This is a genomic window from Chryseobacterium sp. Mn2064 (assembly GCF_049319685.1).
Taxonomy (GTDB): domain Bacteria; phylum Bacteroidota; class Bacteroidia; order Flavobacteriales; family Weeksellaceae; genus Chryseobacterium.
The window spans coordinates 1,268,767-1,499,452 of record NZ_JBMOUE010000001.1 but is presented as its reverse complement, the minus strand read 5'-3'; the positions used below and the strand labels follow the sequence as shown (position 1 = coordinate 1,499,452).

Sequence of the window (230,686 nt, the reverse complement as noted above, 5' to 3'; positions counted from 1 at the left end):
AATAGATCATTATTGCTAAGATGACTGCTCCATTTTAGAAAAGCGGGAAGAGTAATAGCCAATCCATTTCCTGAATGTGCTCTCAAACCATCATTGAATGTGATTTTTTCGTATTGTTTTGTTGAATTGTTATAATTGTATTTCTGAACCCTGTTGGGGATTTTTTCAAGAGGATTTGAAGAGAAAAAGACCTGGTTTTTTACATCAGAAAGTTGATTGTTAATAATGTAGTTATCACAAGACTGTCCTGTGATCTTTTCGATAATCATGGTAAGAAGCATATAATTCGTTTGATTATATCTGAATTCATTTCCTGTCGTAAAATCCATTTTCTCCTTGCTAAGACGCTCTATGACTTTTGCATTAGAATCGTCAGCTGAAATATCATTAAAAGCGATAACATCTGGTGCTCCCGAAGAATGCGTCAGTAGATTTTTCACTTTTATTTCTTGCCATTCTTTTGGAAGATTTTCAACATACTTTGAAACATGGTCTTCTAAAGATAATTTTCCCTGCTCAATCAATTGAAAAATGCCAACATTGGTTACTAATTTTGAAGTAGAATATACTCTGAACATTGAGCTTGGGCTTACTTTTTTTAGGTCTTCCAGGTTTTCCGTTCCATAATATTGTTCAAAAATTACTTTTCCGTCTTTGATGATCCCAAGGGCTAATCCAGGGATTTTATTGTTTTTCATGGCCTCTTTTACATAGCTGTCAATCATTTTAGCCTGATGAGTTTGTTGTGAAAAAGCTGCTGTAGAAATAGAGAATGTAAGTGTTGCCAGAAGGATATTTTTCATAAAGGTGTTATTCTAAGTTATTACTTTTTAATATAAGACATCTGGACTACCTTTTCTATTACATTGTTTGTCAGATGCAATATGTTATCTTTTTTTCAACAAAAAAACCTCCGATTATTTTCGGAGGTTTTCATTTTATATGGTAAGGAGTCGATAAAAACTACTTATTTCTTATATTTCAGTATTCAGATCCCAGTTTTCAAGGTAGTCGTGAACGTGTTTCAACATCATTCCTCCTAAAGAACCGTCTACAACTCTGTGGTCATAAGAGTGAGACATGAACATTAAGTTTCTGATAGCAATTACGTCACCGTCTGCTGTTTCAAGAACTGCAGGCTTCTTAACGATAGCTCCGATTGCTAAAATAGCTACCTGAGGCTGAGGAATAATTGGAGTTCCCATAAGGTTTCCGAAGCTTCCTACGTTAGAAATAGTATACGTTGCTCCTTGTGTATCTTCTGGTCTCAGTTTTTTGTTTCTTGCTCTGTACGCTAAATCGTTGATCGCTTTGGCAAGACCTGAAAGTGATAACTGATCTGCATTTTTGATGACAGGAACGATAAGGTTTCCATCCGGAAGGGCAGTAGCCATACCGATATTGATATTTTTCTTTTTGATGATGTTTTCACCACTTACAGAAACATTGATCATTGGGAAATCCTGAATCGCTTTCACAACAGCTTTTACGAAAATAGGCATGAAAGTAAGCTTTTCACCTTCACGTTTTTCGAAGACTGCTTTGTTTTTGTTTCTCCATTTTACAACGTTGGTAACGTCGGTTTCAATGAAAGAAGTTACGTGTGGAGCAATTTGTTTTGCTTTCACCATGTTTTCAGCGATGATCTTTCTCATTCTGTCCATTGGAATGATCTCATCACCTGCACTTACCGGAACTGTAGCTGCAGGAGCTGTAACGGCAGGTTTCGGAGTAGAAGCCGGTTGTACAGGAGCAGCTTGTTGAGCAGGCTGGTTTCCTCTGTTAGCAACATATCCTAGTATATCTTCTTTGGTAATTCTTCCTTCTAAACCGCTTCCTTTGATAGATTTCAGTTCAGTTTCAGAAATATTTTCCTGTTGTGCAATTGATTTTACAAGTGGAGATAAATATAGGTCCCCTGAGAATTCTGTATTGGAAGCAGCAGCTACTTGTAAAGGCTGTTCAATAGCTTTCAACGTTTCAGTGTCTGGAGCAGCAGGAGTTTCTGTTGCTACTTCTTCAGAAGCTGTGCCTTCTCCTTCAATTTCTAAAATCGCAATAGCTTCGCCTACTTTTGCAACTTCGTCTTTTTGCTTTAAAATTTTTACAATTTTCCCCGAAACTGGTGTCGGTACGTCTGAATCTACTTTATCTGTTGCAATTTCTACTACGGAGTCATCCTCTTTTACGGTATCCCCTTCATTGAACAACCAAGTGATAATTGTCGCTTCCATAACACCTTCTCCCATGGAAGGAAGCAATAATTTGTATTCTGCCATTTTTGATTTTTAGATTTTGACAAATATATAAAAAAAATCGGTTTTTTTATGAAATATATAATCTTAGCTGAATTCGATATAAATATTTTCACCCACATTCAGTCCAAACAGGCTTTTAGCGCCGTTTTTCTTACTGCCCTTATAGATAGTAAGCTCCAAAAACTGACTGTCATTGAAGATCGCAGCAGACTGTCCATGGAATTCCGTCTCCCTTTCCCAGTCCGAAACAACCTCTGTATGGCTGGAAAATATTCTGGAAAGACTCAGATTTCTGAATTTTATGGTAAAACTGTCGTAACCTTTACTGATATTCTCAAAGAAATCTTTGTGAATATTTGAGATTATGTTTCCGAAATTATCAATATAGGTAACTTCACCAATGATCATTCCTTCGGACTCGTTGTGTACAGGTTTAGAGAACATAAGCTGTTTGGCGGTCTCTATTTTTCGTCCTATGACTTCCGGAAGACCTCCGTTGGCAAGATGTACCGCCGCAGGAACAAAAATATCTGTGGAAGTGAAATTGATGACATCATCAAAGCGGTTGTTCAGCGTAAGTTCATAGATCGCTTCAGGTTTAATGTCAAAAAATATAAGACTCATAAGTCCGTTATCTGCTGCCAGAAAATAAGAACCGTCAGCTTTGTAAAGAATATTTTTTCTTGATTTGTGGTAAAAACTGTCCACCGAAAGAATGTGAATGCTTCCTTTTGGGAAATATTTATAAGCATTTCTTACGATATACGAAGTCTGTATAAGGTTGAATGCCTGGATATCGTGGGTTATATCAATAATATTAACCTCAGGGTTTAGAGACAGAATTTTGCCTTTCACAGCGGCAACTCTGTAATCTAAATTTCCGAAATCCGAAGTAAGGGTAATAATTGACATGAGCAATTTATAGAATAGTGTAGTATTGCAAAGTTATTTAAAATAAAAAGAAAGCTCGAAAGATTGTTGAAAAGAATTTGATATAAATTTGAAAAAAAGCTTTAATTTTAAAATCTAAAAATAAAAATACTACATGTTTGAATTAACATATGATTTGGAAGATATCGATGCAAAAATCTTCTATGGAGTTAATAACCAATATTTCAACTTAATAAAATCAAGCTTTCCAACCATTAAAATTACGGGAAGAGACCATTTTGTCTTTGCCATGGGGAATCAGGAAGCTTTAGACATACTCAAACAAAAATTGGATGATATTGTAAAATTTATCTCTAAAAACAATTCAATAGGGCTGAAAGACGTTGAAAATATCCTGAATATTAAAGACGAAAATGAAAAACAATTGATTTTCGACCAGGATATCATTGTGAAAGGGGTCAATGGAAAAGTGATCAAAGCAAAAACAACCAATCTTAAAAAACTTGTTAAAGAGACAGAGAAAAAAGATATGGTTTTTGCGATAGGTCCTGCCGGAACAGGTAAAACGTATACCAGTGTTGCGTTGGCCGCAAGAGCTTTGAGAGATAAAGAAGTTAAAAGAATTATTCTGACAAGACCGGCTGTAGAAGCAGGGGAGAGCCTCGGATTCCTTCCTGGTGATCTTAAAGAAAAGCTTGATCCTTATTTGCAGCCATTATATGATGCGCTTCGTGATATGATTCCTCATGAGAAACTGGAAGGTTTCATGGAGAAAAAAGTCATTGAAGTAGCACCTTTAGCTTTTATGAGGGGACGTACTCTTGATGATGCTTTTGTAATTCTTGATGAAGCACAGAATACCACGCACGCTCAAATGAAGATGTTCCTGACAAGAATGGGGATGAATGCCAAATTTATTATTACAGGAGATCCAAGCCAGATCGATTTACCGAAGAATCAACAATCCGGGTTAAAAGAAGCGATGAGAATTTTGAGTGGAGTGAAAGAGATTGGTTTTGTACACCTTACAGAAGAAGATGTGGTAAGACACCCTGTGGTAAGAAAGATTATCCTTGCTTATAACGATGAGGACAAAAGAGTCAGAAATGATTAATTTTTTGTTACCGGAAGTTTATATTTAGGTAAAGTTTAATATGCCCGATTAATTCCAGTAAAAATGGAGATATATTCGTAACGCATTTTAAACGTAACCATGAAAAAACTTTTATCAATCATATTCATCTCTTTAATACCGATGAGCTTACATGCTCAAAAAAATACAATCGGAATCAGAGCCGGAGTTGGACGTTCTACCTTGAAGACGGATTATGCCGATTCTGATTTCGATTTTTCATCTAAAGGCATGATAACCGCCCACGTTGCTGTTTTTCTTGAACATAAATTGAATGAAAATTTTGCCTTACAGACAGAGTTTGGATTTGCGAGAGCTGGTGGAAGAAATAGCTGGAGTTATCAGCCAAATGAATTTCGCGATTATGATATTACTAATGCTATTTCTCTGGGAAAATTCAATATTCCTTTGATGGCTAAATATTATTTCAATGAAAGATTTAATATTAATGCTGGAGCCAATATGGCTTTTGTTATAGCAGCAGAAAGCAAATACAGAACAAACGGCAAAGACGGATTTGAATTATATTCAAACTTATTGAGAGAAGCTGAGGATATTAAGAAAAACGTAAAAACCTTTGAAATAAATCCTTTTCTGGGGTTGGAATTTCATTTGAGCAAAAAAATATTTATAGACGGACGTTATATTTTTGGCGTGTCCAATATTGCAAAAAATACAAATGGTGAAGGTTATAATACGCTGAAAAGCAGTTTACTTCAGATTGGGATGGGCTTTAAATTTAATAAATTGAGTTTCTAAGTTGAATCATTTATAATATTATATTCTCTTCAATCTACGAATAAAAACATACTACAAATTTCCTTATTTAAAAAAAAACACTATTTTTGCCACCGATTTAATTAAAAAAAACTTTTAAACATGAAAAAACTTTTACTTGTTGCAGCGGTCGCTGTTATGGGAATCTCTGCTAACGCACAAGAATTTCGATTTGGTCCAAAAGCTGGATATTCTTACTCTACAATCAAAATGAAAGGTGACGGACAATCTGAAACTTCAGATCCTTTACATACATTCTATATTGGCGGTATGGCTGAATACAAATTGAATGACAATTTTGCTATTCAGGGAGAACTTTTGTATTCTCAACTTGGAGGTAAGGTGAAAATTGAGGAAGCTGATCCTGCCAACCCTGCTACTTTCTTAAACTTTAAGGCAAAACAGACTTTTCACACATTATTGATTCCTGTTTCTGCTAAATATTTTATCACGGAAGGGCTTTCTGTTTCTGCAGGAGCAAGTTTCGGACTTATCCTTTCTGCAAAACAAAAGCTTAGTACAGATTTCGGATTCGGAATTCCTGGATTTGAACTTAATGCAGATGACGACAGAGATATTAAAGACCAGATGAATACATTAAATATTGCTCCTTTCCTAGGTGCTGAATACGCTTTAGAAAACGGGTTGTTCTTCGATGCAAGATATAACCTTGGGATTTCTAACTTAGCAAAACACGCTGAAGGAAACGAAAAAACAACTAACAGCTTCATTCAGGTTGGTGTTGGTTTCAAATTCGGAGGAAACTAATTCCACAGTTATTTATCAATAAAAATCATAGAAAGCAGAACAGAATATGTTCTGCTTTTTTTTGTTTGTAACGGAATGCTATTAAGGAGATTTGCTCTTATAATGAAAATAATCAGTATTTTTGGGCCAGTAATTTGAAACTAAAAAAATGAAAAAGCTATTATTAATAGGTGCTTTTGCACTTTTAGGAGGTGCTGTACAGGCACAGGAAGGTTTTAAAATTGGTGGACACATTGGGGTTCCTGTAGCAGATGCAAGTGACGTATCTTCTTTTACATTAGGAGTAGACGCTGCTTATATGTGGAATATTGCTAAAGGACTAGACCTTGGGGTAACTACAGGGTATTCTCACTTTTTCGGAAAAGACCACTTTGACGATTTCGGATTTATTCCTGTAGCCGTTTCAGGAAAATATAAATTTAAAAGTGCTCCTATTTTTGTAGGTTTAGATCTTGGATATGGAATTTCTACTAAAGATGGGGTAGATGGTGGTTTTTATGCACAGCCTAAATTTGGATACCAGATGCGTAAAGGAGAACTATATATAGGCTATCAGTCTATCAGCAACAGACGCGACTATGGTTGGTACAGAAACAGCTGGAATGTGGGAGCGGTAAACTTAGGATATAATTTCTTTATCAAATAAAGAAAAGGAAATCAAAAGATAATAAGAACTCCGGCCTTCAGCTGGAGTTTTTTATAAATATATGTTTAACGGAATAGAAAGATCTGTTAACAAATAGTTTGTATTGAACATTAGTAGCCTAATATTGCATTAGAATTGAGCTATTTATAGTTATTGGTTAGGGTTTCAAAGCTTAAGGTGTTAATTTTTAACATATTGAATCGTTTATTTTCGTTAATTTTCTGTTAACATATTAATTTTAAGCTAAAATTAAGAAATTTAAAAAGTCAATTATAATCAGCTCTTATTGATGATTTTTAATTTTTTTATTCATAATATTGTGAAAAGCTCAATGCCTTCTTTTAAATAAGATTTTTTGTTATAAAATACCACATTTCAATAATGATATTAATCACATTAACAAATTTTAATATTAGTGGCTACCACTGTAAATTTGCCCTCAGAAAGTATTAAAATTTTTTAAAATGAAAAAAATATTATTAGCGGGTGCTGTTGCACTTTTTGGTTTATCAAACGCTCAAATTGCTAAAGGAACTACATATTTATCAGGATCTGTTGAGTATTCTCAAAAAGAAACTAACAACGGTAACAATAAAACAGAAAACTTCAACGTATTACCTACAGTTGGATATTTCGTAGGAACTAACTTAGCAGTTGGATTAGGTGTAGGTTACCAAACTGAAAAAACGACAAACACTACTGCTATCGGTGAAAGCGTAACTAAGAAGCCAGCTTTCGTTGTTGCTCCTTTCGTAAGAAAATACTGGACTTTAGGTGAGAAATTCTACATCTTCGGTCAATTAGCAGTACCAATGCAGTTTGGAAAAACTGAGTATGAAAACACTGTAGGAAATGTTTCAACTTCTACTGAAGCTAAATACACTCAAATCGGTGTAACTGTGAAGCCAGGTTTAGATTATTTCTTAAACAAGAACTGGTCTATCGAAGCTACTATCGGTGAGTTTGGTTACAACAACTACAAACCAAAAGATGGTGATGCTACAAACAACTACAACTTCGGATTAAACTTATCTTCTGTAACTTTCGGAGTTAAATATGTATTTGCTAAATAATAAACAAAGCATATAAAAATAGAGCCCTGAGAATTTCTTGGGGCTTTTTAGTATAAGACATTTAACATAAAATAAAACTATTCAACCATGAAAAAAATACTAATAGCAGGTGCTGTTGCACTTTTTAGTTTATCAAATGCACAGATAGCCAAAGGAACTAAATACCTTTCGGGACAAGTTGGCTACTATCACAAAGAAGAAAATTCATACGATACGAAAAGAAAAGACAATGTTATCAGAATTCTTCCTACAGCAGGATATTTCGTAGGGACAAATTTAGCGGTAGGATTGGGAATAGGCTACAAAAGCGCTGTTACAAAATATGTAATAGGAGATGCTGTTGTAAGCAATGTAACAGAGCTTAAAGATACTGATAATGCATTTGTTGTATCTCCATTCGTAAGAAAATACTGGACTTTATCAGATAAATTATTTATTTTCGGTCAGTTACAGGTTCCATTAGAATTTGGAAAAGAAAAACTGGTGAGCAGTAGTAATGATGCCTGGATAGATCCGGAACTTTCATTATTTTCCAGAAAAAACAACTATACCAATATTGGAGTTAACATCCGACCGGGATTGGATTATTTTATCACTAAAAACTGGTCTATTGAAGCTACTATCGGAGAATTTGGATACAATAGCTACAAAAGAGATATTGACGGAGCTAAAAGTAATGATAATTATAAATTCGGTATCAGCTTAACTTCTGTAACATTCGGCGTTAAATACGTTTTTGCAAAATAATTAATTAGTTTTGGTTATTTTATTCAGATTATTTATTTTAATAGACTCATATTCATACTAATAAACCATGAAAAAAATCTTATTAGCATCAGCAATTGCATTATTTGCAGGTCTGAATGCGCAAACTACGTTTGGGGTAAAAGCAGGTTATGCTTTATCAAAATTAAATTCTAGCGAGGGCGATTTCGAGCTTGGAGGAATCGAAGGAAGCTTAAAATCAAAATCCGGCTTTTATATTGGAGCTTTAGTGGAGCATAAAATCACCCCTAAATTTGCTGTTCAGGGAGAAGTAGAGTATGCCAATCTTGGTGGGAAAGCCGAAGTTGGAATACCAGGCACAGGTATTACATTAACTGAAAAAATGAATTTCAACAGAATTGTTATTCCAATATCAGCAAGATATTATGCCACTCCGGAACTAGGGCTTTATGCGGGTCCCTATGTAAGTTTTAAAACAAATAATAAGGCGAAATTTGAAGTAAGCGGGCCCAATGCTGGTATGGTAAACCCTGCAGGGCTTAAAGAAGGAGAGCGTTATTTGGAAAGAGAACTGAATGACGGCTTGAAATCAACTGATTTCGGATTGTTCCTTGGGGCTGATTATAACGTTTATAAGGGACTATTTGTAGATGCACGTTATAGCTTTGGGCTTACCAATATGATCAAAAATCCGATAGACGGTGAAACCCTGAGAATGAACTTCTTGCAAATAGGAGTAGGATATAAGTTTAAATAAACAGTATTCTCATAAAAATAAAAAACTCTCAGAAATTCTGAGAGTTTTTTTATGAATGATTGTATCTTTCTTATTTTCCGAACATTCCGCCCATTCCTGGCATATTGGGCATTTTGCTCATCATCTGCATCATTTGCTTTCCTTGAGGCCCCTGCATCATCTTCATCATTTTACCCATTTGATCGAATTGTTTCATCAATTGGTTTACATCTTCAATCTTTCTTCCTGCACCTCTGGCAATTCTGTTCTTTCTCTGAGTATTGATGATAGAAGGTCTTCTTCTTTCTTCCGGAGTCATAGAGTAGATGATCGCTTCAATGTGTTTAAAGGCATCATCACTGATTTCTACGTCTTTAATTGCTTTTCCAACTCCAGGAATCATTCCCATCAAATCTTTCATGTTACCCATCTTCTTGATCTGATTGATTTGTTTAAGGAAATCATCAAAACCAAACTCATTTTTAGCAATTTTCTTGTGAAGTTTTTTCGCTTCTTCTTCATCAAACTGCTCCTGAGCTCTTTCTACTAAGGAAACAACGTCTCCCATTCCTAAGATTCTGTCTGCCATCCTTTCTGGGTAGAAAAGATCCAAAGCCTCCATTTTCTCTCCTGTAGAGATGAATTTGATTGGTTTTTCAACAACAGAACGGATCGTTAACGCAGCTCCACCTCTGGTATCACCATCTAATTTGGTTAGAACAACTCCGTCAAAGTTCAAGGCATCGTTGAATGCTTTTGCCGTATTCACAGCATCCTGACCCGTCATAGAGTCTACTACGAATAGAGTTTCCTGTGGTTTGATGAAATAATGAACAGACTTGATCTCGTTCATCATCTGCTCATCAATCGCTAAACGACCGGCAGTATCCACAATCACAACATCATGGTTGTTGGCTTTAGCAAAATTGATAGCATTTTCAGCGATAGTTGATGGGTTGGTAGCTCCTTCTTCCGTATAAACAGGAACATTGATCTGTCCTCCTAATACTTTCAACTGGTCAATCGCAGCAGGACGATAAACGTCACACGCTACCAATAATGGTTTTTTATTTCTTTTTGTCTGTAAATAATTAGCAAGTTTTCCTGAGAAAGTTGTCTTACCAGAACCCTGAAGACCTGCAATAAGGATTACAGAAGGTTTTCCTGAAAGATTAATCCCTTCCTGAGATCCTCCCATTAGGTCTACCAATTCGTCATGAACGATTTTGGTCATCAATTGTCCCGGTGTAAGGGAAGTCAGAACATTTTCGCCTAATGCTTTATCCTGAACTCTTTTGGTAAGATCTTTTGCAACTTTATAGTTAACGTCGGCATCCACCAATGCTCTACGGATTTCTTTTACGGTTTCCGCTACATTGATTTCGGTAATTTTTCCACGTCCGGAAATATTATGTAATGCCTTGTCTAATTTATCCTGTAAACTATTAAACATATTTATTGTAAATTATAGGTTTGCAAAAATAAGGAATTTTTAAGAAACCTGAGTATTATAGACTTAATATTATAAGGATTTGGTTGAAGTTGGAAGTTGAAAGCGGGGGAAGGAAGCTTTTGAGGGTAATAAAAATGAGTTGAATTGCGGTTTTGTTAAAATAGTAGTTTCCTTATATAATATAGATATATAAGAATTCTTTTGTTTCAAAAATTATAATCTTATTTTTGCACCATGAATTTTCTCGATAGTTTTATTGTAGCCTTATTAATTGCTGTTCTTAATGTAATAGTATATATAATATTTAAAAAATATCTATATGGGAAAGCTGATGCCGGAATGAAGTTTTTGGTTATTAACATTTCTAAGGATATTATTTGGCTTGCGACTTCTCTTATTATGATAGAAAAAACTAAAACTAATTTTCTCTTTATTGTGATATGCTTTCTGGTAGCATCCTTCCTTATTTATTTGCCTATAATAAAACTCATTAATAAGTCTTGATTTTTTTGATGATAAAAATCAATTTTTACTATTGGTAAAGTTTAATAAAATCGATATATTTGCACACGATTAAAAAAGAGATATGAACAGAAAAATTTCTTCATTATTTTTCGCATTTTTATTTGTGTTTATAAGCAGTTTAGCTTCTGCTCAGCACGAATCTGATGGAGAGAAATCAGCGGAAAAAGTAGAGAACAAAGAAGCGAAAGACGGCTTCAATGCGACCACAATGATCATGGAGCACATTGGTGATTCTAATGAATGGCATTTATGGACTACAAAAGACGACAGTGGTGAAGAGCATCACGTTTCTATCCCTTTGCCTGTTATCATTAAAGATAATGAAGGATGGCATACTTTTCTTTCTAGTAGTATTGCTCACGGGCACGAACATGATGGGTATACTTTAGAACATGGGCAGGTAGTTTCTACTAAAGGTGTTGAAAAAGCTACATTATTTTCAATCATCAGTGGGAAACAAAAATCAAACGAAGTATTTTTTGATCTTTCAGTAACAAAAAATGCAGCTTCAATGTTCTTGTCAGTAATCTTTATGGCAGTAGTGTTCATAGGGATGGCAAGAAATTACAAAAAATCACAACTTCCAAAGGGTATCGGGAGATTAATGGAGCCAGTGATTGTATTTATCAGAGATGAAGTGGCTATTCCAAACATAGGATCTGTTAAATATAAAAGATATATGCCTTATTTATTAACTGCATTTTTCTTTATCTGGATTAACAACTTATTTGGATTAATTCCTTTCTTCCCTTTTGGAGCAAACCTTACAGGTAACATTGCGATCACAGCAGTATTAGCTATTATTACATTATTAATTACATTGTTCAGTGCCAATAAAGATTACTGGAAACACATCTTTATGCCACCGGTTCCAATCTTATTGTACCCAATTATGGTTCCAATCGAGATTATCGGAGTTTTCACAAAGCCTTTCGCTTTAATGATGCGACTTTTTGCTAACGTTACAGCGGGACACATTATGATCTTGGCGATCGTTTCATTGATCTTCATTTTCAAAACACCATTATTAGGATTTGCATCTGTACCATTAGCATTATTTGTTTCAGTACTTGAATTATTGGTAGCAGCATTGCAAGCATATATCTTCACTGTATTATCTGCTTTATTTATCGGAATTGCAGTTGCAGAACACGAACATGAGCACGGTCACGAAGAGCACGCTCACTAATTAAAAGAATTTAAAATAATTTTTTAACTAATATAATTTATTTATTATGGATTTATCAACAGGAGCAGGATTAATTTACGTAGGTATCGGTTTAGCAGTACTAGGTGTAGGTCTAGGTATCGGTAAAATCGGTGGTCACGCAATGGACGCTATCGCTAGACAACCAGAACAAGCTGGTAAGATTCAAGGAGCTATGCTTATCGCTGCTGGTCTTATCGAAGGTGCTGGTCTTATCGCGATCATCTTTGGTGCTTTCATCAAGTAATCTATCCTCAAAAAAACATTCTTAGCAGTGAAGCGGTTGGCTGCTGCTAAGAATTTTTAAAAAACGATCCATAAAATAACACTTAAAAAAAGAATTTACAGATATGGGAATTATTGAACCTGGAATTGGACTTTTGTTTTGGATGACCCTTACTTTTGTTATCCTATTGTTTCTTCTCGCTAAATTCGCTTGGAAACCAATTGTAAATGCTGTGAATGATAGAGAAACTTCTATCGTAGATGCATTGAACCAAGCTAAATTGGCTAAAAAAGAGATGGAAGATCTTAAAGCTGACAACGAAAGAATCATTCGTGAAGCTAAAATTGAAAGAGATGCTATCCTTAAAGAAGCTAGAGAAATTAAAGACAGAATCGTAGGTGAAGCTAGAGATGTTGCTAAAGCTGAAGGTGATAAACTTATCGAAGCTGCTAAGCAAACTATCAATGCTGAGAAAAATGCTGCAATGGCAGATATTAAAACTCAAATCGGTGCTTTATCTGTAAACATTGCAGAGTCTATCTTGAAACAAAAGTTAGATAACACAGAAGCTCAAAACGAATTAGTTCAAAATTATATCAACAAATCTAACCTTAACTAAGAATGCTTACATCTAAAGTAGCGAAAAGATACGCACAGGGTTTACTTGATTTTACTAATGAATCAGGTCAGACAGCTGCCGTATTTTCTGAAATGAAAGATGTAGTGAAGATCATGGCTGAATCTAAGGATTTGAACAAATTCTTCCTTACACCTTACATTGATGCAAAAAAGAAAATAGAGGTGGCAAACGAAATTTTCAAAGGTTTATCAACATCTTCCCAGAACTTGATTACATTGGTTATTAAACACGGACGTGAAAACCAATTGAAAAATATCGCTCAGGAATTCATCAACAAGGTAGAAGATATCAATGGTGTACAAAGAGTTACATTGACTACAGCTACTCAGATTTCAAAAGAGAATATTGATCAGATTCTAAGGTCTACCAACTTGGTAAATGCAAACTCAAACTTCGACTTGAAGTTGATCATCAACCAGGATATTTTAGGTGGATACATACTAAGAGTAGGAGACCAGCAGGTAGATGCGTCTGTGAAGACAAAATTGAACCAAGTTAAAAAAGATTTTCAATTAAATTAAGAAAAACAACCATACAATGGCAGAAATAAATCCGGCAGAAGTATCTGCGATCTTAAAACAGCAATTGGCCAACTTCGATACTCAATCAAACGTTGAGGAAGTAGGTACAGTTTTAACCATCGGTGATGGTATTGCTCGTGTATACGGGTTAGAAAACGTACAATACGGAGAGTTGGTGAAATTTTCTAGTGATGTAGAAGGTATTGTACTTAACCTTGAAGAAGACAACGTAGGTGTTGCTCTACTTGGTGAAAGTAAATTAGTAAAAGAAGGGGATACAGTAAGAAGAACAAACAGAATCTCTTCTATCAAAGTAGGAGAAGGTATGTTAGGAAGAGTAGTAGATACTCTTGGTAATCCTATCGATGGTAAAGGTCCTATTACAGGAGATTTATATGAAATGCCATTAGAAAGAAAGGCTCCTGGAGTAATCTTCAGACAGCCGGTAACAGAGCCTCTTCAATCTGGTATCGTTGCAATTGATGCGATGATTCCTGTAGGTAGAGGACAAAGAGAGCTTATCATTGGTGACAGACAAACAGGTAAAACTACTGTTGCGATTGATACGATCATCAACCAAAAAGAATTCTTTGATGCTGGTAAACCAGTATATTGTATATATGTTGCTATCGGTCAGAAAGCTTCTACTGTAGCACAAATCGTTAAAACCCTTTCTGATAAAGGAGCTTTAGCATATACTGTAATCGTTGCGGCTAACGCATCAGATCCAGTACCAATGCAGGTATATTCTGCAATGGCAGGTGCTTCTATTGGTGAGTTCTTCAGAGACACTGGTAGACCAGCGCTTATCGTTTATGATGATTTATCTAAACAAGCTGTTGCTTACCGTGAGCTTTCTCTACTATTGAGAAGACCACCGGGCCGTGAAGCTTATCCTGGAGACGTATTCTACCTTCACTCAAGACTATTGGAAAGAGCTGCAAAAGTAATTGCTGATGATAACATCGCTAAGCAAATGAACGACTTGCCAGAATCTCTTAGACCAATCGTAAAAGGTGGTGGTTCATTAACAGCCCTTCCGATTATTGAAACTCAGGCTGGTGACGTTTCTGCATATATCCCTACAAACGTAATCTCTATTACAGACGGACAGATCTTCTTGGAGTCTGATCTATTCAACTCAGGGGTTCGTCCTGCGATCAACGTAGGTATCTCTGTATCGAGAGTAGGAGGTAATGCTCAGATCAAATCAATGAAAAAAGTTTCCGGTACTCTTAAGTTAGACCAGGCTCAATATAAAGAACTTGAAGCGTTTGCTAAATTCGGTTCTGACCTTGATGCTTCTACTTTAGCAGTTATCTCTAAAGGAGAAAGAAACGTAGAAATCCTTAAGCAGCCGGTAAATGCACCACTTCCTGTAGACAGTCAGGTAGCGATCGTATATGCTGGAACAGAAAACTTAATGAGAAACGTTCCATTGAACAAGATTAAAGAATTCCAACACGAATATATCGAGTTCCTAAGATCTAAGCACCCTGATACTATGGCTGCTATCAAGTCTGGAAAAATCGATAACGATATTACAAGCGTTCTTAAGCAGGCAGCTAACGATTTAGCTTCTAAATACAACTAAAAAAATTCAATGTTTAAGGTTTAAAATATAGCGTTTTAAGCCTTAAACTTTAGACCTTAAACTTTGAACCCAAATTAATGGCAAACTTAAAAGAAATACGAGGCAGAATTACGTCAATTTCATCTACGATGCAAATTACCCGTGCTATGAAAATGGTTTCCGCTGCGAAACTTAAAAAAGCACAGGACGCAATCGTAATGTTGAGACCTTATTCTGAAAAATTACAGGAGCTTATCCAGAATGTAAATTCTAGCTCTGATCCTGATCAGATTTCTGTATATGCTCAGAAAAGAGAGGTTAAAAGAGTACTTTTCATCGCTGTTACTTCAAACAGAGGTCTTGCAGGAGCTTTTAACTCTTCTATTGTTAAGGAACTTAATACACAGTTCCAGAACAACACTCAGTATGAGGTTGAAGTTCTTCCTGTAGGTAAAAAAGTATATGATGCTGTAAGAAAGAACCGTACGGTGTACACCAACGGAAGTTCTGTTTATGATAACTTAAACTTTGATGCTGTAGCCCACATTACTGAAGGGGTAATGACTAGCTTCAAAGAAGGTAAATTTGACGAAGTATATGTTATTTATAACAAATTCGTGAATGCTGCCACTCAGGAAGTAACTACAGAACAACTTCTTCCAATCTCAATGCCTGAAACTACTGAGCCACAGGTTGAAACAGATTATATCTTCGAACCAAACAGAGCCGAGATCTTGGATAATTTGATTCCTAAGTCTATTAAAACTCAGGTTTTCAAAGCAATCTTAGATTCAGTAGCATCTGAACACGGAGCGAGAATGACTGCAATGCACAAAGCAACAGATAATGCAGAAGCTTTGAGAAATGATCTTAAGATCTTCTACAACAAAGCGAGACAGGCTGCTATTACAAACGAAATCCTAGAGATCGTTTCAGGAGCAGAAGCTTTGAAAAATTCGTAAAGAATTATTTTAATATACTATCAAAAGCATCGATACTATCGATGCTTTTTTTATTTCAGAAAAGGGTAAAAAAGCCATTTGATGCTCAAAAATCAACTTTTAGCACTGAAAATGAGCAGTGTGCTCAGAATATTTTTTTATTGAAAAATAGCCCACTTGTATGAATTCATTTTTTCCATTCTAAAATCATTAACTGAAATATTCCAAGCCGGATTCAGGTTATTTATATTTTGCATATCTTTGTAGCTAATAAAATATATACAACTTCTAAATGGACTCGGACATAGTCAGGCTTTTGCTGGCCTTATTTCTTGTTTTACTAAATGGCTTCTTCGTAGCCGCAGAATTTTCAATTGTTAAAGTTCGTTACTCACAAATCCAATTAAAAGCCGCAGAAGGTAACTCTATGGCTAAACAGGCAGAACATATCATCAAACATCTTGATGAATATCTTTCCGCTACACAGTTAGGAATTACATTGGCGTCCCTTGCCCTTGGTTGGGTAGGTGAAAGCGCCCTGCATCATATTGTTGAAAAAATCTTTACGTCTTTAAGTATTGATTTGACTCAGACAACCATTACTACAATTTCAGTAGCTACCAGTTTCGTATTAATTACGATTATGCATATCGTATTTGGTGAGCTTATTCCCAAATCTATCGCGATCAGAAAATCAGAAGCAACTACTATGGCAACTGCGGTTCCATTAAGAGTTTTTTACACGATTTTCAAACCGTTTATCTGGTTGATGAACTCAATGTCTAACGGATTCTTGAGATTGATCAAAATTCACCCGGCTTCAGAGCAGGAAATTCACTCTACAGAAGAACTTCAGCTTTTGGTGAAACAAAGTGCAGACAGCGGTGAAATTGAAGAAGAGAACTATGAAATCATTAAAAATGCTTTTGATTTTACAGATCATTCAGCCAAGCAGATCATGGTTCCAAGACAGAATATTACGTCTATCGACTTTGAAGAAGACGTTAACGATATCATCAATACGATCATGGACAGCGGATATTCCCGTATTCCTGTATATATTGATTCAATAGACAATGTGATTGGGATTTTCTATACTAAGGAAATTATAAGAGAATTTGTTAAAAGAAAAGGAGATCTTGATCATGATGATTTGAAAGACTTAATGCGTGATGCCTTTTTCGTGGTGGAAAGCAAAAAAGTTTCAGATCTATTGAAGACTTTCCAGTTGAAAAAACAACATATTGCGATTGTTATCGACGAATTTGGAGGAACAGAAGGTATTATTACCCTTGAAGATATACTGGAAGAACTTGTAGGTGAGATTCAGGATGAAGAAGATGAAGAAGAAAAAATTGTTGATAAAATAGCAGATAATACATATTGGGTACAGGCCACTCAGCCTTTGGATGAGATCAACGAGCATTTACCAAAAAAATTACCACTTTCCGAGGAGAGTGAATACAATTCATTAGCAGGATTTATTCTTTATGAACTGGAAGAAATTCCAGAGGAAAACCAGGAGTTTGACCTTGATAACTACCATTTTAAAATTCTGAAAATGAATAATAAAAGCGTAGAACTCGTGGAATTGATTTATCAGGAACCTAATGCTATTGATAACTTAGCAGATAAAATTGGAGAAGTTTAAAACCGTTACAATGAATTTTTATAATACAATAAAAGACTACGAAAATCCTAAACGTCAGTATGAAGAAGAAGTTCTCGTACTTGATGATACCGATGATGTCTACAAATTGGTGCTTCACAACGATGATATCCATACTTTTGATTATGTGATCGACAGTCTGATCGAAATCTGTAAGCACACATTGGAACAAGCCGAGCAATGTACCATATTGGTTCATTACAAAGGCAAATGTACTGTAAAAACAGGCTCAATGGATGTTTTGAAGCCTATGCACGAAAAATTGATTTCGCGCGAATTAACAAGCGAAATTGTATAAAATAAAAATCCGGCAAATGTTTTGTCGGATTTTTTTATTAAATCTGAAGAAGAAAGTAGAGTAATAACAACAGATCATAAAGACTGGCCGCCATCCGGAAGATCTTTTAATCTTTAAATACTCTAATCTTTTTAATTTCTCAATACTCTTACATTGCCATATTTTATCTAAAATAGTATATTTGTACCAACTATAAAGAAACAAAAAAATAATGCTTGTAATAGGAATTGCCGGTGGAACAGGATCTGGCAAAACTACAGTTGTTGACAAGATACTTCAGCAACTTGATATTGAAGGAATGAACATCCTTTCTCAGGATAATTATTATCACGACAATCAGAATCTGACCCTTACGGAAAGAGAGGCTTTAAACTATGATCATCCAAAGTCCATAGATTTTGAATTACTGATAAAACACGTTAAAGCTTTAAAAAATAATGAGTCTATTGAACAACCTATTTATAGCTTTGTCACTCATTCCCGAACAGGAGATCATGTCACTGTAGAACCTAAGAACGTATTGGTGGTAGAAGGAATTCTTGTTTTAACCAATAAAGAATTACTTAAAGAATTTGACCTGAAAGTCTTTGTTCATGCTGATTCTGATGAAAGATTAATCAGGCGTATCAGGAGAGACACCCAGGAACGAGGAAGAGATCTGAGCGAGGTATTGCACCGTTATCAGACTACCCTGAAACCAATGCACCAGGAATTCATAGAGCCATCTAAAAATGATGCCGATCTTATTATCCCTAATATGAAACAGAATTCCGTAGCGATTGATTTTTTAACTACCGTTATTAAGAACTCGTTGAGAAAACATTAAAAAAATGGAAGAAAATAAACTTATCAAAGACATTCAGCCGAAATCTGAAACATTCAAACTTATCCAGAGATATTTTTTGAATAAGTATACCATTACGATCTGTCTGTTTTTGGTATGGATGATTTTCTTCGACAAAACTTCATTTCTTGTTATTAATGAACTGAATGGTGAGATTCATAAGTACGAAGAGCAATTGGATTTTTATAAAAAAGAATATGAAAAAAACGATGCTTTTTACAAAAAACTGATGAATAACAAGTCGGAAAAAGAAAAATATGCAAGAGAAAATTATTTTATGAAAAAGCCAAACGAAGAAATCTTCATTCTGGTGGTAGACAGTACAAAAGTCGCGAAGAAATAAGAACTTGCTAAAAGTGCCAATAGTGAATAGCCAATTCAGCTTGTTTGATGGTACGATTCACTTATGAGACAAAATTCACCATTGACAATTCATAATTTAAACTAAAACTCATGTCAAATACAGATACCCTTCCAAACTGGGAAAAATTGGTAAAAAAGCAGCTTAAAACAGAAGATATTTATCCTGTTTTGGAAAAAGCAAACCTCGAAGGAATAGAGGTAAGACCTTTTTACACAGAAGTTCAGAAACCATTGGCTAATTTGCCGAGAATTGAAGAAAGTACCCATTTGGTGGCCAGATATCACGAAAGCCTGGAAGATGAAGTATTTGCATTCCTTTTAGAACATAATGTAGAAAATCTTGATCAGAAAGCTCTTTTTATCAATAACAAAGAGCTTGCAGGTCATATCAGCCCTAAAGAAGAAGACCAATATTTCTCTTTAATTGACGTTTTTAACGAAAAAGAAGGAAGTATTGATGATCAATTGGCTAAAGAATTACTATCCAAAGATTTTAAAAGAAATATTTGCGTAGACATTTCCTTACACCAAAATGCCGGAGCCGCTATTTATCAGCAGCTTGGTATAGCTTTAGCAAAGACTAAAGAACTTCTGGAGGCATATGGATCTGAAATAGTAAATAAGTTGATCTTCAGAATTGCCGTAGGAGGGAATTATTTCTTTGAAATGGCAAAACTGAGAGCTTTTAAAATCGTTTTCAATCAACTTTCCAAAGAATATGGACTGGATGAAATTCCTTATATTTTTGCAGAAACTTCTCAAAGAAATAAAGCCGTCTCAGACAATGAAAATAATTTGATCCGTTCTACACTGGAACTTGCTTCTGCAATGATTGGTGGCGCAGACGCTGTTTTTGCCAACAATTACCTGGTGAGCAGAAGTACCGATAATTCGGAAGAAATCTCTTTCAAACAACAGATTGTACTAGCCTACGAAAGTATTATTAACGTATTTGAAGATGCTTCCAATGGAAGTTATTATATTGAAGATATAACCCAGCAGATTGCTGAAAAAGCCTGGGCTTTGTTTGTTGAAATAGAAGAGGCTGGAGGTTATTTAGAGCTTTTAAAACAAGGAGTTATTCAGAAAAAAATCTATGACCATGCTGTAAAAGAGCAGCAATGGATCGAAGAAGGAAAAATAAAGCTGATCGGGGTTAATTTATACCCTAAATTGGATGTTAAAAAATCTATTGAGGATCTTTATAACGAAAACGAAATAAAGGCAGTTCGTTGGGCTGAAATGTTTGAATAAAACATTATTACATCATCATAATTGTTGAAGATAAAGTTATCATAGAAGTAAAAGCAGTACTGGAAATAGGAAATATTCATCATCAGCAATTATTAACTTACTTAAAGTTGACAGGCTTGAAATTAGGAATTCTTGTTAACTTTAATACTGATTATATTAGCAAAAGTATCTTCCGAAAAGTGAGGGGAGATTTGGACTAATTTTTATAACCTCAGATCACGCAGATGTTCACAGATGATTGCATATATTTTATTTAATAATAGAAAAGTTAAGCAGGTCATTTGCTATATCTGCTTAAAGTTATACACTGAGATGCAGTATGAAAATCTGTTTCATCCACGGTTCAAAAATTAAACTTCATATATCTGGTTATACAAAACAAAGCATATCAAAAAAATATAACATAAACATCTGCGAAAATCCGTGTCATCTGTGGTTAAAATATTAAACAAAGAAGTTCAAAATTATATCAATGCAAATCTGAACATAGATTTACACACATTATTACTGAAAAAATCACCATTTCCAGAGGTTTCTATGCAGGAAATAGTACAGCAGATCAAAGGAAAACAGGTTGCAGAAAGAAAATTTCCCTTCCTTTTAAAAGAAGGAATTGTTTTTCCACCACAACTCAGCCTGGAACAGGCATCTTCTGAAAAAACGGCCCTTTATAAGTCGGAAATTTTAAAAGGTAAAAAATTCATTGATATGACAAGCGGATTTGGAATAGATGCTTACTATTTATCTCAAAATTTTGTTGATATTACCTTAGTAGAGCAAAATACAGAACTTTTAGAAACAGTAGAGAATAACTGGAATATTTTAGGAAAAAAAGCAAGGTTTATCAACAAAAAACTGGAGGACTTTTTACGTGAAAATCAAGAACATTTTGACACCGTTTATCTTGATCCTGCAAGAAGAGATCAGAATAAAAACAAAGTTTTCCTTTTAGAAGACTTGTCACCTAATATTCTGGAAATACAGGCACAATTACTATCAATTTCCAACCAGGTTGTCATTAAACTTTCTCCCTTAATTGATCTCAAATACCTTATTTCTGTTTTGCCTCAGATTTTCAGAATCGATATTGTAGCGCTGAAAAATGACGTAAAAGAAATTGTAATTTTCCTATCTAATGAAACCTATCATGCGATTACTTGTAATGCAGTGAATCTGGAAAGCGGGGAATCAACCTTTAGTTTTACCTTTGGAGAAGAAGAAAATGCACAATCGGAGTATTCTGAGCCTGAAAAATTTATTTATATTCCTAATAATGCTATTTTAAAAGCAGGTATTTTCAATTTGATTTCAGAGAAATTTGAACTTAAGAAGCTACATCCTAATACTCATATTTATACTTCGGATCAGAAAAAAGAAAGCTTTCCGGGGAGAATTTTTGAAATGGATATTATTGATTCTAAAAGTGTTAAGAAGAAAGAGCAATTTAATATTATAGCAAAAAACTATCCATTAAAGCCCGAAGAAATCAAAAAGAAATATGGATTAAAAGACGGTGGTAGTCACTACCTTATTTTTACACAATCCAAAAAAGGGAAAATTATTTTAAAATCAGTATAAAAATGTTGCTGAAAAAAGCAGGATTTCTTAATTTTGGGCAATTAAAAATTGAAGCATGAGATTGCGCGCTGTTTACATAAGCTAAGAACAGACTAAAATAGTGCAGTTTCATAAGATTTTAAAAAAAATAAATTTTACATATGAAAAAATTGATTATATGTTTAGCTATTGCAACAGTAGCTGTAAGCTGTAAAAAAGTACCTGCTGGAGGGAATAAGAACACTCTAAAACTGGAAGAAGGTGTTGAAAGATATTCTGACGATGCACAAGGTGGTGAAGCTCACGGTCACGAAGCTCCTGCTGCTGCAGAAGGGCACAAAGAAGAAGCTGCTGCAAAACCAGAAGCTCCAAAAGCGGATAGCGCTGTTGCTGCAAAACCTGCAGAAGCAGAAAAGGCTCCAAAAGCTGAACACTAATTATTCGTATAAAATATATAAATGCCCTGTTTATGCAGGGCATTTTTTATGAAAAAGATTGCTATTGGGCTCATTCACATAAGGTTGGGAAAATCCTTCCTTTTTGCTTGGTCTTGCCGGGCATTTTTTTTAATTTTAACAAAATAAAATTTTACAATGCAAGAGACATTAAATTACATAAACGAAAACAAACAGCGTTTCGTGGATGAATTATTTGAGTTATTGAGAATTCCTTCTATTTCTGCAGACCCTGCGTATAAAGATGACGTTTTGAAATGTGCAGATGTAGTGGCAACATACCTTAAAAATGCAGGAGCTGACAATGTTGAAGTTTGCCAGACCAATGGGTACCCAATTGTTTTTGGTGAAAAGATTTTAGACAACAATTTACCTACAGTATTGGTTTACGGACACTATGATGTTCAGCCCGCTGATCCATTAGAATTGTGGACAAAGCCGCCTTTTGAGCCTTATATTGAAAAAACTGAATTACATCCTGAAGGAGCAATCTTTGCAAGAGGTTCTGCTGACGATAAAGGGCAGTTCTTCATGCACCTGAAGGCTTTTGAAGCCATGATGAAAACCAATGCTCTTCCTTGCAACGTTAAATTTATCCTAGAAGGAGAAGAAGAAGTAGGTTCTGTAAGCTTAGGAGACTGGGTAAACGAAAATAAAGAAAAATTAGCTTGCGACTGTATCCTGATTTCTGATACGCACATCTACAGCAATGAGCAACCTACCGTTACAACAGGTTTAAGAGGTCTTAGTTATGTAGAAGTAGAGGTAGAAGGTCCAAACAGAGACTTACACTCTGGTCTTTATGGAGGAGCGGTACCAAACCCTATCCACGTTCTTTCAAGAATGATTGCCAATCTGATCGACGAAAACGGTCACATTACAATTGATGGTTTCTATGACAATGTAGAAACTGTTTCAGATGCAGAAAGAGCTGAAATGAACAAATTGAAAGACAATCCTGAAGAATTCAAAAAATCGATCGGATTAAGCAATATTGAAGGTGAAAAAGGATACACTACCTTAGAAAGAACATCTATCCGTCCTACTTTAGACTGCAACGGAATCTGGGGTGGCTACACAGGAGAAGGAGCAAAAACAGTAATTCCTTCAAAAGCTTTTGCTAAAATTTCAATGCGTTTGGTTCCTTACCAGACTCCTCAGGAGATTACAGAAAAATTCACGAAATATTTCGAAAAAATCGCTCCGGATACCGTAAAAGTAAAAGTTACCCCTCACCACGGAGGTATGCCTTATGTTTTACCAACCAATACAAAAGAATTCGCCGCAGCAAAACAGGCGATGGAATCTGCTTTCGGAAAAGAAGTTCTTCCTTATAGAGGAGGAGGAAGTATTCCAATTACAGCTATGTTTGAGCAGGTTTTAGGAGCTAAATCTGTTTTGATGGGCTTCGGGTTGGATTCTGATGCTATCCACTCTCCAAACGAACACTACGGATTATTTAATTTCTATAAAGGAATCGAAAGTATTCCATTGTTTTTTGAAAACTATTCGAAATAATTATTCGTTAACATACAACAAAAGCAGGATGTTTCTCAATTGAAGCATCCTGCTTTTTTTGCTAAAAGAGTTAATGAAAGGTTCTTATGGTTGATTTTTGTATTTCGATTTGTTAAAATAAATTGGTTATTGTTATTTATTTAATATTGTTATTTCACTTTTGATGGAAATTTAGTATTTTTATAACTAAACTTACCAGCCATGAAACAATATTACTCACTTGTACTGACTTTATTTTCAGTACTTTGCTTTTCGCAACAAATTATCTCTTTTGAAGATGCAGAAGGCTTTTCACCAATAGATGTCAACGGACAGGTGAATTGGATCAGCACTCCTACAGGAGGAACACCAGCTAACGTTACCCATCAGGTCATCAGTGTAGAAAATGCCACTCATGGAAACAACTCTTTGAAAATTGTGAAAGAATCTACATTTGGCACCCAATCCGAACCTATTATAGGAGGTTTTTATAATCTGCAGATCCCATTGGCACATACAAACTTTTCTATTGAATTTGAAATTTATATGTCACAGCGTAATGGTTCTGTTTTTGGTTTTCAGGGAGTCGATAGCATAGAAGAACAATATGTTGTAAGGGTAGATTTCGATAAAACAGGAGAAATAAAGATTCTGAATACAGCTTCAGGAACACAGACTCTAACCACCACTTCAGAGACTTGGTCACCCAATGCCTGGTACAAATTTAAAGTGATAGGAACAGGTACAGAAGTGAAATATTACCTTAATAATTTCCTGCTTTTTACAGGTTCGGCAGCAGCTTCTTTAGATATCGGCCAGTTAAGATTTGTACACAATAATGCATTAGGAACTGCTTATATTGATAATATTACCATCAATAAAGATATTGTATTGGCGGTGAATGATGTTCGTCCTAATATAAAAACAGTAACCCTATATCCAAATCCCGTTACAGACTTTTTGAAAATTGATTCTCAGAATAAAATAAAATCTGTAAAAGCTTTTGATCTTAATGGAAGAAGAGTGGAAGTTACCCTGGAAGGAAATAAAGTAGATGTAAGACATTTATCTGTGGGAGAATATCTTCTCACTATAGAAACGGACGGGAAAAATAGTACCGAAAAATTCATCAAAAAATAACCTGATAAATCTTAGCCTCTATAAAACGCCCCAATTGGAGCGTTTTTGCTATTTTAGAGCATTAAAATTCGGGATAATATGTCAAATAAAACCGCTTATATAACAGGAGGAACCAAAGGAATTGGTTTCGGGATTGCTAAAATTTTACTTGAAAATGGAATCTCTGTAGCATTTTCGGGCAGAAAAAGAGATGATGTACTGAAAGCTGAAGAAGAATTGAAACAATACTCGGAAAATGTTTTGGGAATCGTTTCTGATGTCAGAAGTATTGAAAGCGAGCAGGAAGCTGTAAAATACGCCACAGAAAAGTTCGGTAGACTGGATTATGTGATAGCTAACGCCGGATTAGGTATATTTAAGCCCGTAGATGAACTTACGGCAGAAGAATGGAACGATATGATAGAAACAAACCTTACGGGCGTTTTCTATACCTTAAAAGCCTCTGTAGAAGAGCTGAAAAAGACAGAAGGATATTATATTACCATTTCCAGCCTTGCAGGAGCCAATTTCTTTGAAAACGGAACCGGTTACAATGCCTCAAAATTTGGAGTGGTAGGATTTACCCAGGCTGCGATGATCGATTTGAGAAAATACAACATCAAATCCACAGTCATTATGCCAGGTTCGGTAGCCACTCATTTTAACGGCAATATTCCTTCAGAAAAAGACAGCTGGAAGATTCAACCGGAAGATATGGGGAATTTGATTTTGGATATTTTAAAGATGAATCCAAGAGTTTTGCCAAGTAAAATAGAGTTTAGGGCAACAAAACCAGGGAAGTAACTACATCTAATGTATTGAATAATAATTTAATAAGTATTATGCATGCATAATATATTTTTTATTTATATTAGCAAAAATTAATTCACACAAAATCTCTGCATAAACTGTCATGATTTTATGCTTATAAGAGAAAAAATAAAATAGTACACATGAAAATATTAGTTTGTATTAGTAGTGTTCCGGATACTACTTCCAAAATTAACTTTACAGCAGATAAGTCTGCTTTCGACAAAAACGGAATTCAGTGGGTAATCAACCCTCTAGATGAGTTTGCATTGACAAAAGCAATTAAACTTCAGGAGTCTCAGGGAGCAACAGTAACAGTAATCAACGTAGGAGATGCTGCTACAGAACCTGTAATCAGAAAAGCATTGGCAATTGGTGCAAACGATGCAGTAAGAGTAAATTTAGATCCGAAAGACAGCTATTCTACAGCAAAAGAAATCGCTGCTGTAGCTCAAAACGGAGGATATGATCTTATCCTTTGTGGTAAAGAATCTATCGACTACAACGGAGGTTCTGTACCAGGAATGGTAGCACAATTATTAAACCAGCCTTTCGTAAATGCATCTGTAGGATTAGACGTAAACGGAAGCGAAGCTACTGCAGTAAGAGAAATTGAAGGTGGAAAAGAAACTATTTCTGTAAAATTACCTGCAATCATTGCTGGTCAGAAAGGATTAGTAGACGAAAAAGACCTTATCATCCCGAATATGAGAGGGATTATGTCTGCAAGAACTAAGCCTTTGCAAGTGGTAGAGCCAACTTCTTCAGAAGTGAAAGTTCAGGGAGTATCTTATGACAGTGTTCCTCCAAGAGCGGCTGTAAAAATGGTTTCTCCTGACAATCTGGACGAATTGGTAAGATTACTTCACGAAGAAGCTAAAGTAATCTAATCTTTAAATTTTTCAATCTTTTAATTTTTAAATTTAAAAAAATGGCAGTATTCGTATACGCAGAAAATATAAACGGAGTTTACAAAAAAGCAGCTTTTGAAGCAGTTTCTTATGCTAAAGCTATCGCTGATAAAGCAGGAGATACCGTTACGGCAATCTCTGTAAACCCAACAGATTCTTCAGATTTATTATACAAATATGGAGCATCAAACGTTATCAATATCAAAGATGAAGGTCTTAAAAACTTCTCTGCAAAAGCATTTGCTCAGGCAGTAAGTGAAGTGGCAGACGGAAACATCATCGTTTTCCCTCATACTACAGACGCTTCTTCAATCGCTCCAATGCTTGCAATCATGAAGAACTATTCTTTATTGACGAATGCATTAGAAGCTCCCGAAAGCCTTTCTCCATTCCAGGTGAAAAGGAAAGCTTTCTCAGGAAAAGGTTTCATGCATGCTAAAGCGGAAGGAAACGGAGTAATTGTTACTGTTTCTCAAAATGCTTTCGGAGTTAAAGAAAATGCAGTTTCCGGTTCAGAAGAAGTGAAAAACCTTTCTGTAGCCAATGAAGATACTAAAGTAATCTCTCACGAGCAAAGTTCGGGCAAATTAGACCTTAAAGAAGCTGAAATTGTGGTTTCTGCAGGAAGAGGAATGAAAGGTCCTGAAAACTGGGGAATGATTGAAGATCTTGCCAACGTTTTAGGAGCTGCTACAGCTTGTTCTAAGCCTGTTTCAGACATCGGATGGAGACCTCACACAGAGCACGTAGGACAAACAGGTAAAGCAATTGCACCTAATCTTTACATTGCAGTAGGAATCTCAGGAGCAATCCAGCACCTTGCCGGAGTAAACTCTTCAAAAACTATCGTAGTAATCAATAACGACGCTGAAGCACCATTCTTCAAGTCTGCTGATTACGGAGTAGTAGGAGATGCTTTCCAGATTATTCCTGCCTTAACAGAGAAAATTAAAGCAATAAAAGGATAAGAAAGTAAATGGTGAATAGTCAATTCGCTTTGCCCGTCAATTTTTAATTAAATAATCCACTTGCGAAGCAAAATTCACTATTGACTTTTGACAATCATCAACAATACAGATAAAAGCTCGGCTTTCCGGGCTTTTATTTTTGTGTAAAAAAGTGAAATCAAAATAAAAAATTAATCTATATTTGTAGCTATGGATTATAAGCAGCTAATTATTCGCGGAATATCGTACAGCCAGACACAATCAGGGGCGTACGCATTGTTATTGGAGCATGAAGAAACACACATAAAATTACCTGTTGTTATAGGAAATTTCGAAGCTCAGTCTATCTCTCTAGGACTAGAGAAAGATATTCATCCACCGCGCCCTCTTACCCATGACTTATTCACAAAATTTATAGTTTCTGCCAATTATGAGTTGATGTCTGTGATCATTTATCAGATCGTAGACGGAGTTTTCTTTTCCAATATCAACTTTAAAAATAAAGTGACAGACGAAGAACTAATTCTTGATGCACGAACTTCTGATGCCGTTGCCATGGCTGTAAGATTTGATGCACCTATCTTTACTACTCAGCAGGTTTTGAACGAAGCCGGGATTCTATTGGAGCTGGAAGATGTTTCCAAAGAAGATCAGTCTTTCTCAGAAACAGTACAAAATGAAGACAATTTGAAATCTCTTTCTATGGAAGAACTTCAAAAGCTACTGGATGACGCTGTGAAAGAAGAAGATTATGATACCGCCCTTGAAATTCAGGAAGAAATCAAGAGGAGGAAAAAGAAAATTGACTAAAGAGATACTTTTTATATAAACTATGAATTTAAAATTACGACTGACTGTTCTGAATTTTCTTCAGTTTGCAGTTTGGGGAGCTTATCTGACTTCCATGGGGAATTACCTTGGTTCAGTAGGATTGGGCTCCAAAATTGGACTTTTCTATGCCATGCAGGGGATTGTTTCTATTTTTATGCCTGCACTTATGGGTATTATTGCAGACAGATGGATACAGGCTCAGCGACTACTTGGTATCTGCCACTTATTGGCGGCAGGATTCCTGATCGCAGCAGGGTACTACGGAATGTCTGCAGGAAACAACGTTGACTTTTCTAAATTATTTACCTTATACAGTTTGAGTGTAATGTTCTATATGCCTTCTATTGCATTATCAAACTCTGTAGCGTACAGTATTCTGGTCAATAATAACTTTGACACCATTAAAGCCTTCCCGCCAATTCGTACTTTTGGAACCGTAGGTTTCATTTGTGCTATGTTATTTGTGGATTTTACAGGTTTTCAGAATAACTATTCCCAGTTTTTTGTTTCAGGAGTACTAGGAATTGTACTGTTCTTATATTCATTTACTTTACCGGAATGTCCTGTTAATAAAAGTGATGACAAAAGAACTCTGTATGATGCATTAGGCCTTAAAGCATTCAGTTTGTTTAAAGATAGAAAAATGGCAACGTTTTTTATCTTTTCAATGTTGCTTGGGGTATCCCTACAGATTACAAACGGGTATGCCAATCCTTTTATTACAAGCTTTAAAGATATTCCTTCGTTTAAAGAAACATGGGGAGCCAATCATGCTAATGCACTGATCTCTCTTTCTCAGGTTTCAGAAACAGCATGTATCTTATTGATTCCTTTCTTCCTAAAGAGATTCGGAATTAAGAAAGTAATGCTGATGGCGATGTTTGCCTGGGTACTAAGATTTGGATTGTTTGGAGTAGGAAACCCTGGTGGTGGAGTATGGATGTTTGTCCTGTCTATGATCGTTTACGGAATTGCCTTTGACTTCTTCAACGTTTCAGGTTCTCTTTTCGTAGACAAAGAAACAGATAAAAGTATCCGTTCAAGTGCTCAGGGAGTATTTATGATGATGACAAATGGTTTTGGTGCTACTATTGGTATGCTTGCTGCACAGGAAGTAGTGAATCATTATGTTTTCTCTCAGACTGACCCTATTCTACAACTTAAAGGATGGGAAACGTCATGGTATATTTTTGCAGGATATGCATTGGTGGTAGCGGTGTTATTTGCCTTTATATTTAAGCATAAACACGTGCCTGAAGATGTTTCCTCTGTAAAACACTAGTTTATACCCATATTATTTAAAATATAAAATTGCATTTTTCTAAATGCAATTTTTTTTTACCCTTTTTCAAACAACAATTTGGAAGACTATCAGAAGATTTCCTTATTTCTTTTGGTACCCGTGTTTTGATGAAGAAAAAAGCAGAGAAAAAAGGATAAAGGTTGATTTTTAAATTGATAATAAATCTGTTTTTTATTTATATAATCATTAAAAATAGTAGATCTTTTTTATTGCTAACAACTGTTCGGGTACGTAATTTCTATTTTTAAAACACACTGTTTAAAAGTGTGTTTTTTTTTGTATTTTGGCACTTTAGTAAATATGAAAAATATTCAGTTATTAGGATTACTGCTTGTTGTTGCAGGTAGTTTTTTACCTTTAGTACACGTACCTATCATAGGGAACTGGAACTATTGGAAACTTGATCATTACCTGGCTATTGCATGCTGGATTTTTGCTGCATGTGCCGTGTTCGGGATTGTAAATAACAGTACCAAAATAGTACGCTTTTTTGGAATACTGCTTATCATTCTGTTTGCATTCACTTTGGTAGCTGTTAAAATGCAGTCTTTGCAATATTTCAGTTTTTTACCCTTCAAATCCTGGCAGGAAACATTTGCTGGAGTTGTGAAGCTAAAGTGGGGTTGGGCAGTGGAATTTTTAGGAGGTTTTCTAATGGTTTTTGCCGGAAATAATAACCGTAAATAATAGAGTACAGATATACTATGAAACTTGTAAAAACATTATTTTCTGCAGGAATACTATTGATAGCCGCTACTCAGGTTCAGGCACAATCTAAAGATAAGGAAACAAAAAAACTGGATAACCCGGTTAAATGTGCCAACCTAAAGGAAGGTAAATTTTTGAATCCTAATTATCCCGAATCGATCTGGTATATGACGATTAAAGACAATATTCAGACAGAATATTTAAACAATGGAAAAGATTTCATCAAATCTACAGTAGTTTTTCTGGATGACTGCAACTACAAAAGGATCGTTATGGAAAAATCTGACAAAAATGATCCTGCACAGGTAGGCGATGTTTTCAATAATAAGATCGTGGCTACTCAGGATAACCTTCTAAAGGTTAACACTACATTTGAAGGATCTCAGTTTGATGTCGTATACGTAAAAGTAAAATAAATTTAAATTATAAAAATGAGGCAACAGCTTCGTTTTGGCTAAAAATAAAAATTATATACATGAAAGAAGTATTCATTGTTTCCGCAGTAAGAACTCCAATGGGGAGTTTTATGGGAAGCTTATCAACAGTTCCGGCTACAAAACTGGGAGCAACTGCTGTAAAAGGAGCATTAGACAAAATCGGATTAGATCCTAATCAGGTTCAGGAGATTTATATGGGAAATGTTCTTCAGGCAGGAGAAGGTCAGGCACCGGCTCGTCAGGTAGCTTTGGGAGCAGGTCTTTCAATCAATACCCCTTCTACAACCGTTAATAAAGTATGTGCTTCAGGAATGAAGGCTGTTACTATGGCTGCTCAGGCTATCAAAGCTGGAGATGCAGAAGTAATCGTAGCAGGAGGTATGGAAAATATGTCTTCAGTTCCTCATTATTACAATGCAAGAGTCGCTACAAAATTAGGCGATGTTAAAATGTTGGACGGAATGGTATTGGACGGTCTTACAGACGTATACAACAAAGTACATATGGGAGTATGTGCAGAGAAATGTGCTGTAGATTACAATATCACAAGAGAAGATCAGGATAACTTTGCGATCGAATCTTATAAAAGATCTGCAAAAGCATGGAGCGAAGGAAAATTCAACGAAGAAATTGTACCGGTTTCCATTCCACAAAGAAAAGGAGAGCCTGTAATCTTTGCTGAAGATGAAGAATACAAAGCCGTAAATTTCGACAGAATAACAACTCTTCCAACCGTATTCAAAAAAGAAGAAGGAACCGTAACAGCTGCCAACGCATCTACTTTAAATGACGGTGCATCTGCTCTTATCCTTGTTTCTAAAGAAAAAATGGAAGAACTGGGACTAAAACCATTAGCAAAAATCGTTTCTTATGCTGATGCTGCTCAGGAGCCTGAAAACTTCACAACAGCTCCGGCAAAAGCTTTACCTATCGCTCTTAAAAAAGCTGGTCTTGAAGTTTCAGATATCGATTTCTTCGAATTCAACGAAGCATTCTCTGTAGTAGGATTGGCAAACAACAAAATCTTAGGATTAGATGCTGCTAAAGTAAACGTAAACGGAGGAGCTGTAGCATTAGGACACCCACTGGGAAGTTCTGGTTCAAGAATTATTGTTACCCTAATCAACGTATTGAAGCAAAATAATGCAAAATATGGAGCTGCTGCAATCTGCAACGGTGGGGGTGGTGCATCTGCAATTGTTATTGAAAACCTATAATCATTACCTATAACCCTATTTTGTGGTTTCAGATATAAAAATCGGGGTCCTTGGACCCCGATTTTTAGGTTATAGAATATAATGCCGCGGTCTCCCAACCCCTAAATTGAGGTTGATGATAGATAATTTCCGGTCCCTGAACCCCGTCGACGAGGTTGCGAATACCTACGGATAAGTTCAAGACCGCATCGGAGTATTTCCAGACCCCGCAATAGATATTACTTAACCCTTTTCATGCCATAAAAATATCCAGAATATTGGTTCCGGATATCTTATTTTATTAAGGTGTTTCTTTGGGGAGAGTTTCATCTGGCCTCAAAGATTTTCCAAAAAACTGTTTCAGTTCATTCTGCTTCACTTCAAACCCAGGCGATGCTGTTCCTGCTTTATAAGCGGTAAAAGCATAGTCTGTAAGCGCTGCCTGGTAGTTGTCAAAATCATGGAGGGTTTTTGCGCTTTTTAATCTTGTAATAAGACTTTCCAGCCGTGTGATAAAACCTTCATAGTTCTGGCGTGAGGTGAAATCCCTGCTGAATTCCTCCCAATCTATTTCGGAAGCACTCAGCGAAGGCTGGCTTTTCCTGAAATCCGAGACTTTGTTCACGAGAAGTTTGTTTTGTTCATTAATGCTGCCATACTTCTGACGGTCTTCCGGTGACAGGTTTACCGTAATCATAGCAAGAGCTGTTTCAAGTGAGGAAAGGGCAGTAAGCGCCGCTGTCAGTTGCTCAGCCGTGAGGTGAGTACTGCTTAAATTAGTAAGTGCCATTATTTGTGTTTTTTTGTTTTAACAATTACTAAAGTAGTAAAAAAAAATGATTAGAATATATTGACGATAATATTTTTTAGAAGAATAGTTTGCAATTATTATCTCCAAATTAAAATTAAAAACCGTCGAATATTCAGCGGTTTTTTTATTTTTGTGCTACTAATATTTATTTGAAATGTCTGAAACCGAGAATCGACAGTCTAAAAACATAAAAAATAATCCTAAGATTATGAAAGCCTGGGCTGTATACGACTGGGCAAACTCCGTGTATTCCCTGGTGATTACCTCTACTATTTTCCCCATTTATTACTCTATTCTTACCACCGCGTACGAGAAAAAAGAATATATTGCGGAAACCAAAACATGGATTGATGTTCCGGTAAGACATTTGATCAAAATTTTTGGGAAAGAATACCAGCCGGATGCGGTGTACGGATATTCTTTAACGATCTCGTTCTTTATCGTAGTATTATTGTCGCCATTTTTATCTTCTTTGGCAGATACTATTGGTAACAAGAAATCGTTCCTGCAGTTTTTCTGCTATCTGGGAGCTACTTCATGTATGGGATTGGCGATGTTTACAGGAATGCATAATGTCTTTTTAGGCCTTCTTTTCAGTATCACAGCCAGTGTTGGGTTTTGGGGGAGTTTGGTTTTCTATAACTCGTTCTTACCGGATATTGCCACACAGGACAGACAGGATGCTCTTTCCGCTAAAGGATATGTATATGGATATATAGGTTCGGTGGTTTTAGTAGTGATCTGTCTGATAATGATCCAGGTTTTTGCTAAAGGGGCAGCACAACAATTATTATTTACAAGAATCAGTTTCTTATTAACGGGAGCATGGTGGTTTGGGTTCTCTCAATATACCTTTAAGCACCTTCCACAATTTGGAAATGTAAAAGAAAAGCTTCCTAAAGACTTAGTATTACTGAACTATAAAAATATCTTTAAAAAACATGAAGAGCAGGGTGGTTTCTTCGAAGTATTGAAAGACAATATGAGTTTTTATGTAGATATTGCCAAAGAAAGCTTCCACGAATTGTTTAAAGTAGGAGGGGTACTTTTCAAAGACAAGAATCTGAAATTTTTCCTTTCAAGTTTCTTCTTTTACAGCGTAGGAATGCAGACGATTTTCCTGATGGCTACATTATTTGGAAAAAGTGAAATTAACCTTGCTCAGGATAAACTGATCGGAACTCTATTGGTGATTCAAATTGAAGCCATCATTGGAGCGGTGATCTTCTCAAGATTATCAAAAAGAATTGGAAACAAAAATGTCATATCAATAGCCATTATACTTTGGATTGTAGCGTGTTTATGGGCTTACTTCCTTAATAAAGAAAACCCTACGGTAGAATATCAGTTCTATGGAGTGGCAGCAGTGGTTGGTTTAGTAATGGGAGGACTTCAGGCGATGTCGAGATCTACCTATTCAAAACTGCTTCCTGAGGATTCCATGGAAAATACGACTTACTTCAGTTTTTATGATGTATTGGAAAAAATTGCCATCATTATAGGAACCTTTATATTTGCTACTTTGATTGAACATTTTAATAATATGCGAATTGCAGCCTTATCAATGACCATATTTTTTGGTGCAGGATTGATTCTGATAAGATTCCTGAAAGTCAAAATGAGAAAAGACAGAGAAACTTTATAAAACATAAAAGACGTTATTTTTAACGTCTTTTTTTTATTCATTGATTTCTTAGAATGGTAATATTGATATTATTCTAGGGAAAAAAGAGATTATTTTTCACTATTCTTTGATTTTTTTGTTTATTTGCAAAAGAGATAAAAATTGTCAGAATCATGAAAAAAATTCTATTGCTTTGCTTTTTGCAATATTTTGTTATTGGTTTTTCTCAACAATTGAAACCAATCGCCCAAAAAGTTTCACAATATCATAATGAAAAAACAGAGCTTAAAAGCTATAATTTATTTGAGGTAAATACATCCCCGGATAAATTGGCGGAGTACAGACGCGCTGCTACAGACATTACGGTAATGTCGTTAAAGACTTCTGAACTGAAAAGGCTGACCAAAGAGAAGCCGGATTTCATCGAAATTACGATTCCATTTGACGGAGGCAGACAGATTACAGTGGAAATGTATAAACATAATATCTTAACCAACGATTTTAAAGTGGTTACAGATAAAGGACAGGCAGTAGAATATACGCCGGGAGTATACTACCAGGGAATTGTAAAGGGGGACAATACTTCAATCGTTGCCTTCAGTTTCTTCAACGATGATGTGATCGGAGTGGCTTCAACCCTGGAGTTGGGAAATGTAGTGGTGGGAAAAGCTAAAAATTCTGATGATTTTGTAAGCTATTCAGACTCTAAATTAACAGGTTCCAATCCTTTTTCGTGTGAAGTGGATGGCTTGAAAGAAAATCAGGTTCAAAGGCCTACTTTTAATCCTAACGAGACAAGCAGTAAAAAAACAAGTAACTGCGTAAGAATTTATTATGAAGCAGGATATGGTCCTTATACTCAAAACGGAAGTAATACAACTACGACAACCAATTGGGTTACAGCGATGCATAATAACGTTTCAACACTGTATACCAATGAAAGCGTAAATGTAGCGCTAAGCGAGGTTTTTGTATGGACAACAACGGATCCTTATTCAGGATCACCGAGCGGAATTCTGAACCAGTTTAGAACCACCAGAACCTCTTTCAACGGAGATTTGGCACAGTTATTAAGAAATCCAGCTACTACGAGTATTGCGTTTGTCAACTCACTGTGTACCAATTATAAATATTCCTATTGTGGAATGAATTTTAATTATCAGAATGTTCCTACTTACTCATGGAACATTGAAGTGATGACGCATGAGCTGGGGCACAATTTAGGTTCTCCACATACTCATGCCTGCTTCTGGAACGGCAATAATACAGCGATCGACGGGTGCGGACCTGCATCGGGTAACAATGAAGGATGTACTGCGGCACTTCCAGCTTTAGGTGGAGGTACTATCATGAGCTATTGTCATTTATTAAGCAGTGTGGGAATTAATTTTGCCAACGGTTTCGGAGTACAGCCGGGAACGTTGATCAGAAATACGATAGACTCAAAAGGATGTCTTGGGACCAATTGTACAACATCATGTGCTGGAGCAATCACGAATCTTGCTATTGCCAATATCACTCAGAACTCGGCAAATGCTACTTTTACCGATGCTGCTTCAACATCATGGAAATACAGGCTTACCACAACCAACGGAACAGTAGTATCTACCGGAAATGCAACGACACCTGCTTTTAACTTTACCAATCTTCAGCCGGCCACTTATTATAATCTAAGTATAGGAACTGAGTGCAGCGGTCCTAATGCTTTCCTTACCTCAAGACTTTTTCTGACGGATGGAGCATGGTGTGACGGAGTTCAATTTACCGATACAGGAGGTACTACAGGTCAGTATAAAGATAATGAAGAGATTGTAAAGACATTTTATCCAACTTCAGGCTCTACAATGACCATGAATTTTACAGAATTTGATCTTGAGCAAGGGTATGATTTTATGTTTATCTATAATGGACCTTCTACTTCTTCACCATTATTTGCTAATGGAAATAATCTGACAGGAAATACAATTCCTGGTCCGTTTACATCTACAGATCCTTCAGGTGCTATAACGGTAAGATTTGTTTCTGATGGAGGCGTTACCGCAAATGGCTGGAATGTAAATTTCGGTTGTAGTGTACTTGCCGTTGAGGATGTGAATATCAAAAATAATACAGTCAATATTTATCCGAATCCTGCCAAAAATATGATCATTCTTTCCTCAAAAGAGGCGTTGAAATCATATAAAATCTATGATGAAGCGGGAAGATTGGTAAGCTCTGCATCTTCTTTAAAAGGAAATAAACAGGAGATAAATATTACTTCTCTTCAGACAGGAAACTACGTAATCACCGTAGAAACCGAAACCCAAACCATCAACAAAAAACTGATCAAACAGTAATTTTGCAATAAATTCGAAAAAAAGCCTGAGATTCTCAGGCTTTTTTTATATTTTTAAGACGCAGATAAAGCAGAAAAGGCCAAAATAATTCATATTCGGCCTAAGTTTTGCTTATATTCAGCGGAATAATTTTTAACTTTGCAAAAAGATTTATTGTCACAATGACCAACCCATTATTTTATGCAAAAATAATTCTGTTTGGAGAATATGGAATGATTGAAGATTCCCAGGGACTTGTAGTACCTTACAGTTTCTATAAGGGAACTTTGAAATTTTCAGATTTAAGCTCTGAATTTGAGCTCAATTCCAACAGACATCTGCAGAAATATTCTGATTTTCTTACAGCGCTAGATCTTTCCGATGATTTTAAATTGGATATAGATAGCTTCAAAAATGATATTTCAAACGGCCTTTTCTTTGATTCCAACATTCCTCAGGGATATGGAGTAGGAAGTTCAGGAGCTTTGGTTGCTGCTATTTTTGAAAAATATTCAATCAGCAAACTGAACCCGGACAACATATCAAAAGATAATCTTAAAAAATTAAAAGCTGTTTTCGGTGAAATGGAAAGTTATTTCCATGGGAAAAGTTCAGGGATGGATCCTTTGATCTGTTATATGAACCTGCCAATTCTTATTGAAAATAAAGAAAATTTGGACCGGGTTTCCATTCCTGATGGTGAAGAAGGAAAAGGAGCTATCTTCCTGATCGATTCCGGTATTACAGGAGAAACAGGCCCTATGATTCAGATTTTCTTTGAAAAAATGAAAACTGAAGGTTTCCGTAAAACGCTTAAAGAAGAGTTTATCCGTTACAACAACGCTTGTATCGAGGCTTTCCTTAAAAAAGATATGAACCCGTTCTTCAGAAATTTAAAAAAACTTTCTCACTGGGCTTATGAACATTTCCGCCCTATGATTCCTGAAAGTATTTTCAATATCTGGAAAAAAGGGCTCGATTCCAACGCTTATTATCTGAAACTTTGCGGAAGCGGAGGAGGTGGATATATTTTAGGATTCACCAAAGATTATGAGAAAGCTGAAAAAATGCTTGACGGCTTCCAAAAAGAAGTGATTTACAGATTTTAATTAGATTGGAATGAATTCTGAAAAAGAAACTTTCCAATCTAAAAATTATGTCTCAAAATCTGTATTTTACAGATTTTCACAATTTGTGGGCTTTCTCCTCGGAGCCCGTTTTTTTGTAGCGGTTCTCCTTACATTTGCCTTATACGTTTCTACTTTTTTCCTGTTTAACCAGGATGAATCTTTTAGAAAATTTGTATTTGATTTCAAAGTACACGGTATCATTTTCTGTACGGTACTTACCATTCTGGCGGGAGGAATCATCAACCAGTTTTATGATTTGGAGAAAGACCATATTGTAAAACCTTTCAGAACCCGGGTTCAGAGCTTTATCAAGCAAAAATATTTTCTATATGCTTATCTGGCTCTCAGTGCTATTTCTTTAGGAGTTGCTTGGACGATTTCACATAATGTTTTTGTATTTTTTGTGGTGTATCAGTTCTTCATGTGGTTGTACAGCCATAAACTGAGCAGAGTTCTGATTGTGAACAATCTTACCTTTGTCAGCCTTACATTATATCCTTTTTTCGGAATGATGGTATACTATGAAACATTTTCTAAAAAAGTTTTTCTGATGGCTGTTTTTCTGTTTCTGATTCTTTTATGCATTGATATCGTAAAAGATACTCTCACAAAAACAGTTGATAAAACATTCGGATATATTACTATTCCGAACTACTTTAAAAGCCGAACTACCAAGATCATTCTGATCTCTTTACTGTTGGTAACAATGGCTGTTTCTATGAAAATCATTACCAAAACAGGAGTTTCAGGTTTTATGGCTTATTACTTTGCCGGCGGACTCTTTGTGATGATTATATGCATTTATCTTTTCTTAAACTCTACTAGAAGAAGCAACTTTCTTACGCTGAATATACTACGTTTCTGGGTTTTTGTAGGAATTATTGCAATGCTTTTAAATGGAATAGAGCATAAATTGTAAAAAAAATCTTTAAATAAACTGAGGTTATTATTACCTTTGCATAACTAAATTTAATAAATAGGAATGCCCATTTTTAATGATACCAAAGTTGCATTTGCAGACAAGTCTGATGCACAATTGAGAAAGGCTTACTGGATGTTTAAAATGATTGAACAACCTGCTCTTACAAGCCTTGGAACTTCTGTTCTTAATTTCACAGTACACAACAACTTTCCTTTCGTTACAGGAATTGTAAAGAAAACCTTATTTGAGCAGTTCTGCGGTGGAGAAACCCGTGAAGAAAGTATGAAGGTTGTAAAACAGCTTTTCAAAAGAGGAGTTGGAAGTATTTTCGATTACTCGATTGAGGGGAAGGAAGATGAGGAAACTTTTGATGCGGTATGCAAGGAGATTAAAGATATTGTAAGATTCTCAGTAGGAAATCCGGCCATTCCTTTTATTGTTTTCAAACCCACTGCTTTTGGAAGAATTGATCTGTATGAAGCCGTTGGAAAAGGAGCGGAACTTACCACAAGTCAAAAGGAAGAGTGGGAAAGAGTAGTGAGAAGGTTTGATGAAGTATGCAGCCTTTGTCATGAAAATGACAAAAAAGTAATGGTAGATGCTGAAGAAACCTGGATGCAGGATGCAGCAGATCACCTTTGTGAAGAAATGATGGAGAAGTACAACCAGGAAAAACCTATCGTTTGGAATACCATCCAGATGTACAGAACGAAAAGACTGGAGTATATGGAAGCCAATCTTCAGAGAGCGAGAGAAAAGAATTATTTTATAGGATATAAGATTGTTCGTGGCGCTTATATGGAAAAAGAAAGAGCCAGAGCAGCAGAAAAAGGATATGAAGATCCTATACAGCCTACTAAAGAAGCTTCAGATAAGAATTACAATGCAGGAATCGACTTTGTAATGAATCATCTGGACAAAGTATCGGCCTTCTTTGGAACTCATAACGAGATCTCTTCAGAGCTTATTATGGATAAAATGAAAGCCAAATCTCTTCAAAATGACAATCCACACGTTTATTTTGGACAGCTTTATGGGATGAGTGATAACATTTCTTTCTATTTGTCAGATAAGGGCTATAATGTGGCCAAATATCTTCCATATGGTCCCGTAAAAGATGTTGTACCTTATCTTACAAGAAGAGCTAGAGAAAACACGTCAGTGGCCGGACAAACCGGTAGAGAACTAGGTCTTATTAAAAAAGAACTGGAAAGAAGAAAAAAATAGCAATAGCATCTATAAAAATAAAAAGACTCACTAGTATTGGTGAGTCTTTTTTATTAGAGTTAATTCTGTAAAGGAGTAAAAGTTCCTATATCAGTACTATATTTTGATTGTATAAACGAAATTGATAATTATTTGAATTACCCTTTAATTTATTATCTATTATACGTTAAAATGTTAAATATGTTGGATTTTTAATTTCTATTTCTTATATTTGATTACACCATAAAAACTAAATCTATGAAAAAAAAATTATTTATTACAGTTTGTCTTGCAGCTAATTTTTGCTTTGCTCAAACCTACAATAATGGAGGATTAAGTACAGGAGCTACTTCAAAAAGCGGTACAGCTGCCCCTGCAGGATATACCTGGTCTGAATTACAGAATAATACAGGAAATACTACCGAATCAAATACCAGTTTTGGCCTTGGAGGAACCTATATTTCAACGACATCAAGCTTTTTTCTGGCCGATGATTTTACCATTCCAACAGGAAGCACCTGGCAGATTACCTCAATTGACTTTTTTGCTTACCAGACAGGCTATACAGGAACCACCGCACCTTTTAATACTGTAAGAGTGAATATTTACAGCTCAGATCCATCTATAACTGGTGCTCTAAGTGTTTTTGGCGACGATACAACCAATAGATTCAGTGCAGGAGCAGATGCTAATATGTACAGAATTGGAAGTACTATCATACCGACAACAGTCACAGCCCCGCTCACCAACAGGAAAATATGGAAAATAACCGCAGGTACGGCAGCTACTTTAACAGCGGGAACATATTGGATAAAATACCAGCTTCAGAATGTAGTACCGGCCAGTGGAGGATTTCTTCCCCCTGTCACCATTGCAGATACAAGAGGGCTTCCCACCTTTAATGCTAAACAGTATAATGCGATTGCCGGAACATGGGCCCCTGTTATAGATGATGGAAATCCTACTACGGCACCAGATTATCCATTAGATATGCCTTTCGTTATTACTTTTACCTCTCCAACTCTGGGAACGAAAGAAACTCTTCAGTATGATAATAGAATACAAATATATCCTAATCCTGTAGCAGATAACTTCAGAATTAATAATCCCGAAAGGATTAAGATTACCGGTCTGGAAATTATAGATGCATCAGGTAAACTGATAAAAACATTAAATAGCGCTGAAAGCTATCATGTTTCAGATCTGCCAAAAGGAAATTATATTCTCAAAATAAATAACGAAGGCGGACCTTCCAAAATAACTAAACTAATAAAGCAATAGCTTTAGTTTTCTTCTTCAAATATTTTTTACCTGACCATTTTCTTTGGTCAGGTTTTTTTAGGGCTCAAAACTTTCGAATTTTCCGTTTTCATAGAACAAAACAATTCGCTTTATTTTATGAGCCTGATTTCCAATGGCTTGTGCTAATAAATTTTCTGCAGAATTTTCTAATCGCTGAGAATCGGATATTTTTTCCGGAGCTTTACTTGGGGATGATATAAACGATTCTCCAGCCGTTGTTGGGGACTCGCTAATTTCTGTTTCAACAGTTCCGAATTCTTCATCTTCGTTGATCATGGTAAAAAGATCGGGTAGAGGAGTTGGCTGTATTTTTTCTTCTTCAGCTGCTTTCTCTGGAATTTCTATTTCGGGAAGTTCAGACTTCAGCATAACGCCTTCACCAGTAACCAGCCAATCCCAAAGAAGTTCAGGAAAACGGTTTTTAATTTTTATGATAAACTCCAGGGAAGGTTTATTTCTTCCGGATGTAATATGCGAAATAGAAGAACGCTGCACATCAATTTCATCAGCAAACTCTGAAGGAGTAAGATTAGAATACTCTATAATTTTTGAAATTCTTTCGTTTAAACTCATAAAAATAAGTCTTTAATTATTTTACAAATGTAAATAATATAATTTACAAACACAATACACAAATGTAAATAATTGAAAACTTTATCAATGTACAAATGTAAATTAGTTATAAATACCTAATTAATAGCGATTTATTGCCTATTTACAGTTGTATTATAACGTTTGTAACCATTAAAGTACTATTGATACATATTAACCTCTAAAGTCTCCGAATTAGCTAAATTTCATATAAAACCTGATTAGAAATGTAAATTATCAGGGACTTTAAGCCTCTATTTCACACATAAATTACCAATATGTACTGTTTACATCATTAATTTACAGAAATACAAAATAATTGGTCATTAAGCATCTAAATGTCACATAAATAATTAGTTAATTATGTATACAAGTGTAATTTAAGACTGTAAACTCGTTGTTTTATACTATTTTTCGGTTAGTTTTCAGATAAATGTCTAATATATTTCTAAAATGATGACAGGTAAAATTCCAAATCTATTTTCAAATCCAAATCCTGGCAAATTGGAGAGTATTTTTGAAATTTAGAGCTATTTACATTTGTTTACTTCAATAGATAAGCTTCATATAAGCATTTTATTTGTTTAATTATTTTGTGCCTATTTGTCCTATTTTACAGATATTTCCACTTAAAGTAACCTTACAAATAGTATTAAGGTAAAATTCATAACTAACTGAAATATAAATATTTAAACATATTAAATTAAATTATTCGCAATCCACAATTTTATCCACAGACATTTTGACAATACAAGCTGTTTAACAATGTTACAAGATGCAATTTTATTTTTGGAGTGAAATTTCAGCAGTTTAACTTTGGTATTTGTTTGTTACAATTGTTAATTTGTGTTATTTTCATGAATTTTACGTTAATTTACAGATGTTAATTTATTTTTTTGCCTTAAAATGGTTAAATTTGATTCTTGTAAACTATTCCAACAATGAATTTTGAACAGATCTATTCTCAAAACCCTAATTTCTCAAATCGCTATATTTCTCCTGAAAAATTATTTTCTTACTTACAGGCTAACCTCAGTGATTATATTCAGAAGATCGGAACTTCTTATTTAGATAAACCTATTTATCAATTAAGTATCGGATCCGGAGATATTCACGTACTGGCTTGGTCACAAATGCACGGTAATGAATCCAACGCAACACATGCCATGTTGGATCTTTTGACTACCCTTGATCAAGCTCCTGAAATGAAAGAAGATCTTTTCAGAAAAATAAGGTTAGACTTTATCTTTATGCTAAACCCGGACGGTTCTGAAAGATGGACGAGATTGAATGCAGCCGATATTGATCTAAACAGAGATTTTCACAATGAAGCAAGTAAGGAGATTAAATTTCTTAAAGATGCCGCTGCGTCAAAAAAATATGATTATGCACTGAATCTGCATGAGCAAAGAACGATCTTTACGACAGATGGTATTCATCCTGCTACTCTTTCTTTTTTGGCACCTTCTGAAAACGTTGAGCGTACCGTTACAGAAAACCGTAAAAAATGTATGGCGGTGATCGGAAATGTGTACAGTCATTTGAAAGAAATGATTCCCGATCAGATTGGAAGATATTCAGATGAGTTTTATCCTACTTCTACGGGAGATAACTTTATAAAAGCCGGAATGCCTACGATTCTTTTTGAAGGTGGACATTTTGTAGACGACTACACCAGAAAAGGAACCAGAAAATATTATACTATTGCCCTTTATTATGCTTTGAAGGCAATCAGTGAATTAAATTCGGATACGACAGGTTGGGAAACTTATCTTGAAATTCCGGAGAATAAAGAAACTCATTACGACATTATTTACCGTAACGTAAAGCTGAATACTGATCACGAATGTATTTTAGACATAGCGGTTCAATATAGAGAAATGAAAGAAGAAGGAAAAGACGAAATTTCTTTTATTCCTTTTGTTATGGAAGCAGGAGATGTACGGAAAAGAAAAGGCTGGTTGGAAATAGACTGCACAGGAAAGAAATTTATTTCTGCCACTAAATATCCAAAACTGGATGCAGTAGTAGAATTTAAAATAGAAGATTAAAATAATATAGTCTTTCAGCTGTCAATTTGAAATAGTGCGAGATCAATTTCTGTTTTTGAATTAAAAGTTACCCTATGAAAAAAGTACTGATAGTATTGTGGATGAGTGTAGGAATGTCTTTATGGGCACAAAATCAATCATCCATACCTTATAAAGCTAATGACAGTGTAATGGTAACGGTGGTAATGAGACATCTACAGGAAAATCCGGTAGATTCCATTCAGGCAAAAGTGATGAAACAGAAGTTTTATCAAAAGCTGAATAAAAGCCATGCCCGAATCCTGTCATGGAATGTGGTGATGGGAATTGGCCAGATTATGACCTTACGTTTTAAACCGGAATATACAAGAGAAATCAACCAGGTATTTGAAAGTGGCGCCTGGGGCGGGTTCAAAACAGAGTTTTATCCTTCTTATGATTTTCTGCCTATTTACCCGGTGATGCTGGAAAAAGAAAAGAAACAAACTCAAGGAAAATAATAATCTTTAATAAAAACCGTCCTCAAAAAGTAATTCTTGAGGACGGTTTTATATATTTTGAAACAGATCTTAGTTAATAACTTTAATTCCGTTCGCTACAAATCTGATTTCTTCTTTAGGCTGTGTAATAGCATCAATCTCAGACTGAGGTTTTTTAGCATCTTCGGCATAATGCTTCTGCTCGTTTACAGAAGTTACTTTTCTTTCTGCATTACCCTCCAATACTACGTTTTTACCTTTCAAAGCAGTTGGTACAAAGAAGGCATAGTCTTTCATTTTTACAAAAAACTTTGAGTTGTCCTCCGTTTGGATGGTCAACCAACATCCTTTTTTATCACAAACGTCCGTTACTTTTCCTTTAACGGCTACATTTTCAACCTTTTTGTTATCTTTTTTAAGCTGTTTGTTCAGTTTGTCTACTGTGATAGCCTTAGATTCTATAGATGAAGACACTTCACTTCCGTAAGTATCACCTACCAATGCCTTTCCGGCAGGCGGGCCCATTTCCTGTGCAAAAGCAAGAGAAGAAGCACTCACAGCTGCAGCAAATAATATAGTTTTAAGTTTCATTTTTATTATTTTCCCAAAAATACTAATTAAAATCGAATCATAACGGAATAAAAAATGATTTACAACAGGTGGTTTATCAAATTTCCATTAAAATTCAAAATCAACGAGAGATTTGTTTATATTTGACGCCTATACTTGACTATGCAAAAAAAACTGAAACTATGGGACGCCATTATGTTGGTAATGGGGTCCATGATCGGAAGTGGGATCTTTATTGTAAGTGCTGACATGATGCGGAACCTGGGATCAGGATTCTGGTTGATTGTAGTGTGGATCATCACAGGAATTATGACTGTAGCAGCGGCTATAAGTTATGGCGAACTTTCCGCCCTGTTTCCCAAAGCGGGAGGACAGTACACCTATTTGAAGGAGATTTTCGGTAAAAGAATGGGCTTTCTCTACGGTTGGGGGCTTTTTACAGTGATCCAGACAGGAACTATTGCGGCTGTTGCAATGGCTTTTGGAAAGTTTACAGCTTATCTTATTCCTTCTCTGAATGACGCGGCGCCTATTTTTCAAAGTGGTGAATTTAAAATCACCTGGATTCAGATTCTGGCTATTGCTGTTATTCTTCTGCTTACCTATATTAATACAAGAGGAGTACAGAGTGGAAAAATTCTTCAGAATATATTTACCGGTTCCAAAATTATTGCCATCTTAGGATTAATTGCTTTAGGCTTTATTATGGTTGATTTTTCTCATATGGCCGAAAATTTCAGTTGGGGAACAGAATCATTCAGTAATCTTAAAAAAGATGGAGTAGGTAATTTTCTTAAAGAAGGTTGGGAACCTATCGGCGGAATGACTTTATTAGGCGGAATTGCTGCTGCTATGGTTGGATCGGTTTTCAGCTCTGTGGCTTGGGAAAGTGTAACATTCGTTTCCGGAGAAATTGATAATCCGAAGAGAAATGTAGTAAAATCGATGATTTACGGAACCTCTGCCGTAATGATTCTGTATATCGCTGTGAATTTCGTTTACCTGAATGCGTTAGACAGAGACAGTATTGCTTTTGCAGCTAATGACAGGGTTGCCGTTGCGGCATCGCAAAATATCTTTGGAAGTGCAGGAACCATTATCATTGCGTTATTGGTAATGGTATCTACATTCGGATGTGATAACGGACTTATTTTAGCGGGAGCAAGAGTTTTTCAAACTATGGCAAAAGACGGAATGTTCTTTAAGTCAGCTATCAAAAACAATACAAATGAAGTACCTGAAAATGCTTTATGGATGCAGGGAGTATGGGCTTCTATCTTATGTCTGAGCGGACAGTATGGAAATCTTTTGGATATGATCTCCTTTGTGATCGTGTTGTTCTATATGATTACCGTTTTTGGAGTGATTTATTTAAGAATGAAACAACCCGATCTGGAAAGACCTTACAAAACATGGCTTTATCCGGTAACACCTATTATTTATCTGGTAATCGGAGCGTGTTTCTGTATTCTGCTTTTAATCTATAAGCAGCAATATACATGGCCGGGGTTTGTACTCGTTCTGTTGGGGCTTCCTGTTTATTATTTTATCAATAGGAAGAATGCGGATCATTAAAAATGATAGAGAATATTAAAAAATATAAAAAGATTAAGGGCTTTCAATTCATTTGAAGGTCCTTGTTTTTTGGATAATATTTCAGATACTTTGACAATTATTTAGTGAAAATGTGTATTTTGGTATCTTGTTTTTAAACAAACAGGACCATGAAGTAAAAATAGAAAGTTATGGATACACCAAATTACAGAATGCCTTTCGTACCGTCTACTTTAATGACCGAAGGCGGAAGTATCGATACCTGCGATATGGGGGAAAGTATTGCCCACAATATTATGCTGCTGATCACCACCAAAAAAGGGGAGAACAGATATGATGAGAACTACGGAAACGATGTTTGGAACCTGGAATTCGATAATGGAGTTACCAGTGCCATCTGGGAAAGTGTTTTTATCAAAAGCCTTAAAAGACAGATCCAGGAATATGAACCCCGGATTGTAAACCCGCAGATAGATGCTCATATACAATTTGTAGAACACAGCTACGATACCAAAGAACACACAGAAATCAAAAAGAAAGTAAGAATTGCCATCAATGCAAAAATGGAGGAAACCGGAGAACGCTTCAGTTTTTCAACAGAGCTGTTCCTAAGCCCTATGTCTATTGATTAATATTTTTAACATTGAAAAAAAATTATGAACCTAGATCAAAATATTTATTCCAAAGAATCTGTAAAAGCAAGAATGCTGCAAAATGCCACTAAAGTATGGGGATTGAAAAGTCCGCAATCTTTAGATCCTTTTGTCAAATTACTGATCGATGCATTCAGTACAGAAGTTTTCAAAGCAAATAATGAAATACAGACCGTAAACGCCCGTATTTTAGAAAAGCTGGCCAAACTACTTACCCCATCCATTTATACCCATCCCATTCCTGCTCATTCGGTGGCATTTACACAACCTTACGAATCTTCTGAGATTTTGTTGGAACATACGGAGTTTTTCTTCCGTAAACAAATGACTTCCACCGTAAAATCGGAGTCGGATAAGCAACTTAACATTCCCTTTACTCCCGTAGGAAATGTAAGAATAAATAAAGTTCACACTTCCATCATGTTTGTAGGAAATACTTGCTACAGTATTGATGACAGATTCAATAAAATTCCTATTGCCAGATTTCAGGGCAGACCGGAAGACTACAGAAAAATTACAATAGGAGTAGACGTTACCAAATATGTAAGCGAAAATTTTCCGAAATATTTAAGTGTATTCTGCTCCAATCCAGCTTTTGAACACCTTGACTTTGTCTATAAATTACTCCCTTACATCAATGTTACCAGTAATGGGAATCCTTTATTTGTAAGAGAAGGACTCAGTTACCTTACAGAAAGTCATACCGATGGATACGAGCAGATGTTTAAAGAACAGTCGATCAGAAATAAAGTTATTGAAGATATTAAAAGCATCTACCGTCATAAATTCATCGAGATTACAGGAATTTCCAATACTCTGTTCTCTGAGCCAGGAAAACTCCCTCAAAACCTTGATTTCCTTGCCGGTAAAGAAGAAATTGTAAAATATCTTGACAATAAGCGTTATTTATGGCTCACTTTTGAATTTCCACCACAGTTTTCAGCAGAAATTCTGGATAATTTCTCGTTTGTACTCAATGCTTTTCCAGTTTACAACAGAGGTTGGAAAAAAACAGAATACAGCCTTGATATTATGGGGAACAATATTCCTTTGGTAACAGACGAAGGAGAACACTTTCTGTATGTAGATGAGGTTCAGGATGGTGACGGAAGAAAATATACAGAAATACCTTTCACTCCGGCAGACGATCTTAAAAAAGGATTATACACGGTAAGAAAAGGAGGAATGGAACGCTTTACCAATCGAAATGCAGTAGACATGATTGCCAATGTTCTTGAGCTTACAAGAGACGAAATTGCAGCTTTCTCACTTCTGAACAGAGATAATGTAAAAGGTGTACTCAGCGAAATGTCTGATAAAATGAAATCAATGGTGCAGAAAGTAAATAACGCCAAAAGAAATGTCAGACAGGAACTGAACTATGTCATCATGGAACCTGTAGAAAAAACCGACCATACCTATGCTTCCTTTTGGGTAACACACTGCACGCTTGCCAATCATATGCGTCCGGGAACGGAACTTTCCAACCAGTTGAAATCACAGACCGTTGTTTTGCTTACAGAAACGTTGGGTGGAGCGGAAGAGCAGAAAGGAACAGACAGCATTCAGGCGTACAAATATGCTTTGACTACCAGAGACAAAATTATCTCTCTTGAAGACGTTAAAAACTATTGCCGAATGATTCTGAAGGATGAGCTGAGAGAAGTAAAAGTGAGAAGAGGAACAATGATCAGCAACAAACCTAAAGAAGGCTTTGTAAGAACGGTAGAAGTAGAAATTATCCCACAAAATTATTCTTTTTACGGACGGGCTTATTGGGAAAATATGGCCAATATCCTTCGAAATCAAATCATTGCCAAAGCGATAGACGGAATTGAATATCTTGTAAAGGTAAGCAACGAAGATATTGAGTTCCAGGACATGTAGAAAAATCCTGATTTTAAAAACATAACAAGTATTCAAAGTACCGCATCTCTGCAGTACTTTGAATATTTTTGTACACAATAAAAAAACAAAGAAATGAAAAAAATTGCCCTTTTTGCCACCTTCATCCTTTTGAATGCTCCATTGAAAAGCCAAACAATGAAGGATCTTAGAAACAACCTCAATACGATTATCTCAACAAAAAAAGCCACTGTTGGGATATCCATGAAAGGAGTAGAAGATAAAGACACTTTAAGCATCAATGGAAATAAGCAAATGCCCTTAATGAGTGTATTCAAATTTCACATTGCTTTAGCGGTTCTCAACCAGGTTGATAAAGGAAAACTTAAGCTGGATCAGAAATTCTTTATTAAAAAAGAAGAACTTCTGCCTGATACTTGGAGCCCTATGAGAGAAAAATATCAGGAAGGAAATATAAACCTTACTTTAGATCAATTGTTGAGGTATACAGTTTCCCATAGCGATAATAATGGTTGTGATATCTTGTTGAATATCCTCGGCGGAACAGAAGTCGTTCAAAAATACATCAATCAGCAAGGGATTAAGGATATTACCATAAAAGTAAACGAGAAGGAAATGTCTTCGTTCGACCAATGTTATGTCAATACAAGTACGCCTTTAGATACCACAGAACTTTTGGAAAAATTTTACAAGCGAAAAATTCTGAAAAAAGAAACCACTCAATATCTATATCAGATCATGGTAGAAACATCAAGAGGACTGACTTGGATGAAGGCCGGATTACCAAAAGGAACAGAGCTCGCACATAGAACAGGTATTTCAGGGCGCAACGAAAATAATTTAAGAGCTGCCATGAACGACGTCGGAATTGTAACCCTTCCTAATGGCAAACATTTTATATTATCTGTTTATCTGAAAAATATTACCGAAGAAATGGCAGATACTGAAAAAATCATCGCTGACATCAGCCATGCAGTGTGGGAATATTACATCAGTAAAAAATAAAGGATCATTTCAAATTCCAACCTTCAATAGAAACGGGCTCATGCCCGTTTTGTTGTTTTTTATAAAAAAACCTATAAACTCCTCTACACAAACATCTGCGAAAATCCGCGAAATCTGTGGTCAAATAATTACCCATAAGGAAAAACATTTTCATAAAAATTCCGTAATTTTGCCCGTCGTGATTTTCAGACAAAATCACCCCAAATTATGAGCAAATCAACAGAATATATAGAAGTTTACGGGGCTCGTGAACACAATCTAAAAAATATTAATGTTAAAATTCCGCGCAACGAACTTGTTGTGATTACCGGCCTTTCCGGGAGCGGAAAATCTTCACTCGCTTTTGATACCATTTTTGCAGAAGGCCAGCGTCGTTATATAGAAACATTTTCTGCTTATGCACGCCAGTTTTTGGGTGGTTTGGAGCGTCCTGATGTAGATAAAATAGAAGGGCTTTCTCCAGTTATTGCCATTGAGCAGAAAACAACCAATAAAAACCCAAGATCTACAGTTGGAACCGTTACAGAACTGTACGATTTTCTTCGTCTTTTATATGCCAGAGTTTCGGACGCCTATTCATTGTCCACGGGGCAGAAATTAGTAAGTTATACCGAAGATCAGATTCTGGAAACCATTAAAGAAAATTACAAAGGAGAGAAGATTATGCTTCTTGCACCGGTAGTTCGTTCAAGAAAAGGTCACTATCATGAACTTTTCGTACAAATGGCGAAAAAAGGATACGGCCAGGCAAGAATTGATGGGGAATTGCAGGATATTGAATATGACTTAAAACTTGACCGTTATAAAACCCACGATATTGATATCGTTATCGACCGTTGGATCATTGGGGAAAATGCTTCAGAAAACAGAATGGAAAAATCCCTGCGTACCGCAATGGAAATGGGAGAAGGCATTATTGGAATTCAGAAGCTGGGAAGTAAAGATATTGAGTACTTTTCCAAAAACCTTATGGATGCAGAAACAGGACATTCATTAGCATTACCGGAACCGAATACCTTTTCATTCAACTCTCCGAAAGGAAGCTGCCCAAATTGTAAAGGGTTGGGAATGATCAAAAAGATCAATACCGATTATTTTATTGATAATCCAAAATTATCCATCAATCAGGGAGGTTTACTTCCGCTTGAAGATATTAAATCTAATAAATGGATCCTTTCTCAAATTAAAAACATCCTTGAAATATTCGGATTGGGATTAACAACTCCGATGAAGGATATTCCGGAAGAAGCACTGGATTATATCTATAACGGGTGCCATAAAGAATTTAACAAAGACCTGAAATACGCAGGAATTACCAAAAAAATAAAGATCAGCTTTGATGGTTTAATTGCTTTCATGGAAGAAATTATCGATGAGAGAGAATCTTACGAAGCTATTTTACTGGAAAGACACTTTACAACAGAAGAAACCTGCCCGGAATGTGGAGGAACACGTCTTCAGCCTTCAAGCTTAAGTTTTAAGATTGATGGGAAAAATATTGCAGAAGTCAACGGTTTAAGTTTAGCTGATTTAAAAGATTGGCTGGCGGACGTTAAAGACAAATTTTCAGAAAAAAATAAGATCATCGCTCACGAAATTCTAAAGGAGATTGAAACCAGACTTCAGTTTCTGTTGGATGTAGGGTTAGATTATCTAAGTTTGAGCAGAAGTTCAAAAACACTTTCAGGAGGTGAGTCACAGAGAATACGTCTGGCAACGCAGATTGGATCCCAATTGGTAAATGTACTGTATATTCTGGATGAACCAAGTATCGGACTTCACCAGAGAGATAATGAAAGGCTGATTCATTCATTAAAAAATCTTAGAGATATCGGAAACTCTGTATTGGTAGTAGAGCACGATAAAGACATGATTCTTGAAGCCGATGAGGTGTTGGATATTGGTCCAAAAGCCGGAAAATTCGGTGGTGAAATTCTTTGGCAGGGAAAACCGAAAGATTTATTAAAAGCAGATACGATTACGGCTCAATATATCAACGGAAAAAGGAAAATTGAAATTCCTGCAGAAAGAAGAGCTGGAAGTGGTAAAAATATTCTTTTGAAAGGCGCCACAGGAAATAACCTTAAAAATGTAACCTTAGATATTCCACTGGGTAAATTGGTGGTGGTAACCGGAATTTCAGGAAGTGGAAAATCTTCTCTGATTAACGGAACTTTATATCCAATTCTGAATAAACATTTCTACAGAGCAGTTCAGGAACCTTTACCGTACAAAAAAATTGAAGGACTCGAAAATATTGATAAAATTGTAGACGTAGACCAGACCCCGATCGGAAGAACACCGCGTTCAAACCCCGCAACCTATACGGGAATGTTTACAGATATCAGAAACCTTTTTGCAGAGCTGCCGGAAAGTAAAATCCGTGGATATAAACCGGGAAGATTTTCTTTCAACGTGAAAGGCGGAAGATGCGAAACCTGTCAGGGAGGAGGATTGAAAGTGATTGAAATGAATTTCCTTCCGGATGTATATGTACATTGCGAAACCTGTAACGGAAAACGTTTTAACAGAGAAACCCTTGAAGTTCGTTACAAAGGAAAATCAATTTCTGATGTTCTGGATATGACGATTGATGAAGCTGTAGAGTTTTTCCAGCCAATTCCTAAGATTTTTGCCAAAGTGAAAACGCTACAGGATGTAGGATTAGGATATATTACCCTGGGACAACAGTCAACAACCCTTTCCGGAGGAGAAGCGCAACGTATCAAGTTAGCAACCGAACTGGCTAAAAGACAGACAGGAAATACCCTTTACATCCTTGATGAACCTACAACAGGGCTTCATTTTGAAGATGTAAAGATATTAATGGATGCCATCAATCAATTGGTAGAACTAGGAAACTCCTTCATTATTATCGAACATAATATGGATGTGATAAAACTGGCAGACCATATTATTGACGTAGGTCCCGAAGGTGGAAAACACGGTGGGCAGATTGTTGCACAGGGAACTCCTGAGGAAATTGTGAAGTCTAAGAAAAGCTTGACAGGGAAGTTCTTGAAGAGAGAATTGGAATAATAATTATATAAATATATTACGGAAAGCCACAATGAAAATTGTGGCTTTTTTATTTATTTTTGGGGAAAACAGATAAACATGAGTTTTAAACTTTTAGCGATTAGACCTTTGAAAGATTGTCATGAAGATTTTCTTAAAAATTTGGAAGAAGGAAGAATATACAAATTATATGAGGAATATGAATTTTATAATGAGTCCCAAAAAATTGATAATTATAATTTTATTATTGATAGAGAAAACATATTAGATGTAAATAAAATTAATTTTACACCAATACTGCCAAAAAATCTGTATGGAGAAAAAATAAATATTTCAGCAGTAGTAGGTAAAAATGGAAGTGGAAAAAGTAGTTTAATAGAATTGATATACATAGCTTTTTATAACTTATCAATAAAAGGTGGACTAATTAAACATATACCAGTAAATCATGAAAAAAATTTAATACATGAAAGACAGATTGAACATCTTAATATTATAATTGAATCTTTAAGACAAGACCTAAAGAAAGAGATAATTTCAGATGATGAGCTTAAGGATAAAGAACGATTTTTAGAATATTATTCTAATTTACAGACTGATCAAAAGAAACAAATTAGAGAAGGTAATTTAAAAAGAGATATAATTGAAAGAATAAACCTAGAGCTATTTATACATAAGTCTGAAAAGTCTGAAGATAAGGTAAAAGAAACATTACTTATTTTGAAGTTTGAACAAGATAAAATAACTGTTCAAGAAGAAGAATTAAATAAAAAATTTACTAACGTTCCCGTTGAGGTTAATGATACTTATAATATGAGTGCATTATTTTATAATATTATAATTAATTATTCTTTTTACGGTTTAAACTCTACAGAAGTTGGTGATTGGATTCAAAATATTTTTCATAAAAATGATGGCTATCAAACTCCTATTGTACTTAATCCAATGAAAACTGATGGAATTATTGATATAAATAGAGAGACATCCTTGACCAAGCAAAGATTTTTATATAACCTTATATCTAATAATACTTTGTTACAAGTAACTCAACATAATAAAATTGATGTTATTTCTTTAAAACTTAAAAATATTGAGCTTGAAGATTTCTTTATTTGGAATGTAGGAGAAAGTGATAATACAAATCCATTCAATGTGTTTGAAACCATTATACTAAGGGCTTTTTATGATTATGAAAGAATTACAATAAGTGATAATAAAATAAATAGAATTTTAATAATATATATTTTAGATAAAATAATTAAAATTAAAGATACTTATGAAATTTATGATGGGTGTGAATTAGAATATATTAAAGGCTTTAATGCTTACAAGTTTACCACAGATTATGATGATTTTTTAGAGACATTAAATAGTGATACTAGCCACATTACATTTAAATTAAAACAAGCATTAAACTTTTTATTTTTTAATAATCTAAATGAATTAGATCAAAATATAATATATAATCATTTTCTTCTAAAATTAGAAAGCAGTTATGTTGTGGATGAATTTACGCTAGATGAATTTACATTTAGTGAATTAAATTATTATGATGACCTAAAAAGTTTAGACAAATATTTTAAAAATAAGAAGGCTAATAACCTTATAATGCATTTGCCACCTTCAATATTCAATATTGATTATAAGTTTGAGAATGGAAGTTTATTTTCAAGACTTAGTTCTGGGGAAAAGCAAAATGTATATAGTATAAATTCTATTTTGTATCATCTTATTAACCTAAACTCCGCATATGATAATAATACAATTAATAAATATTCTTATTATAACATCATATTGGATGAGATAGAATTATATTCTCATCCTGAAATGCAGAGAAAATTTATTTATCAATTATTAGATGGAATTAATAAGTTAGTAATAGATAATATTAAAGGAATTAATATTGTATTTATAACACATTCGCCTTTTATTTTATCTGATATTCCTAAACAAAATGTATTGTTTCTGGAGGTAAGTAAAAAAATCGATGAAAATAATAGTCCAATATTGGATAAAAGCGGTAAAGAACATTTTTTTTCTGTGTCTAAAGAATATAAGGGCGATAATACTTTTGGAGAAAATATACATCAAATGCTTACAGATGGCTTCTTTATTACAAGTACCAAAGGAGAGTTTGCAATAAGTAAGATAAATGATTTTTTAGATTTTTATAAAAAGTGCAGTTCAATAAACAAAGATTCTAAAGATTATGAAATCTATAAACAAGAATATAGTTCTAAAAATTTTCCTTTATTAATTTCATTAATAGGAGAAGAGTATATTAGAAGAATTTTAGAAAATCATCTTGAAATTTTAGAAAAGCTCTTTGAAACTGACTCTTATAAAGAAAAACGCATTTCAGATCTTAAGGCTGAAATTGAAAAATTAGAAAACGGATAATATGAGGAAGTTATGTAATAATATTTCGCATGATGTATTAGTAAAAGATTTTTATAATAAAATACTTCATAAAAGAGATAAAAGATTTTTATTGTATAATGGCTTAGAGTTTAATGATGAAGTTTTAGCAATACTTCCAGGAGTTTCCATTGAAGAAGTTTTATTATCTAACTTTGAAAAGCTGCTCGAGATTAATGAGAAAATTGAAAATGATTATATACAAGTTATAGTCAAAGATAAAATAAAAACTCTATTTAGAGCAGAGATACCATATATTGAACGCTATTTTGAAAACAGAATTAATAAAATTGAAGTTGGTAAAACAGCTGATGAATCATTAAAAAAGATAATAAACTCTGAGATAAATAAAGAGTTGTGTGGAGTTTTTAAAGGAATTGACAAAATTTTATACGAAAATAATACAATTCACTCCGTAATCTCAGAGTTTTTTATTGAGAAATCTAATGTGTTACAAATAAAATCATGTTACTATTGTAATATAGATTTTGTTAATGTTTATAAAGAGGCAAAAAATAATAAATACCATTTTACACTAGATCATGTACTGCCTAAGAGTAAATATCCATATTTCTCAATTTCATTATTTAATTTAGTCCCTTCTTGCTATACATGTAATTCAAAATTAAAATTAGCAAATGAATTTTCGATTAGTAGTGATTTAGCTAAAATATGTCCAAGTTCTGAAGGTTTTAATTTTGATGAAAACACAACGTTTACATTAGAGTTTAATGTAAATGATTCTGATTTTAAAAGTAAGATTGAAAAAGTACAGCAAATTGAGGATGTAATTATTGATTTAAAAAATAAACATTCGAATAATGGGGTAAAAGAATTTATTGATATTTTTAATCTTCAAGGTAGGTATGAATACCATAAAAATATTTGTTTTGATTTAATTGATAAAAGAAAGAAATATCCTGATAAAGAAATATCCAATATTGCTAGCCTAATTAAAAGGGATATTTCTACAGTTAAAAAAGATATTTTCGGTTATGAAATTTTCGAGTCTACAAATGCACCTTTCGAAAAATATAAGCAAGATATTGCAGAACAATTAGGTATAATAAAGCCTCAATATTAAATTTTCAATTATTTTAAAATTTATATAATTGATAATCAATGTGATATGTTTTAATGTTAACTCAATGTTAACTCAATGTTAACTCAATGTAAAATTAATATGAATTATTTTTAATAACTTTGGATAAGAGATACAAAATAATGTTATTATAATTCTTAAAACCAGTTAGTTATGAAAAATAAAATTCAAATATTCTTGGCTTCACTTTTTGTTTGCGGCTTCGTTGCTATTTTGGACACTGTTAAAGCTCAAACTACAGATCATAATACTATTCAGGAAATTCAACTGACTAAAAATGAAACCTTCAATGATATCAGAGGCAAATTGATGGCGAATTTTGACCTTACCAATCCGGAATATCAGCAGGGAACAGTGAATTCAGTTGTTAAATTTGATATTGCCAAAAACGGGAAAATTGTCAATGTTCATTCCAACGGAGACTGCAAAACCGTAGACAAGGAAATTGAAACTGTTTTGAGCGAGCTTGATTACAGAGTAGACCGCAAAGACCTCAATGACAATATGATGGCTTATACCTATGTAATGCCTGTAACAGTCGAGATCAACAATAGATAAAATATTTTGCAGCGATGTTCTCATCGTTCAATATCCATAAAAATCAGAATCAGGCTGTTTCAGAAATGAGGCAGCCTGGTTTTTATATACTAAGAAGGAGAGATAGCCTATTCAGCCAATTTTCTGAGAATTTCTGCAATAATCGGTATACTTTGTTCCAGTTGCTCCTCAGAAAGTGCTCCATAACTTAGTCTAAATCCATTAATCGGTTGATGACTGTACTGTTTAGGGTGAATGATCTTAATATTCCTTTCCCATAACGCAGAGGTTACAGAATCCCAGTTTAAATTCGCCTTAGGAACAATCCAAAAAGCTAATCCACCCTCAGGAAGTGTAAAATCACAAATATCATGCATATGCATTTGCAAAAGTTTAAATACGAAATCTCTTTTGCCTTTATAATGTACCGTTGCTTTTTTGATGTGTTTCTTTACGGCTCCTTCCTTGATCAGCTGAAGAACAGCATGCTCCATAATGACATCTCCATGTACATCAATAATTTTTCTCAAAGCTCCTATTTTTTGTAACAAATCCTGATCTTTGGTTGCCAGATAGCCAATCCTCAAAGCGGGAGCAACCACTTTACTTAATGTACCGATATAAACATAATGATTCAGTTCCGGAAAACTTGAAAGGGGAAGAATAGGACGGTAGCCAAAATGAAACTCATTGTCATAATCATCCTCAATAATGGTTACATGATATTGGTTGGATAACTCAATAAGTTGTAATTTTCTTACCAAACTTAACGTAACCGTAGTAGGATATTGTCTGTGAGGAGTGATGTATATGGCTTTTATATTTTTATTTTGGCTTAAAAGCTTTTCTACCGTTTTTACACATATTCCTTCCTCATCTACTTCTACGGGTAAAAGCTGGGCTCCGGCATATTCAAAAGCCTGCCAGGCGGGTTGATATCCTGGATTTTCTACAATAATATGGTCACCGGAGCTTAATAGACTCTGAGCAGTCAGAAACATGGCCATCTGGCTCCCTCTTGTAATTGAAATTTCATTTTCATTGATCTGCATGCCTCGCTGATGATTCAACATTTGAGAAATCATTCTCCTGAATTCTGTCTCCCCATGTTCATTTCCATATCCCATCATCTGCCACTTTGCCTTGATACTGAAAATTTGTCTGTAAGCTCTCGCCAGTTCTGTGACGGGCGCAATTTTACTATCAGGATGACCGTCATCAAAATTGATCATTTTCCCATGAAGAGAACTGAGGAGATGGGAGGGATCATTTCGTTTCTCGTGTCTTTGCTCCCGTAAAGAAGGAAGTTGATCGGAGACGAAAATACCTTTACGTTCTTTAGAAATCACCCATTCTTCGTTAATAAGTACCTGGTATGCTTCTACAACAGTATTTCTGTTGATTTTTAAGCTCATGGCCAGTTTTCTGCTTCCGGGAAGAGCATCTCCGGACTGCAGCCTTCCTGAACGGATATCTCCAATGATGGTATCTGCAATCTGAAGATAGACTGCTTTGTCAAGATTTTTATCAATTTCTAATTCTAATTTCCAAGGTCTAAGCATCTGGACTATCTATTTATGTAAAAACTGAATCATTTAAGTAGTCCAAATATAAAATAATTTTGTCATGCAATAAAGCAAAGAACTTATTAATTTTTAAAATTATGGACAAAAAACAATTCAGTTCAAAAGATTTTCATGAAACTTTTGCAAGACCAAAGTATGTAAAACCAAGTCATTTAATTCATAAAAATGTAGAAAATGCGGGAGAACACAACGAGTTTTCAACAGAAAGAAAGCATCCGGTTTTCTTTGTAGACCTTCCAAGTAAAAATGTAAGTATGACAATCGGAGGTTTATTGCCGGGGCAGCAGACCAACAGACACCGCCATACTTATGAGACCGTTCTTTTTGTTATAGAAGGAAAGGGTTGGACAGAAGTAGAAGATGAAAGAGTACACTGGGAAGCGGGTGATGCGGTTTATATTCCTTCATGGGCATGGCATAAACATCAGAATATGAGTGATACAGAACCTGCAAAATACATTGCCTGTGAAAATGCACCTCAATTGCAGAATCTGGGAGTAGCCCTGAGAGAAGAAGAAGGAAGAGATTTATAACTAAAATGATTACAATTAAAATAGACCAAAAATGAATAATGTTCCATTTAAAGGCATCATTGCTTATCCCATTACTCCTTTTGATGATGAGGAAAAGATTGATATTCCATTATTTAAGAATCTGGTAGAACGACTTATTATTTCCGGGAGCCACGGGATTGCGCCCTTAGGAAGTACCGGTGTAATGCCTTATTTATCCGATGAGGAAAAAGAAGCCATCACAGAAGCTACGATACAACAGGTAAAAGGAAGAATACCAACGCTTGTAGGAGTTTCCAATCTGACTACTGAAAGAACAATCCATCATGCAAAGTTTGCAGAGCAGGCTGGAGCAGATGCGGTTATGATCATCCCAATGAGCTATTGGAAACTTACTGACGATGAAATTGTAGCACATTATGATGCTGTAGCCCAGAAAATTTCAATCCCGATTATGGCTTATAATAATCCCGCAACCAGTGGAGTAGATATGTCTCCTAGTTTATTAAAGAGATTGCTGAAAATTCCCAATGTTACGATGATTAAAGAAAGTACGGGAGATATTCAGAGGATGCACTTCTTGAGAAAAGAACTGGGAGAAGATGTGGCTTTTTATAACGGATCTAATCCTCTTGCGTTGTCCGCATTTACTGCCGGGGCAAAAGGTTGGTGTACCGCTGCTCCCAATTTGATCCCTGAACTTACAGTGGAATTGTATAACGCTGTGGAGGAAGGGAATCTTCAAAAGGCAAAAGAGATTTTCTATCAACAATTTGACTTGTTGAAGTTTATTGTGAATAAAGGGCTTCCAAGAGCCGTTAAAGCAGGATTGAATATCCTTGGTGAAGAAGGTGGAAATCTGAGAAGTCCATTGAAACCTCTAACCGATAAAGAAATAGAAGAATTAAGAAATATCATCACATCTCTTTAGCTTATAGTAAAGCAATATTTTAATCTTGTAAAGGCGGTTTCAGAAATGAACCGCCTTTTTTATTTTCAAACATATTTTCAAAGAATAGGCTATACCTTTAAATAATTGCATTTCCTTCAACTCCGTCAGAATTATTCGTTTTATGACCTGTAATAGCGGCAGCCACAAAACTAAAAAGACTGACAAGCTTTCCTGCTTTAGTATCCCAGTAATATGTTTCTTTAGGTTCTACCCGAATAATGGTAACATTCGGATCGTTTTTCCCGTCAAACCAGGCTTTGGCAAGCGGAGACCATTTTTCCTCTATGGTAGCTTTATCCTTATATACAGAGGCTTTTCCGTAAACGGATAGATATTGTGCATCACCATTATTCATAAAGAACAGCTGTACTCTGCGGTCTTCTTTTATTTCAAAATTTTTGTTGCTGGTTCCGCTGCTGATAAACCAGAGATTTCCGCTGTCATCCGTTTCCTGAAGGGTCATTGGTCTTGACGTTACAGGAACTGTTTCCAATTCTGTACAGAACATACATATTTTGGCACTTTCCGAAAGTTCTTTGATTTTTTTGATCGCTTCGAGGTGGGTAAGATTTTGTGTTGACATCGTATATTATTTTAGTGATTGGTTCATAATGAAAATCCTTTTCAGGAATAATGATAATAAAATATTCAAATACCTGACCAAACGGAAATTACGTGTGGTACATGTGCTGTTTTTTAACAATAAAAAAATTTTTTGTAATGATTTGATGAAAAGCTTAACTTGAGGAATTAATTGTTCTTAACAGGTAATTTGTGTACATTTGAATATGCAGATTCCGCCACCAAAACATCTGTCTCCTTTTATAAGACATTATATCTTTTTAGAGAGTTCTAAAAAGGAGATCAGGAATGTTCGTCTGTTTTCCGATGGCAGTACCGGACTTATTTTATCAGGTGATATGAATCTTTACTCTTCCGGTTCTGAGGAACATATGCCGCTGTCTTTTTTCTATGGAGCTTTAAGCAGTTATAAAGATTTTTATTCCAAGGGACCGTTTTCCCTGGTAGCAGTAGTATTTCAGCCTTATTTTTTGAATCTCCTTGTGAAAGCTTCCGCTAAAGAAGTCCGCGACAGTATTATTTCCGTTGAAGATGTATTAAAAAACAGTTTCCAGCGTTTTCAGGAAAATCTTTTAAACAAGATCACTCCTTTGACTGTTATTCGTGATCTTAACATTTTTTTTACAGAATTGATCATCAGAGAAAATACGTCGGATTATGATTTTATAACAGCCGTTCAAAAGTATATTCTTCAGCATAAAGGTTCTGTATCTTCAAAAGAATTAGAAAATTTCACAGGATATACCGAACGGCATCTGGAAAGAAAGTTTGATAATTATATGGGAATATCTCCTAAGAAATACAGTAATATTATCCGTCTTCATTACTTCTTAAGCCTTATGAATAAGAGAAAATATAATGAAAATCTGACAGCGCTTTCTTGTGATGCAGGATATACGGACCAATCTCACCTAATCAGGGAATTTAAGAATAATGTAGGTCTAACCCCGAAGCAGTACTTGAAAACCGAAAACAAAATGGCGGTTAATTTCATTGAACTGTAAATCCAAAAGTCGGTTTTATACAATTTTTCGGCGATGAGGTCCTGTAGCTTTGCTGAAAAAAATAATGAACATTACCATTTCAACAGCACAATTCGAAAATAAAAGCGGAGATAAAGAATACAATCTTTCCGTTATAGAAAAATTGGCAGCACAAGCTGCTTCTCAGGGTTCTCATGTAATCGCTTTTCACGAATGTTCCATTACCGGATATACTTTTGCCAGAAAACTTTCCAAAGAACAGCTTCTTGATATTGCCGAAATTATTCCTGAAGGAAAAAGCATTCAGAGATTACAACAGATTGCAGAAAAACATAATATTACGATTCTTGCAGGGCTTTTTGAAAAAGATGAAAAAGATTTTCTCTATAAAGCGTATGTATGTGTTGATAAAACCGGCTTGAAGGCTAAGTACAGAAAGCTACATCCGTTCATCAATCCTCATCTTACACCCGGAAACGAATATTGTGTATTTGATATTATGGGTTGGAAATGCGGTATTCTTATCTGCTATGATAATAACATTATTGAGAACGTAAGAGCGACAAAACTTCTTGGCGCAGATATCATTTTTATGCCTCATGTTACTATGTGTACACCTTCTACAAGGCCGGGGGCAGGTTTTGTGAATCCTGATCTTTGGCAAAATAGAGTAGCTGATCCTACCTCTTTAAGACTGGAGTTCAACGGAATGAAGGGCCGGGATTGGCTGATGAAGTGGCTTCCGTCAAGAGCTTATGATAACGGAGCATATATTGTTTTTTCAAATCCTATCGGGATGGATGATGATCAGCTGAAAAACGGTTGCTCTATGATTATCGATCCTTTTGGTGATGTTATTGCAGAATGCCGTTCTTTTGATGACAGTTTTGAATCTGCCGTTCTTACACCGGAAAAGCTTACCCAGGCAGGCGGATACCGATACATACAGGCCCGAAGACCGGAATTGTACAGAGAAATTATAGGGCAGGAGCATCTTTCTGAACAGAAAGTAGTGTGGTTGAATGATAAAACGGTTTAAAATTTTGGGAATAAAGGAAGACGAAGGTAATGTAAGAAGTTTCTTCATCTTCCTTTATTTTATGGGGTAATCGTCTTCTGCAAATCACTCCATGCTCCGCCATTATAAACATGTGGGAAGCCTTTCTCCTTTAAAATATTTTCTGCTTTCACACTTCGAAGGCCATGAGAACATACCGTAATATATACTTTTTTAGGATCAAGCTCTACATAACGCTCTCTGATGCTTCCCAGTGAAATATTTACGGAACCTTTTATATGTCCTGTTACATATTCTTTCTCCGTTCTTACATCGAGAATGACTGCTCCGTTTCTGACCAGCTGAGGCAATCCTTTGTCCAATGTATTGAATCGGTAAACCTTATATACAATATATAGAGTAAAAACAATTCCACACAGTATGAGAAAGTTTTTCATAGCTTGCTCAATATTTTGTTGTCAATGTAAAATGTTCCGAACGGAATAAAACACGCCAGAATTATTTTCCACGTTATTTCTTTAAACTTCCAGTTCTGTTCTACGCCTACACTCAGTGTATTGAACAAAAAGAGAAGGAATAGAGTTCCGTGTACTGGGCCTAATATCCTTACTAAAGAAGGATTTCCCAACCAATGTTTCATAGGAACTGCAATAAAAACCAGGCTCAACAATGAAATGCCTTCTAAAATGGCCAGAATCCTTAGCCGGCCGACTTTTGATTTTAATAAATGTATCATAATTATCTGAAATAAGGTCTGTTGGCAAATGGAGAAAACGGCCACGGAATAGCAATGAAAATAATAAATAGAGCAATAGTAAACCAAACACACAAGGTTTTAAATTTTTCTCTGTCTGATGATCTTCTTTTGGCTAATCCTGATCCGACTGTAATAATAACAATCGCAATAATCATGAATGAAATGTGAATCATTCCAAAAAATAAATGATCAAACGATTCTTTTGCCTCCTTCCAGTTTTTCCAGAAATATTGAACAATAGGACTTTTGAAATAAAAGATCATTCCTATGACCAATTGAATATGCGCAATCGTAGCGGTCCAATGCCGTACAGTATCGTCTGTTTTGGTGAATTTCCCGTTGGAGAAATATCCTTTATAGGAACGGAAAAGAGTATAGATCAAATTCAGCAGAACCAACCATCTGGTTATGGAATGTAAAAAGGTAAGCGTTTGGTACATCAATTATTTTTTTGATGTGGTAAAGGTAAAATAAAAAACATACTAATTAGTATGTTTTTATTGAAAAAATTATTGCAATGTGTTAAAATAAGATTTAAGTCCCTTTAAATAAACGAGATATACTCCTTTTGAATTTTCAAGTTTACCCAGATTACGCACTCCCCAATATCCGGAAATAACAAAGACACTTACTTCTAGAGGGTTTACTTCTTTTTTGATGATGCCTGCTTCTTTTCCTTTTTCTATGCTTTCTATGAAGGCATCTTCCCATTCTCTTGAAAGCTCGAATAAAGCCTGAGTAAAAGCCTCATTCCAGGGAGCCATTTGCTGTATAAAATTGGAAGTAGGGCAGCCATATTCAACTTTCAAAAAATCATTTTCCATCAGAAGATGGTAAATGATCTGATAAATACTTTCCAAAGGATTGTCGTTTTTCTGAAGAGCATCAATAAAAGTACGTCTGAAATTGGGTTTCATCAATTCATTAATAATGGCAACGCCCATTTCATCCTTGGTTTTAAAATGATAATAAAAAGCCCCTTTAGTCACCTGAGTCGTTGCAATAATCTCATCGATGCTTGTCGTCTGAAAACCTTTGATATAGATAAGTTCAAACGCTTTCTGCAGAATATTGAGACGGGTAGCTTCTGATTTCTTCATGTACTTTTGAGAATTATAATACAAAGGAACAAATTTTCAGCATAAAAATGAAATGTATTATTATTCTGATACAATCGTACAATTTAAATAATTTTTATAATACAATTATTCGTCGGAAATTTGCATCATCAACATCAATAAAATTACAACGTAATGAATTTTCAAAAAGAAATACAGATTCGTCCAACGTCTGGAAGTATAAAAAGCAAAGGACTTCCAGCTGCGTTATGGGCCCTTACAATAAGTGCGTTCGCCATTGGTACTACAGAGTTTGTGATTGTAGGACTTCTACCCACTGTAGCCTCCGATCTGGGAATTTCCATTCCTTCCGCTGGACTTTTGGTAAGTCTTTATGCAATTGGAGTAGCCATTGGAGCGCCTATTTTAACAGCTTTAACAGGAAAGATTCCCCGTAAAAGACTTTTGGTTTCTATCATGCTGCTATTTGTTATAGGAAACGGACTTGCCTCTATTGCGCCCGGGTTTATAACATTAGTCCTCGCCAGAATATTAACAGGGTTTGCCCACGGAGTCTACTTTTCCATCGGTTCTACAATTGCAGCATCATTGGTTCCGGAAGAAAAAAGAGCAACAGCAATTTCCATTATGTTTGCCGGTCTTACTTTAGCCATTGTAACTGGAGTACCGTTAGGAACCTTTATAGGACAACATTTTGGTTGGCGTGCAACTTTTATAGGAGTGTCAATATTAGGAATTATAGGACTATTAGCAAGTTTATTATTAGTTCCCAACAGTTTAAAAAATGGTAAAACAGCATCTTTAAAAAGTCAATTTAAGGTACTGGGAAATAAAAGATTAATTTTCGCCTTTTTGATGACCGCTATGGGATACGGAGGAACGTTTGTTGTTTTTACCTATTTATCACCTGTTTTACAAAAGATAACAGGTTTTCAAGAGTCTACCGTAACTTTTATTCTGCTTATTTATGGAGTAGCCATTGCGCTGGGAAACCTGATTGGAGGTAAAGTAGCCAATAAAAACCCATTGAAAGCTCTTCTATGGATGTTTGCCGCGCAGGGCTTAATACTGCTGGCTTTTTATTTTACGGTAAGCAGCCCGGTATTAAGTATTATTACACTTTTCTTTCTAGGGGCGCTTTCTTTTGCCAGTGTTCCCGGGCTTCAGCTTTTGGTGGTGCAGATTGCAGAAAAAGAGCTTCCCGGTACCGAAGATGTGGCTTCTGGAATTAATATCGCAGCATTTAATATTGGTATTGCCATTGGTTCTTATGTGGGAGGTATTATTGTGACTTCAAGTTTAGGATTAGAAAGTACCCCATGGATCGGAGCTTTGTTTCTCGTTATTACAGTGCTTATTACTTTATATAGTATCCGCTTGAGTAAAAAGAAACAATAATCGCGGTATTTTTTATAAATGGTTTAATTTTTTAGCCACGAGTACACGAAATTTTTATGAGTGAATTCGTGGCTAATTTTTTATTTATATAATAGACATTATATTATTGAATACCAACAGCTAAACTTTCAATATTAAAACCTCTGTTGGATTAATCAAAAATTTAATACATTTGAGTAGATAAAAAAATCGTGGACCCTATTCTTAATGTAGCTGTTCGTTCCCTTTGCGTTTACCTATTTATGGTGATCGCTATTCGTTTATTTGGTAAAAATCAGCTTTCTCAGCTTAACGCAGGAGATGTTGTATTGCTGTTACTTATTTCCAATGCTGTTCAAAATGCAATGGTGGGTCCGGATACTTCTTTACAGGGCGGTATTATTGCAGCTTTGGTTCTTTTTGTGGCTAACTTTATTTTAAAAAGGATTATGTTTTCCAATCGTTCTTTTGAAACTTTAATGGAAGACGAACCTGTTATTCTTATCAGAGATGGAGTAGCGGATCAGACAGCTCTGAATCGGGCCAAGATTACACAAAGTGAACTGGAAGAAGCGATTAGAGAGCATGGGATCGATCAGATTAAAAATGTCAAATTGTCAGTTCTGGAAGTAGATGGGAATATCAGTGTTGTTTCTGAGGATGAAAAAAGCAAACAAACCCATTATTCAAGAATTAAAAGAAAAATAAAAAGAAAATACCACTAAATTACAATGAACTACGAATTAAGAGAAATGCTTCCCAACGATGAGCCGCGGGTACTGGAAATTTTCAGACAGGGAATAGAGAGCGGCATTGCCACGCTGGAAACAGAAGTTCCAACGGCAGAAGCCTGGAGTATGGAATATTTCAACGACTGCCGCTGGGTGCTGGAAAACGAAAACAATGAAGTGGTAGGATGGTGTGCCCTGAAACCCGTAAGCAAAAGAGAAGGTTTTAAAGGGGTAGCAGATGTAAGTATTTATTTTGATAATGAATACCAGGGGAAAGGGCTCGGTTCAGTATTGCTGAAAAAAATGATTCTAGATAGCGAAGATCACGGATTTTGGACTTTGCAGACCAATATTTTTTCCGAAAATGAAACGTCCATCAGATTTCATCAGAAAAACGGATTCAGAACAGTAGGCGTTCGTAAAAAGATAGGCAAGCTCAACGGCGAATGGAAAGATCTTGTGATGATGGAAAAAAGAAGCGAAATCGTTTAATGATCAGATAAGAACGAAAAGTTGAACACTAATGACTTTATTCATACTTTGGCATTGCCCTTGTTATAATTGATACCTAAGTTTGGAAAAGGAGAAATAATGAAAAGTATAAGTAAAATTAGAGGGGTGGTTATAATAATAAGTATGCTTACTTCGTGTGTTGCATATGATAACAATAGCTATCAGACGAAGAAAATTCCACCCGGACAGGCCAAAAAAATCTATGGCGGAAGTGCAAAAGATTATGCTCCGGGACAGGTGAAAAAAAGAAATGGATATTAAAGAATAAAAGGATAAAAACAGTCTCTGTTTTATATCGTTTTGGCATCAACATTGATTATTTTATAATGTAACAAAATAAGTGACAATACAATGAAAACTTTGTTGAAGGCTATAATGGTCATGACAATAATATTCATGCTGTCATCTTGTACAGCAGATGCATATTATGGAGTAAGAACGCCTAGATATGGATATTACGGACCAAGATACTATAATTACGGCTATGGTTACGGTCCAAGATATACAGAGAGAGTATATGTATATGGTGGCGGACATCACGGAGGATTTCATCATCCGATGGGTGGAGGTGGCCATCATGGTGGATTTCACAGATAAAATGAACACAATAAAAAAAGCACTGACAATTTCAGTGCTTTTCTTTTATAATGATACTATTACAGTCTCTTCTTTTTCGGATTTAGAAAGGTGTTGAAGATCATGACTTCCTGTCCGAATTTTTTCTCAATGTGCTCAGCAATATTTTGAAGTTCGCTCTCCATAAAATCGTTTCGGAGGTCATCATTATCAAAAATCAACAGCAGATTATAATTCTTTCCTTCATCAATATAATCACTATGAACCTCTGAAAGGATATACTTGCTCACATCCATCAAATTTTCGGTCATTAAAACCAATGTTTCATCAATATAATTTTCCCATTCTTCCAGATTATTTTTCGTACAGTGGAAAGTTATACTTAATACGCTCATATTTTAAGAATTTTTAAGATTTTGTGGATAAATTCTATCGCAAAAATCGGCATTTTTTTCGTAAATTAGCCCGTTAATAAAAATTGGAAATAAATAATTTTCAGACTTTCAGCTAAGGGTCTGACTATCATTATAATAAAATTTGTTTATGCAAAAAGAAGGAGAAAGACTGATTCCTATCAACATTGTTGATGAAATGAAGTCATCTTATATCGATTATTCGATGTCGGTTATCGTTTCAAGAGCGTTACCAGATGTAAGAGATGGCTTGAAACCCGTTCATAGAAGAGTACTGTATGGTATGTATGGATTAGGGGTTTTTTCTAATAGAAAATATTTGAAATCTGCGAGAATTGTTGGGGATGTTTTGGGTAAATACCACCCACACGGAGACTCTTCTGTTTACGATGCGATGGTAAGAATGGCTCAGGACTGGAGTTTGCGTTATCCACAAGTGGATGGGCAGGGTAACTTCGGTTCCATGGACGGTGACCCGCCAGCGGCAATGCGTTATACTGAGGCAAGATTGAAAAAAATCTCTGATGAGGTTCTTTCAGACCTAGACAAAGAAACAGTTGATTTTCAGAATAACTTTGACGACAGCTTGCAGGAACCTACCGTAATGCCTACTAAAGTTCCAAACTTATTGGTAAACGGTACTTCCGGAATCGCAGTAGGGATGGCTACCAACATGGCTCCTCACAACCTATCCGAGTCTGTAGACGCGATTTGTGCTTATATTGATAACAAAGACATTACCATTGATGAGCTGATGCAGCACATCATTGCTCCGGATTTCCCTACAGGTGGTATCATCTATGGATATGACGGGGTAAGAGACGCATTCCATACAGGAAGAGGAAGAGTAGTCTTAAGAGCAAAAGTAAACTTTGATGAAATAGGAAACAGAAACGCAATTATCGTTACTGAAATTCCTTATCAGGTAAACAAAGCTGAAATGATTGCCAGAACAGCTGAGCTCGTTAAGGATGAAAAAATTCCTGGTATTCATGAAATCAGAGACGAATCGGACAGAAAAGGACTTCGTGTGGTGTATGAACTTAAAAATGATGCCATTCCGAATGTTGTTCTTAACCTATTATATAAATATACAGCACTTCAGACTTCTTTCAGTGTTAACAATATTGCATTGGTACACGGAAGACCGGAGCAGCTGAACCTGAAAGATATTATCCATCACTTTGTAGAGCACAGACATGAAGTTATCGTAAGAAGAACGAAGTATGAGCTTAAAAAAGCAAAAGAAAGAGCACATATCTTAGAAGGATTCATGAAGGTAATCGGTTCTCAGGATTCACTGGACAGAGCGATCTCAATTATCCGTCACAGTGCCAATCCTCAGGCTGCAAAAGAAGGCTTGATTGAAGCATTCGAACTTTCTGAAATTCAGGCTCAGGCAATTCTTGATCTTAGATTGGCACGTCTTACAGGAATGGAGCTTGATAAGATCCGTGATGAGTACGATGCAATCATGAAAGAAATTGCTGATTTAGAAGATATCTTAGCCAATGAGCCGAGAAGATTCGATATCATTAAAGAAGAGCTTCTTGAAATCAAAGAAAAATACGGTGACGAAAGAAGAACGGAAATCGACTATTCAGGAGGAGAAATGTCTATCGAAGACATTATTCCAAACGAATCTGTAGTTCTTACCATTTCTCACGCAGGATATATTAAGAGAACTTCACTTTCAGAATATAAAATTCAAAGTAGAGGTGGAGTTGGAAACAAAGCTGCTACAACAAGAGATTCCGACTTCCTGGAATATATCGTTTCAGCGACCAACCACCAGTATATGCTATTCTTTACAGAAAAAGGAAGATGTTACTGGCTAAGAGTATTTGAAATTCCTGAAGGTTCCAAAACAGCAAAAGGAAGAGCTGTACAAAACCTGATCAACATTGAGCCTGACGATAAGATCAAAGCATACATCAGAACCAATAACCTTAAAGATTCTGAATACGTAAACCAGATGAGCGTTGTAATGGTTACCAAAAACGGTACAATCAAGAAAACATCTCTGGAAGCTTATTCAAGACCAAGAGTAAATGGGGTGAATGCTATTGAAATTAGAGATAATGACCAGTTATTAGGCGCATACCTTACTAATGGTACTTCTCAGATCATGATTGCTACCAAAAATGGTAAATGTATCCGTTTCCCTGAAGAAAAAGTAAGAGAGGTAGGTAGAGGATCTATCGGGGTTCGTGGTATTGCGATGGAAGACAATGATGAGGCTATTGGTATGATTGTTGTGAATGATGTGGAGAACGAAACAGTACTTGTAGTATCTGAAAAAGGATATGGAAAGAGAACTGCAGTAGAAGACTACAGAATTACCAACAGAGGAGGAAAAGGAGTAATCACGCTGAACATTACCGAAAAAACAGGAAATCTTATCGCTATTCAGAACGTAACCGACGAGGATGGATTAATGATCATCAATAAATCCGGTGTTGCCATCAGAATGGGAATGGACGAAATGAGAGTAATGGGTAGAAATACTCAGGGAGTAAAACTGATCAACCTTAAGAAAAATGACGAAATTGCAGCCATTGCAAAAGTAGAAATGGATAAAGATGTTGAAGATGATTCCGAAGAAATTGAAGGCAATGAAGAAGCTGGAGAAGTTGAAGGAGAAATCAAGGAAGGAACAGGAACGCTATTTGATAACCTAGAAGACGACAATACACCTCAGGCTGAAAACGAAGCAGAGGAAACTGAGAATTCTGAAGAATAAATGTACAATTAATATAAAATAGTTATTATGAAGAAACTGATTTTAGGAATGGCTATCGTAGCGTCTGCTTTCGCTTTTGGGCAGAAGAAAGATGCGAATGCTTTGAATGCACAGCTTCAGGAAGCTAACAAGGCTGCTATGGATGCATATAATGCAAAAAATTATGTAGCTGCAGCACCTAAGTTTGTAGAAGTGTATGACTTATTGAAGTCTACAGGCCAAGACAATAAAATTTATATGTATTATGCAGGACTTAGCCACGCGTTAGCCAATAACAGTGACCAATCCATCAAGATATATACAGATTTGGTTAACTCTGGATTTACAGGAGTAGAAACTACTTACACTGCAAAAGAGAAAAAAACAGGTCAGGTAGTGAATTTGGATAAAGCTACTTGGGAGCTTATGAAGAAAAATCCAGATTATAGCGATTTCAAAACAGAGCAATCTAAGAGCGTAGAACCTGAGTTATATGAAACATTGTCTTCATTACTTTTAAATGCAAAAAAATCTAATGAAGCATTAGCAATCATTGAAAAAGGATTAGCTAAATATCCAAACAATGCTAAGCTTAAAGAAGCTCAAACTTCAGCATACCTTGCATCTGGAAACACAGATAAGTTCGTTTCTGGTTTGAAAGAACAATTGGCGAAAAACCCTAACGACCCTACAAACTGGTACAACCTTGGGGTAATGCAGGCTAAAACTCCAGCTACAGTGAATGATGCTTTAGAATCATTCAAAAAAGCTATTCAGCTTAAGCCTGACTTTGCTGATGCACACCAAAACCTGGTTTATACTACAATTGGTGACGATGCAACTATCGTAGCACAAATCAATGCTTTAAGAAAAGATAAGCCGGATGAAGCTTCAAAGTTGATCGACGAAAGAAGAGAAAGATTCAACAAAGCATTACCTTATGCTGAAGGATGGTACAAAGCATCTCCAAAGAGTCTTGACGCAGTTACTGCTTTAAAAGAAATCTATGTAGTAACTAAAAACATGGATAAAGTTAAAGAAATGAAAGCCAAAGAAGCTGAACTTACAGCGGCTGGAGGAAAATAATCATTTTGATAACCCAATATAAAAACCGGAACAGTAAATGTTCCGGTTTTATTTTTTATTGAAAAAATATCAGCATTTTTTGTTGTTGTAAACCCTAAATTTCACCCCCAGAAATTCTCTGTAATTCCGTATCTTTGAGAAAAATTTTTATCAGATGATAGAGTGGAAAACCGCCAAGGAATACGAAGATATTACCTATAAAAAAAGTAATGGAGTAGCAAGAATTGCTTTCAACAGACCGGAAGTCCGTAATGCTTTCAGACCTAAAACAACTTCAGAACTATACGATGCCTTTTACGACGCTTACGAAGACCCTTCAATTGGAGTTGTTCTTCTTTCAGGAGAAGGACCAAGCCCAAAAGACGGAGGTTGGGCATTTTGTAGTGGTGGAGACCAGAAAGCAAGAGGACATCAGGGTTATGTAGGAGAAGACGGAAGACACCGTTTGAACATCCTTGAAGTTCAGCGTCTGATCCGTTTCATGCCGAAGGTAGTTATTGCCGTTGTTCCAGGATGGGCAGTAGGAGGAGGACACTCTCTTCACGTAGTGTGCGACCTTACGTTAGCAAGTGAAGAACATGCTATTTTCAAACAAACAGATGCTGATGTAACAAGTTTTGACGGAGGATACGGATCTGCGTATCTTGCTAAAATGGTGGGGCAGAAAAAAGCTCGTGAAATTTTCTTTTTAGGAAGAAATTATTCCGCTCAGGAAGCTTTTGAAATGGGAATGGTGAACAAAGTAGTTCCTCATGCAGAATTAGAAGATACAGCTTACGAATGGGCACAGGAAATATTAGCAAAATCACCAACCTCTATCAGAATGCTGAAATTTGCAATGAACCTTACAGATGACGGAATGGTTGGCCAGCAGGTATTTGCCGGAGAAGCTACCCGTTTAGCCTATATGACCGAAGAAGCACAGGAAGGTAGAAATGCATTCCTTGAAAAGAGAAAACCGAACTTCGGAGAAGATCAATGGATATCATAACATTAGTGATGAGTAATAAATAATGAGAAATATTGCTCATTACTTATTACCCATTGCTTATTACTTACAAATAGTATGACTGATTGGATAAAAGCCGCAAGGCTAAGAACTTTACCGCTTTCCTTAAGCGGAATTATTATGGGAGCCTTTATTGCCAAATGGAGACTTCATGATGAAGGAGGAATTTGGGATTGGAAAATCTTTGCTCTGGCACTTTTGGTAACACTTCTTTATCAGATCCTTTCGAACTATGCCAATGATTATGGAGATGGAGTAAAAGGGACCGATGCCAAAAGAATCAACGAAGCAGAAGCAAGAGCTGTAGCATCTGGGAAAATTACGGCAAAACAGATGAAAAATGCAGTCATTCTTTTCTCTGCATTATCTTTTATTGCTACAGTTGCTTTATTGTATGTGGCTTTCATCCCGAAATATATGAATGAATTCTATATCTTCATAGGTTTGGGCGTGGCAAGTATTCTTGCAGCCATCGGATATACAGTAGGAAAGAAGCCTTACGGATATATGGGATTGGGAGATATCTTTGTATTTATCTTCTTTGGACTTGTTTCTGTATGTGGAAGTTATTTCCTGTTTACAAAAACATTCAGCTGGGACATGCTTTTGCCGGGAACAGCAGTAGGAATGATGAGTATGGCTGTTCTGAATCTTAACAACATGCGAGACATTGAAAGTGACAGATTATCAGGAAAGAACAGCTTTGCATTAAGAATCGGATTCAGAAATGCAATGATTTATGAAATGGTTCTTCTACAGCTTCCCTTGTTGCTGATCCTTATGTTTTTAGGAATAAACGGCTTTATACAAGGGCAAAACTACTACGCTTTCATTGTAATGATCCTAATGTTTCCATTATCAAAACTAAGAAGAAAGATCTTATCTGTGAAAGAACCAAAAGAGCTAGATCAGTATTTAAAGCAAGTTGGGATCATGACGTTTGTAATGGCTATTCTTACGGCAGCTGGACTTAATTTATTTAACTAATCTTAAAATAAAACACTTATGAATTCGAATGCCTACGTTGAAGCTCAAATGCTCATCAGAAAACCCGTTGAAGATGTTTTTGAAGCATTTATCAATCCGGAAGTAACCACAAATTTCTGGTTTACAAAATCTACCGGAAAACTGGAAGAAGGAAAGGAAATTACCTGGGAATGGGAAATGTACGGAGTGAAAAATGTCGTGAAAGTTCATCAGATTATTCCCGGCCAACTGATAAAGACAGAATGGGGAGAGCCTTTAGTAAACGTAGACTATGAATTCAAAACAATGGAAAACGGAACTCTGGTTGTTATTAAAAGCTATGGATTCAGCCAGACAGGCGAAGATCTTCTCAAAGTAATTAACGACAATACAGGTGGTTTTACAACAGTTTTAGACGGCTGTAAAGCCTATCTTGAACATGGGATAAATCTTCGGCTTATTGAAGACAAATTCCCGGGAAAATAATAAATAAACAACGTTTTTGCATTAAAAATAAAACACGAATGACACGAATACTTTTATGATTAGCACTTACCACATTGTGTTATTGATGAAAGAATTTGAGTCATTTGTGTTTCATATTCATTCAAAACTAAATTTAAAATGAAAATACAGTTCTTAGGGCAAAATTGCTTCCTGTTTACGTACAAGGACAAGACAATTTTATGCGACCCTTTCTACAATTACAAAAAAGCGGAATCAGGTTTTGATATTACCGCCCAGAAAATTGATTACATCCTTCTTACCCATGCGCATGGCGATCATATTGCAGACGTAGGAGAAGTATTGCAGCACTATCCTGAAGCTACCATCATTGGAGTGCCGGAAGTATGCGCTTACTTCAAACAGGCTATCAATACAGACGATGTGAACCTCGGAGGATCGGCAAAAATCGACGATCTTAAAATTTCCATGGTTCCGGCTCACCACACCAGTTCTTTCCCAGATGGGAGCTACGGAGGCGTTCCTGTAGGATATATTTTCAGACTTCCTGAAGGTAAGAATATCTATTTGGCAGGTGATACAGGAGTAATGGCAGATATGGAGCTGTTCCCAAGACTTTACGGGAATATCGACCTTTCTATCCTTCCTATCGGAAGCCACTATACAATGTGTCCTAGAAAAGCTTCTTTCGCAGCAGCAGAGCTATTAAAAACACCTAAAGTAATCGGATGTCACTTTGATACTTTCCCGGCAATTGAAATCAACCATGAAAGTGCTTTAAAGCATTTTGCAGATAAAAATGTAGAACTTGTTTTACCAAAATTGGGAGAAACATTCGAATTTTAATCGATAACGAGACCGCGGGGTAATTTGAAAATTAGAAAAATGAAAAAGATGCGTAACGTATTAAAAACAAAAAAAGATAATTATCAAATTACCTCTCTTCTTACTTTAATACAAAAAAAAATGGCAAGCTACCTAAATCACACCGCTACAACCGATTACCTTTGCTGCGTTCCCACCCTGGAGGATTCTCAGGAGCTAGTTGTTTAGGACTTGCCGTTGCAAAGGTAGGAATATTTTATTAACTTCAAAACTTTATTAAGAAAATTTCGTTGAAAAAATGCAGTGGTAGAGCTAATCGGCTGACATTTAGGGGAATAATTTTTCAACTTTTTTCTAAAAAATTAAATATGACGAAAAGTCCATCAACACTAGGAATTATACTTTTTATCGCTACAATGATCGTTTTCTTTGTAGTGTACACGTTTTTTTCAGGAATCAATTATTTTGATATCTCGCTGAAAGCCAATGCTTTTGTTTTACCGTTATTATATGCAGGCGCCGCTTTTTGGTCTGTAAAAGTATATTGGAACACGCATAGAGTAGTAAAATTTAAAGACGCTTTCAAAAGAGCATTCGTTCCCATGTTTATCGGAGGAATTCTTTCCATCTTCAGTATTTATGCTTTTTTAAACTTTGCAGATCCTGATGCTAAAAAGTTGTTGAACTACCAATATGTTCAAAGACAAAAATCAGAATTAGATACAGAATATACCTCTGCAAGAAAGATTTTGAAGCATCAGAAAGACATTGATGAGTTGGATCAGAAGTATAAAGAGAGGCTGCAAAGCTTCACTCCTACAGCTGTAAAAGGAAAAGATATGCTTACCGCAAGTCATTTTTCAGGATATTTTGCCGCAATTCTTATATTTTACGTAGTTTTGTCGGTGTTTTTCGGAGCGTTTTTCAGAACACGAACAATTCATCAACCCGAAGAAACAAACGAAGCCTAATTTTTATTAAAATTAAATGAATTTATCTATAGTTATTCCGTTACTGAACGAAGAAGACTCTCTGGAAGAGCTTTTTTCAAGAATTGATAAAGTGTGCACAACCAGTAACTTATCTTACGAGATCTGGTTTGTAGACGATGGAAGTACGGATTTGTCGTGGAGTATTATTGAGAACATGAAGGTGCAGCACCCTCAGATCCACGCAATTAAATTTTCCAGAAATTATGGAAAATCACAGGCGCTTCATGCCGCTTTTGCAAGAACAAACGGTGATGTGGTGATTACAATGGATGCCGATTTACAGGATTTCCCAGAAGAAATTCCGGAACTGTACAATATGGTAATTCATGATAATTATGATATTGTTTCCGGTTGGAAAAAGAAGCGTTTTGATAATGTAATGACGAAAAATATTCCGTCAAAATTATTCAATGCCGCGGCGAGAAAAGTTTCAGGCGTTTATCTTCATGATTTCAACTGTGGCTTGAAAGCCTACAAAAAACAGGTCGTAAAATCTGTTGATGTGTATGGAGATATGCACCGTTATATCCCAGTATTGGCTGCCAATGCAGGATTTAGAAGAATTACGGAAAAAGAAGTACAGCACCAGGCAAGACCTTACGGAACTTCAAAGTTCGGAACCGAAAGATTTGTAAGAGGGTTTTTGGATTTGATAACTCTTTGGTTTGTAAGTCGTTTTGGAGGAAGACCTATGCATTTCTTCGGAGCGGTAGGAACATTAATGTTTATCGTTGGTTTTCTTTCGGCACTTTGGTTGGGGATTTCTAAACTTATTGATGTGGCAAGAGGAATTTACGGACATTTAATTACCAATAATCCTTGGTTCTTTATTGCTCTGACTATGATGATTATGGGAACACTACTTTTTATAGCAGGATTCTTAGGAGAAATGATCATCAGAACCAACCGCGAGCATAAGAACTATAATATTGATGAAGTAATATAATGGAGGAAAAATTACCGAAAATATATTCTAAAAAAGCTATTTTAGGATTTTCTATCTTTATGTCAACAATTTTTGGAGGGGTATTGTTATACCAAAATCTAATTGATATCAACAAAAAGAAAGAAGCTTATACTGTTTTGGGAATTTCTATTGCAATAACAATATTAACTGGCGTTATTGTTAATATTCCGGAAAATCCTAGCACTTCATTATCATATATATGTGGCCTTGGCGGGGGATTTCTTCTTGCTTATTATTTTATGCCTAAATATTTTCCAAATGAAGAACAGTATCCTACGAAAGCGATATGGAAACCATTAATTATTGCCGTAATTATCGCTGCAATTATTTTAGCCTTAATCATTTATGGTATTTCTGTTGAAAATGGCTAGACAATAGAATAGTTGTAATAGTTCATCAATCATTACAGATTAAAAATAAAATATCACGAAAAGCACTCTATTGATAGGGTGCTTTTCTATTTTTGCAAAACTTTTAACCCTATCTAATGTTGCAGTTCAGAATTTTTATCATTTCTCTTTTGCTGATTTTTATTACATCATGCTCCTCAAACAAAGTAGTGGGTTCCTGGAAATTCATTGAAATATATTATGGAGAGATCAGAAATACAGATCTTGTGAAAATGAAAAATGACAGTTCAAAATATGGAAATGGAACTCTAACTTTCAATAAAAATGGGACTTTCAATTCTATGGAAGACACAGGAACGTATCAAAGGAAAAAAGAGTTACTCATGATGAAGTATAAAGACGGAACAGATACGGCGCGAATGAAAATCTCTTATTTGAGTTCTAAATATCTGTTCCTGTATTCAACCACAAAGGCTTCCAAAACTTGGGTATACGAAAAAGTAGAGTCACAGAAAAAATAGAAAAAAAGACTTTTTTTGTTTTAAAACAGGCGGGAAATGATTTTTTACACACATTTTTACCGTTATTTTACGTAATTTCAATATTTCCAATTGCTGCGCAAAACAAACTTTCAGATAAAAACCAGAAAATTAAAAAATATCACGTATTTTATTGCCAAAAGACAAAGATTTTTAAAAATTTTAATCCTATTTTTGTTGTAAAATAGCATTGAAAATTTCTATGAGAGGATTGAAAAAAACTTTCAGAAATTTTTAATAAAATCATTATTGAATTTGAATATTTACCATTAAATATGAAAAAAGTATTATACACATTGATGTTGGTTGCTGTAGTTTCCTGCGGAAAAGTCTCTCCGAAAGGAAATATTGAAAAGAAAGATGTGGATGTTTCAGAATTTGTTAATCTGGATCTGGAAGGCAAATTCCGTGTTTTCTATGCGAGAGGGCCAAAGAATTTTGTAGAAATAGAAACGTATCCCAATGTTGCCAATAATCTTGACGTGGATGTAAAAGACAAAACCCTTTCCATTAAAGAAAAAAGAGGTACAAAAGGAGTAGATTTTTACAACGTAACCATCTATTCTAAATATAATCTTGAAAAAGTAGCCGTTTCGGATTCTGTAGAAGTTAATATTTCAAGCGAAATAAAGACAGACAATTTCAGGCTTAATATGAAAAATAATGCCAGCTTTATGGGATCTGTAAACACCCGAAGAGCAGAAGTGGAGATGCACAACAGAAGCCGTGCTAACTTCCTTGGGTTATCTAAAAATGCAGTTATAAAGATTTCAGATACAGCAAGTTTAATTGCTCCTTACTGGAAAATCACCAATCTGAATATTGATTCTAAAAACGGAAACTATGCAGAAGTAAATGTGAAAGATTCTTTAAAAGGACACATCCAAAATACTGCAAAATTTATCTATTATAACGATCCGATCAGAGCGTTTAAAATTGATAAAACGACAAGAGTTGAGAATAAGAAATTAGATTAGTTTCGGTAGGAAGTCAGAAGATGCAGGCTGGGAGTTATGTTAGTTTTTCATCTCTCTATTTTCAGAATTAAAAAAATCTTCCAAACTTGAACAATAAAAAAATATAAAAAATCAAACAAAGCCGGAATTTTAAAACCAGGCAGGATATAATTTCCCGTCTCTAGCTTTATTTTTTCCGCTTAAAAAACTTAGACATAAATATGAATACACTAGAAAAAGCGAAACTTTGGTTAAGTGATACCTTCGATAAAGAAACGAGAGATGCAGTACAGGCATTAATCGACAGCAATTCCCCTGATCTGGAAGATTCTTTCTACAGAGAACTGGAATTCGGAACAGGAGGAATGCGTGGGATAATGGGAGTAGGAACCAACCGCTTGAATAAATATACATTGGGACAGGCTACCCAAGGATTGGCAAACTATATGTTGCAGCAATTCAAGGGAGAAGAGATCAAAGTGGCTATTGCTTACGATGTTCGTCATAATTCAAAAGAATTTGGAAAACTGGTGGCAGATGTTTTAACGGCAAACGGGATTAAAGTGTTGCTTTTCAAAGACCACAGACCGACTCCTGAATTGTCTTTCACTGTTCGTGATAAAAAATGTAACGGTGGAATTGTATTAACAGCTTCTCACAATCCACCGGAATATAACGGATATAAAGTATACTGGAATGACGGAGCTCAAATTGTTCCGCCAAATGATGAAGCCATTATCAAAGAAGTATATTCTGTGAAATTTGATGAAATTAAATTCAACGGAAATGATGATTTAATTGAATGGATCGGAGAGGAGCAGGATGATGTTTATATTGATGCTTGTATTGAAAACTCTACCTATCAGGATGTTGGGAAAGAAAATTTGAATATCGTTTTCACGTCTATCCACGGAACAACGTATACTACCATTCCTAAAGCTTTAGCCAAAGCAGGATTTAAAAAGGTGGATCTTGTAAAAGAACAAATGATTCCAAGCCCTAATTTCCCTACCGTAGAATCTCCGAATCCAGAAGAACCTGCAGCGCTGGAAATGGCGATGGATCTGGCAAGAATTACCAATGCAGATATTGTTATCGGAACAGATCCGGATGGTGACAGACTGGGAATTGCCGTAAGAAATCTTGATGGTGAAATGCAGCTGTTGAACGGTAACCAAACCAATACAATCCTTACTTATTATATCCTGAATGAATGGAGAAAGCAGGGAAGAATTACAGGAAAAGAATTCATCGGTTCTACGATTGTAACTTCGGATATCTTCTATGATATTGCACAGAAATTTGGTGTAGAATGTAAAGTGGGTCTTACCGGTTTCAAATGGATCGGAAAAATGATCCGTGAAGCAGAAGGAACTCAAAAGTTTGTATGCGGTGGAGAAGAAAGTTTCGGTTTCATGACCGGAGATTTTGTTCGAGACAAAGATTCTTGTGGAAGTATTCTTGTAGCTTGTGAAATTGCTGCATGGTGTAAAGCGAACGGAAAAACAATGTATCAGTACATGATCGACATCTATAAAGATCTTGGAATGTATTATGAAGGACTGATCAATATTGTAAGAAAAGGAAAAGAAGGTGCTGAAGAAATTCAGAACATGATGAAGAACTTCCGCGAAAATCCTCCAAAAGAATTAGCAGGCTCAGAAGTGTTACAAATCAACGATTATAATGAGCAAACAAGCTTTAACGTTTCTACGAACGAGAAGAAAGTAATGAACGATATTCCAAAATCTAACGTATTGATTTATTATACAGAAGATGGAACAAAAGTTTGTGTAAGACCTTCAGGAACAGAACCAAAAATTAAGTTCTATGTTTCTGTAAGAGACTCTATCTCTTCAGAAGCAGACTTTAGAGACAAATTAAAATCATTGGAAGCTAAAATAGGAGCCGTTAAAACAGATTTGAAACTGGATTAATCCTCTGATAAAGCAACTGATAAAAAATATAACAGTTTACTTACACGCTGCAACCGTAGTTTCCCATCAAAAGGAAGCTACAGTTTCAGATGTAAAAAAGGGAAATGATTCGATGCCCGAACTGGATGCAAAGAAGATCAGCAAAATTCAATAGGCAGTTTGTCTATCCGCAGAAAACTAAATAACTAATAGTCGATACGATGCTCATTTCGTTGAGGATCAAACAGATGTGGAAATCAATTTAAGAAGATAATATTAGTCAATTTTAAATAAGAAAAAAAGTGAAAGTTTCAAAATTAGCAGCGAACCTGATCGGTTCTGAAATTGTAAAAATTGGTAACGAAGTAAATGATCTAAAAGCAAAAGGAGCAGAAATTGCCAATCTTACTATTGGTGACCTGAATTCTAATATCTATCCTATTCCAGCATTGCTGAAGGAAGAGATTCAGAAAGCCTATCAGAATAACCTGACAAACTATCCTCCTGCCAACGGACTTTTATCTTTAAGAAAAGAAGTTTCTAAAGACCTTAAAAACAGATGGAACCTGGATTATGCTCCCAACGATATTCTGATTACAGCAGGTTCAAGACCTTTGATCTATGCTGTATATAAAACCATCGTAGATGAAGGTGATAAAGTAGTATATCCTACACCATCTTGGAACAACAACCATTATGCTTACCTTACTTCAGCCAACGCTGTAGAAGTAAAAACAAAACCTGAAACCAACTTCCTTCCCACTGCAGATGATTTAAGACCTCATTTGGATGGAGCTGTATTATTAGCACTTTGCTCTCCGTTGAACCCAACAGGAACAATGTTTACAAAAGAGCAGCTTTCAGAGATCTGCGAACTTGTGATTGCTGAAAACAAAAAAAGAGGAGAGAATGAAAAGCCGTTATACCTAATGTATGACCAAATTTATTCTAACCTTACTTTTGGTGCTCCACACGTTGATCCGGTTTCTCTTTTCCCTGAAATGAAAGACTACACTATCTATATCGATGGTATTTCAAAATGCCTTGCAGCAACAGGAGTACGTGTAGGATGGGGATTTGGTCCTGCTCATATCATTGACAAAATGAAAGCGCTTCTTACACACGTTGGAGCCTGGGCTCCAAAACCAGAACAGGAAGCAACAGCAAAATTCTTTGAAAACCCTGAAAATGTAAATGTTTTCGTAGAAGATTTCAAAGGTAAACTGGAAGAAAGTTTAAAAGTTCTTCACGGAGGAATTCAGGATCTGAAAGCAAAAGGCTTAACGGTTGACAGTATTGAACCAATGGGAGCTCTTTATCTTACGATTAAATTAGACTATATCGGAAAAACAAAACCTGATGGAGGAGTTCTTGAAAATTCTTCTGATCTGGTATTCTATCTGATCAATGAAGCGGGTGTTGCTTTAGTACCATTCTCAGCCTTTGGAGAAGACCAGTCAGAACCTTGGTTCCGTGCTTCTGTAGGAGGATTGGCAACAGATGAAATTAAAGTGATGCTTCCGAAGCTGGAAGCTGCTTTGAACAATCTAAAGTAATTTTCAACTAGAAATATAGGCTTCGGCTCTGTGCAGTACGATATCGTTAAAACTAAAATTAGGATTATCAATGTCATACTGAATAGAGCCGAAGCTTTTTTATGCGTTTTTCTTTACCTTTCCGGAATTGTCTTTTTGGTTAAAAGTATAAACCAACAAGAGATTATTCTGTAAAAAAATTAAATAAATATTAAAAATTCAATAATCATTTTGTAGTAAGGTTAACTAGGGATTACCTTTGGGAATTTTATAAGCTAAAAATAATAAACAAGGGGAAAACAACTAAGATGAAAAAATTGAGATTTCTGCTATTACCAGTCTCTATACTGGTGTGCTCACAAGAGGTGGATACATTGAAGGTCCAGGAACTGCCGCAAACTCCTGAATTACCCAAAGTACAAACCTATACTTTAAAAGATGGTTCGGTAAGAACTTATCCTAAGCCCAAATTACTTGATTTTGTAACCAAACTGCCCAGAAACTTTATCAATACCAATAAAGATTTTGTGGCTCAAGACCATGCCTACTATCTGGGAGGAGCTGTTGCAGCTACTTTAATCCTTTTGCCAGTTGACCAGAAGCTGATTGACAACTCAAGAGAACTGGGAGAAAGATGGGGAATGGATAAGGACAATAACTATCACAAACTGGGTGGCGTTTTCAAAATACCAAAAGACATCGGTTCTACACTTTATCTGATTGGAAACGGTTCTACATTAGTATTACTGGGAATAGGGTTCGGAACCTATGGATTAATCAAAAATGATTACAGAGCACAGGCTACCGCGAGTGGTCTAATGGAGAGTTTAATTCTTTCCGGAGTTTTTACCCAAACCCTCAAGAGAATTACAGGAAGAGAAAGCCCTTTCATTGCAGAAATCAACGGAAATAAAGGCGGAGCGTGGAATCCTTTCCCAAGTTTTTCAGAATTTGGAAAAAATACTTCAAATTATGATGCAATGCCTTCAGGACATTTAACAACATTTATGGCCGGAATTACCGTGATTGCAGATAACTATCCAGATGCACGATGGATAAAACCGGTAGGATATACATTGGCCGGAGCTCTGTGTTTCCAAATGATGCAAAGTAAAGTTCACTGGGCCTCAGATTACCCTTTAGCCCTATTAATGGGGTATTTTATAGGGAAAACAATCTCCAAAAGCAGATATACTTCATCAGAAGGTACGATCGGAAAAACAAAATACAATCTCAACTTTGTAGCATCCCGCCAATGGGAATACAATATGGTAGGAGTAAAACTTTCTTTTTAATCCGCCGAAATGTCTGTTTTGTGTAGTAAATAAGATAGTTTTCACTACATTTGGTCTGAATATATATTTTGATTCCTGCATTTTTCTATGTAGGAATCAAAGTTATTGATTTAAAGACTTTTACTAATATTTTTACAAAATGAAAATAATCGCTGTCATTCCTGCTCGTTACGAAGCTAGCCGTTTTCCGGGGAAACTTATGCAGATTTTAGGAGAAAAAACCGTTATTACGACAACATATCATAACGTGGTTGAAACCGGGCTGTTTGATGAAGTATTTGTGGCTACCGACTCCGAGATTATCTTTGATGAAATTGTATCCAACGGAGGAAAAGCTGTAATGACGGGCCAGCATGAGACAGGAAGCGACCGTATTGCCGAAGCCGTACAGAATATCGATTGTGACATTGTGATTAATGTTCAGGGAGATGAACCTTTCCTTAAACTGGAACCTTTACAACAGCTTATTGAAGTCTTTAAAAATGATACCCAACAGGAGATTTCATTAGCCTCTTTAAAAATTCAACTCTTTGAAAAAGAAGAAATTGAAAATCCTAATAATGTAAAAGTAATTACAGATAATAATGGTTTTGCTCTATACTTCAGCCGTTCTGTAATCCCTTTTCATAGAGAGATTTCTTACGATGTAAAGTATTTTAAACATATTGGCGTGTATGCTTTTAGGAAAGAAGCCCTGCTTCAGTTTTCAAAATTGGAAATGAAGCCTTTGGAAATATCCGAAAAGATTGAGTGTATCCGCTATCTGGAATATGGTATGAAGATCAAAATGGTAGAAACCAACTTCATTGGAGTAGGTATTGATACTCCGGAAGATCTTGAAAAAGCCAGAAAATTAATCTAAAAAAGCCGGAAAGCCAGATTCACCTTTTTGCAATTGTACATAATTCCCCCTATATTTGAATTTATAAATAAAATTAATGAAGAAGCTACTCTTAGTATTTGGACTGATATTTTCACAGGTAACATTTGCACAGACTGCAAAAGAAATTATAGATAAAAATATTGAGTTATCCGGTGGGTTAATCAATTGGAAGCTCTTGAACTCAGTCCTGCTTCAGGGGAAAGTAATATTGGGAATTAAAGATGAATATCCCATCAAAATATATCAACAGCGCCCTAATTTGACCAAAACGTTGATTACCACCAATGGAAAAGAAACAGCCATTGAAGGTTTTGACGGAACAAAAGGGTATGCGATGAACTATGCAGCCAATAAACTTCAGGAATATCCTGAATACGTTCCTGAAAGTTTTGATAACGACTTCATTGACTGGGAAAGCAAAGGATTTGATGCCAAATATCTCGGTAAGGAAAAAGTAGGAGAGATCTACTGCCATAAAGTGGAACTTACCAAAAATGTGAATAAGAATATGTATTATTTTGATACTAAAACTTATATGCTGCTGAAAGAAATTAAAAAAGACGAAACTGTAATTTATTCCGATTATAGAAAAGTAGGAAACCTGGTGATGCCATTCAGAATAGAATCTTCCAGCCCAAAGAAAGATGGAGATTATGTTATGATACTGAATAAGATTGATGGAAACAAAGCTTTTCCTGCTAATATTTTCAAATTTTAAATCCATCGCAGTGGTATATGCTGCATAAATTGATAAGAAATGAAAAATATTTTTTTACTGCTGCTTTCGTTGGGCGCCTTCCTGCAAAGCTGTACCAACCAAAAAAGTGAAATTTCTAAAGCTAAAACCAAAGAACTTATGGGAAAAACAATATACGACTTTACCGTTGAAGGCCTTGATGGCAAAGAGATCAATTTTGCAGATTTCAAAGGAAAAAAGATTCTTATTGTAAATACTGCCTCAGAATGTGGATTTACTCCTCAGTACGCAGACCTTGAAAAAGTATATGAAGAGTACAAAGACAAATTGGTGGTGATAGGTTTTCCAGCCAATAATTTTGGAGGACAGGAACCGGGTACCAATACCGAAATTGGAAAGTTTTGCCAGAAAAATTATGGAGTAACTTTCCCAATGGCCGCAAAAGTGTCTGTGAAAGGAGATGATACAGCTCCCATTTTTAAGTTTTTAACAGAGCAGGAACTGAATGGGGTGAAAAATACAACCATTCTTTGGAACTTTACCAAGTTCTTAGTGGATGAAAATGGCAAACTGATTGACAGCTATGTAAGCACTACTAAGCCAACGTCTAATGCAATTACAAAATATCTGAAATAAAGATAAAAAAGTATATTTTTACAGGTGGGTGTTTACATCCACTTTTTTATTTCAAAAAAATACAAACAAACCTTATGAAGAAAATAGTTTTTATCCTTTGTATTCCGGCTTCCTTTATGCTGGGATTCGCTTTTAAGGCCGCTACAGAAAGTAAATCGGACAATCTGAAAAAAGTAACCGGGATTGGAGGAATCTTTTTTAAATGTAAAGACCCTAAAAAGATGAGAGCATGGTACGAAAATCATTTGGGATTGAATACCAATCAGTATGGAGCCGTATTTGAGTGGTATCAGGGAGCGGATAATTCTAAAAAAGGATTCAGCCAATGGAGCCCTTTCAGCGAAAAAACAACCTATTTTCAACCTTCTGAGAAAGATTTTATGATCAATTATCGGGTAGAAAATATCGAAAAACTAGTGGAACAGCTAAAAAAAGAAAACGTAACGGTTGTTGATAAGATTGAGACTTACGAATATGGAAAATTTGTCCATATCATGGATATTGAAGGAAACAAAATAGAACTTTGGGAACCCAATGACGTCGAATATGAAAAATTAGGACAGAAAATGGGCAGTAAAACCACAAAATAAATTCTCGCTGTTACTCATTCGTTTTTTCAGCAAAACAAAATATATTTCCAAGTTTTATACTGGAGTAACCATTACTTTTAATTTTGGAAGATTTGATCATAGCCTTTGCTAAAATATCTGTTGGCAAAGGTTTTTGACTTTCCAAAAGCCCCAGTTTATTGGCAAACCTGATAATTCTGCTTCCCAATACTTCGCCCGTTCTTTCGGAATTTTTTCTTTCAAGCATTCCGGGTTTAAAAATGGTAATTTTATTGAAATGAAGCTTTTTTACCGCTTCTTCCAGTTCTCCTTTCATTTTGGAATAGAAAATTTTGGACTGGGGATTTGCTCCATACGCAGAAACCAAAATATAATCTTCCACATCATTTTCCTTTGCAGCTTTAGCAAACTCATATTGATAATCAAAATCAACCTTTTTTTGCGCTTCTTTGCTTCCGGCATCTTTTAAAGTCGTTCCAAGACAGGAAAATGCAACATCTCCTTTTACCATACCTTTCCATTCCTCAGGTTTTTCAAAGTTGACGATATGTACTTTAAGTCTTTCATTCTGGATATCGACAGGTTTTCTGACAAAAATATTAACTTCCTCAAAATCCTGATCCTGAAGTAACTGATTGACCAAATCTTTTCCCGTAGCGCCTGTAGCACCGATTACTAAAGCTTTCATAACAATGTAGTTTGATGTAATGATGTTTTCTTTCTTAAATTTACTAAATTTGAAGTAAAGATTGAAAGTTTTTTCTTACAGAACGATCTTTACATTTAAATTCCCAACTGATTAAAAACATGGATGCCAACGAAATTCTAGACTATTGCCTTGCTAAAAAAGCAGTTACAGAAAGTTTTCCTTTTGATAATGAAACACTTGTGTTAAAAGTAGACACTAAGATGTTCTTACTCATGTCGCTTGAAAAGCAACCCCTTTCTATTAATGTAAAAACAGATCCCGAGTGGAGCGCGGAGCTTCGCGAGCAATATCCTCAAATTACAGGAGCTTTTCATATGAACAAGACCCACTGGAACTCTGTGATGGTAGACGGTTTGAAAAGAGATTTGATCTTTAAACTTATTGATCAGTCGTATGAGTTGGTTTTTAAATCTTTAACAAAGAAGGCCCAGAATGCTGTAAATGATTCTTTATAAAATTATTAGGTACGAAATTTGTTATCAATTACTAGTGAAATATTATATTCAATATTAATCTAATAAAGAACAAATGAGAAACCACTTATTATTATTTCTGGCCGCTGGCACATTAATGCTATCCAGCTGCACAAAGAAAGAACAGAAAACGACTGCTGAAAATCCAGTTTCTTCTGCCTCTACATCTGAAGCTACTTCCGAAAATCTCAAAATAGAGTTTTCCGGTACGGATAAATTTACCATCAAAAATCCAAAGCTAAAAGTAAGTTTATATGGAGTGGATGAGAAATTAGCAGATGCTCCTGCAACATTAATTACCGAAAAAGAGTATGAGCAGAAATCAATACCTTTTATGATTGATCTTCCTGTGCCTAAAGATGCAGAAAGTAAGATTAATCCAAAACCTGTAGGGCCTGCAAAATACTATGTAACGGTAAGCTGGGATTCTGATGGAAATGGTAAAGCAGGTGAGAAAGGTGATATTTTTGTTGATTATGACAAGGCTTTTCCGAATGTAAAGCTGAATGCTGATACTCAAAAAGTCTATCTAAAGGTTCTGAAATAGTAATAAACTGACCTTCAAATGAAAATAATTTCAGTCTTTAACGATCATGCAATAAAGGATTGAACGTAAAATATTTTAAATAAAAAAGAGACTGGATCAGGTATTCAGTCTCTTTTTTATGTTTATTTCTCAGTTTCTATAAAGATATTTCAGTTTTGGACTCTCGAGACAGCTTCTTTTTCGAAAATAAATCTTTATATCCCAAAGCTTTCTTTTCAACCAGATGCCATGATAAATAACCGGCAGCGAACGAAAGTAACATTGAAATGATCATTAAGGTAACAGGATCCATTTTATAAAAATACATCAGCGTTTGCTGTATAGGGAAAGAGTAAATATAAATTCCATAAGAAGTATCACCTACAACTTCTCCCAATCTGTTAATATATGGAGTAGAACTTTGACCAATAAGGATAACTAATATAGGTAAGGTCAAATAACATGTATACAGCAATAATCCGAAGTATGTACTGAACATAAGAATAATAAGAGCAAGCAGAATGAGAATGGTTTTAGTTTTTTTATTTTCGATACTGAGGTAAGTCATAACCATCCCTCCTGTGAAAAAGCACATCAAATTATAAAAACTCCCGCTGCCTAGTTCAAATTTCATAAATAATCCATTCATAAAATAGGGCTGGAAAACACTTAAAATATAGCTTGCAACAAACAGCAAAACCACAACAATCTTTACAAAAGATTTTTTCCGTATAAAAAATAAAGAAGAAACCATTACATACATACTGAACTCATAGCATATGGTCCATAAGCTTCCGTTTATGCTGGATTTATAGGGATTGCTTTCAAAGACGCCATCAATTCCTTTTTGGCGGAAGAATAATGTTAGATTTTGTGGAATATAAGTATACACAGAAGTATTGCGCCAATAGGGAATACTGCTTTCATAGACAACCGGAGCAAGTAAAACGGTGAGAAGAAGGACCACGATTAAGGCAGGATAAAGCCTTAAAAGTCTTTTCCAATAATAATCAGCCAAGCCTTTGCAGCGTAAAAGACTTTTAAGAATTAAATATCCTGAGATAATAAAAAATCCATGAACTCCAATATAGGAAAACCCCATTTGTCCATTGGTAAGTTTGGACAATAGATCTCCTTCAGCAGCTCCCGATAGAGCATAAGAATGGGAAATAATTACAAAACTGGCAAAAATAAATCTGAGAAAATCAAAGTTGTTGATTCTTGAATTCATACTCCTGGGTGTGTTTTTTATCCAGGTCCAGTTTTTCGATCAGCTTTTCTAGGCTTTCAAATTTAATTTCATCGTGAAGGAAATCTCTGAACCTGACGGTTATTTTTTCATCGTAAATATCATCATCAAAATCCAGAATGTACACTTCAACAGTTAACTTTTCTCCATTTACCGTAGGATTGGTACCAATACTCAGCATTCCTTTGTATTGCTTGCCTTTCACGGCTACTTCTACAATATAGGCTCCTTTTTTAGGCAAAAGTTTGATAGATTCTGTATCTATATTTGCGGTAGGGTAGCCAATGGTTCTTCCGATCTTTTTTCCGTGGACTACCGTACCGGATACTGAGTAGGGATACCCCAGCATCTCGTTAGCCTCTGTAATATTTCCGGTTAAAAGAGCATTACGAACCTTTGTTGAACTAATGTTATTTTCATGGATATTGATTGCTTCCATCTGTTCCACTTCAAAATCAAGCTCTTTAGACAATTTCTGAAGAAGTTCGAAATTTCCGCTTTTATTTTTTCCGAAAGAATGATCATACCCTATAATAAGGTATTTAACATTCAGTTTATCAACTAGAATCTGACGCACAAACTCTTCCCCTGTCAAATTTCTGAATTCTTCATCAAATTCTTTAAGGAAAAGGTTATCAATGCCATATTTTTCCACCAGCTGCTTTTTTTCTTCTAATGTATTTAAAAGCTTTAAATCTTCATTAGGATTAAAAACAAATCTTGGATGGGGCCAGAAAGTGAGAATTGCGGTTTCCAGATTATTTGCTGTACCTACATTAATCAACTCATCGATAATACTTTTGTGCCCTAGATGTACTCCGTCAAACATACCTAAAGACAATGCTAGAGGTTTCTGCGAGGAATAATCTGTGAAATTCTTGAAAACTTTCAAAACGGAAAAATTTTGATTGCAAATATAAAGCCTTTATTTTGATTCTGACGATTGATAAATAAGGGAATTTGAAAAATTGAAAATGAAAAAAAATCAAGAAACATTTCAATACATAATAAAATATAATACCAAAGCGGTAAAAAGTTATAAAAATGATATTCTATTCCGCTCCCTTCTTTCTAAATCCTAATGCCTACCATCTTTACAAAAAGCATGATAAAAATCTTTTTTTTACCAATTGCGGGTTTATGAAGAATCACTATATTTGCACCAAGAAAAAATTTAGCAATGGCAAACCAAATTAAAGGTAAAATTTCTCAAATTATTGGTCCGGTAATCGACGTTGTCTTCACAGATGTGGAAGCAGTTCCAGCAATCTATGACGCGTTAGAAATTACAAAAGAAAACGGTGAAAAAGTAGTTTTAGAGGTAGAACAACATATTGGCGAAGATACAGTAAGATGTATCGCAATGGACGCTACTGATGGTCTTAAGAGAGGTCAAGATGTAATTGGATATGGAAATCCTATTATGATGCCAATCGGTGAGGCTGTAAACGGAAGACTATTCAACGTTGTTGGTGATGCTATCGACGGACTTCAAGATATTTCTAAGGATGGTGGTCTTCCAATTCACAGACCAGCTCCAAAATTTGATCAATTATCAACTTCAGCAGAAGTTTTATTTACAGGTATTAAAGTAATCGACTTAGTTGAGCCTTACGCAAAAGGAGGTAAAATTGGATTGTTCGGTGGTGCCGGTGTAGGTAAAACAGTATTGATCCAGGAGTTGATTAACAATATTGCAAAAGGACACGGAGGTCTTTCTGTATTCGCCGGAGTAGGTGAAAGAACGAGAGAAGGAAATGACCTTTTGAGAGAGATGTTGGAATCAGGTATTATCAAGTATGGTGATGATTTCATGCACTCTATGGAAAATGGAGGTTGGGATCTTTCTAAAGTAGATGTAGAAGCTATGAAAGATTCAAAAGCAGCATTCGTTTTCGGACAGATGAACGAGCCGCCAGGTGCAAGAGCTAGAGTAGCACTTTCTGGTCTTACATTGGCTGAGTACTATAGAGATGGTGGAGAAAGCGGACAAGGTAGAGACGTACTTTTCTTCGTAGACAACATCTTCCGTTTTACACAGGCTGGTTCTGAGGTATCTGCACTTCTTGGCCGTATGCCATCAGCGGTAGGTTACCAACCAACTCTTGCTTCTGAAATGGGTGCGATGCAGGAAAGAATTACTTCAACTAAAAACGGTTCAATTACTTCAGTACAGGCGGTATACGTACCTGCGGATGACTTAACTGACCCGGCTCCTGCAACTACGTTTGCTCACTTGGATGCAACTACGGTACTTGACAGAAAGATTGCTTCATTAGGTATCTATCCAGCGGTAGATCCACTTTCTTCTACTTCAAGAATCCTAAATCCTGAAATCTTAGGTCACGATCACTATAACTGTGCTCAAAGAGTAAAAGAAATTCTTCAAAGATATAAAGCTCTTCAGGATATCATTGCAATCCTTGGTATGGAAGAACTTTCTGAAGAAGATAAATCTGTTGTTTACCGTGCAAGAAAAGTTCAGAGATTCTTATCTCAGCCTTTCCACGTAGCAGAGCAGTTTACAGGTATCCCAGGATCATTGGTAGACATCAAAGATACTATCAAAGGATTCAACATGATTATGGATGGTGAACTAGATCACTTACCAGAAGCAGCTTTCAACTTGAAAGGAACCATCGAAGAAGCTATCGAAGCTGGACAAAAAATGTTAGCTGAAAACGCTTAATAAATTAGACATAAAGATATCAGATACCAGACATGAGACTTTAAGTTTGTCTGAAATCTGAAATCTGAAATCTTCAAATCTAAATTAAAATGAATATAAAAATTTTAACACCAGAATACGTAGTTTTTGAAGGAGAAGTAGATTCTGTATTGTTGCCTGGAAAAAATGGTGAATTCCACATCATGAAAAACCACGCAGGAATTGTATCTTCTTTAGTTGGAGGTAATGTAAAGCTTTTTACATCATCTGTTGATGAAGCTTACGCTAAAAACCTTACTCCGTTACAGGAAGGAGGTAAAGGCTCCGTTTTTTCTTATTCTATCAAAAGCGGTGTTGTAGAATTTAATCATAATAAAGGAATCATCCTTTGTGAATAATTAAATGAAAAGCTAAATATATTTTCAAGAAAGTGTAACTTTGTGTTACACTTTTTTTATTGTATATAAAAGGCAGGTGCTATGAAGAAAGGTATCATTATATTCTTTACCATTCTGGGAATTGTGATTCAGGCTCAGAATATCAAAACGAAAAGAGGAATCATTAACTTGGACGGCATTCCGGTTGCCAAACTGACCAGTAAATCCAACGAATACATTTTTATGGATTTGAAGGAAACTCCGCTTTATACCATTAAATTTATTGATAAAAGTATTGTAGACTCTGTGAGAGACGGCTATATCAGTATCAATAGAGTATACAACAGAGATAAAACCATTGAAGTAGATTATTCGTCACCTTCTGCTTTCTCCGGGGAAGAAAAATCTGCGGTCTTCACTTCTGTAAAAGATCTTAAAATTATTGATAATAAGGGAATTAACGTAAAAAACCTTGATGAAATTTTCTCCAACATTCCGAAAAGAAAGCTCGATAACAAAACCAAAGAAGCTTACACGATCCGAAAGAAAATTGATAAGATGAATATTGAGGTCAATAAAGTAGGAGAGATCTTAAGTAATGGCGTTCCCGTAGGCTATTTTACCAACTTACCTGTAAGTTTTGGCTCAGAAGATACCATCATGGATAAAAGTCCTATAGACATTGAAATCTATGATGCTAAAAGCAAACTCATCGGAAGATATATCACAACAACAAAACAGCTGAAAACAGCCGGAGGAAAATCTTTTACTATTTATAGAGAAATGTCTGGAAGAGCATCTATATTAAAATTCCCAACATACAAAGCCCTTGTTGAACGGATGGCTATCATGGATCCTAATTTTATTAAAGTTCAGGAAAAGGTGTCTGTAGGAACCGTATCAAAGGAGACTCCTAATTAATAGTTGCCTACTCAATGTGGATCGCTTTTTTATCAATAGGAATGGGCTTTAGCCCATTCATTTATTATAGATTAAATTTCCATTGGCTTTAGCCAAAACTTATTATTTCAATCGAAATAAGTCTTATTCCCTCAGAAAAATAAAAATTCACGAAAAATTTTGCTATTTCAAAAATCCCTGAAAAAAAATGAACGATTTTTATAAACTCAAAATCACTCCATTTTCCTTCAATTGTTGCATTGGTTTTGAGAACCAAAACAGTTCAAAATCTTCAAAATTTTGTTCGAAATTATTTTTAAGTTGTTGAATGGTAGGCTTTTTCTGATTTTCAATGGCGTTTTCTTCTAAAATCTCTATCAACCATTTTGCTTTGTCTTCTTCCAGTTCAACCTTCACAATATTGGTTTTTAAGTGGAATGTAAGAAGAGTGTACGTACCAGAATATTTCTTTTTATTTTTTACGCGATTCTCAGCGATTACGTTTTTGGTTAAAAAGACCACTTTTGAATTTCCTTTCAATACAAACTGTTCATTTTCCAAAAGACAGTCGTGAATGTAATCGGGATGAATGGTTGTTCTTGGAATTTTAAAATCAAACCACTCCTGAAGAGGAAGTTCAAAATGTACTCCATGCATATAATTGAATAAAGACTTCTTCAATCCGAAACTGAATTTATTATGATCAATTCCGGTTTTATCTGTAAAGTCGATATCGTTGTTGGCAAATTGTATTTCCTGCTTCATAGGAATGACTCCAAAATTTTCCGGATTTATTCCTACCGGAGAATGAGCAGTCATTGCAAACTGATGCCAGAAACCACTTTGAAGAATTCCCATTTCAAACATCTGGCGAATCATTTCTAAAGAATCTACTGTTTCCTGAACAGTTTGGGTAGGATAACCATACATGAGATAAGCATGAACCATTATCCCGGCTTCCGTAAAATTTCTGGTAACATTAGCAACCTGTTCTACAGAAACTCCTTTATCAATAAGTTTTAATAATCTGTCACTGGCCACTTCAAGGCCTCCGGAAACGGCTACGCAACCTGAAAGTTTTAAAAGATAACAGAGATCGCGGGTAAAGCTTTTTTCAAAACGAATATTAGTCCACCAGGTTACCACGAGATTTCTACGAAGGATTTCCAGTGCAACTTCCCTCATCAATGCAGGAGGAGCGGCTTCATCCACAAAATGGAATCCGGTTTCACCTGTTGTTTTGATAAGTTCTTCAATTCGGTCTACCAGAATTTTTGCAGAAATAGGTTCGTAGATTTTAATATAATCCAAAGAAATATCACAGAAAGTACATTTCCCCCAATAACATCCGTGGGCCATGGTTAATTTATTCCATCTTCCGTCGCTCCATAAACTGTGCATAGGATTGGCAATTTCGATTACCGAAATATACTGATCAAGCTTCAAATCTGTATAATCCGGAGTTCCTACGTCTGCCTGTTTATAATCGTGTCTCTTGGAATTGTTTTTATAGACGACTTCTTGATTTTCAATTAAAAAAGTTCTTTTGAATTCGGCTTCTTCCTGAGAAGTTTCTAAACTTTGGCAAAGAAGTTCAAGAGGAAGTTCACCATCATCCAAAGTGATAAAATCAAAAAATTCAAAAACTCTTTTATCCTTTACTTCTCTTAGCTCGGTGTTGGGAAAACCTCCTCCCATGGCCGTTTTAATATGAGGATAATATTGTTTGATCAACTGAGCACATTTGAATCCGGAGTAGAGATTTCCTGGAAATGGTACCGAAAAACAGATAAGTTTAGGTTGTACAGCTTCAATTTTTTCCTGAAGAATGGCTAAGGCAAAATTATCAATAAAAGTCTTTTCACCAGATAGCTTTGTATATAATTCGTCAAAAGAATTCGCACTTTTTCCCAGTCGTTCGGCATATCTGCTGAAACCGAAATCTGCATCAATATTTTCAACAATATAATCTGAGATATCTTCCAGATAAAGAGTTGCTAGGTGTTTGGCTTTATCCTGAAGTCCCATATTTCCGAAGGCGAATTCCATATCATCCAATTGGTTGAAACGGGATGCTTCGGGTAGGAAGTTCATGCTGCAGATCTGCCTGGCCAATGTCGGCGTTTTGTCCTGTAAAAAAAGAATCACCTGATCAATGGTTTTTATATATTCTTCTCTTAAAGCAAAAATCCTTTGGGAATTTTCAGAAACCTGCTGAAGATCAATTTCTTTACTGAAAACCTTTTGAATTCCGTCTTTTGAAAATAATTCCAGAATAACATCAATCCCCAAATCTATCTGGTAAGCGGAAATATTTTTGGTATTTAAAAATCCTTTAATATAGGCAGTGGCAGGATAGGGAGTATTGAGCTGGGTAAAAGGCGGAGTAATAAGAAGCAGGTCTTTCAACAGAAATTTTTTGCAAAGTTATTCTAAACTTTTTTTAAATAAAAATTTTTTGATGTGATATAATCATATAAAAATCCGAACTCTTTCAAGGGCTCGGATTTTTTAATATTCATGAAAGAATAAAATTTTTTTAAACAGGATTTATCTTTCTGCGGTCGCTGATCACATTGAATGTAACTCCCAGAAGAATCAATGTAATTCCTATGGAGAGGTTGGCGGTAAATTTTTCATGAAACATCAATACACTAATCATTACGGCAACTACAGGTTCCAAAGCGCCAAGAATAGCTGTTGGTGTAGAACCAATATATTTGATGGCATACACCAGACATAAACTAGAGATAACCGTGGTTAAAAAAGCAAAAATCAGAAAATTTAAAAATAGTGATAGTGAAGGAATGGCTAAAGATTCTCCTGCTACCGAAGTTTTTGTTAGGAAAAAAACAGACGTAAAAAGCATAGAGTAGAACGAAAGCTTAAACTCGGATACTTTTATATTCGACTTATTGACGATCACCATATACAATGCATAAAAAAGAGAACTGAGCATTACGATTCCCAATCCTGCAAAATTAATTTCCATGCTGTTTCCTTTTAAACAAAGAACAATAACTCCTGCAAAAGCAAGTAGAAGTGAGAAGATGGATAATTTGGTCAGTCTTTCTCTGTAGAAGAAAAACATTATTAATGCGACAATGACGGGATAGATGAATAAAACGGTAGAGGCAATTCCGGGAGTCAGAAAATCATATCCCAGAAATAAAAATTCTGAAGACAGAGCATAGCAAATTCCGAGTACGGCTAATATAAATGCTTCTTTTTTATTGATTTTAAAACTTTCTTTGGAATACAGCAGATATCCGCCAACCATCAAAGCAGAAAATAAAAAACGGTAGAATAAAGTAACATCTACTGAAAAATGGGCTTGCTTAATCGGCAAAATGAAGATGGGAATCAGTCCAAAAGAAACTGCCGATAAAATTCCCAATGTATATCCTCTGAGTTTCATGGGTTATATAGCATTATTGTTTTTAGTTTTAAAAATAAAAAACCACTGAGTTATCAGTGGTTTTTTTGTATTGTTATGAATTAAATCGGTTTAAAACTTAATCCTTGTTCCTGCAGTAATAATTGTTCCTGCTCTTTGTAGTAACCACTTACTAATTTGTCATGAATAGCTTCAAATGCCGCCAGTGTTTCATTGATTTCTGAATCTGTGTGTGAGGCTGTAGGAATTAACCTTAAAAGAATCATTCCCTTCGGAATGACCGGATATACCACCACGGAAGTAAAGATTCCGTAATTTTCTCTAAGATCTTTCACCAAAAGAGTAGCTTCAACAGGAGTTCCCTGCATCATAACAGGAGTTACACACGTATTGGTATCACCAATATTGAATCCTCTGTCTCTTAATCCGTTCTGTAATTTATATACGTTTTCCCAAAGCTTGGCTTTGATTTCCGGTCTTGTTCTTAGCAGTTCCAATCTTTTCAATCCACCAATTACCATTGGCATGGTTAAAGATTTTGCGAAAATTTGTGATCTCAGGTTGAATTTCAGGTATCTGATAATTTCTTTATCTCCCGCAAGGAAAGCTCCGAAACCAGCCATAGATTTTGCAAAAGTAGAGAAGTAAACATCAATCTGATCCTGACATCCTTGTTCTTCACCAGCTCCGGCCCCTGTTTTACCAAGCGTCCCGAATCCGTGAGCATCATCTACCAAAAGTCTGAAATTATATTTTGATTTAAGATCACAGATCTCTTTCAGCTTACCCTGTTGTCCTCTCATCCCGAAAACCCCTTCTGTAATGACAAGAATACCTCCGCCATTTTCTTCAGCTACTTTCGTTGCTCTCTGAAGGTTTTTTTCAAGACTTGCCATATCGTTGTGCTTATAGGTAAATCTTTTACCAGAATGAAGCCTTACCCCATCCACGATGCAGGCATGAGAGTCCATATCATAAACAATCACGTCATTTCTGCTTACCAAAGCATCAATGGTAGAAACCATTCCCTGGTAACCGAAGTTCAATAAGTATGCTGAGTCTTTTTGTACAAAGTCTGCCAATTCTCTTTCCAGCTGAAGGTGCTGATCTGTTTCCCCCGACATTGCTCTTGCTCCCATTGGATAGAACATTCCGTATTCCGCTGCTGCATCTGCGTCCGCTTGCTTTACTTCAGGATGATTACACAATCCTAAATAGTCATTGGCACTCCAGAAAATTACTTCTCTACCCTGAAACTGCATTCTAGGACCAATAGGACCCTCTAATCTTGGGAAAATAAAATAGCCTTCACCATAGTCTGCAAATTGTCCAAGAGGTCCTGGATTTTCTTTTATTCTTTCAAAAATATCCAACATTTTATATCGTAATTTTTAAGTCAAAAAGCCTTTTTTGTAGAACACGCAAAAGGCTTGATTTATATTGTGATTAATATATTATTTGATAAACTCAGTTTTGAAAACTTCGTCGTAGTTGTGAAAACAGTTATTTACAAATCCCTGCTCGGCCATCCATTTGTCACTGTATACTTTAGTGATGTATCTTGAACCGTGGTCAGGATAAATTAAAACAATGACATCATTCTCATTCAGTTCATGAGATTGTGCATATTGCATTAACCCTTGTGTAACTGCTCCGGTGGTGTAACCTCCCATAATGGCTTCTTTTAAAGCAATCTCACGGGTTCTGTAGGCCGCCATTTCGTCATTCACTCTTACAAACTCATCTACTTTATCAAATAGAAGGGCAGAAGGGATTAAGTTTTTTCCCATTCCTTCAATCTGGTAAGGATGTACGTCTTCTTTGTGAATTTCTCCGGTTTCGTGATAGCTCTTTAAGATAGATCCATCAGCGTCCACTCCAATAATTTTAATATTGGGATTCTTTTCCTTCAGGAACTTCGCCGATCCGGATAAAGTACCTCCGGTTCCGGTACAGGCAAAAAGGTGAGTGATCTTACCTTCCGTCTGCTCCCAGATTTCTGGACCAGTAGTTTGATAGTGGGCATCAATATTCAGTTCGTTAAAGTACTGATTGATGTAAATTGAATTAGGGGTTTCCTGGGCAATTCTTTTGGCTACTTCATAGTATGATCTGGGATCATCCGCCGGTACGTTGGCCGGGCAGATGTAAACGGTTGCTCCCAATGCTTTAAGATAAGCGATTTTCTCAGGTTTTGTCTTGTCGCTTACCGCAAGAATACATTTATATCCTTTGATGATACATACCATCGCGATAGAAAACCCTGTATTTCCGGAAGTAGTTTCTACCACTACAGAATCTTCTTTTAAAAGGCCTTTTTTCTCTGCGTTCTCTATAATATGAAGTGCGATTCGGTCTTTGGTGGAATGTCCAGGATTATATGATTCTAACTTGGCATAAACGGTTGCTGGAATATCTTTTGTGACAGTATTTAGCTTCACCATAGGAGTGTGTCCTATAAGGCCAAGGATATTATCGTAAACATTACTCATTATTTGTTATTTTCAATAAAAATCTGACTGCAAAAATACAAAAAAATAAATAATTACTAAACTTTTGTTTGATTTCTAGGGCCCGTTTTGATAAAAATCTATTTTCGTATTTTCACTTTTAACACGTGTATTGTCTCAAATACCACGCCAAAATTTTTAAATTTTGTTAAAACCCGCATAAAATAAGATAAAAGCCTTATTTTCGCATAATTGATTTAATACTATGAAAAATTGGACTTTTAGGCAATGGAACACCGTTTTAGGATGGGTGATTTTCGTCATTGCGTTTTTCACGTACTTGTCCACAATAGAACCCAATTTCAGTTTTTGGGATTGTGGAGAGTACATTTCTTCTGCAGTAAAACTTGAAGTAACGCACGCTCCAGGAGCGGCTTTATTCCAGATAGTGGGTGCCGTGGCAGCCATTTTTGCATTAGGGAAAGGCGAAAATTACTCCATCGTAATCAACGCGATGTCTGCATTGTTCAGTGCGCTGACTATTTTATTTTTGTTTTGGACGATCACTCATTTTGTGAGAAGACTTTTAAACAAAGATTTTGAAGAAATTACCAAACATCAGGAAATCTCCATTTTATTTGCCGGAGCTATTGGAGCACTTTGCTTCACCTTCTCAGATACCTTCTGGTTCTCGGCAGTAGAAGGAGAGGTGTATTCGATGGCTTCAATGTTTATCGCTCTTTTGGTCTGGTTGATTACGAAATGGGAAAATGAGTATCAGGCAGCGGACAATGAGAGATGGATTATCCTTATTTTCTTCGTTTTAGGACTTTCTGTTGGGGTACACATGATGTGTATGCTGGCAACTCCTATGGTATGTCTTGTATATTATGCAAGAAACTACAAGTTTACGTGGAAGAATTTTATTTTCGCTAACCTTATTACATTGGGAATTTTGATCGTTGTTTTCAAAATTATCTTCCCTCTGATTATGACGATGTTTGGAAGACTTGAGATTTTCTTTGTGAACGGTCTTGGACTTCCTTTCCACTCAGGTACTATTGCAGCATTTATCTTAATGGCTGTGATTTCTTATTTCATGATCAAGTACGCTAGAAAAACCAAAAGAAACCTGTATCAGACTGTAGCTTTGTCTGTAGTGTATATGATTATCGGGTTCTCTTGCTGGATGGTTATCCCAATCAGAGCGAATGCTAACCCACCGATGAACCTTAATGATCCGGATACTGCAATTGGTATGTTGGATTATTACAACAGAGAGCAGTATGGAGACTGGCCAACAATCTATGGACAGAACTATACAGCGTTTCTTGATGCTAACGGAATTGAGAAAAATGAAGACGGAAGCTTTAAGACTCAAAAAACGGGTGAAATCTACGAAAAAGATGAGAAAACCGGAACCTACAGAAAAACCGGAGACCGATTCAACTATGTATTCAACAAATCTCAGGTAAGCTTAATGCCAAGAATGTTCAACGAAGATAAGGATGTAATGGCGAACTATATTTCCATGTATGGAGCTCCGGATTTTACATTCAACTACGGGAACGAAGATGTGGCAGACAATCCGCAGGCTAAGCAGATTTTTGATGAACTGAGAGCAAAATATGAAGATAAGTCGATCACTGCTTCAGATTATCTGAAAGTAAAACCTTATAACCTGATCAATGTTCAGAAGCCTTCTTTACTTCAGAATATGGATTATTTCATTTCTTTCCAGAACGGATATTATTTTGTAAGATATCTGATGTGGAACTTCGTAGGAAGACAGAACGATCTTGAAGGAAATATGGAAAGCACAAAAGGGAACTGGATTTCCGGAATTCCTTTTATCGATAATGTAATGGTAGGAAATCAGGATAAAATGCCTGCTAAGTTTAAAAACGAAAGTACGGTAAAATTCTTCTTTCTTCCATTAATTTTAGGATTGATCGGATTCTTTTTCCAACTGAACAGAGATTTTGGAAGATTTTATGCTTTACTGTCTTTATTCATTATAACAAGTGTCGGAATTGTTTTCTATACAGGGGTAAAACCTTTCGAGCCGAGAGAGAGAGATTATGCAATGGTTGGTTCATTCTACGCCTTTGCGATCTGGATCGGACTTGGAGCTGGAGCTATTTTATGGTTCCTTCAATCTAAAATCAAATCCAATGGTGCTAATATCGCTCTAGGAGTTATATTATTAGGAGTGCCTTTTATGATGGGCTTCCAGAACTATAATGTTCACGACAGAAGTAACAGATATACAGCATATGATTACGCTTATTCAGTTTTAAAATCGTTACCAAAAAACGATATCCTATTTGTTTACGGTGATAACGATACTTACCCAGTTTGGGCTATTCAGGAAACGGAAAGATTCAGAGATGACGTAAAAGTGGTTAATTTCACTCTAGCTTCAACTCCTTGGAATTTGGATCAGGTGAAAAGAAGAACCTATAATGCAATGGGAATTCCTAGCCAGTTAACTCACGATGATTACAGAGACGGTGTAAACGACCAGATCTATATGATGAAGAAAGAAGATTGGGAAGGCGTATTTTCTATGTTGAAAGAACAGGGAGTTCCGGATACGGAATTCAAAGATTTCAGAAAATATCTTACTCAGGATTCTTTAACTTTGAAAGAGGCGATGAACTTCATTAAGTTTAAATCTCCGGAAAAAGATCAGTTATTGAAAATGTACTTCGGAGAAGAGAAATATGAGAAGTATAATATTCTTCCGGTAAACAAATTCATTCTTCCGGTTAATAAAGAAAATGCTCTAAAAGCAGGAATCATCAATCAGGCAGACCTTCCGAATGTAGCGAACCAGATTATGATTACGTATAAAGGAAACACTCTTTATAAAAACAATTTGATTTTGATGGATCTATTGGCCAACTTCGACTGGAAGAGACCAATCAACTTCTCATCAGGAGGAATTTATGACAACGAAAACATTTTCTATCTTAACGATTATCTTCAGTTTGACGGTTTCAGTTACAGATTGGTTCCTATCCAGACGCTTCCAACAGCTGACGGTGATATGGGAAGAGTAGATGCGAATTCTCTTTATAATGTAGTGAAAAACTTCAGATGGGGGAACTTTAAAGATCTGAATGCTCACTTTGATGAAACAGCAACTTCTAACATTATCAGCTATAGAATGTCTGCAAGTAGAGCTGCAGCAGCCCTTGCACTAAGCGGACAGAAAGCAAAAGCATTAGAAGTTCTGGATCTTGCAGCAAAAGAAATTCCTGCTGAAAAATACAATGATCCTCGTTCATTAAGTTCTATTGTTTCAGGATACATTATTGCAGGACAGGAGCAGAAAGGTCTTCAATTGGCAGAAGTGCTTAAAAAAGGAATCTTTGAAGAATATGATTATTACCAAAGCCTTTCTAAAGCAGATCAAAGTTATCTGAGAAGACAGATCAGAACCAAGCCAATGGAGTATTCTCTAGTCGTTTCAGCGGTTACAGATGCTTACACGAAGATCGGACAGAAAGAAAAAGCTTACGCTTATCTTGTAAAATCTATAGAGCCGATTGATAAGAAGTTCAATGTATTTATCAAAGATCTTCAGGAAATGGGTAAAGAAAAGGCTATGAAAGAGTCTGAAAATGTTCAGCAGATCACGCCATTCTATCAGTACTTATTTGATGTCATGGAGCCTTTTGATTCTACTTATTCGAAAGAAAAAGAAAATCAGATTACTTCAGCAATTATCAAAGCAACAAAATAACATACTTTAAAACGGAACTTCGGTTCCGTTTTTTTATTATTGGGAATCCTGAATTTTAAGGTTATATTTGTGAAACTAAAAATACAGAATGTCCGAAACACAAAATAGAAAAATCCCAATCTATGCCGTTATTATTACGGTACTTTTTAAACTTCTTTTCTTACTAACCCATTACATTCAGGAAGATGCATTTATCACCTGGAGAGTGGCTCAGAATTTACTGGACTACGGGGTAATCGGCTTCAATGGGGATACGAAGATCTCTGCATCTACCACTCATCTCTATGTTTTTGTGTCTTATGTTTTCAATCTGATTTTTGGGAAAGAAAACTTTATTGAGCCTCTTTTGATTTTCAATTCTTTACTGTTTACAATAGGAACATTGCTTTTATCCCATTTGGTTCTTAAAAACCCTTGGCACAAAGCTCTATTTATATTTTTGATAGGCATTTTACCGCCTGCTATTAAAATTTCAATTCTAGGAATGGAATACGGAATTCTGTTTTTCCTGGAAATGGCTTTACTGTATTATGGCTTTAACAAAGGGAAAAAATGGGTGATTATTCTTTTGCCAGCTCTTATAATGTTCACCAGAATTGATACTGTCATATTTCTGGGGATCCTGTTTCTTGTGGACACATTTTGGAATAAAAAGATCAGATGGAATTTTGTTTTCGGAGGCCTTTGGGGTGTTTTATCAACGGTGGCTTTCAACTGGTTTTATTTCGGGGAAGTGGTAAATAATACCATTACTGCAAAGAAATTACTGTATGAAGAGCACCTTACTTTCCAACAGCATGTTGACTACTTTTTTAAGAGTTTTGGAAACTTTTGGGGAATGCTGAAACTTCCGGGAGATTTCAATCCTGTTACAATTATCGTATTGATTTTTGAACTTCTGTGCTTCATTTATCTGATCAGGCAAAGAGAAAAAAGAAACTATTTCCTATGGATTATCTTTATTTTCGGATGGATAAAACAGATCATTTTTATTTCCCAGAAAAGTTTATTCGATTGGTATTATTGGGTGCCGCAATTATTACTTTTTGTCCCAATTCTTATTTTTATACTTGAGCAGAAAGAAAGAAGAAACCTATGGCTTTCCTTGCTTACCGTATTTTATATTCTTCCGATGTTGGCATTTCAGACGATTCACTGCATTGCTACAGGAAATGGAGAGTGGAACTACCGAAGAACAATTGGGTTATTTTTAAACCAATATGAGAAAGATAAAAATCAATGGATTTTACTGGAACCTGCCGGATATGTACCGTATTTTTCGGGATTAAAAACAATTGATGAAGTAGGATTGGTAGACAAGCAGATCCAGCTGGAAATAAAGAAAGATAAAGCCCATTATTGGATCAATACCGTAAAAAACAGAAAGCCGAAATATCTGCTTTCTTACCAAAATCTGTATGAAGGAAATGATGTTAACTCTGCTTATTATCAAACGCATTATCGTCTTTTAAAAGAATTCAGGGTTAAAGATCACCTGAACAGCAATAACAAAATTTTAGAAAAAATCTACCATCTGAAACCTTCGGGAACAGACTATAATTTGTATGTTAGAATTGATTAAAAGATTGAAAAATTAAAATATTTAAAGATTGAAATACAAGAGCAGAAAGTTGTAAAATAGCTCTCTTACTCTAAAATTATCAGACCTTCAAACCTAACATCCTTAATCCCTCAAAAAATGAAATATTGTGCTTTTCTCCGTGGCGTTAATGTTAAAGGGACCAACATGAAAATGGCCGATGTATGCCAGATCTTTAAAGATGCGGGTATGAAAGACGTAAGTTCCATATTGGCCTCCGGAAACATTGTGTTTTCCTCAGATAAAAATGCTTCCGATTTAAAGGAAATCCTTGAAAAAGAGATTTCTGATCATTTCTCTTACGAAGCTTTTTTGTTTATTAAATCTCAGGAGGAAACAGAGGTTTTCTGGAACAGTATTCCTTTCGAAAAGAATGAAACGCTTCATGTATATGGATTTGTGGGTATTCCGGGAGTAGAAAAGGTTTTGCTGGAAGAATTTCAAAAGTCGGCTCAGGCAGAAAATGAAAAGGCTGAGATTGTCAACGGAATATTTTACTGGCAGGTTCCGAAAGGAAACACTTTGGACTCTACCTTTGGCAAAGTATTGGGAAAGAAAAGTCTGAAAGATCAGTTTACCAGCAGAAACGTTAATACTTTTGAGAAAGTCCTGAAAAAGTTCTGATTTTTTCACTTCCTTTTCGGTGATCGTTTTCTTCATCGCATTGATGCAGGATATCTTTAATAACTCTTAGTCCCAAATAATTTCCATTTCTGAAACTTTCTCAGTATTTTTACTGAACTTTTTAATTTTAATAAAATGATTCAGTATTTAGATAATATTCAGCACAAAGATTCAAAGAACTTTTTCCTTATTGCAGGTCCATGTATTATTGAAGGGGAAGATATGGCCCTTAGAATTGCTGAAAAGGTAATTAACATTACAGACAAATATAATATTCCTTATATTTTCAAAGGAAGTTTCAAAAAAGCAAACAGAAGCCGTGTAGATTCTTTTACCTCAATTGGTGAGGAAAAATCACTTGAAATTCTTAAAAAAGTAGGAGAGACATTCAACATTCCTACAACAACGGATATTCATGAAAACGAACACGCTGCGTTAGCGGCTCAATATGTAGATGTATTACAGATTCCTGCATTTTTGGTTCGTCAGACAGATCTATTAGTTGCGGCAGCAAAAACAGGAAAATGTGTAACGCTGAAAAAAGGACAGTTCCTTTCTCCGGAATCCATGAAATTTGCGGTTCAGAAGGTTACCGATTCCGATAACCAGAAAGTAGCCATTATCGAAAGAGGAAATTCTTTTGGATATACTGACCTGATTGTAGATTACAGAGGAATTCCTACGATGAGAGAGTATGCTCCTGTTATTCTGGATGTTACCCATTCTCTACAACAGCCCAATCAAAATTCAGGAGTTACAGGGGGAAGGCCGGAACTTATCGAAACTGTTGCTAAAGCAGGAATTGCAGTAGGAGCGGACGGAATTTTCATCGAAACACATCCTACACCGGAAACCGCATTATCTGACGGTGCCAATATGTTAAGACTTGATTTATTAGAAGATTTATTACAAAAATTAACAAGAATTAGAGAATCGATTTTGTAATTGTTAAAAAAACATTAATTTTAGAGATTCTAAAACATTTCTTTTGAAAAAACTAGTTTTACCGCTAAGCCTTATGGTCCCTGTACTGATTTTCTCACAACATAGAAAAAAAGATACAGCGACGACTAAAGTAACCGATATAGAGGAAGTTGTCTTCCAGAAAAAAGTAACAGGAAGAACCAACGACCTTACCAACGTTAGAATTTCAGCCAAAGATGCCAAAAATGTGGTTTCTGTCAACGGAGGCATTGAAGGAATGCTTAAAACACTTCCTTCCGTAAACTCCAATACTGAGCTGTCTTCACAATATATGGTTCGTGGTGGTAACTATGATGAAAACCTTATCTACATTAATGATATTGAGATCTACAGACCTTTTCTGATCAGAAACTCCCAACAGGAGGGAATGAGTATCATTAATCCGGATATGGTATCTGCTGTGAATTTTTCTGCCGGAGGATTTGAAGCCAAGTATGGTGATAAAATGTCTTCCGCATTAAATATCTATTACCGTGAACCCGAAAAATTTGAACTTTCCGGAGAAGCAAGCTTAATTGGAGGAAGACTTACAACAGGTCTTGCTTCAAAAAACAAAAAGTTTACCGCTTTATTTTCAGGAAGATACAGAAATACCAATCTTGTTCTTAATACATTGAAAGAAGATACAGACTTTAATCCTACGTATTGGGATTTTCAGTCTTATCTTAATTACCATGTCAATGATAAATTCTCCGTATCCTTCATTGGATATTATTCGAAGAATGATTATGAAATGATTCCTAAAGAGAAAAGTGTCACTTTTGGAAGTCTTCAGCAGCCCATTACCGTTAATATCGGATATGGAGGTAAAGAGAATGACCAGTACAAAAATATGATGGGTACTGTTTCTATGAATTATAAGCCGGCAGACAAATGGAAGCTTACCCTGGATGCTTTTGCTTATCAAAACAGAGAAAAAGAATATTATACCATACAGTCAGCGTACGAACTGCAGACATTTGATCCTAAAACGCAGGAGCCTGTTGCTTCTTATGACGTGGGCGGGCAGATAGAGCATGCACGTAATGATTTGTTTGTAAGAACCTACGGAACACAGTTCAGAGCAAAATTTTCTCCCAATGTGAATACCGACATTGAAGTTGGATTCAAATATGAGAAAGAAAATCTGAAAGATCTTACCAATGAATGGAAGCTTGTAGACTCTGCAGGATACAGCCTTCCAAGACCGGATGTTATTGATCCCAGAACAGGAAATACAGGAGATCTTAAGTTAGCTTACTATATCGCAGGACAGAATAATATTGAACCCACAAGACTTTCTGCTTATGCTCAGTATTCACAAAAATTCTATTGGGGAGCCAGTAAAGTATTTGTCAATGCCGGGGTACGTGTTGCCAACTGGAGCTTTAATAAAGAAACCATATTCTCTCCAAGAGCTCAGTTTGCGATAAAACCAGACTGGGATAGCGATATGTTATTCAAAATTTCCGGAGGGATTTACTATCAGGCCCCTTTCTATAAGGAAATTAAGGATCTTGACGGGAACTTCAACTCCAATATCAAGTCACAGCGTTCTATTCAGGTAATTCTTGCCAATGATTATGAGTTCCAGATGTATGACAGGCCGTTTAAATTGACAACGGAGCTTTATTACAAAAAAATGGATAACCTTATTCCATACTATATGGATAATGTGAGAATTCGTTATTCAGGACAAAATAATTCTAAAGGATATGCTTACGGGATTGATACAAGATTATTTGGGGAATTTGTTCCAGGTGTAGATTCTTGGCTATCCGCCAGTTATGCAAGAGTTTATGAAAATATCGATGGGAGAGGAGATATTCCTAGACCTACCGATCAGAGATTAAGGTTTGCGATGTTCTATCAGGATTATATGCCGGAATTCCCGTCTATGAGGGTGAATCTTACTTTGGTATATGCCATGGGACTTCCAACTGGAGCTCCTGTTTTGTTCAACAGTAATGGGCAGCCTGACTTTACTTCAGCATACAATTATCAAAAGACCCTTCCATCTTATAAAAGAGTGGATATTGGTTTAACAAAAGTCTTTATTGATCCGAAAGAGAAAAATAAGAGATCCGGCTTCTGGGGTAATTTTGAAGAACTTACTTTAGGTGTTCAGGTATTCAATGCGTTTAATATCAATAACACAGTAGCCAACCAATGGATCACAGATTATAACTCAACCAGTACCAATATGTATCCTGTTCCAGTACGTCTTACAGGACGTTTCTTTAATGTGAAGCTGGAATTCAGACTTTAAAAAATAGTTCAGATTATCCTTTTGACATCTGAATTTCAATAAAAAACAGAAAAGCTTTCAAATGTATTTTTGAAAGCTTTTTTCATTTACCAGAATTTTATAACAACATTACAGAATTTTATAACAATGGTTTCCAAGATATTTTTAACTTTGCTTCAACAATGAAAAAGATTCTTGCCATACTATTCTCTATTTTCTACTTCGGATTTTCTTCCGGGGCAGCTTTTAGTGTTCATTATTGTATGAAAGAATTTGTTTCTGTAAGCCAGAAAGTTGAAGATATCTGTGCAAAATGTGGCGTTAAAGATAAAAAAGGATGCTGCAAAACAGAGATCAAAGTCGTAAAAGTGGATGATTCCCAGAAATCTGATCTTCTTAAAATAGATTTTTTAGATGCTGTATCAGAATTGCCTGTAAAACATCATTTTACTGTTATTGATAAGTCTTTTTCTGCCACCAAATTTACCCAGATTCAGATCAATGCACCGCCCGAATATGAGGCAGTGCCTATTTACATTAATCATTGTAATTTTAGAATTTAGAATTTGTCAGTCGTTTTCGGAGTTATATAATAATACCGTTTAATCGACATGCTCTTGCGCATCTACCGTATGCGTCACTTTACTATTCTTTATACATTAATAATTCTAAAATTTAAAACAATGAAAAAATATATCATTACAGTAGCCCTATCTTTATTCTCAGTAATCAGCCTTTCAGCACAATCTAAAAAAGATGCTCAGGTTTCCAAACTGTATCAGAACTATATCGCCATCAAATCTGCTTTAGCTTCAGATGATGCTGATAAAACATCAAAGGCCGCTACAGAATTCATTAAAACAGCTTCAACAATTGATTACAAACAAGTTTCTGAGGGAAATCTTAATATCCTTAGAAAAGATGCGTCTGTTATTTCCGAAGCACGAACTGTTGCCGCTCAAAGAGAAACTTTCATGAATCTTTCAGACAATATGATTGCGCTTACCAAGCAGTTTAAACTTTCTGAAAAACCGGTTTATGTACAATATTGCCCAATGGCAGACGGCAGCTGGCTAAGCAACGAAAAGCAGATTGCCAATCCATATTATGGGAAGTCTATGCTTTCATGCGGAAGCGTAAAGTCAGAAATTAAATAATTGCTGTACTATTCTATAAAATAATAAGTTACATAGCTTAAGTTTTAATTAACTTTAAGTTGTGTAACTTCTAAAAGTTCGAAATGTTATGAAAAAACTAATAATGTTTCTGTTACTTTTGTTCTCTGCTTTTACCTTCGCACAAACTACAAAAACGTACTATACCTGTCCTATGCACCTCGAGGTAGTGTCTTCAAAACCAGGAGATTGCCCAAAGTGCAAAATGACTTTGGTAAAGAAAACCGTTATTATACAACCCAAACCAGTTACTAAGCCAGAGGTAAAGCCTATTCCTAAAGCAGAGACCAGAACTAAACCGGTAGAAACGAAAATAAATAAAGTCAGGCCCGAAAAAAAAGCAGATTATAAAAAGGCAAAAAACGAAAAAAAAGCTATTGTAGCTGAGAAAGTAAAGATCGTTATACCTGACTCTAAGCCTGAAAATAAAATATCCTCAATTGTATCTCAGCCAAAACCGCATTCTTCATTTCAAAAGACGTACACCTGTCCTATGCATCCGGAAATCATATCAAATAAACCCGGAAAATGTCCGAAATGTGGAATGGAACTGGTAGAAAATGAAGATAATACACCAAGCTTAACCGAAAATCAACAGGAAGGATCATCTGCTTTAAAAAGAAATTCGGAAAACGGAAAAATAAGCTTTGGAGGGAAAACAGTTCGCTATGATTTGTATGTAAAAGATACGATTGTCAATTTTACAGGAAAGAACAGAAGAGCGTTGGCGATTAACGGTAAACTTCAGGCTCCGACTTTATACTTTACAGAAGGAGATACAGCCGAAATTTACCTGCACAATATGCTTAAAGAAAATACAGGATTACACTGGCATGGTGTTATTCTTCCCAATGAGCACGATGGGGTTCCCTATCTTACAACAAAACCTGTAAAACCTGGAGAAACCCATTTATATAAATTCAAAGTGTCTCAAAACGGGACGTATTGGTACCATTCTCACGAAGCACTTCAGGAACAGATAGGAATGAACGGGATTCTTGTTTTCAAGAAAAGAGAAGGAGAACCTAAGACAGAATATAATGCAGAAATTCCTGTATTATTGGGAGATTGGAGTGATGATGATCCCATGCAGATTGCCAGAAGACTCCATATGGCCAATACAGATTGGTATGCTGTAAAGAAAAATGCTGTACAAAGTTACTGGGAAGCCATTAAATCGGGAAATTTCGGGACAAAAGCTCTGAATGAATGGAAAAGAATGGAAGCGATGGACGTAAGCGATGTGTACTATGATAAATTTCTGATCAACGGAACTCCAAGTTCTGATTATTCCAATTTGAAAGCAGGTGATAAAGTAAGATTAAGAGTTGCCAACGGAGGTTCTTCTACTTATTTCTGGTTGAATTTTGGAGGCGGAAAAATAAAAGTAGTGGGCAATGACGGTAACGATGTTGTGCCTGTGGAAGTAGACCGCCTTATTGTCGGTGTTTCTGAAACCTACGATATAGAAGTTACCATTCCGGAAAATAAAAGTTTTGAGTTCAGAGCGACTTCCGAAGACAGAATAGGCCATGCTTCACTTTGGCTGGGTTCCGGTGAAAAAGTGGAAGCGCCCAATCTTCCAAGGCTTATGCTTTTTGAAGGAATGAAAATGATGAATGGGATGATGGAAATGAGCGGAAATATGAAGCCAATGAACATGACAATGGGGAATCAGATGATGGATATGAATGAAGTAATGTACCCTGAACTTCCTGAAAGTCAAAGAAAGCAGACGATGAAACACATCAATGAAATGATGGGGGTAAAAATGAAGGAAGAAAAAAATGTGGAAGATCATTCTCAGCATTCAGGGATGGATATGAAGGAGGAAAAGACCATTAAAAGGCTGTCTTATAATATTTTAAAATCTCCTGAGAAAACAATTCTTCCTACAGACAGCATCCGTGAAATGAAATTTACGCTGGAAGGAAACATGAACCATTATTTGTGGACGCTGGATAACAAAACGGTTACAGAAACGGATAAGATTTTGGTGAAAAAAGGAGAAGTCATTAGAATTAAACTTTATAACAATTCCATGATGCGTCACCCGATGCACCTTCACGGCCATGATTTCAGACTGATTAATTCAAAAGGGGAGTATTCACCATTGAAGAACGTTGTAGATATCATGCCCATGGAGACTGTAACCATAGAATTTGCAGCCAATCAGGATGGTGACTGGTTTTTCCACTGTCATATCTTATACCATATGATGGCAGGAATGGGAAGGGTTTTCAGTTATGAAAATTCAAAACCCAATCCACAGCTTCCGAATAGAAAACTGGCCTGGAAAAACTTTATACAGGATAATAAAATGACCAGCTCTATGGCAATGCTGGATGTGGCAAGCAATAAGATGCATGCAGAAACGATGACGATGTTCGGGCCAAGATGGGCCAATCTTAATGAGTTTCATTCCAACTGGAATTTTGATCATTTTGAAGGAACGGCAAAAGTAGGACGCTTTTTAGGAAAGTTTCAGTGGGCGCTACCTTATGCGGGATTCAGAATTCAAAATAACCATGAAATTATGGAAAGGCAGATGTCAGAAGATCTGGGAATGGATTTCCATGGGAAGAAAACCTGGTTTGGTCAGCAGAAAGCTTCAAAAAGTAAATATGCTTTCATCGTGGGGATGCAATATGTATTGCCGATGTTGATTACCGCAGACGCAAGTGTAGACCATAATGGAAAGGTTTTGCTGGAACTGAGCAGAGAAGATATTCCATTGTCCAGAAGATTAAGAGGAAACTTTAGTGTCAATTCAGACGGAGAGTTTTCCACTGGAGTAAGGTATATTGTACAAAAATGGTTATCTCTATCCGGAAATTATGATAATGAAATAGGTTGGGGAGCAGGAGTTACATTCAACTACTAGTTAACATCTATTATATACAAGAAAGACTGTCTCAGTGAGGCAGTCTTTTTTTTCTACGATAAGCCCGATCTGTATTATAAGTAATGAGCAATAATTACATTGCAAGCTTTGAATACTTCATTTTCAAAATAGATTTTGTATTCTTTTGAATGATTCTTTTGAAATGTATAAGAACATTTTAATCCGAATTCTTTGGCTAATTTTATCTTTTTTAGATAACCAATTGGATTGACCAGTCTGTTATTCTTTTTGGTAAGCCCTTTAGTATTAATAAATCTTGTTAATTGATCTTTAACTAATAGTTCAACTTTTTTCTTTTCTTTTAAATTCATTCTAATTAATTTTTATCATTAATAATTATTACAATTTTAAATGTTTTTAAATTACCCCTTTATGAGGGCGTCTTTTTGTTATACATAATCAATATCTACATATAACAAAACCACCTCAGTATAGAGGTGGTTTTATCCTTATAAATCAAATGTCTTATTTAGACGTTTCCGCTTTTTTTGTTGGAGTATAAGTCACTTTTTTAATATCAACCGTCATTTCCTTCAGGCGTTTTGCTACATTTTCAGGCATATCTTTCTGATATCTTCCTCCGATGACTTCAGCAAGAAATTTCTCTGTTTCAGCATACATCGCCATGCTGTTGACAGGTTTACGGAACCCGTGTCCTTCATCGTCCGCTAGGATATAGTTTACTTTTTTACCTTTATCGCGAAGAGCGATTACGATTTGATCGGCTTCAGCCTGCTTTACTCTTGGATCATTCGCTCCCTGAACGATTAGCAAAGGTTTATTTATTTTATCTACACTGAATAAAGGGCTGGCATCATGCATCCTCTTTTTTCCTTCTTCAGTTCTGGGATCACCAACCATTCCATATAAAAATGCCCGTCCGGATTCCCAATAAGCAGGAACTGAATCTAATAAGGTAAACAGATTACTTGGTCCTACAATATCTACCCCTGCAGCATATACATCCGGCGTAAAGGCCAAACCTGCGAGAGTAGCATAACCTCCGTAGCTTCCCCCCATGATCACAATTTTGTTTTTATCTGCAATACCGTTATCAATCAGATATTTTACACCCCACGTGATGTCGTCCTGCATCAGTTTTCCCCATTGTAAATCGCCTCCGTTCTGAAACTTTTTACCAAATCCGCCACTCGCTCTGAAATTGGGCTGCAAGACCGCATATCCTCGGTTAGCTAAAAACTGTACCGTTGAGTTATATCCCCAATAATCTCTCGGACCTTTTGGACCCCCGTGAACCAAAACAACTACGGGAACATTTTTTCCTGTTGAACCTACCGGTAAAGTAAGATATGCCGGAATTTCAAGCCCGTCGCTGCTTTTATAGCTGATAGGAGTCATCGCAGCCAGGTATTTTTCAACTTTTTTCAGCTCAGCTCTTGGTGTGTACTGGAAAACAAGCTGTTTTGTTTTAGAATCAAAGAAATAAGCTTCTGAAGCATATTTATCTCCACCTACCGATACCAGGAATTTGGAATAATCATTGGTTGAGCTGGCAAAGCCAACTTCTCTTCCCGGGAATTTGCTTTGAAGAAATTTGTAATTGTCTTCCCAGGTTTTATTTTTCCAGTAATATTCTGTTTTATCTCCGGTATAAGAGGTAGAAATGATTTTTCTTGTATTTCGGTCTATAAACAATCCTCCGAAATCTACTTTATCCTTCGGATCGCTTTCTATTTTGGTAATTTGTTTCGTTTTCGGATCCATCAGAAATAAGGCTGATTTATCCAGATCTCCTTTGTTGGTTACAAGATAGAATTTAGAATTATCTTCGGTCCAGTTTGAAATATAAGCGTTTTCTGTTACCAGCGTTTCATAGATAGGATTCAGATTATCACCTTCCTTATAGAAGAATTGAGTAGTTCCTTTATCATCTGTTTTGGATAATACCCTAAGTTTTTCATCCCAGTCAAAATCATAACTTGTAATACGGTCTGTATTTTCGTAGATCTTTTTCATTTCTCCGGTAGAGATTTTCAATGAATAGAGATCATGCCATGCTTTATCCCGGTTATTAAGTCCAACCATCAAAAGATCTGGATCTTTTCTGCTTACCAGATAAATTTGTGCCGTTATCTCTTTAAGGGGAGTAATGTTTCTAGATGCCGGAACTCCGCTTGTTGCTTTAGCCATCGGATCAACGGCAAAAATATTCATGTTTTCATCACCGTTATTATCTTTTACGTACAGAATGTACTTTCCATCTTCTGACCAGAAATAAGCATTTAAAGGACGTTTACTATCTGTTAATGGGCGGGCTTTTTCAAAAGGCTCATCAATTTTCTTTACCCAGATATTCATGATACCTCCATATTCTTTGGTAAAAGAGATCCATTTTCCATCCGGGCTCAGCTGGCCTCCGGATATTTCAGGGTTTCCGAAGAACAATCCCCTGTCGAGAAGAGGGGTTTCCTGTGCGTGTGTCGTATTAATCCCTATCATCAGGAGCAATACATAAAAGATTTTTTTCATGTTTTTAATTTTTGGTTGTGATTTGTTGTTCGAATATAATTTAAAATCCTGTTAATTCATTGATTGTCAATTGTATTAAATGTTATTTTTTTACATTTCTAAGGTAATGACCTTTTTTGCCATATTTTGGTTCACGCTTTCAGGAATCAGTCCCATTAGAAAATTACGGATTGAATTCCCTTTTTTCCATTGAGAAACTTTTCCGATGGTTCGGCTGGTACTAACAATATAATCCACCTTTTTTCTCCTGATCATCTGAAAATTTTCGAAAACAGTATTAAAATCCTGGTATTGATCAAGTAATTTCCCAATGATGTAAGCATCTTCAATGGCCTGGCATGCTCCCTGTCCCATATTGGGAGTTGTTGCATGAGCCGCATCTCCAATCAGGCAAAGATGATCCGTATACCATTTTGGGATAGGAGCGAGATCGGTAATGGTATTACAAATGATATTCTCATAGGGCGTAGCTTCAATGATTTGCAAAACTAATGTGTTGAAATCATTAAAAATATCAGTAATTTCACGATATCTGCCGAAATCTTTTTCATTGATACAAGCGTACCAATATACTTTTTTATCAGAAATCTTTACAAAGCCGAAACGTTTTCCTTTTCCCCACATTTCAAAAGCCTCCTGGTGGTATTTCTCAGGAAGATCAAAGTTGACCAAACCCCGCCAGCACTTTTGTCCAGAGCTGCGGATAGTGCCTGTTTTGAGAATCTGATTTCGGATAGGAGACTTAATGCCATCTGCCCCAAATACAATCCTGCTTTCCACTTGAACTGTATTTTCAAAATCTAAAATATAGTTCTTATGCTTTTCTATTTTCTGTAAAGAATATCCAAGCTTAATAGCTTCTGTATCTATATTTTCGGCAAGAATTTTCTGTAATGCTGCTCTGTGAATCGCTACGTTACACGATCTATACTGATTTTCCAGCTCAAGAACCTCTGTTTTGGAAATGGGTTTTAAAGATTCGTCTGTAATAGTAATTCTATGAATTTTATTTCCGGCATTTTCAATTTTTTCTTTTAACCCTAACTGGTCAAAAACCTGCATGGCGTTAATAGCCATCATAATTCCTGCCCCTACAGGCTTTATTTCAGGGGCAGATTCATAAATAGTGAAATTATGCCCATGTTGCTTCAAAATATTTCCTAAGGTAAGACCACCAATTCCGGCTCCGATGATTGAAATAGCGTTCATTAGCATTGATTTTTTGTTGAACGATTACAATATTTACTACTGTTCAACTTGTTAATAATCAGTAGTTTTTAATTATAACGTTAAAATATAACTTTCAGATACTTTTTTAAAACCGTATTTACTGAAAAAATTATGAGCCCCATGGTTGTTGACCCCGCTTTCTAATAAAATAAAGCTGATGTTCCAGTTTTTAGATTCCTGAAGGGCTTTTTCTAAAAGTTGGCTTCCAAGAGACTGCCCTCTTACAGATTGATCCAAAAGCATATCTTCTAAGATTGCATACTTTTTAAAAGGGCTGTTGATCACATTGAAAACCATCATTCCGACAATTTCTCCATTCTTATTTTCTGTAATTAGAATATTCAGTTTGGAACTTCCATCAGAGTTAAAATCTGTAAGCAGCTGTTCAGTCAATATCACTTCAAGATCAGGGTTCCAGTGATGAGAATCCAGTGCTCTGCCAGACATCATTTCCCCATGAGAGATATAGGAATCTGTTTTGTGAGTGATGAAAAAATCTACCAGTTCCTTGATGCGGGTTTTATCGGTGAGCCATTTCGTGGTATATTCCATGAGGTGTTATTTTAATTATTTACACTTTTATTTGATTTTCAATAATATAACCGATATTGTGTTTTAAAATCTGTTATTTATGAGTAGGAGGTAAGATATCTGCTTGACTGATCGTATACAATACATTGGGATAAACAAAATCTAGTGACCTGTTTTCTTCTCCTCTGAGCTTGAAAAACGCTGCTTCCTGTTCCTGATCAGCTATTGTTAAGACTTCTCCAGTTGAAAAATAAGGTTTTTCATCTTGGAATTTGATATAGGTTTTGGAAGTACGAAAGGTAATTCCCAGCCATTTATTATCATTCTCCACTTTCCTGGAACTGGAAGCTGAATTCAGAATAATCTTATGCTGAAATTTCTTGTTATCTTCCACCGAGAATAAAACGACAGAATTGTGATGCAGTAATATTTCAAATTCTTCATCTGTTGTTTTATTCTTCACGACAAGCTTTCTCATCTGAGAGTCTTCAATTTCATCCGGACGATCATAGCATGAAAAAAGGCCTATAAAAGAATCATTTTTTAAATCCAATGCCTGATCGGAGTGAAATCCCATTTTAGCATAAGACGAATCATAAATTTCAATTAAAGCATTGTTGAAATTCTGTGTTGGTATCTCTGAATTTTCAGAGGAAAGGCTTTCATTAATGCGGTCAACAAGTTGATGATGAATCTCTGAAAATGCTGTTGCCGGAATCGTATATCGCGTAGTCGTTCTTACTATCGGAACTAACAGATCTGCCACGTTTACAAGATGGGTTCCCAGCCGGCCTTTCCCAGTTGATTCAAATTCCGCAGAAAGAGAAAGCCTTGTAAAAAGATTTTCTTCTAGCGGAAGGAGTATTTTTTTGAATTCGGTATCATTCATACTTTTCAACTCTTAATAAATCGGTTTCTCATAATCTCCTGAATTCATGCTGAAATGAACCTTTCCGTATTCAACTCTATTTTCGGTACTGTTTTCTTCATAATAAGAGCTTCGCAATTCTTCATGAAGTTCCGGAGTGATCTCTTCAAGCTTGATATATTCTCCGTTTTCTTTAATATAAGCCTGATTTTCAGTGTACATTGCTTCTACATTAGAACAACGTACCACATATCCCATTCTTAGCGGAATCTGATCCACTCCAAGAGCAGAAGGTCTGATCTCATGAGTATACAGCCTATTGGTAGAAAGAGGAATCAAAAAAGCAGAGTTGGGATATAATGTAACCGTGAATTCTTTTTCAAGCGAACTATCCTCGACTGTTTTTTTAAGTCTGAAATGAAGCCTTGTGAAAGCACTGTTTTGTTTGTAAGACCGATCGAATCTATCCGTTTCTGATGGTTTTACTTTGTCCATATTTGAATGATCGTAGAACGTGCAAAACGCAATAAGCCCTTCTTTAGGCATATCTTTCGTTTTATCAGAATGGGCTTTTATTTTGGCTTTTACTTCTTTGTCAGAATCAACAGTTTTCTTTTTGTTTTCATAAATCTGAACCAAAGCATGATTCATATCTGTATCGTACTCGAAAGCATCTTTTGCAGTCTCATTCAGAAGTTGGATGATCTGGGTATCAATCTCACGGAAATTATCAGTAGGACCTGTTAAGTTACTGGAGCATCTCAAAAGGTGATAATGAAAAGCTTCCTGACCATTTTCGGTAACTTCTCTGGTAATTTTACTCAGGTAAATTCCTTTTCTGAATGCTTTAGCTTCTTTGTTGGATTCTGTAAGTTCCTGAAAATCGTGTTCAGATTTAATTTTGTCGAAACTAAAATCATCTGTAAACAATTTTCTGTAATAGATACCGGCATTACTTACAATAATGGGAACTTGTCCTAAATTAACCATTTTTAGGTTTTCAGGAGTATAATTTTCATAATTCGTAGACAGTTCTTTAATAACATGTATTAACAGATTACTGTTTTTCAGTTGGTTGAGATCTCCACAAACATATATTTTTTTATGTTGGGAATCAAATTGAAGGTTTGCCGAATCATTTATAACCTCTCCACAGAAGTTATTCATCAGATATTGAAGCTCATTATCGATATTTTGACTTTCCGGTAGAACGATCAATATGTTTTTATCTCTTGTAATTTTGTTTTCAAAGGGTAGAGTAGTCATTGTATTTTTTTAATAGAATATATATTGTTATTAGTTGAATTTACTTTTATAATTGTTACAAACAGCTATAAAATAGAATTTAGATCAAATCCGGTTGATTTAAAATTAATCCATATTGTATAGGTTCCTCCTGTCATTCCCTGGCCAAATCTCCCTTTTATTTTGAGCTTTCCATTTTCATTATTTTTAGAATCATAGGAAAATTTTCTTGATATTGAAGGGAAAATATCGCTGTTATTGCTTATCTGTAAAATGGGTTGTGCCATGCCAAAAGGCCTAACAGAGAGCAGGATAAAAATACTGTCATCCAGAAATACAACATCTGCTGTATTGAATTGGTATTTGAAACCTACTTTTCCAATGCTTTCCATTTCCATATTGAGCTTTTTGAAAAGTGTATATTTTTTACCTTTCAATGACTCTATAAAGTCTTTATGTTTTCTTTTATAATAGAGGTGGATTCCAAGATTTCCGAAAATAACAAAGCATATAATGGCAAAAATGAAGTAGTATATTTCCATAGTGATACAAATATAAAAAAACGGAGCCTGAAAACAGACTCCGCTATACATTTGTTACGCTAAAATTATTTACCTAGGTAAGATTTAAGGATCTTACTTCTGGTATTGTGTTTTAGTCTCTTAATTGCTTTTTCTTTGATCTGACGAACTCTCTCTCTTGTAAGATCGAAAGTTTCACCAATTTCCTCTAAAGTCATTGGGTGTTTCCCGTTCAGTCCGAAATATAGTCTTACCAAATCTGCCTCTCTTGGCGTTAAAGTATTCAATGCTCTTTCAATCTCAATTTGTAGAGATTCAAGCATCAGATCTTTATCAGGACTTGGAGATTCTCCTGAACGCAATACATCATAAAGATTAGAATCTTCACCTTCCACTAAAGGTGCATCCATAGACAGGTGTCTTCCGGAGTTTTTCATAGATTCTTTAATATCTTCCTCGCTCATGTCAAGAACTTCAGCCAATTCTTCCGGAGAAGGTGGTCTTTCATTTTCCTGCTCAAGGTGAGCGTATGCTTTATTAATTTTGTTGATGGAACCAATTTTGTTCAACGGAAGTCTTACAATTCTTGATTGCTCTGCCAATGCCTGCAAAATTGATTGACGGATCCACCATACTGCATAAGAGATAAATTTGAAACCTCTAGTTTCATCGTACCTTTTTGCCGCTTTCATCAATCCTAAGTTACCTTCATTGATCAAATCGGGTAAAGAAAGACCTTGATTTTGGTATTGCTTGGATACAGAAACTACGAAACGAAGGTTGGCTTTGATTAATTTCTCTAGTGCGGCTCTATCACCTGCACGTATTCTTTGTGCCAATTCTACTTCTTCGTCCGCAGTGATCAGTTCCACTTTACCAATTTCCTGCAAATACTTGTCTAATGAAGCAGTTTCCCTGTTGGTAACCTGCTTAGTGATTTTTAATTGTCTCATTTATTTTATCCTCAAAAAAGAGTTACTATATAATATACGTTTGAAAACATGAAAAGGTTACACAGGGTGCAATGTTTTTTTGTAAAATGTAAGATAAAAAGTACATTAATGACTCTTTTATAGATTTAATCTATTGATATTTAGTGTTTTAAAATTTATCTTTTATTTATGAATTATTTTTGTTTTTTAATAGAGAAAGAATAGATGTTCGGAATATTTTGTGTATAATATCATTAAAATTCTGATAAAGGATATATATTCAAGTTTTAGATTTTAGCTTTAAACAAAAAAAACGAAACCGAAGTTCCGTTTTTACTATTTTTAATTTTATTTTTTCAATTAGAAAAGATCGTTAAGAACTTTTGCCAATCTCAAACCTCCATAAAGAAGCTGTCTCTCAACCGTATCATTGAATTTGTACTGATAGTCAAAAGACAATTTGGAATCGTTAGGAGTCTGTGCATATATTTTGTTGGCAATCTTGTGAGAATCATACAACCAGTCTTCTAATGTACCGGTCTGAATCTGTGCAACTTCTTCCTTAGATTTAATATCCAAAAGTTTAGAGTATTCAGTATAGCTGTATTTTTGTGAGTCTACCAATTTACCATCCCAAACAGAGTGTAAGTTTGTTTTCTCTCCGAAATACGTTACATTGATTTTGTTTCCGCCTAAATCTTCTGCTCTTCCAACGTGTAATGGCTGTGCAAGATCTCCCATAATGTGAATAAGGAAAATCAAAGCAATTTTTCTGTCTTTTTCAGAAGTATTTTTGTCCTTGATCTGGCTTGAAAGTGTTTTCACCTGAGTGTAAAGACTTGGTCCTGCCTGTGCTTTTAAATTTTGCTCAAAAGCTTTAAAATCTGTTTGTGGATCAATGTTTACATAATGCCAAGATGAAGCCTGCTTCCACGCACCTGTTGTATCAGATTTGATAAAATCTGGCCAGTTTGCCCAATACGCAAGACGTTCTCTCCCCATCATTTTTTTAATCTCTCTTCTTGCCTTTCTGGAAAGGTGGTTTTCTGCAATATCTGCAATAACTCTATGCCCGGTAAGTCCCCAAGCATAAGAATAAAGTGAAGAGGAAATGAATGCTAAAATCAGAATTTTAGAATAAATACTTTTCATTTTAAATAACAATTTTCAGTCTGCAAAGATACGGTCCGGTTTTCGAATGAGCATCAATTATCAGAAATTTATTCTATAATATTATGTTAATAAAAATTAATCTAAATAAAATCTGACTGCAGAGAATGGGTAAAAAGTAATAAAAGAAGAATAGGGAAGTGAAGTTTATCCTTTTAAATTTTGAATATCACCTTTAAAACTCTGACTTGTAAATGATTGATTTCTAAATTGAAGACATTTCAAAATCCTCTATATTACCGTATTTTTACGGTATTTGTTGAAAATTTTTACGGTTAGTCTTAATAAATTATTACTTTTAGGGCAAAATTACTAGCAAAATATTTTTTCAAACTTGAGAGATATATTATCTTTACAAGTCATAATCAGGGGAAACACTATGTATGAGAATAATATTGTAGACATGAATTACAATAAGCTGCAGACAGACTTTAAGGCTGAAGCTGTGGCTGTTAACCTTTTGAAATATCATCGGGCTGTAAGTAATATATTCATAGAGCGGGTAGGCATCAACGACCGTGCTTATCTGAAAGATATTAAAAGTATTTCGAGCAGCTATTTGGGTTTCGACGAGGAAGTTTTTACGATAGAAAGTTACAGGGAAGGTATTTATGACTATCTTCCGGAAGGGCTGTTCCATCCGCCTTCATTAGGAACATCCAGAAAGAATGTGGACAGTGTGGTTCGGGAAATCCGTAAACAGAAAAGGGTAGAAGATGATGCCCGAAAGTTTTTCCGTCCTTTTGAACTGGAAGTATTCTTTACAGAAATCAGTGCTCTGCTTAAAGAATCCGAATTTGATATTACAAGCCATACAGATGCCCTCATGGAAACGGTGAGTGAGCTTTGGCCGCTAATTAAGATGCTGGATAAGCAGAATGCCTATATATTCATGCATATTTTACCTTTTTTCCACCAGATCAGAGGTGATAAAAAATGGTTCGAAAGATGTATGACCGCTTTTCTGCAGGTACCGGTAGAAGTTACCTTTTCTCCCAATATTATTGATGAAATCGAGAAAAATGATGATTCTATGCTATTGGGGAATTCAAGACTTGGAGTAACGTACATTCCGAGTGGAAGACATATGGACGGACAACGAAACTGGGTCGTGAATATCGGACCGATTCCTTATGAGGATATGAAGCGATATATCCCGGGAAGCCCGTTCAGAAAAGTGCTTCAGGCTCTGTATGACTATTTTCTTCCTGTAACTGTAGACGTGGAGGAGAATTTCGTAACGGAAAAAGTGGAATATTCTTTCAGCCTTGAGGACGACGAGAGAAATGCGAGCCGCCTTGGATATTCTACCTTTCTCTAAATTATTTTATTATATTTACAATTACCAACAAAGTATAAATTCGAAAAGAAACAAATGGAAATCTCTTCAGTAAAAGGTATTTTTTTAAGGTATATTTTAATGCCTTTAATCGCAATTATTATGATGGTTATTTTAGGAATCATCAGAAGAAATAAACCTGCGATAAAGATTAAAGTGATTATTGTTTACGTTCTTCTTTGCAGCTTATGTCTGTCATTACCTGGTATTTTCGGATTTGCAGGAAATCTTTTTAACCCATACTGGTATCTTATTGCACAGGTGATCTATCTTATCTTTGGGATTATTCACGTTAATTTATTACACAGATACTTCAAAAAACATATAGAATCTCTTGCCATGAGCATTCTGTTTGAGTCTATTCTTTCGATAACCTGTATGGTTTTGGGAGGATATCTTTTTACTTTAATTTTTAACTGGGTGAGCAGAGGAACAGGATATGCCGTGATGGCTGCAACAAGTATGCTGATCTTTGTTGTTCCAATGGTATTTTATTACTGCTATATTCAGTTTATCAGCATTCCTTTTGATATCTATAAAACATGGAGATATTCTCCGGAACAGAAACTTCCGGATTTCGAAGGAGCAGATTTTGACCGTTTAATGGTCTTGAATGTTGAATTGAGCAAAAACCTTGAAGATACCAATAGATTCAGAATCAAAGCAAAAACCCTTCCGACAGGAGTTACCTTTGGAGATTGGTTTTACAGAGTGGTAGACGATTATAATCATAAAAACCCGGGATCTATTATTCATCTTTCCGATGAAGGAAATGAGCCTTACTACTGGATTTTCTACACTAAAAAATCATTTTTCAGTTTTAGAAAATATATCGATTTCGATCATGATATTATGACAAACAACATTTCTGAAAATGAAGTGGTGATCTGTAAGAGAGTTATTCAGCATGAAGAAGAAGGGATCGTAAGAAAACCATAAACACAAAATTTTAAAAAAGATTAAACATGATACAGCCTATTAAACATTTTGCAATCAATTGGGTAGATGGGATGAAAGTTTCCCAGAGACACCTTAATGATCAGGATAACTTTTTAATTGACACCATCAGAGATTCCAATTCTCTTGGAATTACGACATATAATTACGGACTTCTGCCTATTTCTACCGAATTTACTGACCGTACGATATTTGATGTTCACAATACAGCAACCAATGACGTACAGCTTGTTATCAAACGTTGCAGTGCCGTGACGATGGCTGGTTACCGTATTGAGCTTACCGACCGAAGAATCAGTGTGAAATCTTTGGCAAAATCGATGAACGAGGAGCAGGCAGACGGAGAATATTATATTCTGATCTCTGTAAATCCTTTTGATAAAGTGCCTTTTGGTGATATTGACCCGGAAGAAATTCCGCCACGTCACCCAAGCGCACAGCCCAACCATCATATTGAACTGCTTCCTGTTACTTCTCTTAACAGCAGCTATTCAGGAGGAAATTACCTGATTATCGGTAAAGTAGATTTAAAAGGAAACATAGCACAGGTAGATTCTAATTTTATTCCGCCTTGTACTTCAATTCAAAGTCATCCGGCTTTGGTAGATTATTACAGCAGCTATGCGAAATCTATCGGAAACCTTCAGCAGTACGCTTTTAAAATCATTCAGAAGGCATCACACAAAAATCAGAATACAGCTTTAGCACAAAACGTTAAATTTTTGTGTACTACAATGGTGAATACTTTTGGGGATATGTATTTTCAGTTCAGAAATATTACGCCTTGGCAACCGCCTGTATTTTTAATTGAATCTTTTGCAAGACTGGCTCTTCATCTGTACAATTCCACACAACTTCTGGTTCCTGCAGAATTGGAGGAAATGCTTAATTATAGCTTGGAATGGAGCGAAATTGCGCCTCATACTTTACTGAACCAACTTTCTATTGTTGCAGAAACCAACTATGATCATCACAATTGTGGAGAACCATTACTTTATATCCAGCAAATGCTGAGAAGTTTGGAAACTATCTTTGCTAAGCTAAGTGAGCTTGATTACATTGGTCAAAGAAAAGAAAATATTATTGTTAACGAACAGGAAGTTACTACAAACACGAATCCGAAGAGAGGATGGAGTGTTTTAGATTAATATAACTTTTAAAGTATATTTCCCGGATGAAAATTCGGGAATTTTTATTTATAAATTTGTTTAAACTTTGTATAAAAAAAATGTATGAATTTTATTTTCTTACATTTTCTAAAATACGCTAAAGTGCTTAAAAATAAAAACTTGTATGTTTTTTGCGATCAAATAAAAATGTTTAAACAGCTTTCATATTAAAAAAGATAGAAGTAAATTCGTTTTACGATTTAGAGAAAATGAATGTAGAAAAAATAAGACAGGACACCCCGGGATGTTCAGATAAGATATTTTTAAACAGTGCCGGTTCATCATTAATGCCAAAAAGCGTTGTAGATTCGGTGGTTAATTATCTATATGAAGAGCAGCAAATAGGGGGGTATGCATTAGCCGGTAGAGACTCTGAGAAGATAGGTGGTTTTTATGAAGAAGCAGCAAAACTCATCAATACCAAACCTTCCAATATTGCCTTTGTAAACAGTTCTACAGATGGCTATGCAAAAGCTTTATCCAGTATTTCTTTTCAAGAAGGTGATTCCATCATTACGACTAATGATGATTATATATCCAACCAGATTGCTTTTATTTCTTTGCAGAAAAGATATCATATTAAGATCATCAGAGTTGCTAATCTACCAGATAATGAGCTGGATTTGGAAGATTTTGAAAGTTTGATCAAAAAGCATCATCCCAAACTGATTGCAGTCACTCACATTCCGACAAGCTCAGGTCTTATTCAGGATGTAGAAGGGGTAGGAAAGCTTTGTAAGGAATATAATATTCTTTATTTGGTAGATGCGTGCCAGTCTGTTGGGCAGATTGTTGTTGATGTTGAAGAAATCCATTGTGATTTTTTAACGGTAACAGGAAGAAAGTTCATGAGAGGACCAACAGGAACAGGATTTTTATATGTTTCAGATCGTGTGCTGAACGAAGGTTTTGCTCCTTTGTTTTTAGACAGTAATGGAGCTCAATGGACAACTTTTGATGATTATCTGTTGAATAAAACTGCAAAGAGATTTGAACTCTTTGAAAGGTCTAATGCTGATCTTATTGGTTTGAAAGAAGCATTACGATATGCTAACGAAATAGGAATGCTTAATATTGAAAATTATAACCTTAAACTTGCTGAAACATTAAGAACGAATCTTCAGAATAACGGTTTTAGGATTTTAGATAAAGGGAATAGATTGGGCAGTATCATTACTTTTTGTGAGAAAGACGGAAAGGTTGATAGAAGTAGTAAAATACTTGCTGATCATAATGTATACTTTAAGGTAAACGATAAAAATAATGCATTGATCGATTTTACCCTTAAAAATGTAGATCAAGCTATACGATTATCTCCACATTATTTCAATACACTGGAAGAAATAGAAAAAGTTTCACAACTTTTAACACAGTAATTTTTTTAAACCCGTTTTTAAGATATTCAAAAAGCCTTGGCATTTGCCAGGGCTTTTCATTTTATTTTTTATTCAATAGCTCGAGGGTATGTTCTACATGTCCACCGCCTTTCCATTCATCATGTCCGGGAATAACCAGAATGGCCTGTGCATATTTAGATTTCAATTTTTCCATTGTTTGTGGCCACTGGGCAACATTTGCCTCTCCGGTATAGCCAAGATCAACCGCTGATTTACTTTTTACAAGACAGCCGCCATCCAATATTTTGTATTTAGGAAACCAAACCACAACATTATCTGCAGTATGACCTTCACCCAAGAAATCTACAGTGAATTCTTCCCCTCCGATACGATATGGTTTCCCTGTTTTTATAATTTCTGTAGAAGTAGCTTTTCCTTCTTTTTTAAGAATTTCATTCGTTTTTGCAGTAGCATAGGTCTTGATTCCTTTCTTGTTATAAAAACTTAAATCTCCGGCTCTGTCCTCGTGGGAGTGAGTCGCAAACACAGCAATTACCGGAAGGTTGTGACGTTTCTGAATAGTATCCAATAGACTTTGATATTGTGTTTTCTGCCATGGAACATCAAACAGGACAACCCCTTTTTTGGTTACAAGATATACCGCGTTAGTTGAATATTCTTTCCCTCCAAATACCCCGAAAGTTTTATAGATGTAGAAATTAGGTTGAATTTGAGGTTCAATCACAAAATCTCTTACCTGTTGTGCATTTGCAAAAGGGCTTAACAGCATTGAAAGGACGAAAATCGAAATACTTTTTTTCATAATTTTTTTAAGATGGATGATTATAATACTAAGAATGGCAAGAAAGACAAAATAAGTACAAAGTTTTGCAAACCTAATAAATTTAAAAGATCAAATATTGTATGACACAGAGTTTAACCGTTTTTTAACAGTTAAAAAGCTCCTAATATTTCTTTTGATAATGTTCCGACCTCAGAATCAATAAATTTAAAATTAAATAATGCAACATAGTTGCTATATTGTTTTTTTTACTACTTTTGAGTTTTATTAATAACCATTTTCCAAAACTTAACGGACATAATAAAAATATTAATGTATATGAATTTCAGATCGATGCTGTCTGCATCTGCTATCTCTATTGCTTCGATAGTAAATGCTCAGGAGACCGGAATAATGGGGAAACTCCTTTTTGAAAATGGTGATACTACAACTGCTGAAGTTATGCTAAAAGATACTTCCACAAAAACAATTGTCAATAAAAATGGTGATTATACGATTGAGGGCCTGAATCCTGGAAGTTACACCCTTGTCATAAAGGCAAAAGGGTACGGGGAGTATGAGCAGGAAATAGTTGTAGAGAAAAAAATGACAATAATTCCGGATATTGTTCTTCGAAATGCTCATACCATAGATGAAATAGCAATAACAGGAGTTTCAAGAGAAACTTTAATTAAAGAAACGCCTGTGGCCATTCTCAGTATTTCCACAAAACAGATTGAAAGGGCTGTGGCTACCAACATCATAAGCTCATTGGTGAAATCTGCACCAGGATTGAGTGTTGTAGAAACAGGGCCTAATATTTCAAAACCTTTTATAAGAGGATTAGGATATAATAGAGTATTGACTCTTTATGACGGTATACGCCAGGAAGGACAGCAGTGGGGAGATGAACATGGTATAGAAGTCGCTCCTTATATTATAGAACGGGCAGAAGTGATAAAAGGACCTGCAAGCCTTATGTTTGGTTCCGATGCTTTAGCAGGTGTAGTAAGTCTTTTTCCCTATATGCCCGCTCAGAATGATGGTATAGTACACGGAAAAATAACCAGTGAATATCAGAGTAATAATGATCTTATAGGTAACGGAATGCAGTTAGGATACAAAAAGAATTCTTTTATAGCATCATTAAACGCTTCCTACAGAATGGCAAAGAATTACAGAAATCCTATAGATGGAAGAGTTTACAATACTAATTTTGAAGAAAAGAACTTTTCTTTTCTGTTAGGGAGCAAAACCACTACAAGCTTCTCAAAGATCAATTTTACATTATATGATAATCTACAGGGAATTCCTGACGGAAGCCGGGATCCAAAAACAGGAAAATTCACCTATCAGACCGAAGAGGGAGATGATGACGATGTTGAAAAAAGGCCCATTGTTTCACAAAAAAATCTTAATTCTTATACTCTTTCCCCTTTACACCAAAGGATTCAGCATTACAGGCTCTATGCCCAGCACAATCAACAGATGGGTAAAGGAGATCTTGACGTTCAGTTAGCTTTACAGCAGAACGTCCGTAGAGAATATAATCATCCTACGGCTCCTTCACAACCCGGAATGTACGTCCGTCTAAATACATTAAATTATGGGGCACGTTATAACTTTCCTAAATTTTCTTCCTTTGAAATTTCCACAGGAATTAATGGAATGATACAAAACAATAAAAATGAATCAGCGACAGATTTTCCTATTCCCGATTATGACTTAAATGAAGGTGGTATCTATACTTATATCAAATGGAAATACAAAAAGCTGAACATCAGTGGAGGAGTTCGTTATGATATCAGAAAAATTGGTTGGGATAATTTTTATATTCAAACCAATCCCGTTACTCAATTTGAAGAACAGACCGCTCAGGCATCACCAAATACGCGTCTTGGTTTTGATGCTTATAATAAAACATTTGGCGGTTTATCAGCCAGTATAGGCTCTGCAATTCAATTAACAAAGCAGATCAGTCTTAAAGCTAATATTGGAAGAAGTTACAGAGCTCCTAATATTACAGAAATTGGTTCGAATGGGTTGGATCCCGGGGCACATATCATTTACAAAGGAAACCGAAATTTCGACCCCGAATTTTCATTACAGGAAGATTTGGGAATCAGTACACGTTTTAAAGATTTCTCAGCAGAAGTAAGCTGGTTCAACAATAATATCCAGAATTATATTTATTTGTCATTATTGGTAGATCCGCAGGGAAGCCCTGTGGTAGATTCACAAGGAAATAAAACTTACCAATACCAACAGTCTTCAGCTCAACTTTACGGAATGGAAGCATGGCTGTCATTACATCCGGAAAAATGGAAAGGATTTAATGCTGAAGCCAACTTATCTCTTATTTACGGATTCAATCGGGATAAGATATTTAAAAATAAAGAAACTCAGGGAGAATATCTTCCTTTAATTTCTCCCCTGAAATTATCGGGAAATATATCTCAGAAAATATCTGTTGGATCAAAGTTAATTTCATCTGTGACACCTACAGCCGAAGTAGAATTTTCAGCCGCACAAAACAGATATCTGGGCTTGGATCATACAGAAACAGCGACCCCGGATTATACATTATTTAATATTGGTACAGCGGTAGAAATACATTATTCTGAAAACCGTTCTGCAGTCCTGCAGTTTCAGGTAAATAATGTAATGGACCGAGCCTATCAGTCTCATCTTAGCCGTTTAAAATACTTGGGCAATATTTATAATATGGGAAGAAATATCTCTTTGAAATTGATTGTACCTTTTTAATAGATTATACTAAAAGTGGCTTTATAAATGAGTCACTTTTAGTATAATAATTGTTGATAATGTTTTTAACAATTTCAGTTAGAATCTATTATTACGTAAAATAGAGAATTATTTTTGATATTATAACAGCATATCGATTGGAATTTCAAGCCCTGATTTTACCGTATTCATGGAAACTAGCGTTCTGAAATGTTTGATATTATCATTGCTGTAGAATATTCTGCGGGTAAGCTGTTCATAATCTTTCATAGAGGAAACCACAATTATGAGTACAAAATCCGATTCTCCTGTAACATAATAGCATTGCTGAACTTCAGGAGCAGAAGTAAAAAGTGTCTGTGCCTGATCTATGAGATCAATTTTATCTCTTTCAAGAAAGACTTCTACAATAAGTGTTACAGAATGTTTTACTTTCTCCGTATCAATCACAGAAATATCTGCTTTGATAATTCCTGTTTCCCGCATTCTTTTGATTCTTCTCTGTACTGCGGCGGCAGACAGACCTATACGATCCCCAATATCTCTTTGTGGGGTAAGATTATTCTTTTGTAGGATCTCAAGAATTTGTAGGTCAAAGTGATCAAGGTCATTCATTTTTTCAAAATTATAGAGTTTGATGAAACAAAATTGCAAATTAGTATTCAGATTTCATGAAAAATAAAGTAGTATTTGATGCAATTTTGCATTTTAAATATAATTTATAATTATGAATGTAATAAAAGGTTTTTTTCTGGCAGTATTGGCTGCATTATTTTGGGGTGTTTCCGGAACATTTGCACAGTTTCTTTTTCAAAAGCGGGGAGTTAATATTGAGTGGCTGATTACTATACGCTTGCTTATTTCGGGGATATGTCTTTTGCTGTATGCTAAGCTTGGGGATAAAACGGATCTTTTTGAAATCTGGAAAAATAAAAAGGATGTCATACAGCTTGTTGTTTTCAGTATAACCGGAATGCTTGCGGTTCAATATACGTACTTTGCGGCCATAAAGCATTCTAATGCTGCTACAGCAACTGTTCTACAGTATGCAGGACCGGTTATTATTGCTTTATACCTTGCTTTTAAAAATAAAAGAATTCCTATTTTGGTAGAAATAGCAGCAATAATTTTAGCCGTAGTCGGAACGTTTTTATTGGTGACTCATGGAGATGCATCCAGCCTTTCTATTTCCGGGACTGCTTTATTCTTTGGTTTGGCTTCAGCTGTTGCATTAGCTATTTATACATTGCAGCCTGTAAAACTTTTATCAAAATACAAATCATCTCTGGTCATTGGATGGGGAATGCTTTGTGCCGGTATCGTTTTCAGTTTTGTAAAAGCTCCGTGGGATATTCAAGGGGAATGGGATTTTCAGACATTTGGATATACTGCGTTTATCGTACTTTTCGGGACATTGATCGCTTTTTATTTCTATCTATCCGCCGTTCAGATCATCGGAGGGCAGAAAACAAGTCTTCTTGCCTCTATCGAACCTCTGTCTGCAACTATTTTAGCAGTGATTTGGCTGAATGTTTCATACTCTTTAATTGATTGGATTGGAAGCTTATTTATTATTTCAACGATTTTTCTATTGAGTATAAAACCCAGGAAAGCTAAAATAATACAGGAAAAAGTAAACTAATCTGAATTGTTATAAATGGAAAAGAGTAGGTTTCAAAAGCCTTTATACTATAAATTTATGAAATGATAAGCCTCATAGTTTTTAATATGTGAGGCTTATTTTATCGTTAAAATTATTTCTTAACCAATATTTTCTCAGTTGCTTTTTTGCTTAAAATTTCAGTCTTGCCTTCAATTTCTATCGTCATTGATTTATCAAAACTTTCCACTTTTACAACTTTTACTTTGGTATTTAGGAGCAGTTTTCTGTCATTCAGATAAGTAAGGAAAGCGTCATCGGAAAGCGTCACAGAGGCAAAAACCACCGTTTCTCCTACCTCACAGTTACTTAACTTTTGTAGATCTTGGGAGATAATGTTTCCGTCTTTATCAGGAATAGGTTCACCATGGGGATCAAATTTAGGATAATCTAAAATCTCATCCATTTTATCAAAGAAAACCTGTGAATGAACGTGTTCCAGCTGTTCCGCAATCTCATGAACATTTTCCCAGCCAAAGTTCATTTTTTTCACCAAAAACATCTCGGTAAGTCTGTGTTTACGGACAACGAGCGCAGCTTCACGCCTTCCGCTTTCTGTCACGATCAGAGGTTTATAGGTTTCGTAAATGACCCACTTCTTTTCTGCAAATTTTTTCATCATGTTATTGACACTCGGCATTTTTACATTTAAAAATTTGCTGAGCTCATTAATCGTAACCTTTCCTTCATTGTCAACTAAATGAAACAAAGCTTTCAGGTAATTCTCTTCTGTTAGGGTTGTTTTCAAAATGTTAGATGATTTTCACTACAAATCTAACAAAATAAAATTAAATCTCTTCTGCTTATGAATTAAAAAGTTCATCCAAATCATCATTAATTTTTTTACAAAAATATCATTAGTTGTAAATAGTTTAAAATGAAAGTGTAACATGGAATGTCAGAAGATTTTGTCATTTTATTATTTCTATTGTTTGATGAATATTATTTTTAATTATTTTAATTATGTATGTTATTTTTAATATATGTGTAATTTGTATTTGCTTTTTTTCATTTTTAAGTGATTTGTTGATTAATTACTTATCTTAACTTCGCAAAAAATAGAGCAATGAAATTAAAAATTACTTTCCTTTCAATTTGTGCATCCTTTTACTTGAATGCGCAGGTATTAAAACCCAATGGTCTTAGCAGTGAAGACCTTCCGGGAACCACTTTTAAATTGAATATTGACGATTTTAAAAGAAGCGTTAACACAGATAGAAAAAATTCTGAAAAAATTAGAAACCAATCTATTGTTTTAACGCTTATTGATGGTACTAAAAAAGAGTTTATTCTATCTGAAAATAATCTTTTAAACAGAAAAATTGATAATATTGTCGCTTTTGACGGATATTCAAAGGACAAAAAGGATAAGATAAAACTTACACTTGTGGGTAATGAAATCTCCGCAATGGTTAAATCCGGTACGGGATATTATATTATTGAACCTTATAAAACTAAAAAAGGGGAATACCGTATTTACAACTCTTTTGAGATGTTTGGGGAAAAATTTACATGCGGAACCGATGAAAATGATTTTAAAGCAAGCCTAGAAGCTGTAGCCAAAGGGCTTAACGTTCAGAAGTCTGCGTCAGGATTTCCTTACGGAAACACATTGAAAACCTTTAGAATGGCCGTAGCAACAACTGGTGAATTTACAACGGCTTTAGGAAATCAGGATGCCGCTTTAGGAGAACTGGTCGCTATGATGAACCTGATCAATCAGATATATGAATCGGAATTATCTATTTCCTTTTCATTAATCGATAAAACCACTAACAAGACCCTGATTTTTACTGATGGAGCAACAGATCCTTTTACAATAGATCCTTCTTTTGCCTCAGCGGCTAATTCACAATCCGGTTTTGATACTATGAATACGAACGGAACGCTGCCTTATGCAGACTACGATATCGGCCATACTTTTAACATTATGCCAGGAACAGGAGGAAGTGCTCAGGGACAGGCTGGCCCTCGTCCATGTACTGCATCTCTAAAAGCAAGAGCCTGGAGCCAGTGGACACTCTCTATGCCGAAATCCTTGTCAGCCAATTTGATTGTTCATGAAATGGGGCACCAGTTTGGAGCAGGGCATACCTATAACGCGGTAGGAGGAACTTCTTCAAGCCCTACATTCTGTACTTCCGGATGGAATTCTGCTGCAGCTACAGAGCCTGGTTCCGGATCTACTATAATGGCTTACAAAAATAACTGTACTACGCCTGTCGATCAAACCAATACCGGAAATAACGGGTTAAATTATTTCCATGCTAAAAGTATTGATCAGATTTTAAATACATTAGCAGTATCTTCCACATGCTATACTTCTGTGGCGGTGAATAATACACCACCTACGGCTAATCCGGGGAATACAGCTATAAGCATTCCAAAAAATACTCCTTTTAAACTGAAAGGAATAGCAAGTGATGCCGAAGATACGAACCTTTCCTATACCTGGGATCAGGTAGATGTTGCTACGGCTAATGATAAAGGAGCTTTTGGAAGTACAATCAACGGAAGTGGCGGATATTCTGCTGTAAACAGTACAACAGCACCATTGTTCAGATCTGAGCAGAGTACCACGACCACTGAACGATACTTTCCAAAAATGAAATTTGTTCTGAATAACCAGAATAATCCTCCTGTAAATGAAGCAGAAGCACTTCCTTTGGTAGCCAGAACAATGAAAATGAGATTTACTGTAAGAGATAACAGTGTGGTCTCAGGGGGAGCAGATTCTGATCAGGTTGTTGTAACAGTAACTAACCAGGGGCCTTTAGCAGTGACCTATCCCAATTCAAATGTGACGGTAAATGCTGAAACGAGCATGAATGTAACATGGGATGTAAACCAGACCAATGTTCTGAAAAATACCGTAAATGTCCTTCTTTCTACTGACGGTGGAGATACTTTCCCCTATGTACTGGCTTCCAATGTTCCTAATAATGGAACAGCAGCTGTAACTTTGCCGTTTGTTCCTTATACCAATAAAGCAAGAATAAAAGTCACTGCAGTGATCAATGATTATGCAGAATTTTTTGATGTTTCTGATACTAATTTTATCATCAGTTCCAGTTGTAATGCTTTCCAAACCATTATGGTAGATAATCCGAAAGTGATAACAGCAATACAGGGAAGTGCACAATCTAATCTTAATCTGGTACCGCAGACACCATCTAATGATACCTATAATTCCAAAACGCTTACTTTCGATGCTGCGAATATGGTTGCCAATAGCTGGTATATATTCAATCAGGCACAAACAGCTCCTTATCTGCTTAATGCAAGTTCAAGTATGCTTCCGTTAAAATTCAAAGCAACAGAAACAGGAAGCTATACATTAAGCTATCCTTCTCCAAGCGGAGTGGCTATTACTTTATATAAAGGGACCCAAACGGGGGCAGCTAATTTCCTTACTTCTAATGCGGTGTATTCAGGAACAGGAACCAGCTTTACTTATTACAGAACATTCACTGTAAATCTTGAAAAGGGTGTAGAGTATTTTATGACTTCAAGAAATCTGAGCAGTACTCCTGCAGGATCAAGTGTTGTCCTTAGCATTAACGGGCCTGGGCAATTCTATGATACTGTAAGTGCGCCTGCAGGTATTAGTTTCACCTATGCAGCGATTAATACTGCCACCAATACAATAATTGCTACAAGTTCAACAGCCAACTTTACAACGTTACCAGTAGGTACATATACAGTACAGGGTATTTCGTTTGCCGGAGCAGAAAGTGCGTTGCTTAATAAATCTATTGCTGAGCTTAATCAGGCTAAAGTTTGTTACCAGTTAAGCAGAAACAATATTACTTTAAATATTACTTCTGTATTAAATACCAAAGAGATTGCTAAAAAAACAATTGGTTTGGTTCCGAACCCTGTAAAAGATTTTCTTCAGGTATACAGTGATGAGAAAATAACCGATTATGAAATTTATGATGCTTCAGGAAGATTAATGGAGAGTAATACGATGAGTAATTCAGTTATTAACTTCACTAAATTCAAAACCGGTGTTTATATTTTAAAATTGTTGAATAACAAAACACTGATTCATCAGTCAAAAGTTATCAAAAAATAATAGAAACTATAATATTTAAAAGAGAGCTATATCATTATAGCTCTCTTTTTGTATAGAATTTGTATACTATCTATAAAATACTATTTAAAAAGATGAAAAACATTTTACTATTTCTGCTTCTTATGTCGTTTTGTAATGCCTTTGGCCAATCCCGAAGCTTTACATTTAATTTTAATCCTAATAAATTTATAAAGGAAAATAAACTCAATGAGGGAGCGGGAAAAGAGATTATTTTTAATTTATATGATATAAATGGTAAGGAAACAAAATATATAACGATAGACAGAACCACAGAACCACTGAGAAAAGAGCAGGTATACAGTTTTAAAGGAAAATCTGAAGATGGAACAAAGCTTATTACCTTAACCATTGCTTCCGGAAGCCTGACAGGAGCTTATATGGAGAATGGAATCTCTTATTTTATTGAACCGCTGGAAAAAAAATGGAAAAAAAAATATAAAATTTATATAAATTCCGGAAAAGGGTTTCAAATTGGGCAGCCTAATGATGCTGTTAAATAAATATAATAAAAAATAGTTAGTGTTTCATAAGAGCTATTTTCTTTTTACTTTTACTCTATGAAATTTTCATTCAAAAACGATTATTCTGAAGGGTGCCACCCGAATATTTTGCAGGCACTTTTACAATATAATATTGATCAGCAGGCTGGCTATGGAGAAGATGAGTATTCATTAAAAGCGAAGGCATTAATCAAAGAAAAAATTAACAATCAGAATTCTGAAATTTTCTTAATTTCAGGCGGAACTCAGGCCAATCTTATTGTAATTTCTTCGATTTTAAAACCTTATCAATGTGTTATTTCTGCTTCTACAGGTCATATTCTGAATAATGAGACGGGAGCTATTGAAGCGACAGGCCATAAGGTTTTAAGTATTGAAACGGAAGATGGAAAGCTAAGACCGTCAGATATTACTCCAATATTGGAAAATCATAGGAATATTCCTCATCAGGTAATGCCAAAACTGGTTTATATTTCCAACTCCACAGAATTGGGTACTATTTATAAAAAGCAGGAACTGGAGGAACTTTCTACTTTTTGTAAACAAAACAACTTGTATCTGTTCATGGACGGAGCCAGATTAGGGCATGGCCTTACTTCTGAAATTAGTGATCTTACATTGGAAAACGTAGCTTCGCTCACCGATGTTTTTTATCTGGGAGGAACAAAAAATGGTGCTTTGATTGGTGAAGCTGTCATTATTAACAATCCTGTTCTTCAGGAAGATTTCGCTTTTAATGTTAAGCAAAAAGGGGCTTTACTGGCAAAAGGAAGGTTGCTGGGTATACAGTTTTTGGAACTGATGAAAGATAATCTGTATTTTGATCTTGCCAAACATGCAAATCAGCAGGCTATGAAAATCAAGAATGCAATGAAGAAAAAAGGAGTGGAGTTTCTTTCTGATACCTATACCAACCAGATTTTCCCGATCTTACATCGTGATCTTATTGCGGTTTTATCCGAGCATTTTGAATTCTATATCTGGAAAAAAACAGATGATCAGTTCTCTGCAATCAGATTGATCACCTCATGGAATACAGGAGATGAAGCTGTGGATCGTTTTATCGAAATCATTGAAAGGGAATTATATTAGCAACACATATAAATAAAAAATGCTGCTCTTGGATTATGGAGCAGCATTTTTATATTGTAATTTTTTGAAAAACGTTTATTTTACGGCTTTAGCTACGATTTTACAATCTGCAGGATTTAACTTTTGTCCATCTTTATAACTGATCTTCTTCTCATCAGCATATTTTGTCTGGCCGTCTTCTTCTTTATGATTTCCAATTCCTTCCATTAAAACATTATCTTTTTGAAGGAAATAAATGTCCGTCTTGCTTTTCTTTCCTTCAGAATTGAATTCATAGGTAAGCTTTAGAGTATCCCCTGATTTGAAACCTGTTACATCTCCTTTTGAACTGTCTTTTTCACTGTTTTTATATGATAATTTTCCGGTAATGGTACCCAGATTATCATCGATAGAAGCAAAAACGCTGTCTTTTCCGGTAACTCCTACATAACAGAATGATTTAGGTCCCAATGTATCAATAACTGGTTCTGCCACGGCAACAGTATCTGCTTCCACTTTGGGAGCCGGAGCTTCAGTTTTCTTATTACAATTGATGAGAAAAGCCGAAACAGCACCCAATAAGATTAATTTTTTCATATCCTTAATTGTTAAAATCGAATTTATAATCTGCTAAAGTAATAATAGTATTTGTATATGAAAGTATTGAACTCTTAGAAAAATGTAAAAATGGTTAATAAATCGCATAAATAAAGGATTTTTAGCGAAATAGTAAATTGTAATGCTGTACCGAAAAGCTGCTTAAAGAAGTCTCAACTGAAATTAAAATCAATATCTTTGGTAGAATAAATAAATTGTGTTGCTGTTAGCTACGGAATATTACATTTCTTAATAAATTATGGAAGAGATTAAATTAATTGTGACGGACATGGATGGAACATTTCTTAACTCCAGTCATGAAATGAGCCCTGAATTTTCAGAGGTTTACAAAGAATTAAAAAAAAGAAATATCCTATTTGTACCTGCCAGCGGAAGACAAATGCCGGGCATCACCCATTATTTTGGAGAAATAGAAAGTGAAATGGGTTTTATTGCTGAAAATGGAGGCTATGTGATTTATAAAGATCAGGAGCTTTTTACTGATGTACTGCAATACCAATATATTGTTGAAATTGTTCAGGCGGTACGTGAAATACCAGGCGCTAAAGCTGTATTGTCAGCAAAAAAAATGGCCTACTATGAAACCGATGACCAGCAGTTTATAGATTTTTTCTCAAAATACTATACTAAAAACATGAAAAAAGAGGACCTTACTGAGAAAATTGATGATACAGCCTTTAAAATAGCTGTTTATCATTCTGAAGGTTCTGAAAAACATCTGTATTCACCTCTTAAAAGATTTGAAGAATTAGGATTGGAAGTCGTTGTTTCCGGTGAGTACTGGCTTGATGTTATGAATAAGAATATCAATAAAGGGAATGCACTGAAAATTCTTCAGACATCTTTGGGAATTTCTCCTGAAAATACGATGGCTTTTGGCGATTATATGAATGATATAGAAATGCTGAAGAATGCCAAATATTCTTATGCTATGAAAAATGCACATCCTAATGTAAAGCAGGTCGCTAATTTTGAAACCTCTACCAATGACAGCTTTGGAGTTCTTAAAACAATTAAGGATTATCTTCACTTGAACTGATAACCCTTTGCAAAAAAAATAGTACAAATATATATGAGTAAAAAGATGGACCCTATACGGTTCATTTTTTTGTTGAAAAGAGATCATATTTACTCTGAAGGTCTCGAAAATGCTTTGCAATCCAATTTATTCAAGTGCAAGTTCTTTATTCTTCTTGATAATTTTACAGTTTAATAAACCGAATAATGATTGCTTATTTTCTTTAGTCTTCACGTATGTTTCTGTTAATCTTTTTGTTATAATTTTTAAATTAACGTACCTTCTAAAAACGAAGCAAAATTACTGAGATATTTTTCCATGAATATCTTTGAAATTCATAAAAACTAATTTGAATGGCATATCCCGTTTTTTTGGTTATTGTTTGACATTTGTAATAAGAAATTAACAATAAAATTTATGTATTATGATGACAAATAAAACATGGTTCATTACGGGAGCTTCAAGAGGTTTCGGATTAGAGATCACCAAAGCAGCATTAGCCAATGGAGATAGGGTAGTTGCTACCGTGCGTAAAGACAAAGAACAGTTCTCTGCACAATTTGAAAATGATAAACTGTTGGTGGTAGAAATGGATGTTACCAATCAACAATCTGTGAATGCTGCTATAGATGAAGCACTCCATCATTTTGAAAAGATTGATATTCTCGTTAATAATGCGGGTTTTGGATTATTGGGAGCTGTTGAGGAAGGCAGTGATAGTGAAATCCGTCATATGTATGAAACCAATGTATTTGGTTTATTGAATGTTTTAAGAGCTGTGCTGCCAAATTTCCGCGCACAGAGAAGTGGACATATCATCAATTTATCATCTGTTGGTGGTTTGTCCGGGTCCGCAGGATGGGGATTATATTGTTCTACCAAGTTTGCCGTAGAAGGTTTAACAGAAGCTCTTGCAAAAGAATTGGCTCCATTGGGGATTTATGCAACAGCCGTTGAGCCTGGCTATTTCCGTACCAATTTTCTTGACGGTTCATCTTTAACAACTGCCAAGCACATTATTGAAGACTACGCAGAAACATCTGGTCACATGCGTGAATTTGCTCCCAAAGTAAGTTACAAACAACCCGGAGATCCTGAAAAACTAGCCCTGGCTATTGTAAAAGTTGGCCATACAGAGCACCCACCCGTACATCTTCCTTTAGGTAATGACACTTTAAAAGCTTACCGTTTGAAAACAGCCTCTTTTGAATTAGATATAGAAGAATGGCTGGATGTGACAACCAGTACAGATCATGATGATATCCATTAGCCATTAACCGTAAATGGAGTGCTTATGGATGTGAAGATTAAAACTGACTTATTTTAAACTATAATATCGGAAAAAACATGAAAAGAATAATTTCATACGGTCTGTTATTATTTTTGGTAATGGGAACTACTGGCACAATAAAGGCACAGAGTAGCAAAACAGTTAGCACGAATAAAGAACTTGTCAGGGAAAGTTTTGAAAACTGGGTTAGCAAAACTGGTTCTCCCTTTGATTTACTGGCAGATGATGTTGAGTGGACCATTACAGGCTCTTCCAAACAATCAAAAACCTATACCAGTAAAAAGCAACTGATTAATGAAGTATTAAATCCATTGAATGAGCGGCTTTCCAAAAGGATAACCCCTAATGTTAAAGGAATTTATGCAGATGGAGATATGGTGATTGTATGGTGGAAAAGCGATGCAATAACTAATGCGGGAGAGTCTTATAATGGGGAGTATGCGTGGTTTATGAAATTTGAGAATGGCAAGATAATAAAGGTTACAGCATTTCTGGATAATCAAAAATTTGCTAAAACAATGTTACTTCCTAAAAATAAATAAAAAAATAATATAATGGCAACACAATCAGAAAAACCAGTTTGGTTGGTAACAGGATGTTCTACTGGTTTTGGACGTGAATTGGTAAAACAACTTTTAGCAAAAGGCTATAATGTGGTTATTACGGCTAGAAATACAGACAAAATCCAGGATCTGGCAAAAGGCTATCAAGATAATAGCTTAATATTGGCTCTTGATGTAACGAATAAAGAACAAGTACAGGCAGCTGTATCAAAAACGGAAGAAGTTTTTGGAAGAATCGATGTTTTGGTTAATAACGCAGGTTTCGGTTATTTCAGTAGTTTCGAAGAAGGAGAAGAAGATAAAATTCGTGCTCAGTTTGAAACTAATATTTTTGGATTAATACAGATTACGCAGGCTGTATTACCCGGAATGCGTTCAAGAAAAAGCGGACATATTGTGAATTTTTCTTCTATAGGAGGCCTACGTTCCTTTCCGGCATTAGCATTTTACCATGCAACTAAGTATGCTGTTGAAGGAATGTCGGAAGGGCTTTCTCTGGAAACAGCTCCATTAGGCATTAAAGTGACTTTGGTGGAACCAGGGCCTTTCAGAACTGATTGGGCCGGGCGTTCATCACTTCAAACACCTTTACAGATTGCAGATTATGAATCTACGGTTGGTGAACGAATGAAAGCAACTGCGGGCTATAACGGTAAGCAAAAAGGCGATCCTGTAAGAGGTGCTTTAGCAATTATTAAAGCTGTTGAATCTGAAAACCCACCATTGAGATTACTTTTAGGTAAGGCAGCTTATGATCTTGCGAAGGGAAAAATTGACCTGCTTACAGCTGATTTTGAAGCATGGAAAAAGGTTACTCTTGGGGCTGACTTTCCTGAAGAATAAGTTGTAACTTGCAATAAAGAGATGATGCGAGCCATTATTCTCTTTATTAATCATAATTCAGAGCAAATTTTAATTTTTAAAACAATATATATATGTTAAATCACCATGTTTTATTCTGGTTGAAGGAAGATAACACACAAGATCAAAAAGCGGCTTTTAGAAAAGGGCTTGAATCTCTTAAAGATATCGAAACCATACGTCATTTCCATGTTGGTACTCCTGTGCCCACTGATCGTGATGTTGTAGACAGCTCGTATACTTTTTCCCTGAATGTAGTTTTTGATGATATTGATGGTCTGGATTCTTATCAGATTCACCCTTTACATCTTGCATTTTTGGATCAATTCCGTATTTTATTTGATGAAGTTGTTATTTACGATTCTATTTAGCTTTAGGTATTTAAAACTGTTATATTTTTCGTTAAATATAACAGTTGCTATTTCATAATAAATTTCTTTGATTTTCATGAAATTACCTCCTTATAAAGAATATTTAAATTTATAGAATAAGAAAATATGGCACAGACTTTAGATTTACGTATCATTGACCAACTTCGTGATGTTCCTGATCTTATTCCTGTAACCAGAGATTATTATGAGGAATGGAATATAAGAGTTTTTAACAGAGAAGAATTTGCCTGCAAAAATTATCTTTCTCCTAACCGCCGGGATTTCTATAAAATACTTTTTATTACAAAAGGAACTGGTGTTTTTACCATCGGAGCAAATACCTACTATATAGAGGATCCAACTTTATTATTTATCCATCCTAATGAAATTATTTCATGGAAAAATTTGTCCGATCATTCCGCTGGATTTTATTGTCTTTTTAAAAAAAGATATATTGATCAATTTCCTTCGCTGCGGGCTATTATAGAAAGATATCCCGTGTTTAGCAATTCTGGGAAAAGTGTAGTACGCTTAAATAATCAGACCACTGCTGCTATTGACGAACTTTTTATAAAAATGCAGCAGGAGGCTTTACATGGTGGTGATTATTTTGAGGATAGTTTACAAGCATATATTCAGTTAATGATAGTAGAAACTATGAAAGCAGCTAATTATCCAAAACCGACTGCTATTACCGAAGAATTAAGACACATCTATCATTTTTTCCAGTTATTGGAGCAGGAAGCAGCCCATATCAATTATAGTAAACCTTTAAGAATAAAGTCTGCTAAGGAATTTGCCGCAGAACTTGCTGTACACCCCAATTATTTAAACGCCTTACTGAAAAAACATACCGGACAGAATGTGAGTACTCATATTCGAAGTCGAGTTTTGGATGAAAGCAAAGCATTACTAGTACAAACTGACTGGCCTTTGCAGGAAATAGGATTCGCCGTTGGATTTGCCGACCAACCCAATTTTACCCAATTTTTCAAAAAGAATACGGGAGTGACTCCCAATGAGTTTAGAAAAGAGTATAGGAAGAAATTCTAATGTTTATTCTTCTTTATTAATTTTGTAAAGGCTTCTTCAATATATTTTTTAGCTTTGTAAGCAATAAGTTTAAATATATGGATTCACTCTTTAAGGCATGGAAAACAAGCAGAAAGGCTTACCTGGCTTTCTTTGAAAAACATTCATTGGATCAACTCAATATTATTCCTTCTGGTTTTAACAATAATCTGATCTGGAATATTGGGCACATTATAGCGACTCATCATAAATTAATTTATTTAGGTTCAGGTTTACAAGGGCATATCTCCGATGAGCTGTTTCAAAAATATCAATCCGGAACAAGGCCAACTTCATCAGTAACACAAGAAGAAGCAAATTTGCTACGGGAACTGCTCATTTCACAGATTGAACCTACGATGAAGGACTTAAAAAATAATATATTCCTTGGTTATCATGAACGAACTACGGGGACGGGCTTTCACCTGACTTCTATCCATGATGCATTTGAGTGGAACAATTTTCACGAAGGATTGCACTTAGGATATATGATGGGGATAAGAAAGCTAATAAAATAAAGCATAGAAGAAGGACGCATTTTTTTTGTCAGGTCTACAATTCCAATAGAGTTTCCATTATAGATAAAATATTGGATGGTATTTTCAAAGGATTATATTGCATTGAAATTACCTTTTTAACTTTTGTATTTCCAGACCATATCACTTGTAATTTCTCACGTAGAAATGCATTTTGAAGGAGATGATTGGGCATAATCGCAATACTATCGCTTTGGCTCACGATTTCTAAAAGGCCGTGTTGATCAGGTATAATGAAGTATGGAATGATAACGGGAATCTTTCTGAAATTTTTTTGCCAAAACAAACGGGCTTCAGGCATTTCGGAACTTGTACTGATCCAATTTTGCTGTACTAACCATTTTTCAATCTCTTCAAGGTCATTATTTTTGATCAGTTTATTAATTGTATGGCTATCCACTTTTTCAGAAGCTACGATATTGTAATAATCTTCAAACAGAATTTGACTTTTAAATTTTGGCAGTTTATCGTCTATTGAACTGATCAGAAAATCAATGGATCCATTCGCGAGTTTTTCCCTAAGGTTTACCGTATCTTCTACAGTGACAATAAAGATAGCGGGTAAAGAACTGAGTTGGCTGCTTCCAAATAAGTACAAATATTCTTTTTCTATACCAATATTTATAGTTGGCTTTGATTTAGTAAGGCACATTTTTTTAAAAACACTTTCTACTTCTTCCAATTTATAGATTGGATCCACGATTTGTCTGTAGATAATTTCTGCATAATCAGTTGGAATAACTTTATGCCTTCTTTCAAATAAAGCTTTACCGATATGAGCTTCCAATGCAGCAATGTGTTGGCTGACATTAGGTTGAGAAATAAATAATAATTTTGAAGCTGCAGTCAAAGAGCCTGTTTCATATACTGTTTTAAAGGTACGGTACCATTCTAAATTAACCATAGACAAATCTATAAATTAGTTTATGGTTATATATAAATTATATTATTTTTTTTATCATTCAACTACATTCATCTTTGTACAATGTTTAATGACAAAAAAAGATTATGAATACAGAGAATTATGGTTTGAAACCACAAAATGATATCGCTCTACAATCCGGCGATATCAAATCACTTTTACCAAAAGCCGCTGGACTGCTCATTAAAGCATTGGAGAATGATCCCGACACCACATGGGAAAATGCACAATTGAACTACAACAGTGTATTTGAAAGCGCCTATCCTTTGCCAGAAGATGTAAATATCGACAAAATAAAAATGGGAAATGTACCAGCAGTTTTGGTTACACCTAAAAAACAGCAAGTCGATACTACCATGTTTTATATCCATGGAGGTGGTTATGTAAGTGGCAGTGCCATGATGTATGTAAATCTTGCTGCAAAATTTGCACTTCAGCTGAACGCTAAAATCTATATTCCCGATTATCGGTTAGCTCCGGAATTTCCTTATCCGACTCCTCTGCAAGATGTATTTGAAGCTTATCAATGGTTGGTGAAAAGTGGCTGCAATACCGATAAATTGACAATTGCAGGTGATTCCGCAGGTGGTGCAATTGTCATCACAACAATGGTGAAAGCAAGAAATAAAGGAATCAAACTACCGATAGCGGCTATAGCTCTTTCTCCTTGGGCCAATCTGGAAAACAACGGTCGATCGATGTATAATCGCAACAGACTTGATCCGGTTGTGACCAAAGAAATATTGGATGCAATGGCAGCTACTTTTTTGAATGGGATTCATCCTTCTGATGCTGATGCTTCACCAGTGTATGCAGATGTCCGAAATCTATCTCCTACACTGATATTAATAGGAGAGAATGAAGTGATGTTAAATGATGCTATAGATCTTGCAAGGCATCTGGCTGAAAACCGTGTGCGGGTTAATCTTGAAGTTTGGCCCGGGTTATTTCATGTATGGCCACAATATGGACCGAATCTTAAGGAAAGTGATCAGACCATAAGAAATGTTGTCAGATTTATTACCGATCATATGGAGTAATTTTTTATAAAACCTTCCTGGTAAGCTATAAAAATGAGATTTACAATTCACTCATAAAGCTTTTTAAAGATGTGTTTTTGAAATACAATCCAATAGTACTTTTTGAAAATAATCAGGGCTATTGGATTGTTTATAGTTTTATAAGATAATAATTAATTTTTTGTAAGGTTTAGTAACTTTGTTAGTTTTATCCAATACTTTTTCCTTCTCGATAAACTTTGTTTTAAAAGTAAATTTAATACAACGTTGAGATTTTTTATCCTATAAACTTAATAATAAAATCAGCTGTTTCATTGGGTTTCTCGGCAAGTAAAAAATGGCCACAATCATTAATTTTTTGAAGTTGCAGGTTGTTCGCTATTTGTGGCAAGACATTTTCGAGTAAGTTGTATCCACTTCCGCCAATTCCCAAAACGGGAATTTCAATCTTATTATAAGTGCTGTAATCAGAGATATCTTGAGGAAAAGCCTGATACCACGAGTTGGATGCTCGGATGGCCTCTTTGCTGTCGTAGGCTTGGGTGTATATGGCCTTGTCAAAATCAGTGATAGCTTTTTTGTCAACTATCAAATGATCGAATAACCATGAAATAATAATCGACATTCTCCCATCCAGTAGTTGTTCTGGCAGGTCTTTTACTTGGTTGAATGCAAGCCACCACGGATAGGTATAATGGCTTCCAGGTATAGGCAACATAGGCAGTTTATACATTCCAGCATCTGGATGAGGTGTGTCTAGCAAAATTAACTTACTAATGAAATCGGGATAATTACTGGCAAAACTAAAAGCAACATGAGCTCCAATATCATGTCCAGCGATATTAACTGTTTCAAAATTTAGGATTTTAATAAGTTCATGAATATCTTTAGCCATATTTTTCTTATCATATCCTGACTCGGGTTTGTCAGAACTTCCCATACCACGCATTTCGACAACAATTACATGGTATTTCTCAGCAAGTATGGGCATTACTTTGTGATATGCCCACCAAGTTTCCGGATAACCAGGGATTAATAAAAGTGGTTCGCCATGACCACCGCTAACATAATGGAGTGTTGTATCATTGACAACAGCAAAATGATTACTAAAATTTGGGATTTTTTTAATCAACTCTACGTCAGAATATTGTAGTTCCATGTAATTTCTATTTTTGAATATGATATACTTTATATGTTGTGAGTTGTAAATTTATATAGTATTTTTACAACCTACAAGTATGTAGTATACTTCATACTTTATGTTTTTTTATTTTAATTGAAATGAAACTTATAAGTCAACTTTCCAAAGAAACCGAAATACCCATTGCTACGATACGTTTTTATGAAAAAAGCGGACTTTTTAGCGGTACTAAAAAAGAAGAAGTAAAAACCAACAATTATGTATATTACGGAGATGAGGTCATCGAAAAACTAAGATTTATCCAAATGGCAAAAGCTGTAGGATTTACCTTATCCGAAATAAAAGAGGTTATTGATGTTTGGTATAAAAAAGATCTTTCCAAAAAAGCACAAATAGAAGTTCTTGATCTTAAATTACTACAAATAAATCAAAAAATAAAAGAGCTGACAGCCATGAAAAAGCAGATTTCGTTGTGTAAGTTCAATATTGAGAATAGAAAAGAATAGATTTATATTGAAAATAGGATATAAAGAGATAATAATTTGAATTAAAATCATTGATTGTAGAATCCCCAAAATAGAAGCTTTAAATGTTTTGATTTACTTTGGAAATTTCTAAACATACATAGATGTCTAATTAATTTTGATCTTTCTTTCACTGTAATGAATGGGACAGTAGGTTTTCAGCTCTTAAATCCTAATATTGTCTCATACTTTCAAAATTCCTCTAAAACCTCTTGCAGCATAATAAGAATCAGCACCATTGTGGTAAGTGAAAACGGTATCATAACGTCTGTCGCAAAAAATAGCGCCACCAAGTTCTCTAATGGAATTCGGAGTTTGTATCCAGCTTGATGTTTTCAAATCAAATTGTCCGAGCTTCTGAAGTTGGCGATATAGATCTTCATTAAGTAATTCAATGCCCATCTCGGTAGCAGTATCTATAACGTTACTTTCCGGTTTGTTGGCTTTTCTGGAATTCCAGGCTAGATAATCATAGCATAGGCTTCGGCGTTTTGGGCTTTCTAGAGAGCAGTCTACAAAGGAATATTCATCTGTTTCTTTATTATAGTCTATTACATCCGGTTCGCCTTCCGTTTCTTCCATTTTGTTGAGAGACCATAATTTTTCAGGATTGGCTTCCAGTTTTTGTTGAATTTTGTCCCATATAATGTCTTTATGACGGTTCGTATTTTTTTCGAAACGGGCTTTTAGTGTTTTTAAAAGTTTGTTGGTTTGTTCTGGTGTCAGTTTCTTTTTCATATCAAATTTTGTTGTGTTGTATTATTGGAAATCGCAAAGATTCAAGTTTTGCTAATGAGGATTTGTTTAATGCGCAAGAATTTTATCTCTGATAAAATTTCTGACAGTTTATCTTTAAAATTATTAATCAATAATAGCAATTTTTCTGTCTGCAGGTCTGAAATACCAAGAAATAATTACCAGCACGAATAATAATACTGCCGGAAAGGTTCTTCCTGCTTCATCACCAACGATCAGATGGGAAATTACAGCTCCTGACATAACAAAGAAAAATCCTGCATAAGCCCATTCTTTTAATAGTAGACGTTTAGGAATAAGAATAGCAATAACGCCCAGAATTTTCCATATTCCGATGATCGTCATCAGATAAGAAGGGTATCCAAGCCCTGTAAAATTGGTCAGTTCATCTTTGCTTTTCATAAGTTGTACTATGGCTGTAGAAACCATTCCCAAAGCCATCCAGAGGGTAAATATCCAATAAATGATCTTTGTTCTTTTTGTTGAAAGATTGGGTGTGTTCATGATATGTTTTTTTAGAATTAATCGTTGAGTCCTATTCCGTCCATGATTTGTGGAATACACTTTTCAATGCGGGCTTCACGGGTTTTGGACTGTTTTGCAGAAGAAAAGTAGAGTAGATAGGCTCTTTGCCTCCCTGGTGTTAATGCTTTGAAAGCTTCTTGTAAAGCTGGGTTTTGATCTAGTTGTTGTTGAAATTCTTCAGCCATTTCAAACTCTTTTGTTTTCTTCATTTCTACTTTAATTCCTGATTCCTCAATTTCAACGGCTTCAAACATATAAGCCTTCAGGATCTCTTCCAGATCATTGATTTGCTCTACCTCTTTGAAACGGACCTGTCTTGCTGCCTGTACGTTTTTCGACTGCTGAATCAGAATATGATCAGGATCTTTCATCAACGCACCTTTAAAGAATAAAAGAGCACAGTATTCTTTAAAACCGTGAATCAGAAAGATATTTTTCCCTTCATAGGTATAGCATGGGCAGCCCCATTTTAAATCTTCTGTCAGTTCGGTGCTTAAAGCAATGGTTCTTAATTTTTCAAATTCTTCTTGCCATTGGGTGGCTTTCTCGAAGAAAAAATTAACTTTTGGATTCATTTTTTGGTTTTTGTGTTTGATAGTATTAGATTATTAGAGTGGGAGAGTGATCGTATTATGCTTTCATTGATCATTAATTATTTATTTACAATGTACAATTACTATTGACATTTTGGAATTCATTGTCTATCATGTTTTCGTCTATTATCTATATCTCTAAATTCATTTTACTTAAACATCTCCTGTAAACGGTTATGAGCCATATTAATACCCTGTGCGAATGGCATTTTCAGATGTTGGTCTCTATAGTCTACTGACTTATAAATGGTTTGAATGGTAATTTTGCTGGTAGAATCTGTTAGTTTTTCAAACTCTAAAAACTCAATCTGAGCCGGAAAAGGCGTGTTTTCCATTTGAAAAGTTCTTATAATTCTCTCATTGTGAACAATGTCATGAATAGTTCCATTAGCGCTGAACATCACATTTCCCTGAGGATTAGAGGTTTCGAAACGGTAACTTCCATGCGGTTTGTTTTCAAATTTTGTCACTTTTGTTCCCATCCATTGCTCGAATAGTTCTGCTTCTGTATAGGCTTTGAAAAGGAGTTCCACAGGGAGATCAAATTCTCTGATAATGACGATTTCCTGTTTGTCATCCTCTGCGTGGATTTTTGTTTTAAGTTCCATATTTTGAGTTTTCTTGGGTTTGAGGGTTTTCGAATATTAATACTATTTGATGTCTATCTATCTATCTATCTATCTATCTATCATTTTTCTTATTCCTCATTTTTTAAGTTCTGATATGCCTTCATTACACTTTCCAGTTTGTTGAATTTTTCATCCCACATTTTACGGAAGGGCTCTATAAAGTCTGCTATTTCTTTCATTTTATTGGGATTGAGGTGATAGATAATTTCTCTGCCGTTTTGCTCTGACCTAAGAAGTTCACATTCTGTAAGAATCTGGAGATGCTTTGAAACGGTAGGTCTCGCTGTATCAAAATTGGAGGCAATAGCTCCTGCCGTCATAGATTGTGCTGCCACTAACATCAGTATAGATCTTCTGGTAGGATCTGCTATTGCCTGAAATACATCTCTTCTTAAATTCATTATGTAGTTATTTGACTACAAATATACATGTAGTTATTTAACTACGCAAATATTTTTAAATAAAATCGATTGTAAGTTATTAAAAGTCTATTCTTTAAAAGAAAAATGGAGACCTTAATGATCTCCATATTATTCTATAAATATAGCTTTTGTAAAACTATTGTAGCGATTCAAATGCGCTGTATAATTTTTTAATCTTTTCTGATTAAGAGGATGATTCTTCGCTGCAGATAATATCTAACTGATCAGCCAAAAGTTATTTGTTTTATAAATACTCCTATATATTTTCCGTTATATTCAACCACTGAAGTGTTAATATTTCTTTTAGTACAAAAATCCTGATAGGCAGAATTGTCTCCAATATCATCACTGATAAAAACAGCACCGGGTTTCAATCTTTTATAAATCTGATGATAAGCCCACATCCTTCCATGGTAACTTTTGTCGGAATCATAATGGAAAACATCAAAAGTGGAAACTTCTTTAAAGATTTTTGGCAAAGATTCCCTGTCTGCAAAACGGAATAGCCTCCAGCCTTTTTTCAGGTTTTCAGGAACAATATATCCTACATAATGATCCCCGTCCTGAGCAAGATAAGGCATATCTGAGCTATACAGAGTGCCGTCTCTTTTTTGAAGTGAAAGTAGTATTGCTAAAGAAGACCATCCATACGCCACTCCGGTTTCAAGAACGTTCTGTGCTTTCGTGAATTCACATGCATAATAAATAAGTTCCAAGGCCCCAGCACCGCCCATTGTAATAGGACATTCTTTTTCTTTTACATTAGCTGTTTCCAGAATATCAGCATATATATTTCTAAAATGATCGATGTCCATATCGAAAAGTCTTGAAACGGCTTCTTTTTGAGACATTGCTATAGATGCAGCCCAGGAATTTGTTTTTACTTTTCCCTTGAAAGGACTTCTTCTGCTTACCGTATTTTTAATGATTTTTCTGCCCAGTTCAGGATAAAGAGCAGGTCTTTTAAGATAAGCTACAAATGTTTTGAGAACTGTTGACATGTTATTGATTGTATTGAAGTTACAAGACAAATGTATTTTATTAAAACCTATATTATGTTTATATAATATTAATTTTAAAAGGGAATCTGTTTAACATTTTTTAATAAATGTGAATTGATAATGATTAACGAGAAATCTTTATTTATAAAGGCAAAATTTTATTTGATGATGAGTTTTATGGTAAGAAGCTAAGGTGTAAGCAAGTAAAGTTGCCCGATTAAGTTGTATGAATAGTTTCGGCGGCCTTTGGCCGCCGAAGCATATATTATCATGAAAATTCTATTATAGTAAGGTGGTATTAAAATTCAGCTAATTTATCTTTTTTAGTATATAATTATTTTATACATTTGCCATCATAAAACAACACACTTTTTAGTGTGTTAATAAAAAAGATTAATCTCTCTCCTCATGAAAAAGCATAAAAGTATCTCCGTTTTTATGAATGTACTCCGTATTTTTCTGGACAGACATTTTTGTAAAGAAAAAAGCAAAAGCTCTTTTTTAAATATAAAGAGGTTATTTCAATTTTAAACAGAAAAAATTACTCTTAGCTGCAGACCAGCATATAATCTATTGTATCTTTTTCATAGGAAATGACTGTCTTGCTACTTTTCCATTCATCATTCCTGAAATTTCTGCAAACAGAGAGTCTTTGCCGGCTTTTTTGTATACAATCGTTTGAGGAAAGTCGTGCTTGGGATTTTCAAAGATGAGAGAATAGGGCTCTTTAATCAATTTCAAGGTAAAATCAACAGGGAGATTATTGTTATGATTTTTTACGGAAACAATATAATGCAGTTGCTTATTCTTTTCTATTAATCTGACAGATTCAAATAGAATAGTATCTTTTTTATTGAGATAATAGCTTTTTCCTTGTAGTTCAGTATTGCTTTTTTTGACCCATGTTTCGTAGAGGCTGCCTTTGGAAGTTTTAGTTTCCCAGGTTCCCAGCAACCATTCTGCTTTTTGAATTCCAGATTGTTGAAGAGCCCAGCTTCCTGATATTAATAATCCAAAAACAGGGAGAAGAAGTTTTGTTTTCATTGCCGTTTATTTTATTGAAGCAAAGTTCGGGCATGGTGAAGGATTCAGAATTGTAAAAATGCGACATCTTTACTCTGATCCATAGAATAAAGAAGACATCTGAAGATTTTCCCCATAAAATTCTTTAGGAGTAAGCCCTGTAAATTCTTTAAAATCTTTAATGAAATGTGCCTGATCGTAATATTCAGAATCGTGGGCAAGCGTCGTAAGATTTACATATTCTTTATTGAGAAGATGCTTCAGAGTCGTTTGAAGTCGGATGGTTTTGGCAAGTTGTTTCGGACTTAATCCAATTGTTGAAGAAAACTTCCGTTCCAGCTGTCTGCGGTTGATATTGGTTTGAATGGAAAGTTCATTTACAGATATCTGCCCGTTCATATCTAAGAGCAAATCTAAAGTAGTTTTCACAATCCTGTCGATGGTTTCGTTATTAAATCTTTTCAATAAAAATGCTTCTACAATATCTATTTTCTCTTTAATAGTTTGAGTTGAAACTACATTTTTCTCTAGTTCAGTTCCTTCATTACCATAAAGTTCCTTTAAACAAACAGCTCTGTCATCCATTTCTTTTATAGGCAGAGTAGCAAACGGAATGAAACCATCATGGTGAAATCTTACAGAAAATATACCTGTAACTCCTGTTGGCTTTATCTTTAATGGTTGTGTCAGTTGTCCGAAAACACAGCTTCTGGGTTGTACAACTGCCTTTTCATCAATATATTGCTGGTATAGATCTCCATAATGAAAGATCATTTCCATGCATCCGTCCGGCACAATGGTCTGCACCTGCGGAACATCCTCTTTTGGGTGATCCAGAGTCCAGTAACATTTAATAAAAGGAGCCAGGTTGGCGTTAGGTTTAAATATCTGATAATCCATAAAAATACAATAATTCTAATTCTAAAATTATTAAATAATAAGGGAAAAATAACGAAGAATACACGATAAATTCGTCTTATATTTGATCCAATGTTTTTAAGCATTCATCAATATTATTTAAAAATGAAATTTGTACTTGACCTTTTATTTAAAGTTTTGCAACTTTTAGCAGAACCTTATTTCTTATTATTCCTTGCTGTAATTGTTATAGCACTCTTAAGAAGAAAAAACAAACGAAAAAATCTCAAAATAGGCATCTATGCTTTTACCGTTGTAATGATCATTGCGATAGGAAATGGCTTTCTGGGAAGACTAGCCTCAGATTATCTACAGAAAAGCTATGTGAAGGCAGCAAATGCAAAGAATACAGCTTTGAAGAACCCCGTAATTGTAGTATTAGGCGGTGGAGTTGTAGATATCGGTAACATTGAAAAGCTGCATACTCTGTCCTATTCCAGAGTTGTTACAGCCTACCAATTGTATCATGAATACAAGAAAAATAATCTTCCTTGTAAAATAATAATTTCCGGAAAGGGAAGAGGGCGTATCAGTGAAGCAGAGTTATTCCGTGAAAATTTTAAAAGCATGGGAGTGCCAGACTCTGATATGATTAAAGAAGATAAGAGCATGAATACTTATGAAAATGCCAAATATTCAAGTAAGATCTTACAACAGATGTCTCCTTCCAATGTATATTTGGTAACTTCCGGTTTTCATATAAAAAGATCTATTGCTTTGTTTCAAACTTTTGGATTGAATCCTATTCCTGAGGCTTCAGATTTTATTGATACTGAAATTACTTTATTTCCTAATAGTTATAATGCGGCATTTACATTTGTGATGCTAAAAGAGGTGCTGGGAATATGGCAGGTAGAGCTGTATAACAGTCTTGGAATGAACGGTTAGTTTTTAATACGTATCATATAGTACAGAACCGGGCCCTTAAGCTAGCTTAAGGGCCCGGTTTCTTTTAGGTAAATAGGATTATTGAGATTTTTTTAGTGAAATTATAGTCTGTAAAATCACAGATACAATAATAAATACCAAACCAATATAAAAAGAAAGATTAACTTCCTTACTTTCTCCAAAAAACAGAAAAGCCATGATAATAGCATATACCGGTTCCAGATTATAAGTCAGATTCACTGTAAATGCTGGAATTTTCTTTAAAACCTCTGCAAATAGCACATAAAGCCCTACAGTACAGAAAAGCGATAATAGCCCCAAATAAGCCACGTCTTTCAATCCAGGAACTATGCTATCTGCTTTAAAATAGAGGAGGTATATAGGCAAAATTGCGCCCCAGCATAAAGTTCCGGCTGCCATCTGGTAATAGTTGATTACCTTAGTATCAAACTGTTGGACTAAACGTTTATTGTAGATGGTATAAAGAGCAGCAATAGCAGATGAAAATACACCAAGGATGATCCCAAGTTGATAGGCCGTGTCAAAATGAAAAATTAGACTTATTCCTAAAAGTGTAAGTGTACTTAAAAGCAGTTCAGATATTTTGAATTTTTCTTTGTCAATAATGGGTTTAAATATAGCTGTAAAAAAACTTGTAAGGCAATAACAAATAACTCCTATAGAGATATTGGCATATTTTATACTGGCATAGAAAAGCAACCAGTGTAAAGTAATAAGAAGCCCTGCTTTACCTATCTGAACCTTATCCTTAAACCGAATATCAGAAGGAATTTTAAGCAGCTTTAAAATAAAAAACAGAATAATAGAGGAGAAGAGAAGTCTGTACCAGACCAGTAAACCTTCGTTAAGAGATATTAATTTTCCGAATACACCCGTAAACCCAGCCAATACTACGGCCAGATGTAATAATAAATATGATTTTTTCATTGATAATGAACTGTTGAAATTTTGATTAATATTTTTTAAGACTATGAAGTACAATAAATTATACTGTTAAATCTTAACAGCATAATAAAGCTTCAAATCAAATTTGAAAATATTAAGGTGCCGGAGGAGGCAAACAGTTCGCTCGGTTCATAGAAAAATTATTGATAGCAAATGTAGGGAAACCAATGAAGAATTCCTACATTTTAAAAACATTAAATTTATGTCCATCAGGATCTGCAAACACAAAACCATAATACTTTTCTCCAAACTCTTCAGGTTCTGATACAATTGTTCCGCCTGCTTTTTTCACTTCATTTGCCCAAAGATCTACCTGGCCTTTAGTTTCCGCAGAAAGGGTAAATATGATTTCGCTAGATTTTTGAGGATCTCCGAATACTACATTTTTCACATTACTTTCAATGATATTCTTCAGGAAAAAGTGAATAACAAAGTCATTTTCTCCCACAAAAAAACTGACTAATTCATTAGAACTATTCGGATTATTAGGTTTAAATCCAAGTGCAGAATAGAAATTTTGAGTGCGCTCTAGGTTAGCAACGGCAAAGTTAGCCCAAATCATTTTAGGTTTCATATTATTTGGTTTTAAGTATATAAAATTATCAACTTTAATGATCATTAAGACTGTCATAGGACAAGATTTTGTATTTTTAAAGGAAAGATAGTGTTGGATTTAACATAATATTGAAGTGGTTTTCTACAAACATAGTATAAATATAAAATAATGAATGAAAGTATTATAAAGAAAATCAATAAGTTAGGCGGAAATACAGATCATCTGAGTGGAGATAAACGTTTCGCATTACAATGGCAGAGCATTACTTTTGACCATTATCTTTACGACAATGATTGGGATGTATATGGATAAGTGAGAAGCCTAAATTTTTTGACCAACTTTTAAAACATTATTTTTCTAACCATGAATTCTTATGGTCAATATTTTTCCAAAAATTGGCTTTATACGCCGTTAAAAAAAGATTCAGAGGATTATGGAGACTTGGACGGATTTATAGAACAAGATGAACGGCGTGATATTGTAGACGGCGTGGAAATGGAATTTATCTTTTTGTTTTATTCTTATGGATATTGACAAAGGAAGAGTTCCGAGAAATCGTTATAAGTTATCTGGAAGAAAATAAGGGTAAATAATCGATTCTAAGACGGTTACCCTTCTCTTTCCAAGATATTATATTATTCCTATAATTTATATTATGTTAAATTGAATATTTCATCAGTCTTACTTTTTAAAAAAACATTTTTGTAGGTTCAGATAATAGATTTGAATCTTTTCTATGAATTCAGGCACTTCCATAGCTATTGGGTCATCTCCAAAAATCAGTAATGCAAAGTGGGAATAATTTAAAACAGAATACATTCTAGTCTTTATTTTTAATCATATTAATTGGTTAAAGTTGTTTGTGGTCTCAATTTTTCATTTTCCCCTTAATACTAAAAAATGAAGAAGAAATAAAATATAAAAAGTCTGTTGCGTTTATTTTCTCAAACTCGTCAATTAGAATTAGTTTATTTTAAAATATGATAGCTGTATTTTAATTCCTACAGCTATCATAAGTGTTATTATTTTATATTCTTTGTTCTATACAGAATATATTATTATTTCTTTATCATTTTTTCTGTATATACATTACCGTTTTTATCGATAACATTCAAGATATAAATTCCTGGCAGTTCCTTACTGATATCAATTTTTATCAAATTTTTAAATATATTTTTTCTACTGAAGACTTCTCTTGCTGATGCTGAATATATTGAAACTGAATAATCTACTAGGTTTTCACTAATCTTCAACTCAAATACTCCGTTATTTGGATTTGGGAAAATTTTCACCATATCAACATCTGATATTCCCAGATTGTTTTCAATAATTATGGGATCGTAAGTAATGGTTTCCTGAGCTTTCTGACGACTTTCATTATTAATGCTATTTGGCGGTGCGGGCGGAGTAAACAGAAGTGCCATTTCTGCGTCTACCAAACCATATCCCATTTGTGTATTCCATGTTCCATTGGGTCTTCCGGCTGTATTATTATAGTTATAAAGATCTGTTCTTACTTTTTTGGCAGACATTTCTATATAATTATTCACCTGGGCTACTGTCAAGGTTGGGTTTTTTGAAAGAATAAGAGCTGCTATTCCTGCCACTGCCGGAGCTGCGGACGATGTTCCATCAAATGTTTGTGTATAATCTGATGCATCATAGCCGTTATTTCCCTGGCGATCTGTAGTGGGTATATTTACACCGGGAGCCATTACATCTAACCTAGGACCATTACAGCTCCAACCGTATGAATTATTGCAAGAATTTGGAGTTATTCTTTCTCCACAAGGGCTCATTGCACCTACAACCAGAATCTGCGGATTGGAATTAGCAGGATATAAAACATTAGAATCTTTATTTCCTGCGCTGAAAACGATAACCATCCCTTTACCATTTCTTCCAAGTGTTAATGCATCTGTTATTGCATCATCTACAATGCCAGATGGAATATGACCTCCCCAGGAATTACTTATGATATCAATATTTTGATTTCTTGCCCAATTGAAACCGCGCGCAATTTGCTGAGGTGTATCTGAAAGGAGTTGGGTGTTGCTGATGGAAATCAATTGTGCTCCTGGAGCTACTCCACTTATTCCCAGAGTATTATTTTGAACGGCTGCAGCTATCCCAGCACATGCCGTACCATGACTTCCTCTTACCACTGAAGGAGAAGTGTTTGTAAACGTATCAAAGCCCGTTCCGTGGACATTGTCTACAAGATCCGGGTGATCCATTTCAAAACCGTCATCAAAAATCGCTATTTTAATATTGGTTCCTGTAGAACTTAGCCATGCGGGCTCGGCTTTTAAATCTAACCCTGTATACGCAGCATCGTGCTGTCCTGTATTTTTCAAACCCCATTGATTATTGAAATACGGGTCTTGTGAATTTTGGAGATCATGATAAATAAATTCCGGTTCAACACATTCAAAATAACCGGTTTCATAGAATAAATTAGACATTACCATAGCATCTGGAAGTGCGGATTTTTTTGTACAGGCCAGTGTAAACCAAAGCGGCATATATTCATTATAACCTAATACTTCTATATTATTCTTCTTTGCTAATTCATATAAAAGCTTTACGTCATTTTTAGATTTAAGTTTTACATAGAAATTATTAGACATTCCTACTTTTTTCCCTTCTGGAGAAATGAAGCAAGGCGATGCAAGCAAAACATCCGAATGACTATTTTTTTCTTTCACATTAGAAATATATTCTTTATCTGTTTTCTGATGATCAGATTTAATTTCAAGATAGAAAGCCTTGTTGTCTCTATTCTTCAAAGCCAGATTGTCAATAGTTTTAACTGTTTTCCTGCTATTGAGCTCCATAGGTTTGTTTTTTGACTCAAAAATTTTATCAATATTATCATTACCCGCAGAAATGGCTATTGTACTTTTATCAAGCTGCAGATAATACTTTTTATCTTTGTAATAATAGAAATATTTTGATTCTACCTGTCCGTATACTATTCCTGTAATCATCATGAACAGTATCAGCATAATTTTATCAATAGCTTTCATAAATAATAGTTTTGTGAAATTGTATCCTTTTTCTGCTAATATTTCAAGCTTTTCAGTCTGTAACGGGATTTCATCATTCCTTTTAATGATGCTTTTTGTCCGTTCCTCGATTCTTTGGTGTTGATTGCAATTTTTCATTTCGTTTTTTTAAGATTTTATAAGTTGGTTGATAGTCATAAAATAAATGTTAACGATTTATTTTTTAAATGAATCAGATACAATTTGCTTATTTAATTCACTGATTCGTGAAATTGTAATTAAAAAAAATATTCTGAAGAATATAAAATAAATAACGATTGTATACAAATTGTAAAAGAAACTGGTCATTTTGAATTTTTAGGTTCAAATGAAAACAAATCAAGGCATCCCTTTATTAATGAGATAAATAGATGTTTAAATCTCTTGAATAGTTAGTTTTTCTTCTTTCTAATTTTCAGTTTATAGGTTAGTTTTTGTTTTACAAAATTAAGTCGGTTTTTGCGTAAAACAATTTTAATAATTCATAATATAGTGAATTGTTTTATAGAATATCATTCCGTGAAATTAGTCTTTTCTATAATTCTGGGATATAATCTTTTCTTCATGTTCTGTTGAGTTTTAATTAATTCTTGTGTAACATTGATGTATATATTTGGATTTAAGATTGTTAATACTTTAATAAGATTTTTGATATACTAATCTGGACAAAGCAATTTTCTTAATTCGGATGTACATAACATAGATAAGCTCCAAAGTCTATTACTTTGGAGCTTAATTTAGTGCTTCTTAAATTTATTCTGGTTTACTTGACCTTTCTAAACAAATTCTTGATTTAATTAAGAAATGCAGAGCTAAACGATGATGATAATGTAGTCATTGGTTGATTGGTTCCAGAAGTTATTCCCAGATTTGCCCATCTTAGCATTCTTACATACACATAGTATGACCCTTTTGGTACATTCAATACCCCTGATAGTGACACTTGAAATTGAGCTCCTCTAACTGATTCCTGTTGAATCAATGCTATTCCCGTAGCATAAAGAGTTTGATTGGTTGTTGTTGTAGCAGGAGTTCCTGCAGATGTAGGCTGTAGATATACTTCAGCTCTTAAATAAGGTACACCAGTTCCGGTACCTGCTTCATCCACTCCTAAAAGAAAATTCAGCCAAACCACTTTATCAGAAGGGGTATTTATTGTTACTAAAGTGTTAGGAACTAGCACCAAAGAAGTATCTGTAACATCGAACGAATCACCAACTATTGAACCCTGTGGGATAAAATAATTTCTTTTAGTTATTGTAGCTGATGCACCAGCTGGTATGCTTCCTGAACCTAATAATGTAAGTATCCAGGTTGCACCTGTAGTTTTTCCATTGCTTTTAAGAGTAGCTACATATCCTGCAGGAACTTCAATAGAGTTTGTGTTTGTTGTCTGAATATCAATATTCTCTGTTCCACTAGTTTGTACTGTAATTGTATTATTTGTACTTCCATTTCTTATTTCATAAATTCGACCCTCAAAATTACCTGTACCGGATATGGACGCAGGTAATGTTACTGTAATGTCTGATGTCCCTTTATAATCGAGATACTCATCATTAATAGTGGCTGTATAATTACCTGTAAGAAGTCTGTACTTAGTGGCTATAGAACCATTGATAGCTAGAGTACTTCCAGGAACAGTAGTATTAATACCTACTTGTCCAAAAAAATATGTTCCTACTACAAGAAACATTAATTGCAAAATCTTTTTTTTCATCAACTAGTATTTTTAAAATATTTCTGTCAAAAGTATATTTTATATCTAATTTTTAATAAAATTTCACAACCCATCAACTACTTTTTAAGCCACTTATTTAGTACTCTAAACCTTTTTTTTGTCTCAAAATCAGAATATTATGCAATGTGTTAAATTCTCTGTTTGTCTTTCATAAATGCAACAGCATCTACTTCTATCAGCATATTGTCTAATGCTAATTTGGGTACAGGAATTAAAGTACTTGCAGGAAACTGATCGTTCTTCCAAATTTTAGAAGCTTCTTCGGTCCATATTTTAAGTTTTTCCTGGTTATGATCTACAATCAGTATTGTAATTTTGAGAATATCTTTAGCTTCTAAATCATATTCCGCAAGTATGGTTTTCAGATTTTGCAGTGATGTTTTAACCTGGGTTCTAAAATCATTAGAAAGAACATGATGCAAACCCTCTCCTCCACTTTGGCCAGAAATAAATACATATTTCCCTTTGGTTTCAATTACTGTTGCAGAATGTGAAAAGGCAAATGGGGTTGGATCAAAAATTGTTTTTGGATTTTTGTGTAATACAGAATTCGTATTTTGCGATAAAGCCAGAAAGCCCAGTAAAAGGGCTGATAAATTGAATATAGATTTCATTGTTTTAAATAATTTAGGCAAACCTAAAGCTCTTAATTCTAAGAAGCCTATACATATGTTGATTGTATTTATTTAAAAATTCTTACTATCATCATATTATTCATAAAAAAACCGCTCTAAAAAGAGCGGTTGACTTTTAAACTTTAATGGGTCTGCTGATTAGCAAGTAGAACCACACTCTAGTAATTTGATGTGGATAACACCATTTACTACACACTGTGTTTGGCATAAAGCGTTAGTTACAACAGTGCTTACACCGCCAACTACTCCACCTACTGTAGATCCTACGCCGGAAACTACCCCTCCAACGATAGTACCTACACCACCTACTACACCACCTACTACTCCTCCTAGTCCACCTAGTAGACCTCCGATTGGATCTAATAATCCATTACCTGAAATAGCTTTTAATTCGTTTCTGTCTAATTTTTTTAAGTTTTTCATAACTATAATTTTATATGATTATTACATCACGAATATATGAATAATAACAATACAATTGCAAATTATTTTCAATAAATTAATTATATGTTTTTATTATTTAATATTTCATTAATATAAGTGTATTTTAGTCAAAATAATATTTTCACTTATATGTGATTGATTTACTAAATGTTAAAAATAATAATTCAATTTGAAAAATGTAGAGTTAATATTTTACACCAAATGTGGTTTATTTATGAGTATTTTTCAAATCGTTAAGAATAGATGAAATTTGTACCTGAAACGGATCACAAGGAATAAAAATAAGGGGGTAAAAAGCATTCAAAATCTATACTTTTTAAAGCAAATAAAAAAAGGAGGCTTAATTTCTTTATTTATTACAGTAAAACCTGCTCATATCATTGATAGGCAATATCAAATTTTGTATTTTTGCTGACATACTTTTATCAATGTCAATTTTTTCAAATAATATACGCTTCTTAAGAGCAGGGAGAAAACTCTCCCAACAAAATGTAGCCGATGAACTTACTATTTCCAGAGTTCGGTATTCTAAATACGAAAATGGAATATCAGAACCACCCATCGAGCTTCTGATCAAAATATCAAAATATTTCCATGTAAGTATAGACCTTCTTCTGTCTGTTGATATTCAAAAATATCCTATAGATGAAATGCTGAAGCTTCCGGATAACAGAATTGTTCTTCCAGTAGCTGTAGATAATCATGGAAATGATACCATAGAAATTATTCCTCAAAAAGCCTCTATGGGATATCTTGAAGGATACAGCGATGTAGAATATATTGAAAGTCTTCAGAGAATTGCCCTTCCCTTCCTTACGAATGGAAAATACAGAGCTTTTCCAGCTGACGGAGACTCTATGCCACCTTTCAGAAACGGGTCTTATATTGTAGGCAAATATGTAGAAGGCGTTAATGATCTGAAACCTGGAAAAACATATGTCTTTGTTACCTTGAATGATGGGATTACCTATAAAAGGTTTAAGGAAAGAAAAGATAATGCTATTAGTGTAAGTGCTGACAATTCATTCTATGAGCCTTATGATATTCCTTTTGAGGAAGTTGTGGAAATATGGCAATATGCTTCAGGTATTTTCCCGGAAGATTTTGAACCGGGAGATTATGAAAATTATAATTTCAAAGAAATGTTCCGTGAACTGAGACAGGACATTAGAGATTTGGATCGTAAAGTTTCTGTTCGCCGTCGCAAAGCTTAATACAAGCGTATAAAAATTGTACTAGCCAATCTATAATAATACAGCCGAACATATAAAAGCTCGGCTGTATTATTAAAAATTTAGAAAAACTGATAGGATAATGATAGCTGTATTTTCTTAAGGAATAACTACGATCTAATTTTTTTTCATTAAATGTCCTCTTCCGGAGGTCCCGGAAAAGGACACACCACTTTATCACCATCCAAATCACAATTATACTATAAATAAAGAAGCAATAGACTGTGCATCACTGCCACTTAAAATTTCATCATAAGCTGCCGAGCCTGCCGCCGCTCCAAATAAAGTTCCGGTATTATAACCCGCCTGGTTAATATTATCTTCACCAGCGTACACTGCATTGGTAGCTGAAGGCATATTTCCTCCATTAGCCAATTCTATCCATCCTTTATTAGCACGCATTCTTCTTACCTGTGAAGCATGCCTTGCCTCTACGGAATGGATCTGTAAAGCAGCCTGTAAAACTACTTTATTAGACATTACATTACCTGCCTGTCCTTTATAAGCTCTTACTCCTGTGTCTTCAAAAGCCTGAGCCAGTATAAGAAATTGATTATAATCTGTAAACGGAGAGAAATTACCATTGGCTGTAAAATCAAATGTAGGTTTTGCACCAGGAGTTACCCCTAATGAAGTAAGGGTGCTTTTCAGGAAATTAACATGAGCGGATTCGTGTTTTGAAATCTGCATAAAAACAGTTCGGTCTCCATTAGGAATAAGGCCTGCTTTAGAAAGTCCCATACTGTAATATTCATTCTCAAGGTATTCTAATACCAGTGCAAGTTGCAATGCGTCTGTGAGAGTACTTTTCAAGAAGTATGCAGTTGCTTTTGTATTTGTAGTTTCGGCTTTTGCAGGAGAGGACATCATAGTGCCCAGTCCAAGGGGAACCGATGCTATGGCTGCTTTTTTTCCAAATTCTGAAATACTGTGAAAAGAATCTGATCTGGAAGTTTTTTCAGTGAAAAACTTGTCATTAGAGAGTTTATCTAATAGTTTTAGGATATTCATAATATAAAATTTTGGTAGTGAATGATTAACTTATTCCTCTTTCTTTCCATGTGAAAGGAGTTTTTATGAATGCTCCGGCTGCCATAACAATATCTTTCGGTTCTTTGGCCAGATCAAGTCCGTTTGCATCAATAACGTCATCCCCTGAAAAATCAGCAGATCCTGGATTGATTAGGTTTCTGATGGCAGAAGCGTGTCTGGCTTCCACCGATACTATTTTTCCTGCAATAACAAGATAGTCGGGATTGGTAATATATTTCCCTGCGCCATTGTAAGCTGCAACTCCCGTATCTTCAAGCGCTTTTGATGTTGCTAATACAGAATTTCGATCATTGAAATTGACATTGGGATATTGAAATTCAAGCTTTGGAAGCACATTTTGGGTAGCAGAACTGATGGCTGCTTTGAAAAAATCACGGTGAACTACTTCATGATGATAAAGATCTGTAAAGATTTCTTTTTCAACACTTGATATTCCTGCGTAAAAATTGTTAACTACTTTTGTATAGAAGTCTGCTTCAAGCTGTTCAAGAGCATATGCATAGTTCAGTACTCCAACGTCTCCAGCTCCCAGATCAAAAACCGGGCTATCATTCATAATTTGGAAATCGTCGTTATCATTACAGCCGATAAGTGCCAAGCCTGCAATGGCTATTCCTACTCCACTCAGTTTCAGAAAATTTCTTCTGCCAGTATCAAGGGTTGCTCCCTGATTAGATACGTAAATTGTATTTTTCATAGTATTATTTTTAGTGATTGATTGAGTTTGAAGAATGAAAAACAGCATATTACTATGCTGTTTAACAACTAATTTTACTATGGCATCAAAACGGTGTCTATTACGTGGATTACTCCGTTAGACTGGTTTACGTCTGCGATAGTCACCTTTGCACTATTTCCTTTAGCATCTTTCACATACAAATTTTTGCCTTTTGTCCAGAATGTAAGATCTTCTCCTTCTACGGTTTTCATCATGCTTGTTCCTTTTCCTGCTGCTACTGCTGCCCAGATGTCTTTAGCACTGTATTTTCCGGCTAGTACATGATAGGTAAGTATTTTTGTAAGCATTGCCTTGTTTTCTGGTTTTACAAGATTTTCAACAGTTCCTTTTGGAAGTTTGGCAAATGCTGCATCTGTAGGAGCCAATACCGTGAAGGGGCCTGCTCCTTCCAAAGTACTTACCAGGCCTGCAGCTTTTACAGCGGCTACCAGCGTTTTGTGGTCTTTAGAATTCACTGCGTTTTCAATAATATTTTTGGAGGGATACATCGGAGCTCCTCCTACCATTACTGTTTTTTCTTTCATTGTTTGTGCTGTTACCTTCCCGCTAAAAGCGAATGACATGGTGATCATTGCTGCAACTGTGATTTTTGATAGTGTGTTCATTGCGTTAATTTTTTATTAGTAATTAATGTTTGTTCTTGATGTCATTTACGAAGCTGGTTTTATTTTAGATTGAAAAAAAAGAAAATAAATCATAAATAATTGATTATCAGCTTGTTTATTTTTAGTTCGAATTTTTTTGAAACCGATTTTTTAGAATATTTGAAAAGAAAAAGCTGAAAATATTTCATATTGATAATTCTATGAATGTTTTTTTAATACAATATTTGAAATAAAAGATTATTTATATTCTGTTGATGGTGTTATTTATTTTATTACATTTGGGTAGAAAAATAAAAGCTATTAAAACAACCTATTCTGAAGAGGAACTTATCGTTTTATTAAAAGAAAAAAACGAAAACGGTTTTCATTATCTGTATGATCACTACTCTGGTGCGTTATACGGAATCATTCTTCGAATCGTTCAGTCTAAAGAATATACAGAAGAAGTTATTCAGGATGTGTTTGTTAAAATCTGGAATTCTATTCATCAATATGATGCTTCCAAAGGGAGATTTTATACCTGGATGATTAATATTGCAAGGAATACGGCAATAGATTATCTGAAGTCGAAAGGATTTCAGAATCAACTTAAAAACCAATCACTTCCCGATTTCGTATATAATACTGCAGAACTTTCAACGACAAATCAATCCTCCGATTATATCGGGTTTAGTAATGTATTGGAAGGGCTTGAAGTAGACAAGCAGGAACTTATTGATCTTGCTTATTATCAGGGATATACCCAAAATGAAATATCCGAAAAACTGAAGATACCGCTGGGAACGGTAAAAACAAAGATGCGAAGTGCGCTGATGAAATTAAAGGATTTGCTAAAAGATTATCAATAAATTGAACACTAAAGAATACATATCATCCGGAATCATAGAATCTTATATTCTAGGCCATGCTTCTCCTGAAGAAGCTGGTATTTTGGAGTGTGTGATGAAGAATAATACTGAAGTAAAAGAAGCTGTAGAAGAAGCTCAGAAAACTTTGGAAAATCTTGCTACGGCTCAGGCTGTAACACCTCCAGATGATTTAAGATCAAAGATCTGGAATAAGATTCAGGAACAACAAACGGCGGAAGAACTTCAGCCGGTGATCGCTTTGGATATCCCTTCTGCCAAGCCTCAGGAGGAAACTAAAATTGAAGGAAAAAGTAATATCTGGAAAAATCTGGCTATTGCGGCTTCTGTTATATTGATTGCAAGTATTGCAGGAAATATGTTTTGGATGAAAGAAGAAGCTGAAAGAAAAATAGAAATTGCAGAAATGCATACCGAAAAGCAGGCCCAGGATATCGAAATGCAAAAAATGAATCAGAAAATAGGAATGTTTTCCAATCCTGATATGCAGATGGTAATGCTGAAGGGTGTCGAAAAGCATACAGACTCTAAAGCAATGGTATTTTGGGATAAAAAGACAAAAGATGTTTATCTGAGTGCCGAAAGTTTACCCAAAGCTCCTACCGGAATGCAGTATCAGCTCTGGGCAATAGCAGACGGAAAACCCGTGAGTGCAGGTCTATATTCGGAGAACAAAGACAGTTTGATCGTATTGGCGCAAGTTCCCCAAGCGCAGGCATTTGCTATAACCCTTGAAAAAGAAGGGGGAAGCAAAGAACCTACTATGGAGAATATGTATGTAATGGGAGGAGTTTAATTTCCAGCCATTTTCAATAGATCATAAAATTGTTGTATATTTAAGATATTTATAAATCAGAGATATAGACTTCAATTTTTGTTCCATCGTAAGTAAATGTTCCATCTTCGTGGTTCATTTTACCCAACGCATATTTCATGTTGACCGGAATGTCCCAGGCAGATCCTAATTTAAATCCGTTTACAGAACGAATTTCATTAATATTGCCTGTAGTAATAGCAGAATGAAAGAATGTTTTGTCTATAACCCTGTAAAATCCGATTGCTTTTCCTTTAGGAATCACAGAATATCCGTTCCATTTTTGACCTCCTAAATAGTTGAATTTATTGAGCCATCGTTGTCCTGTAGATTCTGCAAGTTCGGTTGGGCTGATCCTTGCTCCCCGCATATATAAAGCATAGGCAACCGCATCATGACATACTCCTGTATTGTATTTTGAAATACTTTCAGCGCCTGCAAGAAGTGCATTGGCAACTGTAGTTCTATCCGATAAATCGAGCTGGGCCTTTCTGGCTCCTTCTGGTGTTATGAATGACATATTAATAATTTTTTGGTGTATGTAAATATACCTTTTTTTAATTAAATGCCTACTCTATAACTTTATATGAATTTTAATTAACTGGTTTTTCTATAATTGAAAATTGCAAGACCATTTAAAACAAACGCAAATCCTATCAGATAAAAGAATTCATTTTTAACTTCAGAGAAATGGCTTCCTTTCAGTACAATCAATCGGACTACCTTAATAAAATGAGTAACAGGAGTGAAATTTGAAACCGTTCTTGCCCAATCCGGCATACTTTCCGTATTCGTGAAAAAACCACTCATCAACATGAATACCATCATAAAGAAATAAGCAATAAACATAGCCTGCAATTGGGTATCGGCAAAAGTGGAAATAAGTAATCCTAATCCTAGTAAAGCAATCAGATAAATGGCGGCAAACAGATAAAGCGTCAAAAGGCTTCCTTCCGGGAAGATACCGTAAATAATATACATCACAATCAGACCAATAGTAAAAACAATCATCCCGACAATCCAGAACGGAATAAGTTTTCCTAATATAAACTGCCACTTTTTTATAGGAGTTACATTAATTTGCTCTATCGTTCCTATTTCTTTCTCTTTTACAATATTTAAAGCGGTTATAAATCCTCCTATTAAAGTAAGCAACAACACCAAAATTCCCGGTACCATATAATATTTATACTCAGCTCTTATATTGTACCAATTGATGGTATCCGTACTTATTTTCGCTGTAGAGACGGTACTGTTTCCTTGTGGAGATTTAATATTGATGTCAAGATTATTATTAAAATCACTGATCACTGAAAGCAGATAACTTCCTCCTACAGAAGACTTCGTACCATTGATAGCATCTACGGAAAGATTGAGTTTCTGGCTTCCTTCCCGAACAAGATTTTTTTCAAATCCCTGTGGAATTTCAAGGACAAGATCTGCGGAACCTTCTTCAATCATTTTCAGTCCTTTTTTATAAGAATCGGGATTTCCGGTAAGCTTAAAATACCCTGATGAACCAATTTTATGAAGCAATTTCTGAGAATAGCTGCTATGGTCATGATCTACATAGGCCACATTAATATTTTTCACTTCAAAGTTGGCGGCCAGCGGCATAATAATCAGCTGTACTGTGGGCATTACGAACATCATGGCCAAGATCGTTTTGTCCCTGAATATCTGCCGGAATTCTTTCCTCAATATAAATATCATTATTTTCATGAAAGACGGATTTTAAATTTCTTTAAAGCAAGAGTTAGCAATACAACCGACATCCCCAATAAAACAAGTGTTTCTTTCCATACATAACTGAAATCAAGACCTTTCAACATCACTGCTTTCACAATATCATAATAATATCGGGAGGGTAATATTCTTGAAATTACCTGAAAAACCAAGGGCATATTCTCTACCGGAAACATAAAGCCTGTTAGCAGTAATGTGGGAAGCATCATCCCCATCATGGAAATCAGCATCGCTGTTTGCTGTGAATTGGTGACATTGGAAATCAGTAATCCTAATGAAAGGCAGGTGATGATAAAAAGAATACTTTCTGCAAATAGCAGTAGCAAACTTCCCCGAATTTCTACGTCCAGCAGATAGACAGAAAGAAAAAGGATAATAATAAAATTAACAAGAGAAAGCACCAGATAAGGGATAGCTTTAGCAATGAGCACCATAACCGGTTTGAATGGAGATACCAATAAAATTTCCATGGTTCCCATTTCTTTTTCCCGAACGACTGCGACAGATGTTAAGGCCGTACTTACAATCATAAATATCAAAGCAATAACTCCCGGGATGAAATTTAAAGATCCATTCTGATCGGCATTGTAAAGCTGTCTGAGCTCCGGAATAATCTGATAAGAAGGACGTACATTAGGATTAAGCTGCTGCTGATAATCTGCTATAATAGCATTGAGGTAATTGGTTAGTATTGTTGCAGTATTGGGATCTGAAGCATCTGCTATAATCTGAATTCTCGCCCCGTTATTGCTGTAAAGATCAGAACCAAAGCTGGTCGGAAAGATGACTGCACATTTAATATTTCCCTTTCTGAATTCTTTCTCGATATCAGGATAATTCAGTACAGGTTTTTGCATTTTAAAATAACGGCTGGTGGCTATCTTGGAAATAATCTGTTCCGATTGAACATCGTGAGCGTTATCCAATACCACAATACCAATATTTTTTACCTCGCTGCTCAAAGCATATCCGAAAAGAATGATTTGTACAATCGGCAAACCAAAGAGAATCAACAACGTTCTGCGATCCCGAAATACATGGTAAAATTCCTTTCTGATGAATACTAATAATTGTTTCATATTCTTTCCGTTTTGCTAGTCTCCTGATCTTTTAGCGCCTCTTGCCAATTCGTAAAATACTTCATCCATAGAATGAACATTGAACTGTTTTTTAAGACTGGCGGGGGTGTCTATTGCTTCTACTCTTCCGTCTACCATCACTGAAATCCGGTTACAATATTCCGCTTCATCCATATAATGGGTTGTTACAAAAACGGTAATTCCATCTGCGGCAGCCTGATATATCATGTCCCAGAACTGTCTTCTGGTGATAGGATCTACTCCTCCTGTAGGTTCATCAAGAAATACGATTTTAGGCCTGTGAAAAATGGCGACAGAAAAAGCAAGCTTCTGTTTCCAGCCCAGCGGTAATGCTCCTACCAGTTTTTTAGCTTCATTTTCCAATCCTAAAGTAGAAACCAGCTCATTGCTTCTCGTCTTTATATCTGAACGCGAAACGCCATATACCCCTCCATAAAATTCAATGTTTTCCAAAATGGTAAGGTTGTCATATAAAGAGAATTTCTGACTCATATAGCCAATATTCTTCTTAATCTGTTCCTGCTGTTTATAAACATTAAAACCCGCCACTGAGGCTGTTCCGGATGTAGGATAAGAAAGTCCGCACAAAATACGCATGGCAGTAGTTTTGCCTGCTCCGTTTGCTCCAAGAAACCCGAATATTTCTCCCTGATCTACCTCAAAAGAAATACGGTCCACCGCTTTGAAGTCTCCAAACTGTTTGGAAAGATCTTTACAGATAATTGCTTTAGATTCCATGGTATTTCTTTTATAGTGTTTGTTCCTGCATCAGTCTTATAAAGCTGTCTTCGATGTTGGGCGTAATTTTCATGACTTCCAGCTCTTCCGGATCGTATTGTAATGCGATATTTCTTACAGTCTGCTCATTTTCATCAGCCAATAAAGTAAGATGAAGGTATTCTCCAAAAGCATAGCAGCTTTCAACGGCTTTGTCTGACCGGAGATTCTCTAATAATTGATAGATATTTCTGCTTTTAACGGCAAAAAGAGTCTTGGGGAAATTATGAATAATAGTTTCCGGTTCATTGACTGACATTATTTTACCGTTTTGAATCAATGCTATTCGATCACAAAGTTTTGCCTCATCCATATACGGGGTAGAAACGATAATCGTAATTTCCTGCTGTTTGAGCTTGGCGAGCATTTCCCAGAATTCTTTCCTCGAAACTACGTCAACTCCTGTTGTAGGTTCATCTAAAAATAAGACTTCCGGTTTATGAATTAAAGCGCAGCATAACGCTAGTTTTTGCTTCATTCCACCAGATAGCTTGCCTGCCCTGCGGTTGCTGAATGGTTTAATCTGTTCATAAATATCTTTGATCAGGTCATAATTTTCTTCAATAGAAGTTTCAAAAATAGTGGCAAAGAAGTTCAGGTTTTCGGCTACGGTCAAATCCTGGTATAAAGAAAATTTCCCAGGCATATAACCTACCTTATTTCGGATGGTCTGATAATCTTTTACAACATCGTGTCCTTCCACACTTGCCGTTCCGCTGTCGGCGAGAATGAGAGTGGTTAAAATACGGAACAACGATGTTTTTCCAGCTCCGTCTGGGCCAATAAGACCAAACAGTTCCCCTTTTTTTACATCAAAAGAAACATCATCCACCGCTTTTACGCCGTTATAGGTTTTGATAATATTTTGTACTGTAACAGAGTGCATTTTCGATCCTTGAATTTTATATTTCAGAAATAAATCTGTGCATTTTTTCTATTTGAATAAGGTTTCCCCGTACATTCCTATCTTTAAATAGCCATCATTTTTGACTTTTACTTTAATGGCATACACCAGGTTAGCTCTTTCATCTTTAGTCTGAATAGTTTTTGGGGAAAACTCAGATTTTTCAGAAATCCAAACGATGGTTCCCGGATACTCTTTAAATCCTTTCTCTCCCTGGTCAATCCTTACTTTTACCTGCTGATTAAGCTTGATTTGTGGCAGTTGGGTTCCTGTGATATAAGCTTTTAAATCTAAACTGCTGACATCTGCAATCTTATACAGCGGTTTTCCAATCACCTGCATTTCTCCTTTTAAGGCATAATTAACCAATACAGTTCCGTTAATGGGATTGATAATCGTTCCTTTATCAATCTGCTCCTGAAACTGGGCTGCCGTTTTTTCCAAAGGAGCCTTTTCGCTTAAGACACTGCGGTTTTGGGTACTGTTGTTGGAGTTATTCACAGAAAGTTGTTGCCTCGTTACAGAGATCTGCTTTTTCAGCTGTACAATGGCCGCATCTATATCATCCAATTGCTTGCGTGTTGCTGCATCAGATTTTACCAGATTAGCGGTTCTTGTTCTTTCATGAAGCTGCTGATCCAGTTGTGCTTCCTGTACTGCCAATTGCTTTTTTACCAGCAGATCCTGTTCATTGGTATTGCTTGTTTTTTCGTGAAGGGCTTTAATGGTAGCTTCTGTTTGTTCTTTTTGCAATGTTGCCATTTTAACATCAATCTGCCCTACTGTTGCGCCTGCTTTAAGTTGGACTCCTTCCTGTATCGAATAGGCTATTAATTCTCCATTTTGTTGCGCTGAAACAATAACTTCGTCTGCTTCAAAGTTTCCCGATGCATCAAAATTGTCTTTTTGTTGACATCCTGCCAGCAGAATAAAAGTGCTTATGGTAATGATAATTTTTTTCATGGGATTGATGGATTATTAATTTCCGGATATGAATTTCTGATTATATTTTGCCTGTAGCAGTTGAATGTGATGAAGAATCCTCATCTGGGCAGCAAGATGTTCGGCATTAAGTTTCTGAATGTATTCGTGAGTGGTAATCACACCATTAGCCAGCTGAGCTTCTGCAGATTTTGTAACAGATTGGCGTAAAGCAATTACCGTTTTATCCTGTTCAAGCAATTCATTATACTTTCTAATCCCTTCTTCCTGTTGAGCCAGGTCCATTTTAGTGTTGAGTAAAAATGTTTCCTGATCTGCGTCGGTTGCTTTTCGGTTAAGTTCCAGGATTTCTTTTTTAGAAGAAAAAGTATATAAGCTTTCCAGTGACCAGCTGAATCTAACTCCGGTCACGAACCATGGCCCAAATTTATTTTCAATGATATTAAGAGTAGGCCTGCCATACGCTCCCTGGAAAAAAGCACTTACTTTAGGCATGAAATCAGATGTAAGCTGTTCTTTCTGAAGTGTATAAACAGATTTTTGAAGTTCAAAAACTTTCAGCTCCGGTCGGTTTATTTCTGAAGCTAAGATCTCCTGATCAGGAACTTCAAGCTCTGACGAGTCTGATACATTTCTGCCAATAAATAAGGAGAGCATTTTAAGATAGGCTGCCCGATTGGAAGTATATTCTGTTCCTTCCATATCGGTGTTTACAACTTCGGCTTTAAGCTCATCAACATTACTTCGGAATGCAGTTCCATATTTCAAGGATGCTTCCGCTTTTTGAACCTGGGTCTGGAGGCTATTCTTTTTAATTGCATTTTGCTTTAACTGCTCGTCCAACAGAAGGATTGAGAAAAAGAGGGTGTTAATTCTTTGCTTTAATGCGTAAAGACTGGTTTCTATGTTCTGGGTCTGCAGTTCCGTATTGGCTTTTGTAAGTTCTTTCTGATTGTGAATGATTCCTCCATCATACAATAATTGATCTATTTCACCTTGAATTTTATACTGATCTTTGCTTAATGAAGGCAATGATGTGCTTATAGGAAGCACTCCCAAAGCATCAGAAAAATTAATAGTTTGTGATTGATAAGAAGCCTGTCCTGAAAAGGAAATTTGTGGCAAATAGTTTTTGTTGGCATTTTCTATGGTATAATCTTTTGTTTTTGAGATTATACCAAGCTTTCTAACCATAGGATAGTTTTCTTTCGAAAGACGATAACATTCTTCGAGAGTCAGCTTTACCGATTGAGCCTGTAAGGAAATAATAGGCGTTCCGCTCAAAAATACGATGGCAAGCCAGTGTATATTAAAATTTCTATACATAAGAATTGATAATTTGAAGTTAAAAATCAATTGCAGGGTTTATTTAAATCATTTACTGTTCGATTTAAAATTATTCTGCTACCATCATCGCTTTTACCCAGATAGGGATCTTTTTTTTGCGTTCCAACATAAGGCTTTCAAACTCTTTGTCATTCAGTTGACTGCTTCCCAGAAGCATAGGTTTGGCAATAAAAGGAAAAACTGTAAGACCTAATATATTGATGAGAAAATGCAGTGGGTTGGGTTCGCTCATCTCCCCTTTCTGTACAGATTCCTGATATTGTTTCAAAAACTCAGAAGTTTGTATGACTTCTTTTAAAGGAATTTTTTGCAGTAAAAGATCTGGATTATTGCGAAGCTCACTAATGATAAAGGTCGGAATTTCCGGTTCTTTAATGATAAGATCAATGTACCGCTCTACAACCTGTTCTACCTTTTCATCAAGAGTGGTTTCCTTACTGTTCAGTACCATCATCAAATTTTGAAAAAAACCTGTCATAGTTTCTATCATAATCATTTCAAACAGTTTTGCTTTGCTTCGGAAATAATAATTGAGCAATGCCAGATTGATTCCTGCTTCTTCCGCAATATCTCTCGTTCGGGTTGCTGCAAATCCTTTTTTATAAAATACAGTACGGGCAGCATTTTTAATTTTTTCTTCCGTACTGGCATCTATTTTTTTCATTCCCTTTTCAATTTCTTCTACAAATATAAAAACAATTTCCAAAAGTTAATCAATTATTTTAATCATTTGATTAAATTTTAAAACAGCTTTAAATCAATGTCATATAATATTTCATTTATCAAATAGAAAAGAAAAACAGAGCGAATAATATCCGCTCTGTTTCAAAAAATCTGTTAAAAATGTATAATGTGTTTAAAAAATGTGTCTTTTATATTTGAGTTGCTTTCAGCATCAGATAATGCAGATCTGTATTTTTTACAAAAGGCTGCAAAAGCTCACTGCCGGGACCAAAAGCGGCCACTTCAACATAATCTCCTGAATGATCCATACTGATCCACCCTACAGAATTATGTTTTTTCTGAATCTCTGAATATATTTTGAAAGGAAGTTTTTTATAGTTGTACAGTCCTTCCTCCTTTTCCAGCCCGTTATAGAAACTTAGTAAGTGCTTAGCTTCATCATCAGTCAGAGTAATTTTATTTCCTGTATAAATCCAATCCTTAATATCTTTCATAGAAAAATCCTTGTGGATGTTATTGAGAAGATATTCATTGGTATATTGGTAATCTGAAATACTGTTAAAGCCTTTCGTAGCATCACTTCCATAAATGGTTCCCGGATTGGCATTTCCATGATCTGTAGTGATGATCACCAAGGTATTTCCGTCTTTTTCCGCAAAATCGATGGCTGTTTTCACCGCTTCATCAAAAGCCAGCTGATCGTGAATAAGTGCTGCTACATCATTGGCGTGAGCCGACCAATCTACCTTTCCCCCTTCTACCTGAAGTACAAAACCATTGGAATGATCTTTCAACTGATCAATGGCTGTTTTGGTCATTTCCGCTAGAGTTGGAGTTTCCTTAAACTCAGCAAGAGTTGCTCTGTCTATAGAATAGGGCAAAGCTCCGGTATTGAAAATTCCGAGAGTTTTTGATTTCTGGGTTGTATTTTTTAGATCATGGCTGTTTTTGAGGATTTGATATCCTTTTTTCTTATAAACAGCGTACAGATCTTTTTTATCTTCCCTTTTTTCCGGGTTAAAGAACTCATCCCCTCCGCCCATAAGTACATCAATTTCAAGATCTGCATACATCTCTGCGATCTGTGGTTCTGCATTTCTTTGAGCTGAATTAACGCAAAAACCTGCCGGTGTAGCATGAGTAATGGTTACAGTCGTTACACAACCCGCTTTTTTACCTGCCTTTTTGAATTTTTGCCATATAGGAACATGCTTCTCTCCATTAGCTCCCATGTTCAATACACCATTCTTTACTCTTATTCCTCCTCCAAAAGCAGAACTCGCTGCAGCAGAATCAGTCACAATAGAACTGGCCGAAGCAGTATCCATAAGTGCTCGTGAAACTTTTTTATCATGATAAAGATTCATCCAGTTACTCCCTTTCCCTAAAATATTTCTGGCATACAGATCTGCCATAGAAAGAGTCCCGAGACTCATTCCGTCACTGACCATAAATATGATATTTTTTGCTTTTCCAGCTGTATTTAAGTTGGCTTTTTCTTTAGAGCTGAATAACTCAAAAGGAGATATAGTTAATACTCCGGAAAGCAATGCTGAACCTTTTAGAAATTTTCTTCTATCCATTTTATTACAAAATATGATGCAAGTTATTTTATTTATTTAATTATCGAAACATTGTTGCATTAATTAAAAGTTAACTTTATATATTGCTGGGAAACGGATCCTGAAAAGTACGTTCCTGTTTAAAAAAATCTTTTTCATAATCGCTGATAAGACATTTCTGAAGGTCTTCTTCTATCTGATCTTTATCCAGATTCTGTCCGATAAAGACAAGCTCATTGACGCGGTCTCCCCAATCTTTATCCCATCTGCTTTCTATAAAATCCTGATTTTCTATGAAAGAAGCATATTGTGCTCTTTGACTCATTGGCATACTGCACCACCAAACTCCAGCTTTTTCAAGACGGAAAGAACCTCCTGCCTGTGAGAAATTGAGAGCATCATTGGGGCGGGAAGCCAGCCAGAATAAACCTTTAGCCCGGAATATGCCTTCAGGATAGTTTTCATTGAGGTATTTCCAGAGCCTGGTAGGATGAAATGGTCTTTTGTGTCTGAAAACCATAGAACCAATGCCATATTCTTCTGTTTCAGGAGTATGAGTTTCTCCCTGCAGTTCTTTCTGCCATCCTGCCGAAGCCTGGGCTTTATCAAAATCAAAGAGCTTGGTATTGATAATTTCCCCGATATCTACCTGACTAAATTCTGAATGCAGAATCTTGGCTTCAGGATTTAATTTATATATGGCTGATTGCAAGAATCCCAATGTTTCGTGATCTACAAGGTCTGTTTTGTTTAGAATAATGACGTTTGCAAATTCAATCTGATCAGTCAAGAGATTAACAATAGTTCTGTAATCTCCTTCCATATCAGTAAGTTCACGGTCCATCAGAAGCTCACTTGAACCAAAATCTTTCATGAAATTGAAACAATCCACCACCGTTACCATGGTATCTACATAGCTGAAACGGGAAAGATCAATCCCACTTTCCTCATCTATATAGGAAAAGGTTTGCGCTACAGGAACCGGCTCGCTGATTCCGGTACTTTCAATCAGGAGATAATCGAAGCGATTCTCTTGAGCCAAACGCTCTACTTCTTCCATCAAATCTTCCCTAAGCGTGCAGCAAATACATCCATTGCTCATTTCTACCAGTTTTTCTTCCGTTCGGGAAAGTGTATTCTGATTTTCAACTAAGCGGGCATCAATATTGATTTCACTCATGTCATTAACAATTACAGCGACCTTTAATCCTTCTTTATTGTGGAGGATATGATTCAGCAAAGTGGTTTTTCCGGCTCCCAGAAAACCGCTCAATACTGTTACAGGAAGTTTAGTCATATCTTTAAAAATTAGTGTTTATGATTTTTGAAATTGATAATGTGACCTGTTATAAGGCCTGCCGCTCCTAGATAGATTAAGGGAATATGTACCTCAAATATTAAATCTGCCAATACGGAGATCAATATTAGGCCTATAGAAATCCAGAATAGGCACTTCAGCCAACGACTGGATATTTGTTTGGTGATTCTGAAAACCACAACAGCCCCAACGAGCAAAAAAGCAAAGTCTATATAAGGATTGTGAGAGATTCCCAAAGGAATAATCATAAGCAATGGAAAAACAATACAGTGAATGAGGCATAAAACTGCCGCAGAAATTCCTATGGTGTCTAATATTTTTGATTTCATTAAAGGATGGGATTTAAATTTGTTATCGTAACTTTGTTGCAAAAGTATACATTAATTTTCAAATAACGCAACTTTGTTGCATTAAAAAATGAAACAAGTAAGAAATACGCACGCAAAAACTGAAATTTTAAACCTGATTAACGAATCTGAGGTTGCACTTACCCACTCTGATATTCAGAAGAAACTAGGAGATTTGTGCAATAGAGTTACTATTTACAGGGTTCTGGAAAGACTTGAAAATGAAGGCGCTATTCACAAAATTGTAAATATAGACGGAGTGGTTAATTTTGCTAAATGTATCGGGAAATGTACAAGTGAACAACATTTTCATAACCATGTGCATTTTAACTGTAAAGAATGTCATTCTGTGACCTGTATTGAAAATGCTATTCCGGAAATTAGTTTACCAGAACATTTTATTGCTCAGGAATACAATTTTATCATCAGTGGTATTTGCCCTAAATGTGCAGTATCACAATAAAGGAAAGAAATTCTTATCTATAAAAAATCCCTCCAAAGTTGGAAGGATTATTATTAGATGATCTGAATACCAGTATTTCTGAAAGGTTCAAGTTCCGGATCGTTGGAATCCAGATCTGTGATCAGACTTTCGATATCATGAATGTTGCATACTTTAAAAGCTTCTGTGCGGCGCAGTTTATTTCGGTTGGCTAAAGCAATTATCCTTTTGGACGCTTGAGCCATTGCTTTTTTCGTTTCTCCATCGGGAATGGCGGTGGCGGAAATTCCAAAATCTACATCAATGGCACAGGTTCCCATGATAAAAAGGTCGGCAATGTACTGAGAGGCTTCATTACAGGTGGTTGTTCCTATCGTTACAGCCAAATCATGATGGTATATCCCGCCAAGCATGACCAATTCAATGTTCTTAAATTTACTAAGAATGGCAGGCAATGAATAATTATTGGTAATAATTCTCAGTTTTATGTCCAAAGGCATATAATTAGTAACAGCGCATACGGTTGTTCCTCCATCCATAAAAACAGTCATACCATCTTTTAAAAATTGCTGGGTTTTAAGGGCAATAATATCTTTTTCCTTGGTTAGAAACGACTGTCTGTCCTGAAAAGATAACGGATCTTTTTCCCGCAACATCGCACCGCCTCTTACTTTTGATAATAATCCGTTCCGGTGCAGAGTATCAATATCTCTTCGGATGGTATCTTCAGACACGTGAAGTAATAGGGCAAGTTCTTCAAATTTAACCTTATTCTTCTCTTTTAACTGGCTAATGATAGTCTCGAAACGTTCTTCTTTTAACATGATCGTTTATGATTTCCTGAGTTTATAAATAACAGCAACTGCAATAAACAGCAAAGCTATGGTTTCAAAAGCTATTGTCAAAGAAAAATGATGAGCAATAAAACCTAGTAATGCCGGCCCCGCAAGCTGCCCTGCATATCCCATCGTCGTAATCACCGGAATGGTAACAGTAGGTGACAATCCAGGGATCTTTCCTCCTACACTGAAAAAGACAGGAACAATATTAGCCGCTCCCATTCCAAGGAAAATAAACCCTGTAAGAGACAAAATCAACCATGGACTGAAGGTCAGAATAAAGATACCCAAAGAAGCCAGAATACTTCCCCCAATTACCACCGTTTTTCCGCTGAATTTACTTACAATAGAATCTCCGGTAAGCCTCATAACAGCCATGGCCACCGAAAAAGAAGCGTATCCGATTCCTGAGAATTCAGGATCAATATTTTTATTATCTCTTAAAAAGATAGCGCTCCAGTCCAACATCGCTCCTTCTGAAAGAAAAACAATAAAACACATCAGGCCTAACAATAAAACACTCGAATTGAACCACTGAAAACGACTGGAAACCGCTTTTTCTTCATCTACATGAGAAAACTTCATGATGATTTCTTTCTCTGTTGAATAATTAAACAGATTTCTATACTGAAAGATTAATAATAAGATAAGCAATATAGAAATGGTAATCGCTGCATGAATAGGATTCAGTCCCATTTTAATTAAAAATCCTAACCCCAAAGATCCAAACAGCCCACCAACACTGAATAAACCGTGTAATGAAGACATAATCGGTTTTCCATAACTGTTCTGTACCTGAACTCCATGAGCATTCATCGCAACATCTATCCCTCCTATGCTGCATCCAAAAGCAAAAAGTACAAGTGCCATAAGATAAATATTGGAAATAATCAGTAAACAAGGAAGTAATAAAGCAGCAAATAAAACACTGCCCATAATTACTTTTCTGGTTCCCAATTTACTGATGAAAACTCCTGTCAATGGCATTGTTACCAATGCTCCCAACCCTAATGAAAGGAGTAACAGCCCTAAATCTGCTTCATTCAGTCCTAATCTGTCTTTAGCCAAAGGAACCATCGGTGCCCAGCTCGCTATTCCTAATCCACAAATCAGAAATATAAATTGGGTAGCTCTTTTAGCATGAACAGTTTTTTTGTCGATCATAATTAATTATTTTATTTTGCAATATTATGCAAATTTGCATAATATTGCAAAATAAAATTTAAAAATAAGAATTGAAATGAACATTAAAATTGACCATTATGCGATTTGGTGTAACGATTTAGAATTGATGAAAACATTCTATATCAATTATTTTGGAATGAACAGTAATAAGAAATATGTAAACCCCGCCAAAAAGTATGAATCCTATTTTCTGACTTTTTCAGATGATTCCACAGCGAGATTAGAGCTCATGAAACGACCGGATATTCCCGAAAACAAAAATATCCGGGGTTTTATGAAAGGATATGCGCATATTGCTTTTTCAGTGGGAAGTAAAGATACGGTAGATCATCTTACGGAAAAGCTCCGTCACGATGGTTATAAAGTTGTTGGTGAACCCAGAATTACAGGAGACGGATATTATGAAAGTGTCATAGAAGATCTTGAAGGGAATTGGATTGAAATTACAGTATAAGAAAATAAAAGGAGTCAGAAGGAGAAAAAAAATCATTTTTTCTTTGAAAAACAGTGGAAAATAAACAGTTTCATCTTCTTTATTGTTATTCAGAATCGGTATAAATACTGCCCTATTGATAGCATTACGTTGGGAAAAGTAAATAAAAATATTAATTTTATCGCCCGATTAAAGAAAAAGACTAATTATGCCGACTGACGCTTCTCATAAGCTGATCCCGATGACCACCTTCGTCATTGAATATTATTCACATGAAGGATATGCCGATCTTCAAATTTTAAATTTGATGAATAATTATGCCAATTTTCTAAAAAAGAGCCTTACATTGGGAATGTTTGTTCCTGTAGATTCTCAGGGAAACATCCTTAAAGAACCCAAAAATTATGCTTCATGGAAATCTTTGGAACATAATAACGGGAAAAGAACAGATATCGTAGGATTTGAAGAATATACAGAATATCAGAAGGCAGAACTGCAATGTATGTTTGAAGGCTTTAAAGTAGATTATAACGGATATTCAAAAGTAAGAATTACAGCGTCTTATGATCCTTCCATAGAATTATCTTTTAATAAAAACGATCTGCTTCCTGCAGGTTTTCAGGATGTAGAGTCGCTTACTGTTTTTGACGATATCTATTTAACATCCAGTGCTTTGAAAGCAATTGGCGTGAAAATATAGATCGGAAAAGATCCCAATTACTAATAGAAAAATCATTTTATAATGAACTGCGAATGCACAAATATTTTGTATTTGTGCATTTGTGGTAATGAATTATAAGCTACCATTAGCTCTCTTTTTAAACTCAGAAGGAGATATTTGCTGATATCCTTTAAATATTTTATTGAAATGACTTGCATCATTGAAACCCAGTTTATCTGCAATTTCACTGATGTTATAATGACTCTGGAGAAGAAGTTTTTCGGCCACCTTTATTTTATGTTGCATGATGTGTTGCTGTATAGAAAATCCTGTCTGCTTCTTGATATAAATACTGACATAATTAGGAGAAAGCATACATTCTTTTGCCAGGTTTTCAATCTTCATTTTTTCAGCATCCAATACATTTACATTAATATAATAGAGTATTTTTTCGATCCTGCTCAGATTTTTGGTGACCCAATTCTTAGCGGAAACATTGTGCATCGTATTTCTGATCAGAATGGTAAAAATACCCGCAAAAAGATCAGCTGTTATTTCTTTATTATAGGTATTCTTATGGCTGAATTCGTACAATAGAATGCGTGCCAGCTGCAAAAGATGTACTCTATCAGCTGTATTTTTAATAACAGATTCATATACAAATGAATGGTCTTCCATCAGAAGCTGAATCGTTTTTTTTAATTCATTTTTTGTATTCGCAAGAAGGTTTTCCCATAAATAAAGCTCTGTGAATTTTATATAAATGAAACGGGTTTTGTTTTTGATGGTAAACTCATGAGCATCACTGGGTCTTAGCAAAAAAGCATCTCCCTTTTTATAAGGAAATGTAATATTGTTGAGATGGTGAACTCCTTTTCCCTTTTCGATAATGATGAGTTCATAGAAATTATGATTGTGATACTCAATATCCCAATTTTCTTTTTCAACACTGAAAACATTAAAAGAATTAAAATTCACTATTCGTTTCATAATAGAATGGATTTTTACAAATTTACCATTTATTTTTACAATACTTCATGACGGATTATTGATCAATTTTGTCTTACAAATACATTAACAATGAAATATTTAAGACAATCTGCATTGCTGCTTGCATCTACTATTGTATTAATGTCCTTTTCCAAAGACAATGACAAGCCGAAATCAGAGAAAAAAGACAAACAGGAAACAAAACTTCCGACAAAAAAATATTGGCCAAATGGTGCTCAGCTGGTCATATCTGTTTCAATGCAGTTTGAAACCGGTGGGCAGCCGGAAGGAGCAGAAAGCCCGTTCAGTGGAACACCTCTTCCCAAGGGACAACCCGATCTTCCTGCGGAAAGCTGGTACCGATACGGTGGAAACGAAGGAATTTATCGTATGCTGGATTTGTGGAAAAAGTATGATATTAAAGTAACGTCTCATGTTGTAGGCACAGCAGCACAAAAATACCCGGATGTTGCTAAGGCAATCGCAAATGGAGGACATGAAATAGCCGCTCATGGAATTACCTGGGACAATCAATGGAACAAAAGCTACACAGATGAATTAAAGTTTATAAAAGAAGGTGTAGATGTTGTAGAAAAAATTACAGGTCAACGAGCAGTCGGTTACAATGCCAATTGGTTGAGAAGAAGTACAAACACCTTAAAAGCCTTACAGGAGCTTGGTTTTCTCTATCATATTGATGATCTGAGCCGTGATGAACCTTTTATTATCAAAGTGAAAGGGAAAAACTTTGTTGTAATACCTTATACCCTTCGTAATAATGATATTGTAAATATTGAAGGAAAACACTGGAGCCCGGATCAGTTTCTTACCCAATTAAAATTTGAGTTTGATTGTCTTTATGAAGAAGGAGCTTCCCAAAGAAGAATGATGAGTATCAGTTTCCATGACAGAATTGGCGGAACTCCTGCAATGGTTCATGCGATGGAAGAATTTATAAAATATACCAAAGAAAAACAAGGGGTAGTCTTTATGAGAAAAGATGACATTGCTAAAATGGTAATAAATGATCCTAATACTCCTGTAGATAATAGCGAAGAAAAATATAATAAATAAAGAATCATAATTAAAAATAAACAACTATGAATAAACAAACAGCCTATTTTTTCCTGAGAATTTCTATGGGAGTCAATCTTTTAGGTCACGGATTGGTGCGGATTCTCAAACTTCAGGATTTTGCATCAGGAATGATGAAGGGATTCGAAAAAAGCTGGCTTCCACAAGCTATGGTGTACCCTTTTGGAATGATACTGCCCTTTTTTGAACTTATCATCGGATTGTTGTTGATAATTGGTTTTAAAACCCGTATCGCAAACATAGCCGGTGCTTTTCTGATGATTGTGTTGCTTTTTGGAAGCAGTACTATTGAAAACTGGGAAGCAATGGGTGTTCAGATGATCTACGCAGGACTGTTTTATATACTCATCAGCAGAATAGAAGACAATTCCCTGACATTGGATAAAGAGAATAAATAACTCTTGTGTGGGTAATGATTATTAACAGATTCATTTGGGTTTCTATTGGTAATCTTTACCCTATTCACAAATCAAGCCCAACCTTCGGAGATTATGTTACAACTTCCGCGGATTAGGATACTTTCTTTTCATAAGGATATCAGAATTTTGTATCAGAAATAAAAGCTGTTCAAAATATTTATTTTCAACAGAATATAAACCCTCAAAATATAAAATGATGCAAACGATATTAGGAGCCAACGGCCAAATTGGTGAAGAACTGGCCAGAGAAATGAAACGGAATTATACCTCAGACATCAGAATTGTAAGCAGAAAAGCAGCAAAAGTAAATGATACAGATACCGTTTTTTCTGCAGATCTTTCAGACAGAGAGAAAGCAATAGAAGCGGTAAAAGGAAGTGAAGTTGCCTATTTTACACTTGGACTTCCCATGGATACCGAGTTATGGGAAAAACAATTTCTTCTGATTCTGAAAAACGTAATAGATGCCTGTATCATCAATAAGACAAAGCTCGTGTTTTTTGACAATACCTATATGTACCCTCAGAATAGCCAAATTCTCACAGAGCAAACCCCATTTGCTCCTGTAGGAAGAAAAGGAAAAGTAAGAGAAAAAATGACCAGTATGCTTCTGAAAGAAATGGAAGCTGGTTCAATAGATGCTGTAATCTGCAGAGCTCCTGAATTTTATGGCCCAGGAAAAACACAAAGCATTACCAATAGTCTCATTTTTAATGCGATAAAAGAAGATAAAAAACTGAAAGTTCCTTTGAGAGATCATACAATAAGAAGCCTTATCTGGACTCCTGATGCCAGCCGTGCCACTGCACTCATTGGAAATACACCGGATGCTTTCGGGCAAACGTGGCATCTTCCTGTAGACCATCATAAACTTACTTATCAGGAATTTATTGCATTAGCATCCGAGGTCTACGGTCAGGAATTCCGATATTCTGTAATTCCTAAGTTTGCTTTTAAAATAGGAGCCTTGTTTAACAAAAATGCAAAAGAATTGCAGGAATTACTTCCGAGATATGAATATGATAATATTTTTGATGATTCAAAATTTAGAAAAAGATTCCCCGAATTTCAAGTGACCACTTACAGACAAGGAATTGAACAGATCAAAAAAGAACAGAAAAAGTAAACCAACGCTTTCAAAATCGTAACTTAGAATTGAAAAGTTTTAATGCATTACCCAACCTTAAAAAGGTCAACTATGAAAACACCGGAAAAAGTAACCTCCATTACGGCTTTACACCATTATTTGAAGTTGAAGAAACCTTCCAACCCTTTAATTAGTGTTTTTGATTTTAATGATGTTTCCGTTGATCCCCAAACTCTTCTGAGTGCCGTAACTACAGATTTTTATGTGGTTGCCATTAAAAATGAATGTGCCGGGAAGTTCAAATATGGCCAGCAATACTATGATTTTGAAGATGGAATCATGTACTTTATTGCTCCCCATCAGGTTGTACAGTTTGAAAATATTCTACTTTCCGAAGTGAAAGGAAGTGTTCTTGTGATTCATCCGGATTTTCTGCAAGGATATCCATTGGCATCGGGTATAAAAAATTATGGTTATTTCTCCTACACGGCCAATGAAGCATTACATCTTTCCGAAAAAGAAGAAAAAACCGTTACAGATATCCTTGTGAATATCGAGAGGGAAATAGAAGCCAATATGGATGGCTATACTCAGGATCTTCTAATATCCAACATCGATTTGCTGCTAAAGTATTGCGACCGTTTTTACAACCGTCAGTTTCTAACCAGAAAAAAAGTAAATCACGATCTTCTTACCCAGCTTGAAAATTTACTGGATGACTATTTTAAAAATGAGACACTGGCGATTGTTGGTATTCCCTCTGTACAGCTTATTGCTTCACAACTGAATATCAGTCCCAATTATCTCAGTGATATGCTCAGAACGCATACTGGGCAAACCACTCAACAGCATATACAGAACAGATTGATAGAAAAGGCTAAAGAATTGCTTTCCACAACCAACATGTCTGTTTCTGAGATTGCTTATCATTTAGGATTCGAACATCCACAATCTTTCCACCGTTTATTTAAAAACCGAACTACTGTTTCTCCTGTAGAATTCCGAAAATCTTTTAATTAAAAACTACTTGAAATCTATTTGAAACACCCCATAACAATAGAACCAAAATTACTTTTCCTGATTTTATAATAGAGTAACCTCAAAAAAGTGGTAATCAAACGACACAGAAGAAACTTCTACACTCCCCTTACACACAATCATCCGTGCAAATCTGCGTCATCTGTGGCTAAAAAGATAATATTCTATGTTGATGTATTTTCTAGAAAATCACCCACAATTATCTGTGAAAATTTGTATCATCTGTGGTTTAAAAACACTCTTCAACCAAAAAGCTACCAAAAATGAATTGGGTAACCAGATTTTATAGTAAAGATTTAACAATAGTGATAAGACTCATAATAATCACCACTATTCCTACCACAACAAACATCTTCTTCGTAGGAAGTTTAGAGGTAAGCATAGCCGAAAACGGGGCTGTAAAAACGCCTCCCAACAGAAGTCCCAAAACAATATTCCAGTGATGAATGCCAATAGTGAAGATAAAAGTAACAGCACTCGTAACCGTAAGTAGAAATTTCGCAACCGTTGAGCTTCCAACCACATATCGGGGAATTCTTCCTTCTTTAATCAAAGTTCCTGTAACTAAGGGACCCCATCCGCCTCCTGCAAAAGAGTCTATAAAACCACCTATCAATCCCAACACTCTGAGATTAGTTCTCTTTTTAACTTTAATCTGATTATTTTTTTTGCTTTTGAAGGCATTTTTTAAAATATTCAATCCAAGATACAAAGTATAACAGGCAATAATGGGTTTTACAATATGTGCATAATGCTCCCCATAATGAGATAATGTCAAAGCGCCAATAATAGAGCCAACAATGGCCAGAGGAAACAATACCCAAACCATTTTTTTATTTACATTTCCCAACTTGTAATGACTGAAACTTCCGGCTGCTGTTGTAAATGATTCCGCAGAATGAATACTCGCACTAACCACAGGCGGTGGAACATTCAGCAATAATAAAATCGTAGTACATATAACACCGTATCCCATTCCCATAGATCCTGCCACCATTTCTGCCATAAAACCGGCAAACAGCATCCAGTAAAATATATGACCATCTTTATTCAGGAAATGTTGAATATCTCCATAAAGATCAAATTGATAAACAACCAGTCCAAAAATCCCAAAAACCAAAAATACTCCTATGATAGCCAGATAAATATTGGCTTTTCTTTGGGCAATTTTAGTAATATTGATCAATTTTTCAATCTCAACGTTGGATTTTTTTCCTTCAGAAAGATATTCTGTAGTAATTTTGTTAAGCTCTTTCACTTTATAATTAAAATCACCTTTAAGCCGATTTCTGATATTCTGCATATTATCTAATACCAGATCCATTTCATCAGGAATAGTATCAGTAAACGTTTCTCTTAACCTTTTAGCGATTGTCGGAGATTTTCCATTGGTTGAAATAGCAATTTTAAGATTTCCTTTTTTGACAATAGAACCTAAGTAAAAATCGCACAAATCCGGTTTATCTGCAATATTAACTAATACATGATTATGATGAGCCTGCTCACGGATCTTTCCTGCCAAAGTAATGTCGTTTACCGCAATCACCGCAAGATCCATTTCATGAAAATCATTCTCGTTGTAAGGTCTTTCGTGAAGAATGATATTGGGATATTGATGTTGTAGTTCTCTAACTTGCGGAATAATTTCCTTTGCGACAAGCTTTATAGAAGTCTCAGGAGAATTTGCAAGAATAGATTCCAGTTTTTCGAGGGCTACTTTCCCGCCACCAATGAGCAGCAGGGAAAGGGTTTCAAGTTTTAAAAATATGGGATATAAAGAATTACTCATTTGATCACAGTTTTAAATCATAGGTAAAAGCGAGATAATATAAACCTCCAATCTCAGGTCCTGCTGCATATTGAAAATATCGGCGGTTCAAAAGATTCGTTGCGCCTATTTTTATATTGGCATGAATTTCCGGGAGTTTCCACGTCGCCTGAGCGTCGATCGTATAATATGCAGGAATTTCTCCTGATGCTAAAGGACTTTCCCACATAAAACGATTTTGCCATCTCGCAACAACAGTAAACCCTATATTTTTGACAATTTCTCTGTTTCCTACACTGACATTGACCATCCATTTTGGGGTATTAAAGGCGGTGATAAACAGATCAGAGGAATTGTTGGAAGCAAGATTATTATAAGAAACGTTTGTATTGATATTATAATTTCCGGTCACATTATATCGGATGCCTAATGATGTTCCATAACTCTTATAAGTTGTATTGCTGTTGGTATAAACCCGGTATCGGTCCTGTTTGCTTCTGTCCAGCATCGCAAGAACAGCAGCATTGCTTCCTACCTGACTGTTTTTGGGAACTGCAACCTCTACCTGGCCCAGGAATCCTTCATAAATATTATAATAGAAATCCCAATCCAGAACCAATTTATTATTAAAGAAAACAGATTTATATCCTACTTCAAAAGAATTGATTTTTTCGGGTTGCAGTTTCTGCAGATTCGCTATTGTTAAAAGCTGTTTATGATCCTGTGCGGCTTGGCTCTGACTTTTCCCGGCATCTACATCGGCATTCACTGCTGCTGTAAACTGATCTATAGAAGCAATGGTATATGAGTTTTCCAGATATCCCAATCCTTCATTAACCTTGGAGAGACCACCTACTCTTCTTACATTTCCATTGTTAACAAATGAGAGGGCTTCAAACAGAGAAGGAAACCGATACCCATTCTGAAAAGATGCTCTGAAATTATGCTGGTTGACAGGTGAATATACAATGCTTATCCTAGGATTGAGTTTGGCTTCAAATTCAGGGTTTCTATCAATACGTAACGCAGCATTCAATTTTAATTTATCATTAAAGAAAACTTTGGTAAGCTGCGCAAAAGCTCCATACTTCTCATAAATCACATCTTTTCCGAATGTACCATTAGCTAAAGGAACATTTCTTTCACTAACGGGTCTGTTGAAATCCACAAAATTGTTTCCATCAGGAGTAATGCTGTATAAACGGTAATCCACTCCTGCAAGAAGGTTGAAAAACTTTACAAATCTGCTGAGATCGTACGTTAATTCGCCTTGATAAAAACGTGACTTTTGCTCCAGTTTAGCGCCTCCTGTTGCGGGGGCTCCGGCAATTCCTGCATTGGCTGAATCCCAATTATTAATCCCGATAATGGTATTCTTCAATTGTTCAAAAGCAGCAGTTCCCGGAACTACTCTATTTTTGTCGGCCTCTTTGCGAGCCAGAATAAAAGCATCATTGAGATTCACTCCTGCATTGATGTTGTTTTGTAAAGCAGTCTGAAATAAGCTTTTCCAGTTGTTATTCGAAAGATTCGTCAGATCGAGATTATCTGCTAAAGGTTTCAGATTGTAAGAATCTCCTGTATTTTCGATCGATACATACGCTCTGAAAGTAAGTTCTTTGCCTGTAAGCTCTACCTTATGATTCTGAACAGTGGCATTTTGTAACCGTATTTTATTTCCTCTCTGGAAAGTACCGTCCAAAAGGCCATAGCGGTAAACATAAGATGCTTTCCACTGATCACCAAAGCGATAATACAATCCGGCATCAAATTTTATATTTTTCACTTCCGGGCTCACAAGATCTTTTTCCAAATATCCTGTCCTTGAAACATTAAAAGTAGTAGGTTTTCCGTTGTAATCTACTTTTATGGCTACTCTGTTGTTTCTTTCGTCTCCATATTTATTCCAAAGATCTTCTGCCGGATTGTTTGCCAGTTGAAAATTAGGATTGGCTGTAATGAGTGAACTGGGATTCTGATCGGTCAGATTATTGGAAATCCAGTCTGTTCCTGTAAAATAGGCTGCATTAATTTTGACTGCCAGATTTTTATTGAAAACTTTGGCAAACCGAAGGGCGCTTTCTCCTAAGGAACTTATTTTATGATTAACATTGTCTACATGATTGACTCCTCCGCGAAAGTACACACTTAATCCCTCAGAGGTAAATGGATCTTTGGTTTGAAGACTTGCTAATCCGTTAATAGCATTCATTCCGTACAATGCCGAAGCTGCACCGGGAGTAACTTCCATAGACTGGATGTCTAATTCTGTAGGCCCAATCGCATTTCCCAATGGTACTCCCAACGTTGCAGACTGTACATCTACCCCATCTACCAATTGCATAAAGCGAAAGTTATTGGGAGAATTAAATCCTCTGGAATTAGGAATTTTCAAGGTAAGACTGGAGGTGAGTAACTGCAGCCCTTTTACATTTTCTAAGGTTTCATAAAAAGACGCAGCGGGGCTTTCTCTAATGGTTTTAATATCAATTTTTTCAATCGCTATTGGAGATCGCAGTATTTTTTCCGGAACCCTTGATGCTGAAATGACAACGGCATCAATGATTGTATTTTGAGGATTCAATCCCACCGTAATTTTATTGGATGGGGAAAGAACTTCAACAGTCTGACTGGCAAATCCCTCTTTATTAATGACCAAACGAAATGGAATGGTTACCCTCGTTCTGATTTTAAAATTCCCCAATTGATCCGTTAATGCTGTATCTTCTGTACTTTGGATCTGTACCTGTACCGAATCTAATCCTTTTCGGGTTCCTGTACTTTTAATTGTTCCGCTTAGTTCTATAAGCTGTTGCTGGGCTTCTGCCAGATTAAAAAATAAAAATGTAAATGCAATAATACCTGCTTTTGGTAGAAAATTTCCCTGTTTTTTGTTTTTCATTTTTGCTTCATTTTTTTAGGGTGAGAATGAAGCTGTCTGAACTTTTCTATTGATTGTATTTAACCACAAAAGTTTTCAGTGTAAGTCGAAGAAAAGCTCACATTAGATTAAAATCAAAGATTTTTACAAAACTTAGGTAATTTGTTATGCACAAAGTTTGGCTCTTAAAAAAACTAATGTATTTGAAACTTTTGTGATTTTGTAAAGTTTAGACAGCTTTGTTTGTATTGTTATTTTGAGAATCAACAACACATGCACATTCGTCCGCCTAAATGAAGTGGTTTAGTTTTTTTGTTTTTTTTCAGATCATAATGAAAATTAGCCATATAATTAATTTAAGGTGTGTAAGTAACGGTATGAAAAATCACCAAATGTTTCATCTGCAAGTCTTTTCTGTACATAAATTCCCAAAAGCTCGTCCAATGTGGTAAGAATTTCTTCTTCGCCTAAGTTTTCTTTAAACTTTGTATTAAGACGCATTCCCAATCGGTCTCCGCCAATATGAAGGTTATATTTGCCATAAGCAGTTCCTACAAAACCTATTTCAGCGTTGGGAGATCTTCCGCAACCGTTAGGGCAACCCGTCATACGAATGGTAATATCTTCTTCTAAAAGGCCATATTTTTCAAGGATAGGTTCTATTTTAGTAACCAAAGAAGGTAAATAACGTTGTGCTTCGGCTAAAGCGAGTGAACAGGTATTCAGGGCAACACAGGCAACAGAGTTTTTACGTAAGGCGCTTGCTCCACTGGTATAATCTGAAATTCCGTGTTCTTTTAAAATGTTTTCAATTTCAGGTTTATCTTTTTCCTCAATATCAGCTAAAATAAGGTTCTGATTACAGGTAAAACGGAAGTTGGCCTTACCAAGTCTGGCAATTTTCAACAATCCTTCTTTCAAAGGATATTCCTGAGTATTGAGCACTCTTCCATGTTCTACAAAGAGAGTATAAAACCATTTTCCTTCATGGTTCTGTATCCAGCCATAACGGTCTTTTCTCTGTTCAAATGTAAATTCTCTGGCAGGTTCAAAGCTGAATCCCGTTCGTTTTTCTACTTCGGCTCTGTATTGATCAATCCCTAGTTTATCAATCGTATATTTTAGCCTTGAAAGTTTTCTGTCGCTTCTGTTTCCAAAGTCTCTTTGTACGGTGATGATCTCGTAAACGGCTTTCAGAACTTTTTCTTCTGTGTCTACAAACCCAAGTACAGAAGCAAGACGTGCATACGTTGCTTCATTTCCGTGAGTGGCTCCTAATCCGCCTCCGGCCGCGATATTGTAACCTACGATTGTATTATTCTCAATAATGGCGATCAGGGCAATATCATTGATAAATACGTCTACATCATTATTTGGAGGTACAGCAATTCCGATCTTTAATTTTCTGGGAAGGTAACGGTCCTGATATAAAGGATCTTCTTCTGATTTTCTGTCTACAAGCAATTCATCATCAATCCATATATCATAATATGATTGGGTTTTAGGAAGACACATGGCACTGATCTTTCCTGCCAATTCATAAGCTTCCTGATGTAAAGGTGATTCTGAAGGGTTGGCTGTACAGGTTACGTTTCTGTTCACATCTCCACAAGCCGCGATAGAATCCAGATGCTGGAGATTAAAACTTTGAATCGTTGGTTTTAAATGTGATTTTAAGATCCCATGAAGCTGTATCGTCTGTCTTGTTGTAATTTTGATGGTTCCCGTGGAATGATCTTCTGCGGTTTCATTCAATCCTACCCATTGTTCCGGGGTTAAAAAGCCACCTGGAAGTCTAAGACGAATCATGTAAGAATACAACCATTCCAGTTTTTTGGAAACACGTTCTTCTCTTCGGTCTCTGTCATCCTGCTGATACATTCCGTGAAATTTGATCAGGGTCTGGTCATCTTCTCTGATGGCTCCTGTAATGTGATCTGCAAGGCTTTCTTTTAAGGTTCCCCTAAGGCCGTTGCTCGCAGTTTTGATCCTTTCTACAGGGGAAAGGTTATCTTTATTGCTCATAGATTGATTTCTTTAAATTTTACAAATGTTTTTGTTTCAGATTAATAGACGTCTTTGGCGTATCTTCCGGCCAGTTCCATTTCTTCCAGGTAATGAAGTGCTTCTTCTTTACTTCGTTTTCCTTCTTTCTGAATGATATTAACGAGGGTTTCTTCCACATCCCTGCTCATAGGTTCTTTTGCTCCACATACATATACAGACGCTCCTCCTTCCAACCAATAAAAAACTTCCTGAGCCTTCTGTTCTAGTTTATGCTGTACATATATTTTCTCTGCCGTATCTCTGGAGAAAGCAAGATCTAAGTGAGTCAGGCTTCCTGTTTTAATAAGTTCTTGAAGTTCAGCTTGGTAAAGGAAATCCGATACAAAATTCCGGTCTCCAAAAAACAGCCAGTTTCTCCCTTCTGCACCTACCGCATCACGCTCCCAAAGAAATGATCTGAAAGGCGCAATTCCTGTTCCAGGGCCAATCATGATGATATCTTTATCCGTTTCAGGAAGTTTGAAATGTCCGGCATCCTGAATGTAAAACTCTATATCTTCTCCTTCCTGAAAATCACTTAAGAAACCACTACAAAGTCCGTTATGTTTCTGATGATCAATAAAAAACTCTGATTTAGCAACTGTGATGTGAATTTCGTTTTCCCCGTGCGCTTCTAAAGATGAAGAAATAGAATAAAGACGAGGAGCCTGCCCTGTCAATATCTGGATGACTTCTTCAAATTCTTCAGCGTTCTTTACCGGATAAATTCTTAATAGATCGAGCAGACTTAAACGAACTTCAGGGATAGAATGTCCTGTGATTTTGGCATACTGAGCCACTACAGATTTCAGCAAATAGCTGATATTAAGGTGCCTGTATAGTAATTCTTCTGCAGTATCTGTAGCTTTGGCGGTCTCAATTTTTCTGTCAGGATCTATTCCTGTGAGATGTATAATTTCTTCAACTACCGTTTTTGAATTGAAAGGAATGATGCCTAAAGCAGCTCCCGGTTGATAAACAAGGTTTTCTTCTGTCTCTATTTCAATGTGATACGTTTCTTTTTCTGATGTTATGTCATTCAGATTTACCGTCGCAGAAACTTTTCCTTTGTATTTTTTTCTTCCTGATGTTGATTTTGAAGACGTACTGTTTTTTATCGGATGAGCAGAAGTTTTACTTACTGTTTCGAATACATTTTCTATCCAGTGCGTTGCTTCCTCTTCATAATCAATGTCGCATCTTTTTAAAGGGACAATACGTTGTGCACCCAAAATCTCGAAACGGGAGTCAACGTCTTCACCAGTCTTGCAAAATTGAGGATAGCTGCTGTCTCCTAAAGCCAGGACACCAAATTTCAGGGCATTCAGATCGATATCATTCTCGTGAATATGATCATAGAACTTTTTGGCAAGAGCCGGAGGTTCTCCCTCTCCCTGTGTGCTGATAATAACAAAAAAGAATTCTTCCTTGCTCAAATCTTTTGGCTTGTATTGGGAAAGATCTGCTAATTTGACCTGGATTCCTTTTTTCTTAACAATTCCAGCCAGTACTGTTGCCAATTTTTTGCTGTTTCCTGTTTCTGTTCCATATGCCAGCGTGATTTTTTTCACTGTATTGGGCAGCGTATTTTCAAGCTGTTGGGGAGGCAATACAGCGGTGAGAGAATTTCCTCCTGCAAGTCCCGCTAGATATCCACTGGCCCAGATGGCTTCATCTCTGGAGAAATCTCCGGATATTTGTTTTAATATGTTCAGTTTATTTTCAGACAGCATATTCAAAGAAGTTTTGATTTTTAGGGATTAAGCTTCCATTTTCCACCGATTTGAAGTAAAGGCCTTCTTTCTCTGTGTTTTCAAGCCATGCAAATTCTTCATGAAGATTGACAATGTTACCCACAACAACCAATGAAGGGGAAACAAAGGTTTTATTTCCAAATGTTTGATTAAAATCTTCAAATGAAGAGGTATACACTTTTTGATACAGAGTGGTAGCCTGTTCAATAATGGCAATTTTTTTATCCTCGGAGATTCCAAGCTGTCTGAATTTCTCTACAAGCTTGGTAAGGTTTCCTTTCGACATATAGAAAACAAGGGTATCACTAGTTAGGGCAAGTTCTTTCCAGTATTCTTCATTCAGAATATCGGATTTGTAATAGGTAAGAAACCGTACCGAAGTTGAGTATCCTCTTGCTGTTAAAGGCATTCCCGCAAAAGCAGCAGCTCCGAGAGCAGCCGTAATTCCCGGGATAATCTCGTAAGGAATCCGATTGTCTTTTAACGTCTGCAATTCATCCAGAATATTCGAAAATATAGAAACATCTCCGCCTTTAAGCCTTACAATGGTTTTATTCTGGCGAGCATATTCTACCATTAAAGTATTGATATGAGATTGAGGAGTAGACGCATTTTTGCTGCATTCTTTGCCTACATAGATTATTTCTGTGTGTGCTTGGGCATACGTTTCCAGAATTTCGGGGCTTACCAGACGGTCACATAAAATGACATCTGCCTTTTCAATAGCTTTTACTGCTTTTACTGTGATGAGTTCGGGGTTGCCAGGCCCTGCACCGATAAGGTAAACCTTTGGTGATTGTATTGTTGTTTTCATTGAAGTCGGTGTTAGTTAAGGAATTAGAAGAGTCCTTCTACAGAAAGGTACCTTTCTCCGGTATCGTAGTTTACGGTTAGAATTTTAGCGTTTGGAGATATTTGCGGTAAATGTTTTGCGATGGCAGCTAAAGCGGCTCCTGTAGAAACTCCTACAAAAAGGCCTTCTTTTTTGGCTGCATTAAGGGCATATTCATAAGCTTCGTCCTTTCCTACGGTGATTACTCCATCCAAAAGGGTAATATCCAGAATGGAAGGTACAAATCCAGCTCCGAGACCTTGTAAAGGGTGTGGTGCAGGACTTCCACCGCTTAATACTGGAGACAGTTCAGGTTCTACGGCAATTACTTTTACGTGAGGAAGTTTTTCCTTTACTACTTTTGCAATTCCGGTAATGTGTCCTCCGGTTCCGACTCCGGTAATGATATAATCGAGGCCGTCCGGAAAGTCCTGAAGGATCTCCTGTGCTGTTGTTTCTGTATGTACTTTTACATTGGCAGGATTATCAAACTGTCTTGGAATCCATGAATTTGGAGTTTCTTCCGCCAGTTCATTCGCTTTTTCAATAGCTCCTTTCATTCCTTTTTCTCTTGGAGTAAGAACGAATTCGGCTCCGTAAGCTTCCATGATCTTACGACGTTCTATACTCATGCTTTCGGGCATTACGAGAATGAGTTTATATCCTTTAACAGCCGCTACCAGTGCAAGGCCAATACCTGTATTTCCGCTGGTAGGTTCTATAATTGTACTATCACTGTTTAATAATCCTTTGGTTTCTGCATCTTCAATCATTGCCAATGCAATTCTGTCTTTGATACTTCCGCCAGGGTTATTTTTTTCCAATTTGATCCAGACTTCATGATTGGAACTGAAAAGGTTGTTGATTTTCACGACGGGTGTATTGCCAATCGTTTCTAATGCATTCTGAAATTTCATATCACTGTAATTTTTATTTTTTGTTTTTTATATCACAAAGTTTAAAGATTCCGGTAAGGAACTGTTATCCTTTATTTTAATTTCGCTTTTATGGAAGACCAACGATTGGGCAGGTACATCCTGAGTGATCCATACATTTCCTCCAATGATGCTCTCGCGGCCTATTGTCGTATTTCCTCCAAGAATAGTGGCTCCCGAATAAATAATCACATCATCTTCAATATTGGGATGTCTCTTCTGATTGGCTTTCTCTTTGGAAACATTCAGCGCGCCCAGGGTTACTCCCTGATAGATTTTCACATGGTTTCCTATGATGGTGGTTTCTCCAATGACAATTCCGGTTCCGTGATCAATAAAAAATGAGGCTCCGATCACTGCTCCGGGGTGAATATCTATTCCCGTCTTACTGTGAGCATATTCTGAAATGACCCGCGGTAATATCTTTACTTCCTGGTTCCAAAGCTGATGCGAAATACGGTAAACGTAAGTGGCAAAAAAGCCGGGATAAGCAAGATAGACCTCATCCAGTGAGTCTGCAGCAGGATCAAATTCTAAAATTGACTTTGCATCGAGCACCAGCTGATCATACAGTTCCGGTAAAGCTTCAAAGAATCTGTTCACATGAAATTGAGTTTCTTCTTTATCTACGGTTATCGTATTGATTAGTTCAGAAAGAGTTCTCTGCAAGGTTGCGAAATCTTTTTCCAGCTGTTCTTCAGTATTATCATTTTGGGGAAGAAAAAGTACTTCATACAATTCTTTAACCCACTTTTTTGTTTTTATTTTATCAAAAAATCCATGAATGTTGTTCTGTTTTGTATGATGAATTTTCTGAATTAAATGATTGGAAATTGCCATCTTTTCTATTGAATTATACAGGCTGCAACAGTGGAATTAGAAGTTTCATCTACCAGAATTGCAGACCCTGTTGTTTTATTATTGATAAAACTATCATAGACCAAAGGCTGTGCCGTTCGAAGGGTAACTTTCACAATTTCATTAAGTTTGATATCAGAATCAACCGCTTCCTGTTGAAGAGTATTCACATCAATCTTATAATCTACTTCTTTAACAATAGCTTTTACCAGTCTGCTATTCTGTTGCAGCAGATATTTATTACCTGGTTTTAAGGGTTTCTGATCCAGCCAGCATAAAAGAACCTCAACATCTTTTTCTGCTGCCGGAAGCTGATCTTCTGTAGCGAAAATATCTCCTCTGCTGATGTCTACATCATGAACGGTATGAATAACAACAGGCTGTCCCTCAAATGCTTCTTCCTTTTCCAATCCGTTGATCTCAATTTTTGAAATTTCGGTTACCAGACCTGCAGGAAGTATTTGTATTTGATCTCCCTTTTTGAAATACCCGCTCAATATTTGTCCGGCATATCCTCTATAATCATGAAGTTCCTCTGTTTGAGGGCGGATAACATACTGAACCTGAAAACGGCTTCCGGTATTCAATTCTTCATTCAAGGTTACCTGTTCCAGATATTCAAGAAGAGAGCTTCCCTTGTACCAATCTGTTTTGGATGAATTGGAAACAATATTGTCACCTTTCAGCGCAGAAATCGGGAAATAATTTACCTCTTTCAATCCCAGGTTTTCTGCAATTTTTGAATAATCGCATTTGATGGTTTCAAAAACATCTTCGGAATAATCTACCATATCCATTTTATTAATGGCTACAGCTACCTTTTTCAGTTTCAAAAGTGATGCGATGATGGAATGTCTTCGGGTTTGTTCTATTACTCCTTTTCTCGCATCTATCAAAATAACCATCAAGTCAGAGTTTGAGGCTCCTGTGATCATGTTTCGGGTATACTGTACGTGTCCCGGTGCATCTGCAATGATAAATTTTCTTTTGGCAGTGGAGAAATAGCGGTAAGCCACATCAATGGTTATTCCCTGTTCTCTTTCGGCACGAAGCCCGTCCGTTAAAAGAGCAAGGTCTACACCGTCTTCATTTTTATTTTTAGAATGTTTTTCAAGGACTTCCAACTGATCCTGTAAAATACTTTTGCTATCGTAAAGCAATCTTCCGATAAGGGTGCTTTTACCATCATCTACGCTTCCTGCTGTTATAAATCTTAATATATCCATCCGATTTTAATTATAAATAATGAGTAATTTTATTGTTACCTAAGTAAAGTTGATTACTTATCTAAAAGTATCCTCCTTTTTTTCTGTCTTCCATGGCAGCTTCAGTTACTCTGTCATCAATACGGGTTTCTCCACGTTCTGAAATTCTTGTCGCAACAATTTCATCAATCACAGAATCTATGGTTGCTGCACTGGATTCTACTGCAGCAGTACAAGTCATATCTCCTACCGTTCTATAGCGCACTTTTCTGGTGGTAATAATGTCTTCAGGCTCCAGCAGAACGTGTGATGAATTGGCCAGCCACTGTCCGTTGAAATCGATCACTTCTCTTTCGTGCGAAAAATAGATTGAAGGTAAGGCGATCTTTTCTCTGCGGATATAATTCCAAATATCAAGCTCGGTCCAGTTACTGATGGGGAAAACTCTTACATTTTCTCCTTTTTGAATTTTTCCGTTGAAAATATTCCATAGTTCAGGTCGCTGAAGTTTTGGGTCCCATTGCCCGAATTCATCGCGAACAGAGAATATTCTTTCTTTAGCCCTGGCTTTTTCCTCATCTCTTCTTGCTCCTCCAATGCAGGCATCAAATTCGAATTCTTCTATAGTATCCAGCAAAGTATAGGTCTGAAGCCAGTTTCTGCTGGGGAATTTTCCTTTAGCTTCGGTTAATTTTTTACTTTTTATGGTATCTTCAACTTTTCTTACTACCAGCTTGACATTCAATTGGTTTACCAGCTGATCACGAAAATCTAACACTTCCGGAAAATTGTGTCCTGTATCTACATGAACGAATGTAAAAGGAATTTTCCCATGTAGAAAAGCTTTTCTTGCCAGATGAGCCAGCACAATACTGTCTTTCCCTCCGCTGAATAGCAAAGCCGGGCGTTCAAACTGGCCCGCAACTTCTCTTAATATATAAATAGATTCAGACTCTAACTGATCCAGATAGTTTAATTGGTATTTTGACATATTTTTATTTTTTATTGATGAATATGGAGGCCGCATTCCTTTTTATTGGCATCTTCCCACCACCAACGGCCTGCTCTGAAATCTTCGCCTTCTTTAATAGCTCTTGTACAAGGTTCACATCCTATGCTCACAAAACCCTTTTTATGCAAATGATTATAAGGTAAATGATGGGTCTTTACATACTCTGTAACCTGTTCGGAACTCCAGTGAAGAATGGGATGAAACTTGATGATATTATTATCTGGATCCCATTCTATTTGAGGCATGTTTTGACGGTTGGCAGAATGTTCAGACCTCAACCCGGTGATCCATACCTGATATCCTTTCAGTGCTTTCTTCAATGGATGAACTTTGCGAATAGCACAACAGGTTTTTCTTTGTTCTACGGACTGGTAAAATGAATCGGGACCGTTTTCAGAAATGAAGCTTTTCAATTCTTCAGTATCAGGATAGTAGGCTTTGATATTTTTTTTAAAGAAAGCTCTTGTGTTGGTCCAGGTTTCATAAGTCTGTTCAAAAAGCCGCCCTGTATCCAGTGTGAAAATATCAATATTGAGATCTTTTATCAGATGAGTAACCACCTGGTCTTCATAGCTGAAGCTGGTAGAGAAAATAACTTTATCAGGAAATCTTTCGGCAAGGGTTTGCAGTTCATTGCCTCGAAAAGAGCCTTCATAAAGCTCTTTCAGAAGTATATCATATTCATTTTTAAGAATGTTTTCCATATCCATTCGAATTTTTGTATTGCAAATATATATAAAATTCTATAACTCCTATCAAAATAGTAGAATTTAAATGAAAAAAAATTATTTGTTATTAATAAACTTAGTCAGAGTAGCTTCCATCATACTTGTTCTGGTCTTTTCACGAACGATCATTAATTCTTTCCTAAGATAACAAACGGCCTCATCCACACAATCATCACAGGCTTCATAAAAGTTTAAAGATACGCATGGAGTAAGTGCGATGGGACCGTCAAAAATACGGTAAATATCTGCAAGAGAGACCTCATCGGGAGATTTCAGGAGATAGTACCCTCCTACTTTTCCCTGTTTGCTGTTGACCAGTTTTGCTCTTTTAAGCTCCAGAAGAATCTGTTCTAAAAATTTTTTGGGAATATTTTCGTCTTGTGCAATAACGGAAGTGGGCAGAAAGCCTTGATTGTAATTTCTTGCTAATCTGACCATTGCTTTTAGTGCGTATTTGCAACGTTTTGACATCATAATTTCTGCAAGTTATGATAAATTATTTTATTTATGAAATGTTTTATAATGAAGTAATGGATTAGAACCAACTATAAAATCCGTTAATTTGCGGACCTTCCGAAAGAGAAAATATTTTTCATATTTCGAGGTTGGTATCAGAATCTATCTATTTTTTCTCTAATATAAAGTAAGCCAGTTCTCTATCTTCACGTTTCAAGTTTTCAATTCTGGCAAAGTTGCTTTTGAGAAGTACTTTTTGAGATCCTATATTATCCAGATTTGTTACGGCAACAATATCTTTTTCGTGATTTAATGATGAGCAATACCCAACGAGTGCTTTACAAACATTTGTTCCCAATCCTTTTCCCCAGTAATTTTCTCCTAAGATATACCCTATTTCTATTTGTTCAGGATTGTCTAGAAAGATTCTGGCAAGACACATTCCTACAAAACCATTGTTTTGGGCATTAAATATTCCCCATCGGCTAAAGCTTCCTTCCTGATAATCTGATAATGCTTTTTCAAACATTTCTTTATATTCTTGAGGAGTTTTATAGGGAAGATAGCGGGTAACGTTTTCGTTTTCAAAAAGTTCAAAGAATAAAGAAAATTCCTGAGGGGTAAACTCTCGGATAATAATTGTACTGTCTTCGTAATACATAGAAACAGGATTTGGTTGATAATATTGAATAAAATTACATTAATATCCTTAATTTTGAGGTAATCATCTATAAATTTATTGATTTGAAACTCCCACTCACCTATTATTCCAACCAAGATGTTCTTTTTCTGGCACGAGATCTTTTGGGAAAAGTACTTTTTACTGAAATCAACGGAAACCAGACAGCGGGTATCATTGTAGAGACAGAAGCTTATAACGGTGTATCAGATAAGGCTTCTCATGCGTATGGAGGGAGACGTACCGATCGCACGGAAATCTTGTATGATCATGGTGGGGTTTCCTATGTTTATCTGTGTTATGGAATTCATCATCTTTTTAATGTGGTAACTTCTGTGCTGGATGAACCTCACGCTGTTTTAATAAGAGCTGTTGAACCGTTTTTAGGCAAGGAATTCATGGAAATCAGACGAAAAATGCCAGTTACCAAAGCTGCCATATCTTCCGGTCCCGGATCTGCTGCAAAAGCATTGGGTATTGACAAAGCTTTCAACAAAAAAGACCTTGCCGGAAATGAAATCTGGATTGAAGATCACGGAATTCAGTATTCTGCTGAAGACATTATTGAAGCTCCAAGAATAGGTGTTGCATATGCACAGGAAGACGCACTTCTGCCGTGGCGTTTCTTTGTGAAAGGAAATCGATATGTAAGCAAACCCAATACATTTTAAGAGGATTCTAAAAGCAATTAGAGTGAATAATAATTACCAAATATGTGCTACAATGGGAAAAATCTTTATTCTCTTATGGCCAAATAAAATTCTTTATATGACGCAACAAGATCTTCTAATGAAAATCCGCGGTTAAGGCCACTGGTATTGGGAAGAACCCATACTTTAGCTCCGCAGAAATCTTCATCTTGCGCACCCCAGAGAATCTCTTTCTTTTTAGAAAACGCTTTATACGCTGCCTTACCAAGAAAAGCTACATATCTGGGTTGAAACTCGTGGATTTTTGTTTTAAAAGTTTCCAGAGAATCATCAAATTCTTCTTTTGAAAGCTCATCTGCGCGGGAAGTCGCTCTGGCTACCGCAGTAGTCAAACCATATCCAAAGTCTAGAATACTGGTATCATGAATGGCCTCAACTTCATAAGGTGTAAAACCAGACTGATGAAGAACCTTCCAAAAACGGTTGCTTCTTCCTGAAAAATGATGACCATCATCTGCTGATTTCAATCCTGGATTAATTCCACAGAATATAACATCGAGATTGTGGGTAATAATATCTGTTAACATGATCAAACTTCTTAATTGTAAAGAGCAATATAATGATATTTCAAGTCTTCTGCTTATTGAAATTAAGACAAATTCAATCAATTTTATTATGCTTTGTCTATCAAATAATTAAACAAATAGATAAGTTAGTATGAATCAATTATTATTTTTAGTTAATATTCATATATAAATTCACCAAATAGCGAAATATATAAAATAATTGATTACTTTTACAATACTCAATTACACAATATATGCAAAATATACTTTTATCAGCTGTCATGGCATTTTTATTTTTTACGGTCAAAGTATATGATCAAGTAGGGATTAGTACTTCTACTCCACAAGGTAATTTTACTATAGATGCAGGAAAGGAGAACCTTGCTAGAGGAACTCCTACAGCCGCTCAACAGGATAATGATAAAAGATAATCTATTCCCTCATGATTGTCTCTTTTATCAATACAATAATGATTTTTAAAAATTATTGCGCGTTAGATTCTAATACACAAATACAAAAGAGTGGCATCTGCCACTCTTTATTTTATTCAACAAAATGTTTAATTATAAATTTTTTTAAAGCAAATTCTTCTTTAAAAATTCTTCCAGATCTTTACCGTGGAGATTTTTAGCAATAATAGTTCCTTCTCCATTGATGATCACATTGAAAGGAAGTTCATCCACTTCATACGTTTTGGCAACAGGACTTTTCCAGAATTTCAGATCACTGATCTGAACCCAACTGATACCAAAACGTTCTATTGCTTTTTGCCAACTATCTTTGCTTTTATCCAAAGAAACCCCAAGGATTTCAAATGTATTATTCTTCACCTGTTCAGAATAGCTCGTATAAAGAGATTTCAGCTCAGGCTGTTCTTCTACACATGGAGCGTACCACGTTGCCCAGAAATCTATTAACACAAGCTTTCCTTTAAGCGTGGAAAAAGAAAAAACAGTTCCGTCCGCTTTCGTCATATTAATTTCGGGAGCCTTCTTCCCTATTTCTATTTTACCATTTTGAGCAAAAGCAAGTCCTGAAATTACCATTAAAAGTAATATAAAACGAATCTTCATACTAATCATTTATAGGGTAATCTTTATCCAGCCAATCTGTTTTAATATTCTTAGGCAGATTCAAGAGTTTGGCATTCTTGAAACCAAGTTCCATCAACAAATTAAAGGCAGGACGGATATTAGGACATTTTACGAAAGGACAACACCCGCAGTAAATCACAATTTCCTTATCCTTAGGAACGTTTTTAAGATAGTTTCTTAACTTTTCCAGGTTTTCGGGCTCGCGGGTAGGTCCTATATCCACAGAACCTTTAATAATCGCTTCAGGCCCTACCGAAAGGATAACCAGATCTTTTGTTTTCTTTTTTTCAATTCTGGATGCCAGTAAAGCAGGATCCATAAGCTGGCTGTCTTTCCATGGATCAGGTTTTTGTTGTGCATGACCGAATATAGAACCAAACATGCAGACAATGATAAACAAATACTTCATACTTCTATTTTTCACAAAGATAAATGAAGAAGTTGAACATTGAAAACAATATGCCCAACCTTTTTCCTTTCATGATTTTTCAGTTCGTTATCGAATAATTTTATACTTTTATATGAAGTATTATTCAATAAAAATACCTTATGAATAAGGAAGAAACATTCCAGCCTGATGTCATCATCATAGGAACAGGACTTGCAGGGCTCACTGCTGCGATGGAAATAACCAATGCGGGGAAAAAAGTACTTTTATTAGACCAGGAAACGGAGGAAAATATGGGAGGACAGGCCTTCTGGTCATTTGGAGGTCTTTTTCTGATCAATTCGCCACAACAACGGCGTATGGGCATCAAAGATTCCTATGAACTGGCTTTACAGGATTGGCAAGGAACTGCAGGATTTGACCGTGAAGAAGATTATTGGCCCCGTCAATGGGCAGAAGCTTATCTGCAATTTGCCGCAGGCGAGAAATATGATTATATCTCTAAGCTTGGGATCAAATTGATGTTTATGGTAGGTTGGGCTGAGCGTGGTGATGGATCGGCAACAGGTCATGGGAATTCTGTACCCCGTTTTCATGTGAGTTGGGGAACTGGAACAGGTGTTATAAAACCTTTTGTTGAAAAAGCCTATCAGGCCAAAGAAAAAGGATTGTTGCAAATGAAATTCAGGCACAGAGTTACCGATCTTATTATTGAAAATGGTAAAGTAAAAGGTTTAAAAGGCGATATTCTGGAAAATGATCAAAAAGAAAGAGGTGTAGCAACCAACAGAAATGTAATCTCTCAATTCGAATATAATGTTCCTAATATTATCATTGCTTCCGGAGGAATTGGTGCCAATCACGAACTCGTAAGAAAAAACTGGCCGGAAAGACTGGGAAAAGCCCCTGAAAATATGGTTTGCGGTGTTCCTGCGTATGTAGACGGAAAAATGATCGGTATTGCAGAAAGCGCAGGTGCAGATATCATTAACCGTGACCGAATGTGGCATTATACAGAAGGTTTACAAAATTGGAACCCCATCTGGCCTAATCACGGAATCCGTATTTTGCCAGGTCCTTCGTCTCTTTGGTTTGATGCTAAAGGGAACCGTCTTCCAGCTCCGTTCCTTCCAGGCTTTGATACATTAGGAACCTTGAAATATATTCAGGAGACAGGTTTTTCTTATTCATGGTTTATTCTTACTCAGAAAATTATTAAGAAAGAATTTGCTTTGTCAGGTTCAGAACAGAATCCGGATATTACCAATAAAGATTATTCACTTTTCCTGAAAAGAATTTTTGGAAAAAAAGCGCCGGGTCCCGTAGAAGCTTTCAAAGAACATGGTAAGGATTTTATCGTATCAGACAATCTGAAAGATTTGGTAGATAAAATGAATGCATTATCTGGCGATCATCTTTTACATTATGACCATATAAAGTCTCAGATAGAAGCAAGAGACAGAGAGTTGGATCATAAATTTTCGAAAGACACACAGGTGAATTACATTAGAAATACCCGAAACTATCTGGGAGATAAACTTGGCCGTGTGGCTGCCCCGCATAAGATATTGTCTCCTGAAAATGGCCCGTTGATCGCTGTACGTCTTAATATTCTGACCAGAAAAACATTAGGCGGAATTAAAACTAATCTGAACGGACAAGTTCTAAAGGAAGATGAAAGCATCATAGAAGGTCTGTACGCTGCAGGAGAAGCCGCAGGGTTTGGAGGCGGTGGAATGCATGGCTATCGTGCCCTGGAAGGAACATTCTTAGGCGGATGTATTTTTTCAGGAATGAAAGCAGGAAAATATATTGCAGGTTTATAATACCTTCATTAAAAATACAGGTAAGAAACCATGAAACATTATTTTAACAACAAAGTGATTTGGATTACCGGCGCTTCATCAGGAATTGGAGAAGCCCTGGTAAAAAATCTAGCTCTGAATACAAATGCCCACATTATTCTTTCCTCAAGAAAAGAAGAACTTTTACATGCTGTTGCTGAGAAAGCAGGACTTCCCGCCAATCGCTATGCGGTGATACCCCTAGATTTGATGGATTACAAAAATATGCCCGATGTGGTTTCCAAAGCAATAGAAAAATTTGGAAGAATAGATCTCCTTATTAATAATGCCGGTTTATCCCAGCGTTCTTTAGCCATAGAAACGGATATAGAAGTAGATAAACGTCTTATGGATATAGATTTTCTAGGAACGGTAGCTCTTACAAAAGCTGTACTTCCCTATATGATTGGAAATGGAGGCGGACAGATTGCCGTAGTCTCCAGCCTTATGGGAATATTTGGAGCTCCAATGCGAAGTGGCTATGCCGCTGCAAAACATGCTTTGCACGGTTTCTTTGATGCATTACGGGCAGAATTATATGATAAGAAAATACTCATCACCATTATTTGTCCCGGTTTTATACAGACCGATATTTCTATCAATGCAGTCACCGGAGATGGTTCCAAACAAGGAACCATGGATAATGCTACCAATAATGGGATGCCTGTAGACGTTTTTGCCAAGAAAATGCTTCATGCTATTGAAAAAAAGAAAAACCAAAAAGCTATTGGAGGAAAAGAAGTACTGGCTGTTTATCTGAAACGATTTGTTCCCGGAATACTGGCAAAGATCATTCGAAAAGCGAAGGTCGTATAACAAAACAGGAATTCCACTCTATGAAAAGAATGAAATTCCCGTATAAAAAGACTTTCAGGTTTTTAAAAATTCTTTACCAATCCTATTCCCACAGTTTTGTCCTGGTAAAAAGGCATTACCATCGTGGAGGACAGTGTATTTTTTGTTTTTTTACCACGAAGCATATGATCTATTTTAGGAAAAAGCCAGTACGCCAATTCCGTAGAGAGTATTCCAAATCCTGCTCCTGCTACCACATCTCCCAGCCAGTGCTTATCGTTCAACATCCTGTACACTCCTGTGAAAATGGCAAAAGGATATCCGGAAAGGCTCAGCCATATATTGGTATCCTTATATTCTCTAAACATAAATTGTGCAGAAGAAAATGCTGTAGCAGAGTGTCCTGATGGAAAAGACAATGTATTGGAGCGGTCTGGCCTTTCTTCCTTCACCAGATACTTCAATGGCATGGTGAACGCGGCCGAAATCAGCTGAGAAGAAGCATAAATAATGGTTCGGTCTCTCAAATTGTGTTTTCCTTTTATTCCAAGTGCATTAAAACCATATACCATCACTGCAGGAGCATACTGGGTATAATTATCCAGGTTGGTACGACCGGGCTGATGTTCGTTGATTTCCGTCTTGGTAGATATATTAAGCTGTTTCAGATTATTCATAGATAATCCTGCAATCCCATATCCGATAAATACAGTGGGAATAATGAGACTTTTATAATTCAGTCTGCTGGGTTGAATACTTACGATACTGTCCTGTTTTTTTTCCTGAACGGCTATTGTATCATTGGTATTCTGAGCATTAACGTTGCTGAAAACTGTGAGTAAAACAGCGCCATACATCAGTTTTTTTTGAAAGTGCTTTTTCATCCTAAATCACATTTATAGAGTTTTAAATTCTGTATCAAAATTTATAGCTGTAGCCCAGTCTTATGACCTGGGTTTCGTAATAATCGTTGCTGGTGTAAGCAAAACCGACACCCTGAATCTTTTTCTTAATAACCATTGTGTTCAGAAGATCGGAGGCATTCAGGAAGACCTCTCCTTTTCTTTTCTGGATTGATTTTTTCACTCCTACATCAATCGAAAACTTTGATTGTATTCTTCCTTGTGGAATAACATCAGGAGCCAGATATACTGCAGTTAATTGTGCATCCAGACCTTTTGTAAAATGAAAAATGTTATTCATCTTCAAATTCCCTGAAATGGCAGACTGCTGATCTGCAGAAAATGTATTGGGTGAAGGATAAAGATTCAATACCGAGAATGCATCAATCTGATTTCTGTACAGATTTCCATTGACGTTGAAAGAGTATATATCAGAAACTTTTTGGTTCCAGATGGCTTCAATACCTGTGTTGTAGCTTTTTCCGGCATTCTGAAATATAGCATAAATCAAAGTGCTGTTCGGAACAATACTTGAAATTCTGGTAATGGTTCCGTTGGCAAAACGATGATAAAGAGCAGAATACAGATATCCGTTATCCCAGTTATATTTATACCCGAGCTCTACAGAGTTGGTAAATTGAGGTCTTAATGCCGGATTTCCTACTTTAATGATTTCTGCGTCATCATACTTTGGAAAAATTCTGATATCAACTTCATTGGGACGATCTACCCTTCTATTATAAAAAACCGAGAATTTATGGTGATCATTTACCTTATAAGCCAGTCTGAAATTGGGAAATGGTTGGGTATAATTGTAACCATCACTTTTGTAAGTTGGATGATTGGGATTTACATCATACTGAATTTTCACATATTCAAGTCTTAGTCCCAGCTCAGCTTCCCATTTTTCGTTTTCAAAAACATAATTTCCATACACTGCGGGAATAAATTCTTTATAATCTGCTTTTCCTCCTGCAGAAACATCCAGCACAGAATTCATTCCAGGCATGAAATTCATATCGGTTGGGATACTTCTGTTTCTCAGCTTAATTCCGGTTTCAATTCTCCCGTATTTTAATGGCTTGATATAATCTATATTAAAATCATACACCTGCTCATCGGACAATAATTTAAAAGCATCTGTACCGGTAGTTGTAGGCAAATAATTATCATAGAAATATTTTTCATCCTCGCGATGGAAAGTGTAATTAAATCCTACGTTCAATAAATGCCCGGCTTCCTTAAATTTATGCTGATAAGAAGCGGTTCCCATGATGGTTGTTTTCAGTTCATCCTCCAGAAACTGCCACAGACGAAGCCGCTGTGATCTATCTCCGTTAAAGAAAGGCTGATCTCCACGGTCTATAATTTTCTCACTGCCGTATATTCCGGAAACGGTGAATGTATTTTGATCATCAATATTCCAGTCTATTCCTGCTTTTGTCGTCAAAAAATTAGTATTCCGGTTTCTTTTCAGTTGGGAATTGATCACAGTTCCATCGTCATACGTACGGGTTACAAATTCATTTTTATTCAGCGTTTGAGTATACAGGTTATCGGCCTGCAGGAAAATGTTGACTTTATTTTTTCTATAGTTAAGCGAAAGTGAGGGATTGATTTTTGGGGTCATCGTATATTGAGGGCGAATGGTTGGCAGGTTTTCTTTTCTTACCCAAAGAGACCCAAGTCCAGCGTTAAAGCCTGTTTTACCGTTCCATCCGTTTTTCTTATTCTTTTTCATAATAATATTGATGATTCCTGCATTTCCATTGGCATCATATTTTGAAGAAGGATTGTTGATGATTTCAATTTTATCTATTGAAGAGGAAGGGATATTATCCAGCCCTGTCTGGCTTCCAAACCCTGTCATTGCTGTTTGTCTACCATCAATAAGAATCGTAACCTTATCATTTCCCCGCAGCTGTACTTTTCCGTCCTGTACGGTAATTCCGGGAAGATTTTGCATACTTTGAAGTACAGATCCTCCGCTTTGGCTGATGTTGTCTGCTACCGAGTAAGTTTTCTTATCAAGCTGATTGCCTATTTCCGCTTTTTTGGAAGCTGTAAGGGTTACTTCTTCTATTGCATTTTCGCGCTGAGGTTTTTGCTCCAGCTCAATGATTGGGATTTCCAGAAATTCTGATAGACTTCCGATAAAAACAGGCTGTACTTGTGTAGTGTACCCTGTAACAGAAGTTTCAAGAAGATAATGATCCGGCTGTACTCCTATCATCGAAAATCTTCCTTCTTCATTGGTAATGGTGCCGGCTACAAACGCACTGTCTTTTTCCTTTTTTAAAATAATATTGACATAAGGCAGCGAAGCTTTCTCTTTGTTGAGAATTCTGCCTGAAACGGTCACTGAGCTCATTTGCGCAGCAGCCATTGAAGAAATAACAATTGTGGGAAAAATTAACAGCGTAGTTTTATTCATAATATAATTTTTTGTTCCTAAAAAGAATTGTGTCTATGACAGATCAACCTTTTAAAGGCATTTCTTTATTGTGTTTTCTTTGTGAAATAATAATCATCAGAATCATCAAAGCCAATGATATGAGTGAAGCATTTAAGGTCCCTAGATCCAGACCGCCTTTTGCGAGTGGTTTTGTTAAAAGATCTCCGAAAGTAGCTCCAAAAGGTCTTGTGAAAACAAAAGCAATCCAAAACAACATGACATGATTGATCTTTGTGAAATAATGAAGCATAACCACCACGATAATAATAAGACCTGTAATGCAGGCTCCAGTTAAATACCCAAGTCCCAGGTTATCACTCAGAAAATCTCCGAATGCCGTTCCCAAACTATTGGAAAATAATATGGCGGTCCAGTAATAAATTTCTTTATTCCGTTCAATGATAGGATATACTTCAAGGTTTTTATATTTTTTATACCAAAGGAAAAGTGAGAACAGAAGACCACAAAGCAAGATCAGGCTGCCTGCGAAATAACCTGCTTGTAAGGTTCTGTCAATAAAATCTGAAATTTCGGTTCCTAAAGTTGTTGTTCCTATAATCACAAGCCAGTAGATATCAGGAATGTACCTCTTGATTGAGAGCTGTACCGATAAGATTATTATAAAGAACAGTAAGGTAACAACAATTCCCATGGTGTATCCCCAATTCAACGTCATGGAAATAAAATCTCCTAAGGTTTCTCCCAAGGTGGTTGCGACAATTTTCATCAACCAGAAAAGAAGGGTCACAGCAGCTACTTTATTGGGTGTTTTCATCTGGATTGGTTTTGTTTTTAAACTAATTTTTCGTTCCTGTTATCTTACCTTTTATTCCCAAGCACTTACGCTTTATATTTCGTCAGTACATTATTCTTATAACAGTAGAATTCATGAGTAGTCTTTTTACCAAAAGCATAGACTTTCTCAATGTGTACATCATCGTAATGTTCCATCAGATTGTGATACATGTCTTTAAGGTTTCCGGACAAATCTTCAGGCTGTATGGTTTTTTCAAGCTCAATACCTTTGTTGGCTTTATATTCCAATACCAAACGGGTATTTCTCCAGGACATAGCGTATACATTTTTACTTTCTGTAGACGAAGTATTGATGGTAATCTGATCCTGCTGAATAATCTTACTGGAAGTAGACGTCATCAAAGTAATTCCAGAAACAACCATTGCTCCATACCCTATTTTTCTGAACAGATTTTCACTGAGGTGAGGAAGAATATATTGTACTGTATAAGAGGATACTACAGCACCTACCGCAATCGCAATTCCCAGCCATAATGCCATATTGGAATACAGTCCTAAGGATATATAGATGATGAGTTTGATCAGATGAAGAAAAACTTCATTGGCAGCACGTGTTGCTACAATTTCCTCTTTTTTAAGACCGAATTTTAAATAAAAGCGGTTAAAAAGAAGACCTACAGCACCGGTAATTCCTGAAATAAAGCCTGCCGAAAAGCCAATGAGTGCTAGGGCCGACGTAGGATAAGGCTTCTCCGATTCCTCTTTTTTATTCTTTGAAGTAAAAAGCTGCGGCAGATTAGCGATCAGGAAGAAAGCTACCATGAGCTGCAGATAATTGGGATTTACATATTTGATAAGGTAGGCTCCAAGAAGAACGGCCGGAATGGAAAATGGCACAAACCACAGAAATATTTTCCAGTTGATATGTTTTTTAAACACGGCAATGCGTGAGGCAGAACTTGTAAAGGTACCAATCGTTAATGAGAATGGAACCAGAGATGTAGGAAGCAACAGATTAAGAATAGGAATCAAAATCAGACTTGCACCGCCTCCGCAAATAGCGCTGATCCAAAATGCAAGTATTGTTCCTGCGAATAAAAGGGCAATTTTTACAATCATTTCTAAATAAAATTTACACTTCAGTATATTTTCTATACAAAGATGCAATCCGATTTAGAAGAAATTTAGAATTATCAGATTCTGCGTTTTTTTTAACTATAAATTAACAGTGAAAATATGGTAACCGCTTTCGAATCTATACGTTATGGTCCAATGATGAAATTTCCCTATCTCCTGAATAATAGGAAGCCCCAGGCCGCTGCCATTGCTATCAGTAGACAGTTTTGAAAATCTTTTAAATAACAGATCCTCATTCAGTTTTTCGGTGCCGGAATTGGAAACTTCAAAAATAGATTCGGTTAAAAGTATTCCAATAGAACCTCCTGGAACAGTATGTCTGATGGCATTTACCATAAGATTATTGATCATAATTTCCGTAAGACTGCTGTTTCCGCTGAGTTTTACATCGGAAGAGATATTTTCCTGTACGGAAATATTTTTCTGTTCAAAATGTTCCTGTAGAATTTCGATACTCTGATGAAGCAGGTGATCAAATGATATCATTTCAGAATTATCAAACTGATTATTATCTATTTTAGCCAGTAACAGAAGGTTTTTATTGATTCTGGAACTTCTTGTCAACGCCCTGTTGATATCTTCTGCAATTCTATATTGTTTTTCTGTAAGATCTTGATCCTGAAGCAGAAGATCCAGTTTGTTTTTGATAATGGCAAGAGGGGTCTGTAATTCGTGAGAAGCATTTTCGGTGAACTCTTTCTGGTTTTTATAGACTGAGACATTGTGCTCAATCAATTTTTGAAGAGATTGATTCAGTTCTTCAAATTCTGTAATATCCGAAACGGGAAACTCAATTTTAGACTGACTGTTTAGTTTAAAGGTTTTTAATCGGTCCAATGTATCCCGGAAAGGTTTCCAGATCGATGTGGAAAGTCTTCTGTTCAAGTATAAAAGGCCGACAACAATCATCACAAAGAAAAATATTGTAATCATCGCAATTACCGCTATTGTTTCGTGAGATTCCTCAATATTGGTCTGTATCGTAAAAAGATAAGGCTTATTTTGAATATAAATAACCTTCTGAAGACATCGGTAACGCTCTTTTTTCTGCTCTGATATGAAAGGCAAGTGTTTTTCATAGGTGTAAACCGTATCTCCTTTGATTTTATCTGTCGGAATTTTCTCAATATTCGTTTCAGGTTGAATATGATTCCACAGAGTAAGGCTTTTATCAAGTTCTGTATCAGAAAGTTTTAACTGGTTAAACTCATAAGCAGTTTTCTCTACAATAATCTGGTTATGTTCATCCAGTTCGCTTTTCCAGATGGTATCAACTACAAAATAATATACGGGAATGCTTATCGTCAATACAATAAGGACGTAGATGAGGAAAGGCTTTGTGGTTTTACCAAGTAGAGGTTTCAAAATTGATAAAGGTATTTTCCTTGTTTTACTTTACTATTTTATGGTCCGATTTATTCCACTTCCCATTTATATCCTGTACCATACACCGTTTTGAGGTAGTGTTGCGAGCCGGCATCATAAAGTTTCTTTTTGAGATTCTTCACATGAGCATACACAAAATCATGGTTATCAAGCATATCTGCAAAATCACCGGAAAGATGCTCAGCCAGAGTGCTTTTTGAGATCACTTTATTTTTATTCCCGATAAAATAGATCAGAAGATCAAATTCTTTCTTCGTGAGTGCAATATTTTCATGATTTACCACCACCGTTTTAGCCAGAAGATCAATCTGAAGTTCGTTTTGCGTCACTACATTGGAGCTGCTAAACTGCTTTCTTCTGATAATGGAATACACTCTGGCCATCAGTTCCGAAAGATGAAAAGGCTTCGTCAGATAATCATCAGCACCCAATTTCAGACCTTCAATCTTATCATCCAATGCATTTTTTGCTGAAATGATGATCACTCCATCTTGCTTTTGCTTTTTCTTCAGTTCTTCCAAAATTCTGAGACCGTTTCCATCGGGAAGCATAATGTCCAGTACGATACAGTCATACTGAAACGTGTCTACTTTGTTCATCGCTTCGGTATAAGTACCAGCCAGCTCACAGAGATAGTTTTCTTCCGACAAATACTCGGAAATACTTTTGGCCAGTTCGGTTTCGTCTTCTATAATTAGAATTTTCATGTGATAAAACTATCATTAAATTTTGAATAAATTTTGAATTCCTAATCCATGAATAGAATGTACAAAAATAAAATGAATGTTTCTCCCTATTTTAATCATTAGAAATTTTAACTTTAAATATACCATGATAAACATTGATTGCGAGAACATTATTCAACAATTTTTGAGTCTGAAAAATATCTTAACTGGTAATTCTGTCAGATATTTCATAAATTTACGGAACTGTATCAATCTGATGGCAGGATTAAAATTTTTCCCGGGTGAAAATTCACAACAAAAAAAAGTACTTAAGCTTCCTTAAATTTAAAAGAGATTTCCAGAAATATGGTTTGGAAAAAGCACGCAGTTATGAGCTTATTCTGCATTGGCTGAACAATCGTCTGAGCAGAAACCAATTTCTTGTTCTTTCCGGAATTCTTGTGGGATGTACGGCTGGTTTAGCCGGAGTCATCCTGAAAACACTCGTTCACAACATCCATTATTTTATTACCAATAAAGTCCATTTTGAATATCAGATTTTATTCTATATTGTTTTTCCTTTCTTAGGAATTGTATTAACAACTATGATTGTTCTGACCTTGTTTAAAGGGCAGGACAGAAAAGGGATTGGCGCTATTTTATATGAAATTGCCCAAAATTCAAGTATTGTAGCGTCTGTCAAAATGTACTCGCAGGTCATTCAAAGTGCCATTACCGTTGGTTTGGGAGGATCTGCAGGGTTAGAAAGTCCTATTGCCGTTACCGGAGCTGCCATCGGGTCCAACTATGCCCAGACTTACAGGCTTAGCTATAAAGAACGGACACTGCTTTTAGCTGCGGGAGCTACTGCCGGGATTGCTTCAGCATTTAATGCACCTATTGCCGGAATCATGTTTGCCTTTGAAATTCTACTCACCGGAGTTGTATTTACTGATTTTATTCCTCTGGTTGTTGCGGCCGTTTGTGGAAGTCTTTTATCCAGGATTTTGCTTCAGGAAGATGTACTTTTTAGATTTTATACCAGAGATCCTTTTAACTATAAAAACGTACCTTATTACCTTATTTTGGGATTGGTAACAGGGTTATACGCCCGATATTTTGTTATTATCTCTCAAAAAGTAGAACATTTTATCAAGGGACTTCAACTTTCCAGAATTCGTAAAGCGATGTTTGGAGGTGCTGTTCTTTCATTATTATGCGTTTTGTTTCCTCCATTATTTGGGGAAGGTTATGAAACCGTAAAGGCTTTTACGAATGGAAATACTTATTCTATTATCGAAAACAGCTTTTTCAGATATTTTGAAATCGGAGACTGGACCATCATTATCTTTCTGGTTTTGGTTCTTCTTTTAAAAGCTTTTGCTACGTCATTTACCATCTTTAGTGGAGGAAATGGAGGAAACTTTGCTCCGTCTCTATTTGCTGGAGGTACTTTGGGATATTTGTTTGCCTTAATCTGCCAGCATCTTGGATTTACGTATGTTCCGGTCACCAATCTTGTCCTGGTTGGAATGGCAGGAGCCATGAGCGGTGTTTTGTATGCCCCGCTTACCGCTATATTTCTGATTGCAGAATCCAGTTTCGGATATGACCTTTTTATTCCTCTGATGATTGTTTCTGTAATGTCTTATCTTATTGCCAAGTGGTTCTCTCCTATCTCTCCGGAACTTAAATCTTTGGCCGATGAAGGAAAAATATTTACTAATAAACATGATAAAAACCTCCTTTTTGCTCTTAGAACAGAAGATTTTATTGATAAATATTCACAGACGATCAATGAAAATGACTCTATTACAGAATTGTTTGAACTGGTAAAAAATGGTGATAAAAATATTTTTGCCGTAGTAGACGAAACCCGAAAACTAAAAGGCATACTTACTCTGGATGATATCAGACCTTATCTTTTCAATAAAGAGATTGATCCTTTACAGAAAGTTATCCAGGTGATGAAAGCTCCGCCGGCTATTCTTCATCGTGAAAATAAGCCTTTAGATATTCTTCAGACTTTTGATGATACAGGGGTATGGAATCTTCCTGTAGTCAGTGAAAATAATGATTTTATCGGGTTTATCTCAAAATCTTCTATCCTGATGAGCTATAGACAGCTTCTTAAAGAATACTCCGATTAAGATCATTTTTTCAACCCTATCAATAAAAAATCCGTTCAATTTTGAACGGATTTCTTTTAATCTAATAATGAGGGGTATATAATTAATTGCTTACTTTATTCAGCAAATCAATATCGTCTTGATCTAAAACCAACTTGGGAGCATTGAACAGCGTATCGAGTTGTGATGCACTGGTTGCACTTACAATAGGTGCCGTAATCAGCGGATTGGCCAATAACCATGCAAGAGCAACCGTACTCTGTGGAGCGTGATACTTTTCACCTATCTGGTCAAGGGCTTTTAATACAGCAATTCCTTTATCATTCAAATATTTTCTCACACCTTCTCCCCTTGCGCTTTTAGCAAAATCTGATTCTGTACGATATTTTCCTGTCAAGAATCCTGCTGCCAACGACCAATATGGAAAAACGCTTAAATCAAATTCTTCCACTAAAGGGGCATATTTTTTTTCAAAACCTTCCCTTTCCACAAGGTTATAATGAGGCTGTAATGCTACATATTTAGGAAGACTATATTTTTCTGAGGCTTCAAATGAGGCTTTTAAACGTTCCGGAGAAAGATTAGACGCTGCAATATAACGTACTTTTCCAGCTTTAATAATCTCATCATAAGCAGAAAGGGTTTCTTCTACCGGAGTGGTATTATCATCAAAATGTGTATAATAAATATCAATATGATCCGTCTGAAGTCTTTGCAGAGATTCATCTACAGATTGTAGTATATGTTTTTTGCTGATATCATAACCATGTTCTTTGGTTTCAGAACCTACTTTGGTAGCCAGCACAATATCTTGGCGGTTGGAGCGGTTTTTCATCCATTTTCCAATGATTTCCTCAGACTGTCCGCCTTTTCCGTTTACCCACCATGAGTACGTATCTGCGGTATCTATAAAATTGAATCCGGCATCTGCAAAACGATCCAATATATCGAAGGATTCTTTTTCATCCAAAGTCCATCCGAAGACATTTCCTCCAAAATTAATGGGTGCTATGGTAAGATCCGTATTTTTAATTTTTCTTTTTTCCATAAAAATAATTTTACTAAGTGACCTCTAAGGTAAGAAATGTAGAGGCAAATAAAAGATTTAAAATAGCCATGCCGTCTATAGTTATTATAAATCAAAAGCCCCATTTTTCCTCGTTTTTTTTCAATAAGGAGACAAAAAAACAGCCTTCCAATGAAAGACTGTTTTCTCTATCAATAAAAAAATAAGGCTACTTCTCAGCCTGAGGAATCTCAAGAGCTATAAGCCGTAGTTTATATTCCTGCAGCTGCAGGTTTATCGTTGGTAATCCATTTTTAAAGAATGGTGAGATTGTAAACAGATTACGATAATATTCTATTCCTTCCAATACATTATTTTTGAAGGTGTTCCATTTTTTAGCCTGAGAATTAGTGATCTGAACAGATGAGCTGGCAATTTCCTTTTTCAGATAATCGATGTACATTTTAAGTTCGTTGATGAACATATTCGGACGTTGATTATCAGAAAGAATATTGGCATTTCCATAGATATGTTGTACCATTTCCGATAGAGAAACTTCCTTATCAAAAAAAGCGATATTTGGTCCCGGACAGATAACAACGCCTTGCTTTTCTCCTTTTATTGCAAGATTCTGTTCCATGTATGCCGCATTTACCAATCCTACGCACAGGCAGGCTTTGTCTGTGATTTCTACTTTCTTTTTATTAAACTGTTCCGGAGATAAAGACGATTGCTCGCCATACAGTTCTTTCAATCTGATCTCCTGGTATTTTCTAGACGCTGTGCAGATTCCCTCTGGTGAAAATTCTTTACTTAAAGCCAGCAATTTCTTTGGACACGAACTTCCATATTTGCCCTTTGCTTCTTTTTCATACTTTAATCTTTCATTGGAAGTCCCTTTAACGGTATTGAAAGGAACGCCCAAAGGCGAAATATTACTCAGATAAAGATCCTCTTCTTTAGATTGTAAAAGAAGATTACGTGTTTCCGGATCTACAGAAGTTGCTTCAGGAACTAAAAGAAAAGGAGAACCCCATCCGACACTGTCTACATCGTAATTCGCCAATAAGAAATCATGCTCTTCGGAAGTTCCGACTCCTCCCTGAACCGTAATTTTCATTTCTAAAGGTTCGGAAACAAGTGGTTTTCCTTTCTGCTGCAAAGCCGTAATCATTAAAGCATGAGCAGATTGGATCAAATCATTTTTCTTCTGCTTAAATTCTTCCATTATAGGCCCCAAAAGCATTCCCTCGGTAGCAAATGCATGACCGCCGCAGTTCAGCCCGGATTCTATTCTGTATTCTGAAACCCAAAGTCCCTTTTTAGCTAAAAAGTTTCCCTGGATCATTGCCGAACGGAAATCACTGACTTTAAGGATGATTTTCTTTTTGATAATACCACTTTCATTGGGGAAAAAGTCTTCAAATTCCTCCATATAGCTATATAAACGGGGGTTCATTCCGGCAGAAAGAACCATAGAAGAAGATAATTTACTCATCGCAAACCCGCGAAGTGAAGCATGAGCATCGTTGTACATTACAGGAAGCTGTTCGTTTTTCTGAAAATTATCTTTATCTACTTTCGTCATGATATTTACATCAATACTTCCCGGCTTTAGGTTAGACTCAATAAAATTCTTAATATTAGAGCTCCAGTTATCCGTTTGATTCATAAAGTTCTGAAGGCTGTCCTTCAGATCTGAGGTATTGGGCAACATTGCCATAAAGTCTTTTAAAGTCTCCTTATTTTTGCTGATTTCCTGTTTGAAAGATTCAAATTTTTCGTTCACGATATCATCAACCATATCCAGGTAGGCTGTAATTCTTTTGGCTCTGTAGTCTTCCGTTTTTGTTGAAATTCCTAAATAATCGAGATTAAATTTCTTATTATAAAAGTTTTTCATTTTTTCCAGAATCTCATCATCAATAATGGAAATAACGGAAGATATTCCATATTGAGCGACACGGATGGGGCTGTCTATTGTATACGCCAGTCCCATTACCGGAATATGGAAATTGTGCAAAGGTTTTTTTGTCATATGTTGTCAATAAAAGTTTTCCTTAATGCACTAAAAATCCTTCTAAAAACTATTCACTCTTTAAATATATTATTTTACAATGAACTATGCATTAAATAACACTTCTAATGTTGAAAACATGTCAAATATCATCATTTCCTCAATAAAAAATCCGCTAACCTGTTAAGATCAGCGGATTTTGTAGAAAAGTATTAGTATAAGAACTATTCCACTTCAAAAATAGCCTGAATTTCAACGGATGAGTTCACCGGAATTGAAGAAGCTCCCAATGTTGCTCTTGCATGTTTTCCTTTTTCACCAAAAACATCCACAGTAAGATCTGATGCAATATTCATAAGATCTGCATGTTTAGTATAATCGTCTTTAGTATTGAAAATTCCTGTAAGCTGTACACATTGTTTTACTTTGCTTAAATCTCCACCCACAGCGTCTTTTAATACTGCAATCACATTAAGCATGGTTACTTTCGTTGCCTCTTTAACCTGCTGTTCGTTCACTTCCACTCCCAGTTTTCCAGGATTGAAGATTTTACCGTCTTTTAATGCCACCTGATTGATAAATACCAGATTTCCTGTACGCACAAAAGGCTGATAGTTTCCAGCAGGTTTTGGAACCTGAGGAAGAGTAATATTTTTTTGCTTTAATATTTCATTGAAGTTTTGATGATTTTCAACCATAGGAATTGTTTTTTTAGAATGCGTATCTTTTAATGCCAATGCCACTTTTGCAAAGTTCTTGCCTTGAAGTACGGCCAGTTGACGTTCGCCTTTTGTAGGTCTTTCCACATCTTTTAAAGAAGCCATGCTTGTAATTCCCAATACAGAATTGCCCTGTGGGATAGATTTATTCAAATCTTCAGTTCCCCGTATTCCGTTGGAAACCAAAACCATTCCGTGCACGGCAAGGCTATTCCAAAATGCCTGTAACGCCAGTTCCTTTCCTGCACCGCTTCCTGCTGACATGAAAACAGTAGCCGGAACACCTTCCAATGCATGATTGGTCCAAAGCTGAACGGTTTTTGATAAAAATTCACTCATTCCTGTACTGATGTTCCCGAAATAAACGGGTGAACCAAAAGCAATTCCATCATATGTTGCAAGTTCCTCCACGGTTGCTACAGGGAGATTTTTAAGAACTGGATTGGGGGATTCTTTTACAAGTTTGATGTAAGGAACAGCATTGTTTTCACTTTCAATTCCTTTGGCTATTTCTTTCGCCAGTTCGTAAGTTCCTCCATTATCGGAATGAATGAGGACCAATATTTTTGCTTTATTTTGTGCCATGATATTGATGGTGTTAAATAGTAAAATTAAGATAAAAAAAGAACATAATTTTTTCATTATTAATAAGATATAAGTTTATTGTTTTCAGATATTCGGTTTCATTTTTCTCATGTTTTTTATTAAAAATGGATGAATTAAAATATCTATTCCTTTGATAGTACAAAATTAGCATTGGCGTTTTTATTAAATTTGCCAAAAAATATATCTGAAACGACAATATGAAATGTGGATTAACCGAAACAACAGAAAGCCAGTTTGTAGACACTATTGAAAAGGAAGCTTATGTATGGTGCGAAAAAGACTGGAAGCATGATGATCACGAACATATTCATCACCGTGCCCAGCTCACTTTTGTGGAAGACGGCTATCAGTATTTTCATATCGACAGGAAGATTTATCTCGTACCGCAGCATCATGTGATTTGGGTACCTTCAGGGAAAGCGCATAAGATCACTTCTGAAGCAAAAACTGTAAATTTGATGGTATTTCTTTTCAAATCTGTGTTTGAGGAAGAGTTTTATCAGAATGTTCAGGTATTTGCTGTTCCACCAGTTCTCAGAGAAATGTTGCTTTATGCCTCAAAATGGAACAAATCTTTAGTGGAAAATGAGGAACAGGATATTTTCTTTAAGGCAATTTTAAAGAGCCTTCCCAACTTCTGTAAAGAAACCAATAGACTGGAAATTCCAGCGCCAACTGATACAAGACTTATTCCGGTATGTCAGGAAATAAATACTCATTTTAAATATAATCTGGATGTTGATTCTTTGGCGGAAAAAGCACAAATGTCGGTCCGAAGTCTGCAGCGTATCTTTAAAAATGAAACAGGGATGACATTGCAAAAATATATGCAGCTGACCAGAATTTTAAAAAGTATAGAACTGATTGATACCCGTCAATATACTTTAAGTGAAGTAGCTTATAAAGTAGGTTATCAGAGTCTTTCAGCCTTCACCTCTTCTTATTTTACGGTCATGAAAACCAAGCCGGGGAATCATAAGAATAAGACCGAAAGTTAATAGAACTGGTTTTATTTTAAGATTAATAATCTGTTGAGTTCACTTTTAAAACAGCCTAAAATAAACTCAGTATAATACAATTGGGCATTCAAAGCCTGGGTTTTGGGATGCAGTTCCAACTTTTTGGTGAGAATAATTTCTCCTTTATAAGAAAATGAAAAGTATGCATACACCTTATAGGCAGAGCTTCTGTTGGAGGTTGAATAGCCTGTTGTAGCAATAGACCAGTCGGATTCAAACAGTTTTGCAATTTGCAGAGCCATAGTTTCCACGATGTTTTTTGAAACAGAATCACAATCTTCGGCTTCCTTTCTGTTTACATTCAACAATCTTACTTTTTCCGGGAGGCTGTAAGCGGTCATTCCTCCTTTATAAAATAGCTGAGCATTGGGCATTTGGGAAAAAGCCAGCTGTAAGCATCCTGAAGTGACACTTTCCGCCACAGAAATCGTTTCATCTATGGTGAGCAGAGATTGACTTATATATTCCAGAAGATTTTTTTGAAAATCCATAATGTAATATTTTAAGTGATAGGTTACATGGGATTCAGCATCATGAAGGTAAAAAAGCTGCTGAATGTATATCAAAACTGCAGCTTTTCATTTCAATGTTATAAGATGGTGTGAAGGGTGTTTTCTAATCTATCTTTTTACTGTTTTCCAATATTTCAAGAAATCGGTTGATATACTCTTCTTCTTTTCTCACTTTATAATAAGCTGTTTTGGCATATAAAGTAAAAGATGGACTTTCCATTCTTACTTCCGCGTCATGAGTGGTATCTCCCATTGTGTTTTGGGTATGAAAATCGCGGATGTGAAGAAAATATTCATTTATACAATCGTCAATTACTTTTTTCAGAATTTCGCATTGTGCATTGTTTTTAATCTTTTCCAATGATTTGATCAGAAAAGCAGTGACTCCGTAAGAATTGATAATAACCGGAAACAAAGATTCATTTTCAAGAGCATTGTTTTTATCATTCAATCCCGAATGCAGTAAAGTTTCATTTTCAAATATCATATTTTCTGGTTATTAGTTATGGGTTGATTTTAAATAGTGTTCAAAATAGTGCAGATCATCCTTGTCTTTAATAGAAAGATAGAACATTATTTGTTCCGGCTCTTTACATCCAATGCTGCTGAAACAGTCGAAATGAGCAATCAGAGCCTGAATATTCTCAATATGTATATCTTTTAAGATGATAAACAGCAGAAATATATTCTCCTTGATTTCTTTTGCATAAATGGCTGCCCCAGCTTCATACCAATCTCCTTTGTTCGGAACTTTTACAAAGTCTTTGTGCTTTAAGTCTTTTATTATTTTCTGACAATCCATATCTCATATGATTTGAGTTTCTGATGTATAATAAACCTTAGCAAAAGATTTTGTCTCCGTAAAATTTCAGAATAAAAGGCTAAAAATGGTACTTCATTCTGTTGATAAACTTGCCATTATTTTTACTAAAATTGATATTTTAAATTTAAATCAGAATAACTCCTTTTCTTATGATTTGGATCATAGCAAAAAGCATTAATAGAATATTTTTCTGTTTTCCAGCTTAATATGTCCTTCTTTTTCCATTTTTTTCAAGGTACGGATCACCGTTTCCACTCGAAGCCCAACGAGATTGGCCAATTCCTGTCTTGTAAATTCAACCTGAAAACTTCCACAGCTTTCTTCATGGAAACTTTTCAGATAATCTAAAAGACCTTTTAAACGCTGGGACGGATTTTGGGAAGCTAAACTCTGCATCATCACCAGTTTATAATACACCTGTTGAGAAAAACAGGCATTCATTTCCAGAGAAAGCTCAGGATTTTCTTTAAGCATTTCAATGAAACTGCTTTTGGGCAATCTTATAATCTCAGAACCTTCAATACATATGGCATTCATCGGGTAAGGATGTTCCAGGAAAAGCAACGGATCTCCAAAACTTTGATTCTTTTTCAGAATGTTATGAATAAACTCTTTTCCGTCTTCATTATAGTTATTCAACTTCACCTTTCCTTTTGTAATCTGAAAATAAAAAAGCGTATGATCTCCTTCTTTAAAAATAGTCTCTTTGGGTTTGTAAATACGGTCTTCTGCACCGAATGAGTACAAAAGATCTTCATCAATATTCATACAGCTTATCGTTTTCATAATTTTATTTTGGTTGTGTTTGTGGATTTCAAGGTTTATACAAAAAGTGAACCTTACAAATTGATGAAAATGTTAAAAATAGTTAAATTGATTATCAAATTCTATTTCATTAAAGTTGTTATCAAATGTTTTTCTTAAACATTCAATGATTAAACTGATTTATGCCCATCATTATACTATTGATGATTTCAAAAAAAATTCCAGCTATTTTCATCATGAAAATAAACTGGAATCGGCTATTCAGAACTATGCATTATCTGAAAATATTTTGAAGGCTCCGGGGCCTTTTAATGCTTGCGTTGTATTATTTAGCAAATTTTTTAGTTCCTGCAACACATAAAATCACTCCTACGGTCACTCCCAACATTCCTATACTCACCTGCTCATGAAGAAAGTATGCAGCCAATGCCAATCCAAAGAAAGGCTGTAGCAACTGAAGCTGTCCTACTGTTGTAATGCCTCCCTGCGCCAATCCTTTATACCAGAATATAAAACCAATAAACATGCTGAATAAAGAAATATAACCTAATCCAAACCAGCCTTTAAAGCTTACGGTTGCCAGATTTTCGGGAAAATAGATAAAGAAAAGAGGAAGCATTATAGGCAGAGAGATCACCAAAGCCCATGAAATTACTTGCCAACCTCCTAATGTTTTTGAAAGCTTTGCTCCTTCTGCATATCCCAATCCACATAGTATCACAGCCAAAAGCATGAGAATATCTCCAACAGGAGACGCAGATATTCCTTGAGAAAAAGCATAACCGATCACCAGAAGACTTCCAATCACTGAAAAGACCCAAAAGATAGGATGAGGCCTTTCTCCACCACGGAACACTCCAAAAATAGCGGTAGCAAGAGGTAACATTCCCAAGAACACAATAGAATGTGCAGAGGTAAGGTATTGCAATGCTAAAGAAGAAAGCAACGGAAATCCTATCACACAGCCTAATGCTACTAAAACCAGAGAAAACAGCTGATTTTTGGCCGGACGTTTTTCTTTATAGATCATCAGTACAGAAAGGGCAAGAACACCTGCAATTACGGCTCTTGCAAGGGTTACAAATATAGGATCCATTTCCATTACAGCAAGTTTTGTACCCGGCATTGAGCCACTAAAAAGCAAGACACCAATGAATCCATTAATCCATCCGCTTATCGCCTGATCTTTTGAAATTGTATTTGTCATCATCTTTTTAATTTTTTTGTATGGTTCAAAATTAGAAAGGAAAAACAGATAAACACAGTATCAGTTTTGTATATTTGCATGAGCACAGTTTGAGATTATGAGTAAAGAATTCTTATATACAGAAATTGCAGACGGCATTGCCAACCAAATCAGAAATGGAGTGTTAAAAGCTGGAGATAAGCTTCCTTCAGTAAGAATGCTATGTCAGGAACATCAGGTAAGCATGAATACTGCGAAACGAGTATTTCTGGAGCTTGAATCGATGTCTATGGTTGAATCGAAACCCCAATCCGGATATTTTGTAAGCCAGTTATTGTCTGTAAAACTCCCTCTCCCCGCAATAAGTCGCCCCTCTTTGATTGCCAACAATGATGAACCGGATGAACTGATCAGTAAAGTTTATGAAAATATGGGGCGGAAAGATCTTACTTTCTTCTCTATAGGAATTCCATCCGGAGATCTGCTTCCTCAAGCCAAACTGAAAAAGGAGATTGTAAATGCAATCCGTATACTGAAAGAAGGCGGAACAGAGTATGAAGAACTTCAGGGAAATCTTACGCTTCGAAGAATGATTGCCGTACGTTCTTTTCAATGGGGAGGCGGCCTTAAAGAAGATGATCTTGTAACCACCAACGGAGGTATGAATGCCCTGTCTTTCTGTCTCATGGCATTGGGAAAGCCTGGGGATACAATCGCTATAGAAAGCCCTTGTTATCCGGGAATTTTACAGCTCGCCAACGGTATGGGCCTAAAAGTTCTGGAACTTCCCACCCATCCCACTACAGGAATCGAAATAGAAGCGTTAAAAAAACTGATTCCTAAAATTGATCTGTGTCTGTTAATTCCCAACTTCAATTCTCCTTTAGGAAGCTGTATGCCTGATGAAAACAAAAAAGAGGTTGTTAAAATATTATCCGAAAATAATATCCCTTTAATCGAAGATGATGTATACGGAGATCTGTATTTCGGAGCTTCACGCCCAAAATGCTGCAAATCTTTTGATAAAGATGGCAATGTATTGTATTGCAGCTCAATATCAAAGACTTTGGCTCCGGGGTATCGTGTTGGCTGGATTGCCCCTGGAAAATATAAAGAGAAAATATTGAAACTTAAACTGCTCCATTCCACTTCTTCTATTTCAATTGTCAATGAAGCGGTTGCCAATTTTTTAAAATCCGGAAAATACGAAAAACACCTTCAGCAACTTCGCAAAACACTTCAAAGCAATTACCAGAATTATGTACAGACTATTGCCGAATCTTTTCCTGAAGGAACTAAAACCAGTCGCCCCCAGGGAGGACTTTCTATATGGATAGAATTTGATAAAAAAATCCGTACCACCGAACTCTACGATTTGGCTATTAAGCAGAATATAAGCATTGCCCCCGGAAGAATGTTTACCTTTCAGGAGCAGTTTGAAAACTGTATGCGCCTTTGCATTGGTCTCCCATGGTCAGAAGATACTCAGACAAAACTGAGACAGGTTGGGCAACTTGCTAAAAAGATTTATCAGACTTCTTAAAAGGATTCTGATATTAAAAATGAAAGCTGGAAGTCATTACTTTCAATAATCACTTCCAGCTCTATTTTTTCAATTTTTCCGTTTTTTATTTATTATCCGGAACAAAATTCTTTCTTGCCAGCTCTTTTCTTACGCGGCTTAAACTTTCAGGAGTGATACCTAAATAAGAAGCAATCATCCATTGTGGAACACGCAGCAGAAGATCCGGATACATCTTAATGAATTTCATATATCTTTCCTCAGCAGTTTCACCCAGCAAAGAATTGATTCTGTTCTGAAGACTTCTGATGTGCTTTTGAAGAAGAAAATCACTTCTTTCAATACTGTTTGGGAATTGTTCTACCAGCTTGTTGAAGAAGTCCGGGTGAAGAAACAGTACTTCTGAATCTTCAACGGCCTCAATATAGTAATTGGATTTTTCGTTGAAGTAAAGACTGCTTCGGTCAGAAATCAGCCAGCTTTCCGGCGCAAATTGTATAATATGCTCCTTACCGTTTTTATCGATAGAATACATTTTTAAAAGCCCTCTTTCTACAAAGAATATATGTCTGCATATTTCTCCATACTGCAAAAGAAACTGATTTTTAGGAATCTTTTTTACTTCGTAATGTAGACTGCAGGCGTTCACACTTTGAAGCGGAACGTTTAAAACTTTGGCTAAATAATTATTGATATTCTTCATGATACAATCTGGCTTAAGGAAATGTCTTGGTGCGAAGCGTTATTTACCGCTTTTCCGTCCTGTATAACAATCATTTGCGGACTTTCGTGTCTTATCTCAAAATCGCTGGCAATTTTATTGGAAATTGGCCTGTACGCCAGTAGATCCAAGTAGTATAATTCTAAAGGCTGATCTGCATTTTCAACTTCTCTTTCAAAATTTTTCAACACTGTTCTGCTGATAAAACAGCTTGTAGAATGCTTGAATATCGCTATTTTATGACGGTGAGAATTTTCAATAGCTTGTGCCAGATCTTCCTCAGATTCTATCTTCTTCCAAAAAGATTTTTGTTCGGGGTTTTCACTTTTTCCGCCGAATATTTTATCAAAAAAACTCATACATTAAATTGTTTTAAATGATGATCTAGATGTTTATATTCTAAAAATTCCCAGTCTTTTTCAGTCATGTTTCCGAATAATCTGTGATGGTCCGGTAGACTGTTATCATCACAGGCTTCACGGAATTCTTCCAGTGTTTTCAGTAGATTGGTCTTTGATTCATCAAAATCACACTCAAAATTAACGATTAGTTTTTGAAAAGTAGGCATATTTCTGGGAATTCCGTTATTGAAAACATACATTTCTATTTTTGTAACGGCCCCAATGGTTTGAAAAAGGAAGTTGATGCGGGGAAGTTCAATTTTTTGCAAGGCAACCTGGAGAACCAGATCACAATGCTTAAGCATCTGACTTACATTCATTTTCCCCCATTTTCTGAGAGATTTTTCAGAAAGTTTGGAAATTCTGTTTACAATTTCTCGGTAATATATCGGATTATTAAGTTTTTTCTTTACCAACCTTTTTCTTTCTTCAGATTTTCAATATGAGCAAAATGATGATTGCAGTGCCAAACGTATAAGGCAAGACTTTCTCTAAGATTATAGCTCCTGTTGTGCTCCGGATGTTGAAATGTTCTTTCAAACTGTTTATTGGTAAGGCTTTTAAGAAGAGTAACCCATCTTTGGTGTGTTCCTTTCAACATACGCATTGCCGGCTTTACAGGCATATGATAGCTGTCCTGAAGTTCTGCCCACTGCGCTTCATTATAAGGTTTTATCGTTGGATTATCTTCTGTAAGAGCCAGTTTGAAACGGATAAAACTGTTGATATGACTATCTGAAAGATGATTCACCACCTGTCTTACTGTCCATCCGCCTTCTCTGTAAGGAGTATCCAGCTGATCATCCGTAAAATGTTCGATGAGATTTTTTAACCTTCCAGGGAAATCTTTGATCACTTTGATGTAGGTATCCAACGTGGTATCGCAGATATTTTCCGGAGTTTCAAACATTCCTATAGGAAATTTTTTTTTCTCTAAATCGCTCATTATTCAGGGTTTTAATTTGTAAATATTGCCAGGATCAGTCTGATTGTTCAGTTGAAAGCAAATTTTAGTTGTTATGACTGTAAATGTATCAAAAATCCGAGATATCTGAATATGAACAAAATGTTAATTGTACTAAAAAAACGAATGATCTTCATTCTACAAAAAAAGGCTTCAATTTTATCAAAAACTGAAGTCTTTATATATTATAATATTAATAGCCGTGAAGATCAATACCTTCTGTCCTTTGTAAGGTAACTTTTCGGCCCATTTTCTTTTGAATAACACGGAAATGCTGCAATTCATCATCCGTGAGAATGGTAATGGCAGTTCCTTTTTCGTTGGCACGGCCTGTTCTACCAATTCGGTGAATATAATCTATAGGAGAACGTGGCAATTCGTAATTGATTACACAAGGAAGAGACTCAATATGGATTCCACGACCGATAAGGTCTGTCGCTACCAGGATTTGAGCTCCATCCACTTTAAATTCTTCTAAATTATTTCTACGGGCTCCTTGTGATTTCTGACTGTGGATTGCTACTGCTTTAATTTTATTTTTTTTCAGCTTTTCAACCAGATTGTCTGCCGATCTTGTAGAAGAAACAAAAACCAACGCTTTTTCTACCTTCTTTTCTTTAATCAGATAACGCAGAAAAGGACCTTTACTTTCCGGAGAAACATGATAAGCCAATTGTTCTATATTATCAATCTCTACTTCTTCTTTTTTAATCTCAACAATAACAGGATTGATGGATAAACGCTCTTTCATTTCAGAAACCTTATCATTCAATGTTGCTGAAAATAAAGTGGTCTGCTTTGCTACTGGCATCATGGCAAAAAGTTTGTTCATCTCTTCACCAAAGCCCAACTGAAACATTTTGTCAGCCTCATCAATCACCAAATGCTGAATACCTGAAATACTTAAAGCATTATGATCAATCAAGTCTAATAATCGTCCTGGTGTAGCAATAAGAACTTCTACTCCAAACATTCCTTTCATCTGTGGATTGATGGAAACTCCTCCATATACTGCCATTGTACGAACTTCACGCTTCAGATTATCTGTAAAAGCTCTGAAAACTTCATCAATCTGAATGGCCAATTCGCGGGTAGGAACCAATATCAGAACCTGAACATTACGTCCTTTCTTAACTTCTGAATTCTGCAGTTTCTCCAAAATAGGCATTACAAAACAAGCCGTTTTTCCGGAGCCTGTCTGCGCAATTCCCATAAGATCTTTTCCCTGCAAAATAACCGGGACAGCCTGTTCCTGGATGGGAAATGGCTTTAAATACCCCAATTTTTTAACAGAACGAATAATATTGTGTGATAATCCTAAAGACTCGAATGACATAAAAATACTTATTTTCTGCAAAGATAAGCTATTGAGATTTGGTTTTCGCTGTAAAAAGGAACCGTTGCAGACAAAGTTTATCTTTTACTCTATAAGTTGAAAGAATTCAGGCATTTATTAAAAAAATATGATCATTTGAATCTGTTAAGTCTTGTTTTTTCCTTTAAATTAAATAAGAATTAAAGTCCGGATTTTTCAATTTGTCTCATAAAAGCTTAAAACGTCTTATTTTAAACTCCCATTCTCTATTCTCAGCGTTTTGATAAAATTATATTGCCGATTTGTCCGATAATTTTGTTTTGGAAGATTTTTTGACGCTGATTTTCGTAAATTAATCAAAAATTCGAGAAATCTAAATATGAAAAAAGCGTTAATAATCGTTGATGTACAGAATGATTTTTGTGAAGGAGGAGCACTTGCTGTACCGGGAGCCAATGAAATTATTCCTTACATCAATCTGCTGATGGAAGAAAATGAATACGATCAGGTTGTTCTTACCCAGGACTGGCATCCTGTAGGCCACAAGAGCTTTGCAAGCAGCAACGGAAGAAAAGTGGGAGAAAGCATCATCCTGAACGGTGTTCCTCAGTTTATGTGGCCGGATCACTGTGTACAGGGAAGCTTTGGTGCAGAATTCCATAAAGATCTGAACAGAGATAAAGTAACCCACATTATACAAAAAGGTAAAAATATTGAAATAGACAGCTACAGCGGTTTCCAGGATAATAACCATTTTATGAAAACCGGATTGGATGATTTCCTGAAATACCATGATATTCAATTGGTAGAAATCGTAGGTCTGGCAATGGATTATTGTGTGAAGTTTACGGCTCAGGATGCTGTCGCTAATGGATATGTTACCTGCTTACATTTTAATGGAACCCGTGCTGTCAATGTAAAGCCGGATAACGGAAGAGATGCGATCTATGAAATGATTGAAAAAGGAGTAACGGTACTTGGATAAAACAAGCATACAATAAAGATATACTCAAAAATAAACAGCATCAGTGATGCTGTTTATTTTTTTGATATAATAGATTACTCCTGGCTCAGTACCGTTAATTCTGACAGAAAATCTTTAGGTTCAATATTTCCCATCGCAAATTCATGCTCCAACAATTTGATTTTTTCGGTTCTGGTATAAGGTCTATCATAGATGGTCTTCAGAATACGTTCTTCATTATGACGAGGAACAAGAAGATGTTCTGCCTCCCGAAAAGCACTATAATATCTGACACCCAATATCCTTTGCGACAGGGCATTGAAGTGAATGTTGTCAGCATTGGCCGTAA

General features: G+C 35.6%; 227 protein-coding genes and 1 other RNA gene (2 of these 228 running past the window's edge). 125 read left to right on the top strand and 103 right to left on the bottom strand.

The genetic code is table 11. The annotated features are described in order from the left end of the window. The 3 genes from ACL9RH_RS06640 to ACL9RH_RS06630 form a co-directional block, all read right to left on the bottom strand. Positions 1-803: the 5' portion of a serine hydrolase gene (locus tag ACL9RH_RS06640; protein WP_422692552.1), read on the bottom strand. 631 nt of this gene lie to the left of the window's left edge; only the first 803 of its 1,434 coding nucleotides appear in the window; its start codon is at positions 801-803; its stop codon lies beyond the left edge, outside the window. Between the two features lie 171 nt (positions 804-974). After that, positions 975-2,279: a dihydrolipoamide acetyltransferase family protein gene (locus ACL9RH_RS06635; protein ID WP_422692551.1), complete on the bottom strand. Its 1,305-nt coding sequence runs from the start codon at positions 2,277-2,279 to the stop codon at positions 975-977. Between the two features lie 63 nt (positions 2,280-2,342). Then, positions 2,343-3,170, bottom strand: a complete 828-nt coding sequence (locus ACL9RH_RS06630) for an SAM hydrolase/SAM-dependent halogenase family protein (protein ID WP_422692550.1) — start codon at positions 3,168-3,170, stop codon at positions 2,343-2,345. 133 nt (positions 3,171-3,303) lie between these two features. Between ACL9RH_RS06630 and ACL9RH_RS06625 the strand changes: the two genes are divergently transcribed. The 7 genes from ACL9RH_RS06625 to ACL9RH_RS06595 all read left to right on the top strand — a co-directional run bounded on the left by ACL9RH_RS06625 (position 3,304) and on the right by ACL9RH_RS06595 (position 9,028). After that, on the top strand, positions 3,304-4,263 hold the full coding sequence (locus tag ACL9RH_RS06625; protein ID WP_422692549.1) for a PhoH family protein: 960 nt from the start codon (positions 3,304-3,306) through the stop codon (positions 4,261-4,263). 99 nt (positions 4,264-4,362) lie between these two features. Continuing rightward, the gene (locus ACL9RH_RS06620) at positions 4,363-5,040 is read left to right on the top strand and encodes a porin family protein (RefSeq protein WP_422692548.1); all 678 of its coding nucleotides are present in this window, start codon (positions 4,363-4,365) and stop codon (positions 5,038-5,040) included. A gap of 120 nt (positions 5,041-5,160) precedes the next feature. Continuing rightward, positions 5,161-5,826, top strand: coding sequence for a porin family protein (locus ACL9RH_RS06615; protein WP_422692547.1), 666 nt, complete (start codon positions 5,161-5,163; stop codon positions 5,824-5,826). A gap of 148 nt (positions 5,827-5,974) precedes the next feature. Next, positions 5,975-6,472, top strand: a complete 498-nt coding sequence (locus tag ACL9RH_RS06610; RefSeq protein ID WP_422692546.1) for a hypothetical protein — start codon at positions 5,975-5,977, stop codon at positions 6,470-6,472. Between the two features lie 464 nt (positions 6,473-6,936). Then, positions 6,937-7,545 carry an outer membrane beta-barrel protein gene (locus tag ACL9RH_RS06605; protein WP_422692545.1) on the top strand — a complete coding sequence of 203 codons (609 nt, stop codon included), beginning with the start codon at positions 6,937-6,939 and terminating at the stop codon, positions 7,543-7,545. Between the two features lie 87 nt (positions 7,546-7,632). Then, entirely contained in the window at positions 7,633-8,292 is a 660-nt protein-coding gene (locus ACL9RH_RS06600; protein WP_422692544.1) for an outer membrane beta-barrel protein, read from the top strand. 67 nt (positions 8,293-8,359) lie between these two features. Then, on the top strand, positions 8,360-9,028 hold the full coding sequence (locus tag ACL9RH_RS06595) for a porin family protein (RefSeq protein WP_422692543.1): 669 nt from the start codon (positions 8,360-8,362) through the stop codon (positions 9,026-9,028). Between the two features lie 70 nt (positions 9,029-9,098). Here ACL9RH_RS06595 and ffh read toward each other — a convergent pair whose 3' ends face one another. After that, positions 9,099-10,460 (bottom strand): signal recognition particle protein, encoded by a 1,362-nt coding sequence (ffh, locus tag ACL9RH_RS06590; RefSeq protein WP_068943517.1) that lies wholly within the window; start codon positions 10,458-10,460, stop codon positions 9,099-9,101. Between the two features lie 586 nt (positions 10,461-11,046). On the opposite strand from ffh, the gene atpB reads away from it, so the two are divergent. The 24 genes from atpB (at position 11,047) to ACL9RH_RS06470 (ending at position 32,313) form a co-directional block, all read left to right on the top strand. Beyond that, the gene (atpB, locus tag ACL9RH_RS06585) at positions 11,047-12,174 is read left to right on the top strand and encodes a F0F1 ATP synthase subunit A (RefSeq protein ID WP_422692542.1); all 1,128 of its coding nucleotides are present in this window, start codon (positions 11,047-11,049) and stop codon (positions 12,172-12,174) included. Between the two features lie 46 nt (positions 12,175-12,220). After that, positions 12,221-12,439 (top strand): ATP synthase F0 subunit C, encoded by a 219-nt coding sequence (locus ACL9RH_RS06580; RefSeq protein WP_007844726.1) that lies wholly within the window; start codon positions 12,221-12,223, stop codon positions 12,437-12,439. Between the two features lie 103 nt (positions 12,440-12,542). Continuing rightward, entirely contained in the window at positions 12,543-13,037 is a 495-nt protein-coding gene (locus tag ACL9RH_RS06575; RefSeq protein ID WP_422692541.1) for a F0F1 ATP synthase subunit B, read from the top strand. 2 nt (positions 13,038-13,039) lie between these two features. Next, positions 13,040-13,579 carry an ATP synthase F1 subunit delta gene (gene atpH, locus ACL9RH_RS06570; protein WP_422692540.1) on the top strand — a complete coding sequence of 180 codons (540 nt, stop codon included), beginning with the start codon at positions 13,040-13,042 and terminating at the stop codon, positions 13,577-13,579. 16 nt (positions 13,580-13,595) lie between these two features. Further along, complete coding sequence (gene atpA, locus ACL9RH_RS06565; protein WP_076550217.1) at positions 13,596-15,173, top strand: F0F1 ATP synthase subunit alpha; 1,578 nt, start codon at positions 13,596-13,598, stop codon at positions 15,171-15,173. A 77-nt stretch (positions 15,174-15,250) separates the two neighbouring features. After that, positions 15,251-16,114, top strand: coding sequence for an ATP synthase F1 subunit gamma (gene atpG, locus ACL9RH_RS06560; RefSeq protein WP_422692539.1), 864 nt, complete (start codon positions 15,251-15,253; stop codon positions 16,112-16,114). A gap of 271 nt (positions 16,115-16,385) precedes the next feature. Continuing rightward, a complete protein-coding gene (locus ACL9RH_RS06555; protein ID WP_422692538.1) occupies positions 16,386-17,744 on the top strand; it encodes a hemolysin family protein in 1,359 nt (452 codons plus the stop codon). A gap of 10 nt (positions 17,745-17,754) precedes the next feature. Beyond that, complete coding sequence (locus tag ACL9RH_RS06550) at positions 17,755-18,060, top strand: ATP-dependent Clp protease adaptor ClpS (RefSeq protein ID WP_422692537.1); 306 nt, start codon at positions 17,755-17,757, stop codon at positions 18,058-18,060. A gap of 211 nt (positions 18,061-18,271) precedes the next feature. Further along, entirely contained in the window at positions 18,272-18,886 is a 615-nt protein-coding gene (gene udk, locus ACL9RH_RS06545) for a uridine kinase (RefSeq protein ID WP_076351707.1), read from the top strand. Positions 18,887-18,890: 4 nt separating this feature from the next. Continuing rightward, the gene (locus tag ACL9RH_RS06540; RefSeq protein WP_422692536.1) at positions 18,891-19,247 is read left to right on the top strand and encodes an FtsB family cell division protein; all 357 of its coding nucleotides are present in this window, start codon (positions 18,891-18,893) and stop codon (positions 19,245-19,247) included. Between the two features lie 110 nt (positions 19,248-19,357). Continuing rightward, on the top strand, positions 19,358-20,521 hold the full coding sequence (locus ACL9RH_RS06535; protein WP_422692535.1) for a methylmalonyl-CoA mutase family protein: 1,164 nt from the start codon (positions 19,358-19,360) through the stop codon (positions 20,519-20,521). Continuing rightward, positions 20,518-20,721: a GxxExxY protein gene (locus ACL9RH_RS06530; protein ID WP_422692658.1), complete on the top strand. Its 204-nt coding sequence runs from the start codon at positions 20,518-20,520 to the stop codon at positions 20,719-20,721. Before ACL9RH_RS06535 ends, ACL9RH_RS06530 begins: the two co-directional genes overlap by 4 nt. A gap of 232 nt (positions 20,722-20,953) precedes the next feature. Further along, entirely contained in the window at positions 20,954-22,099 is a 1,146-nt protein-coding gene (locus ACL9RH_RS06525) for a class I SAM-dependent methyltransferase (RefSeq protein ID WP_422692534.1), read from the top strand. Positions 22,100-22,239: 140 nt separating this feature from the next. Further along, positions 22,240-22,515, top strand: a complete 276-nt coding sequence (locus tag ACL9RH_RS06520; RefSeq protein WP_422692533.1) for a hypothetical protein — start codon at positions 22,240-22,242, stop codon at positions 22,513-22,515. Between the two features lie 156 nt (positions 22,516-22,671). Next, a complete protein-coding gene (locus ACL9RH_RS06515) occupies positions 22,672-24,051 on the top strand; it encodes a dipeptidase (RefSeq protein WP_422692532.1) in 1,380 nt (459 codons plus the stop codon). Between the two features lie 201 nt (positions 24,052-24,252). Further along, the gene (locus ACL9RH_RS06510; RefSeq protein ID WP_422692531.1) at positions 24,253-25,170 is read left to right on the top strand and encodes a T9SS type A sorting domain-containing protein; all 918 of its coding nucleotides are present in this window, start codon (positions 24,253-24,255) and stop codon (positions 25,168-25,170) included. Positions 25,171-25,248: 78 nt separating this feature from the next. Beyond that, the gene (locus ACL9RH_RS06505) at positions 25,249-25,953 is read left to right on the top strand and encodes an SDR family oxidoreductase (protein ID WP_422692530.1); all 705 of its coding nucleotides are present in this window, start codon (positions 25,249-25,251) and stop codon (positions 25,951-25,953) included. A 149-nt stretch (positions 25,954-26,102) separates the two neighbouring features. Beyond that, positions 26,103-26,849, top strand: coding sequence for an electron transfer flavoprotein subunit beta/FixA family protein (locus ACL9RH_RS06500; protein ID WP_422692529.1), 747 nt, complete (start codon positions 26,103-26,105; stop codon positions 26,847-26,849). Between the two features lie 41 nt (positions 26,850-26,890). After that, positions 26,891-27,838 carry an electron transfer flavoprotein subunit alpha/FixB family protein gene (locus ACL9RH_RS06495; RefSeq protein ID WP_422692528.1) on the top strand — a complete coding sequence of 316 codons (948 nt, stop codon included), beginning with the start codon at positions 26,891-26,893 and terminating at the stop codon, positions 27,836-27,838. A gap of 189 nt (positions 27,839-28,027) precedes the next feature. After that, the gene (locus ACL9RH_RS06490; protein WP_422692527.1) at positions 28,028-28,627 is read left to right on the top strand and encodes a bifunctional nuclease family protein; all 600 of its coding nucleotides are present in this window, start codon (positions 28,028-28,030) and stop codon (positions 28,625-28,627) included. A gap of 22 nt (positions 28,628-28,649) precedes the next feature. Next, complete coding sequence (locus tag ACL9RH_RS06485) at positions 28,650-29,930, top strand: MFS transporter (protein ID WP_422692526.1); 1,281 nt, start codon at positions 28,650-28,652, stop codon at positions 29,928-29,930. Between the two features lie 321 nt (positions 29,931-30,251). Then, positions 30,252-30,638: a hypothetical protein gene (locus tag ACL9RH_RS06480; protein ID WP_422692525.1), complete on the top strand. Its 387-nt coding sequence runs from the start codon at positions 30,252-30,254 to the stop codon at positions 30,636-30,638. 17 nt (positions 30,639-30,655) lie between these two features. After that, a complete protein-coding gene (locus ACL9RH_RS06475; protein WP_422692524.1) occupies positions 30,656-31,075 on the top strand; it encodes a hypothetical protein in 420 nt (139 codons plus the stop codon). 59 nt (positions 31,076-31,134) lie between these two features. Then, on the top strand, positions 31,135-32,313 hold the full coding sequence (locus ACL9RH_RS06470; protein WP_422692523.1) for an acetyl-CoA C-acyltransferase: 1,179 nt from the start codon (positions 31,135-31,137) through the stop codon (positions 32,311-32,313). 280 nt (positions 32,314-32,593) lie between these two features. Here ACL9RH_RS06470 and ACL9RH_RS06465 read toward each other — a convergent pair whose 3' ends face one another. Further along, positions 32,594-33,082 (bottom strand): hypothetical protein, encoded by a 489-nt coding sequence (locus tag ACL9RH_RS06465; protein ID WP_422692522.1) that lies wholly within the window; start codon positions 33,080-33,082, stop codon positions 32,594-32,596. A 175-nt stretch (positions 33,083-33,257) separates the two neighbouring features. Between ACL9RH_RS06465 and ACL9RH_RS06460 the strand changes: the two genes are divergently transcribed. The 6 genes from ACL9RH_RS06460 (at position 33,258) to ACL9RH_RS06435 (ending at position 41,581) form a co-directional block, all read left to right on the top strand. Continuing rightward, positions 33,258-34,748: an MFS transporter gene (locus tag ACL9RH_RS06460; protein WP_422692521.1), complete on the top strand. Its 1,491-nt coding sequence runs from the start codon at positions 33,258-33,260 to the stop codon at positions 34,746-34,748. A gap of 152 nt (positions 34,749-34,900) precedes the next feature. Then, entirely contained in the window at positions 34,901-37,063 is a 2,163-nt protein-coding gene (locus ACL9RH_RS06455; protein ID WP_422692520.1) for a M12 family metallo-peptidase, read from the top strand. Between the two features lie 161 nt (positions 37,064-37,224). Further along, positions 37,225-38,151: a mevalonate kinase family protein gene (locus tag ACL9RH_RS06450; RefSeq protein ID WP_422692519.1), complete on the top strand. Its 927-nt coding sequence runs from the start codon at positions 37,225-37,227 to the stop codon at positions 38,149-38,151. Between the two features lie 10 nt (positions 38,152-38,161). Next, positions 38,162-39,091, top strand: coding sequence for a UbiA family prenyltransferase (locus ACL9RH_RS06445; RefSeq protein WP_422692518.1), 930 nt, complete (start codon positions 38,162-38,164; stop codon positions 39,089-39,091). A gap of 63 nt (positions 39,092-39,154) precedes the next feature. Beyond that, positions 39,155-40,321 (top strand): proline dehydrogenase family protein, encoded by a 1,167-nt coding sequence (locus ACL9RH_RS06440; RefSeq protein WP_422692517.1) that lies wholly within the window; start codon positions 39,155-39,157, stop codon positions 40,319-40,321. A 237-nt stretch (positions 40,322-40,558) separates the two neighbouring features. Beyond that, positions 40,559-41,581, top strand: coding sequence for a T9SS type A sorting domain-containing protein (locus ACL9RH_RS06435; RefSeq protein ID WP_422692516.1), 1,023 nt, complete (start codon positions 40,559-40,561; stop codon positions 41,579-41,581). A 57-nt stretch (positions 41,582-41,638) separates the two neighbouring features. On the opposite strand, the gene ACL9RH_RS06430 is transcribed toward ACL9RH_RS06435, so the two are convergent. Beyond that, a complete protein-coding gene (locus ACL9RH_RS06430; protein ID WP_422692515.1) occupies positions 41,639-42,175 on the bottom strand; it encodes a helix-turn-helix transcriptional regulator in 537 nt (178 codons plus the stop codon). A gap of 959 nt (positions 42,176-43,134) precedes the next feature. Here ACL9RH_RS06430 and ACL9RH_RS06425 point away from each other — a divergent pair. Together ACL9RH_RS06425 and ACL9RH_RS06420 are read left to right on the top strand one after the other, a co-directional pair. Beyond that, positions 43,135-44,244, top strand: a complete 1,110-nt coding sequence (locus ACL9RH_RS06425; RefSeq protein WP_422692514.1) for a M14 family zinc carboxypeptidase — start codon at positions 43,135-43,137, stop codon at positions 44,242-44,244. Positions 44,245-44,318: 74 nt separating this feature from the next. Then, entirely contained in the window at positions 44,319-44,723 is a 405-nt protein-coding gene (locus tag ACL9RH_RS06420; protein WP_422692513.1) for a hypothetical protein, read from the top strand. A gap of 69 nt (positions 44,724-44,792) precedes the next feature. Here the strand turns inward: ACL9RH_RS06420 and ACL9RH_RS06415 are convergent, their stop codons facing one another. Then, entirely contained in the window at positions 44,793-45,293 is a 501-nt protein-coding gene (locus ACL9RH_RS06415) for a DUF4920 domain-containing protein (protein ID WP_422692512.1), read from the bottom strand. Positions 45,294-45,434: 141 nt separating this feature from the next. Between ACL9RH_RS06415 and ACL9RH_RS06410 the strand changes: the two genes are divergently transcribed. From ACL9RH_RS06410 to ACL9RH_RS06375, 8 genes are all read left to right on the top strand, one after another. Beyond that, positions 45,435-46,847, top strand: coding sequence for an APC family permease (locus ACL9RH_RS06410; RefSeq protein WP_422692511.1), 1,413 nt, complete (start codon positions 45,435-45,437; stop codon positions 46,845-46,847). Positions 46,848-47,017: 170 nt separating this feature from the next. Beyond that, a complete protein-coding gene (locus ACL9RH_RS06405; RefSeq protein ID WP_422692510.1) occupies positions 47,018-47,458 on the top strand; it encodes a GPW/gp25 family protein in 441 nt (146 codons plus the stop codon). A 24-nt stretch (positions 47,459-47,482) separates the two neighbouring features. Then, on the top strand, positions 47,483-49,366 hold the full coding sequence (locus tag ACL9RH_RS06400; RefSeq protein ID WP_422692509.1) for a type VI secretion system baseplate subunit TssF: 1,884 nt from the start codon (positions 47,483-47,485) through the stop codon (positions 49,364-49,366). 93 nt (positions 49,367-49,459) lie between these two features. Then, positions 49,460-50,350, top strand: coding sequence for a class A beta-lactamase, subclass A2 (bla, locus tag ACL9RH_RS06395; protein ID WP_422692508.1), 891 nt, complete (start codon positions 49,460-49,462; stop codon positions 50,348-50,350). A 207-nt stretch (positions 50,351-50,557) separates the two neighbouring features. Next, on the top strand, positions 50,558-53,389 hold the full coding sequence (gene uvrA, locus ACL9RH_RS06390; RefSeq protein ID WP_422692507.1) for an excinuclease ABC subunit UvrA: 2,832 nt from the start codon (positions 50,558-50,560) through the stop codon (positions 53,387-53,389). A gap of 78 nt (positions 53,390-53,467) precedes the next feature. Then, positions 53,468-55,768 carry a hypothetical protein gene (locus ACL9RH_RS06385; protein ID WP_422692506.1) on the top strand — a complete coding sequence of 767 codons (2,301 nt, stop codon included), beginning with the start codon at positions 53,468-53,470 and terminating at the stop codon, positions 55,766-55,768. A 1-nt stretch (position 55,769) separates the two neighbouring features. Beyond that, a complete protein-coding gene (locus ACL9RH_RS06380; RefSeq protein WP_422692505.1) occupies positions 55,770-56,870 on the top strand; it encodes an HNH endonuclease in 1,101 nt (366 codons plus the stop codon). Between the two features lie 171 nt (positions 56,871-57,041). Further along, complete coding sequence (locus ACL9RH_RS06375; RefSeq protein ID WP_422692504.1) at positions 57,042-57,446, top strand: hypothetical protein; 405 nt, start codon at positions 57,042-57,044, stop codon at positions 57,444-57,446. A gap of 107 nt (positions 57,447-57,553) precedes the next feature. Here the strand turns inward: ACL9RH_RS06375 and ACL9RH_RS06370 are convergent, their stop codons facing one another. Continuing rightward, on the bottom strand, positions 57,554-58,987 hold the full coding sequence (locus ACL9RH_RS06370) for a PLP-dependent aminotransferase family protein (protein ID WP_422692503.1): 1,434 nt from the start codon (positions 58,985-58,987) through the stop codon (positions 57,554-57,556). A gap of 101 nt (positions 58,988-59,088) precedes the next feature. On the opposite strand from ACL9RH_RS06370, the gene ACL9RH_RS06365 reads away from it, so the two are divergent. Together ACL9RH_RS06365 and ACL9RH_RS06360 are read left to right on the top strand one after the other, a co-directional pair. Next, positions 59,089-59,544 (top strand): cupin domain-containing protein, encoded by a 456-nt coding sequence (locus ACL9RH_RS06365; RefSeq protein WP_422692502.1) that lies wholly within the window; start codon positions 59,089-59,091, stop codon positions 59,542-59,544. Between the two features lie 31 nt (positions 59,545-59,575). After that, positions 59,576-60,454 carry a dihydrodipicolinate synthase family protein gene (locus ACL9RH_RS06360; protein WP_422692501.1) on the top strand — a complete coding sequence of 293 codons (879 nt, stop codon included), beginning with the start codon at positions 59,576-59,578 and terminating at the stop codon, positions 60,452-60,454. A gap of 97 nt (positions 60,455-60,551) precedes the next feature. Here the strand turns inward: ACL9RH_RS06360 and ACL9RH_RS06355 are convergent, their stop codons facing one another. Continuing rightward, a complete protein-coding gene (locus ACL9RH_RS06355; RefSeq protein ID WP_422692500.1) occupies positions 60,552-61,058 on the bottom strand; it encodes a pyridoxamine 5'-phosphate oxidase family protein in 507 nt (168 codons plus the stop codon). Positions 61,059-61,263: 205 nt separating this feature from the next. Here ACL9RH_RS06355 and ACL9RH_RS06350 point away from each other — a divergent pair, with 205 nt between their 5' ends. Together ACL9RH_RS06350 and ACL9RH_RS06345 are read left to right on the top strand one after the other, a co-directional pair. Beyond that, positions 61,264-62,061 carry a DUF6597 domain-containing transcriptional factor gene (locus ACL9RH_RS06350; RefSeq protein ID WP_422692499.1) on the top strand — a complete coding sequence of 266 codons (798 nt, stop codon included), beginning with the start codon at positions 61,264-61,266 and terminating at the stop codon, positions 62,059-62,061. A gap of 64 nt (positions 62,062-62,125) precedes the next feature. Then, positions 62,126-63,079, top strand: coding sequence for a nitrilase family protein (locus ACL9RH_RS06345; RefSeq protein WP_422692498.1), 954 nt, complete (start codon positions 62,126-62,128; stop codon positions 63,077-63,079). A 59-nt stretch (positions 63,080-63,138) separates the two neighbouring features. Here ACL9RH_RS06345 and ACL9RH_RS06340 read toward each other — a convergent pair whose 3' ends face one another. The 4 genes from ACL9RH_RS06340 to ACL9RH_RS06325 all read right to left on the bottom strand — a co-directional run bounded on the left by ACL9RH_RS06340 (position 63,139) and on the right by ACL9RH_RS06325 (position 64,915). Continuing rightward, positions 63,139-63,495, bottom strand: a complete 357-nt coding sequence (locus ACL9RH_RS06340) for a rhodanese-like domain-containing protein (RefSeq protein WP_422692497.1) — start codon at positions 63,493-63,495, stop codon at positions 63,139-63,141. Next, positions 63,492-63,794 (bottom strand): DUF3817 domain-containing protein, encoded by a 303-nt coding sequence (locus ACL9RH_RS06335; protein ID WP_422692496.1) that lies wholly within the window; start codon positions 63,792-63,794, stop codon positions 63,492-63,494. Before ACL9RH_RS06335 ends, ACL9RH_RS06340 begins: the two co-directional genes overlap by 4 nt. Before the next feature lie 2 nt (positions 63,795-63,796). Next, positions 63,797-64,255: a hypothetical protein gene (locus tag ACL9RH_RS06330; protein ID WP_422692495.1), complete on the bottom strand. Its 459-nt coding sequence runs from the start codon at positions 64,253-64,255 to the stop codon at positions 63,797-63,799. Positions 64,256-64,324: 69 nt separating this feature from the next. Then, entirely contained in the window at positions 64,325-64,915 is a 591-nt protein-coding gene (locus ACL9RH_RS06325; RefSeq protein WP_422692494.1) for a TetR/AcrR family transcriptional regulator, read from the bottom strand. A 153-nt stretch (positions 64,916-65,068) separates the two neighbouring features. On the opposite strand from ACL9RH_RS06325, the gene ACL9RH_RS06320 reads away from it, so the two are divergent. The 5 genes from ACL9RH_RS06320 (at position 65,069) to ACL9RH_RS06300 (ending at position 68,112) form a co-directional block, all read left to right on the top strand. Continuing rightward, positions 65,069-66,292, top strand: coding sequence for an MFS transporter (locus ACL9RH_RS06320; protein ID WP_422692493.1), 1,224 nt, complete (start codon positions 65,069-65,071; stop codon positions 66,290-66,292). Between the two features lie 191 nt (positions 66,293-66,483). Next, the gene (locus ACL9RH_RS06315; RefSeq protein WP_422692492.1) at positions 66,484-66,996 is read left to right on the top strand and encodes a DUF421 domain-containing protein; all 513 of its coding nucleotides are present in this window, start codon (positions 66,484-66,486) and stop codon (positions 66,994-66,996) included. Positions 66,997-67,002: 6 nt separating this feature from the next. After that, positions 67,003-67,494, top strand: a complete 492-nt coding sequence (locus tag ACL9RH_RS06310) for a GNAT family N-acetyltransferase (RefSeq protein ID WP_422692491.1) — start codon at positions 67,003-67,005, stop codon at positions 67,492-67,494. A 99-nt stretch (positions 67,495-67,593) separates the two neighbouring features. Continuing rightward, positions 67,594-67,776, top strand: coding sequence for a quinol oxidase subunit 4 (locus ACL9RH_RS06305; protein WP_422692490.1), 183 nt, complete (start codon positions 67,594-67,596; stop codon positions 67,774-67,776). Between the two features lie 120 nt (positions 67,777-67,896). After that, positions 67,897-68,112 carry a hypothetical protein gene (locus ACL9RH_RS06300; protein ID WP_422692489.1) on the top strand — a complete coding sequence of 72 codons (216 nt, stop codon included), beginning with the start codon at positions 67,897-67,899 and terminating at the stop codon, positions 68,110-68,112. 59 nt (positions 68,113-68,171) lie between these two features. On the opposite strand, the gene ACL9RH_RS06295 is transcribed toward ACL9RH_RS06300, so the two are convergent. After that, positions 68,172-68,486: a DUF4286 family protein gene (locus ACL9RH_RS06295; protein WP_422692488.1), complete on the bottom strand. Its 315-nt coding sequence runs from the start codon at positions 68,484-68,486 to the stop codon at positions 68,172-68,174. Between the two features lie 148 nt (positions 68,487-68,634). Here ACL9RH_RS06295 and gyrA point away from each other — a divergent pair, with 148 nt between their 5' ends. The 6 genes from gyrA to ACL9RH_RS06265 all read left to right on the top strand — a co-directional run bounded on the left by gyrA (position 68,635) and on the right by ACL9RH_RS06265 (position 75,598). Next, on the top strand, positions 68,635-71,247 hold the full coding sequence (gyrA, locus tag ACL9RH_RS06290; protein ID WP_422692487.1) for a DNA gyrase subunit A: 2,613 nt from the start codon (positions 68,635-68,637) through the stop codon (positions 71,245-71,247). A 27-nt stretch (positions 71,248-71,274) separates the two neighbouring features. Further along, entirely contained in the window at positions 71,275-72,312 is a 1,038-nt protein-coding gene (locus ACL9RH_RS06285) for a tetratricopeptide repeat protein (RefSeq protein WP_422692486.1), read from the top strand. 154 nt (positions 72,313-72,466) lie between these two features. Next, positions 72,467-73,303 carry a 1,4-dihydroxy-2-naphthoyl-CoA synthase gene (locus ACL9RH_RS06280; RefSeq protein ID WP_034697698.1) on the top strand — a complete coding sequence of 279 codons (837 nt, stop codon included), beginning with the start codon at positions 72,467-72,469 and terminating at the stop codon, positions 73,301-73,303. Between the two features lie 75 nt (positions 73,304-73,378). Further along, on the top strand, positions 73,379-74,308 hold the full coding sequence (menA, locus tag ACL9RH_RS06275) for a 1,4-dihydroxy-2-naphthoate octaprenyltransferase (protein ID WP_422692485.1): 930 nt from the start codon (positions 73,379-73,381) through the stop codon (positions 74,306-74,308). Between the two features lie 18 nt (positions 74,309-74,326). Then, positions 74,327-74,773, top strand: coding sequence for an SRPBCC family protein (locus ACL9RH_RS06270; protein WP_422692484.1), 447 nt, complete (start codon positions 74,327-74,329; stop codon positions 74,771-74,773). Positions 74,774-74,911: 138 nt separating this feature from the next. Continuing rightward, positions 74,912-75,598: a metal-dependent hydrolase gene (locus ACL9RH_RS06265; RefSeq protein ID WP_422692483.1), complete on the top strand. Its 687-nt coding sequence runs from the start codon at positions 74,912-74,914 to the stop codon at positions 75,596-75,598. Between the two features lie 118 nt (positions 75,599-75,716). On the opposite strand, the gene ffs is transcribed toward ACL9RH_RS06265, so the two are convergent. Next, positions 75,717-75,814, bottom strand: an RNA gene (gene ffs / locus ACL9RH_RS06260) — signal recognition particle sRNA small type. Between the two features lie 131 nt (positions 75,815-75,945). On the opposite strand from ffs, the gene ACL9RH_RS06255 reads away from it, so the two are divergent. From ACL9RH_RS06255 to ACL9RH_RS06200, 12 genes are all read left to right on the top strand, one after another. Further along, complete coding sequence (locus tag ACL9RH_RS06255; RefSeq protein WP_422692482.1) at positions 75,946-76,548, top strand: DUF4199 domain-containing protein; 603 nt, start codon at positions 75,946-75,948, stop codon at positions 76,546-76,548. A 16-nt stretch (positions 76,549-76,564) separates the two neighbouring features. Then, complete coding sequence (locus tag ACL9RH_RS06250; protein WP_422692481.1) at positions 76,565-77,515, top strand: glycosyltransferase family 2 protein; 951 nt, start codon at positions 76,565-76,567, stop codon at positions 77,513-77,515. After that, positions 77,515-77,907 carry a hypothetical protein gene (locus ACL9RH_RS06245; protein WP_422692480.1) on the top strand — a complete coding sequence of 131 codons (393 nt, stop codon included), beginning with the start codon at positions 77,515-77,517 and terminating at the stop codon, positions 77,905-77,907. Before ACL9RH_RS06250 ends, ACL9RH_RS06245 begins: the two co-directional genes overlap by 1 nt. 116 nt (positions 77,908-78,023) lie before the next feature. Beyond that, on the top strand, positions 78,024-78,407 hold the full coding sequence (locus tag ACL9RH_RS06240) for a hypothetical protein (protein ID WP_422692479.1): 384 nt from the start codon (positions 78,024-78,026) through the stop codon (positions 78,405-78,407). Between the two features lie 293 nt (positions 78,408-78,700). Next, positions 78,701-79,402, top strand: a complete 702-nt coding sequence (locus ACL9RH_RS06235; RefSeq protein ID WP_422692478.1) for a GIN domain-containing protein — start codon at positions 78,701-78,703, stop codon at positions 79,400-79,402. A gap of 200 nt (positions 79,403-79,602) precedes the next feature. Further along, positions 79,603-81,318 (top strand): phospho-sugar mutase, encoded by a 1,716-nt coding sequence (locus ACL9RH_RS06230; protein ID WP_422692477.1) that lies wholly within the window; start codon positions 79,603-79,605, stop codon positions 81,316-81,318. 281 nt (positions 81,319-81,599) lie between these two features. Then, a complete protein-coding gene (locus ACL9RH_RS06225; RefSeq protein ID WP_422692476.1) occupies positions 81,600-82,853 on the top strand; it encodes a pyridoxal phosphate-dependent aminotransferase in 1,254 nt (417 codons plus the stop codon). 287 nt (positions 82,854-83,140) lie between these two features. Then, positions 83,141-84,127: a phosphatase PAP2 family protein gene (locus tag ACL9RH_RS06220; protein ID WP_422692475.1), complete on the top strand. Its 987-nt coding sequence runs from the start codon at positions 83,141-83,143 to the stop codon at positions 84,125-84,127. Positions 84,128-84,266: 139 nt separating this feature from the next. After that, on the top strand, positions 84,267-84,989 hold the full coding sequence (gene kdsB / locus ACL9RH_RS06215) for a 3-deoxy-manno-octulosonate cytidylyltransferase (RefSeq protein ID WP_422692474.1): 723 nt from the start codon (positions 84,267-84,269) through the stop codon (positions 84,987-84,989). A gap of 76 nt (positions 84,990-85,065) precedes the next feature. Beyond that, positions 85,066-85,728, top strand: a complete 663-nt coding sequence (locus tag ACL9RH_RS06210) for a histidine kinase (RefSeq protein WP_422692473.1) — start codon at positions 85,066-85,068, stop codon at positions 85,726-85,728. Positions 85,729-85,767: 39 nt separating this feature from the next. After that, entirely contained in the window at positions 85,768-86,343 is a 576-nt protein-coding gene (locus ACL9RH_RS06205; protein WP_422692472.1) for a glutathione peroxidase, read from the top strand. Between the two features lie 74 nt (positions 86,344-86,417). Beyond that, a complete protein-coding gene (locus ACL9RH_RS06200; RefSeq protein ID WP_422692471.1) occupies positions 86,418-86,933 on the top strand; it encodes a VOC family protein in 516 nt (171 codons plus the stop codon). A 10-nt stretch (positions 86,934-86,943) separates the two neighbouring features. Here ACL9RH_RS06200 and ACL9RH_RS06195 read toward each other — a convergent pair whose 3' ends face one another. Then, positions 86,944-87,600 (bottom strand): NAD(P)H-binding protein, encoded by a 657-nt coding sequence (locus tag ACL9RH_RS06195; RefSeq protein WP_422692470.1) that lies wholly within the window; start codon positions 87,598-87,600, stop codon positions 86,944-86,946. Between the two features lie 119 nt (positions 87,601-87,719). Between ACL9RH_RS06195 and ACL9RH_RS06190 the strand changes: the two genes are divergently transcribed. Both ACL9RH_RS06190 and ACL9RH_RS06185 read left to right on the top strand, forming a co-directional pair. Next, a complete protein-coding gene (locus ACL9RH_RS06190; RefSeq protein WP_422692469.1) occupies positions 87,720-88,076 on the top strand; it encodes an MmcQ/YjbR family DNA-binding protein in 357 nt (118 codons plus the stop codon). Positions 88,077-88,149: 73 nt separating this feature from the next. Further along, the gene (locus ACL9RH_RS06185; protein ID WP_422692468.1) at positions 88,150-88,641 is read left to right on the top strand and encodes a hypothetical protein; all 492 of its coding nucleotides are present in this window, start codon (positions 88,150-88,152) and stop codon (positions 88,639-88,641) included. A 136-nt stretch (positions 88,642-88,777) separates the two neighbouring features. Here ACL9RH_RS06185 and ACL9RH_RS06180 read toward each other — a convergent pair whose 3' ends face one another. Together ACL9RH_RS06180 and ACL9RH_RS06175 are read right to left on the bottom strand one after the other, a co-directional pair. Continuing rightward, positions 88,778-89,851, bottom strand: coding sequence for an acyltransferase family protein (locus ACL9RH_RS06180; protein WP_422692467.1), 1,074 nt, complete (start codon positions 89,849-89,851; stop codon positions 88,778-88,780). Then, on the bottom strand, positions 89,826-90,761 hold the full coding sequence (locus ACL9RH_RS06175) for a bifunctional riboflavin kinase/FAD synthetase (protein ID WP_422692466.1): 936 nt from the start codon (positions 90,759-90,761) through the stop codon (positions 89,826-89,828). Before ACL9RH_RS06175 ends, ACL9RH_RS06180 begins: the two co-directional genes overlap by 26 nt. A gap of 288 nt (positions 90,762-91,049) precedes the next feature. Between ACL9RH_RS06175 and atpD the strand changes: the two genes are divergently transcribed. From atpD to ACL9RH_RS06160, 3 genes are all read left to right on the top strand, one after another. Continuing rightward, complete coding sequence (gene atpD, locus ACL9RH_RS06170; RefSeq protein WP_422692465.1) at positions 91,050-92,558, top strand: F0F1 ATP synthase subunit beta; 1,509 nt, start codon at positions 91,050-91,052, stop codon at positions 92,556-92,558. Between the two features lie 89 nt (positions 92,559-92,647). Next, positions 92,648-92,935 (top strand): FoF1 ATP synthase subunit delta/epsilon, encoded by a 288-nt coding sequence (locus tag ACL9RH_RS06165; RefSeq protein ID WP_422692464.1) that lies wholly within the window; start codon positions 92,648-92,650, stop codon positions 92,933-92,935. Positions 92,936-93,016: 81 nt separating this feature from the next. Beyond that, positions 93,017-93,835 carry a hypothetical protein gene (locus ACL9RH_RS06160; protein ID WP_422692463.1) on the top strand — a complete coding sequence of 273 codons (819 nt, stop codon included), beginning with the start codon at positions 93,017-93,019 and terminating at the stop codon, positions 93,833-93,835. A 198-nt stretch (positions 93,836-94,033) separates the two neighbouring features. On the opposite strand, the gene ACL9RH_RS06155 is transcribed toward ACL9RH_RS06160, so the two are convergent. The 4 genes from ACL9RH_RS06155 to ACL9RH_RS06140 all read right to left on the bottom strand — a co-directional run bounded on the left by ACL9RH_RS06155 (position 94,034) and on the right by ACL9RH_RS06140 (position 99,703). Then, positions 94,034-96,223: a B12-binding domain-containing radical SAM protein gene (locus ACL9RH_RS06155; protein WP_422692462.1), complete on the bottom strand. Its 2,190-nt coding sequence runs from the start codon at positions 96,221-96,223 to the stop codon at positions 94,034-94,036. A 130-nt stretch (positions 96,224-96,353) separates the two neighbouring features. Next, positions 96,354-97,232, bottom strand: coding sequence for a DMT family transporter (locus ACL9RH_RS06150; protein WP_422692461.1), 879 nt, complete (start codon positions 97,230-97,232; stop codon positions 96,354-96,356). Positions 97,233-97,312: 80 nt separating this feature from the next. Next, positions 97,313-98,584: an aminotransferase class I/II-fold pyridoxal phosphate-dependent enzyme gene (locus ACL9RH_RS06145; protein WP_422692657.1), complete on the bottom strand. Its 1,272-nt coding sequence runs from the start codon at positions 98,582-98,584 to the stop codon at positions 97,313-97,315. Between the two features lie 81 nt (positions 98,585-98,665). Next, positions 98,666-99,703, bottom strand: a complete 1,038-nt coding sequence (locus ACL9RH_RS06140) for a PLP-dependent cysteine synthase family protein (RefSeq protein ID WP_422692460.1) — start codon at positions 99,701-99,703, stop codon at positions 98,666-98,668. 223 nt (positions 99,704-99,926) lie between these two features. Here ACL9RH_RS06140 and ACL9RH_RS06135 point away from each other — a divergent pair, with 223 nt between their 5' ends. From ACL9RH_RS06135 to ACL9RH_RS06100, 8 genes are all read left to right on the top strand, one after another. Continuing rightward, a complete protein-coding gene (locus ACL9RH_RS06135) occupies positions 99,927-103,412 on the top strand; it encodes a DUF2723 domain-containing protein (RefSeq protein WP_422692459.1) in 3,486 nt (1,161 codons plus the stop codon). A gap of 88 nt (positions 103,413-103,500) precedes the next feature. Further along, a complete protein-coding gene (locus ACL9RH_RS06130; RefSeq protein WP_422692458.1) occupies positions 103,501-104,994 on the top strand; it encodes a hypothetical protein in 1,494 nt (497 codons plus the stop codon). A gap of 117 nt (positions 104,995-105,111) precedes the next feature. Continuing rightward, positions 105,112-105,636, top strand: a complete 525-nt coding sequence (locus ACL9RH_RS06125) for a DUF1697 domain-containing protein (RefSeq protein WP_422692457.1) — start codon at positions 105,112-105,114, stop codon at positions 105,634-105,636. 135 nt (positions 105,637-105,771) lie between these two features. Next, a complete protein-coding gene (gene kdsA / locus ACL9RH_RS06120) occupies positions 105,772-106,581 on the top strand; it encodes a 3-deoxy-8-phosphooctulonate synthase (protein WP_422692456.1) in 810 nt (269 codons plus the stop codon). A gap of 43 nt (positions 106,582-106,624) precedes the next feature. Continuing rightward, complete coding sequence (locus ACL9RH_RS06115; protein ID WP_422692455.1) at positions 106,625-108,868, top strand: TonB-dependent receptor plug domain-containing protein; 2,244 nt, start codon at positions 106,625-106,627, stop codon at positions 108,866-108,868. A 161-nt stretch (positions 108,869-109,029) separates the two neighbouring features. Beyond that, positions 109,030-109,410 carry an HYC_CC_PP family protein gene (locus ACL9RH_RS06110; protein ID WP_422692454.1) on the top strand — a complete coding sequence of 127 codons (381 nt, stop codon included), beginning with the start codon at positions 109,030-109,032 and terminating at the stop codon, positions 109,408-109,410. Between the two features lie 120 nt (positions 109,411-109,530). Continuing rightward, positions 109,531-110,004, top strand: a complete 474-nt coding sequence (locus ACL9RH_RS06105; protein ID WP_422692453.1) for a DUF3347 domain-containing protein — start codon at positions 109,531-109,533, stop codon at positions 110,002-110,004. A gap of 88 nt (positions 110,005-110,092) precedes the next feature. Continuing rightward, on the top strand, positions 110,093-112,906 hold the full coding sequence (locus ACL9RH_RS06100; protein ID WP_422692452.1) for a multicopper oxidase domain-containing protein: 2,814 nt from the start codon (positions 110,093-110,095) through the stop codon (positions 112,904-112,906). A gap of 74 nt (positions 112,907-112,980) precedes the next feature. On the opposite strand, the gene ACL9RH_RS06095 is transcribed toward ACL9RH_RS06100, so the two are convergent. From ACL9RH_RS06095 to ACL9RH_RS06055, 9 genes are all read right to left on the bottom strand, one after another. Next, a complete protein-coding gene (locus tag ACL9RH_RS06095; RefSeq protein WP_422692451.1) occupies positions 112,981-113,238 on the bottom strand; it encodes a hypothetical protein in 258 nt (85 codons plus the stop codon). A gap of 154 nt (positions 113,239-113,392) precedes the next feature. Further along, positions 113,393-115,417 (bottom strand): S9 family peptidase, encoded by a 2,025-nt coding sequence (locus ACL9RH_RS06090; protein WP_422692450.1) that lies wholly within the window; start codon positions 115,415-115,417, stop codon positions 113,393-113,395. Positions 115,418-115,507: 90 nt separating this feature from the next. Next, positions 115,508-116,626, bottom strand: coding sequence for an FAD-dependent monooxygenase (locus ACL9RH_RS06085; protein WP_422692449.1), 1,119 nt, complete (start codon positions 116,624-116,626; stop codon positions 115,508-115,510). A 72-nt stretch (positions 116,627-116,698) separates the two neighbouring features. Further along, on the bottom strand, positions 116,699-117,199 hold the full coding sequence (locus ACL9RH_RS06080; protein ID WP_422692448.1) for a GNAT family N-acetyltransferase: 501 nt from the start codon (positions 117,197-117,199) through the stop codon (positions 116,699-116,701). Between the two features lie 73 nt (positions 117,200-117,272). Then, a complete protein-coding gene (locus tag ACL9RH_RS06075; RefSeq protein WP_422692447.1) occupies positions 117,273-118,067 on the bottom strand; it encodes an alpha-ketoglutarate-dependent dioxygenase AlkB in 795 nt (264 codons plus the stop codon). Positions 118,068-118,079: 12 nt separating this feature from the next. Next, positions 118,080-119,312, bottom strand: a complete 1,233-nt coding sequence (locus tag ACL9RH_RS06070) for a hypothetical protein (protein ID WP_422692446.1) — start codon at positions 119,310-119,312, stop codon at positions 118,080-118,082. Between the two features lie 65 nt (positions 119,313-119,377). Beyond that, entirely contained in the window at positions 119,378-119,833 is a 456-nt protein-coding gene (locus tag ACL9RH_RS06065; protein WP_422692445.1) for a hypothetical protein, read from the bottom strand. A 65-nt stretch (positions 119,834-119,898) separates the two neighbouring features. After that, positions 119,899-120,765, bottom strand: a complete 867-nt coding sequence (locus tag ACL9RH_RS06060; protein WP_002979276.1) for a sigma-70 family RNA polymerase sigma factor — start codon at positions 120,763-120,765, stop codon at positions 119,899-119,901. Positions 120,766-121,104: 339 nt separating this feature from the next. After that, positions 121,105-121,896 (bottom strand): S1/P1 nuclease, encoded by a 792-nt coding sequence (locus tag ACL9RH_RS06055; protein ID WP_422692444.1) that lies wholly within the window; start codon positions 121,894-121,896, stop codon positions 121,105-121,107. 421 nt (positions 121,897-122,317) lie between these two features. On the opposite strand from ACL9RH_RS06055, the gene ACL9RH_RS06050 reads away from it, so the two are divergent. The 4 genes from ACL9RH_RS06050 to ACL9RH_RS06035 all read left to right on the top strand — a co-directional run bounded on the left by ACL9RH_RS06050 (position 122,318) and on the right by ACL9RH_RS06035 (position 126,755). Further along, positions 122,318-123,235, top strand: a complete 918-nt coding sequence (locus ACL9RH_RS06050; protein WP_422692443.1) for a type VI secretion system baseplate subunit TssG — start codon at positions 122,318-122,320, stop codon at positions 123,233-123,235. A gap of 54 nt (positions 123,236-123,289) precedes the next feature. Next, complete coding sequence (locus tag ACL9RH_RS06045) at positions 123,290-124,192, top strand: TssN family type VI secretion system protein (protein WP_422692442.1); 903 nt, start codon at positions 123,290-123,292, stop codon at positions 124,190-124,192. A gap of 26 nt (positions 124,193-124,218) precedes the next feature. Then, entirely contained in the window at positions 124,219-125,358 is a 1,140-nt protein-coding gene (locus ACL9RH_RS06040) for a hypothetical protein (protein WP_422692441.1), read from the top strand. 230 nt (positions 125,359-125,588) lie between these two features. Then, entirely contained in the window at positions 125,589-126,755 is a 1,167-nt protein-coding gene (locus tag ACL9RH_RS06035; RefSeq protein ID WP_422692440.1) for an aminotransferase class V-fold PLP-dependent enzyme, read from the top strand. A 61-nt stretch (positions 126,756-126,816) separates the two neighbouring features. On the opposite strand, the gene blaIND is transcribed toward ACL9RH_RS06035, so the two are convergent. After that, positions 126,817-127,539: an IND family subclass B1 metallo-beta-lactamase gene (gene blaIND / locus ACL9RH_RS06030; RefSeq protein WP_422692439.1), complete on the bottom strand. Its 723-nt coding sequence runs from the start codon at positions 127,537-127,539 to the stop codon at positions 126,817-126,819. A gap of 297 nt (positions 127,540-127,836) precedes the next feature. On the opposite strand from blaIND, the gene ACL9RH_RS06025 reads away from it, so the two are divergent. Beyond that, positions 127,837-130,263: a TonB-dependent receptor gene (locus tag ACL9RH_RS06025; protein ID WP_422692438.1), complete on the top strand. Its 2,427-nt coding sequence runs from the start codon at positions 127,837-127,839 to the stop codon at positions 130,261-130,263. A 120-nt stretch (positions 130,264-130,383) separates the two neighbouring features. Here the strand turns inward: ACL9RH_RS06025 and ACL9RH_RS06020 are convergent, their stop codons facing one another. After that, entirely contained in the window at positions 130,384-130,857 is a 474-nt protein-coding gene (locus ACL9RH_RS06020) for an Lrp/AsnC family transcriptional regulator (protein ID WP_422692437.1), read from the bottom strand. A gap of 112 nt (positions 130,858-130,969) precedes the next feature. On the opposite strand from ACL9RH_RS06020, the gene ACL9RH_RS06015 reads away from it, so the two are divergent. Continuing rightward, positions 130,970-131,884: a DMT family transporter gene (locus tag ACL9RH_RS06015; protein ID WP_422692436.1), complete on the top strand. Its 915-nt coding sequence runs from the start codon at positions 130,970-130,972 to the stop codon at positions 131,882-131,884. A 112-nt stretch (positions 131,885-131,996) separates the two neighbouring features. Here ACL9RH_RS06015 and ACL9RH_RS06010 read toward each other — a convergent pair whose 3' ends face one another. Continuing rightward, positions 131,997-132,650: a metal-dependent transcriptional regulator gene (locus ACL9RH_RS06010; RefSeq protein WP_422692435.1), complete on the bottom strand. Its 654-nt coding sequence runs from the start codon at positions 132,648-132,650 to the stop codon at positions 131,997-131,999. A gap of 318 nt (positions 132,651-132,968) precedes the next feature. Here ACL9RH_RS06010 and ACL9RH_RS06005 point away from each other — a divergent pair, with 318 nt between their 5' ends. The 3 genes from ACL9RH_RS06005 to ACL9RH_RS05995 all read left to right on the top strand — a co-directional run bounded on the left by ACL9RH_RS06005 (position 132,969) and on the right by ACL9RH_RS05995 (position 137,593). Further along, positions 132,969-135,980: a reprolysin-like metallopeptidase gene (locus ACL9RH_RS06005; RefSeq protein WP_422692434.1), complete on the top strand. Its 3,012-nt coding sequence runs from the start codon at positions 132,969-132,971 to the stop codon at positions 135,978-135,980. A gap of 92 nt (positions 135,981-136,072) precedes the next feature. Next, the gene (locus tag ACL9RH_RS06000; RefSeq protein ID WP_422692433.1) at positions 136,073-136,501 is read left to right on the top strand and encodes a hypothetical protein; all 429 of its coding nucleotides are present in this window, start codon (positions 136,073-136,075) and stop codon (positions 136,499-136,501) included. A 57-nt stretch (positions 136,502-136,558) separates the two neighbouring features. Further along, a complete protein-coding gene (locus tag ACL9RH_RS05995) occupies positions 136,559-137,593 on the top strand; it encodes a threonine aldolase family protein (protein ID WP_422692432.1) in 1,035 nt (344 codons plus the stop codon). 75 nt (positions 137,594-137,668) lie between these two features. Here ACL9RH_RS05995 and ACL9RH_RS05990 read toward each other — a convergent pair whose 3' ends face one another. Continuing rightward, the gene (locus ACL9RH_RS05990) at positions 137,669-138,169 is read right to left on the bottom strand and encodes a hypothetical protein (protein WP_422692431.1); all 501 of its coding nucleotides are present in this window, start codon (positions 138,167-138,169) and stop codon (positions 137,669-137,671) included. Between the two features lie 259 nt (positions 138,170-138,428). Between ACL9RH_RS05990 and ACL9RH_RS05985 the strand changes: the two genes are divergently transcribed. From ACL9RH_RS05985 to ACL9RH_RS05955, 7 genes are all read left to right on the top strand, one after another. Beyond that, entirely contained in the window at positions 138,429-139,229 is an 801-nt protein-coding gene (locus ACL9RH_RS05985; RefSeq protein ID WP_422692430.1) for an HAD family hydrolase, read from the top strand. Positions 139,230-139,632: 403 nt separating this feature from the next. Continuing rightward, entirely contained in the window at positions 139,633-140,478 is an 846-nt protein-coding gene (locus ACL9RH_RS05980; protein ID WP_422692429.1) for an oxidoreductase, read from the top strand. 77 nt (positions 140,479-140,555) lie between these two features. After that, complete coding sequence (locus ACL9RH_RS05975; RefSeq protein ID WP_422692428.1) at positions 140,556-141,041, top strand: nuclear transport factor 2 family protein; 486 nt, start codon at positions 140,556-140,558, stop codon at positions 141,039-141,041. A gap of 12 nt (positions 141,042-141,053) precedes the next feature. Then, a complete protein-coding gene (locus ACL9RH_RS05970) occupies positions 141,054-141,905 on the top strand; it encodes an oxidoreductase (RefSeq protein ID WP_422692427.1) in 852 nt (283 codons plus the stop codon). Positions 141,906-141,997: 92 nt separating this feature from the next. Next, complete coding sequence (locus ACL9RH_RS05965) at positions 141,998-142,294, top strand: Dabb family protein (protein ID WP_422692426.1); 297 nt, start codon at positions 141,998-142,000, stop codon at positions 142,292-142,294. A gap of 126 nt (positions 142,295-142,420) precedes the next feature. After that, on the top strand, positions 142,421-143,347 hold the full coding sequence (locus tag ACL9RH_RS05960; protein WP_422692425.1) for an AraC family transcriptional regulator: 927 nt from the start codon (positions 142,421-142,423) through the stop codon (positions 143,345-143,347). A gap of 77 nt (positions 143,348-143,424) precedes the next feature. Further along, entirely contained in the window at positions 143,425-143,883 is a 459-nt protein-coding gene (locus tag ACL9RH_RS05955) for a DinB family protein (RefSeq protein ID WP_422692424.1), read from the top strand. 34 nt (positions 143,884-143,917) lie between these two features. Here the strand turns inward: ACL9RH_RS05955 and ACL9RH_RS05950 are convergent, their stop codons facing one another. Continuing rightward, a complete protein-coding gene (locus ACL9RH_RS05950) occupies positions 143,918-144,805 on the bottom strand; it encodes a LysR family transcriptional regulator (RefSeq protein WP_422692423.1) in 888 nt (295 codons plus the stop codon). A gap of 104 nt (positions 144,806-144,909) precedes the next feature. Here ACL9RH_RS05950 and ACL9RH_RS05945 point away from each other — a divergent pair, with 104 nt between their 5' ends. Then, positions 144,910-145,863, top strand: a complete 954-nt coding sequence (locus ACL9RH_RS05945; protein ID WP_422692422.1) for an alpha/beta hydrolase — start codon at positions 144,910-144,912, stop codon at positions 145,861-145,863. 256 nt (positions 145,864-146,119) lie between these two features. Here the strand turns inward: ACL9RH_RS05945 and ACL9RH_RS05940 are convergent, their stop codons facing one another. Beyond that, positions 146,120-147,001: an alpha/beta fold hydrolase gene (locus tag ACL9RH_RS05940; protein ID WP_422692421.1), complete on the bottom strand. Its 882-nt coding sequence runs from the start codon at positions 146,999-147,001 to the stop codon at positions 146,120-146,122. A 122-nt stretch (positions 147,002-147,123) separates the two neighbouring features. On the opposite strand from ACL9RH_RS05940, the gene ACL9RH_RS05935 reads away from it, so the two are divergent. After that, positions 147,124-147,489: a MerR family transcriptional regulator gene (locus ACL9RH_RS05935; RefSeq protein WP_422692420.1), complete on the top strand. Its 366-nt coding sequence runs from the start codon at positions 147,124-147,126 to the stop codon at positions 147,487-147,489. Positions 147,490-147,690: 201 nt separating this feature from the next. On the opposite strand, the gene ACL9RH_RS05930 is transcribed toward ACL9RH_RS05935, so the two are convergent. The 8 genes from ACL9RH_RS05930 to ACL9RH_RS05895 form a co-directional block, all read right to left on the bottom strand. Further along, positions 147,691-148,245, bottom strand: coding sequence for a DUF4256 domain-containing protein (locus tag ACL9RH_RS05930; RefSeq protein WP_422692419.1), 555 nt, complete (start codon positions 148,243-148,245; stop codon positions 147,691-147,693). 123 nt (positions 148,246-148,368) lie between these two features. Then, a complete protein-coding gene (locus ACL9RH_RS05925) occupies positions 148,369-148,767 on the bottom strand; it encodes a DoxX family protein (RefSeq protein ID WP_422692418.1) in 399 nt (132 codons plus the stop codon). Between the two features lie 17 nt (positions 148,768-148,784). Beyond that, positions 148,785-149,363, bottom strand: coding sequence for a YdeI/OmpD-associated family protein (locus ACL9RH_RS05920; RefSeq protein ID WP_422692417.1), 579 nt, complete (start codon positions 149,361-149,363; stop codon positions 148,785-148,787). Positions 149,364-149,530: 167 nt separating this feature from the next. Then, on the bottom strand, positions 149,531-149,989 hold the full coding sequence (locus ACL9RH_RS05915; RefSeq protein ID WP_422692416.1) for an SRPBCC family protein: 459 nt from the start codon (positions 149,987-149,989) through the stop codon (positions 149,531-149,533). A gap of 89 nt (positions 149,990-150,078) precedes the next feature. Further along, entirely contained in the window at positions 150,079-150,411 is a 333-nt protein-coding gene (locus ACL9RH_RS05910; RefSeq protein ID WP_422692415.1) for an ArsR/SmtB family transcription factor, read from the bottom strand. Between the two features lie 245 nt (positions 150,412-150,656). Next, positions 150,657-151,433: an O-methyltransferase gene (locus ACL9RH_RS05905; RefSeq protein WP_422692414.1), complete on the bottom strand. Its 777-nt coding sequence runs from the start codon at positions 151,431-151,433 to the stop codon at positions 150,657-150,659. A gap of 570 nt (positions 151,434-152,003) precedes the next feature. Further along, a complete protein-coding gene (locus ACL9RH_RS05900; RefSeq protein WP_422692413.1) occupies positions 152,004-152,477 on the bottom strand; it encodes a DUF6265 family protein in 474 nt (157 codons plus the stop codon). A 69-nt stretch (positions 152,478-152,546) separates the two neighbouring features. Then, positions 152,547-153,356 (bottom strand): AraC family transcriptional regulator, encoded by an 810-nt coding sequence (locus ACL9RH_RS05895; RefSeq protein WP_422692412.1) that lies wholly within the window; start codon positions 153,354-153,356, stop codon positions 152,547-152,549. Positions 153,357-153,479: 123 nt separating this feature from the next. Between ACL9RH_RS05895 and ACL9RH_RS05890 the strand changes: the two genes are divergently transcribed. Beyond that, positions 153,480-154,262, top strand: coding sequence for a YdcF family protein (locus tag ACL9RH_RS05890; protein ID WP_422692411.1), 783 nt, complete (start codon positions 153,480-153,482; stop codon positions 154,260-154,262). A gap of 78 nt (positions 154,263-154,340) precedes the next feature. Here the strand turns inward: ACL9RH_RS05890 and ACL9RH_RS05885 are convergent, their stop codons facing one another. Further along, the gene (locus tag ACL9RH_RS05885; protein ID WP_422692410.1) at positions 154,341-155,210 is read right to left on the bottom strand and encodes a DMT family transporter; all 870 of its coding nucleotides are present in this window, start codon (positions 155,208-155,210) and stop codon (positions 154,341-154,343) included. A gap of 196 nt (positions 155,211-155,406) precedes the next feature. Further along, positions 155,407-155,802: a VOC family protein gene (locus ACL9RH_RS05880; RefSeq protein WP_422692409.1), complete on the bottom strand. Its 396-nt coding sequence runs from the start codon at positions 155,800-155,802 to the stop codon at positions 155,407-155,409. A 150-nt stretch (positions 155,803-155,952) separates the two neighbouring features. Between ACL9RH_RS05880 and ACL9RH_RS05875 the strand changes: the two genes are divergently transcribed. Next, positions 155,953-156,096 (top strand): hypothetical protein, encoded by a 144-nt coding sequence (locus ACL9RH_RS05875; protein ID WP_422692408.1) that lies wholly within the window; start codon positions 155,953-155,955, stop codon positions 156,094-156,096. Positions 156,097-156,842: 746 nt separating this feature from the next. Here the strand turns inward: ACL9RH_RS05875 and ACL9RH_RS05870 are convergent. From ACL9RH_RS05870 to ACL9RH_RS05855, 4 genes are all read right to left on the bottom strand, one after another. Then, positions 156,843-158,951 (bottom strand): S8 family peptidase, encoded by a 2,109-nt coding sequence (locus ACL9RH_RS05870; protein ID WP_422692407.1) that lies wholly within the window; start codon positions 158,949-158,951, stop codon positions 156,843-156,845. Positions 158,952-159,624: 673 nt separating this feature from the next. Next, positions 159,625-160,527 (bottom strand): hypothetical protein, encoded by a 903-nt coding sequence (locus tag ACL9RH_RS05865; protein ID WP_422692406.1) that lies wholly within the window; start codon positions 160,525-160,527, stop codon positions 159,625-159,627. A gap of 173 nt (positions 160,528-160,700) precedes the next feature. Beyond that, positions 160,701-161,186: a RidA family protein gene (locus ACL9RH_RS05860; protein ID WP_422692405.1), complete on the bottom strand. Its 486-nt coding sequence runs from the start codon at positions 161,184-161,186 to the stop codon at positions 160,701-160,703. A gap of 159 nt (positions 161,187-161,345) precedes the next feature. Beyond that, on the bottom strand, positions 161,346-161,630 hold the full coding sequence (locus tag ACL9RH_RS05855) for a bacteriocin-like protein (protein ID WP_413930155.1): 285 nt from the start codon (positions 161,628-161,630) through the stop codon (positions 161,346-161,348). 449 nt (positions 161,631-162,079) lie between these two features. Here ACL9RH_RS05855 and ACL9RH_RS05850 point away from each other — a divergent pair, with 449 nt between their 5' ends. After that, positions 162,080-162,865 carry an XRE family transcriptional regulator gene (locus tag ACL9RH_RS05850; protein ID WP_422692404.1) on the top strand — a complete coding sequence of 262 codons (786 nt, stop codon included), beginning with the start codon at positions 162,080-162,082 and terminating at the stop codon, positions 162,863-162,865. A 213-nt stretch (positions 162,866-163,078) separates the two neighbouring features. Here ACL9RH_RS05850 and ACL9RH_RS05845 read toward each other — a convergent pair whose 3' ends face one another. The 3 genes from ACL9RH_RS05845 to ACL9RH_RS05835 all read right to left on the bottom strand — a co-directional run bounded on the left by ACL9RH_RS05845 (position 163,079) and on the right by ACL9RH_RS05835 (position 165,280). After that, positions 163,079-163,894 (bottom strand): ferritin-like domain-containing protein, encoded by an 816-nt coding sequence (locus tag ACL9RH_RS05845; RefSeq protein ID WP_422692403.1) that lies wholly within the window; start codon positions 163,892-163,894, stop codon positions 163,079-163,081. A 25-nt stretch (positions 163,895-163,919) separates the two neighbouring features. Continuing rightward, positions 163,920-164,633, bottom strand: a complete 714-nt coding sequence (locus tag ACL9RH_RS05840; RefSeq protein ID WP_422692402.1) for a ferritin-like domain-containing protein — start codon at positions 164,631-164,633, stop codon at positions 163,920-163,922. Positions 164,634-164,710: 77 nt separating this feature from the next. Next, positions 164,711-165,280, bottom strand: coding sequence for a fasciclin domain-containing protein (locus ACL9RH_RS05835; protein ID WP_422692401.1), 570 nt, complete (start codon positions 165,278-165,280; stop codon positions 164,711-164,713). 254 nt (positions 165,281-165,534) lie between these two features. On the opposite strand from ACL9RH_RS05835, the gene ACL9RH_RS05830 reads away from it, so the two are divergent. Together ACL9RH_RS05830 and ACL9RH_RS05825 are read left to right on the top strand one after the other, a co-directional pair. Then, on the top strand, positions 165,535-166,128 hold the full coding sequence (locus tag ACL9RH_RS05830; protein ID WP_422692400.1) for an RNA polymerase sigma factor: 594 nt from the start codon (positions 165,535-165,537) through the stop codon (positions 166,126-166,128). Position 166,129: 1 nt separating this feature from the next. Next, positions 166,130-166,942, top strand: coding sequence for an anti-sigma factor (locus ACL9RH_RS05825; protein ID WP_422692399.1), 813 nt, complete (start codon positions 166,130-166,132; stop codon positions 166,940-166,942). A gap of 49 nt (positions 166,943-166,991) precedes the next feature. On the opposite strand, the gene ACL9RH_RS05820 is transcribed toward ACL9RH_RS05825, so the two are convergent. The 11 genes from ACL9RH_RS05820 to ACL9RH_RS05770 all read right to left on the bottom strand — a co-directional run bounded on the left by ACL9RH_RS05820 (position 166,992) and on the right by ACL9RH_RS05770 (position 177,669). Beyond that, positions 166,992-167,480, bottom strand: coding sequence for a hypothetical protein (locus ACL9RH_RS05820; RefSeq protein WP_422692398.1), 489 nt, complete (start codon positions 167,478-167,480; stop codon positions 166,992-166,994). 77 nt (positions 167,481-167,557) lie between these two features. After that, positions 167,558-168,682 (bottom strand): ABC transporter permease, encoded by a 1,125-nt coding sequence (locus ACL9RH_RS05815; RefSeq protein WP_422692397.1) that lies wholly within the window; start codon positions 168,680-168,682, stop codon positions 167,558-167,560. Beyond that, the gene (locus tag ACL9RH_RS05810) at positions 168,679-169,785 is read right to left on the bottom strand and encodes an ABC transporter permease (RefSeq protein WP_422692396.1); all 1,107 of its coding nucleotides are present in this window, start codon (positions 169,783-169,785) and stop codon (positions 168,679-168,681) included. The genes ACL9RH_RS05815 and ACL9RH_RS05810 overlap by 4 nt, the downstream gene beginning before the upstream one ends. Positions 169,786-169,800: 15 nt before the next feature. After that, positions 169,801-170,544, bottom strand: coding sequence for an ABC transporter ATP-binding protein (locus ACL9RH_RS05805; RefSeq protein ID WP_422692395.1), 744 nt, complete (start codon positions 170,542-170,544; stop codon positions 169,801-169,803). A gap of 10 nt (positions 170,545-170,554) precedes the next feature. After that, positions 170,555-171,469: an ABC transporter ATP-binding protein gene (locus tag ACL9RH_RS05800; protein ID WP_422692394.1), complete on the bottom strand. Its 915-nt coding sequence runs from the start codon at positions 171,467-171,469 to the stop codon at positions 170,555-170,557. Positions 171,470-171,517: 48 nt separating this feature from the next. After that, entirely contained in the window at positions 171,518-172,450 is a 933-nt protein-coding gene (locus ACL9RH_RS05795) for an HlyD family secretion protein (protein WP_422692393.1), read from the bottom strand. A gap of 15 nt (positions 172,451-172,465) precedes the next feature. After that, entirely contained in the window at positions 172,466-173,755 is a 1,290-nt protein-coding gene (locus ACL9RH_RS05790; RefSeq protein ID WP_422692392.1) for a TolC family protein, read from the bottom strand. Positions 173,756-173,825: 70 nt separating this feature from the next. Next, on the bottom strand, positions 173,826-174,440 hold the full coding sequence (locus ACL9RH_RS05785) for a TetR/AcrR family transcriptional regulator (protein WP_422692391.1): 615 nt from the start codon (positions 174,438-174,440) through the stop codon (positions 173,826-173,828). A gap of 208 nt (positions 174,441-174,648) precedes the next feature. Continuing rightward, on the bottom strand, positions 174,649-176,043 hold the full coding sequence (locus ACL9RH_RS05780; RefSeq protein ID WP_422692390.1) for an alkaline phosphatase: 1,395 nt from the start codon (positions 176,041-176,043) through the stop codon (positions 174,649-174,651). A gap of 76 nt (positions 176,044-176,119) precedes the next feature. Continuing rightward, positions 176,120-177,319 carry a GTP-binding protein gene (locus tag ACL9RH_RS05775; RefSeq protein ID WP_422692389.1) on the bottom strand — a complete coding sequence of 400 codons (1,200 nt, stop codon included), beginning with the start codon at positions 177,317-177,319 and terminating at the stop codon, positions 176,120-176,122. 11 nt (positions 177,320-177,330) lie between these two features. Further along, positions 177,331-177,669, bottom strand: a complete 339-nt coding sequence (locus ACL9RH_RS05770) for a MerC domain-containing protein (protein ID WP_422692388.1) — start codon at positions 177,667-177,669, stop codon at positions 177,331-177,333. An 88-nt stretch (positions 177,670-177,757) separates the two neighbouring features. Here ACL9RH_RS05770 and ACL9RH_RS05765 point away from each other — a divergent pair, with 88 nt between their 5' ends. Continuing rightward, complete coding sequence (locus tag ACL9RH_RS05765) at positions 177,758-178,150, top strand: Fur family transcriptional regulator (RefSeq protein WP_422692387.1); 393 nt, start codon at positions 177,758-177,760, stop codon at positions 178,148-178,150. Between the two features lie 53 nt (positions 178,151-178,203). Here the strand turns inward: ACL9RH_RS05765 and ACL9RH_RS05760 are convergent, their stop codons facing one another. Both ACL9RH_RS05760 and ACL9RH_RS05755 read right to left on the bottom strand, forming a co-directional pair. After that, entirely contained in the window at positions 178,204-178,953 is a 750-nt protein-coding gene (locus tag ACL9RH_RS05760) for a DeoR/GlpR family DNA-binding transcription regulator (RefSeq protein ID WP_422692386.1), read from the bottom strand. A 6-nt stretch (positions 178,954-178,959) separates the two neighbouring features. Further along, complete coding sequence (locus ACL9RH_RS05755) at positions 178,960-180,132, bottom strand: MFS transporter (RefSeq protein WP_422692385.1); 1,173 nt, start codon at positions 180,130-180,132, stop codon at positions 178,960-178,962. Positions 180,133-180,208: 76 nt separating this feature from the next. Between ACL9RH_RS05755 and ACL9RH_RS05750 the strand changes: the two genes are divergently transcribed. Together ACL9RH_RS05750 and ACL9RH_RS05745 are read left to right on the top strand one after the other, a co-directional pair. Beyond that, positions 180,209-180,607: a VOC family protein gene (locus ACL9RH_RS05750; RefSeq protein ID WP_422692384.1), complete on the top strand. Its 399-nt coding sequence runs from the start codon at positions 180,209-180,211 to the stop codon at positions 180,605-180,607. Positions 180,608-180,794: 187 nt separating this feature from the next. After that, positions 180,795-181,286, top strand: a complete 492-nt coding sequence (locus tag ACL9RH_RS05745; protein ID WP_422692383.1) for a hypothetical protein — start codon at positions 180,795-180,797, stop codon at positions 181,284-181,286. 93 nt (positions 181,287-181,379) lie between these two features. Here ACL9RH_RS05745 and ACL9RH_RS05740 read toward each other — a convergent pair whose 3' ends face one another. Next, positions 181,380-182,237, bottom strand: a complete 858-nt coding sequence (locus ACL9RH_RS05740) for an AraC family transcriptional regulator (protein ID WP_422692382.1) — start codon at positions 182,235-182,237, stop codon at positions 181,380-181,382. Between the two features lie 90 nt (positions 182,238-182,327). Between ACL9RH_RS05740 and ACL9RH_RS05735 the strand changes: the two genes are divergently transcribed. The 4 genes from ACL9RH_RS05735 to ACL9RH_RS05720 all read left to right on the top strand — a co-directional run bounded on the left by ACL9RH_RS05735 (position 182,328) and on the right by ACL9RH_RS05720 (position 185,858). Then, positions 182,328-183,311: a polysaccharide deacetylase family protein gene (locus ACL9RH_RS05735; protein WP_422692381.1), complete on the top strand. Its 984-nt coding sequence runs from the start codon at positions 182,328-182,330 to the stop codon at positions 183,309-183,311. A 26-nt stretch (positions 183,312-183,337) separates the two neighbouring features. Further along, positions 183,338-183,730, top strand: a complete 393-nt coding sequence (locus tag ACL9RH_RS05730) for a DoxX family membrane protein (RefSeq protein ID WP_422692380.1) — start codon at positions 183,338-183,340, stop codon at positions 183,728-183,730. Positions 183,731-183,947: 217 nt separating this feature from the next. Further along, positions 183,948-184,877 carry an NAD-dependent epimerase/dehydratase family protein gene (locus ACL9RH_RS05725; RefSeq protein WP_422692379.1) on the top strand — a complete coding sequence of 310 codons (930 nt, stop codon included), beginning with the start codon at positions 183,948-183,950 and terminating at the stop codon, positions 184,875-184,877. A 72-nt stretch (positions 184,878-184,949) separates the two neighbouring features. Next, positions 184,950-185,858: a helix-turn-helix domain-containing protein gene (locus tag ACL9RH_RS05720; protein WP_422692378.1), complete on the top strand. Its 909-nt coding sequence runs from the start codon at positions 184,950-184,952 to the stop codon at positions 185,856-185,858. Positions 185,859-186,159: 301 nt separating this feature from the next. On the opposite strand, the gene ACL9RH_RS05715 is transcribed toward ACL9RH_RS05720, so the two are convergent. The 12 genes from ACL9RH_RS05715 to ACL9RH_RS05660 all read right to left on the bottom strand — a co-directional run bounded on the left by ACL9RH_RS05715 (position 186,160) and on the right by ACL9RH_RS05660 (position 201,012). Further along, positions 186,160-187,665: a TSUP family transporter gene (locus ACL9RH_RS05715; protein WP_422692377.1), complete on the bottom strand. Its 1,506-nt coding sequence runs from the start codon at positions 187,663-187,665 to the stop codon at positions 186,160-186,162. Positions 187,666-187,669: 4 nt separating this feature from the next. Next, on the bottom strand, positions 187,670-190,546 hold the full coding sequence (locus ACL9RH_RS05710) for a TonB-dependent receptor (RefSeq protein ID WP_422692376.1): 2,877 nt from the start codon (positions 190,544-190,546) through the stop codon (positions 187,670-187,672). A 330-nt stretch (positions 190,547-190,876) separates the two neighbouring features. Continuing rightward, on the bottom strand, positions 190,877-192,550 hold the full coding sequence (cysI, locus tag ACL9RH_RS05705) for an assimilatory sulfite reductase (NADPH) hemoprotein subunit (protein ID WP_422692375.1): 1,674 nt from the start codon (positions 192,548-192,550) through the stop codon (positions 190,877-190,879). Positions 192,551-192,591: 41 nt separating this feature from the next. Further along, positions 192,592-194,304, bottom strand: coding sequence for a diflavin oxidoreductase (locus ACL9RH_RS05700; RefSeq protein WP_422692374.1), 1,713 nt, complete (start codon positions 194,302-194,304; stop codon positions 192,592-192,594). Next, the gene (gene cobA / locus ACL9RH_RS05695; RefSeq protein ID WP_422692373.1) at positions 194,294-195,139 is read right to left on the bottom strand and encodes a uroporphyrinogen-III C-methyltransferase; all 846 of its coding nucleotides are present in this window, start codon (positions 195,137-195,139) and stop codon (positions 194,294-194,296) included. The genes ACL9RH_RS05700 and cobA overlap by 11 nt, the downstream gene beginning before the upstream one ends. A gap of 23 nt (positions 195,140-195,162) precedes the next feature. Beyond that, positions 195,163-196,074 (bottom strand): cysteine synthase A, encoded by a 912-nt coding sequence (gene cysK, locus ACL9RH_RS05690; RefSeq protein ID WP_422692372.1) that lies wholly within the window; start codon positions 196,072-196,074, stop codon positions 195,163-195,165. A gap of 27 nt (positions 196,075-196,101) precedes the next feature. Further along, positions 196,102-196,932: a serine O-acetyltransferase EpsC gene (gene epsC, locus ACL9RH_RS05685; protein ID WP_422692371.1), complete on the bottom strand. Its 831-nt coding sequence runs from the start codon at positions 196,930-196,932 to the stop codon at positions 196,102-196,104. Between the two features lie 5 nt (positions 196,933-196,937). Further along, positions 196,938-198,176 carry a sulfate adenylyltransferase subunit 1 gene (locus tag ACL9RH_RS05680; protein WP_422692370.1) on the bottom strand — a complete coding sequence of 413 codons (1,239 nt, stop codon included), beginning with the start codon at positions 198,174-198,176 and terminating at the stop codon, positions 196,938-196,940. A gap of 61 nt (positions 198,177-198,237) precedes the next feature. Next, positions 198,238-199,146, bottom strand: coding sequence for a sulfate adenylyltransferase subunit CysD (gene cysD / locus ACL9RH_RS05675; RefSeq protein ID WP_422692369.1), 909 nt, complete (start codon positions 199,144-199,146; stop codon positions 198,238-198,240). An 11-nt stretch (positions 199,147-199,157) separates the two neighbouring features. Further along, positions 199,158-199,871: a phosphoadenylyl-sulfate reductase gene (locus ACL9RH_RS05670; protein WP_422692368.1), complete on the bottom strand. Its 714-nt coding sequence runs from the start codon at positions 199,869-199,871 to the stop codon at positions 199,158-199,160. A gap of 81 nt (positions 199,872-199,952) precedes the next feature. Beyond that, entirely contained in the window at positions 199,953-200,369 is a 417-nt protein-coding gene (locus tag ACL9RH_RS05665) for an RrF2 family transcriptional regulator (protein WP_027372388.1), read from the bottom strand. A 148-nt stretch (positions 200,370-200,517) separates the two neighbouring features. Beyond that, the gene (locus ACL9RH_RS05660) at positions 200,518-201,012 is read right to left on the bottom strand and encodes a GNAT family N-acetyltransferase (protein WP_422692367.1); all 495 of its coding nucleotides are present in this window, start codon (positions 201,010-201,012) and stop codon (positions 200,518-200,520) included. A gap of 83 nt (positions 201,013-201,095) precedes the next feature. Between ACL9RH_RS05660 and ACL9RH_RS05655 the strand changes: the two genes are divergently transcribed. Next, the gene (locus tag ACL9RH_RS05655; RefSeq protein ID WP_422692366.1) at positions 201,096-201,701 is read left to right on the top strand and encodes a DNA-3-methyladenine glycosylase; all 606 of its coding nucleotides are present in this window, start codon (positions 201,096-201,098) and stop codon (positions 201,699-201,701) included. Positions 201,702-201,766: 65 nt separating this feature from the next. Here ACL9RH_RS05655 and mug read toward each other — a convergent pair whose 3' ends face one another. Then, entirely contained in the window at positions 201,767-202,267 is a 501-nt protein-coding gene (gene mug / locus ACL9RH_RS05650) for a G/U mismatch-specific DNA glycosylase (protein WP_422692365.1), read from the bottom strand. Positions 202,268-202,527: 260 nt separating this feature from the next. Between mug and ACL9RH_RS05645 the strand changes: the two genes are divergently transcribed. Further along, positions 202,528-202,677, top strand: a complete 150-nt coding sequence (locus ACL9RH_RS05645) for a hypothetical protein (RefSeq protein WP_422692364.1) — start codon at positions 202,528-202,530, stop codon at positions 202,675-202,677. Between the two features lie 144 nt (positions 202,678-202,821). Here ACL9RH_RS05645 and ACL9RH_RS05640 read toward each other — a convergent pair whose 3' ends face one another. Further along, on the bottom strand, positions 202,822-203,319 hold the full coding sequence (locus ACL9RH_RS05640; protein ID WP_422692363.1) for a TlpA family protein disulfide reductase: 498 nt from the start codon (positions 203,317-203,319) through the stop codon (positions 202,822-202,824). 1 nt (position 203,320) lies between these two features. Continuing rightward, the gene (locus tag ACL9RH_RS05635; RefSeq protein ID WP_422692362.1) at positions 203,321-203,749 is read right to left on the bottom strand and encodes a rhodanese-like domain-containing protein; all 429 of its coding nucleotides are present in this window, start codon (positions 203,747-203,749) and stop codon (positions 203,321-203,323) included. 140 nt (positions 203,750-203,889) lie between these two features. Here ACL9RH_RS05635 and ACL9RH_RS05630 point away from each other — a divergent pair, with 140 nt between their 5' ends. Further along, positions 203,890-205,554: an FAD-binding dehydrogenase gene (locus tag ACL9RH_RS05630; RefSeq protein ID WP_422692361.1), complete on the top strand. Its 1,665-nt coding sequence runs from the start codon at positions 203,890-203,892 to the stop codon at positions 205,552-205,554. A 30-nt stretch (positions 205,555-205,584) separates the two neighbouring features. Next, positions 205,585-206,388, top strand: coding sequence for an SDR family oxidoreductase (locus ACL9RH_RS05625; protein ID WP_422692360.1), 804 nt, complete (start codon positions 205,585-205,587; stop codon positions 206,386-206,388). 62 nt (positions 206,389-206,450) lie between these two features. On the opposite strand, the gene ACL9RH_RS05620 is transcribed toward ACL9RH_RS05625, so the two are convergent. The 6 genes from ACL9RH_RS05620 to ACL9RH_RS05595 all read right to left on the bottom strand — a co-directional run bounded on the left by ACL9RH_RS05620 (position 206,451) and on the right by ACL9RH_RS05595 (position 213,710). After that, entirely contained in the window at positions 206,451-207,251 is an 801-nt protein-coding gene (locus ACL9RH_RS05620) for a phosphatase PAP2 family protein (RefSeq protein ID WP_422692359.1), read from the bottom strand. 34 nt (positions 207,252-207,285) lie between these two features. After that, positions 207,286-209,703, bottom strand: coding sequence for a TonB-dependent receptor domain-containing protein (locus ACL9RH_RS05615; RefSeq protein WP_422692358.1), 2,418 nt, complete (start codon positions 209,701-209,703; stop codon positions 207,286-207,288). A 43-nt stretch (positions 209,704-209,746) separates the two neighbouring features. Then, a complete protein-coding gene (locus ACL9RH_RS05610; RefSeq protein WP_422692357.1) occupies positions 209,747-210,499 on the bottom strand; it encodes a hypothetical protein in 753 nt (250 codons plus the stop codon). Between the two features lie 65 nt (positions 210,500-210,564). Beyond that, positions 210,565-211,599 (bottom strand): sulfite exporter TauE/SafE family protein, encoded by a 1,035-nt coding sequence (locus ACL9RH_RS05605; protein ID WP_422692356.1) that lies wholly within the window; start codon positions 211,597-211,599, stop codon positions 210,565-210,567. 96 nt (positions 211,600-211,695) lie between these two features. After that, entirely contained in the window at positions 211,696-212,982 is a 1,287-nt protein-coding gene (locus ACL9RH_RS05600) for a sensor histidine kinase (RefSeq protein WP_422692355.1), read from the bottom strand. 50 nt (positions 212,983-213,032) lie between these two features. Further along, positions 213,033-213,710 carry a response regulator transcription factor gene (locus ACL9RH_RS05595; RefSeq protein ID WP_422692354.1) on the bottom strand — a complete coding sequence of 226 codons (678 nt, stop codon included), beginning with the start codon at positions 213,708-213,710 and terminating at the stop codon, positions 213,033-213,035. A 260-nt stretch (positions 213,711-213,970) separates the two neighbouring features. On the opposite strand from ACL9RH_RS05595, the gene ACL9RH_RS05590 reads away from it, so the two are divergent. Continuing rightward, on the top strand, positions 213,971-215,818 hold the full coding sequence (locus tag ACL9RH_RS05590) for a chloride channel protein (protein WP_422692353.1): 1,848 nt from the start codon (positions 213,971-213,973) through the stop codon (positions 215,816-215,818). An 82-nt stretch (positions 215,819-215,900) separates the two neighbouring features. Here ACL9RH_RS05590 and ACL9RH_RS05585 read toward each other — a convergent pair whose 3' ends face one another. The 3 genes from ACL9RH_RS05585 to ACL9RH_RS05575 all read right to left on the bottom strand — a co-directional run bounded on the left by ACL9RH_RS05585 (position 215,901) and on the right by ACL9RH_RS05575 (position 220,181). Further along, positions 215,901-216,845 (bottom strand): aldo/keto reductase, encoded by a 945-nt coding sequence (locus ACL9RH_RS05585; RefSeq protein ID WP_422692352.1) that lies wholly within the window; start codon positions 216,843-216,845, stop codon positions 215,901-215,903. A 187-nt stretch (positions 216,846-217,032) separates the two neighbouring features. Further along, positions 217,033-218,841 carry a hypothetical protein gene (locus ACL9RH_RS05580; RefSeq protein ID WP_422692351.1) on the bottom strand — a complete coding sequence of 603 codons (1,809 nt, stop codon included), beginning with the start codon at positions 218,839-218,841 and terminating at the stop codon, positions 217,033-217,035. Between the two features lie 203 nt (positions 218,842-219,044). Beyond that, positions 219,045-220,181 carry an Atu1372/SO_1960 family protein gene (locus ACL9RH_RS05575; RefSeq protein WP_422692350.1) on the bottom strand — a complete coding sequence of 379 codons (1,137 nt, stop codon included), beginning with the start codon at positions 220,179-220,181 and terminating at the stop codon, positions 219,045-219,047. A gap of 161 nt (positions 220,182-220,342) precedes the next feature. Between ACL9RH_RS05575 and ACL9RH_RS05570 the strand changes: the two genes are divergently transcribed. Then, complete coding sequence (locus tag ACL9RH_RS05570; protein ID WP_422692349.1) at positions 220,343-221,143, top strand: helix-turn-helix domain-containing protein; 801 nt, start codon at positions 220,343-220,345, stop codon at positions 221,141-221,143. 11 nt (positions 221,144-221,154) lie between these two features. Here ACL9RH_RS05570 and ACL9RH_RS05565 read toward each other — a convergent pair whose 3' ends face one another. The 5 genes from ACL9RH_RS05565 to ACL9RH_RS05545 all read right to left on the bottom strand — a co-directional run bounded on the left by ACL9RH_RS05565 (position 221,155) and on the right by ACL9RH_RS05545 (position 224,474). Further along, positions 221,155-221,655, bottom strand: coding sequence for a CinA family protein (locus ACL9RH_RS05565; RefSeq protein ID WP_422692348.1), 501 nt, complete (start codon positions 221,653-221,655; stop codon positions 221,155-221,157). 124 nt (positions 221,656-221,779) lie between these two features. Further along, positions 221,780-222,163, bottom strand: a complete 384-nt coding sequence (locus ACL9RH_RS05560) for a hypothetical protein (protein WP_422692347.1) — start codon at positions 222,161-222,163, stop codon at positions 221,780-221,782. Positions 222,164-222,175: 12 nt separating this feature from the next. Continuing rightward, the gene (locus ACL9RH_RS05555) at positions 222,176-222,478 is read right to left on the bottom strand and encodes a hypothetical protein (RefSeq protein WP_422692346.1); all 303 of its coding nucleotides are present in this window, start codon (positions 222,476-222,478) and stop codon (positions 222,176-222,178) included. Positions 222,479-222,673: 195 nt separating this feature from the next. Beyond that, a complete protein-coding gene (locus ACL9RH_RS05550) occupies positions 222,674-223,285 on the bottom strand; it encodes a Crp/Fnr family transcriptional regulator (protein WP_422692345.1) in 612 nt (203 codons plus the stop codon). Positions 223,286-223,589: 304 nt separating this feature from the next. Then, on the bottom strand, positions 223,590-224,474 hold the full coding sequence (locus ACL9RH_RS05545; protein WP_422692344.1) for a DMT family transporter: 885 nt from the start codon (positions 224,472-224,474) through the stop codon (positions 223,590-223,592). Positions 224,475-224,568: 94 nt separating this feature from the next. Here ACL9RH_RS05545 and ACL9RH_RS05540 point away from each other — a divergent pair, with 94 nt between their 5' ends. Beyond that, a complete protein-coding gene (locus ACL9RH_RS05540; RefSeq protein WP_422692343.1) occupies positions 224,569-225,993 on the top strand; it encodes a PLP-dependent aminotransferase family protein in 1,425 nt (474 codons plus the stop codon). Positions 225,994-226,078: 85 nt separating this feature from the next. On the opposite strand, the gene ACL9RH_RS05535 is transcribed toward ACL9RH_RS05540, so the two are convergent. From ACL9RH_RS05535 to ACL9RH_RS05515, 5 genes are all read right to left on the bottom strand, one after another. Further along, positions 226,079-226,675 carry a Crp/Fnr family transcriptional regulator gene (locus ACL9RH_RS05535; protein WP_422692342.1) on the bottom strand — a complete coding sequence of 199 codons (597 nt, stop codon included), beginning with the start codon at positions 226,673-226,675 and terminating at the stop codon, positions 226,079-226,081. Beyond that, positions 226,672-227,052 (bottom strand): bacillithiol system redox-active protein YtxJ, encoded by a 381-nt coding sequence (ytxJ, locus tag ACL9RH_RS05530; protein ID WP_422692341.1) that lies wholly within the window; start codon positions 227,050-227,052, stop codon positions 226,672-226,674. The genes ACL9RH_RS05535 and ytxJ overlap by 4 nt, the downstream gene beginning before the upstream one ends. Further along, the gene (locus ACL9RH_RS05525) at positions 227,049-227,510 is read right to left on the bottom strand and encodes a DUF1569 domain-containing protein (protein WP_422692340.1); all 462 of its coding nucleotides are present in this window, start codon (positions 227,508-227,510) and stop codon (positions 227,049-227,051) included. Before ACL9RH_RS05525 ends, ytxJ begins: the two co-directional genes overlap by 4 nt. Beyond that, positions 227,504-228,040, bottom strand: a complete 537-nt coding sequence (locus ACL9RH_RS05520) for a YfiT family bacillithiol transferase (RefSeq protein ID WP_422692339.1) — start codon at positions 228,038-228,040, stop codon at positions 227,504-227,506. The genes ACL9RH_RS05525 and ACL9RH_RS05520 overlap by 7 nt, the downstream gene beginning before the upstream one ends. Positions 228,041-228,251: 211 nt before the next feature. Then, on the bottom strand, positions 228,252-229,394 hold the full coding sequence (locus ACL9RH_RS05515) for a DEAD/DEAH box helicase (protein WP_422692338.1): 1,143 nt from the start codon (positions 229,392-229,394) through the stop codon (positions 228,252-228,254). A 358-nt stretch (positions 229,395-229,752) separates the two neighbouring features. Here ACL9RH_RS05515 and pncA point away from each other — a divergent pair, with 358 nt between their 5' ends. Next, complete coding sequence (pncA, locus tag ACL9RH_RS05510) at positions 229,753-230,358, top strand: bifunctional nicotinamidase/pyrazinamidase (RefSeq protein ID WP_422692337.1); 606 nt, start codon at positions 229,753-229,755, stop codon at positions 230,356-230,358. A 74-nt stretch (positions 230,359-230,432) separates the two neighbouring features. Here pncA and ACL9RH_RS05505 read toward each other — a convergent pair whose 3' ends face one another. Next, positions 230,433-230,686, bottom strand: the 3' portion of a protein-coding gene (locus ACL9RH_RS05505) for a sialate O-acetylesterase (protein ID WP_422692336.1). Its footprint extends 595 nt past the window's final position; only the last 254 of its 849 coding nucleotides appear in the window; its start codon lies beyond the right edge, outside the window; the stop codon is at positions 230,433-230,435.

Excerpts from the sequence above, each read along its gene's own strand:
- ACL9RH_RS05740 (WP_422692382.1), bottom strand. The coding sequence starts at position 182,237 with ATGAAACGAATAGTGAATTTTAATTCTTTTAATGTTTTCAGTGTTGAA.
- ACL9RH_RS05620 (WP_422692359.1), bottom strand. The coding sequence starts at position 207,251 with ATGAAAAAGCACTTTCAAAAAAAACTGATGTATGGCGCTGTTTTACTC.
- ACL9RH_RS06015 (WP_422692436.1), top strand. The coding sequence starts at position 130,970 with ATGAATGTAATAAAAGGTTTTTTTCTGGCAGTATTGGCTGCATTATTT.
- ACL9RH_RS05730 (WP_422692380.1), top strand. The coding sequence starts at position 183,338 with ATGAATAAACAAACAGCCTATTTTTTCCTGAGAATTTCTATGGGAGTC.
- ACL9RH_RS05820 (WP_422692398.1), bottom strand. The coding sequence starts at position 167,480 with ATGTCATTCATAACACCAGAAGGAGCCAGAAAGGCCCAGCTCGATTTA.
- ACL9RH_RS05560 (WP_422692347.1), bottom strand. The coding sequence starts at position 222,163 with ATGATATTTGAAAATGAAACTTTACTGCATTCGGGATTGAATGATAAA.
- ACL9RH_RS05605 (WP_422692356.1), bottom strand. The coding sequence starts at position 211,599 with ATGATTGTAAAAATTGCCCTTTTATTCGCAGGAACAATACTTGCATTT.
- ACL9RH_RS06000 (WP_422692433.1), top strand. The coding sequence starts at position 136,073 with ATGAAAAACATTTTACTATTTCTGCTTCTTATGTCGTTTTGTAATGCC.
- ACL9RH_RS05540 (WP_422692343.1), top strand. The coding sequence starts at position 224,569 with ATGAGTAAAGAATTCTTATATACAGAAATTGCAGACGGCATTGCCAAC.
- ACL9RH_RS06380 (WP_422692505.1), top strand. The coding sequence starts at position 55,770 with ATGAGGAAGTTATGTAATAATATTTCGCATGATGTATTAGTAAAAGAT.
- ACL9RH_RS06410 (WP_422692511.1), top strand. The coding sequence starts at position 45,435 with ATGCAAAAAAAACTGAAACTATGGGACGCCATTATGTTGGTAATGGGG.
- ACL9RH_RS05720 (WP_422692378.1), top strand. The coding sequence starts at position 184,950 with ATGAAAACACCGGAAAAAGTAACCTCCATTACGGCTTTACACCATTAT.
- ACL9RH_RS05745 (WP_422692383.1), top strand. The coding sequence starts at position 180,795 with ATGCCGACTGACGCTTCTCATAAGCTGATCCCGATGACCACCTTCGTC.
- ACL9RH_RS06575 (WP_422692541.1), top strand. The coding sequence starts at position 12,543 with ATGGGAATTATTGAACCTGGAATTGGACTTTTGTTTTGGATGACCCTT.
- ACL9RH_RS05960 (WP_422692425.1), top strand. The coding sequence starts at position 142,421 with ATGGCACAGACTTTAGATTTACGTATCATTGACCAACTTCGTGATGTT.
- ACL9RH_RS06365 (WP_422692502.1), top strand. The coding sequence starts at position 59,089 with ATGGACAAAAAACAATTCAGTTCAAAAGATTTTCATGAAACTTTTGCA.
- ACL9RH_RS06445 (WP_422692518.1), top strand. The coding sequence starts at position 38,162 with ATGAATTCTGAAAAAGAAACTTTCCAATCTAAAAATTATGTCTCAAAA.
- ACL9RH_RS05935 (WP_422692420.1), top strand. The coding sequence starts at position 147,124 with ATGAAACTTATAAGTCAACTTTCCAAAGAAACCGAAATACCCATTGCT.
- ACL9RH_RS06615 (WP_422692547.1), top strand. The coding sequence starts at position 5,161 with ATGAAAAAACTTTTACTTGTTGCAGCGGTCGCTGTTATGGGAATCTCT.
- ACL9RH_RS06245 (WP_422692480.1), top strand. The coding sequence starts at position 77,515 with ATGGAGGAAAAATTACCGAAAATATATTCTAAAAAAGCTATTTTAGGA.
- ACL9RH_RS06535 (WP_422692535.1), top strand. The coding sequence starts at position 19,358 with ATGTCAAATACAGATACCCTTCCAAACTGGGAAAAATTGGTAAAAAAG.
- ACL9RH_RS06230 (WP_422692477.1), top strand. The coding sequence starts at position 79,603 with ATGAATACACTAGAAAAAGCGAAACTTTGGTTAAGTGATACCTTCGAT.
- ACL9RH_RS06185 (WP_422692468.1), top strand. The coding sequence starts at position 88,150 with ATGAGAAACCACTTATTATTATTTCTGGCCGCTGGCACATTAATGCTA.
- kdsA (WP_422692456.1), top strand. The coding sequence starts at position 105,772 with ATGATTCAGTATTTAGATAATATTCAGCACAAAGATTCAAAGAACTTT.
- ACL9RH_RS06300 (WP_422692489.1), top strand. The coding sequence starts at position 67,897 with ATGACAATAATATTCATGCTGTCATCTTGTACAGCAGATGCATATTAT.
- ACL9RH_RS06340 (WP_422692497.1), bottom strand. The coding sequence starts at position 63,495 with ATGAAAAACTTTCTCATACTGTGTGGAATTGTTTTTACTCTATATATT.
- uvrA (WP_422692507.1), top strand. The coding sequence starts at position 50,558 with ATGAGCAAATCAACAGAATATATAGAAGTTTACGGGGCTCGTGAACAC.
- ACL9RH_RS05775 (WP_422692389.1), bottom strand. The coding sequence starts at position 177,319 with ATGACTAAACTTCCTGTAACAGTATTGAGCGGTTTTCTGGGAGCCGGA.
- ACL9RH_RS05535 (WP_422692342.1), bottom strand. The coding sequence starts at position 226,675 with ATGAAGAATATCAATAATTATTTAGCCAAAGTTTTAAACGTTCCGCTT.
- ACL9RH_RS05835 (WP_422692401.1), bottom strand. The coding sequence starts at position 165,280 with ATGAACACACTATCAAAAATCACAGTTGCAGCAATGATCACCATGTCA.
- ACL9RH_RS06550 (WP_422692537.1), top strand. The coding sequence starts at position 17,755 with ATGAATTTTTATAATACAATAAAAGACTACGAAAATCCTAAACGTCAG.
- ACL9RH_RS06160 (WP_422692463.1), top strand. The coding sequence starts at position 93,017 with ATGAAGAAAGGTATCATTATATTCTTTACCATTCTGGGAATTGTGATT.
- ACL9RH_RS05930 (WP_422692419.1), bottom strand. The coding sequence starts at position 148,245 with ATGAAAAAGAAACTGACACCAGAACAAACCAACAAACTTTTAAAAACA.
- ACL9RH_RS06055 (WP_422692444.1), bottom strand. The coding sequence starts at position 121,896 with ATGAAAAGTATTTATTCTAAAATTCTGATTTTAGCATTCATTTCCTCT.
- ACL9RH_RS06065 (WP_422692445.1), bottom strand. The coding sequence starts at position 119,833 with ATGGAAATATACTACTTCATTTTTGCCATTATATGCTTTGTTATTTTC.
- ACL9RH_RS06425 (WP_422692514.1), top strand. The coding sequence starts at position 43,135 with ATGAATTTTGAACAGATCTATTCTCAAAACCCTAATTTCTCAAATCGC.
- ACL9RH_RS06460 (WP_422692521.1), top strand. The coding sequence starts at position 33,258 with ATGTCTGAAACCGAGAATCGACAGTCTAAAAACATAAAAAATAATCCT.
- ACL9RH_RS06325 (WP_422692494.1), bottom strand. The coding sequence starts at position 64,915 with ATGAAGAAATCAGAAGCTACCCGTCTCAATATTCTGCAGAAAGCGTTT.
- ACL9RH_RS05910 (WP_422692415.1), bottom strand. The coding sequence starts at position 150,411 with ATGAATTTAAGAAGAGATGTATTTCAGGCAATAGCAGATCCTACCAGA.
- ACL9RH_RS06140 (WP_422692460.1), bottom strand. The coding sequence starts at position 99,703 with ATGAGTAATGTTTACGATAATATCCTTGGCCTTATAGGACACACTCCT.
- ACL9RH_RS05755 (WP_422692385.1), bottom strand. The coding sequence starts at position 180,132 with ATGATCGACAAAAAAACTGTTCATGCTAAAAGAGCTACCCAATTTATA.
- ACL9RH_RS05800 (WP_422692394.1), bottom strand. The coding sequence starts at position 171,469 with ATGCACTCTGTTACAGTACAAAATATTATCAAAACCTATAACGGCGTA.
- ACL9RH_RS06595 (WP_422692543.1), top strand. The coding sequence starts at position 8,360 with ATGAAAAAAATCTTATTAGCATCAGCAATTGCATTATTTGCAGGTCTG.
- ACL9RH_RS06205 (WP_422692472.1), top strand. The coding sequence starts at position 85,768 with ATGAAAAATATTTTTTTACTGCTGCTTTCGTTGGGCGCCTTCCTGCAA.
- ACL9RH_RS05980 (WP_422692429.1), top strand. The coding sequence starts at position 139,633 with ATGATGACAAATAAAACATGGTTCATTACGGGAGCTTCAAGAGGTTTC.
- ACL9RH_RS05900 (WP_422692413.1), bottom strand. The coding sequence starts at position 152,477 with ATGAAAACAAAACTTCTTCTCCCTGTTTTTGGATTATTAATATCAGGA.
- ACL9RH_RS05625 (WP_422692360.1), top strand. The coding sequence starts at position 205,585 with ATGAAACATTATTTTAACAACAAAGTGATTTGGATTACCGGCGCTTCA.
- ACL9RH_RS05770 (WP_422692388.1), bottom strand. The coding sequence starts at position 177,669 with ATGAAATCAAAAATATTAGACACCATAGGAATTTCTGCGGCAGTTTTA.
- ACL9RH_RS06330 (WP_422692495.1), bottom strand. The coding sequence starts at position 64,255 with ATGTACCAAACGCTTACCTTTTTACATTCCATAACCAGATGGTTGGTT.
- ACL9RH_RS06450 (WP_422692519.1), top strand. The coding sequence starts at position 37,225 with ATGACCAACCCATTATTTTATGCAAAAATAATTCTGTTTGGAGAATAT.
- ACL9RH_RS05805 (WP_422692395.1), bottom strand. The coding sequence starts at position 170,544 with ATGGAATCTAAAGCAATTATCTGTAAAGATCTTTCCAAACAGTTTGGA.
- ACL9RH_RS06240 (WP_422692479.1), top strand. The coding sequence starts at position 78,024 with ATGTTGCAGTTCAGAATTTTTATCATTTCTCTTTTGCTGATTTTTATT.
- ACL9RH_RS06350 (WP_422692499.1), top strand. The coding sequence starts at position 61,264 with ATGCAGATTCCGCCACCAAAACATCTGTCTCCTTTTATAAGACATTAT.
- ACL9RH_RS06085 (WP_422692449.1), bottom strand. The coding sequence starts at position 116,626 with ATGAACGCTATTTCAATCATCGGAGCCGGAATTGGTGGTCTTACCTTA.
- ACL9RH_RS06515 (WP_422692532.1), top strand. The coding sequence starts at position 22,672 with ATGCAAGAGACATTAAATTACATAAACGAAAACAAACAGCGTTTCGTG.
- ACL9RH_RS06610 (WP_422692546.1), top strand. The coding sequence starts at position 5,975 with ATGAAAAAGCTATTATTAATAGGTGCTTTTGCACTTTTAGGAGGTGCT.
- ytxJ (WP_422692341.1), bottom strand. The coding sequence starts at position 227,052 with ATGAGTTTTTTTGATAAAATATTCGGCGGAAAAAGTGAAAACCCCGAA.
- bla (WP_422692508.1), top strand. The coding sequence starts at position 49,460 with ATGAAAAAAATTGCCCTTTTTGCCACCTTCATCCTTTTGAATGCTCCA.
- ACL9RH_RS06495 (WP_422692528.1), top strand. The coding sequence starts at position 26,891 with ATGGCAGTATTCGTATACGCAGAAAATATAAACGGAGTTTACAAAAAA.
- menA (WP_422692485.1), top strand. The coding sequence starts at position 73,379 with ATGACTGATTGGATAAAAGCCGCAAGGCTAAGAACTTTACCGCTTTCC.
- ACL9RH_RS06475 (WP_422692524.1), top strand. The coding sequence starts at position 30,656 with ATGAAACTTGTAAAAACATTATTTTCTGCAGGAATACTATTGATAGCC.
- ACL9RH_RS06580 (WP_007844726.1), top strand. The coding sequence starts at position 12,221 with ATGGATTTATCAACAGGAGCAGGATTAATTTACGTAGGTATCGGTTTA.
- atpG (WP_422692539.1), top strand. The coding sequence starts at position 15,251 with ATGGCAAACTTAAAAGAAATACGAGGCAGAATTACGTCAATTTCATCT.
- ACL9RH_RS06415 (WP_422692512.1), bottom strand. The coding sequence starts at position 45,293 with ATGAAACTTAAAACTATATTATTTGCTGCAGCTGTGAGTGCTTCTTCT.
- ACL9RH_RS05860 (WP_422692405.1), bottom strand. The coding sequence starts at position 161,186 with ATGAAATCTATATTCAATTTATCAGCCCTTTTACTGGGCTTTCTGGCT.
- ACL9RH_RS06180 (WP_422692467.1), bottom strand. The coding sequence starts at position 89,851 with ATGAATTCAAGAATCAACAACTTTGATTTTCTCAGATTTATTTTTGCC.
- ACL9RH_RS06420 (WP_422692513.1), top strand. The coding sequence starts at position 44,319 with ATGAAAAAAGTACTGATAGTATTGTGGATGAGTGTAGGAATGTCTTTA.
- ACL9RH_RS06480 (WP_422692525.1), top strand. The coding sequence starts at position 30,252 with ATGAAAAATATTCAGTTATTAGGATTACTGCTTGTTGTTGCAGGTAGT.
- ACL9RH_RS05640 (WP_422692363.1), bottom strand. The coding sequence starts at position 203,319 with ATGAAGATTCGTTTTATATTACTTTTAATGGTAATTTCAGGACTTGCT.
- ACL9RH_RS06255 (WP_422692482.1), top strand. The coding sequence starts at position 75,946 with ATGACGAAAAGTCCATCAACACTAGGAATTATACTTTTTATCGCTACA.
- ACL9RH_RS06360 (WP_422692501.1), top strand. The coding sequence starts at position 59,576 with ATGAATAATGTTCCATTTAAAGGCATCATTGCTTATCCCATTACTCCT.
- ACL9RH_RS06220 (WP_422692475.1), top strand. The coding sequence starts at position 83,141 with ATGAAAAAATTGAGATTTCTGCTATTACCAGTCTCTATACTGGTGTGC.
- ACL9RH_RS05545 (WP_422692344.1), bottom strand. The coding sequence starts at position 224,474 with ATGATGACAAATACAATTTCAAAAGATCAGGCGATAAGCGGATGGATT.
- ACL9RH_RS06190 (WP_422692469.1), top strand. The coding sequence starts at position 87,720 with ATGGATGCCAACGAAATTCTAGACTATTGCCTTGCTAAAAAAGCAGTT.
- ACL9RH_RS06270 (WP_422692484.1), top strand. The coding sequence starts at position 74,327 with ATGAATTCGAATGCCTACGTTGAAGCTCAAATGCTCATCAGAAAACCC.
- ACL9RH_RS05795 (WP_422692393.1), bottom strand. The coding sequence starts at position 172,450 with ATGAAAAAAATTATCATTACCATAAGCACTTTTATTCTGCTGGCAGGA.
- blaIND (WP_422692439.1), bottom strand. The coding sequence starts at position 127,539 with ATGAAAAAAAGTATTTCGATTTTCGTCCTTTCAATGCTGTTAAGCCCT.
- ACL9RH_RS06235 (WP_422692478.1), top strand. The coding sequence starts at position 78,701 with ATGAAAAAAGTATTATACACATTGATGTTGGTTGCTGTAGTTTCCTGC.
- ACL9RH_RS05555 (WP_422692346.1), bottom strand. The coding sequence starts at position 222,478 with ATGGATTGTCAGAAAATAATAAAAGACTTAAAGCACAAAGACTTTGTA.
- ACL9RH_RS05940 (WP_422692421.1), bottom strand. The coding sequence starts at position 147,001 with ATGGAACTACAATATTCTGACGTAGAGTTGATTAAAAAAATCCCAAAT.
- ACL9RH_RS06490 (WP_422692527.1), top strand. The coding sequence starts at position 28,028 with ATGGATTATAAGCAGCTAATTATTCGCGGAATATCGTACAGCCAGACA.
- kdsB (WP_422692474.1), top strand. The coding sequence starts at position 84,267 with ATGAAAATAATCGCTGTCATTCCTGCTCGTTACGAAGCTAGCCGTTTT.
- ACL9RH_RS05915 (WP_422692416.1), bottom strand. The coding sequence starts at position 149,989 with ATGGAACTTAAAACAAAAATCCACGCAGAGGATGACAAACAGGAAATC.
- ACL9RH_RS05875 (WP_422692408.1), top strand. The coding sequence starts at position 155,953 with ATGAATGAAAGTATTATAAAGAAAATCAATAAGTTAGGCGGAAATACA.
- cysK (WP_422692372.1), bottom strand. The coding sequence starts at position 196,074 with ATGAAATTTCAGAATGCATTAGAAACGATTGGCAATACACCCGTCGTG.
- ACL9RH_RS05990 (WP_422692431.1), bottom strand. The coding sequence starts at position 138,169 with ATGAAAAAATTAATCTTATTGGGTGCTGTTTCGGCTTTTCTCATCAAT.
- atpH (WP_422692540.1), top strand. The coding sequence starts at position 13,040 with ATGCTTACATCTAAAGTAGCGAAAAGATACGCACAGGGTTTACTTGAT.
- ACL9RH_RS05780 (WP_422692390.1), bottom strand. The coding sequence starts at position 176,043 with ATGGATAGAAGAAAATTTCTAAAAGGTTCAGCATTGCTTTCCGGAGTA.
- ACL9RH_RS05985 (WP_422692430.1), top strand. The coding sequence starts at position 138,429 with ATGGAAGAGATTAAATTAATTGTGACGGACATGGATGGAACATTTCTT.
- ACL9RH_RS05565 (WP_422692348.1), bottom strand. The coding sequence starts at position 221,655 with ATGGATTTTCAAAAAAATCTTCTGGAATATATAAGTCAATCTCTGCTC.
- ACL9RH_RS06605 (WP_422692545.1), top strand. The coding sequence starts at position 6,937 with ATGAAAAAAATATTATTAGCGGGTGCTGTTGCACTTTTTGGTTTATCA.
- ACL9RH_RS06250 (WP_422692481.1), top strand. The coding sequence starts at position 76,565 with ATGAATTTATCTATAGTTATTCCGTTACTGAACGAAGAAGACTCTCTG.
- ACL9RH_RS05680 (WP_422692370.1), bottom strand. The coding sequence starts at position 198,176 with ATGGATATATTAAGATTTATAACAGCAGGAAGCGTAGATGATGGTAAA.
- cobA (WP_422692373.1), bottom strand. The coding sequence starts at position 195,139 with ATGAAAACAACAATACAATCACCAAAGGTTTACCTTATCGGTGCAGGG.
- ACL9RH_RS05660 (WP_422692367.1), bottom strand. The coding sequence starts at position 201,012 with ATGTATTACGAAGACAGTACAATTATTATCCGAGAGTTTACCCCTCAG.
- ACL9RH_RS05790 (WP_422692392.1), bottom strand. The coding sequence starts at position 173,755 with ATGTATAGAAATTTTAATATACACTGGCTTGCCATCGTATTTTTGAGC.
- ACL9RH_RS06095 (WP_422692451.1), bottom strand. The coding sequence starts at position 113,238 with ATGAATTTAAAAGAAAAGAAAAAAGTTGAACTATTAGTTAAAGATCAA.
- ACL9RH_RS05890 (WP_422692411.1), top strand. The coding sequence starts at position 153,480 with ATGAAATTTGTACTTGACCTTTTATTTAAAGTTTTGCAACTTTTAGCA.
- ACL9RH_RS06210 (WP_422692473.1), top strand. The coding sequence starts at position 85,066 with ATGAAGAAGCTACTCTTAGTATTTGGACTGATATTTTCACAGGTAACA.
- ACL9RH_RS06470 (WP_422692523.1), top strand. The coding sequence starts at position 31,135 with ATGAAAGAAGTATTCATTGTTTCCGCAGTAAGAACTCCAATGGGGAGT.
- ACL9RH_RS06520 (WP_422692533.1), top strand. The coding sequence starts at position 22,240 with ATGAAAAAATTGATTATATGTTTAGCTATTGCAACAGTAGCTGTAAGC.
- ACL9RH_RS05645 (WP_422692364.1), top strand. The coding sequence starts at position 202,528 with ATGGCATTTTTATTTTTTACGGTCAAAGTATATGATCAAGTAGGGATT.
- ACL9RH_RS05725 (WP_422692379.1), top strand. The coding sequence starts at position 183,948 with ATGCAAACGATATTAGGAGCCAACGGCCAAATTGGTGAAGAACTGGCC.
- ACL9RH_RS06025 (WP_422692438.1), top strand. The coding sequence starts at position 127,837 with ATGAATTTCAGATCGATGCTGTCTGCATCTGCTATCTCTATTGCTTCG.
- ACL9RH_RS05870 (WP_422692407.1), bottom strand. The coding sequence starts at position 158,951 with ATGAAAAATTGCAATCAACACCAAAGAATCGAGGAACGGACAAAAAGC.
- ACL9RH_RS05595 (WP_422692354.1), bottom strand. The coding sequence starts at position 213,710 with ATGAAAATTCTAATTATAGAAGACGAAACCGAACTGGCCAAAAGTATT.
- ACL9RH_RS06135 (WP_422692459.1), top strand. The coding sequence starts at position 99,927 with ATGAAAAATTGGACTTTTAGGCAATGGAACACCGTTTTAGGATGGGTG.
- ACL9RH_RS06090 (WP_422692450.1), bottom strand. The coding sequence starts at position 115,417 with ATGAAAAAAATCTTTTATGTATTGCTCCTGATGATAGGGATTAATACG.
- ACL9RH_RS06080 (WP_422692448.1), bottom strand. The coding sequence starts at position 117,199 with ATGGAATATACCACGAAATGGCTCACCGATAAAACCCGCATCAAGGAA.
- ACL9RH_RS05885 (WP_422692410.1), bottom strand. The coding sequence starts at position 155,210 with ATGAAAAAATCATATTTATTATTACATCTGGCCGTAGTATTGGCTGGG.
- ACL9RH_RS05765 (WP_422692387.1), top strand. The coding sequence starts at position 177,758 with ATGAAACAAGTAAGAAATACGCACGCAAAAACTGAAATTTTAAACCTG.
- ACL9RH_RS05850 (WP_422692404.1), top strand. The coding sequence starts at position 162,080 with ATGTCAATTTTTTCAAATAATATACGCTTCTTAAGAGCAGGGAGAAAA.
- ACL9RH_RS06005 (WP_422692434.1), top strand. The coding sequence starts at position 132,969 with ATGAAATTAAAAATTACTTTCCTTTCAATTTGTGCATCCTTTTACTTG.
- ACL9RH_RS05840 (WP_422692402.1), bottom strand. The coding sequence starts at position 164,633 with ATGAAAAATACAATTTACGTATCTAATCAGGGAGCAACCCTTGATACT.
- ACL9RH_RS06555 (WP_422692538.1), top strand. The coding sequence starts at position 16,386 with ATGGACTCGGACATAGTCAGGCTTTTGCTGGCCTTATTTCTTGTTTTA.
- ACL9RH_RS05700 (WP_422692374.1), bottom strand. The coding sequence starts at position 194,304 with ATGCTGTCTGAAAATAAACTGAACATATTAAAACAAATATCCGGAGAT.
- ACL9RH_RS06625 (WP_422692549.1), top strand. The coding sequence starts at position 3,304 with ATGTTTGAATTAACATATGATTTGGAAGATATCGATGCAAAAATCTTC.
- ACL9RH_RS06370 (WP_422692503.1), bottom strand. The coding sequence starts at position 58,987 with ATGCTTAGACCTTGGAAATTAGAATTAGAAATTGATAAAAATCTTGAC.
- ACL9RH_RS05880 (WP_422692409.1), bottom strand. The coding sequence starts at position 155,802 with ATGAAACCTAAAATGATTTGGGCTAACTTTGCCGTTGCTAACCTAGAG.
- cysI (WP_422692375.1), bottom strand. The coding sequence starts at position 192,550 with ATGAGCAATAAAGATAACCTTTCCCCTGTAGAAAGGATCAAAACTGCG.
- ACL9RH_RS06200 (WP_422692471.1), top strand. The coding sequence starts at position 86,418 with ATGAAGAAAATAGTTTTTATCCTTTGTATTCCGGCTTCCTTTATGCTG.
- ACL9RH_RS06280 (WP_034697698.1), top strand. The coding sequence starts at position 72,467 with ATGATAGAGTGGAAAACCGCCAAGGAATACGAAGATATTACCTATAAA.
- ACL9RH_RS06195 (WP_422692470.1), bottom strand. The coding sequence starts at position 87,600 with ATGAAAGCTTTAGTAATCGGTGCTACAGGCGCTACGGGAAAAGATTTG.
- ACL9RH_RS06165 (WP_422692464.1), top strand. The coding sequence starts at position 92,648 with ATGAATATAAAAATTTTAACACCAGAATACGTAGTTTTTGAAGGAGAA.
- ACL9RH_RS05925 (WP_422692418.1), bottom strand. The coding sequence starts at position 148,767 with ATGAACACACCCAATCTTTCAACAAAAAGAACAAAGATCATTTATTGG.
- ACL9RH_RS06335 (WP_422692496.1), bottom strand. The coding sequence starts at position 63,794 with ATGATACATTTATTAAAATCAAAAGTCGGCCGGCTAAGGATTCTGGCC.
- ACL9RH_RS06075 (WP_422692447.1), bottom strand. The coding sequence starts at position 118,067 with ATGAATGATACCGAATTCAAAAAAATACTCCTTCCGCTAGAAGAAAAT.
- ACL9RH_RS06485 (WP_422692526.1), top strand. The coding sequence starts at position 28,650 with ATGAATTTAAAATTACGACTGACTGTTCTGAATTTTCTTCAGTTTGCA.
- ACL9RH_RS06405 (WP_422692510.1), top strand. The coding sequence starts at position 47,018 with ATGGATACACCAAATTACAGAATGCCTTTCGTACCGTCTACTTTAATG.
- ACL9RH_RS06070 (WP_422692446.1), bottom strand. The coding sequence starts at position 119,312 with ATGACTACTCTACCCTTTGAAAACAAAATTACAAGAGATAAAAACATA.
- ACL9RH_RS05610 (WP_422692357.1), bottom strand. The coding sequence starts at position 210,499 with ATGAAAACACCCAATAAAGTAGCTGCTGTGACCCTTCTTTTCTGGTTG.
- ACL9RH_RS06110 (WP_422692454.1), top strand. The coding sequence starts at position 109,030 with ATGAAAAAGATTCTTGCCATACTATTCTCTATTTTCTACTTCGGATTT.
- udk (WP_076351707.1), top strand. The coding sequence starts at position 18,272 with ATGCTTGTAATAGGAATTGCCGGTGGAACAGGATCTGGCAAAACTACA.
- ACL9RH_RS05575 (WP_422692350.1), bottom strand. The coding sequence starts at position 220,181 with ATGAAAAAATTATGTTCTTTTTTTATCTTAATTTTACTATTTAACACC.
- ACL9RH_RS06295 (WP_422692488.1), bottom strand. The coding sequence starts at position 68,486 with ATGAGCGTATTAAGTATAACTTTCCACTGTACGAAAAATAATCTGGAA.
- ACL9RH_RS05895 (WP_422692412.1), bottom strand. The coding sequence starts at position 153,356 with ATGGATTATCAGATATTTAAACCTAACGCCAACCTGGCTCCTTTTATT.
- ACL9RH_RS06265 (WP_422692483.1), top strand. The coding sequence starts at position 74,912 with ATGAAAATACAGTTCTTAGGGCAAAATTGCTTCCTGTTTACGTACAAG.
- ACL9RH_RS06060 (WP_002979276.1), bottom strand. The coding sequence starts at position 120,765 with ATGAGACAATTAAAAATCACTAAGCAGGTTACCAACAGGGAAACTGCT.
- ACL9RH_RS06320 (WP_422692493.1), top strand. The coding sequence starts at position 65,069 with ATGAATTTTCAAAAAGAAATACAGATTCGTCCAACGTCTGGAAGTATA.
- ACL9RH_RS05995 (WP_422692432.1), top strand. The coding sequence starts at position 136,559 with ATGAAATTTTCATTCAAAAACGATTATTCTGAAGGGTGCCACCCGAAT.
- ACL9RH_RS06130 (WP_422692458.1), top strand. The coding sequence starts at position 103,501 with ATGTCCGAAACACAAAATAGAAAAATCCCAATCTATGCCGTTATTATT.
- pncA (WP_422692337.1), top strand. The coding sequence starts at position 229,753 with ATGAAAAAAGCGTTAATAATCGTTGATGTACAGAATGATTTTTGTGAA.
- ACL9RH_RS06430 (WP_422692515.1), bottom strand. The coding sequence starts at position 42,175 with ATGAGTTTAAACGAAAGAATTTCAAAAATTATAGAGTATTCTAATCTT.
- ACL9RH_RS05810 (WP_422692396.1), bottom strand. The coding sequence starts at position 169,785 with ATGAAACAATTATTAGTATTCATCAGAAAGGAATTTTACCATGTATTT.
- ACL9RH_RS06600 (WP_422692544.1), top strand. The coding sequence starts at position 7,633 with ATGAAAAAAATACTAATAGCAGGTGCTGTTGCACTTTTTAGTTTATCA.
- ACL9RH_RS06345 (WP_422692498.1), top strand. The coding sequence starts at position 62,126 with ATGAACATTACCATTTCAACAGCACAATTCGAAAATAAAAGCGGAGAT.
- ACL9RH_RS06040 (WP_422692441.1), top strand. The coding sequence starts at position 124,219 with ATGATACAGCCTATTAAACATTTTGCAATCAATTGGGTAGATGGGATG.
- ACL9RH_RS05520 (WP_422692339.1), bottom strand. The coding sequence starts at position 228,040 with ATGAGCGATTTAGAGAAAAAAAAATTTCCTATAGGAATGTTTGAAACT.
- ACL9RH_RS05965 (WP_422692426.1), top strand. The coding sequence starts at position 141,998 with ATGTTAAATCACCATGTTTTATTCTGGTTGAAGGAAGATAACACACAA.
- ACL9RH_RS06375 (WP_422692504.1), top strand. The coding sequence starts at position 57,042 with ATGAAAAATAAAATTCAAATATTCTTGGCTTCACTTTTTGTTTGCGGC.
- ACL9RH_RS05920 (WP_422692417.1), bottom strand. The coding sequence starts at position 149,363 with ATGAATCCAAAAGTTAATTTTTTCTTCGAGAAAGCCACCCAATGGCAA.
- mug (WP_422692365.1), bottom strand. The coding sequence starts at position 202,267 with ATGTTAACAGATATTATTACCCACAATCTCGATGTTATATTCTGTGGA.
- ACL9RH_RS05735 (WP_422692381.1), top strand. The coding sequence starts at position 182,328 with ATGAAATATTTAAGACAATCTGCATTGCTGCTTGCATCTACTATTGTA.
- ACL9RH_RS05630 (WP_422692361.1), top strand. The coding sequence starts at position 203,890 with ATGAATAAGGAAGAAACATTCCAGCCTGATGTCATCATCATAGGAACA.
- ACL9RH_RS05955 (WP_422692424.1), top strand. The coding sequence starts at position 143,425 with ATGGATTCACTCTTTAAGGCATGGAAAACAAGCAGAAAGGCTTACCTG.
- atpA (WP_076550217.1), top strand. The coding sequence starts at position 13,596 with ATGGCAGAAATAAATCCGGCAGAAGTATCTGCGATCTTAAAACAGCAA.
- ACL9RH_RS05635 (WP_422692362.1), bottom strand. The coding sequence starts at position 203,749 with ATGAAGTATTTGTTTATCATTGTCTGCATGTTTGGTTCTATATTCGGT.
- ACL9RH_RS06540 (WP_422692536.1), top strand. The coding sequence starts at position 18,891 with ATGGAAGAAAATAAACTTATCAAAGACATTCAGCCGAAATCTGAAACA.
- ACL9RH_RS06305 (WP_422692490.1), top strand. The coding sequence starts at position 67,594 with ATGAAAAGTATAAGTAAAATTAGAGGGGTGGTTATAATAATAAGTATG.
- ACL9RH_RS06285 (WP_422692486.1), top strand. The coding sequence starts at position 71,275 with ATGAAGAAACTGATTTTAGGAATGGCTATCGTAGCGTCTGCTTTCGCT.
- ACL9RH_RS05615 (WP_422692358.1), bottom strand. The coding sequence starts at position 209,703 with ATGAATAAAACTACGCTGTTAATTTTTCCCACAATTGTTATTTCTTCA.
- ACL9RH_RS05865 (WP_422692406.1), bottom strand. The coding sequence starts at position 160,527 with ATGTTTCTTGTAGTAGGAACATATTTTTTTGGACAAGTAGGTATTAAT.
- ACL9RH_RS05815 (WP_422692397.1), bottom strand. The coding sequence starts at position 168,682 with ATGAAAATAATGATATTTATATTGAGGAAAGAATTCCGGCAGATATTC.
- ACL9RH_RS05715 (WP_422692377.1), bottom strand. The coding sequence starts at position 187,665 with ATGAGTAATTCTTTATATCCCATATTTTTAAAACTTGAAACCCTTTCC.
- ACL9RH_RS06385 (WP_422692506.1), top strand. The coding sequence starts at position 53,468 with ATGAGTTTTAAACTTTTAGCGATTAGACCTTTGAAAGATTGTCATGAA.
- ACL9RH_RS05975 (WP_422692428.1), top strand. The coding sequence starts at position 140,556 with ATGAAAAGAATAATTTCATACGGTCTGTTATTATTTTTGGTAATGGGA.
- ACL9RH_RS05785 (WP_422692391.1), bottom strand. The coding sequence starts at position 174,440 with ATGAAAAAAATAGATGCCAGTACGGAAGAAAAAATTAAAAATGCTGCC.
- ACL9RH_RS05970 (WP_422692427.1), top strand. The coding sequence starts at position 141,054 with ATGGCAACACAATCAGAAAAACCAGTTTGGTTGGTAACAGGATGTTCT.
- ACL9RH_RS05710 (WP_422692376.1), bottom strand. The coding sequence starts at position 190,546 with ATGAAAAACAAAAAACAGGGAAATTTTCTACCAAAAGCAGGTATTATT.
- ACL9RH_RS06620 (WP_422692548.1), top strand. The coding sequence starts at position 4,363 with ATGAAAAAACTTTTATCAATCATATTCATCTCTTTAATACCGATGAGC.
- ACL9RH_RS06355 (WP_422692500.1), bottom strand. The coding sequence starts at position 61,058 with ATGTCAACACAAAATCTTACCCACCTCGAAGCGATCAAAAAAATCAAA.
- ACL9RH_RS06045 (WP_422692442.1), top strand. The coding sequence starts at position 123,290 with ATGGAAATCTCTTCAGTAAAAGGTATTTTTTTAAGGTATATTTTAATG.
- ACL9RH_RS06635 (WP_422692551.1), bottom strand. The coding sequence starts at position 2,279 with ATGGCAGAATACAAATTATTGCTTCCTTCCATGGGAGAAGGTGTTATG.
- epsC (WP_422692371.1), bottom strand. The coding sequence starts at position 196,932 with ATGGCAATTTCCAATCATTTAATTCAGAAAATTCATCATACAAAACAG.
- ACL9RH_RS06310 (WP_422692491.1), top strand. The coding sequence starts at position 67,003 with ATGAACTACGAATTAAGAGAAATGCTTCCCAACGATGAGCCGCGGGTA.
- atpB (WP_422692542.1), top strand. The coding sequence starts at position 11,047 with ATGAACAGAAAAATTTCTTCATTATTTTTCGCATTTTTATTTGTGTTT.
- ACL9RH_RS06465 (WP_422692522.1), bottom strand. The coding sequence starts at position 33,082 with ATGGCACTTACTAATTTAAGCAGTACTCACCTCACGGCTGAGCAACTG.
- cysD (WP_422692369.1), bottom strand. The coding sequence starts at position 199,146 with ATGTCAAAATACCAATTAAACTATCTGGATCAGTTAGAGTCTGAATCT.
- ACL9RH_RS06440 (WP_422692517.1), top strand. The coding sequence starts at position 39,155 with ATGCCCATTTTTAATGATACCAAAGTTGCATTTGCAGACAAGTCTGAT.
- ACL9RH_RS06050 (WP_422692443.1), top strand. The coding sequence starts at position 122,318 with ATGAATTACAATAAGCTGCAGACAGACTTTAAGGCTGAAGCTGTGGCT.
- ACL9RH_RS05550 (WP_422692345.1), bottom strand. The coding sequence starts at position 223,285 with ATGAAAACGATAAGCTGTATGAATATTGATGAAGATCTTTTGTACTCA.
- ACL9RH_RS06035 (WP_422692440.1), top strand. The coding sequence starts at position 125,589 with ATGAATGTAGAAAAAATAAGACAGGACACCCCGGGATGTTCAGATAAG.
- ACL9RH_RS05760 (WP_422692386.1), bottom strand. The coding sequence starts at position 178,953 with ATGTTAAAAGAAGAACGTTTCGAGACTATCATTAGCCAGTTAAAAGAG.
- ACL9RH_RS06105 (WP_422692453.1), top strand. The coding sequence starts at position 109,531 with ATGAAAAAATATATCATTACAGTAGCCCTATCTTTATTCTCAGTAATC.
- ACL9RH_RS06630 (WP_422692550.1), bottom strand. The coding sequence starts at position 3,170 with ATGTCAATTATTACCCTTACTTCGGATTTCGGAAATTTAGATTACAGA.
- ACL9RH_RS06400 (WP_422692509.1), top strand. The coding sequence starts at position 47,483 with ATGAACCTAGATCAAAATATTTATTCCAAAGAATCTGTAAAAGCAAGA.
- ACL9RH_RS05945 (WP_422692422.1), top strand. The coding sequence starts at position 144,910 with ATGAATACAGAGAATTATGGTTTGAAACCACAAAATGATATCGCTCTA.
- ACL9RH_RS05670 (WP_422692368.1), bottom strand. The coding sequence starts at position 199,871 with ATGGAAAACATTCTTAAAAATGAATATGATATACTTCTGAAAGAGCTT.
- ACL9RH_RS05580 (WP_422692351.1), bottom strand. The coding sequence starts at position 218,841 with ATGACAAAAAAACCTTTGCACAATTTCCATATTCCGGTAATGGGACTG.
- ACL9RH_RS06020 (WP_422692437.1), bottom strand. The coding sequence starts at position 130,857 with ATGAATGACCTTGATCACTTTGACCTACAAATTCTTGAGATCCTACAA.
- atpD (WP_422692465.1), top strand. The coding sequence starts at position 91,050 with ATGGCAAACCAAATTAAAGGTAAAATTTCTCAAATTATTGGTCCGGTA.
- ACL9RH_RS05830 (WP_422692400.1), top strand. The coding sequence starts at position 165,535 with ATGGTGTTATTTATTTTATTACATTTGGGTAGAAAAATAAAAGCTATT.
- ACL9RH_RS05950 (WP_422692423.1), bottom strand. The coding sequence starts at position 144,805 with ATGGTTAATTTAGAATGGTACCGTACCTTTAAAACAGTATATGAAACA.
- ACL9RH_RS05570 (WP_422692349.1), top strand. The coding sequence starts at position 220,343 with ATGAAATGTGGATTAACCGAAACAACAGAAAGCCAGTTTGTAGACACT.
- ACL9RH_RS06125 (WP_422692457.1), top strand. The coding sequence starts at position 105,112 with ATGAAATATTGTGCTTTTCTCCGTGGCGTTAATGTTAAAGGGACCAAC.
- ACL9RH_RS06150 (WP_422692461.1), bottom strand. The coding sequence starts at position 97,232 with ATGAAACTCAGAGGATATACATTGGGAATTTTATCGGCAGTTTCTTTT.
- ACL9RH_RS06435 (WP_422692516.1), top strand. The coding sequence starts at position 40,559 with ATGAAAAAAAAATTATTTATTACAGTTTGTCTTGCAGCTAATTTTTGC.
- ACL9RH_RS05845 (WP_422692403.1), bottom strand. The coding sequence starts at position 163,894 with ATGAATATCCTAAAACTATTAGATAAACTCTCTAATGACAAGTTTTTC.
- ACL9RH_RS06510 (WP_422692531.1), top strand. The coding sequence starts at position 24,253 with ATGAAACAATATTACTCACTTGTACTGACTTTATTTTCAGTACTTTGC.
- ACL9RH_RS06455 (WP_422692520.1), top strand. The coding sequence starts at position 34,901 with ATGAAAAAAATTCTATTGCTTTGCTTTTTGCAATATTTTGTTATTGGT.
- ACL9RH_RS05905 (WP_422692414.1), bottom strand. The coding sequence starts at position 151,433 with ATGTCAACAGTTCTCAAAACATTTGTAGCTTATCTTAAAAGACCTGCT.
- ffh (WP_068943517.1), bottom strand. The coding sequence starts at position 10,460 with ATGTTTAATAGTTTACAGGATAAATTAGACAAGGCATTACATAATATT.
- ACL9RH_RS06505 (WP_422692530.1), top strand. The coding sequence starts at position 25,249 with ATGTCAAATAAAACCGCTTATATAACAGGAGGAACCAAAGGAATTGGT.
- ACL9RH_RS06100 (WP_422692452.1), top strand. The coding sequence starts at position 110,093 with ATGAAAAAACTAATAATGTTTCTGTTACTTTTGTTCTCTGCTTTTACC.
- ACL9RH_RS05855 (WP_413930155.1), bottom strand. The coding sequence starts at position 161,630 with ATGAAAAACTTAAAAAAATTAGACAGAAACGAATTAAAAGCTATTTCA.
- ACL9RH_RS06500 (WP_422692529.1), top strand. The coding sequence starts at position 26,103 with ATGAAAATATTAGTTTGTATTAGTAGTGTTCCGGATACTACTTCCAAA.
- gyrA (WP_422692487.1), top strand. The coding sequence starts at position 68,635 with ATGCAAAAAGAAGGAGAAAGACTGATTCCTATCAACATTGTTGATGAA.
- ACL9RH_RS05585 (WP_422692352.1), bottom strand. The coding sequence starts at position 216,845 with ATGGAAAAAAGAAAAATTAAAAATACGGATCTTACCATAGCACCCATT.
- ACL9RH_RS05515 (WP_422692338.1), bottom strand. The coding sequence starts at position 229,394 with ATGTCATTCGAGTCTTTAGGATTATCACACAATATTATTCGTTCTGTT.
- ACL9RH_RS05750 (WP_422692384.1), top strand. The coding sequence starts at position 180,209 with ATGAACATTAAAATTGACCATTATGCGATTTGGTGTAACGATTTAGAA.
- ACL9RH_RS05665 (WP_027372388.1), bottom strand. The coding sequence starts at position 200,369 with ATGATGTCAAAACGTTGCAAATACGCACTAAAAGCAATGGTCAGATTA.